Raw genomic sequence first — 230686 nt, 5'->3', positions numbered from 1 at the left:
CGCGCTCAGCGTCGAGGTGGCGAGTCAACCGCAGCGGGGCGACTGGCGGTAGTCAGCGGCCTTGCTCGCTGCTGGGTTATCGGCTATCGCCGTTGGTGGCGTCGAGGGTATCGTTCTCTCTACCGGTGCGTGCTAATGGAACTACGAACCGGCTGCGCTTGCGCCAATGGATATCAGGCGAACGCTATTGCCCGTGCATAAGCACCCCCTATTGGGGTGCTTTTTTTCGTCTGTCGAAGTGGGCGTGCAGGCTGAGCGTTGGCTGAAGCATAGCAACGCAGAGGCGCATGTTGCGTTGCAAAATAAGCCGGCCACGGGCATATTAACCACACAATTAATATGGAGATTAAAATGACAACCTGGCTGTGGCTTCTTCTCTCGGTGGCAACGCTGTTCGGCGTGATATTGGCAATCGCTGCAGCAATGAATCGCCCACCCTCCAAGTTTTTGAAGGTGGCGCACTTTGGCTTCGTGGTGGCTGGGCTGGCGATACTGGGTAGTATTGCCTGGTCGGGCAAACATGCGCTGTGGGCGGTGCTGTTATTAGCAACGATTGTGATCGCATCTGGTGTGGTGACCAGCATCAAGCGGTCACGGCGGCACGCCTCGGATGTACCGGTGGCAATCCATTCGGTGCTGGCGCTGCTGTGGTACGCGGGGCTGGTTACGCTATTGGCGTTAGAGTAATAGCTACTTGCGGCGTAAAGAAGGCGCGGGAAATAACACTTCAGCGCCTGGCGTCCAGATGATGATGGGCGATAAAAGCTGCAAAGCGCCTATTGTGGAGGGCCGTACTCGGTAAGCTATCGAGTACGGCCTTTTCATGCGTGTGGCCCGCACTGGGAATAGCTGCACTGCTCACCGCTGTGCTATGCGCCCAGTGCTAGCGAGGTAGGTAAGGCGTATAACGATGGGGTGGTCGCTGGGATAGGGGCGTCGGTCAGACGAGATTCGCGCTGAACTGGAGCGAACAGACGCGGTGTATTTTGCAATCAAAAAGGCGAAGCGGTGAGATACGCGCATGAGAATTAAACGGTGAAATAGCGCGCGATTGAAGCCGTTGGCCTTGCCGTTGCCGTTGACGGGGCGATCGCGCCTCCGTGCCCGAGAGAGATCGCTCGAGCCAATAACAGCAGCGTGCTAGCAGGTACTTTGCTCGAGCCAGCGTATGTTCAGCAGTGCGCTGTCACGATGATCACCGCACAGCTCGGCATCATAGTCGAACGCAAGGCATACCTCGGGACGTTCGGGCTTGCCGAACAGCATGCACAGGTTGTTATCGTCCAGTTGGATGCAGCGGACACCCGCAGGCTTACCCTGCGGCATGCCGGGAATCGGCGACGAAATCGAAGGTGCGATACAGCACGCGCCACAGCCTGCTCGGCATGTGCTCACCGCTTGCCCTCGGCGATCGCTCCCTTGCCAATGCCTTCAAAGGCCTGCACGCGAATGCGACCATCTTCTGCCAGCGCAATTTCGTTGGCGAGCCACTGCGCGATCTGCTCTACCGTAGTGGCGGTGGGCATCACGATAACCTTCTCCTTGGGCAGTGTAATGCGAAAATGCCCTTGGCTGGCCTGATATGCGAAGCGCAGCGTGTCGTCGTGCTCACTGCCCACCAGATCCTCGCGATCCGCCAGATAGATATTGGCCAGCCGCTCGCTCCAGTGCTGAATCAGCTCATCGTCCAACTCACCATCGCGCCAGATGCCAAGTCGCGACCGGTGCCCGTGCGCAATGCGCTGGCAGTTGCCCTGATGGCGCTTGAGTCCATGCGAATACCCGTAGCCATAGCCTTCGCGAATAGGTTCTTCGCGCAGCGTGACCTTGATGGCCGTAACGTTGGCCGGTGGCCGCTTCATCAGCTGCTCGCTGATCCACTCGCCGAGTCGGTGCGGTTCGATGGTTGACCACGGTAGCAGGGTGAATGCCTGACGCGGCGCTCGTACTTCCATCCGCCATGGCAGTGAGGCATCGATGCATAGCCCTTCGACGCACTCATTCACGCGCAGCCCCGGCATCTGGGTGGGCACGATCAGGGTGTGGTCAACGGTGGCATCGATATACTGCTTGATCCATGGCTTGATATTGCCGAAGTCGATCAGCATGCCATCTTCGCCAAGCTCGCCTTCAAGCTCGATATCAACCTGCCAACTGGCTCCCATCAGGCCGCGCTCCGCGCACCAGTAAGAGGCGTCCAACGCGGTCAGGGAATGTACAAAAAGACTCATTAATCTATGCCTGCAATTTTGTGCATCTGGATCGAAAGCTGCCAACGGGGATGACGCATGCAGTAGTCAAGCGCCTGCTCCATGGTATTGCCCACGCCGCCGCTAGGGGCGAGGTCCATGCCCTGAAGGTAAAAGTGGTCAAACGCTAGATGTTCGAACTGCGCTGGGCTGTTATCACTCTGCGGATACACCAGTTTCAGCTCATTGCCGCCGTTTACCGCTAACGCCACCGAGCCCTTGGGGCTAACGCACAGCCAATCTACTCCCGCCGGGGGCTCGATAGTGCCATTGGTCTCGACGGCTATCTCGAAGTCGCGCTGGTGCATTGCGTCGATCAGCGCATCATCGAGCTGCAACAGTGGTTCGCCGCCGGTGAATACCACGTACGGCTTGATACCTTCGCCTCGCGTGGGCCATAGCCCATCCAAGTGATCGGCAAGCGCCGCGGCCTCGCGAAAGCGGCCGCCATTTTGCCCGTCGGTGCCAACGAAATCGGTATCGCAGAATCGGCACATCGCGCTGTCGCGGTCACGTGCTCTACCCGACCATAGATTACACCCGGTGAAACGACAAAATACCGCCGCGCGTCCGCTGCGCGCGCCTTCCCCTTGTAGCGTGTAAAACGCTTCCTTGACCGCGTACATTAACGCACCCCATCGACGTAGGGGAGTGGGTCCTGCATCTGATGCGCAGCGAAGGCGGCCAAACGCTCGCGGCAGCTTCCGCATAGGCCGCACGCCTTCTCACCGCCAGAATAGCAGGTCCAGCTATTGGTATAGTCGAGGCCCATCGTCAGCCCGTCGCCCAGAATCTCTGCCTTGCTGGCATGAAGGTAGGGGGCGAGTAGCTCAACCGACTGATAGTTGGCGATAGCAGCCACGCTGTTCATGCGCTCAACAAATTCAGGGCGGCAGTCAGGGTAGATGGCATGGTCGCCACCGTGCGCACCGTAATAGCAGCGTGCTGCGCCAATGTTAACGGCATAGCCAATCGCCAGCGACAGCAGAATCATGTTGCGGTTAGGCACTACGGTAGCGGTCATGTTGCTTTCGTCGTAGTCGCCTTGCGGCATCGGCTGAGAAGCATCGGTAAGGGCCGAGCTATCAATGATCGAGTGAATGGCGCTGATATCCACGATTTTGTGCGGCACGCCAAGCTGTTTACACACGCGTTCGGCGACATCCAGCTCGCAGCGATGGCGCTGGCCATAGTCGAATGACAAGGCATATACCTCGTCTGTTTCGCGCAGCGCGCGGTGTAATACGGTGTAGGAGTCCATTCCGCCGGAGTAGATCACTACGGCGCGTTGGTTGGGCGTAGAAGTGGCGCTGCCGCCACCTTGGGTAGGCGTTGTCATAACGGAGAATTTTCCCGTAGTCGGGCCCGGGTTCCGGTCCGGGACATGAATGGTGTTGGCGAATTGCCAAGAATGAAGGGCGCATATTCTAGCGCGTTGGCGTGTACTTCACTAGGTGCTGGCGATCCCATATTGCTATCGCCTGAGCGCTGGCGCGTCCATTTAGCGGTAGTTGGCGCGTTTGATGGTTTGTGGCCGTGACGCCTTCGTGCCTCAGCGGTCAGCTCTCAACGCGCCTGGCGTGGGCGCCCATCCCGTTCGCTCCGTAGCAGCCCAGGCACAGCGAGCCCACGCTGCGGTGTAGCTAGTTGCGGCGATACCACACCTGGGTACGGCCAAATAGCGAAATACCCAGATAGCCGCGCACTTCCATGGTCTTGCCGTCCTTGGAGGGAATCAGCTTCACGCGATACACGCTGCCGTTACTCGGATCGAGAATGTGTCCGCCGTTCCATTCGTCGCCATCGCGCTTGACTCCCCATAGCAGGGTCATGCCCTTGATTGGTTGGTTGGCGCGTTCGCCGTCACACTTTTCGCACAGCGGATTGGGCGTTTGATCGGGGCGCCGAATCAGTTTGATCGGTTTGCCTTCCAGGGTGTCGCCATGCTGGGTAATTTCAACGATTGCCTTGGGCAGTTTGGTTTTATCGTCGACCATGCGCCAGGTGCCGACGGGTGTCGGTTGTGACGCGGCCTGACGGGCTGACGGCTGATCGGCCGCCGCTGCCAACGACGTTGCCAGCGCCGCGACCACGAGCGCGTTGCGCCAGAGCCTTCGAGTGCGATTCATTTGGGCCATCTCCCTTGAATACCGCTATGGCCATAGCGTAACAGGAAGCATACTGCAGGAGGCGGTTGTTAAGGCTCACCATTGGTCGTAGGGGCATCGCTCGCATCCGCCGACAAGCGTGCTTGAGTGAAAGCGCGACAATAGGAAGGTACGCGGCGACTTGATAGTCGCAAGGCGTATGCGCGCTTGGCTACAGCGAGAAGTAATGCGCTGGCAAGGCGTAACCGGGCCGATAAAAAGGCTGCATAGTGTCAATCGGAGGTCACGTCTTCAGCCTTGACGGGGGTAGGGTGTATCATAGCCATATCTAATCTGAAAAGGTTAGCTAATAACCTAGTTCTCATGAGGAGAGACCATGTCGCTTACACAGATTCGTGATCAATACAGCGAAGCAGCAGGCCGCCCCGCTGAGACCAGCGGTTTTGTGTTCAATCACACCATGCTGCGCGTCAAGGATATCGATAAATCACTGGCGTTCTACAACAAGGTGCTCGGCTACGAACTGGTCGACGTGCGTGATTTCCCGGAAGCTGAGTTCACGCTGTTTTTCCTGGCGATTCTGCCGGAAGGCACGCAGGTGCCTGAGCAGGACGACGAGCGTCGTCGCTGGCTGGCAGGTTTGCCGGGCGTGCTTGAGCTGACCCACAACTACGGCACCGAGAAGGAAGAAGGTGCGGTGTACCATAATGGTAACGACGAGCCGCAAGGGTTCGGCCATTTGTGCGTATCGGTTCCTGATCTTGAGGGCGCATGCCAGCGCTTCGAAGAGCAGGGCGTTACCTTCCAGAAGCGCTTGAACGACGGTCGCATGAAGACGCTTGCCTTCATCCGGGACCCCGACGACTATTGGATTGAAATCATCTCCAATAGCTAATCGGTCAGCAGCGCGCTAACCGATATCGGCATCATCGGTATGGGCACCTCGCACAACGGGGTGCCCATTTTTGTGCGCGCTATTAATAGCCATAGAAGCGCCAAGGCTAGCATGGGCATTAGGCGATAATGCTAACGGCGAGCAATCGTCGCGGTACCTCGCCAAGAAAAGGCCATCACGGTGCGCTGCTTAATCTTCAGTTAAATATATCGGCCGAATACCCGTCGCTCGGACAACGTTTCGTCATATTCCCATGCTTAACTAGCGCGTTTTGATGTCGCCAGCGCAGCCTATCGAACGCGCCAAGGTGCTGCGCTTGGCGTAGCGATGGTTTGCCACAGTGACAAGCGACAGGTGGAACTTTACTCCTGGTGTCGTTCAACAATACTCATCGTCGGCGTGACGCACATACACACGCTGAACAGAGCGCCATCGGCGCATCGTGCTATTCACGGCGGTTATAATAATGGAGAAGTTCAGTGGGTGTTTTTTCACATCAGAAGAATGACGATCGCGGTACTCCCAATGCGCTCGATGCGGCGCTGTTATCCAACTATGCCTATCCTGCCACCGACGCGAGAGTGCCGGTAGCCAGCGAGGTAGAGCAGCGCGGCTGGCGTCAAATTGGTGCTGAGGCGCTCAATTATCAGGGCAGTGTCGATGGCACCGGCGCCTTCAGTGGTGAATTGATTGGTTATCAGACGGCTCATGTACAGGTGCTGGGCAAATACGACGATAATGACAACTTGACCGATATCGCCTTGGCGTTTCGCGGTACTCAATCCCCCTCTAGTAACGGCATCATTAACACGGTCGGCGACGTGTTTAACGATCTGTCAGCGGCGCTGCCCGACGATGTATGGCAGCAGTATGCGCCGCGCGCGTTTGGAGAATTATTCAGTCGCGTGGCCGAGTTTGCACAAGCGAATGGTCTGAGTGGCAGCGATGTGCTGGTCACCGGCCACAGTCTTGGCGGCATGGGGGTGAACAGCATGGCCTCGGTGAGTGACGATACCTGGGGCGGCTTTTACGCCGATTCAGACTACGTCGCGTTTGCATCTCCCACCCAAGACGACAAGGTGTTCAACATCGGATTCGAGAACGATCCCGTTTTCCACGTATTGCCCGACAACGACATCTCACTACCGTACTCGCTGGATCGCAACTCTCCGCTCGCCATGGATTTCACGCTCAACAATGGCACCAACAATCTGATCAATTTCAACGATTACTACGCAAGTGAGCTATCGATGCCGCTTAATGAATCAATCTCTAATCCAAGTGCGTGGGCGGCGCATAACTCGCAACAGTATCAGTCAGGGGTTCGGCATGTGCTTGCGTCGCAGTTTTATCCGCTAACGCAGCAGGACAGCACTATCGTGATGTCTAACCTGTCGGATGAGACGCGCGCTGATACCTGGGTCGAAGATCGCAATATGGGGCACAAAGAGCGTGAAGGCAGCGTGTTTCTATTGGGCAGCGAGGGCGATGATCTGCTGCGTAATAATGGCAGCAATGCCTACATGGAAGGTTTCAGCGGCGACGATACCTTTAGCGTGAGCGGCGGCTATGCGGTGATAGCAGGGGATGGCGGCGACAACACCCTGATGGTGGACGGCAGCCTTAACGATATCCAAACCGTTTTTCACCACGACGTTCTTTATCTAAAGCAGCAAGACGGCGATTTGATTACTGCGAGCGATATCTCGACCGTTTCGGGTCAGGAAGCCAGCGGTTTGTTCGGCCTATCGTCCAACAACGTTAGCTATTCGGTCAGCGACACTCAGTTGGTTGCGCAAAACGACGCTTATGACAATTTATCGTACACGTCGAGCGTGGATGCCGAAGCAAATACCGGCGATCCGGTGCTGCTGGCCGATGATCAATGGGGCTTTGGCAGCGATGGTAGCGATACCATCGTCAGCGCTAGTGACGGCGGCTCGACGATTATTTCGGGTAGCGGTGACGAAGCCTTTTACAGTCAGGGCGGCACCAACACCTTCTTGTTTGATGGTGATTTCGGTCACGACATGATCTATGGCCTCGATGCGTCGGACACGCTGGTGTTCCAGAATATTCCTGGTATCAATGGCGCGAGCTATAGCGACTTCGTCGATGCGCAGGACGACCGCGTGACGCTGACCTTTGACGACAGCAGCGTTGATTTGGTGGGCATTTCTGCTGATAGCCTGAATAGCGATCAGATCGTACTGGTGTAGTGCCTGGCGGCAGTGGCGGTGCCGAGTGCGCGGCTCACGCTGTTAGCAAAGTCATAAGAAAGCCCGGCTGCTGTACAAGCGGCCGGGCTTCCTGCTTTCGGTTATATCCGCAGTGGCTTACTGATCGTGAAAATCGAGGCCGTTAACAGTGGCCTTGATAACACCGGCGCGAATCACGAAATCACCGAAGTGTTCGCCTTCGTTGCGCTCTTCCGCGTAGCGATAGAGCAACGGCGTGAGCTCCTTGAGGATCGTCTCTTCGTCGATGTTCTCGCGGTACATCTTGTTCAGCCGCGTGCCTTCGAAATTACCGCCCAGATAGAGGTTGTAGCGCCCAATGGCCTTGCCGACAAAGCCGATTTCGGCCATGAATGGGCGGCCGCAGCCGTTGGGGCAACCGGTCATGCGCAGCACGATGGGAGTGTCGGCAAGCCCGGCGTCACGCATCACGGCATCGATCTTGTCGAGCAGTGTGGGCAGGTAGCGTTCGCTTTCTGCCATCGCCAGCCCGCAGGTGGGGAAGGCCACGCACGCAATCGAGTGCTGACGCAGCGGCGTGATGTTTTTCTCCATGCGGTACTTGGCCAGCAGCGCATCGATGGTGGCTTTGTGCTGCTCCGGCACATTGCTGATGATGATGTTCTGGTTGCAGCTCATCACGATATCGCCGTCGAAACTTTCAGCAATGGCGCGTAGCCCGCTTTTGATATGCATGCCGGCATGAATTGGGGAGTTGTCGGGGTAATCCTTGATGCGGCCGTTTTCGACAAACAGTCCGTAGTGCCACAGATCATCTTCGCCCTGATACCAGCCCAGGGTGTCGCCGGTATCTTCAAAGTGGTATGGACGTTGCTCTTCCAGCGCATAGCCGAGGTAGCTTTCGAGTGCTTGCTTGAAGCCATCGACGCCCATGGTATCGACGGTGTACTTGAGTCGCGCGTGCTTGCGGTTGTGGCGATCGCCGTTGTCGCGCTGCACCATCAGCACCTTCTCGGCGACATCGATCAGCTTATCCTTACTGACATAGCCAAGCACGGTGGCGATACGCGGGTAGGTTTCCGGCTCGCCGTGGGTCGAGCCCATACCGCCGCCTACTGCCACATTGGCACCGATGATCTCGCCATCTTCGACAATTGCAATAAAGGCGAGGTCGTTAATGTGCACATCGACTTCGTTATGCGGCGGCAGCGCCAGCCCGACCTTGAACTTACGCGGCAGGTAGTGCTGCGTGTAAAGCGGCTCGACCACTTCACCCGGGCCGCCGTGCACGCGCTCTTCACCGAGGAAAATCTCGTGATAGGCGCGGGTACGTGGCAGTAGATGATCACTAATATGCGCCGCCAACTCGTAAAGCTCATGATGCAGGCGTGAGCGATTAGGGTTGGCGGTGGAGGTGACGTTACGGTTGACGTCGCCGCATGCAGCGATAGTGTCGACCATCACCTCGTTGATCGATTTCAGGTGCTGGCGCAGGTTGCGCTTGAACACGCCGTGATACTGCAGGGTTTGGCGCGTGGTAATACGCAGCGTGTTGTTGGCGTAGTGGGTGGCAACGTCATCAATCGTGCGCCACTGCGCTGCGCTCAGGCGACCGCCGGGAATGCGGCAGCGCACCATGAACGAGTAGAGCGGCTCGAGCTTCTGCTGACGACGCTCGCTGCGCACGTCACGGTCGTCCTGCATGTAGAAGCCGTGAAACTTGGTCAGCTGCGTATCGGCTTCGCGCACCGCGCCAGTCACGTTGTCGGCCATGTCTTCTTGCAGGTGGCCACGGAGATAGTCACTGTCTACCTTCAGCTTCTCGTTAGCGGCGTAGGTGGTCAAATCCTCGTCGCGAAGCTTGGTAATGATATCGGTCATTAGTATACGTCCCGCTGGTAGCGTTTGGACTGCTGCAGTTCGCGCAGCCAGGCGGCAGCGGCTTCTTCGTCCATGCCGCCGTGGGTGTGAGCGATCTCCATCAGGGTGGCGTGGACATCGCTTGCCATGCGGTCGCCATCACCGCAGACATAAAAGTGCGCGCCACGCGACAGCCATTCGAAGACCTCCTGGCCGTGCTCGCGCAGACGATCCTGTACATACACCTTGTCGGCTTGATCGCGCGAGAAGGCGACATCGAGGCGCGTCAGCAGCCCTTGTTCGCGCATCTTCAGCCACTCGGACTGATACAGGAAGTCGGTGTTGAAATGCTGGTCGCCAAACAGCAGCCAGTTGTCGCCGGCGGCACCGTCTTCATCGCGCTGTTGCAGGAAGGCGCGGAAGGGGGCAATACCGGTGCCGGGGCCGACCATGATGATGGGAGTATCGCCATCTTCCGGCAGCTTGAAGTTCTTGTTGTGATCGATATAGATCGGAATGCTGTCGCCCGGCTTCACACGATCGGACAGCCAGGTGCTGGTAACGCCTCCGCGTGCGCGGCCGTGAGCTTCATAGCGCACGATTCCCACCGTCAGATGCACTTCGTCGGGGTTGGCATCCAGCGAAGAGGCAATCGAATAGAGCCGCGGCGGCAGCTTGCGCAGTGCGCCAACGAAGTCCTGCGGACTCAGCCCTTTAATGGGATAGTCGCGCAGCACGTCGATGATCTGACGGCCGTACAGCCACTGCTTCAGCTCTTCGCGGTTGTCTTCCTCGAGCAATCGCTTCAGCTCGGCTGAATCGGTCAGCTCAGCCCAGTGCTTGACCAGCGGCCGCGTTAGCGTGGTGACTTCCAGCTCTTGCAGCAGCGCGCTGCGCAGCAGGCGACCGTCGCCAAGATCGTGGTCAGCGCTGAATTCGAGTACGTCGATCATTTCGTCGACATAGCTGGGGTCATTCTGCGGCACGATGCCCAAGGCGTCGCCCGGTTGGTAGCTAAGCCCCGAACCTTCCAGCGACAGCTCGATATGGTGGGTCTCCTTGGCGGAGCCGCGACCGTTAAGCTGAATCGATTCGAGTACTTCTGCCTGGAAAGGATTCTTGCGCGACCAAGCGCTGGCCGGTGCAGCGGCACTACCGGCGGCCGTCAGCGGCGCACTGCCGGCGGCGGGTGCGCTTTCGCCCTTGAGCGTATCGAAGGCATTGAGCGCGGTCTCGATAAACTGCTCGGCAGTGTCGTCGTAATCGACATCGGCATCGACGCGATCATGAATGCGCTGAGCGCCCAGATCAGCAAAACGTTTGTCGGTGCGCTTGCCCATCTCGCAGAAGAATTCGTAGCTGGAATCACCCAGCCCTAGTACCGCGAAGTGGCTGCCATCGAGCTTCGGTGCCTTGCGGCCATCGAGCAGCTCGTAGAAACCTTCGGCGGTATCGGGCGGCTCGCCTTCGCCCTGAGTGCTTACCACAATCAGGTAGTGGCCGGGCTCTTTGAAATCCTTCTTGCTGACATCGGCCATATCCAAAAGCCGCGTAGTGAAGCCACGCGCTTTGGCAGCCTCGGCCGCTTGCTCAGCCACGCGCTCGGCGTTACCGGTTTGCGAGCCAAACAGTACGGTCAGCGTGAAGTCCACCGCAGGGGCTGCAGCACCCGCAGCAGCGCCAGCAGCAGGTGCGCTCGCGACTGCACCACCGGCAGCAAGCGCGCTCAAATAACCTGCCAACCAGGTCATCTGGTGGGCGTCGAGCCCCGCTAGTGCCTGATTCAGCCGTTCGGCCTGCTCAGCGGTTAGCGGACTATTGGTGTCGAGCAGCGGCCCATTCGACATTGGAAATCCTCATCGTGTTCTTCTCTACAGCGCGGGAAGCATGCTAGCGATGCCATCGTAGAAATAAAAGGTATGAAAAAGAATCTGCTTATGCGTTCCGGTGCTTTTAAAAAAGGTGCTTCACCGGTCTTTGCCCGCATGTAGAGGGTTTTCTTAGTCCCTCTATCATAGGCGCCCAAAGGTTCAGTATCTATTCAAGGCTTCTTAGGAAGGGGTTAAATTGTATTTATAGTTGATGAGAACCAATGCGCTAGCGCGATCGATGATAGAAGGGGCGCGGCATGAGACAGCTGATGCATCCTGCTGTCCCCCCTGGCCCCCTGCTCGGTGCTAGTGGTGAAGTTGAGGTTCCGCCAAAGCGAGCGTCTGACGCAAGGTGCATGGCTGGTCGCTGAAGGAGGGGAAAAGGCCGCGGCGGCGCAGTTCGGGCAGCAACCGTTCAGCGAGGTCGCGGGCCCCGCGCTGACTGCTGATTTGGATGATGAAGCCATCGGCGGCACCGCTGCGCTGCCACGCGTGCATTTGCTCGGCAATGTGCGAGGCGCTGCCGGCGAACACCAGTGCCTTGAGGCGGAATAGCTGATGGAGTGCTTCGCCCATGCTAACGCTGCGCTGCTGACAGGCACGCAGCGGTTCGTAAAGCCAGGTGCCTTCATTGGCATGAGCGTTGGCGATATCGGCATCCGAGATGGGACTAAGATCGGCCTCCGGTGCTGCTAGCGAGCGCTGGATGGCTCGTGCAACGCGATCGCGCAGTTCATCGAGCACGCGGTGCTGCGTGGCATAGTCGGTAAAGGCCTGCTCAGGGCTAACATCGTCGCTGGTGATATGCAGGATCAGCTTCATCAACAGCAGCGGTGCTCGGCGTTCAACGCCTGCTTGCTGCTGGTAGTGCGCCAGCGAAGCGCGATAGGCCAGCGCGGCATCGATATCGGTTTGCATGCCAAATACGACATCTGCACTGCGCGCTGCCAACTGCTGACCGTGGGTCGATTGCCCGGCCTGAAAGATGACCGGCTCGCGCTGACAGGAGGGTTCGATATTGAGCGGGCCGGCCACCGTAAAAAAGTCGCCGTGGTGGTTGAGCGCAGTAATTTTCTCTTTATCGATGTAGCGGCCGCTGCGTCGGTCGCGCGGTAAGGCATCCGGCGCATAGCTGTGCCACAGTCCGCGCACGACGCTGACAAACTCTTCTGCCCGGGCGTAGCGAGTGCGATGGTCGCGCTGGCTATCAAGGCCAAAGTTGCGCGCCGCGCGATCCCCCAGCGACGTAACCAGATTCCATCCGCAGCGCCCGCGCGACAGATGATCGAGACTCATCAGTTGGCGAGCCAGATTGTAAGGTTCGTTATAAGAAGTAGAGAAGGTGCCCACTAGTCCAATGCGCCGCGTTTGTGCGGCGAGGAAGCTCAGCAGCGATAGCGGCTCGAAGCGCGACAGGTAGTGGGGCGGGCCGTCTGGGTCGGCGAATACTGCATCAGCAATAAACAGGAAAGAGACACCCGCGCCATCGAGCTGCTGGGCTATCTTGCTATACCACTCAGGATTGATCGACGCATCCACCGGTTCCTGGTCGTCAAGCCATGCACGTTCATCGTCTGGCGCGCCCGAACCGGTCAACATGGCGCCCAGTATTATCGGAGAGGGTGATGCGTGGTGCATAAGAGGTAAGACTTCCAGTGAAACAAAAGGCGTAGGGGCTTGGCGCGATAGTATGGCGAGAATAGCTGACAGCAACCACGGTTGCCTAGCCGTTGCAACGCCGCGCTGCTGTGTCACCAGCGCTGCCGCGATACCCGTCACGAACCGCCGCCCTCGGTAGCGGCAGGCGCGCGGTCACCTTGGGGGCTACGCCAGCGCCAAACAGTGGGTGGTGGCAGCGCTAGTCTCGCCAGCGGCAGCTGCGCAGAGAGGTAGGCGTGCTGAAGCCAAAAGGGCTGTTAGCTTGAGCTCACCTTGCAACCGCTAAGCGCGTGTCGCGACATCGATGCATTCTGCAGTAACGTCGCCCAGCAGTGCGATTTCCGGCTCACTAATCACATAAGGTGGCATCCAGTAGATCACGTTGGCGAGCGGACGCAGCAGCACGCCGCGCTGATAGGCGTGCTGATACACCTTGGTATTGAGGCGCTGTTGCCATGGATAGGGCGTAAGCGGCTGCTTGTTAGCCACCAGCTCGATGGCAACGACCATGCCGGTCTGGCGCACATCGCCGACATGCGGATGATCGCGCAGCGGCTCGGCGGCGCGGGCCATGGCGGCACTCTTGGCGTGGTTGCGTTCGATAATCTGCTGATCACGGAACACGTCCAGCGTGGCCAGCGCGGCACTGCAGGCGAGCGCATTACCGGTATAGCTATGCGAATGCAAAAACGCCTTGAGGCTTTGGTAATCATCGTAGAAAGCGGCGTACACCTGGTCGGTGGTCAGTACCACTGACAGCGGCAGATAGCCGCCGGTCAAGGCTTTCGACAGGCACAGGAAGTCGGGACTAACGCCTGCCTGCTCGGCGGCAAAGAGGGTTCCGGTGCGACCAAAGCCAACGGCAATTTCATCGAATATCAGCTGCACGTTGTGGCGATTGCAGGCATCACGCAGCTTCTTCAGGTAGCTGGGCGGGTACATGCGCATCCCGCCAGCGCACTGAATCAGCGGCTCGAGAATGACCGCCGCCAACTCATCGGCGTGCTGCTCAAGCGCGCGCTCCATATGCTCAAACATCGCATCGGCGTGAGCGTCCCACTCATCGCGGGGCAGCCCGAAGCAATCGGGGGCGGGCACCTTGATCACATCCAGCATCAGCGCACGGTAGGTGTCGGTATAAAGCCCCACGTCGCTGACCGACAGCGCGCCGAGGGTTTCTCCGTGATAACCGTTGGTCAGGGTAAGGAAACGCTTCTTCTCGGGGCGGCCAATGTTCTTCCAGTAGTGGAAGCTCATTTTCAGTGCAATCTCAATCGCCGCCGATCCGCTATCGGCATAGAAGCAGTGGCCCAGGCCCGCCGGCGTCAGCTCGATCAAGCGTTCCGATAGCTCAATCACCGGCTGATGGGTGAAGCCCGATAGAATGACGTGCTCAAGTTGGTCGAGCTGTTCCTTCATACGCTGATTGATGGTCGGGTTCGCGTGACCGAGCACGTTGACCCACCACGAGCTCACCGCATCGAGATAGCGCTGACCGTCGAAGTCTTCCAGCCATACTCCCTGACCGCGCTTGACCGGAATCATCGGTAGCGTCTCGTGATCCTTCATTTGGGTGCAGGGGTGCCATACCGCGCGAAGATCGCGCTGCTTCCAGTGTTCGTTGAGCGAGGCGTTAGTCATCGGCAGCACTCCTTGCCAGTAGCGGGGTGAGATCAAGATAGGTAGCGGCAGCAGCGGCGCTGGCGCAGCTGAGATGTGGCACCACGCCAAGGCAGGGGGCTGGCAACCACTGGCGTAGGGTGTCGAGGTTTTCGTTCAGGCGGTTGTCTTGGGCAGCCTGCGCGGTTTTGGCATCGACCAGGTTGGCCACCCAGCCGGCTACCTTCAGACCATCGCGCTCAATCGCTTCCAGCGTTAGCCGGGCATGGTTGATGGCCCCCAGCTTCACACCCACCACTAGCACCACTTCTAGCTGTAAGGTGCGCGCAAGATCGGCAAGTGTTTCGCGCTCGTTCAGTGGAACGCGCCAGCCGCCGGCCCCTTCGATCAAGGTGAAGTCGGCGGGTGCGTCATCGAGCAATTGGCGCATTGGGGCCGCTAGTGCTGCCACGCTGAGGGCAATGCCTGCTTCAGCGGCGGCAATATGGGGGGCGATAGCAGGAGACAGCGCGATGGGATTGATGCGCGAATAGGCTAACGTGGGCTGGCACTCGGCTTGCAGCGCCAAAGCGTCGCTGTTGCGCAGCCCTTCGGCAGTTGAATGTGAGCCGGAGGCGACCGGCTTGCCGGCTGCGGTGGTGAGTCCGCGCTGTCGGGCTGCATGCAGCAGGGCACAGCTGATCAGGGTTTTGCCGGCATCGGTATCGGTGCCGGTGATAAAGAAACGCTGCTGGGTCATGGTCAGTTAACGTGTTGAAGAATAATCAGCCAAGTGTCGTAGCGCGCAGGAACACCGTTGGGAAAGCTCTGTGCGGCAAGCGCCTCGAGGTGCTTTAGCGGCATCCGCTGGGGCGTGGCTTGGCGCGGGTGATAGTGCGCGCCCAACGTTTTGAGGTTACGCAGTAGGGTTAACGCATCGGGGTAGTAATAGCGGAAATCGCGGCGCTGACAGCTACGCACGGCGAAGCCGCTGCGAATAATCGCATCACGCAAGGTCGATCGATCGGTAAAGCGATTGACCGGCGAATCAAGGCCCGCTGCACGGCACAGGCGTGTGAATTCGCTGAAGGTGTCATCGCCGAGGGTCGTAAATGCCAGCCAGCCGTCGGGGCGTAGCACGCGCTTGGCTTCGGCGAGAAAACCGTCGAGCCGTGCCAGCCACTGAACCGCGAGATTGGAGACACATAGCTCCAAGCGTTGGGAGGCGAGCGGTAGTTGTTCAGCATCGCCGCACAGCCAATGGGCCGCGGGCAGCCGTCGACGTGCGCTAGCAAGCATGCGCGGGGCAAGGTCGATGCCGAACAACTGAGATTCGGCAATGCCTGCGCGCGCTAGCTGCTCCAGCATAAAGCCGGTGCCGCAGCCAATGTCGCCGCAGCGCGCCTGGTCATTAAAGGCGTGCGGCGCTACTTCGTGCAGATTGTCCAATAACGCCTGGCCGGTCTGACGCTGTAGCACGGCAGCGGCGTCGTAGCTGTCGGCGGCACTGCCAAAACAGTCGGCAATCCGCGCTTTATCTAGAGGGTAAGCGGGCGAACTCATGAGTGCCTCTTGGGGTGCTGTATGAAGGCAGCGATCCGCGCCGCCAGCGGCTCGGGTGCTTCGATGGGGAAGGCGTGGCTGCCTGCGAGGATCTCGGTATCGAGGCGGGTATTACCGAGGCCACCAAACGCCGCTGCGGCGCTGACCGGCACCAGCGCGTCGCGCTCGGCAAAAAGATGCAATTGCGGCCGTACCAGCGTCGCCAGCACGGCGCGATTATCGAGCTGCGCCAGCAATTGCAGGCCAGCTTCTCCCACCGCATCTGACTCGTCGCTAAGATGAGTGCGCAGCGTGCTGATGAGCGAACGCTGCTCCGAGCCCTGGCTGCACAGTAGTGCGAACCGTTGGCGGGTAGCCTTCGGCTTGTGCTGAAAGCGCGCACAAAAATCGTCGAATATCGGCGCGTCCAGCGCCTGCGGCCACTCGTTACAGGCGCTGAAGCGGGCGTTGCTGGCGAGGGTGATGAGCCCCGCAAAACGCTGCGGCATGCGCTCGACCAAGCGGCTTGCCAGCATGCCGCCCAGCGACCAGCCGGCGATCCACAGCGGTCGGCCCTGTGCATCGTCATTTTCATCAATGCGCTGCTCCAGCGCCTCACACCAGTCATCAACGTTGTTAGTGGTGAGTGCGGGAAGTGCTTCCAGCTGCGCGTCGAGTTCGGGCCACCGCTGTACCAGGCAGGCTTTCAAGGGTGCCAGCGCTGTTGCGCGAAAGCCCCAGCCGGTGATCAATATCAGACGGGGAGCGGTCATGACAGGGAAAATCCGCTCACACGAGCGCTGTCGCAATGCCGCGCCAAGCGCTCCACCAAACGCTGAATATCAGCGGGGCGGTGACGTGCGGATAGCGTAATGCGCAGCCGGCTGCTGCCGGTTGGTACCGTCGGCGGGCGAATCGCGCCCACTCGCAGGCCGTCTTCAAGCAGCTGCTGTCCCAACGCCATGGTCGAGGGTTCGTTCCCCATCACCAGCCCCTGGATGGGCGTTACGCTGGGTAATAGCGTAAGCCCGGCAGCGCGCGCCAAGCGCTGAAACAGCGCGATATGGTGATGCAGGCGCTCACGGTGCTCGGGGGCCTTTATCGCAAGCTGTACGGCCTGATCGGCGGCCGCGGCGGCCATCGGTGCTAGCCCGGTCGAATAGATATAGGGCCGTGCCAACTGAATCAGCCCTTCGATCAATGTCTCGCTTCCTGCCACGAAGGCCCCTTGGCTACCTAACGCCTTGCTGAAGGTGCCGATCACCACTTCGGCTTGTTGGCGGCTCGTTCCTTCGCAAACGCCAGCGCCGCTGCTGCCCATTACACCGACGCCGTGAGCGTCATCGACAATCAGCGTGGCGTCGTATTGGGCGGCCAGCGCACTAAGCTGTCCAAGCGGCGCAATATCGCCATCCATGCTGAAAATGCCGTCGCTGACGATAAAACGCCGCCCCCGCTCGGCATCCAGACGCTGCAGATGCTGCTCAAGGTCTTCGCTGTCAAGATGCGCATAGCGCCTGAGTCGAGCGCCGCTTAAGCGCGTGCCATCCAACAGCGACGCATGGTTGAGGCGGTCGTGCAGGCAGTAATCGCTGCGCGTGCAAAGCGCATCAAGCACCGCCAGATTGGCCTGAAAGCCACTGGGAAACAGCAGCGCTCGTTCGCGCCCCAGCCACGCCGCCACGCGTTCTTCGAGACGTTGATGGATGGCGCAGTAGCCTCCCACCAGCGGCGATGCCGCAGCACTGCTACCAAACTGCTCAAGCGCCTGTGAGGCCGCGCGTGTAACGGCAGGGTGCTGACTGAAGCCAAGGTAATCGTTGCCGGCAAAGTCGACTACGCCAGGCTGATGCTGCCAGCGCTGGCGGTAGCGCTGCTGTAGCTTTCTCTCGGTAAGCTTCGGCGTAAGCCAGTGTTCCAGCGCTGTCATCGGTTAGTGGGCCGCTGCATCGACCGCTAGCTCACTTACGCGCTGGCTATGCAGGTTTTCATGAATGGCCGCATCGAGGGTGCTGTCATCAAATTCTTCACGCTGCTCGGGGTGCATGCCCAGCCGCTTGAACAGAAGATGGTCGTGATCGGACTCAGGGTTAGGCGTGGTGAGCAGGCGCTGACCATAGAAGATCGAATTGGCGCCGGCGAAGAAGGTCATCGCCTGCAATTCATCGCTCATCTGCTCGCGACCGGCGGCCAGCCTAACGCGCGAATGCGGCATCAGGATGCGGGCAGTAGCAACGGTGCGAACGAATTCCAACGGGTCGAGGTCATCGACGTTTTCAAGCGGCGTGCCTTTGACTCTGACCAGCATATTGATCGGCACGCTTTCCGGGTGAACCGGAAGATTGGCGAGCTGTTGAAGCAAACCAGCGCGGTCGTTGACCGATTCGCCCATGCCCAAAATGCCCCCGGCGCAGATTTTCATGCCGGCATCGCGCACGTGCCCCAGCGTTTCGAGGCGCTCGGCGTAGGTGCGGGTGGTAATGATGCTGGAGTAGTACTCCGGCGAGGTGTCGAGATTATGGTTGTAGTAATCCAGCCCCGCCTCGGCAAGGTCGTTGGCCTGCTGCGGATTGAGACGTCCTAGCGTCATGCAGGTTTCCAGCCCCATGGCGCGCACCCCTTTGACCATTTCGATCACGTAGGGCATGTCCTTGGCGCTGGGATGTTTCCAGGCCGCGCCCATGCAAAAGCGGGTCGCGCCGATCGCTTTGGCAGCGCGTGCTTCTTCCAGCACCTTCTCGACCTGTAACAACTTTTGGCGTTCCAGCGAGGTGTTGTAGTGGCCCGACTGCGGACAGTACTTGCAGTCTTCAGGGCAGGCGCCGGTCTTGATCGATAGCAGCGTCGATACCTGGATGGCGTTGGGGTCGAAATGAGCGCGATGCACGGATTGCGCTTCATATAAAAGATCGTGGAAGGGGCGGGTCAGCAGCGCTTCTATTTCGCCGCGGTGCCAGTCGTGGCGTATCTCGGTCATCAGCAGGTCGCCTTTGTTACGGGGCGTTATGGGAATGGCTAGCGAAGCAGTGAGGCGGCCAGCCAATAGCGACTGGGCGGCCTGCTTCTGATGCGATCCATCACGGGACGGCGCCATTTTTTCGGGCGCTAGTGTCGCGATAGGGGTGTTATCCTGTCAACTCAAAGTTAATTTATTGGTTTACATTACCAAAATGCAACGGATTTTACGCGTTTGCTATGTTGGTTACTGGCGAAAAAAGATAATCTGCTCAGTATTCGTGACCTGTGCAGCTGGTGATTAAGGAGCGCACTTGAGCAGCAGCATTCGATTGATTCTTAACGGTAAGTCGTCGGACCAGCCGCGCTTGCGCAAAATGGTGAATCGCCTTCGTAAGCAGGGGATTGGCGTCGATGTGCGCGTTACCTGGGAAGGTAGCGACATCGAAGATTTCATTTATCAGGCCAGCGCCAACGGCGTTGAGCGCGTGATCGTGGGCGGCGGCGACGGCACCGTGCACGGTGCGGCCAATGCCCTGATGAAGCTTCCAGAAGAGTATCGCCCGTCGCTTGGCATTATCCCGCTGGGCACGGCCAACGACTTCGCGCGCGCTGCCGGTATTCCTCCTTCTCCCACCGACGCCTTTGCCTTTGCGGTGCGTGAAGAAGCCATTCCGATTGATCTGGGCAAGATTGGCGATACCTGGTTTATCAACGTGGTATCAGGCGGTTTCGGTGCCTCGGTAACCGCCAGTACGCCGCCGATGCTGAAGCGCATGCTGGGCGGCGGTGCCTATTCGCTGGTGGGGGCGGCGCGAATTCTCAGCTTTTCGCCCTACTCGGGGCGGCTGCGCATGCCCGATTTCGAAGACAGCGCCGATATGGTGGTGATCGCGATTGGTAACGGTCGCCAGGCGGGCGGTGCGCAGGAGCTTACCGCCAAAGCCTACATCGATGACGGCCTGCTTGACGTACTGGTAATCAACGATTTCAGGATTCGTGATGTACCGCGGCTGCTGCGACAGCTTGAGCATCTGTCCCCCGACAACGATCTGGTGCGCTACTTCCGCACACCGTGGATCGAGCTGGAGTGTGAAACGGCGCTGCCGGTCACGCTCGACGGCGAGATGCGTGAAGTGAAGCAAGGGCGCTTCGAAATAGCCCAAGGGGCCATTGATGTCGTCGTGCCCGCTGACAGCAAAATGCTGAAAAATCGCGTCGAAACGTCGGTTGCCTCAGACGACGCTGAGGAAGAGTAGCGCTGAACCAAGCGGCGCTTTAGGCGTTAGTGCTGCATTAGTTCAGTTGAATTGAAGTATTTCTTAAGATTTGATCGTGGCGGTCGCTTTACACATCGTGGTATCAAAATAGAGCGTCGCTGCCACTGAACTGCAAGCGCGTCGCGGTGTCTCAAAATAACGCAGTAGCGCAATTGTTGATCGCAGGGCCAGCAAGCCCTCGACAGCTTTCCAAGCCGGGAGAATATAGAGTGAAACGTATCAGCTTAATGGTAATGGCGGCGGCGTCGATGGTGGCATTGCTGGGTGCGGCAGGCTGCAGCCAGTCGGACGACGATACGCCCCCCGATACCGGTGCCAATAATGCTGCCTCGTCTCAGCAGCAGGCTGATTCGCCAGCGACTGGCGACGACAGCAGTCAGGCCGATATGCAGGACAGCGACGATGGCGATAGCGATTCCCACGATGACCTGTCGAGCCAGGGCCTGCCTCCTGATGAATCAAGCCGCGATATCGATCACTCGCCTGAAAGTGACCCGCAGTCGGGCACGCTGGAAGGCGGACAGACCGATCAGCCTCAGCAGTAAGCGCTGTGCGGTAGCGGGGTCATTACCCCGCATACGGAACACCCCGAAGATTGGATATCTCCAGCCTTCGGGGTGTTCTGGTTTTGAGGCGTGTGCGCCAAACCTGACTGCTCACTGGGTTAGCCGTTGTACACCGCAAGCAAGCTGCGCTCGGACTTCAGTAGATAAGCTTCGAGCCGCGCCACGGCCTGTTGATTGTTGCCCTGCCTGAGCAACGCAACAATGTCGCTGTTGCTCTCAATGTAAGGGGCGTGAATGCGGGCAGGATCATTGACCAGCCCAAATGCCAGCCGCAGTTCTGCACTCAGGTCGGCGTACATGGCTTCAATGCGTGGACTGTCTGTCAGGCTGACCAGCGCGCGATGGAAGTCGATGTTGGCACTGCCCACCGCAAGCCAATCATGCGCGTCGCGTGCGTAACGCGCTTGCCCCACCGCCTGCTCCATGCGCTCGATGGCGGGGTGATGAGGGGAGGCCTCCGCTACTGCCTGGCGCTCGATAAGCCGCCTGACCCGATAGATGTCGATGATCGCCGCCAGATCAGGTCGCGCCACCATAACGCCCGCGTAGGGAATGTGAGTGAGCAGGCTCTGCTGGGTAAGCAGGCGAAATGCTTCTCGCAGGGTATTACGTGATATCTCCAGCTGCTCGGCCAGCTGTTTTTCCGACAAATGCTGGCCGGGCAGCAGGCGGCCTTCCACGATCCATTGACGAAGCGTGGCGGCAGTCGTGTTGCCAAGACTGGCAGCGGGATCGCGCATGGTTATCACACCTTATTGTTGGTCAGCACGACGCCGGGGTAATTACCTTGGCGGGCTAAAGCGTTGAGCCTATGGATGCAGCGTAGCAGCTTATCCTGACGATCAGGGCAATGCGCGATAGAGGTGCGCCATCTCCTTCATCCTGCATCATGTTGATGCAATTGATCAAAGATCCTATGTCATTGTTGAACAATAATTCGATATAAACCTACAACAGCACGCGATTTATTCATCACTGGCATACCCCTTGCGTAGTGATTGCCTATCAGGCTGCCACGCGTTTGGTAGCAATCTTCAAGCCACGTTATGGGAAGCCAGCGGTGCCCTCATCTCCTGCAACCTTTGCCAAAGAGCGGCGCTCGTCGCTGGTGGCCGCCATTTTTTTGATGGCGACCTCAGCGATAGGCCCGGGATTTATCACCCAAACCGCCACCTTCACTGCCACTCTGGGCGCTACCTTTGCGTTTGGCATTCTGGCCTGCATTGTCATCGACTTCGTGGTGCAGCTGAATGTCTGGCGTATCGTTACGCTGACCGGTATGCGTGCTTCCGAAGTCGCCAATCTCGCGATTCCGGGCAGTGGCTACGTATTGGCGCTGCTGGTGATCTTCGGCGGGGTAGTGTTCAACGTCGGCAACATTGCCGGCGCGGGGCTGGGGCTGAATGCGCTACTTGGGCTACCGCCGCTGGTAGGGGGCGCGATCAGCGCGCTGATCGCGATCGGCATTTTCCTGTCGCGTCGTGCTGGGGTGGCCGTTGACCGGATCATGATCGTGCTGGGAACGCTGATGATTGCGCTAACGCTGATTGTCGCCTTCGCGTCGCACCCGCTGGTGGGCGATGCTCTGCGCCAAACGGTGCTGCCCGATGCGCTCGACTTCACCTCGATTACTACTATCGTGGGCGGCTCGGTCGGCGGCTATATCACCTATGCGGGCGCGCATCGCTTGCTTGACCACGGCACCGTTGGCAAGGCCCATATCGGTGAAGTGTCCAAGGCGGCATTCAATGGCGTATTGGTGACCGGCATCATGCGCTACATCCTGTTCCTGGCGATTCTTGGCGTGGTCGCCAGCGGAGTGACCATCGATGTGTCGGGGCAGGGAGCGAATCCTGCCGCACAAGCGTTTCAGGTGGCGCTGGGCGAGTTCGGGTTGCGCGGTTTCGGATTGATCATGTGGGCCGCAGGTATTACCAGCGTGATGGGGGCTGCCTATACCTCGATCAGTTTCGTCACGGTATTCGCCAAGGGCATTACCGAGCGCCGCCGCAACATGGCAACGGTGGGCTTTATTGTGATTAGTCTGGCGGTGTTTCTACTGTTGGGTAAGCCTCCCGCTGCGCTACTGATATTTGCCGGGGGCTTCAACGGGCTGATTCTGCCGTTAGGGCTGACGCTGTTTTTATATGTGGGATGGCGGCGTGCTGATCTGATGCACGGTTATCGCTATCCGCAGTGGCTGCTGATAGCGGGCGCATTGGTGTGTGCGCTGTCGTGGTACATGGCGATTGACTCGGTAGGGCCTATTTTTGCGCTCCTGAGTAACGCGTAGCGCAGGGTTGCCGGTCAATCCGGTTTCTCTGTGGTCACTTGAGCAACACAAGGCAATTCGGTATGGCAACCATCGATCAAATAGCGCTTGCGCAGCAAGCTCGGCAGCGTATTCGGGCGGGGTGGCGGCAGCCCACTGCGGGCATTGCGCCAGGCTTCGCGCAGGCCAATCTGATTGCGCTTCCTTATGACTGGGCCTACGACTTCTTGCTCTATGCCCAGCGTAACTCGCAAGCCTGCCCGCTGCTCGATGTAACCGAGCCGGGTGTCTTCACCACTGCGCTGGCCGAAGGCGCTGATATTCGCAGCGACCTTCCTGCTTATCATGTGTGGCGCAACGGTGAGCGCGTGGCCGAGGTAAGCGATGCGCGCGATGCTTATGCAGAGTATCCCGACATGGTGAGCTTTCTGATTGGCTGTAGTTTTACCTTCGAAACTGCGCTGCTCGAGGAGGGCATCGATGTTCGCCATATCTCGGCGGGCAGCAATGTGCCCATGTACCGCACCCAGCGGGCGTGTCGCGGTGGCGGGCGCTTGCAGGGCGAGATGGTGGTATCGATGCGCCCGATGGCGCCGCAGCGAATTGCCGACGCGGTCAGAATTACCGCTCGCTATCCCTCCGTTCACGGTGCTCCGGTGCACATTGGTGCACCCGATGAGTTGGGCATCAGCGATCTTTTGCAGCCCGACTTTGGTGACGCGGTTACTATCAATGAAGGTGAAATTCCGGTGTTTTGGGCGTGTGGTGTCACGCCTCAAGCGGCGCTGATGGCCTCGAAGGTACCCTTTGCCATTACTCATGCTCCCGGCCATATGTTTATCACCGATGTACCGGATAGCCATTATCATGTGTGACGCCTTGCGTCGCACGGTAACGCGCCTTGCCGGCGTTAGCAGTGCCGCTTCCACAGGCGCTGCGTATTGGCTTATCCCACATGCTTTCACTGACAAGGAATTCCGCTATGGCGCGACTACTGCTTAATTGCGATATGGGCGAGAGCTTTGGTAACTGGTCGCTGGGCGACCCTGCTGCCGTGCTTCCGCTGATCGATCAAGCCAACCTGGCCTGCGGCTTTCACGCCGGTGATTTCAGTGTGATGTCCCAAGTGACGGCGCAAGCGGCACGAGCGGGCGTTAGCATTGGTGCACATCCTTCCTACCCCGATCTGCAAGGCTTTGGCCGACGTGCGATGGCGTTGTCGGAAGCAGAAGTGACCGATCTGATGCTGTATCAGATCGGTGCGCTGGATGCCTTCTGTCGTGCCAACGGCACTCAAGTGAGCTACGTGAAGCCGCACGGGGCGCTCTATCACGCGGTATACAGCGAGCCGAGCATGTTCCGCGCCGCGCTTGAGGCCTGCCGTCGCTATCGTGAGGGATTGGCGCTGATGACGCTGGCGGTCAAGGAGCGTAGTGCGGTGCAGCAGGCTGCGGATGCGGCGGGGGTGCCGCTGCTGTTCGAAGCCTTCGCTGATCGCGCCTATCTGAGCGATGGCACGCTGTCACCGCGAACGCGGTCAGCGTCGGTGCATCATGAGCCGCAGCGCATCATCGATCAGGCGCTGGCGATTGCACGCGGTGAGGCGTTTCCTGACATCGACGGCCAGCCGCTGCAATTGGCCGCCGACACGCTCTGCGTACATGGCGACAATCCGCAATCCCTGCAGGTGTTAAGCGAATTGCGCAGTGCGCTGGAGGCCGTGTGACTCAGGCAATGCCAGTGCGCATCGAGGCGGCGGGCGTTGATGCGCTGCTGATCTCGTTCGAAGCTGCCTCCGGGGCTTCGTTGAGTGCCCGAATAGTGGCGTGTGCCCATCGGATTGAGGCATCGCTGGGCGACCTGGTGCTGGATATGGTGCCGAGCTGGGATACCTTGCTGATTCACTATGATGCATATCGTGCCGACTTTCGTCAGCTGATGGCGCGTTTGTCTCCGCTGATCGAGCAGTGGCAGCTCGACGCTGAAGCGGGCGAGGCACCATGTGGCGCTAGCCGCCATCATCTGATGCCGGTGTGGTACTGCGGTGAGGATTTGGCGATGCTGGCCAACGTTAGCGGGCTAAGCGTTGCCGAAGTGATCGAAGCGCACGCCAGCGCTGAGTACTTTGTTGGCGCGGTCGGTTTCGCTCCTGGATTTGCCTATATGGGCGGGCTTGATGAGCGGTTGATGCTGCCGCGTCGGGAAACGCCACGCACCGAGGTGCCATGGGGGAGCGTAGCGATCACCGAAGGCCAGACCTGCATCTATCCCAACGCTTCACCGGCTGGCTGGCATCTGCTGGGGCGCTGTCCGCTGAAGCTGTATGACGTGGCGCGCACACCGCCGGGGCGTTTCAGGGTGGGCGATAGCGTCGGTTTCGTGCCTATTGATGAGCAGCAATTTATCGCGCTGTCAGGCCATTGGCAGTGGCTCCCCGAGCATGCTCATGCAGCGGACGACGGCTTAGAGGGAGCGAGTCATGAGTAGTGATACCTCGGGAGTGGCAGCAGAGGGCACTACGCTGGGACAGCTGGAAATTCTCAAGCCCGGCATGCTTTCGCAGCTACAGGATTTCGGGCGCATCGGTACGCTGCGCTATGGTGTGTCGCGCAGCGGCGTGATGGACCCCTATGCAGCGGCCTGGGCTAATCGACTGGTGCGCAATCGCATGGGCACTCCGTTAATCGAGGTCGCACTGGGGGGCCTACAGCTGAGGGCGGCTCAGGATACCTGGCTGGCAATCGCCGGAGCGGCCATTCCCGCCTACCTTGATGGTCGTGACGTCGGCGGCTGGTCGCGCTTTCTAATGCGGGCAGGTCAGGTACTCAGCCTGGGCTTCGCCGCCAGCGGTCAGCGTGCTTATATTGCGGTGCAGGGCGGCTTCGTGATCGATCCTGTGTTGGGCGCAGTTGCTACCCACCAACGCAACGGTGTCGGCGGGCTGCATGGCGATGGGCGCTCGCTACAGCGCGGTGATCTGCTGCCCTGTGTTGCAGATGCCAGCGCCTTTGTCTGCGGCGCCTGTGCGCCGTGGCAGCAACGCACCGATTACTCAGTCACGCCGACCCTGCGCGTGCTGCTCGGCGGTGATGCCGAGCGCTTCGATGAAGCCGAGCGAGCAAAGTTCTTCGACGCCTGCTGGCAGGTTTCCCCCGACACCGATCGCATGGGCGTAAGGCTGAGCCACACAGCTCCGCTACAGCGTATCCCTACGCGCACGCTATCGCTGGGGATTACCCCCGGCGCGATCCAGATTCCTCCCAGCGGTCATCCCATCGTACTGATGTCCGACTGCCAAACCATGGGCGGCTATCCGCTGCTGGGCTGGCTACACCCGCTCGATCGCGGCCGCTTGGCACAGGTGCCCGCACGTCAGACAGTGCGCTTTATCGAATCATCTATCGAAACGCTACAAGCCGATATGCAGCGCTTCGCTGATTTCTTCGAAGTGGTGCCTTAGGTGTTTGACAATGTAACCCCGCGGCCCGACGCTCGGCGTATCATTTTGCAAATAGTGACGTCGGGTGCTAACGGAGGGCGTGAAATAAGCTATCTTGAGCAACGCGGATAATGTTCAAGGTGGAAGAAACGCTGCGTTGTTTGGGCGTGTTTTGCCACGGTCGATATTGGCGGTGAACATACCAGCAGGGTGACGAAAGAGTAGACGGTGGCTGCTGGGCTGGAGTGCTAGGCTATAAGGCGGCAATTGGGAACGATACCAGATTTGGGTTAGCCTTGCCGGTTCGAGAATAGCATCATGAGTTATCGGAAGTTCTGGCTACCCAATCACGTTGTTTTCTCAACTCCTTGATTGCAAGGACCAAAACTATCCGGAAATTATCATCGCCGGTGGCGTGGGAGTATACATAATGACACAGCATGACACTGCTGGGCCGGTGCCTGAGATGGCGAACAACACCTTCGGCGATCCCCGTAAGCCCGGACGCACGCATGTGCGCTGGACCGTTTTCCTGATCATGCTGTTGCTGGGGACGATCAATTATTTTGACCGAGTTTCACTCTCGATTGCGCTGCCGGATATTGCCCGTGAATTTCAGATCAATGAAGCTCAGGTGATCGGAGTCATTCAAAGCGGGTTCTTCTGGGCTTATGCATTAATGCAGATTCCCTCAGGCATACTGGCAGACCGTTTCAGGGAGCGTACCATTATCGCCTGCGCGACCGTCGGTTGGGGAATTGCTCAGGCGTCTGTCGCCCTTTGTACGGGAACATACTCGCTGTTCGCCGCGCGTGTTGCGTTGGGGATTACCGAGTCGCCGATCATGCCGGCAGGCGCAAAACTGATGGGGGTCTGGCTTCATCCCAACGAGCGTGCTCGTGGGTCCATGTTGCTGGATGGCGGAGCGCCCTTGGGTACCGCATTTGGTGCCGCGGGGATTTCCGCCTTGATTGCGTTGTTTGGGGACTGGCGCATGGCCTTCGTGATAGCGGGGGCATTGACGGTTTTGGTCGGCGGGCTTGCTTGGTGGTATATCCGTAATGATCCTAGCGAGCACTCGGGGGTAAATGACGAAGAGCGAGAATTCATTGCTTCTTCTCAGGAGCCAGAAACAGCAAAACCGCATTTCAGAATTCGTAATGGTTTTGGCTATTTGCGTCAGCGCAATGTTACCGCCTTGATTCTCGGATGGTGTTCCTACAGTACCGTCTTCTATGGACTGATGACTTGGTTGCCTTTTTACCTGACCAAACAGCGTCACATGGATATTTCGAGTATGGGGTCAGCGATGGCGATCATCTTCCTGCTGTGTTTCCTCGGCCAGATTAGCGGTGGCTACATGATTGATTGGTTGCGTGGGCGAGGGTACAGCAACAATCGCGTTTTCCATCTGTTCCTCGCGGTGTCAGCGATTACGGCTGGGGTGGGTATTTATCTTGCGGCCAATGTGGAAAGCTCCACTGCAGTGATTATCCTATTGGGTATCGCCATCTTCCCGTTGCGCTGGTGCAGTGTGTATTGGTCCGTTCCATCACTGTTAGGGGCTCAGCGTGTTGCTGGGACCATCCTTGGCACCATGAACTTTGCCAGTAACATGACCTCAGCGATCGTTCCTATTGTGATTGGTTATCTGGTAGCCGCTACAGACAGTTACTATGCCGCCATGATGATCTTCGTGGTTGCTGCTGCGCTGTATTTGGTAAGTTCTCTAATGATCAATTTCAACAAGCCTATTAAGGTATTCGATTGATGTATTGGAATTTTTGTCCCTATTTTCCAGGCGAGATTTATTGTGCAGCGATCACTCTATAACGGTAGTCATCTTGATAGGGTGCTCAGTGTTGATGAAATGCGTTCAGCAGCCAAGCGTCGTGTACCCAACTTCTGTTTTGAGTTTCTCGATGGCGGAGCAGAGGATGAGATAACGCTTAAACGTAATCGCAGTGTCTTTTCTGATATTGGATTCAAGCCCAGATCGTTGGTCGATATATCACAACGCCACATAGGCACGACCATTTTAGGGCAGAAAAGTGCTTCACCATTCCTTATTGGGCCTACAGGGTTCAGCGGGCTGTTATCGCATCAGGGCGACCTTGCCATAGCCAAGGCAGCAAGCCAGGCAGGTATTCCATTTGTGCTCAGTAACGTCTCGACTGTGTCTATCGAGGATATTTGTGCCAATACTGATGCTCGGGTATGGATGCAGGTGTATCTGTATCGCAATCGTGAATTTGTGGAAGCTCTGGTGGAGCGTCTGTTAAAGACACGGGTAGATACCTTAGTGTTTACCGTCGACAACCCGGTACACGGCAAGCGCGAATGGGACGTGCGCTGCTACCGCGAACCAATGAAGTTGACCCTGCCCAATATGCTGGATGCAGTTCTTCATCCACGCTGGATAAAGGACGTATTGTGGCCCAATGGTGTTCCACGCTTTGCTAATCTGGGCGACTTGCTGCCTCCAGGCAAGGATGATGTCAGGGGGGCAGCTCAGGCTTTGGCCTCTCAGCTCGACCCCACTCTGTCATGGCATGATGTCGCCTGGTTGCGTGAGAGGTGGTCGCACAAACTGATCATCAAAGGATTGATGAACAAGGATGACGTGCTGATGGCGGCCGATCATGGTGTTGATGGCGTAATCCTGTCCAACCACGGTGGGCGACAGCTGGATGGCACTTTATCTCCCATTGAGGTTTTGCCTGATATTGTGAAGGCATTGAATGGTCGTATTCCTCTGTTAGTTGACGGTGGCTTTCGGCGCGGTAGCGATATTGTGAAAGCCATAGCGCTAGGAGCGCACGCTGTTGCACTGGGTCGCGCGACTTCTTATGGAGTTGCTGCTGGCGGTCAGGCCGGCGTCCAGCGAGTAATCGATATCCTGAATGACGAGATAGATCGAGTGTTGGGTCTGTTGGGGCTCAACTCTTTGGAGGAATTGAACTCTGACTGCCTAGAATTTTTTCGATGACCATTGAACCTCGCCAGCGCTGTTGAATCAGCCAGAAAGTGATGAAGCCTTTGGTGCTGGCGCGGGTTTTCAAGATGGAAGGCACGCTGGGGGACGCCCGAGACCGTCTCAAAGAAGTCGAAATCGACGTTAAACATATCAAAACAAATATGGTGACGAAGGGCCAGGTAGCAGGCTGGGCGTTGGTGGGTTTGCTTTCACTGCTGGGTAGCGTGGTGGGAGGGCTGTGGTGGGTCATTCAGCAGTACCTGGCACCGATGCTACACGCGATGCCGCACCTTTAATGCTTATAGCGTCAAGCTAAGTAAACAACCGTTGCCATCAACAAAAACGCCGGACTTAGCAATCGCTGAGTCCGGCGTTTGTTTTTTATTGTGGCTTAAGGAATCTGGTATCTGGCTGAAGCTATGCAGGGAAATTGAGGGGGAACGCGCTATTTTTGTAAAGGGAGGCTAATATTGATCGCTTGCAGGCCCTTTTTTCCCTGCGTAGGGTCGTAACTGACCTTTTGTCCTTCTCGCAGCGATTTGAAGCCTTCTTTCTGGATGTCCGAGTAATGGGCGAACAGGTCTTCGCCGCCGTCGTCCGGGGCGATAAACCCGTAGCCTTTGCTGGTGTTAAACCATTTGACTGTTCCGGTTGCCATCAGTGATCTGTCCTTTGTGCTGGTAATGGGCATCGAGCGCTCATGGCTCAATCTCGTCGAGGTCTCCCAAGGGGCAATGGTTGGGGTGCATGACATGTTCGCCACCACCCGGTTGGGATCTCTCGTAGATTCCATTTCGGCCGTACGCAGCGTATCTTGACCTCACCGGATAATAGGGAAGGCGGCCCGTGTGGGGCGGTAGGCATGATCAAGCTACGGTATGCCGCCGACCAGAGCCGTGGCCGGCGTGGCATGGTGAATAAATAGCGATGCGCAGGTATCGCTCTCTCGTTCGGATAACAACAGCTAGGCAGGGTGATGCAACCAACGCATGTGGCCAAATTCGACGCCTCGTTACGTGGCCATTCTCTGCCGCCAGAGTGGCGTGGAGCCAATGGCGACGAGGATGCCGTATACGCGCGTCAGCTCGTGGAGCACACCATGACGCCTTACTGGGCGCGGCGGCAGATGCGCTTCAGCGGGGCGATGTTTGCTAGCTATTGGCGTGACTACGAAGCACTGATACTCGAGCATGCCGGGCGGCGCAGCGGTATCATCGCGTGGCAAACGGATGAGGTGTACGCCAATCTGCGTGAGTTGCATCTCGACGAGCAGGTGCGTGGCCAAGGGCGTGGGGCCGCTATACTCAATGCGTGGCTATCGTTCTCGCGCAGTGTGGGAGCCCGACGCGCACGTTTGCGAGTATTCGCCGAAAACCCGGCGCGTCACCTGTATCAGCGAGCCGGATTTGACGTCACCGGCAGCGATGCACGTGTTCAGGGGCTGTTAACCATGGAGCGGCGTCTGTAGCCCATCGAGGGAACCTGGGCATCGTGTTAATGGTCCATGGTTCAGGTGCTCTGCTGACCAAGTAAGCCAGCCAATTTTTTCAAACAGATAACAGGAATGACAATGGTGCAACGCGCAGCGCTTAACCCCACCCACAGCGTTTTGATGGGCTATCTGCTGTGGATTTTCGGGTTTACTGGATCCCACCGTTTCTACTACGGAAAGCCGGTTACCGGCACGCTGTGGTTTTTTACCTTCGGGTTGTTTCTGGTGGGGTGGATTATCGATATCTTCCTGATCCCACGCATGAACAAGCGCGCCGATATTCGCTTTAGACCCGGTCGTACCAATTACTCCGCTGCTTGGCTGTTGCTTACCTTCACTGGAGTATTCGGCCTGCACCGTATGTATATGGGGAAATGGATCAGCGGTATTATTTACCTGCTAACGGGCGGCGTATTTTTGCTTGGCGTGCTGTTCGATTACTGGACCCTCAACGACCAGATTTCGATGCAGAACGTGCGCAATCGCTATGGCAAGTCTGCAAGCTAGCACCGCCCAATGCTGCACAAGGCAGCATTAGCGCCACATTGAGCGAAAAGAAGAAGCCCGCCGATGCTGTAAACGCATCGGCGGGCTTCTTTTTATACGCCAGCAAGAAGGTAAGGGCGCAGCCGCGACTCAAGGCAGCGGCTGCGCAAGATGGCTTAGCGAGTAAGCATACCGGGCCCGTAAGTGCCGTTGCGCTCGGCAGGTGACAGCATGCTAACGCCGTCGCTGGAGCCTTTGGCGATGCTTTCGAACACCGCCCGGTAGTTCAGCACCGCAATCACATAGTTGCGTGTTTCGCGGAACGGAATGCTTTCGACAAACAGATCAAACGGCTGATTGCTGTCGGCCAGCCACCGATCCACGCGTCCCGGGCCTGCATTATAGGCAGCGGCGGCGGCGATTCGATTGCCGCCATAGCGCTCAAGCATAGAGGTGATGTAGCTGGCGCCAAAACGAATATTGGTGCTTGGATCCTCAAGGCTAGTAACGCCCGCATAGGGGATTCCATCGACGCGACTGACGTGGCGAGCAGTGCCCGGCATCAGCTGCATCAGACCGCGCGCACCGGCGGGCGACTGCGCGCCTGGATTGAAGGCGCTTTCGCGCCGCGCGATGCCCATCAGCAGGTAGGGGTCGGTGCCATTGGCTTTGCCCCAGCGCTGGAACTGACTCAGGTAGGCCGCGGGGAAACGCCATGCCAGCGAATCCAGTGCCTTGGCGGTAATCGACCCCTGCACGGCCAGACCATACCAGTGCTGCTTGATGGCATAAGCGGCCATTGCTTCACGCTTGGCGTGGTCGGCACGCTGCAGCGTGTAGACCCACTCGCTGTAGGCAAGCCCCGGCTCGTCGATACGGTAAAGCGCCGCGACGCGCTGCACCGCTGGCAGTGCTGCGATCTGGTTAATACGGGCAGGCGACACCGGATGAGAGTTGTCATTCATCGAATACGACGCATGAATGTGATCCGCGGCAGCAAAGCCCCAGAAATCACGTTCCTTGGCCGCAGCGCGGTAAGCGTTGGTGGCAGTGGCACGCTCACCGATCTGCTCTGCAGCACGCCCCAACCAATACTGCCAACGCGGATTACGGCGTACTTCAGCCGGCATCTGCGGCACCATCCGGTAAACACCGCGCCAATCTCGCTCGGCCAGCGCGGTGCGAATGCGCAGCTCGTAGAGCGTGTCGTCGTTCAACTGCGGCAGCGTTTGATCTACCCAGCTACGGTTGTCGCTCACCTCTTTAAGCATCGAGTTGAAGGCGATGTCGTGCTGGATGGTGAGGCGCTGCTCGTTATCGAGCGCTTGGCTGTTCGATAACTGGCGCCACGCGCTCAGCGCTACGCGCGGATTGCTGCGACTGAGCGAGTGGAAGGCGGCGGTAATCAAGCGGCCAGCGGCATGAGGGTCGGGCCCCAAGCGTGCAGGCACAGTGGTGACCGCCGCAGGATCGGCGTACACCCGGTCAAAGGTGGCCAGCGCGCTCTGCCAGCTCGGCTCGTCAATCAGCTTGCGTACATAGCTAACCAGGGCGCCGTTGCCACTTTGCCAGGCCAGCGTTAGGCGCGCCCAATCGTTGCTGGGGGTAATCTCGCCGCGGCTGCGCAGTGCCTCGAACAGTGGGTCGCAGGCGTTGGGCTGGGATTTTCCGACTTGCCACAGCTCGCGACCGCCGGCGGCGGCGCGCTGCGGGTCACGGGGCAACAGGGCACGATAGTAGTAACACTGGTTTTCGGTGGCATTGGGTACGCCATCGCTGATCGCCAATAAGGCGTCGTCGTTACCCGCCTTGCCGTAGGCACGCTGGGCGAAATTGCGTAGCCATTCAGACAGCGGTGAATCGCTGTTGGCGTTGATAAACCGTTTGATCGAAGCGGCCGGGGTGTCAGGAAGCTGATTGCGCAGTTGGTGATACTGGATATAACTGCCAAGTACGTGATTCGACACCGCCGAATTGGCATTCACCCAATTGCCCTGACGAGCGCTATTGAGCGCTTGCTCGATGGCAGCATCGCCGGTATCTGCGTGAGCCAGCTGTGGACTGCCGAGCGGGGCAAGCAGCGCGACTGAAATGGCGGCAGCCAGCAAGGTGCGGCGAGGCCTGCGCGCGGTGTTAACGAAGGCGGATGGGCTGACAACTGATGCGGATACTGTCACAGGTACTCCTTTTAGCGAGCCGACCATCTCGACTTGAATTTTTTAGCGACCGTCCACACTTTAAAGGCTTCATGTGTGATATGGACGTGTAGTTCTCGATGCAAGGTTCTGGGCCGGTGAGCGCCCGCGACGGAGACAGTCGATGAAACGTAAAAAATTCAATCTGTTTGGTCTTGTTACTGGACGTGGCAATGTTCTCTTGCGAATTGCTAAATCGCTGCGAACGCTTGTCCCGATGATGCACGACTATATTCGTGGTGACTACCGCCCTTTTCCCAAGAAAGCGGCGCTACTGCTAATAGTAGCGGTTGTCTATATCTTCTTCCCGTTTGATATCGTGCCCGATTTCATTCCGTTCTGGGGACAGCTCGACGATCTGTTCATTACCGGCTGGGTACTCGCGAAACTCGACGAAGAGCTCGATGGGTACCGGGCCTGGAAGCGCGCTCACAGCTAATAAGCGTGCGACGATTTCTCACCCGCCAGGGTGATTCCTAGACCTTCACTGTTATTCAGGAAAGAAAGCAATGACGCAACAAGAGTCCCAAGCCACTTCGGCGCACAAGGAAACGCTTGGATTCAAGACGGAAGTCAAACAGCTTCTGCATTTGATGATCCATTCGCTGTATTCGAACCGTGAAATCTTTCTGCGCGAGCTGATTTCAAACGCTGCTGACGCCTGCGACAAGCTGCGCTATCGGGCGCTGGAAGACGACGGTTTGTACGAAGGCGATAGCGAGCTGAAGGTACAGATCGAGTTCGACGATACGGCGAATACGGTGATTGTTCGCGACAACGGCATCGGCATGAGCCGTGACGACGTTATCAATAACCTCGGCACCATTGCCAAGTCGGGCACGGCGGAATTCCTGCAGCAGCTGTCGGGCGAGCAGCAGAAGGATGCCAACCTGATTGGGCAGTTCGGTGTGGGTTTCTACTCTGCCTTTATTGTTGCGGACAACGTGCGGGTGCGTACGCGCATGGCGGGTACCCCTGCCTCCGAGGGCATCGAGTGGGTGTCGCAGGGCGAGGGCGATTTCACTATCGAGCCCATCGAGCTTGAGCGTCACGGCACCGAGATCACCCTGTCGCTGCGCCAGGATGCCGAGGAATTTGCCAACGAGCATCGCCTGCGTTCGCTGATTCGCACCTACTCGGATCATATAGATCTGCCGGTACAGATGAAGAAGGTCGAAGAAGCCGAAGACGAGCAGGGCGAGAAGACCACCACCGAAACGTGGGAAACCGTTAACCAGGCGCAAGCGCTGTGGACCCGCTCCAAGAGCGAGGTTTCTGACGACGAGTACAACGAGTTCTACAAGCACATCGCTAGCGACTTCTCCGATCCGCTGATCTGGAGCCACAACAAGGTGGAAGGCAAGCTGGAATACACCAGCCTGCTGTACGTGCCCGGTCGTGCACCGTTCGATCTGTACCAGCGCGAAGGCGTGCGTGGCCTCAAGCTGTATGTGCAGCGTGTGTTTATCATGGACGACGCCGAACAGTTCTTGCCGCTCTACCTGCGCTTCATTAAAGGGGTTGTCGACACCAATGCGCTGTCGCTCAACGTATCGCGTGAGCTGCTGCAGAAGGATCCGCAGGTCGATAAGCTTAAGAGTGCGCTGACCAAGCGCGTGCTCGATATGCTCAAGAAGCTGGCGAAGGACAGCGACAAGTATCAGACGTTCTGGAACGAGTTCGGCTCGGTACTCAAGGAAGGTCCGGCGGAAGATGCCAGCAACCGCGAGAAAATTGCGGCGCTGCTGCGCTTCTCTTCAACGCATACCGATAGCGCCGTGCAAAACGTGGCGCTGTCTGACTACGTTGAGCGCATGAAGGAAGGCCAGGACAAGATTTACTACCTGGTGTCCGAAAGCTTTAACGCGGCGCGCAACAGCCCGCATCTCGAAATCTTCCGCAAGAAAGGCATCGAGGTGCTACTGCTGAGCGACCGCATCGACGAGTGGCTGACAACGCACCTCAACGAGTTCGACGGTAAATCGCTGGTCGATGTCGCCAAGGGCGATCTTGATCTTGGCGCGGTGGAAGACGAAGAAGAGAAAAAAGCGCAGGAAGAGAGCGCCAAGGCTAGAGAAGGGCTGGTCGGTCGTCTTAAGGAAGGTTTGGGCGAGCGGGTCAGTGATGTGCGCGTTACCCATCGCCTGACGGATTCTCCCGCCTGCGTGGTGCTCGACGCCAATGACATGGGCCAACAGCTGCGCAAGCTGATGGAAGCGGCAGGGCAGGCAGTGCCTGAAAGCAAGCCGATTCTCGAGATCAACCCCGAGCATCCGCTGATCAATCGCCTCGACTCGCTGCAAGACGACGAGTTCGAGGGCTTCGCTAGCGTACTGCTCGATCAAGCAATTATCGCTGAAGGCGGGCATCTGGATGATCCGGCTGCGTACGTCAAAAAGCTGAACGCCTTGCTGATGCGCTAAGCGTTCCGCACTCGTTCGGCTGTTGTAGCAACGCCCCCGCGGGTAACCCGGCGGGGGCGTTGTTTTATTTGAAAGAAGAGTGACGCAATAGTCTTTTGCCAACCGCCAACCGCCAACCGCCAACCGCCAACCGCCAACCGCCAACCGCCAACCGCCAACCGCCAACCGTGTAGAGCCGCCTAAAACCTGACCGCTTGCGTGGGTAAGTGCGCTGCCGCTATTGCGGTTTAGTGGTTAGCCAGGTAACGCGTGCTTCGAGGCCGCCCTCGGGACGATTTTTGAGGCTGAGTTCAGCGTGCTGGCGTTTCAGCAGTGCTTCAACAATTGACAGGCCCAGGCCGCTGCCCGAGTCGCGTGGCGAGGCACCGCGCCGGAAGCGCTCCGTCACCTTGTCGATCAGCTGTGGATCGATGCCTTCACCGTTGTCCAATACCGCCACCGTAGGACGCTGCTGGTCGTCGTAGGCAAGATGCACTTCCACCGTGCTGCCGGAGCAGGTGTAGCGAAGCGCATTGTCGATCAGGTTTCTCAACAGTACGCCCACTTCGGTAGGATCAGCGTAGATATCGAGCCGATCAAGCCCGGTAACGCTCAATTCGTGCTGATGACGCTCGGCCAGTGGCAGCATTTCACCCGCCATTTGTGCCGCCACCGTGTAGAGGTTGATGCGCGTCAGCTGTTGCACGGGCTGGCTATCAACACGTGCCAGCGTTAGCAACTGGGCGATCACGCGCTGCAAGCGATCGATCCCCTGATTGACCTTCTCCAACGAATGGCTCGCGCTTTCACGATCTCCCGAGCGAATATTGTCGAGATGAATCTTGAGCGCCGCGAGCGGCGTGCGCAGCTCGTGCGCTGCGTCACCGGTAAAACGGCGCTCGCGCTGCAGTGCATTGTCGAGACGCGCCATGAAGTCGTTGATCGAGCTCTTCAACTCATGCAGCTCTTCCGGAATCTCACCGTTAACCGGCGTCAGGTCCTGATCATCACGGCGTGACAGCTGCGTCGATAGCTCATCGATGGGCTGCATGGCGCGTTGGATAATGCCGAATACGAAAAGCCCCGCGATAATCACCGCAATGGCGTCAAGCAGCCAGTTAATCAGCACCGTATTGCGCGACAGCGCTTCTTGAACGCTGCCTCTGATACCCACCGCAATCCACAGTTGACTGTCGTGGTCATAATGGCTGTAGACGCGCCAGCTCTTGTTATTGTGGGTAAGGTCAGTGAAGCCCTCGCGGCGCGGCTTCTCGAAGGCTGGGCTGCCTTCCCATACCGGACTGAAAATGCCGATCTTGCCGTCGTTGCTCCAGAAGCCCACCGCGAGCGCGGATTCACGATAGCGTGCGGCGGGCGAGAGCGGCATGTTGTGCTTATGGCGTGGCAGCAGTTCCTCTTCGATATACTGCGCCAGTGACGCACTGCTGCTATTGAGCGGCATGAGCTGGTGCGCCACCTTGCCAAGCTGCTGACGCGACGTGCCTGAATCCACCACACCAGTAACCACGGCGCTTACCATGCGCAGTTCGTCATCGTGAACCTGCTTCACCTCCGCGCGAAACAGCACATAGGCAACCAGTAGCGATACCGCCGAGGTCGCCAGCAGAATCAGCAGCACGGTGCGCGTCAGATAGCGTCGGATCGAGCGTATCGTTGGCACCGTGGTGGTGCTGTTCGACTGGCGCCTAGGCACTAGCCAAGGTCCTCTTTATCCTCGAGACGGTAACCAATGCCGCGCAGGGTTACGATCAGCTCTGGCGACAGCTTTTTACGCAGGTGGTGGATATGCACTTCGAGGGCGTTGGATTCGACTTCTTCGTCGCAGCCATACAGCAGATTTTCGAGGTGCGGGCGGGTGAGTACGTCGCCTGCGTGGTTGGCAAGCTCCAACAGCAAGGCGTATTCGCGGCGTCCCAATTTAACCAGCTCGTTGTCCCAGCGCACTTCGTGACGCGATTCGTCGATGGTCAGTTTGTTGATGGCGAGCACTTGTGAGGCCCGGCCGATCGAACGTCGAATCACCATGCGTAGGCGGGCCAGCATTTCATCGAGCTCAAACGGCTTGAGAATGTAGTCATCAGCGCCAGCATCGAGCCCTGCCACGCGATCGTTCACCGCGTCTCGGGCGGTCAGAATGACCACCGGCATCGACTCATTCTCACGAATGTGTGCCAACACCGTCATGCCATCGATGCCAGGCAGCGTTAAATCAAGCAGCACCGCCGAAAACGCATTGCCGTCGAGCGCTTGCAGGGCACTTTCGCCATCTTGTACCCAATCAACCTGGTAGCCGTTGTTTTTCAGCGCTGTTTCAACGCCGTCGCCCAGCAGCGGATCATCTTCTACCAGTAGTATTCTCATGGCGTATGGGCCCTCATTGGTGAAATCAATTAAACAGCGTGCGAGCAGGGCAGTGGCGATGCTGTCGACGATCGCTCTGCAAGGTGGCTGGTAATGGTGAGACGCTTTGCCTAGAAAGCGCTGCTCACGCTACTCCTATATAGGAGCCAAATGCCTTGCTTGCCTCTCCCTCGGTCACGTCTTAAGGTGACCGCTGCGCGTGATGCACGGTATATCTAAGCTATTGTTAAGCTTAAAGTTAGTAGCGAAGCTTAATACTATCGATTATCAACGTTTACTTCTGCGCTGAAAAGGTAGTTGTGCTCGATTATGGAGAGAATGGCATGGCCGCGACGCCTGATAGCCCCCAAACGCCCACCGAGCCCGCCTCGACCAATCGCTTCGACAACCGCTTCGCACGGCTGCCGCAGCACTTCTTCAGCCTGCTCGAACCCACCGCGCAGCCCGGTACCCAATTATTGGATGTTAGCCCCGAGTGCCGACGCCTTCTAACTATGTCAGAGCAAGAAATCAGCGACGCTCAACTGCGCGCGCTGTTGGGCGGCGAGACGCTATGGCCTGGCATGCAGCCGTTGGCGCAAAAGTACACTGGCCATCAGTTTGGCATCTATAACCCCGAGCTGGGCGATGGACGTGGCCTGCTGCTGGGCGAATGGCGCGCTGATAGCGGAGCCTCGTTCGACTTGCACCTGAAAGGCGCCGGGCGCACGCCGTACTCACGGCACGGCGATGGCAACGCGGTACTGCGCTCGAGCGTACGCGAGTATCTGGTCAGTGAAGCCTTCGCCGGACTAGGGCTGCCTTCAACTCGGGCGCTTGCGGTAGCGGTCAATCAGCAGCAAGTACCGCGCGAACGCTGGGAGCCGGGAGCAACGCTGCTGAGAGTGGCCCCCAGCCACGTGCGTTTCGGGCACTTCGAATGGCTAGCGCTTTCTGAACACGATAGCGACGTGGCGCTGCTGGTCGATCATGTGCTCTCGCAGCACTGGCCCGATCTGCTGGAAGCGCCGTCGCCCACGCTGGCAATGTTCGAGCGCTGTGCCGAACGCACCGCCGAGATGATTGCTGGCTGGCAGGCGATGGGGTTTGTGCATGGGGTGATGAATACCGATAACATGTCGATTTTAGGCATTGCCTTGGACTTCGGCCCGTTTGCCTTCCAGGAGCAGTTTGATCCTGCCTTCACGCCCAATCTCACCGATGCCGAAGGGCGCTATGCCTACTCAGAGCAGCCATCGATAGGGATGTGGAATCTGTCGCGGCTGGCGTTTGCGCTGCTGCAGCAGATTGCGCAGGAACTGGGCAGCGAAGATGCAGCGCAGGCGGCTGTGCAGCAAGTCCTGGAAAACTACGGCGAGCGCATTAATCACGCCTTCGGTGAGCGGATGCGCGCGCGCCTTGGACTGATCGAGGAGCTGCCCGAAGACACGCAATTACTGGGCGATTTTCTTTCACTACTGTACCACCAGCGGCTGGATTATCACTGCGCCTTTCGCTCGCTCGCGCAGCTGAGTGATCCGTCCGACGAAAAATTGCCGCTCGCACTGGGGCAAAGCGCAGCCGCGCTGGCATGGGCTGAGCGCTATCGGGCGCGGCTGGCACACGAGCCGCGCTCGGCCCAACAGCGGCAGCAGGCGATGAATCAGGTCAACCCCCTTTATGTGCTGCGCACGCATCTGGCTCAGCGCGCCATCGAAGCGATTGAGCAGCACAACGACGCCAGCGAGCTAAAACGCCTGCGTGAGCTATTGGCTGACCCTTATAACGCGCGCGCCGGAATGGACGAATATGCCATGCCCGCCCGCAACAGCGCGCCGGTTCGGTTATCCTGCTCTTCGTAAGCGCATAGGCGCGGCGGATTCCCCGGGTGATGACGCAGTTTGCTTAGGAGTAACGGAATGCAAGAGACACCGGCCAAGGTGGCGGTTATCGGAGGCGGTAGTTTCGGCACGGCGCTTGCCAGCATAGCCGCTAGCGGTGGTGCTCAGGTACGCCAGTGGCTGCGCGACGCGGCGCTGGCTGAGCGCATAAATCGCAACCACGTAAACGATCTTTACCTGCCTGACTTCGCGATTCATTCACAGGTTGCGGCGTCTACTGACATGGCATGGGTGCTGGAAGAGGCCACGCTGGTGCTGGTGGCGATTCCCTCCAAGGCGTTCCGCGAGGTGGTGCGTCAGGCGGCGCCTTTCATTCCCGACGAAGCGGTGCTGATCAGTACTACCAAGGGCATCGAAGCGGGCCATCTGTGCCTGATGAGCGATGTGCTAATGGAGGAGACCTCCAGCGCTCATGTGGGGGTGCTGTCTGGCCCTAACCTGGCCGCCGAAGTCGCGCAATATCAACTCACCGCCAGTGTGATTGCCAGCGAAGATGAGCACGCCCGCGCGCTTACCCAGCACGTGTTGAGCTGCGACCATTTCCGCGTTTATGCCAACAGCGATCGCCATGGCGTAGAGCTGGCCGGCACCCTCAAGAATATCTACGCCATCGCGGCCGGTATGGCGCAGGCGATGGGGCTGGGGGAAAACACCAAGGCGATGTTAATGACCCGCGCGCTGGCCGAGATGAGCCGCTTTGCGGTCGATCGAGGAGCCAATCCGTTGACCTTCCTGGGGCTGGCGGGGGTGGGTGATCTGATCGTTACCTGCTCATCGCCGCTGTCGCGCAATTTCCGGGTTGGGCGAGCGCTGGGCGAAGGGCTGTCGCTCGAGCAGGCGGTGGCATCACTGGGGCAGGTGGCGGAAGGTGTTAACACAGTGCGCCTGATATACGCCGAAGCACAGCAGCGCGGTGTCTATATGCCGTTGCTCGAAGGCTTGTATCGGGTGATGTTTGAGCAAGTGCCCGCCGCGCAAATGGCGCAGTCATTGATGCGCAATGATCACGCCAGTGATGTTGAATTTACCCTTTCGCGTGAAGACACGCGTCAGGCTCACCAGCACCTGCACGATAGCACCGACTCGTGATGCGGCTATGGATTATGCGTCATGGCGAAGCGGCCAGCGGCGTTATCGACGCTGAGCGACCGCTGACCGCGGCAGGTGAGGAGCAGGTGCGCGACAGCGCTCGCTGGCTGTGCGATCAGCGCCAGCCGGGAGAGCCGCTGACAATCATTCACAGCCCCTTCAGGCGCGCCAGACAGTCTGCCATTCAAGTGCTAAAAACGCTGACGCAGTGTGACGGTGGCGATGCGCCGCCGCAGCTTCGGGAGAATGAGCAGCTTACCCCTGAGCACAGTGTCGATGCGTTAATCGACTGGCTGACCTTGCAGCAGTGGCATGGTGACTGGCTGCTGGTCAGCCATATGCCGCTGGTGGCGTCACTGAGCGGAGCGCTGGTAGAAGGGCGCGGCCACCTTGGCAGCCCGTTTACTACCGCGCAGCTGGTGGGGCTCGATGCCGACGTATGGGCCAGCGGTTGCGCCAGTCAGGTAGCCTTGTTTACGCCTACCCGCCATCGCTAGCCGGGTAGCAGTGTCAGAATAGAGAGCCCGATGCTCACCGTTAGCATGGCACCAAGGGTAGTGAAGGCAATAATGCTGGCCGCCAGTTCGCCGTTGCCGCCCATTGCTTTCGCCATCACGAACCCTGCGGTGGCAGAAGGCGCGGCGAAATAGAGAAACAGCATGCCCAGCTCAGCATGACGAAAGCCGTATAGCCAGCCGCCGAAGGTAAGCAGCAGCGGCAGAATGACAATCTTCAGCAGCGTGGCTTCAATGGTTTCTCTACCGCTGTTACGCAGTTCGGCCAGCGACAGCGAACCCCCGATGCACAGCAGCGCCAAGGGCAGCGTCAGGTCGCCCAGCGTGTTGCCGGCACTGGCGATCCAGCGCGGCATGCCAATGCCCGCCAAGCGCCATAGCAGTGCGGCCAGTACCCCGATAATCAGCGGATTTCTCAGCACCTTGCCGGCAATGCGCAGCACATTGAGGCGCTGGCCGCTGTATATGGACAACACCACCACAGACAGCCCGTTATACAGGGGAATCAGCACCGCGATTAAAAGCGCACCAAGACTCACCCCATAATGGCCATACATGCCGGTGGCGAAGGCCAGTCCTAACACGGCACCGTTGCCGCGGAAGGCTCCCTGAATGAAGGTGGCGCGATTCGCCGCGGTGGCGCGCCAACAGCCCCACAGCCACACCAGCGCCAGGGATGCCAAGGTTCCTACCGCGAAGTAAATCAACAGCGCTGGATTGACAGCATCTGGGTGGATTGCCAGCACGTCGAAGAAGATCATCACCGGCATGCTAAGGGTGAATACCAGCCTCGAGGCGGTGGCAATAAAGGCGGCATCAATCAAGGCGCGCCAGCGCAGCACCGCGCCCAGCGCAATCAGCAGGCATACCGGCAGCGTGACATCAAGCGCTTGCCCCATGCTTGCCCACAGTGACGGTGAATTCATCGTACCCATCGGGGGCGTTAGCGCATGACGAACGCAGCAATCAGTGCAATCACCACCACTAGTATGAAGATTGGGGCTCGGGTTCTACGGCCAACAGAGCGGGAGGAAGGGGCGTCGTCTTGACGTTGATCGGCCATGGCAGGTATCCGTTTTGGGTAAGCGCTCGCCGACGCGAACGGCTAAAATGGGGCCTTTCATCATAGATAACTGCGCAGCAAGGGAAAAGGAGATCACCGTTATGGATTCGTCTAAGCCAGCGCAAGGCGCACCGCAGCAGTTGGTGCAGGGCCGGCTGGCGGCACTGCGCTGGGGGCGGCGCGACGCGCCGGTGTGGGTGTGTTTGCACGGCTGGCTGGATAACGCGGCAACGTTTTCGCGACTGGCACCGCTTTTGTGCGAGCAGCTTGACGTGCAGCTGGTGGCGGTAGAATTGAGCGGCCACGGTCATTCGCGCTGGCGCGAAGCGGGGCGCTATCTGCTGTGGGATTACCTGGAAGACGTGGTGGCCGCGCTTGATGATCTTGGGCTTGAGCGCGCGGTTATCCTGGGCCATTCGCTGGGAGCCATTGTTGCCACGCTGCTCTCTGCTACGCTGCCCGAACGTGTCGAACGGCTGTTGCTGATCGATGGCTTAGTCAGCCAGACCACGCCCTCCGATCATGTGGTTACCCAACTGCGCGAGGCGCTGCTGACTAAACGACGCGACGCCTCGTCACGGCGGCCTTATCGCTCCTTCGAGCAGGCCGTCGATGCGCGGGTGTTGGGTGCGGTAACGCCAGTCGATGCCGATACCATCGCGCCGGTGGTGGCACGCAACCTGCGTGAAGAAGCGGCAGGATTGGTGTTGCGTAGCGACGTTGCGCTGCATCGTCCGTCGCCGCTGCGCTTCACTCACGAGCAGAACCTGGCGGTGCTGCGCGCGCTGCGCTGTCCGGTGAGCGTGCTGGCGGCGCGTCACGGAATTCTTGGCGAACAGGCCCGAGAGGCAGCGTCTGTTGTGCCATCGCTCAACTGGATAGCGCTGGGAGGCGGTCACCATCTGCATCTGGAAAAAGCACAGGTAGCGGCAGTGGCCGCCGCGATTATCGGTGAGGTATCAGAGTAAGCGATTAACGTGCTTTCTTGAGCAAGACGTACACAGCGCCGGTGCCGCCGTCGCTGGAAGTTGCCGAGCTGAACGCCAGCACCTGCGGCCACTCGCGCAGCCACGCATTCACATGGCTTTTGATAATCGGATAGCCCGCCTGCGCCGACCATGCTTTACCGTGCACAATCAGCACGCAGCGCAGCCGCTTGGCGTCGGCATCGTGCAGGAATTCCTCTACTTGGTGGCGCGCTTCTTCCAGCGTATAGCCGTGCAGATCAAGGCCCGCCTGCCACTCGATCTCGCCGCGTTTCAGTCGCCCAATCAAGCGCTGATCGATATCGCCAAGGGCGAACAGCAGCGACTGCGATGGCGATACCGGTTCGACACGGCCGTCGCTGGTGCGTGACCGGGCGTGCAACTGCTGCTCGTTGATCTCTGCGGCGCGGCGGCGTGCGGTGGCGGCGCTGTTGTCGAGCGAGGCAGTGTTGCGCTTCAGCTCGGCTCGATTACGGTGACGTTTACTGATGCGCTCAACGCCAGCGTCATGCAGCGCCTGACGAAACAGCGATACCTCATCATCGTCGCGATCATTGTCGTTGTGCGTGGCATGTGAGTGGGGCGGGGCCGAATCATCCTTCGCCATCGTCGATCTCCTTGTGCAGCACGCCCAGTATAACGGGTTGATAGACGACGAAAAGGTGAAGGCATCACTCTATAGCGGGATAGGGCCAGCCCCGCTGGCCTTGCGATCACGGCTGTTGTCGAGCACGGCGGCAGGGTACAATTTGCGCATTATCTATTTTTTACGTTGAATGTTATGTCGTCTAGCAGCGCTACCGTCTATCCGCTACTTCCTCCTCTCGACCCGCTCGCCGCGCCCGATAGTGAGCTGATCGCCACGCTAACGCGGCTGCGCGATATGTTGCGCTGGTGCGCCAGCGCACTTGAGCACGGCTGCAACGGACGGCCTCTCTATTTTGGCCACGGCACCGACAGCGCCTGGGACGAGGCAGTGGCGCTGGTGCTGGGCGCGCTGCATTTGCCCGCCAGCAGCGGCTCTGAGGTGCTCGACAGCCAACTGCTTGAAAGCGAGCGCGCGCGCATTGTCGCGCTAACCCGCACGCGGATTGAGCAGCGTGTGCCGCTGCCTTATCTGTTAGGGGAAGCCTGGTTTGCAGGGCTGTTGTTCAAGGTCGATGAGCGAGTGCTGATTCCGCGTTCGCCGATAGCTGAATTAATCGAAAGCGGCTTCGAACACTGGTTCCCCGAGCGAGATCCCGCCACGGTGCTGGATTTATGCAGCGGATCGGGCTGTATCGGAATCGCCACGGCGTTGGCGCTGCCTACAGCGTCGGTAATGCTCGCGGATATCAGCGAAGATGCACTGGCCGTGGCGCGTGAGAACATCACCCGTTTCGACGTAGGCAACCGCGTCAAGGCGGTGCGCTCCGATATCTTTGATGGCCTGGAAGGACAGCGCTTCGAGCTGATTGTCTGCAACCCGCCCTATGTCGATCGTCGCGATCTTGCCAACATGCCGGCCGAGTTTCGTCATGAGCCAGCGCTGGCGTTGGGCTCCGGCGACGATGGCCTCGACTTTACCCGCCAGCTTTTGGAGCAGGCCGCACAGCACCTCAGTGAGGATGGCGTGCTGATCGTTGAAGTGGGCAACTCTGAGCGCCAACTGATCGACGCCTTCCCCGAGCTGCCCTTTATGTGGCTCGACTTCGAACACGGTGGTCACGGGGTGTTTGCCCTGTCGGCCGAGGATTTGCGCAGCGCTTTCTAAAGAGCGGTACTGCGCCTGAACGTTTCAGGAATTCACTATGTCAGGCAATACCTTCGGCAAGCTGTTCAGCGTGACTACGGCCGGTGAAAGCCACGGCGCTGGGCTGGTCGCGATTGTGGATGGCTGTCCTCCCGGGCTGGCGCTCAGCGAAGCCGATTTGCAGCACGATCTTGATCGCCGGCGTCCGGGCACTTCTCGCTATACCACGCAGCGGCGCGAAGGCGATCAGGTGCGTATCCTGTCGGGCGTGTTCGAGGGCGAAACCACCGGTACCCCGATTGCGCTGCTGATCGAAAATACCGATCAGCGCTCCAAGGATTACTCGGCGATCAAGGATCTGTTCCGCCCCGCGCACGCTGATTACACCTATCACCATAAGTATGGACGCCGTGACTACCGCGGCGGCGGTCGCTCCAGCGCCCGCGAGACGGCTATGCGCGTGGCAGCGGGGGCGATCGCCAAAAAGCTGCTGGCGCAGCAGGGTATCGAAGTGCGTGGCTACATGAGCCGGATGGGGCCGATCGAGCTGCCTTTCGTCAGCTGGGACGGTGTTAACGACAACCCGTTCTTCTGTGCCGATGACTCGCGCATCGAAGAACTGGAAGCCTTCATGGATCAGCTGCGTCGCGACCAGAACTCGATCGGCGCAGAAATCACGGTCGTTGCCGAAGGCGTACCGCCGGGTTGGGGCGAACCCGTGTTCGATCGCCTGGACGCTGATTTGGCTCATGCGCTGATGGGTATCAACGCGGTGAAAGGCATCGAAATCGGCGACGGCTTCAAAGCGGTTGCCCAGCATGGCACCGAGCATCGCGATGAGCTAACGCCACAAGGCTTCGCCAGCAACCATGCCGGTGGGGTGCTGGGCGGCATTTCCAGCGGCCAGCCGATCGTAGCGCGACTGGCGCTGAAGCCAACCTCATCGATTACCACTCCCGGCCATTCGATCAATACCTCAGGCGAGGCCGTTGAGGTGGTCACCAAAGGGCGCCACGACCCCTGCGTAGGTATCCGCGCGACGCCTATCGCTGAAGCAATGATGGCGCTTACGCTGGTTGACCATTGGCTGCGTCAGCGTGGCCAGAATGGCGACGTGCAGGTAGACACCCCAGTGCTGCGCTGACGGCGTAGCCCTCTGAGGCTATCTGAACGCCAAACAAAGACGGCGGCCATCAAGGCCGCCGTCTTTGTTTGCGTGAAGCGTGCTGGGGACAACGCTTGGTGCAGCGCTGTTCATGGGTGCTCCATAGCCGTTAACAATCAGGCAAAACCTCTCTGGCGGGGGCACCGAGTAAAAATCGGGCCAGCTAGATAAAGCGGGCCAACCGGTAAGGGTGCAGGTCAATAGGGCGGGAACTCCCTGCGCGGTAATGCATCGCTGTAGCGGAACCATCCGTTATCAGGCTGCTGAGGATATCTGCCGTGAGTGCCGCTTGGGTCAGGCCCAGGTGCTGGTGGCCGAACGCCAGTAACAAGCGCCCTTCGGCCAGACGGTTAATCACTGGCAGGGCATCGGGCAGCGATGGGCGAAATCCCATCCAGGGCTCGGCATCACGTGTGTCCAGAGGAGTATCGAAAAGGGCATTCCCCTGTGTTGCCAGGCCCCAGGCACGAGCCATGCGTGGCGGTCGCTTGAGGCCAGCAAATTCCACGGTTCCAGCAAGGCGCAACCCCTCCGCCATAGGGGTCATGATAAAGCTGCGTTCAAGGGAATTGACGGGCATCCGCAGCCGTCCCACTTCATGGGGAAGCATCAGATGATACCCTCGTTCGGTATCCAACGGGGGGCGTTGCCCGCTCAGTTTTTGGACCAATTCCGCTGAATGGGCTCCACATGCGATCAACACGCGCCTTGCCTTGATAGGGCCCGTGGTCGTGACAAGCTCGACGCCCTCTGCGTTCAAGCTGGCATCGGTTACCCTGCACTGGGTAAAGCGCGCTCCCAGATATTGGGCTGCCCTGGCCAGTGCCATGACGATTCGGTAGGGGTCTACCACATGAGCAGTATTCTTGAATTCAAGGCCTCCCATCAGGCGTTGGGTCAAGTGTGGTTCTCGCTCGAATAGCTCGGCTCGCGATAAGTGTTCCACTGCCACGCCCTGTTCGGCCATTCGGTTGCGTAGCGCGTCGGCCGATTTCCTGCTTTGCGGTTGTTCATACACACTTAGGTTGCCACGGCATTCCAGCAGTGCCTGTTCGCCGATGCTCGAAAGGAGTCCTTGCCAGGCTGCCAGACTATGCTCGTTAAGGGCTCTGAGAGCCCGGGTACTGTGTTGGAAAGGGCCCGGGCGCATATTGGCCAGCAGCTTGCAAAGCCACGGCGTAATACGTGGCAGATAGCGCCAGTCCAGCCGCAGTGGGCCTTTGGGGTTAACCAGCATAGCGGGAAGCTTGCGCAGAATGGCAGGGTCAGCCGGAGGGAACACCTGTTCGGTGGCAATGTGCCCTGCGTTGCCATAGGAGGCGCCCATGCCGATGGGGGCAGCATCCACCAGCTGTACCTTGAGCCCCTGTTGGGCGAAGCGCAGGGCCGCCGCACAGCCAATCACACCCGCACCCACTACCGCGATATCTGCATCCTGATGAGTGCTACCAGTGGGGGCAGCCCATGTTGGATCGCATTGGCCTAGCGTAGATGTGACCGCGGGACCCGGCATGAATCATCCCTCATCCTGTGAGTGAGGAATCGTCAGCACGCTGGCGATGCTTTCAAAGGCTTCATCGATATGGCGCTTTAATAGCGCGCAGGCAGCGTCAATGTCGCCTTTACGTACCAGCGCCAACAGCTCGTGGTGTTCTGCCACGGCCTTTTCGATCTTGCGGCTGTATAGAAGCTGCATGCGTATATAGCGGTCGGCCTGCTGGTTCAGCTGCATGATCAGGGCCAGGGTTTCGGGCTGGTTGGCGGGGGCATAAATCGAGCGGTGAAACTCCAGGTTATAGTCGCTCCAGTTGTCTATTTCGCCGCCGGAATTCAGCGCGCGGTCATAGTTGGCCAGCACCCGTTCGGACTCATTCAGGCTTTCCTCGCTGGCACGTGGGATGGCCTTGCGCAGGATGAAGCATTCAAGCAGCGAGCGCAGGGTGAAGATCTCGCGTATATGGGGCAGCGAAAGCTCTGTCACGAAGGCGCCGCGATGGGCATGGAACACCACCAGACCCTCGGCCTCGAGTGCCAGTAGCGCCTCACGTACAGGAATCCGACTGACATCGTAATCAGATGCCAGGCCATCCTGACGCAGCTGTGACCCTCCCGGGAACTCGCCGGCCAGAATACGCCTGCGTACATCGTCGGCCACGGCCTGGGCACGCGTCTTGAAGGTTGCCATGGGCATTTCCTTTACTGATGGTGGTCAGGCGTTACCGTTGGCCAGCGCCAACAATTCATCGTACAGCGGTTTGGCGACACGCAGGCCATTGGCCAGGCTGCGTTTTCGTGCCTGGTAGCGGCGTTGCGAGGGTAGGCGTGCGCCTTGCGCTGCCATTCGCTCGAAAAGGCCTTCGGCTCGCTGCATCGAGGCCTGGTAGCCGTCGCCCAGCCAGCGTTTGGGATCGAAGGCCAAAATGATTTCGCCGTGGTAGGGCAGCCCTCCAGCGCCGTCATCAAAGGCCATCGATTCATGGCTGGTCAGGTCGCCAATCAGGGGGCCCGCCAGCAGTTCTACCATGGTCGCAAGTGCCGATCCCTTGTGTCCGCCAAAGGGTTGCATGGCCCCTCCATCCAGAATAGTGGCCGGGTCGGACGTCGGGTTACCTTCTCCGTCAATGCCCCATTCTTCAGGCACGGCACGGCCTTCGCGACGGGCAAGTTCAATATCGCCACGGGCTATTGCACTGGTGGCGAAGTCAAACAAGTAAGGCGGCGTATCATCTCCGCGCGGCCAGCCAAATGCCATGGGGTTGGTGCCCAACAAGGGGGAGGTCCCACCGGCCGGGGCGACCCAGGCATGGCTCGGGGTGCAGGCAAAGGCCACCAGACCGGCCTGGGTAAGGGCCTCGATTTCTATCCAAAGTGCCGAGAAATGGACACAATGATTGATGGCCAATCCGGCAATGCCCTGGCTGCGCGCCTTTTCAACAAGAACCGGGCGACCCAGTTCATAGGCCAACTGGGAAAAGGCGCCGCCGGCATCCACGCGCACAATGGCCGGACTTTGATCGTGCAGATCGGGCTGCGCTGAGGGGCTGACCTTGCCTGCCTTCAGTGTGTGGACACAGCCCAGCAGGCGATACAGCCCATGCGAGAAACATTCATCGCGCTGACCGGCCACCACCGTGCGCGCAATGGCCTGGGCATGAGGTTCAGCGAAACCCTGACGCTTGAGCAGCCGTTCTGCCAGGGCTTGCGCCTCATCAATCGGCAGGGTAATAGCAGCATTCATGTTGCTTCCTTATGCGAGTTCCTTTGACCATCCAGCATACCAGTCACGGAACAGCTGATATTGCTGGCGGGCATAGTGACGCTGGGCCTCCGTCAGGCTGTCGGTTGCATTGAAGTGCAACCTGTATTCAGTGTCTCCATTCAGTTCCATGAGGTACTTGTAGTAAAGCACCAGGTCAGCTCCTTCATCGAAAATCGACAGCATTTTAAGTGCTTCATCCAGCTCTTTGGCCTGACGACGAGCGGTTACATCGCCACTGGCGGCCTTGAGGCACAACTCGCCCAGTTGCAAGACTTCACGCGGCAGTGCATTGCCGATACCCGTAATAGCGCCGGTCGCGCCACAGTTCACAAAGCCGTGGAAGACATTGGTGTCTACACCGACCATCAGGGTGACATCATCGTCCTGTGAGGTGATGTTCTGGGCCGCATACAACAGGTCATCGGCGCCGCCGAACTCCTTGAAACCGATCAGGTTTGGGTAGTGTTCACGCAATTCAAAGAAAAGATCCGCACGAGTCGCGAAACCATAATGGGGGCTATTGTAGATCACCGCAGGGAGGTCAGGAGCGGCCTCCAGGATGGCGGAAAAATGAGCTCGCTGAGCAGCCACCGAGGTCCCACGGGAGAGTACCCGTGGAATGACCATCAGACCGGCGGCGCCTACGGATGCTGCGTGCGCTGCATGGGAGACGGCTTCGCGGGAGTTGACTGCACCAGTGCCCACAATGGTGGGAATGCCGGCTTCCACCAGACGCGCGACCCCTTGTTGGCGCTGGGCTTCGCTTAGCAGCGGCCAGTCACCCATCGAACCGCAATAGACGACACCACTCATGCCGAGTTCCACCAACTCGCGAGCCTTTTTCACCAATGCATCGAAGTCGGGGCTACGGTCTTCCTTGCAAGGGGTCATCAATGCAGGAATGCACCCTGTAAAGATTTTCTTGTTCATTGTGTGTCCTGTTCAGTGGTTAGTAGCAGTGAGTGAAAAACGGGCAAGTCCTGTGCTTGCCTCAAGGCAGGGATATGGCCGAGGCCATCGAGTCACTGGACATGACCCAAGGCTGCTCAATGCCGAAGTCGAATGGATCACTTTCATCAATCAACAGCTCGGAATCGGCGGTCAACCAGGCACGGCCCTTGATATAGGGGGTGATACAGCCATCCTGCTGGATGAAATGCCCCTCGAAGACGCTGCCGGTAATGCTTGCCTGGTGCCAGCATTGCCCCTCCTTGAGCTTGCCATCGGCGGCCAGGCACGCCAGTTTGGCGCTGGTGCCGGTACCACAGGGAGAGCGGTCGTAAGCGCCGCCCGGGCATAGCACGAAGTTGCGGCTATCAGCGCCATCGGTGGGGGCAAAAAGTTCGATATGGTCGATAGTGCCGCCGTTTTCCCCGCTCAGCCCGCTGGCATCAATAGCGAAGCGAATGGCGGTGCAGAAGGTGGTCAGTTGGGCCACGTTATCGAAAGCAATCCGTTGGCCATGGTCACCGGTCAGGAAAAACCAGTTGCCGCCCCAGGCAATATCCCCCTTGAGCGGGCCATACCCAGGCACCTCCAGGTTAACGCCTGTGCGATAGCGGTAGGCCGGTATGTTGCACAGGGTGACCGAGCCATCGTCGTGCAATTGGCAACGGACCTGGCCTACGGGAGTATCAATCCGGTGCAGGCCCGGTTCGATAAGGCCAAGGTAGTGAAGGGTGGTAACCAGGCCGATGGTGCCGTGACCACACATTCCCAGATAACCGGTATTGTTGAAGAAAATAACCCCGCAGGTGGCATCTGCGGATTCCGGGGGGCAGTAGAGCGCGCCTACCAGCACATCGTGACCGCGCGGCTCGAGTATCACGGCACGTCGCCACTCATCCTGCTGGCGCAGCGATTCTCGCTTTTCGGCCATGGTGTGGCCTGCCAGTAGAGGAAAGCCCGACATGATGACGCGGGTGGGTTCGCCCCCGGTATGCGAATCTACGACTTTGACTTTTTTCACTACTCACGGCTCCCAGTGATGATTGTTGTGACGGGATGATTAGCAGTAGCAATGCTGGAGTTGGCTCCTGTAAGTACAGAATTTCACGGTTTTATATTTTATACAATCTTCATTTTTCAACGTGTCGCAATCGGATCGGTGACTGGCGATCAGGCATGCCTAACCTGCGGCCATTGCCGACGCTGCAGCCGTCACTCCTCCAGCGCGATCCTTGCAGGGGGTATCCCGAACACAGCGCGGCAGCAGTGGGAAGAGCATGAGCTGTATTCGACCCTGCACATCATGGCGATTTCCGTAATGGGAAGGTGACTGCTGCGAATGATGTCACGCGCATGGGCGATGCGAATCTTCAGGTAGAAACGCGCTGGTGAACATGTACGTGACGGATGAATATGCGCTCCAATTGACGCTTGGAAAGGTCTACCTAGCTGGCGATATCCTGCAGTGATAAAGGCGCTACGATGGTGGCTTATATCAGTTTAATTGCCATTGCTACGGCGCTTGGATAGCCCTGAGGCCGGTGAGCTCTCAAGGGCTGTGGGGAGGGGCGGGTATTGGCAGTCTGCTGCGGATGGTCATCCAGATGATACGACCTAAGCTGCTCGATAGGGCGAGCAACCTGTTCAGGTACTGACGATGGAGAATGACCATCTACGCCAGGCCCGCTGCATATCACCATATGGTGAAGGTGTGGGCCGTTCTTTAGCGCGTGTACCGGGCTTGTGTTAGCGAGTAACAGTGATTTTCCCCGACATGCCGCTGTTTGGGTGCCAGCGGCATCTTCGTCTGTATATCCTTCCCAGAGCGGCCGTTAGAAGCTGTACGTCACGATAAAGTATTCGCCCCAGCCGGTCGACTTGGCATCGGAGCCACCGAGATCGGCACCGGAGCGGAAGTTGCTGGCGTTATGGAAGTAGCGGCCCACCACGCTAACCGCCCAGTGCGTCCACGACAGCGACAGTACGTTGGTTGATACCCACGCCTCTGAGGTGCGCACCCCGGGATTATCCTTGTCGAGGTTGGAGCCGAAGTCGTAGTTGGTAAAGCCCACCCAGGTCAGGTCACCGTTGGCCACCTGCGTTAGCGGCACAATGTATTTCACCTGCGCACGATAGCCGTCCCAACTGTTCTCGTTACTGGCGCGATAGTTCTCGAACTGACGTCGCCCGTACAGATTGAATGACAGGTTAACCCGGCTGTGGGTGTCTATATCGGTGCCAAGCCCGATATAGAGCGTGTGCTGACGGCCGTCGCGATTATGACCGAGATCGAAGATGTCATCCGCCGCGAGGTAAAACTCCTTGAACGGGCCAATGCTCAGATCCTTGCCGGTCAGATGGTTGATCGACAGCCGCGGCTCAAGCTCCCAGAACAGCGGTGAGCCGTCATTCCAGGCGCCTTTGTCTGCGCTATTGCCAATGCCCAGAAACCTCGGCATGTCGACGTAGCCATACAAATCAAACGGCCCCTTGCGGCCCATGAATTCGTACTCGAGATAGATATCGTCGACCGGCTGAGGCCCAAAGCGGGTGTTGTGGCTGCCAATAACGTTGATATGTTGAGTGAGCCAATCCGACATGTACGGACTGGCTTCGCCTTGTGCTGGCACGCTGGCCAGTTTGTTGGTGTCGACATCCTGTTGTGCGCAGGCGAGGGATGGCAGTAGCGCGCTCAGCGATACTGCAGCAAGCAGTGATTTCATTGTCTCGATGGTCCTATTTGTTGTTGTTGGCAGGGCCGCTGTGAATCGGACTTACATAAAGGTGCGCTTGAAGGCACCGGCAGCAAGAGGATATTGCCACGTGTTGCGTTCCCGGTAGATGTGCCAAGAGGCGGTTATTCTAAAAATGCAGTGCGTTATCGCAAAGTATGCCAGCAATACGGCGGTGGTTTCTATCGACGAAGGTCACGGTGTTGATCGAGTAACGCTATCATCGCCCGGGCTGGGCGTGACAAGGTACGCTTTTGATGGTGTAGATAGCCCAGCGGTCGTTCGAGCACAGGGACATTAACCGGTAGCAGATGCAGGTTTGCATCGACCATGCGCTCGGGCAGCAGCCCCCAGCCGAGTCCTACCGTCGCTAGCATTTTCAGCGTTTCGAGGTAATTGGTCGACATCGCCACCTGCAGCGATAAATCCAGCTGAGCAAACTGATCGGCCACCAGCTGTCGCGTGAAGGTGCGGTTGGCGGGCAGCACTGCCTCATGCTCAGCCAGTTGAGCGAGGGTAACTGCAGTGTTCTGGGTCAGCGGATGATCCAATGCACACACATAACGCAGCCGATCGATCCACAGCGGCGCGCTGTTCACCGAGCTATCGGGCTGCGGTGCCAGCGTTACCACCGCTAGCTCGACGCTGCCATCCGCTACTTTCTGGTGGGCCTGTTCTGAATCGAGGAAATCCAGTTCCAAGCGTACCTTCGGATACAAAGACGCGTATTCCTTCAAGACCAGCGGCAAGCGATGCAAGCCAACGTGATGGCTGGTCGCAAGCCTCAGAGTGCCGCTAGGCTCACTCCCGACCTCTGCCACCTCCCGATTCGCCTCTTCGGTCAGCGCAATAATCTGTCGCGCCCTAGGCAGAAGTCGACGACCTGCGTCGGTTAATCGAATGGTGCGGTTAAGACGATCAAACAAGCGCTGGTTCAACAGGCCTTCAAGCACCGCAACACGTTTGCTGACAGCCGGTTGCGTCAGGTGCAGCTGATGTGCTGCTTGCGAGAAGGAGCCGAGCTCTGCAACGGCGACAAAAGCGATAAGGCTTTGGGTATCCATGGTGCTCCCAAGGGCGATATAAATTCCTATAAGGAATGAATTAAATGAAAAATATGAATTGTTTTTATCCGTGGCGCAGCGGTAATCTATGTAAGTTGCTTTAATATGGAAAAAGAAGGCATAAAGTTGCCGCGCACTGGGTAAAGGTTGAAATTAAGTGCTCTTTTTGCTCCAATAGTCGCATTCATAATGTTAAGCAGTATTCGACAGCCCCTAGCATCCGTGACGCTGAGGGCCGTTCATGAGGAGACAGGCTATGGCAGCCCAGACATTGTACGATAAGTTATGGCAAGCGCATTTGGTGAGTACCCGCGACGATGGCACGTCGCTGCTGTACATCGATCGCCAATTGCTTCACGAAGTAACCTCGCCTCAGGCGTTCGAAGGGCTGCGTCTGGCGGGGCGCAAACCATGGCGTCTGGATGCCAATTTGGCTACCGCTGATCACAATGTGCCGACAACGCCGGTGGAGCGTAGCGAAGGGGTCAACGGCATCAAGGATAATGTCTCGCGCATTCAGGTCACCACGCTGGACGATAACTGCCAAAGCTTTGGCATCGAGCTCTACTCGATCAATGACTTGCGTCAAGGCATCGTGCATGTGGTAGGCCCTGAACAAGGTGCCACCTTGCCCGGCATGACAGTTGTGTGTGGCGATTCGCACACCTCTACCCACGGTGCTTTCGCGGCGCTTTCTCACGGCATCGGTACTTCCGAGGTCGAGCACGTGATGGCCACCCAGTGTTTGCTCCAGCGCAAGATGAAAAACATGCAGGTGCGCGTTGAAGGGGAACTGGGGCGCGGCGTCACTGCGAAAGATATCGTATTGGCGGTGATTGGCAAAATCGGCACCGCAGGTGGGACTGGCTACGCCATGGAGTTTGCTGGCTCAACCATTCGCGGCCTGTCGATGGAAGGCCGCATGACCATCTGCAACATGTCGATCGAAGCAGGCGCACGCGTTGGTTTGGTAGCGGCCGACGACACCACCTTCGAGTACATCCGTCATCGTCCCTTCGCGCCCAGTGCCGAGCAGTGGGATGCCGCAGTGGCTCACTGGCGCAATTTAGTTTCCGATGAAGGTGCCCACTTCGACAAGGTAGTCGAGCTTAACGCGGCGGACATCGAACCGCAGGTGACCTGGGGCACCAGCCCCGAGATGGTCGCGGGCGTGCATGATCGCGTGCCCGATCCGGCGCAGGAAAGCGACGACACCAAACGTCGTGGTATTGAGCGCGCGCTGGAGTATATGGGTCTCGCGGCCAATCAGGCTATCACCGACATTAAGCTCGACTGCGTATTCATCGGTTCGTGCACTAACTCGCGTATTGAAGACCTGCGTGAAGCGGCCAAGGTAGCGCAGGGTCGTCGCGTTGCTTCTAGCGTCAAGCTGGCGATGGTAGTGCCGGGGTCGGGGCTGGTGAAAAAACAGGCCGAAAAGGAAGGGCTCGACCGGATTTTCAAAGAGGCAGGCTTCGAGTGGCGCGAGCCGGGCTGCTCCATGTGTTTGGCCATGAACGCCGACAAGCTGGGCGCGGGCGAACACTGTGCTTCTACCTCTAACCGTAATTTCGAAGGGCGTCAGGGCTACGGTGGCCGCACCCATTTGGTTAGCCCCGCGATGGCCGCCGCCGCTGCAATTGCCGGCCATTTCGTTGACGTGCGTGATTTCGAACACGCACCCCGTGAGGCGGTCAGCGCCTAAGCCAATTCGGAGAACGACCATGCAAAAATTTGTACGCAAGGAAGGATTGGTGGCACCGCTGGATCGCTCCAACGTTGATACCGACCTGATTATTCCCAAGCAGTTTTTGAAATCGATCAAACGCTCAGGGTTTGGCCCCAACCTGTTCGACGAACTGCGCTATCTCGACGAAGGTTACCCCGGTCAGGATTGCAGCCAGCGCCCGAAGAACTCTGATTTCGTGCTGAATCAGCCGCGCTATCAGGGGGCCAGCGTACTGCTGGCGCGCAACAACTTCGGCTGCGGTAGCTCGCGTGAGCATGCTCCCTGGGCGCTGGAAGACTTCGGCTTCAAGGTGATTATCGCGCCCAGCTTCGCCGATATTTTCTTCAATAATGCGTTCAAGAACGGCATCTTGCTGATTACCCTCGACGAAGCGACGGTCGACCGGTTATTCCAGGAAGTCGACAGCACCGAAGGCTACTGCCTTGATGTCGACCTCGACGGTCAGCAGATTAATACGCCCAGCGGCGAGCAGATTCCTTTCGAGGTCGATTCGTTTCGCAAGTACTGCCTGCAAAACGGTCTCGATGATATCGGCATCACCCTCGAGCAGGCCGACGCCATTCGCACCTTTGAAGCGCGGCACAAGGCCGAGCAGCCATGGCTGTTTCGTGCTTGATCGCCTTCCCGCTTAGATGAACCAACGAGAATCACGTTAATGAGCAAAATTCTGGTATTGCCCGGTGACGGTATCGGGCCCGAAATTACCCGCGAAGCGGTCAAGGTGATTGAAGCGCTGAAGCCGCACGGCTTCGACGTGACGCTCGAATACGGCAAGGTAGGCGGTGATGCCATCGACGCCACCGGCGAGCCACTGCCCGAGCAAACCATTGCGGCGGCCAAGGCAGCCGATGCGATACTGCTCGGTGCGGTAGGCGGCCCCAAGTGGGACAAGCTCGAAGATATTTCCAAGCGTCCCGAGAAGGGCCTGCTCGGCATTCGTAAGGCGCTTAATCTGTTCGGCAACCTGCGTCCTGCGATTCTGTATCCGCAGCTGGCGTCGGCGTCGGCGCTCAAGCCTGAAGTGGTCTCGGGGCTCGATATCATGATCGTGCGCGAATTGACCGGCGGCATCTATTTCGGGCAGCCGCGCGGTATCGAGACCCGCGATGACGGCACCCGCTACGGCTTTAACACCTACATCTACGACGAGCACGAAGTGCGGCGGATTGGCCGCGTGGCCTTCGAGATGGCGCAGAAGCGCGGCAAGAAAGTGTGTTCGGTCGATAAGGCCAACGTGCTTGAAGCCACCATTTTGTGGCGTGACGTAATGGAAGAATTGGCCGGTGAATATCCCGATGTCGAGCTCTCCCACATGTACGTCGACAACGCTGCCATGCAGCTAGTGCGCGCGCCGAAGCAGTTCGATGTTATCGTTACCGGCAATATGTTCGGTGATATCCTCTCCGACGAAGCTTCGATGCTGACCGGCTCGATTGGTATGCTGCCTTCTGCCTCGCTGAACGATAAGGGGCAGGGCATGTTCGAACCGATTCACGGCAGCGCCCCCGACATTGCCGACAAGGGCATCGCCAATCCGCTGGCGACCATATTGTCGGTGGCCATGATGCTGCGCTATACGCTGGATCAGGCGGCGTTGGCTGAGCGAATCGAATCGGCTGTCGGTAAGGTGCTCGACGCGGGCCTGCGCACTGCGGATATCGCCGCAGCCGGAGAAGCCGTGGTGTCCACCAGCGAGATGGGCGATGCGGTGGTTACCGCGCTAGCTTCGTAGCAACTAGCGGCGCCAGCGGGTGCCGTGGCAAGTATTCAAGCGCGCGTCTCGTGATGGGATGCGCGCTCGTGTATCAAGCGTCATACTGGCTGCCTTGCAGCGACATGATTAGCAGGGAAGCAACCGCTTCCCGAACAGTAGGATCGAGAACATTATGCTCAGGGTAGGATTCGTCGGTTGGCGAGGAATGGTGGGCTCCGTGCTGATGCAGCGGATGCTCGAAGAACAGGATTTTCACGGCATCGAACCGGTGTTTTTCTCCACGTCGCAGGCGGGCCAGGCGGGTCCTGATATTGGCGTAGAGGTGCCGGCACTGCAGGACGCTCACGATATTCAGGCGCTTAAATCCGTCGATGTGATTGTGACCTGCCAGGGCGGCGATTACACCAAAACCATTTATCCGGCGCTGCGCGAAGCAGGCTATAAAGGCTACTGGATTGATGCCGCCAGCACCCTGCGCATGGCAGATGACGCAGTGATTGTGCTCGATCCGGTCAATCGCGGCCTGATCGATCAGCGACTCGACGCCGGTATGACCACGTTTGCCGGTGGTAACTGCACGGTTAGCCTGGCGCTGATGGGGCTGGGTGGTCTGTTTGATGCAGGGCTGGTGGAGTGGGCGACTTCCATGACCTACCAGGCGGCCTCCGGTGCTGGTGCGCAAAACATGCGTGAGCTTTTGGTGCAGATGCGCGCGCTGGGGCAGGCCGCCAACGCTGAGCTCGATCAGCCGGCCAGTGCCATTTTGGATATTGATCGCAAGGTGACCGCCGCAATGCGCGATGGCACGCTGCCTACCGAGCGCTTCGGCGCGCCGCTGGCAGGCTCGTTGCTGCCGTGGATTGATGTCGAACTCGACAACGGTCAAAGCAAGGAAGAGTGGAAGGGCGGCGCTGAAACCAACAAGATTCTGGGTCTCGCCCCCGGCACGCTGCCGATCGACGGTACCTGCGTGCGCATTGGCGCGATGCGCTGCCATGCTCAGGCGTTTACCATCAAGCTCAAGCACGATGTGCCGCTCGATGAAATCGAAAGCCGCATCGCCGAGCACAACCAGTGGGCGCAGGTGGTGCCCAACCACAAACAGCAAACCCTTGAGCAGCTCACGCCAACGGCGGTGACCGGCACCCTCAATGTGCCGGTCGGGCGGCTGCGCAAATTGGCCATGGGCGGCGAGTATCTGTCGGCCTTCTCAGTGGGGGATCAGCTGCTGTGGGGGGCCGCCGAGCCGCTGCGCCGCATGCTGGATATTCTCAAGCAGCGCCAAGGGTAAGTAACAGCTCCCTTCATGCTGATAAAACGCCTTGCAGTGTCTGACGCTGCAAGGCGTTTTTGCGTTTGAGCAAAAGATAAGCGGTGTCCACACCACCTTCCTTTAATTGACATCGCCATGCCGATAGCCGTCTTATTAATAGCGATAATCACTCACATTCAGAGATAGACGTCATCAGCGAGGGAAACATGGCAAGAATAACGGCGGGCGTTGTGGCAGCGATCAGTGCAGTGCTGGTAAGCGGTTCGGTTCAGGCAGAAGAATTTCCGATTGGCGGACCAGTAACGCATCACCATCTACAAATCGCTTCCGCCTATCTGGAAAACATCACCACGTCTCCGATGCCGGTCTCGATGGCGATGGGCGAGAATATTGTCCATCTTGAAACCGACGTGCATGCGTTGAAGGGTAACCCTTGGGGGTATAGCGAAGGCAGCTGGGTACCTTACCTGAGTGTGGATTACGTGATCCGAAAAGAAGGCGATGACCACTATCTTGAGTTTGGTCATCTGCTGCCAATGTCGGCCGCCGATGGTCCGCATTACGCCAACTCCGTTAAGCTGGCCGGAAAAGGGCGCTATACGGTGATCTTCAAGTACAGTGCGCCAGACGACAATGGCTACCAGCGCCATGTCGATAAGGCGACCGGTATCGATCAATGGTTCTCGCCCTTTACTCAGCGCTTTACCTTCGATTATCCGCAAAAGACTCAGTAATCAGCAGACTCACGCTGGCGCGCGACCCTCCCCGCGAACGATAAGCGGATAGCGCTGCCAGTCTGCATGACGGCCGAGAGGGCGGCCAGAGGGTGGTGGGAGCCCTTCTTCCGGCTATCTTGAGCGCCGTGCAAGGCAGACTACCGCTGTTTGCTGGTCTTTTATGTGCCCCTCGCCTTAGCACCAGGAAAACATCGCGCTGGTTTGCGAAGGCTTTGCAGGTCAGCGATAATCCTCGCCTTCTTCAACGCCTTTAACGGGCGTTATGGTTGCTATCCAGTTGCGGAACCCCGATGTCGCTTTTTGCCAAGCTTGATGAACGCACGCCTCTGACCGGACGCATTGCCTTGGGCATTGAATATGAAGGCACCGCCTACTGCGGTTGGCAGCGGCTCAAGCACGCGCCTTCTGTTCAGCAAGCACTGGAAGAAGCATTAGCCAAGGTCGCGCGAGCGCCGGTTGAGCTGTCGGCAAGCGGGCGCACCGATACCGGTGTGCATGCCAGTCGTCAAATTGCTCACTTCGATGCACCGTCAGTGCGCACTCAAAAAGCCTGGGTGATGGGCGTGAATGCCAATTTGCCGCGCGATATAAGAGTGCAATGGGCGGTGCCGGTCAGCAGCGATTTCCACTCGCGTGCCAGCGCCATCGCGCGACGCTACCGCTACGTTATTTACAACGGTGCTCGAGCTCCCGCACTCGGTCGTCAGCTGCTGGCCTGGCACCGCACGCCACTGGATGCAGCGCGTATGCATCAGGCAGCGCAGGTGCTGGTTGGCGAGCACGACTTCTCAGCCTTCCGCGCAGCGCGCTGTCAGTCGAGTACGCCGTGGCGTCATCTTCATTTCATTGAGGTCGATCGCTACGGGCCGCTGGTGGTCATCGACGTTCAGGCCAATGCCTTCCTTCATCATATGATTCGTAATATTGCGGGAACGCTGATTGCCATTGGTGATCAGCGCTATCCCGTGGAATGGTGTGGCGAGCTGCTGGCGGCAGGGGTGCGTGCAGATGCGGGCGCTACCGCGCCTGCCAGCGGCCTGCATTTCGTCGATGCGCGCTACGCTGCCCGTGAAGAACTGCCGGCCATGCCGCTAGGTCCGCTAGCGTTAGCATTTCTCGGCGAATGGAGCGGTGAGCGCGAAGTGCCTATTGGTCACTACCTTGAGCAGCGCCGTGCGCGTATCGCCGAGCAATTGGCGCAAGCGCAGCAGGAGGGGCAGGCGTGAGAACCAGAATAAAATTCTGTGGGCTAACCCGAGAGCAGGATATCGAGGCCGCAGTGGCAGCAGGTGCCGATGCACTGGGCTTCGTACTGTGGTCGGGAAGCAAGCGGGCGGTCGGCCTTGAACGGCTGGCCGAGTTGGTGAAATGCGTGCCGCCCTTTGTGACGCGGGTTGGGCTTTGCGTCGATGCCTCGCCGTCGTTCATCGAACAGGCCGCTCCCCACCTCGATCTATTGCAACTGCATGGCAACGAATCTCCGGAAGCGTGCCAGCAGGTGCCGCTGCCGTGGATCAAAGCGCTGCGCATGGCCAGCGATATCGATCTCGAGCGAGAAAGTCAGCGTTTCCAGAGCGCCCAAGGACTGCTGCTGGATGCCTGGCATCCGGCGCTGCCGGGAGGCACCGGTGAGCGTTTCGACTGGCAGCGAATTCCCGAGTGGTTGGCGCCACGCATTATCCTGGCGGGCGGGCTTGATAGCACTAATGTCGCCAGCGCCATTCAGCAGGTCGCGCCCTATGCGGTCGATGTGTCAGGCGGTATCGAAAGCGCTCCGGGCATCAAGGATGCTCAGCGTATGCGCGACTTCGCGGCGGCGGTTAATGCAGCCGACCAATTATGATAGTGGTTGGGCACTACCACTTTACCCCGTGTCACCGTTACAATGCGTGGCACGCGCTGCGCTCTATTTCCAATCGCAGTGTGGTGCACTGAGCGCTGCTCAACACCATCGCACATTAGCCTTTGCGCGCTATACCAGCGTGCTGGCTACGGGAATAGCAAGGTAAGGCTAGCGCCCATTTTTTGTCAGTGCTTCGCTTGAGCGAAGCCTCAATGTATCAAGGATATCCAGAGTTCATGAGCTGGCTGGACAAAATTGTACCGTCGATGGGCCGCACGCGTCAGGCCGACCGGCGTCAGAGCATTCCCAACGGGCTGTGGACCAAGTGTCCCAAGTGTGAAGCAGTGCTTTACCTTCCCGAACTCAAACACCACCAGAATGTGTGCCCCAAATGCGATCACCATTTGCGCATGGGCGCGCGTGCGCGGTTGGACTGGTTCTTCGACGAAGAGGGCCGCAGCGAGCTGCTGGAAGACTTGAAACCGATCGATCGGCTGAAGTTCAAGGACTCCAAGCGCTACAAGGATCGTCTGGCAGCTGCCCAGAAAAGCACCGGTGAAAACGACGCGCTGATCGCCATGCAGGGCACGCTCAACGGGCTCGACGTAGTGGCAGTGGCGTTTGAGTTCAGCTTTATGGGTGGCTCGATGGGCTCAGTGGTGGGTGAGAAGTTCGCACGTGCCGCCGAGCTTGCGCTAGAGAAACGCATCCCGCTGGTATGTTTCGCGGCCAGCGGTGGCGCACGTATGCAGGAAGCGCTGTTCTCGCTGATGCAAATGGCGAAAACCTCTGCCGCGCTTGAGCGCATGAAAAACGCCGGCGTGCCCTATATTTCAGTGCTGACTGATCCCGTGTTCGGCGGAGTTTCGGCGTCGCTGGCAATGCTCGGCGATCTTAACATCGCAGAACCCAACGCCCTGATTGGCTTTGCCGGACCTCGCGTTATCGAGCAAACCGTACGCGAGAAGCTCCCGGAAGGTTTCCAGCGCAGTGAGTTCCTGCTGGAACACGGCACGGTTGACATGATTGTGCACCGCAACGAATTGCGCGAAACGCTGGGTCGCGTGCTGCGCAAACTGCAGCATCAGCCGGTTGCCCCCGCCATTCAGCCCGCAGAACCTGCGGCTCAGGACTGGCCCGACGCTCCGGATGCGTGATCACACTGACGGTGGTATGGCGATAGGGCAGCAGCATGACAGATAGCAGCGCATCGCTTGATCAATGGCTCGAACGCCTGATGCACCAGCATCATGCGGCTATTGATCTAGGGCTTGAGCGCGTCGCGGAAGTGGCGCGTCGGCTCGGCTTGCTCGATCAACCGCTGGCCCCGCGCGTTATCAGCGTTGCGGGAACCAACGGCAAAGGTTCTACCGTTGCCATGATCGACGCCTGTGCGCAGGCCTGTGGTCTCAGTTCGGTCTGTTATACCTCACCCCATTTGCTGCGCTACAACGAGCGGGTGCGCGTCAATGGCCTCGAAGCCTCCGATGCCGAGCTGGTGGCCGCCTTCGAACGTATTGAGCGTGCGCGGCTGGCCGAACCCGCCGTTAGCCTTAGCTATTTCGAGACAGGCACGCTGGCAGCAGCACTGATTATTCGCCAGCAGTCGCCTGATATCGCGATACTGGAAGTAGGGCTCGGCGGTCGTCTGGATGCGGTGAACATCTTTGATGCCGACGTCGCCGTCGTTACGACCATCGCGCTCGATCATGCCGACTATCTGGGCACCGATATTTCCGTTATTGGCCGCGAGAAGGCCGGTATCATGCGTGCGGGTGGCGCGGCAGTGCTGGGCAGTCGTACGCTGCCCGATAGCGTTGCCGAATACGCCGAGCAGCTTGGTGTGCGGGTAGTTGCGGCGCTCGGCACCACCTTCGATTATCATACAAGCAGCGGCCAATTCGATTGGCACGGGATTGCTGCCAAGGGCCAGCCGCTTCGTCTTGAACAGTTGGCACAACCGCAGTTGCCGCTCGATAATGCCGCCAGTGCCTTGCAGGCGCTGGTGCTTGCGGGCATCGAGCCAGATCAAGCGCAGGTTAGCCAGGCCTTTGAAGCTCTAACGCTGGCAGGCAGAATGCAGCGAATTGGCCGTTGGTGCCTCGATGTCGCGCATAATCCCCATGCCGCTGGCTGGGTGGCGCGCAAGCTTGCCAACGGGCCAGTACCGCAAGGGCGCATCGCGCTGCTGGCAATGCTTGGCGACAAGGACGCGAATTCGGTAGTGTCTGAGCTTGCGCCAGTGATAGATGGCTGGGTCTGTGCCACCATTGAGGGGGATCGCGGGCGTAGCGCGGCAAGTCTGGCCGAGCGAGTGATTGCAGGGGGAGGCCAAGTGATGTTCGAAGCGCACAGCGTTGCGGATGCCTTGGTATGGATTGATAAAAATGAAGCGCTGGCCGACTGGGAAGTGCTGGTGTGTGGCTCCTTCGTGACCGTTGCGGCGGCACTGGAGTGGCTGAACAAGCGCAGTCAAGGAGTAGACGGATGAGAAACGGAATGAAAGAACGGATCATTGGTGGTGCGATTCTCGTCGCCTTGGCGATTATCGTCGTGCCAATGTTTTTCGGTGGCTCCGGTAAGAAGGATAGTTCCGGTCAGGCGCCGAACATGACCATCAATGAAGAACAGATTGATGTGCCGGACGATCAGCAGCAGGCCAACAACGGTGAAGCCAGCGAAGGCGGCGAAGGCCAGCAGCAGGGCGAAGGCTCTGATGTTTCCCAGTACAGCCAGCTGCTGCCCGGCAGTGAAGGTCCCAAAGACATTCATCCCGACGCTCAGGCTTCGGTGAATCAGGCCCAGCAAGGCAGCGACAGCAATAACGCTGCTGGCAGCGACGAACGTAGCGATGAAGGCAGCAATGCCGATCAGCAGTCGCACCAGATGGAGCCGTCCCAGCCGGTCCACGAAAGCACCGCTCAGCAGCACACTCAGCCTGCTCCAGCTCCGCACCGCCCCGAGCATCGCGAGCCTTCCAAGCCGCAGCCCGCTCAGCCTGCACCGTCGAAGCCTGCGCCTTCCAAGCCGGCTCCCAAACCGCAGCAGGCTAGCAGTAATACTGGTCATTCGACTGCCAGCAACAGCCAGCCGAAGAGCGCTCCGCAGAAAAGCAGCAGCGGCTCAATGGCATCTTCCGATCCGATTCTGGCCGCAGCCAATCGTTATGACTCCAACGGCAGCAGCGCCTCTAGCGCGTCGTCCAGCGCCAGCGCTTCAGGTGCTTCCGCCAGCGGTCGCTGGTCGGTACAGGCTGGCAGCTTCGGTAATGCGGCCAATGCCAACAATCTCGTCAAGCGCTTGAAAGGGCTCGGCTTCAACGCTTACCAGATCTCGCGTGGTGCCAATAAAGTGGTATTGGTGGGTCCGTATAACAGCTCAGGTGCTGGTGAGAGCGCGCGTACCCAACTGCAGCAGAAAGCCAACATCAACGGCTTCGTTGTGCACAGCGGTGGTAACGCTGGATGATCTTTACATGGCTTGATTGGGGCTTCGTCGCCATTCTCGCCATGTGCGTACTGATGGGAATCGTACGCGGACTTATTCGCGAAGGCCTCGGGTTAGTAGTGTGGATTGTTGCACTGCTGGTAGCCCGGGCCTTTTGCGTTGAAACCGGCGCGCTATTAACCGACTACATCGAGAATCCATTGCTACGCACGGTAGTGGGTTTTGTGATAGTGGCGTTTGGTGTCATCGTCGCCGGCGGTTTGTGCATGCGCTTTCTCAATGCAGTGGTGTCGTGGGTGGGCATGGGCAGTTTTAACCGCGTGCTGGGCGGCCTGTTTGGTGCTGCCAAAGGAGCGGCGATCGTTGCGTTGATCGGAGTGCTGATTCCGCTGACTCCGGTCGCTGAAACACCTGCCTGGCAGCAGGCGGCGCTCAAACCGACGGTATCGCTCTTGCAGCACGAAATTGCGCTGCGCTATCAACAATTGAAACAAGGTCAGTCCGCTGACCAACCGGGACTACCGGATGAAGTCGAGTCACTCGACAACTTCTCCCAAACAGTGAGGAATTAACGCGATGTGCGGTATTGTAGGCGTGGTGGCTAACTCTCGAGTCAACCAGGTATTGTACGACGCCCTGACAGTGCTCCAGCACCGTGGGCAGGATGCCGCCGGCATGGTGACTCTGGACGAAGGTCACTTTCTACTGCGCAAGGGTAACGGGCTGGTGCGCGACGTTATTCGCACTCGCCACATGAAGCGGTTGAGCGGTAACGTTGGCATTGGTCACGTGCGTTACCCGACCGCAGGGTCGGCTTCGGAAGCCGAATCCCAGCCGTTTTACGTCAACTCGCCGCACGGCATCGCGCTGGTGCATAACGGCAACCTCACTAACTGTGCTGAGTTGAAGGAAGAGCTGTTCCGTACCGATCTGCGCCATATCAACACCACCTCTGATTCAGAAGTGCTGGTCAACATTCTTGCGCACGAGTTGGGCAAGGAGGGGCACGGGCTGTCGGCCGAGAACGTGTTTTCCGCCATCAGTCGGGTTTACCAGCGCTGCCGCGGTGGCTATGCCGGATTAGCCATCATCAACAATATGGGGATGGTGGCGTTCCGCGATCCCAACGGTATTCGTCCGGTGGTGTTTGGCAAGCGCGACACCCCTGATGGCCCCGAGTACATGATCGCCTCTGAGTCCGTGGCGCTAGACGTGGCAGGCTTCGAGCTGATTCGCGATGTAGGGCCGGGCGAAGCGGTGTTCATCGACGAGCAGCGGCAGCTGCACACTCGCCAGTGCATCGAGCTGAAAGCCTTCACGCCGTGTATTTTCGAATACGTATATCTGGCGCGCCCCGACTCCATTATCGATGGCGCCAGCGTGTATCGCACTCGCATGCGTATGGGCACCAAGCTGGCCGAGCGCGTGAAGCACGAGTGGCCCGATCACGATATCGACGTCGTCATTCCGATTCCTGATACCAGCCGTACCGCTGCGCTAGAGATGGCGCAAGCGCTGGGGGTGACCTATCGCGAGGGCTTTATCAAGAATCGCTATATTGGCCGCACCTTCATCATGCCCGGCCAGACCATGCGCAAGAAGTCGGTACGCCAGAAGCTCAACACCGCCGATACCGAATTCGAAGGCAAGAACGTGCTGCTGGTGGACGATTCCATCGTGCGGGGGACTACCTGCAACGAGATTATTCAGATGGCGCGCGAGGCCGGTGCCAAGAAGGTCTATTTTGCGTCGGCCGCGCCTGCGGTGCGTTATCCCAACGTGTACGGCATCGATATGCCGGTAGCCATGGAATTGATTGGTCACGGCCGCACCGAGCAGGAAATTGGTGATCTGATTGGCGCCGATCGTCTTATCTATCAGCAGCTCGATGATCTCAAGGATGCCTGTCGCGAAGTCAATCCTGAGCTCGGTGAGTTCGACTGTTCGGTATTCGACGGTCGCTACGTCACCGGCGATATCAACGCCGAATATCTGGCTGATCTCGAACTCTCGCGCAGCGATTCGGCCAAGCGCCAGCGCAACGACGGCGCGGTGCTTGAGTTGCAAAATGAAAGCGATGAAGAGTAGCGTTAGGCTACTTCTCTCACTCGTTAATCGTGTCGCGTGGTGATGGCGCCAATAGGCCGAGCAGCCGCTTATAAAAACATCATGGCGCGCACGTCGTTTTACTTTCGAGACCGCTTTTCAAGCGGTCTCTTGTCGCAAGGAGATCAGGCATGGGTATTCAGTTTCCAGAGGACGAAGAGTTTTCCTTCGCCACGCTAGGGGTGCGTGGTGGTCAGCGCCGCACCAACGAACAAGAGCACGGCGAGCCGATCTTCACCACCTCCAGCTTTGTCTACGATAGCGCTGCCGAAGCAGCCGCCAAGTTTGCAGGCAATGAAGCGGGCAATGTTTACTCGCGTTTTTCCAATCCCACCATCCAAACCTTCGAACGACGGCTGGCGGCGCTTGAAGGCGGCAAAAGGGCGGTCGCAATGGGCTCTGGCATGGGGGCCATTCTGACCATGGGGTTGGCGCTGTTGAAGCAGGGCGACGAAATCGTTGCGTCGCGCTCCCTGTTTGGCTCTACCGTTAGCCTGTTCAACAAGCATTTTTCCAAAATCGGTATCAAGGTGCGCTACGTCACGCTGTCCGATCTCGACGAATGGGAAAATGCCATTTCGGCGGATACCAAGCTGTTCTTCGCTGAAACACCTTCCAATCCGCTGTCAGAGCTTGTCGATATCGCCAAGCTGGCCGACATCGCTCATCGCCACGGTATCAAGCTGGTAATCGACAACTGCTTCTGCACCCCGGCACTGCAACAGCCGCTGAAGCTTGGCGCTGATTTGGTGGTGCACTCGGCAACCAAGTTCATCGATGGTCAAGGGCGTGCCGTTGGCGGTGCTATCGTCGGCAATGACGATGCCGACATGGATGAAGTGCTCGGCGTCGTACGTACCTGCGGCACCAGCATCAGCCCCTTCAACGCGTGGGTGTTCCTCAAGGGGCTGGAAACGCTCAAACTGCGTATGCGCGCTCATTGTGACAACGCGCTGGCGCTGGCGCGCTGGCTTGAGCAGCAGCCGCAGGTCGAGAAGGTCTACTTCGGTGGTCTTGAAAGCCATCCGCAGCACGAACTGGCCAAGCGTCAGCAGTCAGGCTTTGGCGCCGTGCTGGGGTTCGTGGTGAAGGGCGGGCAGCAGGGCGCCTGGCAAGTGATCGATGCTACTCGCGTAGTATCGATTACCGGCAATTTGGGCGATACCAAAACGACCATTACTCACGTGGCCACCACCACTCATGGCAAGCTGTCGGAAGAAGAGCGCGCTGCGGCCAATATCGCACCGGGCTTGATTCGTGTGGCGGTGGGCCTGGAAGATATCGAGGATCTCAAGCAGGATCTGGCGCGCGGACTCGCTACCTTGTAACAGCGCCTTTGCGCGATATCTGCAATAACAACGACGGCCGTTCCATAACAGAACGGCCGCCGTTGTTGTGTGCTCTTCCCGCTGAGATACCGGCAATATCAGGCGATACTGTGACGCAGGGCCGGAAGGTGGAAGGCCGGTAGCTACAGCGGCGAATGGTCGCCGGGGCTAATCGGCAGATCGAAAACCGAGGGCGCTTGCCCCTCCACAAATCCGTACATATTCTCGAAGCCGGTAATCTTGCGCTCCCACACCGGCGTGTCGCTGCCCACCACCTTCTGCAAGCAGGTAATGAAGCCACGGGTTTTCTGGGCCAGAAACTGGCGATGTGGATACACCATATGGATTGCCGGACGCGCCGTTAGCTTCAGCTGTGGCAGCAGTGGTACCAGACGCCCCGCAGCGATGTCTTCGCCAACGCTGAAGGCGGGCATCAGCGCGAAGCACAGGCCATCGAGCACGGCGCCGAGCAGTAGCTCGGGGTCGTTGGCCCGATAGCGCGAGGTCAGGGTCGCTTTCTCGACCACCCCATGATCATTGAAGTATTCGATGTGGTCTTGGGTAAGCCCTTCACGGCTATAGATAACCGCAGGCATCGCCAGCAGCTCGGTCAGCGTGGAAGGGGTGCCATGGCGCTCAATAAACGTAGGCGCAGCTACCAGCAGGGTGCGGTTACGCGCCAAGGGGCGCGCGATCAGCGTTGAATCACGCGGCTGGGAAATGCGGATGGCGAGATCGTAACCGCCGCCAATCAGATCCACGATGTTGTCTTCAAGGCGCAAATCCACGCGCACCTTCGGATAGAGTTGCAGGTATTCGCGCAGCACCTGCGGCAGTACGTGATGGCCGAAGTTGCTGGGCACGGATAGCTTGAGCGTGCCGCGCGGCTCTTTCTGACTCACCTGTGCGACTTCTTCTACCGCTTCGAGTGCTTCGCGCATTCTGAGCGCGTGCGGATAGATGGATTGCCCAATGCCGGTCAGCGATACGCTACGCGTCGAGCGATTGAACAGCCGCACGCTTAGTTCTTCTTCGAGCTGACCAATTTGTTTTGAGATCACTGAACGGTTGACGTTGCGATGGTCTGCTGCTGCCGTGAAGCTGCCCGCATCGACGACATCGGCAAACAGTAGCAGGCGTGCTGCCTTGTCCATGAAGACTTCCTTGATAAGTCGAGCGAGTTGTTAGCATACCAGTGCGCTGGCTGCATGAGCGAGAATAGCGGTAATTCGCGCCCAATATCCATCAAGTGGCGGCACTTGCCATCGATTGGGCGGTGCCCATTTGTTCGCGACCACGCGTGGAGACACAAAAAGGCCGAGTCCGCTACAGCGCCGAACTCAGCCTTTTCCAAGCATTTGCCTGGTCGCAGTTATTCATTCTGCCCTAACGCCAGCGTAGCGTGATGCTAGCCGCACTGGCATCGCGGTGCCTGTGCCTAGCGGCACACCTCGGCAAACGCCTTGGCAACGTAATCGAGGCAGTCGCTGGACAGACCGGCCACGTTGGCACGTCCTGAACCGACCATGTAAATGCCGAACTCCTTGCGCAGACGCTCGACCTGCTCGGGACTCAAACCGGTGTACGAGAACATGCCGCGCTGTTCACGGATAAACGCGAAGCGTTCCTTGAGGCCGTAAGGTTCGAGGGCATCGACAAAGGCGTTGCGCAGATCGGCAATGCGCTTGCACATTGCTTCAACTTCGCCTTTCCACTGTTCGGTCAGCGAGGCGTCGTTGAGAATTTCAGCGACCACCGCACCGCCGTGCGCGGGCGGGTTGGAGTAGTTTTCGCGTGCCACGATGGCGGCCTGAGAGCGCACATTTTCCATCTGCTCATGATCGCGCGCCACTAGAATAAAGCAGCCGGTGCGCTCGCGGTAAATGCCAAAGTTCTTCGAGCATGAGCTGGTGATGATGACTTCGTCGAGCGATTCCGCCAGCAAGCGCGCACCGTAGGCGTCTTCGTCGAGGCCATCGCCGAAGCCCTGATAGGCGAAGTCGACCAGTGGTAGCAGCTGACGCCGTTTGATCAACTCCAGCACCTGCTGCCACTGCTGTTTGTCGAGATCGAAACCGCTAGGGTTGTGGCAGCAGGCGTGCAGTAGCACAACATCGCCCTGAGGCGCCTTTTCAAGCGCGGCCAGCATGCCGTCGAAATCGAGACGGTTGTTTTTATCAACGTAAGGATAGTGATGGATATCGAGATCAGCGGCGTCGAAGATGCCTAAATGGTTGGGCCAAGTGGGGGTGGATACCCAGATGCCGCGCTTGCCCAGGTTGGTGCGAATGAAGTCGGCTGCCAGACGCAGTGCGCCGGTGCCGCCCGGTGACTGTGTAGCGCTGGCGCGCTGGTTGGCAAGTACTGGCGAAGTCTCGCCGAGCACCAGTTTGAGGACGGCATTGGTATAGCGGGGGTCGCCATGGGAGCCAATGTACGATTTGGTGGTTTCGCTCTCCAAAAGGCGCTTTTCTGCCGCCTTGACGCTATCGAGGATGGGAGTTTGGCCTTGTTTATCGCGGTACACCCCGACGCCCAGGTCAACCTTGTTGGGGTTGGTATCATTATTGAACGCGTCGATAAGACCTAGAATGGCGTCTCCCGGAACTCGTGCGATTCCCTCAAACATGATGTGTGTCGAAACCTCGTGGTGGTGGCCAGCGCATGTCGCGCAAGGACTGCGCGGATGCAAGAAAAAGTACCGCTACTATGCCACCCTGCGCAATTTTGTGCCACTCAGTGCGCCTGTCATCGACCTTATCCGTTGGTCTCGAAACCACCTTCATTTTTTGTTAATCTAATATTTACTTAGCAAAGTAAATATTGGTGACCCATGCTTGATTCCAACTTCTCACCCGATGCGCCTCTCGGGCTCCAATTGGCCAGTGCCTCGCGCCGCTGGCGCAGTAACCTTGACGAACGCATGCAGCCGTTGGGGCTTACTCAGTCGCGCTGGGAAGTGTTGATGCAAATTGAGCGTTTGGGGGAGGGCGTTATTCAGTCGGTGCTGGCATCGGCGCTCGGCATCGAAATGCCTTCGCTGTCGCGCTCGCTGGATCAGTTGGAAGCCAACGGGCTAGTTGAGCGGCGCTGCAGTGAGTCGGATAAACGGGCGCGAGCGGTGCACTTTACCGCCGCCGGCCGCGCGCTTCAGATCAAGGCCGATGCGGTGCGTCAGCAGGTGGTGAAAGAAACGCTAGAAGGCATTACCGAAGCAGAGCTGGCCGAATTCATTCGCGTGCTGCAGAAACTGTCGCACAACCTGATGTGATAAAGATGCGCTGCCCACCATGATGCGACGCATGGGGATCGCATCGTGGTGGGCAAGATAGTGTGCGCCTTGTCGCTCGCATAACCACTGATGCGCATAACAACGAGCAACACAGCGTAGATCGCTTTATTGGCAATCATATCGTTACAGATACCGTGAACTCTCTATAACACCGGAAACCGTGCATGACTCCTGAACAACGCTTTAACCGCTGGGTGCAGGCGGCACTCGTCGTGTTCGCGCTGGCCTTCGTGTATTTCATCATCGCCGATACCCATATGCCGCTCACGCCAGAGGCGCGTTTGCTGCGACTGGTAACGCCGGTGGCGCCGCAAGTGAGCGGACGCGTGACTGAGGTCGCGGTGCATAATAATCAGCACGTTGAGGAAGGGGCGCTGCTATACCGCATCGACGATCGGCCCTACCAATTGGCGCTGGCGCAGGCGCAGCTGAACCTCGAACAAGCGCAGCGTGAAAACCGCATGCTGGATGCCCAGATAGCATCGGCGCGTGCCGATCTGGAGGCGGCCAAAGCCACCGCCGCTAACAGTCTGCACGATTTGCAGCGCTATCGATCGCTGGCTGGGCAGAACAGCATCTCGCGACAGGTACGTGATCAGGCCGATGCCCGCTACCAGAGCGATCGTGCTGCGGTGGCAGCCAAGCAAGCGGCCGTTGAGCAGTTAATGGCGAATCGCGGCGAAGCGGGACGGAATAACCTGCGTTTGCGTCAGGCCGAAAACGCGGTCAGCACGGCGCAGCTCAATCTTAGGTACACCGAGGTACGGGCCGATACCTCAGGGGTGATTAGTAACCTGCAGTTGAGCGCGGGCGATTACGCCGCAACGGGGGCTGCCACGCTGGCGCTGGTCGGTGATATGCCTGACCTGACCGCTGATTTTCGTGAGAAGAGCCTGCGTACCAGCGCTGATGGCACCCGTGCTGCGGTGGTCTTCGATGGCTTGCCCGGGCAGGTGTTCAAGGCGCACCTGAGCGCGCGCGACGCAGGCGTTAAGGATGGTCAGTACATGGCCGACGGCACGCTGGCCGAACCGGTCAAGAGCGATCGCTGGGTGCGTGATGCTCAGCGCATGCGTGTTCATCTGGTGCTCGATCAGCGTCCCGATTCACCGCTCGCTACAGGCGCGCGCGCCACGGTGCAGCTGTATCCCGGCGATAACCCGGTTGCCCATCTTTTTGGCGCGCTGCAAATTCGCTTCGTCAGCTGGGTGCACTATGTCTACTGAGCCGCCGGCGCCTGCTTCGCGTGAAGGGCGCATAGCGCGTATCACGCGCGGTGATATCTTCCCGCTTCGTGATCATCCGCTGTCGGGCAACGATCTGCGCCAGTGCCTGCGTGCCGCCACGGCGTCGACGCTGGGCTTCGTTATCTGCAAGCTGTTTGGCCTCAACTTCGGGGTGTTCTTCTGTGTGTATCCGCTGCTGCTGACGGCATTGGTGCCGGTATTAACGGGCCACGTCGCGCGGCAGTTTTTAATCTCATCGATGATCAACAGCGTTGAAGTGGCGCTGATCGCCGGCTTCTTCAGCCATATGCCGGTGGTCATGACCGTGCTGGTGTTCCTGCTGTTTTACCTGCGTTTTCGCTTGATGAGCCGAGGAATGCTATTTCTGTTTGGCGCCAGCAGCATGGTGTCCTTGAGCGTGTGTTTCCACTTCGCCAGCTATCCAACGACGGACCTGCACGACCTGCTGGCGAGTTCCATGGCGGCCACGTCGCTGTCGGTGGTGTTGGGTTTTTTCGCCGCGTGGCTATTTCCCGATGTCGAACCGCGTCAACCGCCGCCGCCGGTCAACAAACCGCTATCGCGCATTCGTCACGAAACGTTGCTCGGTACCAGCTGCGCTACGCTGTCATTTGTGGTGTTTCAGGTATTCAATCTGCAGGATTCGCTGTCGGCGCAGGTGGCGACCATTCTGATTCTGTTTCCGATGCATTTTGAGGGCTTGAAGGTAGCGGCGCGCTGGCGATTGATCGGCATCATTATTGGCTGCTGCTACGGGCTGGTCGCGCAATTGGTGGTGTACGATGCCTTCAATAAGCTGCTGCTGGTGATCCCGCTATTATGGATAGGGCTGATGCTGACCGCGCGCATGCACGCGACCGAAAAGGTGGGCTCGGGCGTTGGCTTTGGTGCCATGACCACCATTGCCATTTTGTTTGGTCAGTACCTGCAGCCCAATCAGGACCTGATATACAGCGACCTGTACCGTATTACGTCGGTGGCGTTCGCCGTGAGTGTGACCGTGGTGGTGGCGTGGCTGATTCACCATTTTCTGAATCTGTTTCCCGGTACTCGCATGATTGTCGACTAGCGCCACATCTCCTGAGAATACCGAAAACGGCTAAACGCACGAAGGGAGCCATTTGGCTCCCTTCGCTGGTAGACGGCTAGCGTTAACGCGGCGCGTCGTAGCGGCCGGGCCGACGGTTCGAGAACACCACTTGCCATAGCTGAATATCGCGGGCGCGGAAGGCACCGGCGCAGATCAACAGGTAGTAGCGGAACATCCGGTAGGTACGCTCGTTGTAGTTGTGCTTGACCTCAGGCCAGGCGCGTTCAAAGCGCTCGTGCCACGCCATCAGGGTACGGTCGTAGTCGGCGCCGAAGTTTTGCCAGTCTTCCATCACAAAGAGATCTTCGGTGGGGCGAGAAATCTGCGCGATTGACGGTAGCACGCCATTGGGGAAGATGTATTTGTTGATCCAGGGGTCCGCGCCAATGCTGGTGCCGTTGCTGCCAATGGTATGCAGCACAAAAAGGCCATCGGGCTTAAGCAGCTTCTTGGCCGACTCGAAGTAGGTGCGGTAATTCTTGTGACCTACGTGCTCAAACATGCCAATCGAGACAATGCGATCGTACTCACCGGTCAAGTCGCGGTAGTCTTCGAGAATAATCTCGACCGGTAGATCCTTGCAGCGCTCGCGGGCGTATTCGGCCTGTTCCTTGGAAATGGTGATGCCGGTTACTTCACAGCCGTAGTGGGTCGCGGCATGGTAAGCGAAGCTGCCCCAGCCGCAGCCGATGTCCAGCACCTTCATGCCCGGCTCAAGTCCAAGCTTGCGCGCGGCCAGATCCAGTTTGTTCAACTGGGCCTGATGCAGATCGTCGGTGTCCTTCCAGTAAGCGCATGAGTAGCACATCGTCGAATCAAGCATACGCTCGAATAGATCATTACCCAGATCGTAATGCTGCTTGCCAACAATGAAGGCGCGCGTTTTGCTCTGCAGATTGATGAAGTTTGACTGCAACTGATACAGCGCACGCCGCAGCGGGCTTTCGGCGCGATCTCCCAGACCATGGTTGAGCAGGCGCAGAATCATTTCGTCGATCTGCTCGCAATCCCACAGGCCTTCCATATAGCTTTCACCGAGGGCCAGTGATCCGCCGCGCAGCACTTTGCCAAAAAAAGCGGGATCGTGTACCTGAATGTCCCACGGGTTGCTGCCATTGAATGTAATGCCGGAGCCTTCAAGGAGTGATTCTGCGATGCGCTTGCTTTGCGAATCGGGAAGCGGCCCCGACCCGTTGGCTGAGTTGCTTGCCATGTCCCTTTCCTGTTTTGTGGAATGTTCTGCGTGACTTAGCGACTGCTTCTGGCGCGGGGATTCAGGTAGCGATAGGGTGCCACTGCCTGAATGGCGGGAGATTGTTCGCTGTCTAATTGTCTTAAGGATAACAGAATTTGCCCATTCTGGCGGTATCCTAACGAGCGTATGGCTTGCTGCCTGCCTGCGCTGGCGTGCAAGCCCTAAGTAAATGTTAATTGAGTCGGGCGGTGTTAGGAACTCCCTATCGTTTGATCAGTCAAGCATAAGCGTAGATCGTTACGCGGAATTGCCCAGCGCCGTTTCAGCAGAGCCTTGCACCGCTGGCGCAACATTCGCAGCTAAAAACGCTTCGTGACCTAGTCTGACGAGTGGACGCCGTGTGCTGCGTTGGACAGCGCTGCATTGCTGAGCACGGTGCAGGTAAAAGTGAACAAAAGGGGCCAAGTATGAAGGTCATTATTGATATCTGTGTTATCCCGATGGGCGTGGGGCTATCGGTGTCTCCCTATGTAGCGGCCTGCCAGCGAGTGATTGAGGAGGCGGGGCTGAGTCATCGCATGCACGCGTACGGCACCAATGTCGAGGGCGACTGGGATGAGGTGTTCGCAGCGGTGAAGCGCTGTCACGAGGTTGTGCACGAGATGGGCGCGCCGCGCATCAATACTACGCTGAAGGTGGGAACGCGCACCGATCGTGCGCAAAGCATGCAGGACAAGATCGATAGCGTGACGCAAAAGCTTGAGCACTGAAGCCTGCGGACTGCGGGTTCAGGGCTGCAGGTTCAGGACTGCAGAAAAGGTGCGGTGTTACTGGGCATCTAGTGAAGGTGTCGCGCCTGACAGCATGCCAAGGCAAATCGAGGCATTGGGGATAAATGCGGCCTTGAGGTAGAATTTGCGCCGGCGCCAGGATGGATTCACTGTCTACCGCGCTAATGAACGCTGGCGCGACGCCGCTGGGTGGTCGCCTATCATCGGTCGTACGTCGTTAATATTGCACGCGTTGTTCAGCACGGCTGAGCGACCAGCGCGCTGTTTTCCTCTATCCCACAGGCTTTTCGTGAAGGATAACGTTTTCAAATCCATTATTCGCAACGCCTCGTGGCTGTTGTCGAGCAATATCGTGGGCGCGCTGTTTGGGCTGCTGGCACTCACCTGCGCGGGCCACGGCATGTCCAATGCTGCTTTCGGTACCTTGGTGGTGGTGCAGGCCTACGCCAAGGTGGTCAGTGACGTCGCCAAATTCCAGACCTGGCAAATGGTGGTGCGATTTGGTGCCCCGGCGCTGGCAAAAGGAGATTTGCAGCGCTTTTGTAACGTTACCAATTTTTCGTTCGGGCTCGATCTAATGAGCGGCGGTATTGCCACCGTTGCCGGCATGCTGCTGCTGCCGTGGCTGGGCCATGCGATGGGACTGGCGGCGTCGGATACCTGGCTAGCGCTGGGCTTCTGCACGCTGATTCCGTTCATGACCTCGGCTACCAGCACGGGCATTCTGCGTGCCATCGACCGCTTCGATCTGATTGCATTACAGCAGATGGTGAAGCCTGCCTTGCAGGCGGCAGGGAGCGTCGTTGCGTGGTACTTCGAGCTGGGTTTCGCCGGGTTCTTGATTACCTGGTACCTCACCGGGCTGGTAGGGAATCTACTGCTGTGGGGGGGGGCCATCTACGAACTGCGGCGGCAAGATATCAAAGGGGCGCTGCGCCCGCGCCTGTTTTCGGCGGCACGCTCGATTGAAACCTCGTGGAACTTCGTCTGGACCACCAATCTGGCGCATTCGGTGTATTCGCTGCGTAACGCTGGCAGTAACGTGATTGTCGGGGTGGTGTTAGGGCCAGCGGCGGCGGGACTTTTCAAGATCGCGACATCGTTTTTCAGTGCGGCAGGAATGCCTTCTGAACTGCTTGAGAAGAGCTTCTATCCTGAAATCATGCGCCTCGACCCAAGCAGCAAGCGTCCCTGGACATTGGCCATTCGCAGCGGCGCGCTGTCGTTCGGGCTAGGGCTGATAATGATTGTGCTGGTAGAGCTATTCGGCAAGTCGCTGATTTTGCTGGTATTTGGCGAGCGCTATGTTGAAGCCTTTGAATTGCTGCAGATTATGCTGTGGGCAGTGGTCATCTCGATGGCCGCCTTCCCGCTGGAATCCCTGCTGTACATGGCGCACCGTCAGCGCGACGCGCTGATCGCTGAAGGGCTAGGCGCGATCTGCTATATCGTGCTGCTGGTGCTGTGCATGCAAAACTTCGGGGTTGTTGGCGCGGCCTGGGCTTTTTTTGCCGGTCAGTGCATTAACGCGCTGTTCTTCCTGATTCCTGTGGTTCGCGCCTATCGACATCGGCACTCGCTAGTGCATGAATAAGCGCTCAAGCGCTGGCCTTGGTAGGGCGGCCCCACGCTGCGGGTTGGCATGCTGGAGCAGATGGCTCTGCTAATGGGCGCTAATCCAATACCGATACCGCGTGGAGCAGCATCAGTAGTCGATACCGCGTCGAGCCTTGAGGCCCTGGTTAAAGGCGTGGCGTGTCTCTGCCATCTCGGTCACGGTATCGGCCATCTCCACTAACTCGCGATGCGCGTTGCGACCAGTAATAATCACGCTTTGCTCGGCAGGGCGATGGGCCAGCGCACGCTTGACGCGCTGAATATCCAGATAGCCGAATTTGAGCATGTAGGTTAGCTCATCCAGTACCACCAGATAGCGGCTGGCGTCCGCGAGCATCGCTTCGGCCTTGGCCCAGGTGGCCTCGCAGGCCGCGCGATCGCTGTCGCGATTCTGGGTTTCCCAGGTAAAGCCGGTGGCCATGGTGGCAAGCTGAAGATTGGCATCTTCGGCCAGTTGCAGGCGCTCGCCGCACTCCCATTCGCCCTTGATGAACTGCACCACCGCTACGCCATAGCCATAGCCCAGTGCGCGTGCCACGGTGCCCCAGGCCGCAGTGGTCTTGCCCTTGCCGTTGCCGGTAAACACCAGCAGTAGTCCGCGCTCCTGTTGGGCATCGGCAATGCGCTGGTCAACATGGGCCTTGAGTTTCTGCATCGCGTTTTTATGGCGCGTGTTTCTGTCGTCGGTCATGGCGGTTTCTCGCTAAACAATCGGGCGGCTAAAGCTGTCGGTGGGCATCGGTGGCCCTGACAGGCGCGAATGAAGCATAGAGCTTCAGCGCGGTTTTCCTTACAATATCTGATCGGCGCGTCGCGCTGAAATACACTTCTTTGACTCTTTGGAACCAGACCAATGCTCGATCCTAAACTGCTGCGCAGCGACCCGCATGGCGTTGCGGCACGTCTCAAGACTCGTGGTTATCTCTTTGACGCAGAGCAGTTCTCCTCCCTTGAATCGCGCCGTCGCGAGCTTCAGGCAGAAGTTGAATCACTGCAGGGCGAGCGCAAGTCGAGTTCCAAAGCGATCGGTCAGGCCAAGGCGCGCGGGGAAGATGCCAGTGAGCAGATGGCAGCGGTAGAGGCGCTCAAGGAGAAGCTGGCGGCCGCCAGCGAGCAGTACGCTGACGTCCAGGCCGCGCTCGACGACATCGTGCTGGGGCTGCCTAACGTGCCGCACGAGAGCGTGCCGGAAGGCCGCGACGAAAACGACAACGTAGAGGTAGCGCGCTGGGGCACACCGCGCGAGTTCGATTTCGAGGTGCGCGACCACACCGATCTTGGCGAGCTGAACGGCGGTCTCGATTTTGAAACGGCGGCCAAGATTACCGGCGCGCGCTTTGTGGTGATGCGCGGTGAAATTGCCCGTTTGCATCGTGCTCTGGCGCAATTCATGCTCGACAAGCAAACGCTGGAACACGGCTATCTCGAGCACTATGTGCCTTATATCGTTAACACCGACTCCCTGCGCGGCACTGGCCAGCTGCCGAAGTTTGGCGAAGACCTGTTCGCACTCAACGTCGAAAACGATTTTCGCCTGATTCCGACCGCCGAAGTCCCGCTAACCAATCTGGTGCGTGACGAAATTATTCCTAGCGATCAGCTGCCGCTCAAGGTGACTGCGCACACCCCGTGCTTCCGCGCCGAAGCAGGCGCCTACGGCAAGGACACCCGCGGCATGATTCGCCAGCATCAGTTCGACAAGGTCGAAATGGTGCAGGTAGTGGCACCGGAGCACTCTTATGCGGCGCTCGACGAAATGGTCGGGCATGCGGCAGCAGTGCTGGAAGCGCTCAATCTTCCCTATCGCAAGGTGGCGCTATGCACTGGTGATTTGGGCGCCACTGCGGCCAAAACCTTCGATTTGGAAGTGTGGCTGCCCAGCCAGAACACCTATCGTGAAATCTCGTCGATTTCCAACACCGAAGACTATCAGGCACGTCGCATGCAAGCGCGCACGCGCGGCAAGGACGATAAGAAGCCACGGCTGGTGCATACGCTGAACGGCTCAGGACTGGCGGTGGGTCGCTGTCTGGTGGCGGTGCTCGAGAACTACCAGCAGGCCGACGGCTCGATCGATGTTCCTGAAGCGCTGCGCCCCTACATGGGCGGTATCGAGCGCATCAATCTGCCGCGCTAGGCGGCTGCATGGCAGGAAGCTACTGATGGCGCAGAACGTGATTACCTCGCTCGGCATGTTCGACCTCCACCTGTTTGGTGGCGGGCGCGATGCGCTGGCGCTGGCAGAGCGTTTGGAGCCGGTGGCGCTGTGTGTGCATGCCGATTCGCTGTGCGGTGCCATGCAGCGGTTAATGGAGGCACACGGCTGGGCGCGCGATGCGCGTTTTCCAAGCGCGCTGAAAGGGCAGTGCTGGCTGATTGCAACAGGCACTGAGCAGCGTGACAGTGAGCTGGTCGCTCAGGCAGAAGCAGCAGACATCGCATTTTATGCGCCACGATTTGCCGAGCGCAGTACGCTAAGGCTACCGCTTAATGTCACGGTGCCCAGCGCTCGCAGTGACCTTGAGCCAGGCGATTTTAGCCGTGGTCGAGTGAGTCTGGTGGGGGCCGGGCCGGGCGACCCCGAACTGCTGACCCTCAAAGCGTTAACGCGATTGCGCGAGGCCGAAGTGCTCATTCACGACCGCTTGGTCAGCGATGAGGTACTTGCGCTGGCGCCGCCGCAGGTAAAGCGCTTCTATGTTGGCAAGGCGCGGTCGCAGCATAGCGTGCCACAGGAAGGCATTAATCAGGCGCTGGTCGACTGGGCGCGCGCAGGCTATCGGGTGGTGCGGCTGAAGGGCGGCGACCCGTTCATGTTTGGGCGCGGCGGTGAAGAACTCGACGAGTTGGTCGATGCCGGTATCGAGTTTGAGGTGGTGCCCGGCATTACCGCTGCACTGGGGGTGGCGGCCTACGCCGGCATTCCGCTGACGCATCGCGACTACGCGCAGTCGGTGCGCTTTGTGACCGGACATCTCAAGAACGGCAGCGTTGATCTCGATTGGTACACGCTGGCGTCGGCGGGGCAAACGCTGGTGTTCTACATGGGGCTGGGCAGTCTCGCGACCATTGTCGAGCAGTTGGTGGCTCACGGGGCGCAGGGCTCGACGCCCATTGCGCTGGTCGAGCAGGGCACCACGGCTCGTCAGCGTGTGCACTGTGGCACCCTTGATGACATCGTGACATCGGTGGCCGACGTCGATATCGCGCCGCCCACGCTGATTGTGGTGGGTGAGGTGGTGGCGCTGCATTCGACGTTGCGCTGGTTCGATCGCCAGCGGGCCTCAAGTTTGGGCTGGCAGGATGGCAAGCATCCTTCGCCGCTCGAGCAGGTTGATAAGGGCCGTTAACGCTTCGTTGGCAGGGCGCTGATTCGGCGAGCCGATGCTCAGCCTATGTTGAAAAGGGCCTTGAAGCTGCTTTCCGACATAAACACGCCAAGCGCAATTCCTACCGGTACCATAAGCGCCACTGCAATGGTGATATACCACTGCAGCTCTTCCTGGCGCACGATCCGACGATAACGCTGTTGTTTGATACCGGGGCCGTTGCGGAGCAACCGCAGGTGCCGGCGGGTACGCATGTCGAACATCTGGCGCTTGAACACGGGCTATTTCCCTCGCGTAGATACTGACGAACTGGCGCTGCTGCTGTTACTCGGGCGCGTGCTGGTGGGGTGGTACGGCTGGGTGGGTTGAGCCAACTGCTGACGCGTTTGCTGAACGCGCTGATTGGAGCGCTGCAACTGCTGGGTGCGCTGGCTTCGATTGATGGTGCTGTCCGCTGAGTGATAACGCTGAGCGTTGCTCTGATTCATGAAGTGCTGCTGGCGTGCCTGATTGTACTGCAGGCTGCGGCTGCTTTGCTGGGCGCTACGATTTGCCTCGGTGGCGATGTTGTCGCTAGTGCTTTGGGCAAGCGCGCTGCTGCTACCGATAGCAAGCGCGAGGGTTGTGCAAAGCGTTGCGACTCGGGCGCGAGATAAATACATGGTGGTTTCCTTGGCAATGTGTTTGCCGCTATGGGATGTCCTCATGATAACGCGCTGCGGTGAAGGTGTCGTGCTTCCCCGCGTATTGTCTATGTTGAAGCGTGCCAGAGGCACTGCAACGGCATGGATATGCGCAAATAACGTAAAAAAATGTGTTGAGATACGAAACTTTTTGTATCAGCGCGGGTCTACGTAATAGCAAGATTCCTTCTGGGTATGTTGGCCCCTTGGTCTTCAAGGGGCCTCTCTTTTTCCCGCCGTTTCCTTCCTTCGTTTGGCGCTATTGCTAAGCAACGATTCCAGACACCTTCCCTTTCTGTGTATGCTCATAACGCATCACCTTCGCCTCTATCCGCTGTTCGCCTCATGGTGCGTGCTGGTAGAAAAAGCACGTTCAGCAAACGCAAGCATTAACGTCTCTCACTTGGCTAGTCGCCTTTAGGCGAATCTTCAGGTGTGCTAATTCGTAGTAACGTGACCGGTTTGGTAACGCTATCGCCCGCAAAGGGATGCCGTATAACAACGTATAACGCGCTAGAGCCTGATTAATGACTACTCCGACATCATCTGTGAAAGAGCAACACTCCGAAACGCGGACGCTGCGGCGTTCTGTGTCCAACACCCTCAAAGGGTCCGCTGGTAATTTGATCGAGTGGTACGACGTTTACGTCTATTCGGTGTTTGCTGTTTATTTCGAACACCACTTTTTCGCTCCGGGCGAAAAAAACTCAGCGATTTATGTGTGGGCCATCTTCGCCGCCACCTTCCTGATGCGGCCAATCGGCGCGTGGTACTTTGGCCGCTTCGCTGACCGCCATGGGCGGCGCAAAGCGCTAACGTTATCAGTAATGGTGATGGCGGCCTGCTCCTTTGTGATCGCTCTTGCGCCTACCGCGGCGACTATTGGTTCCGGCGCAGCGCTGGTGCTACTGCTGGCACGGCTGGTGCAGGGCTTCGCCACTGGCGGTGAATACGGCACCAGTGCGACCTATATGTCAGAGTCGGCGATCAAAGGCTGGCGCGGTTTTCTTTCCTCCTTCCATTACGTCACGCTGGTCGGTGGACAGGTACTGGCGCAGGTGGTGCTGTTGATCATGCTGCTGTGCTGCGATACCGAGCAGGTATCGAGCTGGGGCTGGCGCGTGGCGTTTGCGATCGGAGGATGCGGCGCGATTGGGGCCTTTATCCTCCGCCGCAGCATGGATGAGTCGCTTTCCTCGAACGCAGAAGAAGGCCAGCAGCGACGCCCGCAAGGCTCGATGCGCGAGCTTCTGGTCAATCAGTGGAAGCCGCTTCTGATCTGCTTTTTGGTAACAGCGGGCGGCACCATTGCCTTCTACACCTATTCGATTACAGGTCCGCGCATCATCCAGAGTAACTTTGCCGGCGGCAGTAAAATCGAAGGTACGGTGATTAACCTGTTGGTGTTGGTACTGCTGATGGTGCTGCAGCCGATCGGCGGTGCGCTGTCCGACAAGGTGGGACGTAAAGCGCTGCTGGTGTTCTTCGGTACCGGCGGCGTGCTTTACACCTGGTATCTGCTAACGGCGCTGCCCGAACAAAATACCTGGCTGTCGGCCTTTGTGACCTTAGGCATCGGCTTCGTGATTTTGACCGGATATACCTCGATCAACGCCTTGGTGAAGGCCGAGCTTTTCCCCGCGCACGTGCGGGCGCTTGGGGTTGGCTTTGGTTACGCAGTGGGTAATTCGGCCTTCGGCGGCACTGCACCGCTCTTGTATCAGGCAGCAATCAGCACCGACCACCTGAACGCCTTTATCACCTACGCGACGGCGATCATGGCGGTATCGTTGGTGGTGTACATCTTCTTTATCAAGGACAGCAAAGAAAGCCTGCTCGATGCACCGCACAGTTCCTCTCACCATTAACTGCGCGGGTATTACTTTCCCGACATAGCAAAAGAAGAAGCGGCGCATCAGCGCCGCTTTTTTTGTGAAACGCGAGGGGCGAGCGAGTGTGCAACGCCGCGGATCACGCGCAGCCGACACCAATTGGCGATGGGTTAAAAAGGAGCGAGTGGCTGGGCGGGTTTGGGAGAAAGGCAGGGGCCTTCAGGCTCAGCGAGGTAGCCGCGTGTACGAGAGGTATGTTGAGGCTGAGCATGACGATGCGAGTAGACGGAGAATTCCGCGCGCAAGCGCGGTAGCGGTGTGCGAGAAGGGATACGCTGCCGGCTGAGCGAGTTGGTGCGTTAGCGCGTAGGAACCGGGCCTTCAGGCTTAAGCGGGTTTCGGTGTGTTCGAAAGGGCAGGCCGGAGGCGGAGCGAGATGAACTGAGGGGACCTTCAGGCGTAAGCGCAGTGATGGTGTGCTGGTGGGGCAGCAGAGGCGGTTAGTGGTGATGGCGTGTGCGATCAGGCAGTGGGACGATGGTCGAACTGATGTGCGAGGCGCTTTACAGCGACGCTCGCTGACGCTCAGGATTTGATCTAGTCGATTGCCGGAATTTTCACTGGAGCGTGACATGACCTCTTTTCTTGATAATACCCACGATGTGGTGGGAGCGGTGCTGGATGGTGTTTTGCTTTCGCCGGAGTTGGTAGAGCTATCGACCGAGGGCGGTGGTCGTGTGGTGCTGCGTAACGATTGGCGCAGTGATAACGGCCAGGTAGCGGTGCTCTCTGGCGGAGGCGCGGGGCACGAGCCTGCGCATGCCCGCTTCGTCGGGCCAGGCATGCTGACCGGTGTGATTGTTGGGGAAGTGTTCGCTTCGCCCAGTGTAGGTGCCATTGAAAGTGCTATCGAAGCCGTTACCGGAACGGCGGGCTGCCTGCTGGTGGTCAAGAACTACACCGGTGATCGGCTTAATTTCGGTTTGGCTGCCGAGCGCTGTCGGGCCAAAGGGCTGAAGGTGGAAGTGGTGCTGGTCGGTGACGACGTGTCGCTTGAGGGGATGCAGCATCCGCGCGGTCTTGCCGGTACCGTGCTGATCCACAAGATTGCTGGGTTTTACGCCAGCAAGGGGGCGTCGTTGGCGAGCGTTGCCGAGCGTGCACGCGACAGTGCACAGCGGCTGCGCACGGTGGGCCTGGCATTGGCTCCCGCGCAGATGCCGGGGCAGTCCGCTCCCAAACAGCAGCCTGCGCTGGGGCTGGGCATCCATAACGAGCCAGGAGCCCATTACACCAACGTGACTTCCGCTCGGGACGCGGTTCAGCAGGTGGTTGCCGCGCTCAAGCTGCCACGCGAGGAAGGCAACTGGATCGTCGCGCTCAATGATTTAGGCGGCTGCTCCCCGCAAGAGAGGGAGGTGTTGGCAGCGGCGCTGGTCGCCGAACTGGGGCATAGCGCTATCGATCTGCTGATCGGTCCAGCGGTGATGATGAGCGCGCTCGGCATGCACGGCTTCTCGGTCACTACGCTTCCCAGCACTCCGGAGTTGATCGAAGCGCTGTCGGCACCGGTCAACGTGAGCGCCTGGCCCGCCGCGATTTCGCCTCAACAGCCGCAGCACCGCCAGGCGCCCGAGTCACACGACAACCCCATCGATCCTGACCAGCCGCGTGATAACGCCATTGAAGCGACACTTTCCAACGTCGCCAAGACGCTGATTGACCATACCGATGACCTGAATGCGCTGGACGGTCACAGCGGTGATGCCGATGCAGGCAGTACCTTCGCCGCAGGTGCCAATGCCCTGCTGAAAGCGCTTGAGCAGGAACAGCTGAGCAGCGGTGATGCCGCGCTTCTGACCGCGCAGCTCGCGCGCCTGCTCGAGCGCAGCATGGGAGGCTCCAGCGGCATTCTGCTATCGATGCTGCTGACCGCCGCCAGCGCGTCACTCAGCGCAGGCAAATCACTGCCCAACGCTTTGGCCAATGGCATCGAGAAAGTCACCTACTATGGCGGAGCACACCAAGGCGACCGCACCATGCTCGACGCGCTTATCCCCGCGGTAGCGCTACTGCAGCAAGGAAAATCGCTTCAGCAAGCAGCGCACGCCGCCCACCAAGGCGCCGAGCATACTGCCCAGATGAAAGCCACCGCAGGCCGAGCCGCCTATGTACCGGAAGATGTCCAGAAAGGGCATATGGACCCCGGCGCCAAAGCGATTGCGCTGATCTTTGCCGCATTAGCGGAGTGATGAGAAGGGGCGCGCATATAAGAGGTACTGCCCCATCAGCCTTCTGAGAAAGACGCTGAAGGGGCAGCAGTCGTTCAGCGGCTAATTCACTATGTAGCCGCGTCCCGTTAGCGGTGCGGGAGCGTCCAGCGGACTGTCTACCGCTTGGAGGGTTTCTATTTCCAACTGTCGCGTCATGGCGTCGATTGGCAGACTGTTGGTGTCGCGGCTAAAGGGCGAAGCGAGTTCTTCTGACAGCGCGTCGAACCCGAAAAACGTATAGGCCACCAGCGCGGCAACGATGGGAGTGGCCATGCCAATTGAGGCCACCAAGCCCCAAGGCAACAGCACGCAGTAGGCATAGGCGGTGCGATGCAGAAGCAGCATATAGGCGAAGGGAATCGGCGTCGTCAGAATGCGCTCGCAGGCACAGTAGTCTTCCGACAGCTGATTGAGGCATCGATTGATATCTCGCAGCGAAACGCTATCAATCAGCCCTTGCCGGTGCCATTTCCCTAGCTCACGCCCCATTATCTGCAAGATAGCAACGGCGTTATTACTGCGTGTTTCCAGCAAGGCACTATCTTCAGCCGTCAGGAAGCGTGCGGCCTCGAACTCGTTATGGTTCGGGCGAAGGCGACGGTTCACGGCATAAATAAAGGCGATGTTAAGGCGAGCAATCCGCGTTCTGCACGCGCGGCTGAGCTCATCTTCGGCGCAGAAAAAGGTGTTCATCTGACGGTGCAGGTTACGGCTGGAGAACATCAGCGATCCCCAAATTTTCCGTCCTTCCCACCATCGTTCGTAGCTGGCGTGGTTCCTGAATCCCAAAAACAGCGAGAGCGATATACCCAGCAACGTAAAGGCTGTCACGCTCGACACGGAAAATAGCTCAGGGTAATAGCGGTGCAGCACGGTGGCGACTATAGCCAGCACCAGAATAGCGACAACCTTGGGTAGCGTTTTGGGGAGAATCGATCCCTGCATAACGAAGAAGAGGCGCCAGAACCCCGGAGTTTCGCGCACAACCATCTGCAATAGCTCCCCAGATAGGCAATGGTATTAATAGAAAGGGCATCGATTATGGCCCTCGCGCTCTGAACAATCCAATGGCGCTTTAGGCGAGTACGGGAAAAACCGGCCGGCTCAAGATTGTCGGTGGCAAAGCTTGGCTTCTTCCGCTGCCAAGCAACTATGCAAACGGCGCTCTGTGAAGATCATTGTCGCGAAGGCTCTAGAGATTTTCGAAAGACCAGTAGCGGTTATCAGCTCTCGATTGGCCCAACGTTTAAAAGCGTCGGTGAGTGCACTGGTGTCGTAGGGGATACGGTCAAGACGTGAGGCGCTGGCTCGAGGGAGTGGTGACAGTGCCTGATAGAGGATTTCACGTCTCTCTCTGCACCTAATGGCTATCTCCGTGTACACAGACTTTTTGTGTACACCACAGTGTACAGGGCGAGTCAGTATAACCACGGATTTCAACGAACAACAGAGAACTACGAAAAGGCAAGGAAGTCAGTACTGGCGGGAGTTTGCGGACGACAACGAACATCCGCGAACTAAAATATGGTGCCGACCGAGAGACTCGAACTCTCACACCATAAGGCACTAGAACCTAAATCTAGCGTGTCTACCAATTCCACCAGGTCGGCGCGCTGCGCATTATGCCTAGCCATATCGCGAATCGCAAGACTGATTTTGCTAACGGCCTAAATTCACGCCAGTTTCTGCCGAATGTCGCCTTCGTGAATGGCGATTAAAAGGCGTACAAAATGGAATTATTCGGGTGGCACGAGCGGCTCTTGCTGCGCTGGCTGCCGGGCTTTTGCCCACTGTGTCGCGGTAGGGCAATGGTGGGGCTGCCGTGGTGTGAACGTTGCTTCAGGGCGTTGCCGCGTAATGATCACGCGTGCTGGTTGTGCGCGGTGCCGATGGCTGAACACGCAGCGGCAGTGGGGCAACGGGAGTGCGAGCGCTGTCAGGTTGCGCCGGGGCTGTTGCACCAGTGTTGGGTGCCATTGGTGCTGCAGCATGAAGTCGAGTGGTTGGTGCGGCGCTATAAAAGCAGCGGCAATTTGCATGCAGGGCGGCTGCTGTTGGAGCTGGCGTTAAGCGTGCTTAGCGCCGCTTCACCAAGCGAGCGTTTGGAGTCGCTGTGGCAGTGCGAGGCGATTGTGGCGGTGCCGCCGGATGTGATCCGCCAGCGTCAGCGTGGTTTCGATCACGTCCAGTGGTTGGCAAAACGTTTGGCGAAGGCGCTGGGGAAACCGCTGCTAGCGGCGAAGCGGCGCTACAGCGTGGGTAGTCAGCGCGGCCTGCGGCGTGAAGAGCGGTGGCGCAATATCAGTGATCTTTTTGCGATTAGCGGGCCGTTGCCAGCCAGGGTGCTGCTGTTCGATGATGTGATGACGACCGGTGCCACCCTGGAGGTGCTGGCCCGCGCTTGTTTCGAGGCAGGGGCCGAGTGGGTCGGGGGGCTAGCGCTGGCGCGTACCCCCGCGGCCAAACACGCTTAGGACGTGCGTCTGCCCCGCTTGCGACGATTGCGCGCATGGCGGGTGGAAGGATGAGGGAATATCCAGAACTTCCCTACAATCAGCATCACTACTACGAAAATGGCTAAGGCTCCGCCAATATAAGGGAGCACCTGCATCAGCCACTCAATCGGCGCTTGAGAATCGGCGACGATCATCAATTACTCCTTGAAACAGCACGTACTCTCCATACGTGTACGTGCGATCTGTGCGAATGCTGCGTTATTGTGCAGAGCGGCTCTCCCATGAATGGCCATTAGCGGCGCATTGGTTGGGGGCTGCTCTTGAAGCTCGCTGAACACTAAACTGAGCCTTTAATCGATCCCGAAGTCTACCGGTAACAAAAAGCGCCGTCGATGCCCAGACGTCTTGTAGGGGTATCTAAAGCGCGAGTAATACGCATAAGTAGAAGCGATTCATGATGATATTAAGACTATGTAAAGAAAACTCAGATGTCGAAAGGTGGCAAGCATCATGCTAACGCTGCCTTCCCTTTTGGGCGTAGTGCTGCTGGTCGTGGCGCTGTTGGTCACTCTGCTGTGCTGGGGGCGCTGGCGTTATCGTAACGGTCGCTGGTGGCCGCTGGCCGATGCGCCATCGCAGCGACTCTCGTTTGCACGTGAAGTGAAGACGGCGGCCTTTATTGCCTTCGCGGTCGCCATCCTCGTCACAATGGTTCTTCATTACCGGCTTGGGGCTGGGCTACACTGAGTCTTTTGCACGTTAAGGGCTTGCTCATGGCTTCTCTCTCCCCGCCGTTCTCCGACTTAAGCCCATCGCGCATGGTGCGCGCCATTGAGGACGCCGGTTTCGGTATTGGCTCAGAACCCTTCGCACTGAATAGCTATGAAAATCGCGTGTATGCCTTCCGCGATGAAGACCTTACGCCGTGGGTCGCCAAGTTTTACCGCCCAGAGCGCTGGAGCGATGCCGCCATCGCAGACGAGCACCGACTGTTGGGGCAATTAGCGTCGGCGGGCGTGCCGGTGGGGGACGTATGGCGCAATGCGGAGGGTGTCAGCCTGTTCCACGTGGAAGGGCAGCGTTTGGCGCTGTTTCCTCAACTGCGCGGTCGTGCGCCTGAGCTGGATGACATGGGGCAGCTATTTGCGCTGGGGCAAACCATTGGCCGGCTGCATGCCAGCAGTGCCTCGCTATCGCTGCCGCACCGGCCGCGCTTTGACGCTGCCAGCCTATGCAAGGAAAGCCGCGATGCGGTGCTGTCCAGCGGACGCTTAAGCGGCACCACCCGCGATGATTACGCTGCTGTATCCGAGGCGATTGTGCGCACGATCGGTCGCATGTCGCTGCCAAACGTGGCCTCTATCGCCGTGCATGGCGATTGCCATCCGGGCAATATCCTCGGTGATGGTGAGCAGTTTGCGTTGGTCGACTTCGACGATTGCGGCTACGCACCTGCGGTGCAGGACCTGTGGATGCTGCTAAGCGAGCATCACGAACAGGACATGCAGGCGCAGTTATCCGAAATTATCGAAGGGTACGAAGAGTACCGTGAGTTTGACCGCCGTGAGTTGGCGTGGATTCCGCTGCTGCGTACCTGCCGCTTGATGCGCCACAGCGCCTGGATTCTCAATCGCTGGCATGATCCCGCTTTCCCGCAAGCATTTCCGTGGATGGAATCGAGTGATTTCTGGCGTGATCACGTGCGCGCGCTGGAAGTACAGCGACTCGGCCTGGAACAGCCGCAATGGCTGGCCTAGCGCATTTTGGCATGCTGCTGTCGGTAGCAAAGGCTGTTGCTGGGCGAGTGTGTCCGAAAAGGGCGAAATCAGCTAGAATGCTGCCATCATTGTGTGCGGCCACCGCTCTCAGCGAGGGTCGCCACCTCTCCGCTTTTTTGTTTGGAAGTATTCATGAGTGACGATTTTCTGGCGGGACATTACCGCGAGATTTTGAGCAATATCGGTGAAGATCCGCAGCGTGAAGGGCTGCTCGACACGCCAGAACGCGCCGCCAAGGCGATGCAGTATCTCACCCGCGGCTATCATCAATCGCTGGATGAAATCGTTAACGGCGCGGTGTTTTCCTCCGCCAGCGACGAACTGGTAGTGGTCAAGGATATCGAGCTCTATTCCCTGTGCGAGCACCATATGCTGCCCTTTATCGGGCGCTGCCATATTGGCTATATTCCGCAGGGCAAGGTGCTGGGACTGTCGAAGTTTGCGCGCATCGTCGATATGTACGCGCGTCGCCTGCAAATTCAGGAAGAGCTGACCCATCAGATTGCCACTGCCATTGAGGCGGTGACCGGTGCCGCGGGGGTAGCGGTAGTGGTGGAAGCTCAGCATATGTGCATGATGATGCGCGGCGTGCAGAAGCAGCACGCCAGCATGAAAAGCTCGGTAATGCTGGGTAGCCTGCGCAGCAACCTGGACATGCGCCGGGAATTTTTAGCCATGGTGGGTAATCGTTAAGCAAGCAGTACTCCTATTAAGCAAAAAGCCGCCGTCCCGTTTTAGGGGCGGCGGCTTTTTTTGCTAGCGCATAGCCAAGCGTGGATGGCTCGCGGGCTCTGCGTATTCGCACGCTACGCAGTGCGGGCGCGCTAGTCTCATCTTATTGATTCGAACGCGCCCGCTGTGCAGTTGCCGTTAGTGGCGGAAGTGGCGCATGCCGGTGAAGACCATCGCGATACCCGCGTCGTCGGCGGCCTGGATGACTTCATCATCGCGAATCGATCCGCCGGGCTGGATCACTGCGCTGATGCCTGCGGCAGCAGCGTTATCAATGCCATCGCGGAAGGGGAAGAAGGCATCGCTGGCCATTACCGAACCCGCAACTTCCAGCCCTGCCTGCTCAGCCTTGATCGCCGCAATACGCGCGGAGTTCACGCGGCTCATCTGGCCCGCGCCAACGCCGATGGTCTGGCGCTCCTTGGCGTACACAATCGCGTTGGATTTAACGAACTTGGCAACCTTCCAGGCGAAGATCAGGTCGTGCAGCTCACGTTCGGTGGGGGCGCGCTGCGTCACTACTTTTAGCTCGTCGGCGTTGATCATACCGATGTCACGGCTCTGCACCAGCAGGCCGCCGTTCACGCGCTTGTAGTCCCAGCCGGCGCTGCGCTCAGCGGGCCATTCTCCACATTCCAGCAAGCGCACGTTTTTCTTCGAGGCAACCGCATCACGCGCTGCTTGGCTAATGCTGGGCGCAATGATCACCTCGACGAACTGCTTGGCCACGATGGCAGCGGCGGTATCGCCGTCCAGCTCGCGGTTGAAGGCGATAATGCCGCCGAAGGCCGATTCGGGATCGGTGGCAAAGGCGCGCTGATAGGCACTGAGAATGCCGCCTTCGCTGTCGGGCACCACCGCAACGCCACAGGGGTTAGCGTGTTTTACGATCACGCAGGCGGGCTTGCTGTAAGCCTTGACGCATTCCAGCGCGGCGTCGGTGTCGGCGACGTTGTTGTAGGAAAGCGCCTTGCCCTGCAGCTGCCGAGCGGTAGCGATGGAGGCTTCCTTGGGCGCTGCTTCAGCATAGAAGGCTGCGCTCTGATGCGGATTTTCGCCGTAGCGCATCTCTTCACGCTTGACGAAACGCTCGCCCCAGGTGCGCGGGAACTGCGTTTCTTCATCCTCTACCTTACGCCCCAGGTAGGCGGCAATGGCTGCATCGTAGCCTGCGGTATGCTCAAACGCCTTCACTGCCAGATCGAAGCGCAGCGCGTGATCGATGCCGCCGTCCTGATCGGCCAGCGCTTGAATGACGCGCGGGTAGTCGCCGCTATCGACCACGATAGTGGTATAGGCGTGGTTCTTGGCGCAGGCGCGCACCATGGTAGGGCCACCGATATCGATGTTTTCGATGGCGTCTTCCAGGCTGCACTCCGGGTTCGCCACGGTGCGCTCGAAGGGGTAAAGATTAACGATCACCATATCAATCGGGCCGATATCGTGAGCCTTCATGACGTCATCGTCCTGACCGCGACGCGCCAGAATTCCGCCATGAATCTTCGGGTGCAGCGTTTTTACTCGACCGTCCATTATCTCGGGGAAGCCGGTGTAATCGGACACTTCGCGCACTGCGATGCCTTCGCTGGCGAGCAGTTTGTAGGTGCCGCCGGTCGATAGCAGCTCTACACCACGCTCGGTGAGCGCGCGTGCCAGATCAACAATGCCGGTTTTATCGGAAACGCTGAGCAGCGCACGACGGATAGGAGTAATGGAAGAACTCATGCAAGACTCTTTGGATGGGTTGGGTAAGTAGTCGCTCCGCCAAGCGGGCGGGTCACGGTAAAACGAAGGAAGGCGAAGCCTGAGCGGGCCTCGCCTTCGAGATGCGTTAGAGCAATCCGTACTGTTTCAGTTTTTTCCTGAGGGTGCCGCGATTGAGCCCCAGCATCTGCGATGCGGCCGTCTGGTTGCCGTTAACATGCTCCATCACACTGGCCAGCAGCGGTGCCTCTACTTCGGTAATCACCATCTGATAAAGATCGCTGACGCTTTCGCCATCCAGATGGGTGAAGTAGCGATCCATAGTCATGGCGACCGTTTCGCGCAGCGTCGTGTGCTCACTCTGTGAGTGATTGGACGGAGCCTGAGTGATGGCCTCGTAGGGCGGGGGAATAGTGATTCGTTCATTCATTGGAGCGTACTTCCGTCGGGCAAGTGCATCGACGCTTGGTCAAAAAAGTGATCGAGAAAGTCGAGCTGATCTTGTTCGTTGTCGAGCGTGTTGAAAGTGGCGCGTGCTTCGCGGCCCTCGGCGAGGGTGCTGAGATACCACCCCACGTGCTTGCGAGCGACCCTCACGCCCATGAAATCACCATAGTGCTCGTGCAGCGCATTGAGGTGATGGCGCATGGTGTTCAATCGCTCTTCATTGCTGGGCGGTGCCAGATGCTCGCCATAGCTCAGATAGTGCTGTATCTCACGGAAAATCCACGGATTGCCTTGCGCAGCACGGCCAATCATTACGCCATCGGCGCCGGTATAGGCCAGCACCTGTGCCGCCTTGGCGGGGGAGTCGATGTCGCCATTGGCGATCACCGGAATATTCACTGCCTGTTTGACGGCGCGGATGGTGTCGTATTCCGCTTCCCCCTCAAACTTCTGGTCGCGAGTTCGCCCGTGGACGGCAATGGCCTTGATACCCAGCGACTCAGCGAGCCGTGCAATTCGTACGCCGTTGCGGCTATCGCTGCTCCAGCCGGTGCGGATTTTCAAGGTGACCGGCACGCTAACGGCGCTGACCACTGCCTCAAGAATTTCGCCTACCAGCACTTCGTCACGCATTAGCGCTGAGCCCGCCGCTTTATTACACACCTTTTTGGCCGGACATCCCATATTGATATCGATGATTTCGGCACCGTGCTCGGCATTGGCCTGGGCGGCGTCGGCCAGCATCTCGGCATCACCACCGGCAATTTGTACTACCCGTGGTCCGGTTTCACCGCGATGATCAAGGCGCAGCCGTGACTTGGGGGTATGCCAGAGACGTCGGTCGGACGTCAGCATTTCCGACACCGTAATGCCGGCCCCAAGCGCTTTGCACAACTTGCGAAACGGGCGGTCTGTAACGCCTGCCATGGGCGCCAACAACAGACGATTTTCGAACTGGTGGGGGCCAATTTGAAAGGGCATGACGTATCCGCGGATCGCTTCGACAGCAGTGGTGAATTAAGGGGGACTTATGATAGCGCCAAGTGGCGGGCAATTGAAGGCGCGTTGAGACCAAAGTGATCAAAAAATATTCAATTTGAGAATGCCTTTGCCTGCAAAGGCTGCGCTTTTTCACGGCGCTCAAGGCAGAGCGCCGCTGTTTTCAGGCTATTTATTTACGGCTCACTCGCGCTGACGATGCTGCCAGCTTAGCTTGGCAAATGGCCACTCACGCGCACCCAGCCTTCGCGCGTGGCGATATCATCGACGATCAGGCCCTGCTGATGATACGCATCGACCAGACCGTCAGCCTGATTGGCGAGAATGCCTGAAAGCGCAAAACGTGCGCCCGGGGCCATGCGGGATGCCAGCGTCGGCGCCAGTTCGACCAGCGGGCCGGCCAGAATGTTGGCCACCACGATCGCGTACTGGCGCTGCGGCTCGTGCTCGGGCAGTGCAACCGCCAACTGCTGTTCGTCGATGCCGTTACGCTCGGCGTTATCGCGGGTGGCCAGCAGTGCCTGCGGATCGATATCAACGCCCTGCGCAAAGTGCGCGCCCAGTTTCAGCGCGGCAATCGCCAGAATGCCCGAGCCGCAGCCAAAGTCGAGCACCTCGGTATCGCTTAGCGCGTCTGCAATGGCGAGCCCATCGAGCCATTCAAGACACAGCGCAGTAGTGGGATGAGTGCCGGTGCCGAACGCAAGCCCCGGGTCGAGCATCAGATTAACTGCATCGGGCTCGGGGGCGTCGGTCCAGCTCGGCACAATCCACAGCTTCTGGCCCATTTTCAGCGGCTCGAAGCCGTCCATCCATTCGCGGCTCCAGTCCTTGTCCTGCAGCACTTCATAGTCGATCTCGGGGCAGGGTGTCTCGGGCTCTACTGCGCTCCAGCCGGCTCGCACGCGCTCCAGCATCGCATCGACACCTTCCAGATCATCGTAGAGGCCGGTCAGCACCGTTTCCGCCCACAGCGGCGTAGTGCCCAAATCCGGCTCGTAGAGCGGGCGATCCTCCGCATCCTCGAAGGTAATGGCTTGAGCGCCTTCATCGAGCAGCAGTGATTCGAGGGTTTCTGCGTAGGATGGGGCAACGCGCGCGTGAAGCTGTAGCCATGCCATGAAAGTGATCCTGATTACCGTTATGAATGAATAAGCACGTGAAAGAAGTAGTGCGAGAGAGTGGCGCATCGCCTGCGCAGATACAAGTCGCGTAACGCAGGATATAAAACACACCGGGGAGGCCCGCTTGAACGAGACCTCCCCGGCGATGGTGCTTTACAGCGTAGGCTTAGCTTAGACCGAGCTTGTGCTCAAGATAATGGATGTTAACGCCGCCTTTCATGAAGGCTTCGTCAACTACCAGATCCTGCTGCAGTTCGATGTTGGTCTTGATGCCTTCCACCAGCAGTTCGTCGAGCGCGTTACGCATGCGTACCAGTGCGCTGGCGCGGTCTTCACCGTGGGTGATCAGCTTGCCGATCAATGAATCGTAGTTCGGCGGCACCGAGTACCCCGTGTACAGGTGTGAATCCATGCGCACGCCAATACCGCCGGGGGCGTGGTAGAAGGTGACCTTGCCGGGGGACGGCATAAAGGTGCGCGAATCCTCTGCGTTGATACGACACTCGAAGGCGTGGCCGTTTTCCTGCACATCGTCCTGAGTGATCGACAGCGGCAGGCCGGAAGCGATGCGCAGCTGCTCTTTGACGATATCAATGCCGGTAATCATCTCGGTAACCGGGTGCTCAACCTGCACGCGGGTGTTCATTTCGATGAAGAAATATTCGCCGTCTTCATACAGAAATTCGAACGTACCTGCACCGCGATAGCCGATTTGAATGCACGCATCGACGCAGCGCTTCAGCACTTTGGCGCGCGCCTCGGGATCGAGATGCGGGGCAGGCGCTTCTTCGAGCACCTTCTGGTGACGACGTTGCAGCGAGCAGTCGCGGTCATACAGATGGACGGCATTGCCCTGACCGTCGGCCAATACTTGAATTTCGACGTGGCGCGGGCGTTCAAGGAATTTCTCCATGTACACCACGCTAGAGCCAAACGCCGCTCCGGCTTCGCTTTTGGTAATCGCGACCGCACCCACGAGCTCATCCGGGCTACGCACGACGCGCATACCGCGACCGCCGCCACCGGCTGCGGCTTTGATGATAACGGGGTAGCCGATGCGCTCGGCGATGGCCAACTGTGCTTGTTCATCGTCGGGAAGCGGGCCGTCGGAACCGGGTACGGTAGGTACGCCGGCGGCTTTCATTGCTTCGATGGCCGATACCTTGTCGCCCATCAGGCGAATAACGTCGGCGGTCGGTCCCACGAAGGTGAAGCCGGAGCGCTCGACCTGCTCGGCAAAGTCAGCGTTTTCCGACAGGAAGCCGTAGCCAGGATGGATGGCCTGGGCATCGGTAACTTCGGCAGTAGAGATGAGTGCCGGAATATTCAGATAAGAAGCTGGCGAAGGGGCCGGGCCGATACAAACGGCTTCATCGGCAAGGCGGACATGAAGAAGATCACGATCGGCCTTGGAGTGCGCGGCGACGGTCTTGATGCCGAGCTCTTTGCACGCACGCAGGATGCGCAGTGCGATTTCGCCACGGTTGGCGATCAGTACCTTTTGCAACATAAGGCGACTCTCTGGCGTTGGTGAAAGAAGAGGGGTATCAACCGATCACTACCAGAGGCTGGTCAAATTCGACCGGCTCGCCGTCTTCGACCAGGATGGCTTCGATAACGCCGTCTTTATCCGCTTCGATCTGGTTCATCATTTTCATTGCTTCAACGATGCACACAGTATCGCCTTTCTTGACGCTTTGACCGACTTCGGCGAAGGATTTCGCACCGGGAGCAGGAGAGCGATAGAAGGTACCTACCATGGGAGATTTCACCTGATGACCCGCAGGTACTGCGTCTTCTGCCGGTGCTGGTGCAGCAGCGGGGGCGGCTGCCGGTGCCGGGGCTGCAGCGGGCGCTGCGCCGGTGTAATAGGTAGCGGGGGCAGGAGCCACCGCGCCCTGGGCACCGCCGCGGCTGATGCGTACGGATTCTTCGCCTTCCTGGATTTCAATTTCACTGATGTTTGATTCTTCGAGAAGCTCGATCAGCTTTTTGACTTTGCGAATGTCCATGAAAATCCTGTGGAAAAAGAAATAAAAAATGCGGTGCCAGTGGCTGTTTTAATGGAACACGGCGCCGCCTTGAATAAAGTTCAGCATACGCTGTTAACCATGTTACAAACCGGCAAGATAGCGTCACGATTGTCGACGTTAGTGTGTTTGTAACGGTTGGTAGCGAAGTTTGCCCAAAATTAATGCGGCTGTCCAGTAGCGATAGGTGTAGATCGCTTCCGTTAGCCGATTTTATCGCTCGCGTTGATAATTTGCTCAGCGTTGGGCTCTCCCTGAAGACGCAGCTCGCGCTTTTCCTTGCCATCGCGGAAAAATAGCAAGGTAGGGGGGCCATACAGGCCGTAGCGCTTCAGCAGGCGGCGCGCGTCTTCGCTATTGGCGGTCACATCGAAACGAATCAGCGTGAGCTTGCCTAGCGCCGCCGCCACCTCAGGGCGAGTAAACAGATCGGCTTCCATCGCTTTGCACGCTACGCACCAATCGGCATACAGATCGACCAGCACCGGCTTGCCTTGCTGTGCCGACTGCGCGAGCGTTTTGTCGAGCTGATCAATGCTGGATAGGGTGGTGAAGCTCGGCGTGGGCGTTGCGGTGCTTTCGCGCGAAGTAGGCAGCGTCGCGGCTGATAGCGGCTTGAGCGGATCGCCATTGCCCATCGCTGCGCCCACCAGACAGCACAGTGCCCATGCGCCAAGCAGCAGCGCCAGCGCGCGCAGGAAGTGCGGAGCCTTGCGCTCGAGCGCGCCGAGATAGAGCGCTGCCGCCAGCATTAGCGCGGCATAGCCCACCAGCACCGCTGCGGCGGGTAGCCAGCCGCCCACCAGCCACAACGCAACCGCCAGCAGCGCCAGCGAACACAGGTTGCGCACGCGCTCCATCCAGGCACCGCGTCGCGGCACAACGCTGCTGCCGAATACGCTGACCAGCATCAGCGGGATACCCATGCCTAGCCCCAGTGCGAGCAGCGACAGCGCGCCGCCCAGCGCATTGCCGGTAGTGGATAGATAGGTCAGAACGCCCGCCAGCGGTGCTGATAGGCAGGGGCTAATCACCAGCGTTGATATCGCGCCTGCGATCACTAGCCCAAACGGCCCCATCTGTCGGAAGCGTTCTTCCAGCGCTGCGGTGCGGTGTCCCCAGCCGGTGCTTGGCAGTTTGATCCATTCGTTGGTCAATAGCGCTAGCACAACGAAAATCAGCGCGAAGGGCACGACGACCCAAGGCGACTGCATGTGGGCCTGAAGGTTAAGGCCGCCACCAATCAGGCCCACCACCAGACCGATGGCGGCATAGGTAACGACCATCCCTGCCACATAACATCCCGACAGGAGCAAGGCACGTTTCAGTGAGGCATTCTGCCCGACAATCAGCGCCGAAATGATCGGTAGCATGGGCAGCACGCACGGCGTTAGCACCAGTCCTGCGCCGGCGAAAAATAGCAGCAGCAGTTGCCACGCACTTACCGCTGGCACGGAGCTGGCGGTGTCGGCGGGCGCAGTATCGGTCGTTGGCTGAGCGGTGGAGGAAGACGCCGCGGTTTTTTCGGCCGCCGACGAGGCGTTGTCGGTACTGGAGCGTGGCCGGTCGAACTGTGCAGGGCGCGGGCCGGATTCCACGCTCAGGGTGCGACGCTCAGGTGCATAGCAGAGCCCTTTCTCGGCGCAGCCCTGATAGTCGAGCGTCACCTTAGGGGTATCGCCATCCCCCTGCTTGATGGGAGTGCGGAACACCAACTGCTGGTGAAACACGCTGACGTCACCCATAAAGCGATCGGATTTGAATTCACCCGCGGGTAGTTCAGGCGTGCCGAGCGTGAGGTTGCCGTCCTCCGCCTTCAGGTGAATGCGGTCGCGATAAAGATAGTAGCCGGGGTGGATCTCGATACCGATCCAGATACTGTGCTGATCGCGCCAACTGTGCAGCTTGAACGCTTTATCGACGGGTAGGAAATCACTGTGCGCGGCGTTGGATACCGGAGAAGGCGATGCATCGGCGGGGTTGCTTTTGGCAGCGCCCGGCAGCGGATCCTGTTGAAACAGTGAATCCGCATGGGATAGCGGGGCAGCAAGCAGGCTTGCCAGCATCAGTAGCAGGGGAAATAAGTAACGCATGAGGGCTCTCTTGGTCCAACGGTCGCGCGGCGTCCTCATAATGAGGGCCGCAACAGCGATGCGCAACTGCTGCTAGGGAGAAGATGCCCCATTTAACCGAGAGTGAGCGGGCGGGCGCTATGGCCAGCTATAAGGCACGCCTTTTGGCACGTAGCGCGATACTAACCGTGAAGCGTCAGCGAAGTCGCTTCAGCATCCACACTGCTGCCGCTCACCTTGGTATTCACGTGCAAAAATGCCCGCCTAAGCGGGCATTGATGAGCTGATACTGGCAGAAATTACTGCTGTTCAGCCTTGTACGCTTCTACTGCCTGGTTGATCAGCTTGGTGGCAACGTCTTTATCGCCCCAGCCTTCTACCTTGACCCATTTGCCTTTCTCGAGATCCTTGTAGTTCTCGAAGAAGTGCACGATCTGCTGGCGCAGTAGCTCCGGCAGGTCGCCGATGTTTTCAACATCGTCATAGACCTTGGTCAGTTTGGTGTGCGGCACGCAGATGAGTTTGGCATCGACACCCGCTTCGTCGGTCATGCGCAGTACGCCCACCGGGCGCGCACGAATTACGCTGCCCGGCTGAACCGGATAAGGTGTGACGACCAGCGCGTCGGCTGGATCGCCATCGTCGGCCAGCGTTTGGGAGATGTAGCCATAGTTGGCTGGGTAAAACATTGGGGTAGCGAGGAAGCGATCCACCATCAGGGCATCGAAGTCTTTATCTACTTCGTATTTGATTGGCGCATGGTTGGCGGGAATCTCGATAACTACGTAGATATCTTCCGGTACGTCTTTTCCCGGCGTAATGCTTGAAAAACTCATGTTTGGACCTTGAGTGCCTTGTTCGCAAATTGGTGTGTCGAGTATACGAATAGCGCTTAAGGATTACCAATTCCTTTATGTTACCTGCAGCCGGGGGGCGCTGAACGTCAGCTACTCGGAGTAGCTGCCTTATCGTTCCGACCGCTGGTAACGAAAGGATAGCGGCGTTGAATTGGCACTGTGCGCGCGCTGTGAAAGCGCGCTGGACCTGCGGCGCATATCGCGAAGGTGGCGCGGTTGTGGCAAGCTTGCAGGCTGGTAAGCGGCGGCGATAACAATGGCAGGGGGAAGAGTGCCGATGGGGCTTAGGGTAAGCGTTGGTCAGGCACGGCTGGCGTCTGAGCGGCAGCAGCGTTCAGCGGTAGCGGTGCAGTTGGCCGAAGGTGATTCGCACGAGCGCTTTGACGCCTGTGCGTTAATCGCTGATTCGCCGTGGCGTAATGCGATTGCACGCCAGGCGGCTGACCTTGCTATCAAAGGATTTCTTGCCGACTACCCGTCCACGCCAGCGGAGTGGCCGATCAAGCGGGCGGCTACGCGTGTGCTGCTGGCGCTCAACGGGTGGTGTTTCAGTCAGAGTCGCTTTGTCGCCAGCGGCAGCTATGTCAGCTCGCTGTCAGCGCTGATTCTTCATCACGATCAAGGCCACTTGTTTCATGCTGGCGACACCGTGGTGTATCGCTTGCGCGGCGCTGAAATAGAGCAGCTGACCCGTGAACACATTACCGATTTAGGCGGCTATCGCTATCCCTCGCGCGCGCTTGGAATGGATGCCAGCCTCGACCTTGACTACCTGACGCTGCCGTTGGTGCAGGGCGATCTGTTCCTGTTTGCCACCCAGGCGGTGCGCGGTATTTTACTGCCCAGCGACTACATGCAGCTGATTCGTGAGCACAGCGCTGATCTCGATGCGGCCTGTTTGGCGCTGGCTGAGCGAGCGGCTGAACTGGCCGCCGGTCGTGGCGTGTCGGCGGAATCGATCTGCTTCCAATTGATGCGCGTGGATCGCTTGGATGACCTGTGGCCCGCAGCGAGCGATCGCGACCGCCTGCCGCTGCCCCCTGAACTGGCGCCTGGCGATGAAATCGACGGCTACTGGATCGAAGAGCTTCTTTCCAGCGGAAATCAGCAGCGCGTGTATCGCGTTCGGGATGCGGCAAGTGGCGACCGCTTGCTGATGGCAACGCCCGCGCTCGAAATGTCGGGCAGCCACGATTATCTTTATCTATTCGACCGCCAGCGCGACATGCTGGGGGCGCTGCGCTCACCGCATGTTAATCGTCTCGAAACATCGCGGCGCGCACCGTCCTACCATTATTATCTGATGCGCTATATAGAAGGCGAGACGCTGGGTCAGTGGATTCGTCAGCATGCGGATATCGGTCTGGCGCAGCGCCTGGAAATTGGCCGCCAAATGACCAAAGCGGTCAGCGCACTGCATCGGCGCGAGTTTCTCCACCAATCGCTGAGCCCAAACAGTTTCGTGGTCGATCGCCATGGACAAGTGGTGCTGACCGAGTTCGCTGCCTGCTGTCCGCGTGATACGCCGGCGGAGATGGCGCGCTCGCTGGCGCAGGGGGCGGGCATCAACGATTTCGCGGCGCCGGAATATTGGCTGGGGCTGGAGGTAGGGCGGCGCAGCGACCAATACTCGCTCGCCTCGATAATTTACTGGTTGCTAAGTTATTCAGCCGCTTATGAGCGAAGTGGCAAGGGGCGGCCGATTGCAGGTATGGGCCGTGGCGGCTATCTACCGTACAAGCCGTTGGCGCAGAAGCTGCGTACTGAACACGATCTTGGCGCGCTAGAGTATGTGCCGCTGACGCGCTGGGTGAACAATGCGCCGCCATCGTTGGATAACCTGCTGCGGCGTGCGGTGTCGCCCAAACGCAGCATGCGTTTCAGGCGTCTTTACGAACTGATGGTGGGGCTGCGCCGCGCCGATGCGCAAACGGCACAATCGCGCCGGCGCGGCTCGCGACAATTGCAGCTATGGCGCGCAATCGCACTGCTGCTGGTGTTTGGCTGGCTGATCAGCTGGTGGTTTAAATAGCGGCCAGGTTGAGCAGCGGTGGCGGCTATGCTCGAATCGCCGTGGCAATCGTTTGCAACAAGAATTCAACGTTAAGGTTTTGGTTAATGCACATTCACGTGGTGGGTATCTGTGGCACCTTCATGGGCAGCCTTGCGCTGCTGGCACGCGCTCAGGGGCATCGTGTTACCGGCTCCGATGCCAATGTTTACCCGCCCATGAGCACCCAGCTTGAAAAGCAGGGCATTACGCTGATCGATGGTTTTAGTGCCGACAACCTGAGCCCGCGGCCTGATCTGGTGGTTATCGGTAATGCGCTGTCGCGTGGCAATCCCGAAGTGGAAGCGGTGCTGGATCAACGCCTACATTACGTGAGCGGCCCTCAACTACTGCGTGAGCAGGTGCTGGGCGAGCGTCAGGTGCTGGCGGTTGCCGGCACTCATGGCAAGACCACCACGGTGAGCATGCTGGCGTGGATTCTTGATTATGCCGGTATGCAGCCTGGCTTTCTGATTGGTGGCGTGCCCGGTAACTTCGACGTTTCGGCGCGCATCGGCGATCAGCGGGCGCCCTTCGTGGTAGAGGCCGATGAGTACGACAGCGCCTTCTTCGATAAGCGTTCCAAGTTTGTTCACTACCGGCCTGATGTCGCGGTGCTCAACAATCTCGAGTACGACCATGCCGATATCTTTCCCGATCTGGCCGCTATCGAGCGCCAGTTTCACCATCTGGTACGCACGGTGCCGGCTCACGGGCGGCTGCTGGTGGCGGCGCAGCAGCCGGCGCTTGAGCGCGTGATCGAAATGGGCTGCTGGACGCCCGTTGAGCATTTCGGTACCAGCGCCGACAGTGACTGGCAGTTGCTCAACTCGACGCCGGACGGCAAGGGCTTCACGCTGCGTTACGGTGATCAAACGGCCAGTGTCGAATGGAGCTTGAGCGGCAGCTATAACCAGCTTAACGCACTGGCGGCTGCCGCTGCGGCACAGTCGGTAGGTGTGCCGCTGGCGACAGCGGCGCAAGCGCTCGCTCAATTCAAGGCCCCGCGTCGACGTCAGGAAGTGCGTGGCACGGTGGCGGATATTACGGTCATGGACGACTTCGCGCATCACCCGACCGCCATCGCCCAGACGCTTGATGGTTTGCAGGCGCAGCATTCGGATGGACGGGTGCTGGCAGTTATCGAGCCACGTTCCAATACCATGAAGCTGGGCGCCATGCGCGATCGTCTGGCGGAGGCCGCGGCCAAGGCCGATGCGGTGTACTGGTATCAGCCGCCGCATCTGGATTGGTCGCTGCAGGAAGTTGCCGACGTAAGCCCTGTGCCCGCCCGGGTGTTTACCTCGATGGATGCCTTGATTGCCACGCTGGTGAAGGATGCCCGCGCTGCTGACCTGATTGTTGGAATGAGCAACGGCAGCTTTGATGGCTTCCACCAAAAGCTGTTGGACGCTCTAGCCCAGCAGTAGCGGCATTATTGACGTCAAAAAGGAGCGCTAAGGCGCTCCTTTTTTGTTTTGCCACCAGGCATGAGGTCTGGCGGAAAAGCGTTGCCGTTACGCTGGCAACAGTGCATATAGCAGCGATCAGTGCAGCATTGGGAAGGCGACACGTAGCGCCACCAGTACGATCGAGGCCGAGAGTATCCAGCCCCAGTGTGCCCACGAAATGCGCTGTTTGGCGAAGAAGGGATAGCTGATACGTACGGCGGCGCAGATGGCCACGCCGAGCAAGGCGCCGCCAATCAGATCGCTGGCCCAATGCACGCCGTAGGCAAGCCGCGATACCGCCACTACCATGGCTGCCAGCGTTGCCCCCCAATAGGGCCAGTTGCGCCAGGCGCTGGGAAGACGCGCGGCAACAAAGGCGGCCCCCAGTCCGAGCATCACCACGATCGCAGTGGTATGGGCGCTGGGATAAGAAAACGAATGGGAAAGGTGATCCGGCGTATTGGGGCGAATGCGGCCTACACCGTGCTTGATCAGAATCACGCTAACGCTGAGCAACACCCCCGCGGCCAGCCAGTGCAGTACCAGTGCGTAGTAGCGGCGATACAGCCACCACAGCATCCACGGCAGCATGAACATAGCGATGCCAATGCGGTCCGCCATTAGATCGATGACATGTGCCACCTGCTGAGGCCAGCGGTGAGTCGCCAGCTCGGTAAATAACCGATAGCTGCGCACGTCGATGGCGAGCGGATTTTCACGATGGGCGATAACAATCCACGTCCAGACAATCAACGCCACCAGGCTGATCAGCAGCAGTAGCGCAGCGGCCACCGGTGGCTCACGGCTGGTGCAGGCGCGCTGGCTGCGCCGCCACAAGCGTCGTCCAAAACGCGTCTGGCGGGCCCAATTCAGCACGCTGCGGTAGCCGATACGTGGACGCGAGAACAGATTGCGTAGCCATGAGAAGGTGAGCAGCGCAATAAAGGCAATAAAGACGAACTGAATCAGCCACATGGTGGTGTCTTGCGACAGTGCCTGGGTTTCCTGCCAGGCATGGCCCAAATAGTAGCCGGGTAGAATATAGAGCGGGGCCCAGCCGATGGCCGACAGCACGTTAACCAGCGAGAAGCGCCAGCTAGGCATGTCGAGCATGCCCGCGACCATCGGCACGATGGGGCGCACCGGCCCGACAAACCTTCCCAGCAATACTGATAAAGCACCGTAACGCTTAAAAAATTGCTGACCGCGATCAAGCCAGCCGGTGTGCTTGGAGAATGGCCACACCCGATGCAGTCGGTGGCGCTGGCTCTTGCCTAGCCAATAGCTAACGCCATCGCCAATGACTGCCCCCAGAGCGCCGCTTACCAGCACCCAGGGAACTGAAATGTCGGCGGTGCCTGCCAGTGATGCCACCATCGTCATCATTACCGTGCCGGGCAGCACCAGCCCGATGATGGCGATCGATTCCAATGCAGCAAACAGTGCAATAACGACGAGCAGCGCCCAAGGCGCTTGAGTCAGGTAATCGGTCCAGAAAGCGAGACTCATGCGGTGTTCCCTGCAATATCCATGCGACATCGAACGTCAGTAGTTGCGCAACCGTGGCTATTTGGGCTGCGCTCGCGCTCGTTCCTTATAGCCCCCAAGTGTATACGAAAGCGCTCACGCAAGTCGCTGTGATTAGCGGCGTTTTTGTACCCGTACGGGCTGTGCCTTATAGTAAAGCCATCGATCTTGGGCAAGCGCTCAAGGGTGCAGTCAAATCACGTGACAGGAGGCCCTAGATGGCTGATCAGCAGGCAAACGGGCAGCAGCACGTTAATGCAGCGAGTTATGTGTCAGAGTTGGGGCAGGCAGCGCGACAGGCAGCGGGAGAGGTCGCGATTGCCGACACGCGCATCAAGAACCTGGCGTTGGAGAAAATTGCTGACCATCTCGACCAAGCGCGTCAGCGCATCAAGCAAGCCAATCAGCGCGATCTGGAAGCAGCGCGCGAGCGCGGCCTTGATAGTGCCCTGATCGATCGGCTGGAGCTCACCGACGGCCGTATTGATGGAATGATCAGTGGGCTTGCCACGGTCGCCTCGCTGGATGATCCGGTAGGGCAGCTCGATGGCGTCAAGCGTCAGCGGAATGGTCTCGAAATCGGCAAAATGCGTGTGCCGATTGGCGTTATTGGGATTATTTTCGAGTCGCGTCCCAACGTTACCATCGATGCGGCCGCACTATGCTTGAAATCAGGCAATGTATGCATTCTGCGCGCAGGCTCCGAAGCGCGCCATTCGGTGGCAGAAATTGCCACCTGCATCACTCAGGGTTTGAAGGAAGCGGGCTTGCCTGAGGCGGCGGTGCAGGTGGTGGCGCACACTGATCGCGAAATTGTGGGCGAAATGGTACGTGCCAGCGATTTTGTCGATTTGATCATTCCACGTGGCGGTCGCTCTCTGATCGAGCGCATCAGCAATGAGGCTCGGGTGCCGGTACTCAAGCATCTTGACGGTATTTGTCACATTTATGTCGATGCAGGCGCCGATCTAAACAGCGCCGCCGACATTGCCTTCAATGCCAAAACCTACCGCTATGGCATTTGCGGTGCCATGGAAACGCTGCTGGTCAATCAGCAGGTTGCCGCTGAATTGGTGCCTGCTATCGCCCAGCGCCTGACCGATCACGGTGTCGAAGTGCGGGGCTGCGAGGAAGTGCAGCGCCTCTATCCTGATGCGGTAGCAGCCAGCGAAAGCGATTGGTCGAGCGAGTATCTCGGGCCCATTCTATCGATCAAGGTCGTGGCAGATGTCGATGCCGCCATCGCGCACATCAATCACTACGGCTCCCACCACACCGATAGCATCATTTCCGATCACTTGGGCAACGTGCAGCGCTTCACCCGCGCGGTCGACTCCAGCTCGGTGGTGGTCAACGCACCGACCTGCTTCGCGGATGGCGCCGAGTATGGGCTGGGCGCGGAAATCGGCATTTCTACCGACAAGCTGCACGCGCGCGGCCCGGTCGGGCTGGAAGGGCTGACGACTCAGAAATATCTGGTGGTCGGGCGAGGGCAACTGCGTGGCTGAACGTCGTGTCGCCATGTTTGGCGGAACCTTCGATCCCATTCACATCGGGCACCTGCGCTCCGCGGTTGAGCTGCGCGAAGTGCTGGGCATCGATCACCTGCACATGATCGTTAACCGGCTGCCGCCGCACCGCGAAACGCCCGGTATCTCGGCCGCTGATCGGCTGGCGATGGTCAAGGCCGGGGTGGGAGACACGCCGGGTCTGATTGTCGATGCGCGTGAAGTGGAGCGCGAGGGTCCGTCGTGGTCGCTGCTAACGCTCAAGTCATTGCGTGAAGAATATGGCGCCGATGCGCGGCTGGTGATGGCGATCGGGATGGATAGCTATCAGCATCTTGATCAGTGGCATCAGGTAGAGGCGCTGTTCGAGGTGGCGCACGTGGTGGTGATTGATCGCCCGGGCAGTGATTTCACTCCCTCGCAGCAGTTGCTCGAGTTGGTCGAGCCGCACCGAGTCGACTCGCTGGAGGCGCTGTTTTCAGCGCCCAATGGTCATTTCATGCAGGTGGCGTTGCCTTCTCCTGTCGATGTCTCGGCAACGGATCTACGTCGCCGCGTAGCCGAGGGGCGAAGCATTCGTTATCTGGTGCCCGATCGGGTCGAGCAACTGATTACACAGCAGCACTTCTATCGCGCTGGAGGTTAGCAAGGCGCTCTGGCGTTGATCGATTGCCGAGCGCGAGCGTTACGCTATTTATGCCTTATAGGCGCGAGGGGGTGCCCGAACCCAAGCGTTAGTGGCGATGGATATCGCTTCTTCGCTATAGCTGTCACAATGAAGCAAGTAGCGGCGCCACAAATGCGATAGAATACGCGCCTTGATTTGCGCTGCGGGGGCGGCAGGTTTGCCACGGCAAGGTGTTGGAGGTTGCAAAGCGCCACGCAGAATAAACGCTGAGCACCGCGCCCGCCCGTAATGCCACGACTTATTGATAGGATACCGTCCTTACTACTATGCAAAAAGAATCTCTCGCGGCTTTGGTGGTCGATGCCCTCGACGATCTCAAAGCTCAGGATATCGTCGAAATCGACGTTGCCGAACTGACCAGCGTGACCGATGTCATGATCATTGCCAGTGGTACGTCCAGCCGCCACGTTAGCGCCATTGCTAACAGCGTCGTTACCAAGCTCAAGGAAGCCGGCGTTCAGCCGCTGGGCGTAGAAGGCCGCGGCGGTGCCGATTGGGTGCTGGTCGATGTGGGTGATGTTGTGGTGCATGTGATGCTGCCCGACACCCGCAAACTTTATGATCTTGAGAAACTGTGGAGCGATCTGCCGTTGGATCGTAGCGACATTCAGCAATGAAGCTGAGGATGCTGGCGGTGGGCACACGCATGCCTGCGTGGGTGACCAGCGGCGTTGATGAATACAAAAAGCGCATGCCACGCGAGTGCAGTCTCGAGATAGAAGAGATTGCCCCCGGTACGCGCGGCAAGAACGCCGATATCGCCAAAGCGATCAGCAGCGAAGGCGACGCCGTGCTGGAGCGGTTGAAGGGTAACCCCGAGGTGGTGGCGCTGGATGTTAAGGGCAAGCCGTGGAGCACCCACGACCTGGCCGACAACCTTGAGCAGTGGAAACTGGGCGGACGCGATGTGGCGTTTTTGATCGGCGGCCCTGATGGGCTCGATGCGCGCTGTCTCGAACGTGCCGATCGACGCTGGTCGCTGTCGCCGCTTACCTTGCCCCATCCGCTGGTGCGTATCGTTCTGGCCGAGCAGCTGTATCGCGCCTGGACGCTGACCATTGGTCACCCGTATCACCGCTAGAGTAGCAAAGGCGCGCCCCCTTGTGCGGTGGTGTGCCGGCGACGCTTGTGACAAAGGCAGCACGACTTACGAAATGGTATTGGTGAATGCTTGAAGGTTTACGCCAATTGATCTTCGGGCGGCGCGGCAAGCCGCCTGAAATCAAGGACTCCGCCGCCGAAATCGCGTTGTTTCGGCGGCGCTGCATTGTCGCCTCGATAGCGGTTACCGTGCTTGCGGGAGCGCTGGTGGGGCGCATGGTGTTCCTGCAAATTTACCAGCACAAGCTTTACGTGATGCAGGCTGACAGTAACCGCATTCGCGTCGAGCCTTTGCCGCCCTCGCGCGGGCTGATCTACGATCGTCGCGGGCTGCTGCTGGCGGAAAACCGCCCTACCTATAATTTGATGATTACCCGCGAGCAGGCCGGCGATGCCGACGCCACCATTGATCGTATTATCGATGTGCTGGCACTGCCTGATGCGATGCGCGATACGCTGATCGAGCGCTCTCGGCAGCGCCAACGGCCGTTCGATTCAGCGCTATTACTAAGCGACTTGAACGAGTGGCAAATTGCGCGTCTCTCGCTCAATCGCTATCGCCTACCCGGTGTCGATGTCGAGCCCCAGCTGCTGCGCCACTACACCCAAAGCGTGCCGATGTCGCACGTGATCGGCTACGTCGGGCGCATGAACCGCGACGACATGAAGCGTCTCGATAACAGTAACTATGCGGGTACGCACTTCGTCGGCAAGCTGGGTATTGAGCGTCAATACGAAGATATCCTCCACGGCAAGGTGGGCATGCGGCGTGTCGAAACCAACGCGCATGGGCGTGTGCTGGGTGAAATCGACCGCACGGCGCCCGTCAAGGGCAAGGACCTGACGCTAACGGTCGACAGTCATATGCAGCAGCTCGGCATGAATCTGCTGGAAGGCAAGCGTGGCGCGATCGTCGCGATTCAGCCTGCCACCGGTCAGATTATTGCCATGGCGTCATCGCCCGGCTTCGATGCCAACGCCTTCGTCACCGGCATCAGCACCAAAGATTATCAGCGCCTGCAAAACGACAAGGACCTGCCGCTCTACACCCGTGCCTCGCGCGGTGAATATCCGCCGGCCTCGACGGTCAAGCCCTTCATGGCGCTGGCAGGGCTTCAGCAGAAAGTCATTCGGCCCCAGGACACCATCTTCGATCCCGGCTTCTATCGCCTGCCCAATGATCCTCACCGCTACCGCAACTGGTATCGTCCGGGCCACGGCACGCTCAACATGCACCGAGCCATTGCGCTGTCTAACGACACCTATTTCTTCAACCTGGCGCACCTGCTGGGTATTCAGGGCATCGACGACTTCCTGCACCATTTCGGCTATGGCACTGATACGGCGCTGGACGTGTACGGTGCGCGCCCCGGCGTGCTGCCAAGCCCCGATTGGAAGCGGCAGCGCTTTAACAAACCGTGGTATTCCGGCGAAACGCTCTCGGTGGGCGTAGGGCAGGGCTATTTCCTGGCCACGCCGCTGCAAATGGCGACCTCGCTGTCGGTGCTGGCCAATCGCGGTCACTGGGTGCGGCCTCACCTGTTGGCCGGGGTGGGCGATGCAGCGGTTAACCCGCCGTTCGAGGGAACGCCGCCCGATATCAAGCTCGACGATCCGAAAGGGTGGGACGTCATTATTGATGGCATGAAAGCGGTCGCCGACAATTCGGCCACGCTGCGCTATCGTGACTACTCAATGGCGGCCAAAACCGGTACCGCACAGGTGTACACCATTGGTCAGAACGCACGCTATAACGCCAGCGAAGTGGCCGAGCGGCTGCGCGATCACTCGCTGTTCTCGGCCTTCGCGCCCATCGACAATCCACAGATTGCGGTCGCCGTTATTGTTGAGAACGGTGGCTGGGGTAACTCGGCAGCGGCGCCTATCGGCAAGCGGATGGTCGATGAGTGGATGCACTCGAAACGCTCGCGCGACGTAACGCTGCCCGATATTCGTATGCCTTCGGGAAAAACCCCGGAAGCATCCAACGACTTGCATTCGCTGCCGCCGCTGGGCGATGAAGGGGGGCGCTAGAACACCATGATCGATGCTGTCACACGCGTGATTCGACGCAAACAACGACGTTCGCGCTGGTTTGGACTCGACGCTCTGCATATCGACCTGTGGCTGGTGGGGGCCCTCAGCATCATTATGCTGGGCGGCCTGATTGTGCTGTACAGCGCCGCTGGCGAGAGCACCTTCATGGTCGAGGCACAGGCCGTGCGCTTCGTGATGGCGCTGGTGCTGATGATCGCGATCGCACAGATTCCTCCCACCGTGATGGTGCGCTGGACACCGCTGATCTATGTGGTGGTGGTGGCTCTGCTGGTCGCAGTGGCGGCGTTGGGCTATCACGCCATGGGCGCGCAGCGCTGGCTGATCATTCCCGGCATAGGGCGCTTTCAGCCGTCGGAATTCATGAAGATAGTCATGCCGATGACCCTGGCAACCTATCTCTCCATGCGCAGCCTGCCGCTGTCGTGGCTCGATCTGCTGGTGTGCCTGATTTTGCTGATGGTGCCGGTGGCGCTGATCATGGATCAGCCCGACCTGGGTACCGCCATGCTGGTCACCTTCGGTGGCTGCTTCGTAATCCTGTTTGCGGGCATCTCGTGGCGCTTGATTGGTATCTGCGTGCTGATCGTGGTAGCCGCCTTGCCGCTGCTGTGGTTCAACATGTACGACTATCAGCAGCAGCGTGTAATGACCTTCCTGAGTCCCGAAACCGACCCGCTTGGTGCAGGGTGGAACATTATCCAGTCGAAAACCGCGATTGGTTCAGGCGGCATCTTCGGCAAGGGCTGGACCCACGGTTCGCAATCGCACTTGCAGTTTTTGCCGGAAAGCCATACCGATTTCATCGTCGCTGTGCTGGCCGAAGAGTTTGGTTTCGTGGGCGTGTGCCTGCTGCTGCTTGGCTATCTGGTGGTGGTGTTCCGTGGCATGATGCTGGCATCGCGCGCCCAGGACACCTTCGGCCGATTGGCCGCCGGTAGTTTGGCGCTGATCTTCTTTATTTATGTCGTCGTCAACATCGGCATGGTCAGTGGCCTGATGCCGGTGGTGGGGGTACCGCTGCCGTTAATCAGCTATGGCGGCACCGCCAGCGTGACCTTGCTGGCAGGGTTCGGTATCCTGATGTCAATTGGCACCCAGCGCAGGCTGGTGTCGCGGTAATGCGTCACGTTTTGCAAGGAAGCAGGGCGTGGGTATGTAGATCACCTGACAGGAATGTCGGTTTGCTAAGGCAACTCCCCACCATGATTGATGATGCGGCTACCTCTTCCCGGGTTGCCTCGCCGATAGTGCCGCTACTGCACCGCATAGCGCGCCGCTGGCTGCTGCCCGTGGCGCTGCTGTCCGCGGCTCCGCTGGCATCGGCCGATGCACACAGCTACGCCCCCGATAGCCACCCCGATGTGGCCGCAATGATCGATCAACTGGCTGAACACCATCATCTGGATGCTGAAGCACTGGCGGACGTGATGAGTCACGCCGAACGCAGCCAGCAGGTGCTCGACGCCATGTCGCGTCCGGCCGAACATCATCTGCGCTGGGATCAGTACCGCCAGATTTTCATCAAGCCGCAGCGGGTTAATCAGGGCGTAGCGTTTATCGCCGAGCACCTTGATGACTTCGAGCGCGCCGAGCGTGAATACGGCGTGCCGCGTGAAATTATCGCCGCCATTCTTGGCGTTGAAACGTCGTATGGCAGAAACAAGGGCAATATTCGGGTGATCGATGCGCTCTCAACGCTCGCCTTCGATTATCCGCCGCGCCATGAGTTCTTCCGCAAAGAGCTGGAAGCCTACCTGACGCTCACGCAGCAACAGCATCTCGACCCGCTCGCGATCAAAGGCTCCTATGCCGGTGCCTTCGGCTACTCACAGTTCATTCCGTCGAGCTATGCCGCCTACGCGGTCGATTTCAATGGCAACGGCGTGCGCGATCTGGTCGATGAGCCAAGCGATGCAATTGGTAGCGTTGCCAACTACTTTGCCGAACACGGTTGGGTGCAGGGTGTGCCGGTGGCGCTGCCCGCGCAAGGGCCTGAGCGTGAAACGCCCAACGGTCTGCCGATCAACTCGATCGATGCGCCCAGCGTGTCGAACGCTGAGCTGCGCGACAACGGTATTCAATCGCTGGTGCCGCTGGCGCGCGATGAACGCGTCACTCCCATCGCCCTTGATTACGCCGACGGGCATCTTGACTGGTGGCTGGGCACTCGCAACTTCCACGTGATTACGCTCTATAATCGAAGTCATCTGTACGCCATGGTGGTGGCGGAATTGGCCGAACAAATCAAAGAGGCGCTTAAGCACTGATGGGCTCTCGTTCAACTCTTGTAGCGGCGCTGGGCGCCTCGTTAGCAGTGGTGGTGCTGGCCGGCTGTGCTGGTGGCGGGGGCGGGCCCAACGCAGGGCGCTACGCCAACGACACCGACGCCTATCCCAGCGAAAAGCGCGATCTGTCGGAAGTGAAGGATGCTGTGCCGCGTGTCGAGCCGCGCTCCAAAGGCGGCAACGGCCCCACCTATGAAGTATCGGGGCAAACCTACCGAGTGATGGACAACGCTAGCGGCTACAACGAAGTTGGGCTGGCATCATTCTATGGCACTAAGTTCGACGGCTACGCGACCTCCAACGGTGAGCGCTACGACATGTACGGCATGTCCGCTGCGCACAAAACGCTGCCGCTGCCTACCTACGTGCGGGTGACTAACCTGGCGAATGGCCGTCATGTTATTGTCAGGGTAAATGATCGCGGTCCTTTCCATAGTGATCGTATTCTCGACCTTTCCTATGCTGCCGCCTATAAGCTTGGTTATCTCAATCAAGGCACTGCACGTGTCAGGGTTGAAGCCATCGACCCGCGCCAGTGGAATGCCGACGATGAAGCAAGCGAGCCCGCTGAAGCGGTCTCTTCGGGTGCATCGGCTGGGCCTCAGCAAGCGCCCACCGCCGGCTCCGGTAATACCTATTTGCAGGTGGCAGCGGTGGGAAATGCCTCCTCTGCCGAGCAATTGCGCCAAACGCTGGCCGACAAGCTGGGCGTGAACGGCAGAGTGGTGCCGTTTAACGGCATATACCGCGTGCAGGCCGGCCCCTGGGATTCGCCTGCTGACGTTGAAGATGCGCGTCGTCAACTTGAAGCACTGGGCTACAGTCATCCGCTGGTGGTGACCGGTACGCCATAACGTTTGAAGCGCGCTTGCCCGTTGCGAATACTGTCGGAGCGGGGCGCTGGCTGCTTCACTATCATAATAGAGAGAAGATATTCGCCATGATGCAAAACGCAATTTTAGTAAAACGCTGGCGCAACCTTGGGTTTGTGGCGCTGCTGACCTTTGCCGGTGCCTCTGCGGCAAGCGCTGCCGAAGGGCCGGTGCCCGATTCTCAGCAGCCTTCGGTTAATCCGCAGGACTTCATGCCCGAACCTCCATCGGTCGCGGCAACCTCTTGGGTGCTGATGGACGCTGACAGTGGCGACGTTATCTATGCGCATGACGAGCACAAACGCCTGCCGCCCGCCAGTCTGACCAAACTGATGACCTCCTATATCGCTGAGTACGAGATGGCCGCTGGCCGTCTGCACGGCGATGATCAGGCGCTGGTGAGCGAACATGCCTGGCGTACCGGTGGTTCGCGGATGTTCCTCAAGCCCAACACGCGAGTGTCGATCGACAATCTGATGCAAGGCATCGTGGTGCAGTCGGGCAATGACGCCGCCGTTACCATGGCCGAGCACATCGGCGGCAGCGAGGATTCGTTTGCCCAGCTGATGAACCAGCACGCGCAGATGCTGGGTCTGAAGGACACGCACTACGTCAATGCTACCGGTCTGCCCCACGATAACCATTACTCTTCTGCTTACGATCTGGCCGAGCTGTCGCGTCACATCATCGACGACTATCCCGATCACTATAAGCTCTATAAAGAGAAAGAGTTCGTCTACAACGGCATCCGCCAGCCTAACCGCAACCTGCTGCTGTGGCGCGACAAGCGCATCGATGGCCTGAAAACCGGCTATACCGACGCAGCGGGCTACTGCATGGTGGCCTCGGGCACCGAAAATGGCAGCCGCATGATCGCTGTTGTGCTGGGCACCAAAAATGAATCTGCCCGCGCGCAGGAAACGCTCAAGCTGATTTCCTACGGCTTCCGTTACTTCCACACCCGTAAGCTGTTCGAAGCGGGCCACGTGGTACGCGATGCGCGCGTGTGGGGCGGTGCCAGCACTACCGTGCCGGTCGGCTTCCCGAAAGACGTATACGTCACGCTGCCGCAGAACAAGCAGAAAGGCCTGTCGCAGCGAGTTGAGCTCGAGTCCGATCTCAATGCGCCCATCAGCAAGGGTCAGGTACTCGGTAAGCTCTCCATCGTACACGATGGTGAAGTTGTTACTTCCCGTCCGCTGGTAGCGCTTGAGTCCGATGACGAAGGTGGCTTTATCCGCAAAGGCTGGGATAGCATCGTTCGTACCGTCACTGGTTGGTTCTAAGCCAACCATCAATGAGCAGCGCATGGCGCTGCTCATTGCGTTTAACGCTGGCGTTAGCGTCAGGAGAGCACCTCATGAAGTTCCCCAACTCAGATAAGCCGGTCGTGATGTCCGACAGTGCCGAGAAAAATTCATCGGCGTCGGGTCAGCTGCCGCCGAAAATCGAGTTTCCGACCGATTACCCGATCAAGATCGTTGGCGATGCCAGCGACGAATTCAAAGCCCAAATGCTGGCCATCGTTGAGCAGTTTGCGCCGGGTGTCGACGCAAGTACGGTGTCAGTGCAGGATAGCCGCAACGGCCGCTTCCGCTCGCTGCGTGTGACTATCAGGGCGACCAGCGAGCAGCAGCTCAAGGAGCTGTTCGCAGCGTTGAAGGCCAGCGGTCACGTGCATATGGTGATCTAGCATGAGTGCACCAGCGTCGCTCTCAGCGGCAACGGCAACGCACCAGGTCGATGTGTATCAGCTCGGGGTAATGCCTTACCGGCGCACGCTAGCGGCCATGCATCACTACACTGCCAACCGTGGTGCCGATGATCGTGACCAGATCTGGCTAGTGCAGCACCCGCCGGTATTCACCCAGGGGCAGGCCGGCCGGCCCGATCATCTGCTCGATGTGGGTGATATCGAGGTCGTGCAGGCAGATCGCGGCGGCCAGGTCACCTACCATGGCCCCGGGCAGTTGGTGGCCTACGTGCTGTTCGATATCAAGCGCTTGGGAATTGGCGTGCGGGCCTTGGTTTCAGCGCTTGAAGGCTCTATTGTGGGGGCCTGCGCATCACATGACGTAGCCGCCTATGCGCGCCCCGATGCGCCCGGTGTCTATGTCGATCACCCTCAGCAGGGCGAAATGAAAATCGCCTCGCTGGGGCTGCGCATTCGAAGAGGATGCAGCTTTCACGGTGTCGCGTACAATATCGCCATGGATCTGGCGCCTTTCCTGCGTATCGATCCATGCGGCTATGCCGGAATGAAGATGACTCAGTTAAGCGACTGGGTGAGCACTTCACCCAGCTGTGCCAGCGAAGCGCCACGATGGTTGGCCGCCTTCGCACACGCCTTATCGCAGCAGGGCGTTACCCAGCGCCTGATCATGAATCACCATGACAAGCTGCCCGACAGCGTGGCCCATACAACAGATAAGCCAGGACAAGTCGATGAGTGAGACAACCGCCAGCAGCACCAAAGCGCGCGCCAACCGCGTTGAGCGTGGGGTAAAACTGCGCGGCGCGGAAAAGATGGCGCGTATTCCGGTCAAGGTGATCCCTACCGAAACGCTGCCTAAAAAGCCTGATTGGCTGAAGGTTCGCATGCCGATCTCGCCGGAGGTGACTCGCATCAAGAACACGCTGCGCCAGCACGGCCTGCATTCGGTGTGTGAGGAAGCCTCCTGTCCTAATCTGGGCGAGTGCTTCAGCAACGGCACCGCTACCTTCATGATCATGGGCGATATCTGCACCCGCCGCTGTCCGTTTTGCGATGTGGCACACGGGCGTCCCAATGCGCTGAATGAAAATGAGCCGCGCGAGCTGGCCGAGGCAATCGCTGATATGCGCCTGCGCTATGTGGTCATCACCTCGGTGGATCGCGACGATCTGCGCGACGGCGGTGCCAATCACTTCCTGGAGTGTATTCGCGAGATCAGAAAGCGCAGCCCCAATATCGAAATCGAGACGCTGGTGCCCGATTTCCGTGGCCGCATGGATGTTGCGCTCGAGGTGCTGGCACAGGAGCCGCCGGATGTGTTCAACCACAACCTCGAAACCGTGCCGTCGCTGTATCGCAAGGTGCGTCCGGGGGCCGATTATCAGTGGTCGCTTGATCTGCTCAAGCGCTACAAGGAAGCGCGCCCCGATATCATGACCAAATCCGGTTTGATGGTCGGAGTGGGCGAGACCGACGAGCAGATTCTCGAGGTCATGCGTGATCTACGCGCACACAACGTCGATATGCTGACGATTGGGCAGTACATGCAGCCGTCGCGCAGCCACCTGCCCATCGACCGCTGGGTGCCGCCCAAAACCTTCGAATGGTATGCCGACAAAGGGTACGAAATGGGCTTTACCCACGTAGCCTCCGGCCCGCTGGTGCGCTCAAGCTACCACGCTGACAAGCAGGCCCACGGCGGGCAGGTGAAATAACCGCCAGCGCGTGACCTTTATCGGCACTGCATGCGTAACGAGCGCGGCCATCTGGCCGCGTTCGCTGCGTTTGATGGCGCTGTTTTCACCCCGCTAGCGCGGCCCTGGGGGCATTCTGATAGCGGTATCGCCGGCGCGTTATTGGTCGTACACTGATTGTAATGGTAGTCATTTACTGGAGGCTTCGAGAGGCATGGCGCAGAACTGGGTAGACTTCGCGCAACGGTTGAGAGCGCTGGCGCAAACCGGACAAACCTATACCGACAACCATTTCGAGTTGGAGCGCTACCAGGAGCTAGAGCGGCTGGCGCACCAAATGTTTGCCGCGCTGTCTGACTCACCCGTTGAAAAGGTCGATAACTTTTTCTTCCCCGAGAAGGGCTACGCGACGCCCAAGGTCGATGTGCGCGGCGCAGTATTTCGCGACAACCGCGTGCTGCTGGTGCGCGAGCGCCGCGACGGCTGCTGGACGCTTCCCGGTGGCTGGGCCGATGTTGCCGAGCCACCCGGCCCCGGCGCCATTCGTGAGATTTGGGAGGAGGCGGGGCTGGCAGCCGTCAATCCACGCTTGGCACTGCTGCGCGACCGCAATCTCCACGACTATAAGCACCAGTCGCCGAGCCATATCTATAAGCTTTTTTATCTCTGTGATGAGGCCGCCGGCAGTCGCTTCAGTGCCGCCGATTTTGTTGCCAATAACGAAACAGACGCCGCCGATTTCTTTGCCGTCGACGATTTGCCGCCGCTCTCGACGCCCCGCACGCTAGAAAAGGATATTCATCACCTCTATGCGTTTTTGCGCGGCGATATTACCGAGGTAGAGTCCGACTAACAGCGTGCGAATGATCCGCCAAGTGCGGGTGTGACCGCGCATAAAAAACGCTGCCGGGCCAAGCCCGGCAGCGTTTTTTCAGGTGAAACGGCCGTCGCTGTATCAGCCGATTTCGGTACCTACCTGAACGATCTTCAGGGTATTGGTGCCGCCTTGCGCCGAGCTGTGATCGCCTTTGGTCAGAATCACGAAGTCGCCTTCTTGCAGCAGTTTGCGTGACTCCAGTGTTTCCAGCGTGCGCGCGTTCACTTCAGCGTTGTCGAAGTTATCAGCGTCGAAGTGCAGCGGAATAACGCCGCGGAACAGCGCCATGCGACGCAGTGTAGCGGGGTTGTTCGACAGTCCGATAATCGGCAGCGCCGAGCGGATGCGCGAGGCAATCAGCGGCGTATGTCCAGACTCGGTGAGACAGGAGATAGCGGCCACGCCTTCCAGATGGTTAGCGGCATACATGGCCGATAGCGCGACGGTTTCGTCGATGCGATGGAAGGTATCTTTCATGCGGTGTTTCGACTCTTGCGCTTCGCGTTCGCGCTCGGCACCACGACAGCAGCGGTCCATTGCCTGGATTGTTTCTACCGGGAAGTCGCCAGCAGCAGTTTCTGCTGAACACATCACCGCGTCGGTGCCATCGAGCACTGCGTTAGCGACGTCGAATACTTCGGCGCGGGTCGGCAGCGGGCTGGAAATCATCGATTCCATCATCTGGGTGGCGGTGATGACGACGCGATCCAGGGTGCGCGCACGTGCGATCATGCGTTTTTGCACGCCAATCAACTGCGCATCGCCAATTTCAACGCCCAAGTCACCGCGCGCTACCATTACCGCGTCCGAGGCAATGATAATGTCGTCGAGGGTTTCGTTGTCGGCAACGGCTTCAGCACGCTCGACCTTGGCCACCAGACCGATGCCTTTCCCTGCTTCGCCCATCAGATCACGCGCGTAGCGCATGTCGTCGCCAGAGCGGGGGAACGAAATCGCCAGGTAGTCGACGCCAATCGAGATGGCGGTCTTCATGTCCTGCTTGTCTTTTTCGGTCAGCGCAGCAGCCGACAAACCGCCGCCTTGTTTGTTGATGCCTTTATTGTTGGAGAGCTTGCCGCCCACCTTGACCTTGCAGTTGATGTGCGGCGGCTTGACGTCGACCACGTCAAATACCACGCGGCCGTCATCGAGCAGCAGTACGTCACCCGCTTTAAGGTCGTCGGCCAGTTCCTTGTAGTCGCAGCCCACTTGATGCTGATCGCCGTCGTCATCGTTGAGCGATACATCGATGCGGAAATCGGCGCCTTCTTCGAGTACAACCTTGCCTTCCTTGAAGCGCGCGATGCGGATCTTCGGCCCTTGCAGGTCACCGAGAATCGCAACGGTGCGGCCCTGCTGTTCCGCTGCCTTGCGCACTGCTTCGGCGCGGTTGCGGTGATCGTCGGCAGAGCCGTGGGAGAAGTTCAGTCGCACCACGTCGACGCCGGCTTTCACCATCGCATCAAGAACCCCGGGGCGATCGCTCGCGGGACCGAGGGTAGCGACAATTTTGGTACGCCGAATCGGAGTGTGCTGGGTAGTCGACATCAAGCGATCTCCTTAGTGCTAAGGTCGTTAGCGGTTGTCAGTAACATTACTGAGTAAGTGTCGCTAATCTAACCGAATTGGGAAAAGTTAGCGAGAAACTGAATTCTGACTGTCGAAAGTTTCCCACTTTTCTAATCATTATGCAGTGAGCCTTTACGCTAAGCACAGCCACCGGTAAACGCTGCTGCTGGCGGCAATTCAGGCTTGCCTGTGGCGAATTGTGCAGCGCTAGGGTAGGGTAGGCGGAATTTTAACGCTCATCCGACCCTTCTCGCGGGCCCCCTGCCTAGCGAGGCTTGGTGCCCGTGTAGCGGTGCTGGTGGCGAGGCCAGTTACCAAACTGCTTCATTAGTTGCTCACGGTGGCCCTTGCCGTATTGAGCTACGCTGTATGCGTTGCACGTTTTTGCGCGCCAGCATTGCTGCCCGCTGCTGGCAAGCGTTAGGGCTGACTAACGTAGCGCTGGCGAAATATGCTGCTGTGCGCCAGCGCGGCGTCAAGGCCAAACGTTTTTACTGATAGCGTTCAGGCAGGCAACAGTTTTTATCGTGCCAGCCTGGGTGAACGAATTGAATTTTGCATATTGCGCCCGAATAAAGTTAAGTCCGCCCAGTCAGCGGCACAATGAGACGGAGTTCCATGGGTAAGTCACTGGTGATAGTCGAGTCGCCTGCCAAGGCCAAGACCATCAACAAATATCTCGGTAATGATTTCGTCGTGAAGTCCAGCGTCGGGCATATTCGCGATCTTCCGACCAGTTCCAACAGCAAGAGTGATCCCGCTGCCCGTGCGCGGCAGGCAGCTGCAACGCGCAAGATGAGCGCCGAGCAGAAGGCTGAGTACAAGCGCGAAAAAGCCCGTGCTCAGCTGGTGCGCCGTATGGGCGTCGATCCCGACCATGATTGGCAGGCGCACTACGAAGTGCTGCCGGGCAAGGAAAAAGTGGTCGACGAGCTTAAGCGCCTGGCCGCCAAAGCCGACACCGTCTATCTCGCGACCGATTTGGACCGCGAAGGGGAGGCGATTGCCTGGCATCTGCGCGAAACCATCGGTGGCGACGATTCGCGCTACAAGCGCGTGGTGTTTAACGAAATTACTAAAAACGCCATTCAGCAGGCGTTCAAGGCGCCTAGTGAACTGCAGATGCCGCGTGTCTACGCTCAGCAGGCGCGGCGTTTTCTCGACCGCGTGGTGGGCTTTATGGTGTCGCCGCTGCTGTGGTCGAAGGTGGCTCGCGGGCTATCGGCGGGGCGCGTGCAGTCAGTAGCGGTGCGCTTGATTGTTGATCGCGAGCGTGAGATTCGTGCCTTTATTCCCGAAGAATATTGGGACGTACACGCCGATCTGGTCAGCGACGGCGGCGAACCCATTCGCTTCGAAGTGGCGCGCAAGGACGGCGCTGCTTTCCGTCCCACCAGTGAAGAGCAAACGCTGAGCGCCATCGAGCCGCTGAAAAAGGCCGCGCTCAAGGTCAGCGAACGGCAGGACAAGCCTACCTCCAGCAAACCTACTGCACCCTTTATTACCTCGACGCTACAGCAGGCGGCGAGCGGTCGCTTAGGGTTCTCGGTACGCAAGACCATGACGCTGGCCCAGCGCCTCTACGAGGCGGGCTATATCACTTACATGCGTACCGATTCGACCAACCTGTCGGCCGATGCGGTCAGTGCAGCGCGTGACTATATCAGCACCACCTTCGGCAGCGAGTATCTGCCCGAGCAGCCCAATCGCTATGCTTCCAAGGATAATGCCCAAGAGGCGCACGAGGCGATTCGCCCCAGTAACGTCAAGCTTTCGGCGGCGCAGCTGTCGGGTATGGAGCGCGACGCCGAGCGACTCTATGAGCTGATCTGGCGACAGTTTGTGGCCTGTCAGATGGTGCCTGCCAAGTACCTTTCCACCAACCTGATCGTCAAAAGCGAAGGCTTTGAGCTGCGCGCCAAAGGGCGCGTGCTGAAGTTCGACGGTTACACGCGGGTAGCACCGGCGGGACGCGGAGAAGATCAGGCCCTGCCTGATCTTCCCGAAGGTACTGCGCTGTCGCTCGCTGAGCTCGATCCACAGCAGCACTTTACCAAGCCCAATCCTCGCTACACCGAGGCGAGCCTGGTGCGTGAGCTTGAGAAGCGCGGTATCGGCCGTCCTTCTACCTATGCGTCGATCATTTCGACCATTCAGGAGCGCGGCTATGTAGTGCTCGACAGCCGCCGTTTCTATGCGCAAACGCTGGGCGAAATCGTCACTGATCGGTTGGTCGAGTCGTTCGACGACCTGCTCGATTATGGCTTCACCGCCCGAATGGAAGACGAGCTTGACGAAATCGCTACCGGTGAGGTGCAGTGGAAGCATGTGCTCAACGACTTCTACGGCGGCTTCAAGAAGAAGCTCGACCACGCGGAAGGCGATGATGGCATGCGCCCCAATCTGCCGATTCCGACCGATATCGACTGCCCGAAATGCGGGCGCAAGATGCAGATTCGCATCGGCTCGACCGGGGTATTCCTTGGCTGCTCTGGCTATAACCTGCCGCCCAAAGAGCGCTGCAAGGAGACCATCGATCTGATTCCCGGCGATGAAGTGGTGCCTGCCGATGCCGGCGAAGAGGCGGAAACCGATGCGCTGCGTGCGCGGTGGCGTAATCCGCACACCGGCAACGCAATGGACAGCTACCTGATCGATGAGCACCGCAAACTCCATCTAAGCAACGACGATGACGGCTATTACGCCATCGAAGAGGGTACCTTCAAGATCAAGGGCTACGAAGGGCCCACCCTTGAGTGCGATAAGTGTGGTTCGGAAATGCAGCTGCGCTCGGGGCGTTTCGGCAAGTATTTCGCCTGCACCAATGAGGCCTGCACCAACACCCGTAAACTGCTGCGCAGCGGTGAGCCTGCGCCGCCCAAGATGGACCCGATCGATATGCCGGAGCTGGCGTGTCAGAAGGTCGATGATCACTACGTGCTGCGCGACGGTGCCAGCGGGCTGTTCCTTGCCGCCAGTGGCTTTCCCAAGAACCGCGAGACGCGGGCGCCGCTGGTCATGGAGCTGAAGCCGCATCGCGAAGCGCTGCCCGAGAAGTATCACTTCCTGCTGGACGCACCCGAGGCCGATCCCGACGGGCACCCTGCGCAAATCCGTTTTTCACGTAAGGCGAAGGCGCAATACGTGATGACCGAAAATGACGCGGGCAAGGCGAGCGGCTGGCGCGCAACGTACGATGATGGACGTTGGCAGGTCGAAGATAAGCGCAAACCGGCCAAGTCATAGAGGGCAATCGTTATGGAGCAGCGCCGCCGCACTCACGAACTTCTCTATCACGCCGAGGTGGTGTTGAAAGAGCGCCGTTCGAGCAGTGGGCTCAGCAATGCCGAGCTGCCTCCCGCCGTACGTGCGCAGGCGTTGGAGCAGGCTGCCACGGCGCTGATCGACGCTGCGCTACACTCTGCGGTTATCGAATGTTCGCCAGCGGGAACGGTCGTCGACGACTGGCGCTCGTACCTGCGCGAGCACGCTGATGACAGCGCCGAGCTGCGCCGCTTGTCGCAGCAGCTGCTGCCGGGCGGTGAGCTATCGGTGCTGTTTGATCATCCGCTCTATGCACCTCAGGCAGCTTCCGGCGCTTACGCGGCTGGCAGCGCCACCATTGCGAGCGATGCACAAAAGCTGTCACTGGAGCACTGTTTGCAGCGTTTAAAAGCGCTGCTAAACGAGCTGCGGGAGAGTAGCCTCGAATGGTGATCTGTCGCTATTCTTAACGTGGTGATAGAATACGTCTCCTTTCGATGATGCGATTCCGTTGAGAAAACACCATCGCTCGGTGACGGGTACCGCTGCGCGCTCTTTAATGGCGCTTGCCAAGCGAACCTTCGATCGCTGCTCCGCGGCATTCGTCCGCCGGATGCTTGCCCGCACCGCCTATTGATCAACAGGACGAGGTGATGAAATGTCCGATACCGCTATTCTGGAAATTGTGGAATTGGCCGATGGTGAAGTTGTCCTCCGTCCTTCCGAAGGCGCCGGAGATGCGCTGGTGTCGGTGCGTTTTTCCTCTGAAGCACTTGAGTTGCTGCGCACCTCGCGCTTTCAGGTGGCCAAGGAGATGATCGATCACGCCATCACGCGCACTCGACTGTGGGACGAAGGCGACGTGATCGAAGAAGTGGATGATCACACCACCGTGCACTGAAGCACATCGGCAAGTCTCTGCATCGTGTCGCCACTGCTGGGCCAATAGCAACGCCGACGCGACAAAAAAGGCAGCGTTTTCACGCTGCCTTTTTTATTGCCGTTTTGTCGCTGTAAGCGAACGACGCGCTTTGCGAAACGACGCATGGCAGATTATTCGTTGCGCAGATAGCAGGGCGCTTTGTCCTGGGTGGATGAGCGACCCTCCATGCTGCATTGGTGCCGGCCGGCCGCACCGCCGCAGCGATCACACCGGCCGTACAGTGCCTCACGGCTATTAGTGCAGTCCTTGGCCGTTGTCGCCCCTGATAATGCCCACGCCAACCCCTTCGATATCAAACCCTTCGCTGGGATCGACGATGATCGGTTCGAAGTCAGGGTTTTCTGCCAGCAGCCGTATCTCCTTGCCGGAGCGCTCGAAGCGCTTGACGGTAACATCTTCGCCAATCCGGGCAATCACGATCTGACCATTACGCACCTCGCTGGTGCGGTGAACCGCCAGCAGATCGCCATCGAGAATGCCGGCGTCGCGCATCGACAGCCCCTTAACGCGCAGCAGATAGTCGGCTCGCGGTGAGAAGAAGTCGGCCGGCAGCGGGCAGTAGCGATCAATATGCTCGGTCGCCAGTACTGGGCTGCCTGCGGCCACCTGACCGATAACGGCGAGCCCTTGTGCTTCTTCGATGGGCTCGTTAGCGGCAGCATCGCTGGCAGGCTCCTGATTGACCACGCGAATACCTCGCGAAGCGCCGGGGATCATTTCGATCACGCCCTTGCGCTTGAGCGCCTTCAAGTGTTCTTCAGCAGCATTGGCCGAGCGAAACCCCAGCGCCTGCGCAATTTCCGCGCGAGTGGGGGGGTAACCGTGAGTAGCCAGAGTACCGGTGATCAGGTCCAGTACTTCTTGTTGGCGGCGAGTAAGCGGTTTGGTCATAGCGGTTTGGCCTAAGCGGAATCCATGACTGTAATTGTATCCAGTATTATCGCTAACGCAAGGGGGAGTAGCGGGCGACGCATCATTAATGGCTGCGCTTTATATGTCGCAGGCCGAATCACGAATTAGGGAAAGGGCAACGAATAAGTGCACTTTGCGCAGTCGTGGCCGAATCACGAAAGACGGCTCGGGCAACGAATGAGTGCACTTTGCGCAGTCGTCGCCGAATCACGAAAGACGGCTCGGGCAACGAATGAGTGCACTTTGCGCCACCGCAGGCCGAACTAATAAAGGTGACGCGAACAGGGAATGGTTCGCTCTTTATGTGGTCAGTAGGGCGATGCCTCTGTTTTATTGAGCGCCGAGCGCTGCGCTTGCCGGGAGTTTTAACGGCCACTGTGGGTGCCTCGACTCCCTTTCGGCCAGCGCCTAGAATAGCGCAGATATTTATCTGTCAGGAGAATGGCCATGAGCGTTGCTCTCGGTCCCGTTATGATCGACGTGGCCTCTACAACCCTCGATAACAGTGATCGCGCACTGCTCGAGCATCCTTCGGTGGGCGGCGTGGTGCTGTTTGCACGCAATCTGGAATCGCCCGCGCAGTGTCGAGCGCTGTGCGACGCCATCCGCAGTCAGCGTCCGGATATTCTGATCAGCGTCGATCATGAGGGAGGACGGGTGCAGCGGCTGCGTGAAGGACTGACCTCGCTGCCGCCCATGTGCGCCTTTGGCCATCGCTATCCAGAACAACCGCAGCAAACGCTGGCATTGGTGCACGAATGCGGTTGGCTAATGTCGCAAGAGTTGGCAGCCTGCGGTGTCGATTTCTCCTTTGCGCCGGTGTTGGATGTTGATGAGAAACTCAGCAAGGTGATTGGCGAGCGCTCGTTTTCGCCGGTGCCGGCACAGGTCAGCACGCTGGCCGGTGCGCTGCTCGATGGCTTCGAAGAGGGGGGTATGGCGTCGGTAGGCAAGCATTTTCCCGGTCACGGTGGGGTTGAAGCAGACTCTCATCTCGAGCTACCGGTTGACGAGCGCTCGCTGGCGGCGCTTGAAGCTCACGATCTGATTCCATTTACTGAGTTGGCCTCGCGTCTGACGGCGGTGATGCCATCCCACGTGCGCTATCCCGCCTTCGATCCTAATCCGACCGGCTTCTCCGCTGCCTGGCTCGATTATCTACGCAATACGCTTGGGTTCAGCGGTGCGATTCTCTCCGATGATTTATCGATGCATGGTGCAAGTTTCGCCGGTGGGCCGGTAGAGCGCGCTCAGCTAGCGCTGCAAGCGGGCTGTGATGCAGTGTTGGTGTGCAATGATCGCGACGCTGCGCGTGCGGTGCTCGATAGCGTTGCTCCAGAGGATGAGCGGGCCGCGCGCCTCGCAGCGCTGCGTCGTACCCAGCCGCTGCCTTCATTGGATGTGCTCAAGGCGCTGCCGCGCTGGCAGCACGCGCACGATAGTTTAACCGCGCTGGCTGCTCAGTACGGCTATTGAGTGGTATCCTAGCACTACAACGGAGGCTGCCAACGCAGCGCTCCGTCTTTTTATTTCACTTCCAACCACTGCCAGATTGCTTTCATGACCGCCTTAGAAAACCTTCGTGACGAAATGCGCACGCTCAAGCAGCACGCCGATTGCCTGATTCCCCAGACAGCCATCGAAGCCGCTCTGGATCGTATGGCTGAGCAGATCACTGAGCAACTAGGCGATAAGCTGCCGCTGTTTTTCTGCGTGATGAATGGCGGCTTGATTACCTCTGGGCATTTGCTGACGCGGCTCGACTTTCCCCTCGAAATCGATTATCTGCACGCCACTCGTTACCGTGACAAGCTGCGCGGTGGTGAGCTGTTTTGGCGAGTGTCGCCGGAAACGCCCATCGCGGGACGTCATGTGGTGATCGTTGACGATATTCTCGATGAGGGCGCTACGTTGTGCGCTATTAAGCGCCACTGCGAGCAGGCTGGTGCAGCATCGGTGACAACGGCGGTATTGGTCGACAAGAATCACGACCGTAAAGCCCAGCAAAATCTGAAGGCCGACTTCTGCGAACTGTCCGTGGCCGACCGTTTTCTGTTCGGCTTCGGCATGGACTACAAGGGCTATTGGCGCAACGCACCCGGTATCTATGCGCCCAAGGGGCTGTAATTGAGCACTTCTCTAATGGCGCACCCCATCGTTACGCGAGCCCATTGAACGATGTTGAAGACAGGCGCAGATGAGCAAAACCTCTAGCAATCGACGCCGCACCCGCACCAGACTGCGTATTCGCCTGCTGCGCTGGCAGCGGCGCATAGCGCCGTATCGTCAGGTGCTGGGCATTGTTACCACGCTGATTGTGCTGATCGGTGCGCTCGCGGTGTGTTGGCACATGCTGTCAGAGATCGATGCGCGTCTAGTGCGTGCTTCGCTGGCGCAGGTGCCGCTCTATGCGGTGCTAGGCTCGCTACTGGCGGCGCTAGGCAGCTATGGGGCCTTGGTCTTATACGAATGGTCGGCGGCGCGTTTCGCCGGTGTCAAACTGCGCTGGCCGCTGCTGATGTTAGGGGGAAGCTGCGCCACTGCGGTAGGCAATGCGATCGGCTTGTCGATGCTGTCGGGCGGAGCAGTGCGCTGCCGACTCTACTTCCCGCAGGGGCTGCACGCGCCTGATGTCGCGCGAATGTCGGTATTTGTCAGCCTTGCGTTGGGGGTAACGCTGCCGCCGCTGGCGGCGGTGGCGGCGCTGATCCACCAGGACACTGCCGCGCAAGCCCTGCATCTTCCGCATTGGGCGGTGGCTGCCATCGGCTATGCCGTCATTGCCCTCTACGTGATCGCGCTGGTGCTGCTGTATCGCGCCCGTCAGCCGGAGTGTCCCGCCCCCGACGCGCGCATGCACAAACTGGGCAGATCGCTGTGGCGGCTACCTAGCCTGAGGCTGTCGTTGTTCCAGTTGGTGATTACCCTGGCGGACGTTACCTGCGCCGCTGCGGTGCTCTATCTGCTGCTGCCGAATGCGCCGCCGTTCGCCACCTTCCTGCTGGTGTATCTGCTAGCGCTAGCCGCCGGTGTGCTCAGCCACGTGCCGGGCGGCATCGGTGTGTTTGAAGCCATCATTCTGTCGGCCTTCTCGGGGCAGGTTGGGGCGGCCGAACTAACCGCGGCGCTGCTGCTTTATCGGGTTATCTATGTGCTGCTGCCGCTGCTACTGGCCTTTATCGCGCTGCTGATCAATGAAGCCAGAAAGATTGCCGATCGGTTGTCGGACGGCACGGTGATAAGTCTGGTCGCGCCGATGCTGGCGCTGATGCTGTTTGCGGTGGGGATTACCGAGCTGTTGTCGAACGTGGCTCCCGAGGCCACGCTGTTCGCTGGTTTTGTATCGCGCTGGGCACCGGCGGCGTTACTCGAGGTAGCGACGCTGGCCTTGAGCGTACTAGGGCTGGTATCGCTGGTGCTAGCGCGCGGACTGGGGCGGCGCATGGCAAGCGCATGGCGCTGGTCGGTGCTGACGCTGCTGGTGGGTGGCGGTTGTGCGCTAATCAAGGGTGTCGACGTCGTTGATCTGGCGCTAATTATTCCTTCGCTGCTGGCGCTGCTGGTCTTTCGCAGCGCCTTCTATCGCGATAACGCACTGCTGTCGATGCCGCTGTCGTGGCGTTTTGTGCTGGCCTGTGTGGGGGTGGTGCTGGTCAGCGCGTGGCTGATGCTGCTTTCCCACCGCGGCACGCCGCTTGCCAGCGCGCTGTGGTGGCACGCTGACTACGATGTGCTGCTGTCGCGCGCGTTCCAGGGAGTGGTCATCAGTGCACTGCTATTGTTCGGGATTACCCTGTGGTGGCTGCTTCGTCCGGTGAAGCCATTGCTGCCGGCGTCTCCCAAGGCGGTCGAGAGAGCGCTGGCGATTGTCGGTAAATCGCGTCAGCCAGAAGGCATGCTGCTGGCGACCGGTGGCAAGTCGCTGCTGTTCAATAAGAAGAAAAACGCCTTCATTGCCTACCGCCAGCACCATCGTTATCTGGTCGCCCTGTGTGATCCTGTGGGCGCTACCGCGTGCCGCGCAGGGCTGGTATGGGATTTCCGCGACCTTGGCGAACGGCGCGGCCTGACGCCGCTCATCTATCTGGCGCATCACGAAGATTTAGCGCTCTATCAGCAGGCGGGGCAAATTGCCGTCAAGGTGGCACAGGAGCATCTGGTCACGCTCGATGCAACACAGCGCGACGCAGCTACCGAGCAGGCGTTGTCTAGCGTGTGGCGTGAAGGCTGCGAGCAGGGGCTCAGCTTCGCCCTTTACGCAGCGGGCGAGGCACCGCTGCAGGCGCTAAGAGAGGTTTCTGATCAATGGGTAACCGAGCAGGGCATCAATGAACGGCGTTACTCGTGTGGTCGCTTCGATGCACACTACCTGCAGCATTTCCGTATCGCAACGGTAAGCCATGACGGTAAAGTGCTGGCGTTCGCCAGTGTGATGGAAGCTGGGGGCGCGCCGCGGGTGGTGATTGATCTGGTGCGCTGGCTGCCGGGGCTGTGTGAACATTCGCTGGATTGGCTGTTATGCGCAATGATGCGCAGCCTGGCCCTAGAAGGATACGCCGAGCTGAGCGTTGCCACCTTGCCAGTGGCACAGATCAGTAAAGGGCGTGCGGGCGGCTTGGCAAGGGCGGTCAATGAATACGTGCTAAGCCGCGGTGAAACGCTGGCAAGAGAAGGGCGCCTGGCGCACTTCGAAGCACTCTTCGCGCCGAGCGTCAGGCCGCGCTACCTGGTGCTGCCGGTCGGTATCGACCCTGCCCAGGCGCTCGACGACATCGCCGAGCTGGTCAGTCAGCCGCAGTAGCCGCGGCCAAGCCAATACTCGCCATGGCTAGCCGCGGTATCAGCAACGCTCGCCCAGCGTCTCTTCGGATTGGCAATCGGCAGCTAGCGCTCGATGCGATGCTTGCTGAGCTTTTCCAGCAAGGCTTCCACGCACTTGAAGCGTTCTTCAGCGGCTTCCATGTCAGCGAAAAAGCGTAGCGTTTGTGCGCCATCCAGCTTGTAGCGCGCAGGCTCGCGTTGAATCAGTCCCACCAGCGCCATAGCATCGATGGCCGGCTGGCTGCCGAACATCACTCGACCACGCTCTGGCCCCGCCTCGATACGGGTGATGCCCAGCGATTCAGCCAGCGGGCGCAAACGTGCCTGCCTGAACAGGTTTTTCACCGAATCGGGCAGCAGCCCGAAGCGATCGATCATCTCGACCTGTAGCTCGCGCAGTTCGCTGTCGTTTTGCGCACTGCTGATACGCTTGTACATCACCAATCGCTGCTGCACATCCGGTAGGTAGTCGTCGGGAATCAGCGCGGGCACGCCGAGGCCAATCTCCACTCCTTCGCTAATCGGGGCTTCCAGGTTAGGCGTTTTGCCGGCACGAATGGCGTTGACTGCGCGGTCGAGCATTTCCATGTAAAGCCCGTAGCCAATCGTTTCGATTTGGCCACTCTGTTCGTCTCCCAGCAGCTCACCCGCACCGCGAATTTCAAGATCGTGGCTGGCCAGATTGAATCCCGCGCCAAGCGCGTCGGATTGGGTAATCGCTTCGAGCCGTTTGATGGCATCGCTGGTCATCTGCTTCGGCGGCGGCGTGAGCAGATAGGCGTAGGCCTGATGATGAGAGCGCCCGACGCGGCCGCGCAGCTGGTGAAGCTGCGCCAGACCAAACTTGTCGGCGCGTTCGATAATAATGGTGTTGGCGCTGGGAACGTCGATACCTGTCTCGATGATGGTCGAGCACACCAGCAGATTGAAGCGCTTGTGATAGAAGTCGCTCATCACGCGCTCAAGTCCGCGCTCGGCAAGTTGGCCGTGGGCGATGCCAATACGTGCCTCCGGTACTAGCTCAGCCAGTTTTTCTGCGGCGCTTTCAATGCTTTTGACTTCATTGTGCAGGTAGTACACCTGCCCGCCGCGCAGAATCTCTCGCAAAATGGCTTCTTTCAAAATGCCATTATTACGCTGCTGCACGAAGGTTTTGACCGCTAGTCGACGCGGCGGCGGGGTGGCGATAATCGACAAGTCGCGCATGCCGCTCATCGCCATCGACAGCGTGCGAGGAATCGGCGTGGCGGTCATGGTGAGAATGTCGACCTCCGCGCGCATTGCCTTCAAACGCTCCTTCTGACCTACCCCGAAGCGGTGTTCTTCATCGATGATCACCAGCCCCAGATTGCCGAATTCGACACCGCGCCCCAATAGCTTATGGGTGCCAATCACGATATCGGTGCTGCCCTCGCGCAGGCGCTCAATCGCTTTGTCTTGCGATTTGCCGCTGTTAAAGCGCGACAGCAGATCGATATTGATGGCGCTATCGGCGAAACGATCGCGGAAGTTGTCATAGTGCTGCTGCGCCAGCAGCGTGGTCGGCACCAATACCGCCACCTGTCGCCCGGCGTGTACGGCCAGGAAGGCCGCGCGCATGGCGACTTCGGTTTTACCGAAGCCAACATCCCCACACACCACGCGGTCCATCGGCTGCGGTGCGGTCATGTCGCCGATCACCGCATCGATGGCAGCGCGCTGGTCGGGGGTCTCCTCGAACGGGAACGCCGCCGCGAAGCGTTGATAGTCGGCATCGGGCGGCGGGCAGGCAAACCCCTCACGCGCCTCGCGTCGGGCGTACACATCGAGCAGCTCAGCAGCAGTATCACGAATGCGTTCGGCCGCCTTGCGGCGCGCCTTCTCCCACTGATCGTTGCCCAGCTTGCTGAGCGGGGCATGTTCGTCGGAGGCGCCGGTATAGCGTGAAATCTGATCGAGCGCATCGACGGGTACGTACAGCTTCGATCCGCCGGCGTACTCCAGCGCCAGAAACTCGGCGCGCTGGCCGCCCGCGTCGATCATCTCAAGGCCGAGATAGCGACCGATGCCGTGTGCGCGGTGAACCACCGGAGCGCCTGTTTGCAGTTCCGACAAATGCCGCACCGCCAGTTCGTTGTCATCGGTGGCCTTGGTCTGACGGCGGCGTTGGCGTACCACTTCACCAAACAGCTCGTTTTCGGTGATAACCACGATCTGCTCATCGGCAATCGCCATGCCGCTGGAGACCGAACCAGCGCTTAGCATCAGTTCGTCGTCGCTCGAGAGAAACGCTTGCCAGCTATCCACAATCGGCAGTTTCAGCGCCAGAGGTGCCAGCGTTTCCTCAAGTGATTCTCGGCGTCCACGCGTTTCGGCCACCAGCAACAGGCGCATGCTGCGTTCACGACACCGGCTAAGGTACTGCTCCAGCTTGTTAAGCGGTTTGCTGCTACGCGGATCGAGCATTACTTCTGGTAAGGCTTCAACAGCAAAATGCGCGGCGTGAGGGTGGGGTTGATCGACCAACTGCACGCGCGGATACGCTTTGATGGCGGCAAACAGCTCAGCCACCGGAATAAAGGCATTAGCCGGCGTTAGCAGCGGTCGGGTGGGATCGACGGCGAGATTGTCATAACGTGAAGTGATCGACGTCCAGTGGCTTTCGGCGGCTTCATAGGTGCCGGCCAGCAGCGCGACGCTCAGGCCCTTGCCGATGTGCTCAAACAGATTGGCGGTGTGCTCGAAAAACAGTGGCAGATACTGCTCAAGCCCCGGTGACGGAATGCCCGCCAATGCATCGACGTAAAGCGGCGAGCGCCTGGGGTCCACGTCGAACATGGTTTCGAAACCTTCACGAAAGCGCGCGATGGCTTCTGGAGTGAGCGGGTATTCGTGGGCGGGCAGTAATTCGATTTGCTCAATGCGGTCAAGCGAACGCTGGGTTTCGGGGTCGAAGGTGCGCAGCGTGTCGATGTCGCTATCGAATAAATCGATACGCAGCGGATGCTCGGCGCCCATCGGGTAAAGATCGATCAGCGCCCCGCGAAAGGCGTATTCGCCCGGCTCGAATACCGTTTCGACAGCGCGGTAGCCGCTGCGCGCCAACTGCGCACGAAACTGCTCACGATCCAGTGACTCGCCCACCTTCAACTGGAGTGCCTGCACCGCCACGAAATCGGCAGGCGGCAAGCGCTGCATTAGCGTATTGACCGGTACCAGCACGATATCAGCGGCATTATTTTGCAACGCGCGAAGGGTGCGCAAGCGGGCCGAGACGATATCGCGATGAGGTGAAAAGCTGTCGTAGGGCAGTGTTTCCCAGTCGGGAAACGCGAGCACGCGCAGTGACGGCGCTGCGTAAAACTCGAGATCGGCCTCTAATCGCTGCGCAGTGGCGGTGTCTGGCGTAATAATCAGCAGCGGGCCGTCGATCTGCTCGGCGAGCCGCGCCAGCGCCAGTGCTTCAGCACTACCAGCGGGTTGTTGCCAATAGCTAACGCGAGAGGCGTCACGAGCATGGGGCGGATGCAGAAGCGAGACAGTATCAGAGGCGCTGACAGACATGGACGATGGGATACCGAGCGTTGAGTCCAACAAAAGGCGCCGTGTGAGACGACGCACACAATGAGTTCGTGAAGCAGACGGTGCTTACTGCTTGGATACGATAGCCCTGCATCATACCCATCCGATGGCGTAAAGGCGATGTCCTCGAACGCCGGCGAAGCGAATGCGCTGCGGCGAGGGCGAGCGTTGATCGCCGCTGCGGTACTGCGTGACGCTGCCGCCAGCCGCCAGCCGCCAGCCGCCAGCCGCCAGACCCCAGACCCCAGACCCCAGACCCCAGACCCCAGACCCGCTGGTATGCCTTGCATGCTGTGCGAGTGTTACTACGACTGTCGGCGTTAGCCAGGTGCAGGGGAGCAGCCTTAATTCCAATGATGGACGATGGTGCGATAGTGTCGGGTTATCGGCTAGTATGACGCGGTATTGATAGAAAGTGAGGGACGGTCATGATGCCTACAATCTGCGGTGTTCGAGGGGTGCGATGCGTAAGCTGGTAATAGCGCTGATACTTCTTGTAGTGCTCAACGTGGGGATGGCAGCAGGCTTCGCGGCTTTTCTTTACCATCCCGCCAAGCCGCCGCAAATCCTGCGTATTGCCGGTGCGCTAGAGGATGGCGGCTACCGTCTAACGTTACCGGGTGACTATCCCCCGGAGCGGGTGACCGATATCAAGCGAGCGCTCGATCACGCATTCGACACCCAGCAGGTTGAACAGCTGGCGGTGGCCGCTGCCGCTGCATTTACGCCTTCAGCAACGGTTTCCGACACCCAAGTGCATTGGTATATCGATCGCCAGCAGCCTTGCCCTGTGTACCTTCCCGCAACGCCTTCCGCTGCCGATACTAGCGCGGCAGCGACCGCCAATATCGTAGAAGACAGCGTGCCGCACTATCAGAGGTTAGCCCACGCTTGTGCACCAAAGCCAACTCCGTTTGAGCCGTTGCAGCAACAGCGCGCGCGCCAAACGCGGTTTGCCAGCGCCCGAATAAACAGCGTCGAAGGGACGCTCGAAGCGCTGAACCTCACCGACTACCGTATCGAAATCAATGGCGTAATGCGCGCACGTGGCGGGCGCTGGCAAGTAGCGCTGCCGGTAGGGAAGCCGGTGTCGATCGATCATCGCACGCTGGTGAGCATGGCAGCAGGTGTCGGCGATCGACTATGGGTGCTGGCGCCCAGCACCGAACAGGCGATAGGCGCAGCGACCGCGCTCTCGGCACTGCCCACACAGCAGGCGCTAGAGCTGGCGAACGCTCACGAATGGCGCGCACTATGGACGTGGCACGATGGGCGTACCATGATGAGCAACAAGTTTTCTGTACAACTGCTGCATTAGGATGCGGTGTAAAGCATCAATAGCAGGCGTTAGGTTGCAGCAGCCCATTCTTATAAATGTTCGAGGCGAGAGATGAGCGAGTTTCAATACGATGTAGTAGTGATCGGCACAGGTCCTGCCGGTGAGAGCGCTGCCGTCAACGCGGCAAAGCACGGCAAGCGGGTCGCCGTGATTGAGGATCGCTACACGGTAGGCGGCAACTGTACCCATAAAGGGACAATTCCTTCCAAGGCGTTGCGCTATGCCGTGAAGCAAATCATCGATTATCGCAACGGCCCGCTGTGCAATACCGCTGCCGATACGCGCGTGTTCGATTTGCCAAAGGTCATGGACTACAGCTTCCGCGTTATCGACGCGCAGGTTGAAATGCGCTCGCACTTCTACTCGCGCAATCTGGTCGATGTTTATACCGGCCACGCTTCCTTTATCGATGAGCATTCGCTGCGCATTGAAACGCCCGACGATGAAGCACACACCCTGCTGCAGTTCGAGCATGCGGTCATCGCTACCGGATCTCGTCCGTTCCGCCCTGCTGATGTCGATTTCGACCATCCGCGCATCTACGATGCCGACAAGATTCTCGATATCGATAATTCACCGCGCACCATTATTGTCTATGGCGCAGGGGTAATCGGCTGCGAATACGCCTCAATCTTTGCGGGTCTCGACATTAAGGTAGAGCTGATCAACAACCGTGAACGGCTGCTTTCCTTCCTCGATGACGAAATCAGTGATGCGCTTTCCTACCACCTGAGCAACAGTTTTAACGTAAGAGTGCGTCACAACGAGACGTACGAGCGTATCGAAGCCACCGATAGCGGCGTGACCCTGCATCTGAAATCGGGCAAGCGCATTCGCGCCGACGCGCTGCTGTGGGCCAACGGTCGCTCGGGTAATACGGAATCGCTGGGGCTCGAAAATATCGGCCTAACCGCCAACAACCGCGGTCAGTTGCATGTCGATGAGCACTACCGTACCGAAGTGCCGCATATCTATGCCGCGGGCGATGTGATTGGCTGGCCAAGCCTCGCCAGCGCCGCCTATGGTCAGGGCCGTGCGACCTGTGCCGACATGTTCTCCAGTCCTGAATTCAAGCTGGTTGATGAAGTGCCCACCGGTATCTATACCATTCCCGAAATCAGCTCGCTGGGCGCTACCGAGCGTGAGCTAACCGAGCAGTGCCGCCCCTATGAAGTAGGCGTCGCCAATTTCAAGGAAACCGCTCGCGCGCAAATTACCGGCGACACGGTCGGCATGCTGAAGCTGCTGTTCGATCCCGAGACTCACGAACTGCTGGGCATTCACTGCTTTGGTGATCAGGCATCGGAGATCGTGCACATCGGGCAAGCGATCATGAATCAGCCTGAAGGCAACAATCTGATCGATTACTTCGTTAATACCACTTTCAACTATCCCACGCGCGCCGAAACCTATCGCACCGCAGCGCTGAACGGGCTGAATCGGGTGGCGGGTATCGCTTAAGGCAGCAGGTGGCGGGGTGTCGCTTAAGGCGGCAGGTGGCGGGGTGTCGCGTGGTTGCCTGATCAGCAGATGAGGCATTACTGGCTGTATAGCGCAGTCGCGCCAGCGGCGGTAGGCCGGAAGGGAGCGGACCAAGGGGGGCGGTTTGGCTGGCAACCCGCGGGTAGCGCGGTTCGGGATTTTGCGCATCGCGGCAAGCCGCCGATGCTGCCCTATTGGCCTAGCGTGCAGTGGCGTAGCGATGCACGCGAATGCTGGGTAGCCAAGTTTCCTCGTCGATCTGCGCATCGCTGCGTTTGCCGCGCTGACGGTCGCTGGGTGGCTGCGCCGGCGGCTGTTTGCAGTGGGGCAGCACCAGCTTGCCGGCGGCCTGCTGAGCGGGTACGAACAGCGGCAGTGCAACGTTAAGCGCCTGACGCTGGCGGCCGTCGTTAAGCGGCTCGGCGAAAAACAGGTTGGCGCGCATTAACGGTGCCTGCGGTTGAATCTGGGCCAGTGCTTCGTCACTCGGCAGCGCGGCCAAGCGTTTTAGCTGCTGTGCGATGTGCGGGGCTTGCGCACCGAGTGCGGTAAGCTGCCGTGCTGCTTCCTCGACAGAGATACGTTTGATCGATCGACCGCTGGCATACCAGGCAAACCTGACTCGCGATAGCGGCGCTGGGGCGAGCGGCACATGGCGCCAGCACTGTTTGAGGTGCAAACGAGCAAGGCCGGCGCCTTTCAGATGGGTATGCAGGGCTGGGTGTCGAAACGGTAGCGTCGCCTTGATCTCTTTCATGGTGGCAGGGTAGTGCTGACGCAGCTGTTTGATCAGTTCGGCCAGCGCCGTCTTGTGCTGGTTGACCACCGAGGCCGCTTCCAGCAGCGCTTGATCGGCCGCAATCATGCCGATGTAGGGGCGGGTAGTGCGCCCGTCCTGACCATCCTGATACCAGTAATCGGTCAGCGCGAGGCTCAGCCACTGCCGAGGCGCAAGCGAGCGATCAAACTGCCAGGTGGGATGGCGTTCGGGATCATAGCCACTCAGCAGTGTCTGGGTGGTGTCAATCAAGGCGTCGAACGCATGTTCCAAGCGTGCGGTCAGTTGATATTCCGATACCATCAAAAGGTGCTCCACGACAGAGATAGTGGCTGAATATACCGTTATCTATGGTGACTGCAAGCGGCGCGCTGAACCCACGCTTGTAGAATTAGCGCGATGCAGCGGCGATGTCGGGCATTCGTTAGGGCACTGGCGAGTGTTCGGCGGGCGAATACCCTGCGTTAACTCGTCGCGGCCCGGTGGACATCGCATCGCTAGTTGCTGCATCGTGGCGCACAAGTGCGTACCATGGTCGCTCTTTTGTACACGGCGCTTGCTGGCGATACCGCAAGCGACGATTGATTTGGCAGCTGCGGCTTTGCTGCAGCATATGACCCGAGCCAAGGTATCTGCCGGCGTAATTCGCGGCCTGTGCCCTTGGCCCATTGCAGGAACTTCCTCCTATGCTGGATCGCATCCCTTTTCTGATAGGGCTTCGCTACACCCGCGCCAAGCGGCGCAATCACTTCATCTCCTTTATCTCGCTAACCTCTATGCTGGGCCTAACGCTCGGTGTCGCGGTGCTGATTCTGGTGCTGTCGGTGATGAACGGCTTCGATCACGAGTTGCAGCACCGTGTGCTGGGCATGGTGCCACACAGCAAAATCCAAAAGGATGAAGGCGGCATCGACAACTGGCAGCAACTGTCTCGGCAGATCGAACAAAACCCGCATGTGGTGGCGACCGCTCCCTACGTTGAGCAACAGGGGATGCTGGCCGCGCGCGGTCACACGGCGGGCGCGCAGGTTACCGGTATCGATCCGGCGGCCGAGCCGAAGGTGTCGATCATCGCTGATCACATGCAGTCCGGAAGTCTTGATCGGCTCACCAAGGGCAGCTGGAACGTGGTGTTAGGGGAGCTTCTGGCTCGCCAGCTGCACGTGGGCGTTGGCGATAAGGTCACGCTGCTGATTCCGCAGGGCTCCTCGGTCAATCCGGCGGGAGTCTTCCCACGCATGCGCTCGTTTACCGTCAGCGGTATCTTCAAGGTAGGCGCGCAGTTGGACGGCAGCCTTGCCTACGCCAGCCTGGGCGATATGGAAGCCTTGGCACGCCTTAACGCGCCGCAGGGCATTCGGCTGAAGCTCGATGACATCTTCAACGCGCGGCCGGTAACTCAGGATATTGTGAATCAGCTGCCCATCGGCTATCTGGGCTCGGATTGGACCTTCTCGCAGGGCAACCTGTTCCAGGCCATCCAGATGGAGAAAAACCTGATGGGGCTGCTGCTAACGGTGATCGTGGCGGTTGCGGCCTTCAATATTGTCTCGACGCTGGTGATGGTGGTGACCGATAAACGCGCTGACATCGCGATTTTGCGCACGCTCGGCGCCACGCCGCGTACCATCATGGGTATCTTCATGGTGCAGGGTATCGCCATCGGCGTAATTGGCATCGTGCTGGGGCTGATAATCGGTATTGCGCTGGCGCTGTCGATTTCCGACATCATCAATTGGATCCAGAACGTGTTTGGTATCCAGTTCCTCGATCCGTCGGTCTACTTCATCAGCTATCTGCCGTCGCGCCTTGAAGCATCCGACGTCATCACCGTAATTGTGGTGGCCTTTGTGCTGAGTTTCCTGTCTACGCTGTATCCGGCATGGCGCGCTTCTCGCGTCCGTCCGGCGGAGGTGCTGCGCTATGAGTGATGTAATGCTTGAATGTCGTGAACTGTCACGTGTGTATCAGGAAGGGCCGCAGGACCTCGAAGTGCTGAAAAGCCTCAACCTGGTGGTTGAGTCCGGTGAGCGCGTGGCGATCATCGGCAGCTCCGGGTCGGGCAAGACCACCCTGCTTAACCTGTTGGGCGGTCTCGATGCGCCTTCCCACGGTGATGTCATCGTTGCTGGTACCCATATTGCCGAGCTGAACGAAGCGAAGCTGGGGCGCTTCAGAAACCAGCACATCGGCTTCGTGTATCAGTTCCATCACCTGCTGGCCGAATTTACCGCACTCGAAAACGTGGCGATGCCGCTGGTCATTCGCGGTCAAACTCGCAAACTGGCGGGCCAGCGTGCGGCCGAGCTGCTGGAGCGCGTCGGTATGGCAGATCGCGGTCAGCACAAGCCCGGCGAGCTGTCAGGAGGCGAGCGTCAGCGTGTCGCGATTGCGCGTGCGCTGGTCACTGATCCCAGCTTGGTATTGATGGATGAGCCTACCGGTAACCTCGATCAGGGCACCGCCGGCCGGATTCTGGAAATGCTCGACGAACTTGCCACGCAAAGCCGCTGCGCTTTTGTGATCGTGACTCATGACCCCAACATCGCCCAGCATCAGGATCGCGTTATGCGCCTCGATGCCGGTCAACTGGTGCAGGTCGAAGAAGCAACGCTGGAAGGATAGCGAGCTGTTTTGGTCACCGTCGCCAGGCAGAAGGCGGTAAAGCACCGGCTGCACAGCTAAAAGAAGGCGAATCAAAGCGCCGCGAGAGATTATCTCGCGGCGCTTTTCGCGTGTTATGGGGAGCGAATCAGCGACATCCCTATGAAGCGGCTAAAAAATGGGCCTTGGCGTAAAGCGTCGCAGCCCACCCAGCCGGACCTAGCGGCCAGTGCCCGATACCCTCAGCTGTGCCCGTGACTATAGGCGAGTTGTTAACACGCAGGCGAGCGTGGCGGGGCACTGCGCCGGTACGGCTGGCTAGGCGTCGCGACGATACTGGCACTCGCCCATCAGATAGGTGGCGGCAATACTGCGATCATCGCCTAGCAGCATCAGGTTAAACAGCTGCTCTTCAAGACGCTGCTCGCGCAATGCCGCTTTGGTCGCCGCTGCCGGCGTTGCTGCGCTGTCCAGCACCACGATATCGGCTTCCTTGCCAACCGTCAGGTTTCCTATTCTATCGTCCAGACGCAGCGTGATAGCACTGCCCAGCGTGATTTGATAGAAGGCCTGCCATGGCGACAGGGCTGCTCCGTTTAGCTGGCAAACCTTGTAGGTGTCCTGCAGGGTCTGCAGCTGCGAGAGGCTGGTGCCCGCGCCAATATCCGTGCCCAGCGCAATCGGCACTTGCTGGTCGCGAGCCGCTTGCCAGTTGAACAGTCCGCTGCCCAAAAACAGGTTGGAGGTGGGGCAGACGGTAATTCCGCTACCGGCCGCGCGGATGCGCTCGCGCACGCTGTCGTCAATATGAATGGCATGGCCGAAGTAGCAGCCGTCGCGCAGCAGCCCCGCGCGTGCATAGACGTCGAGATAGTCGCTGGCATCGGGGTAGAGCGTCTTTACCCAGTCAACCTCGGCAAGGTTTTCGCTGAGGTGCGTTTGCATGCGAATACCGGGGTATTCGTCCATGAAGATGCCCGCAGCCTCCAGTTGCGCCGGGGTAGAGGTGGGCGCGAAGCGTGGTGAAAGCACATACTCAAGGCGCTGGCGCCCGTGCCACTTCTCTAGCAGCGCGCGCGACGCTTCAATGCCCCCTTCGGCGGTGTCCAACAGCTTTGCGGGTGCGTTTCTGTCCATCAGCATCTTGCCGGTCAGCAAGCGCATATTGTGACGCAGCGCGGCACCAAACAACGCTTCGGTGGCCTGCTCGTGGCGTGTGGAAAACACCATTGCCGAGGTGGTGCCGTGACGCAGCAGTTGCTGAACAAACAGCTCGGCCACTTGCTCGGCATAGCACTGCTCTTCAAACCGGCACTCTTCGGGGAAGGTGTAATTGTTCAGCCAGTCCAGCAACTGACGTCCGTACGAGGCGATAATGCCCAACTGGGCAAAATGCACATGGGCATCGATAAAGCCCGGCATTAGCAGTTTGTCGGGATAATGATCGATGGTCGTCTCTCTAGGCAACGTCGCTACGAAGGCTTCCGCATCACCGCAGTAAGCGATACATCCCTGCTGATCGATGGCAATCGCCGCATCCTCATTATATTCGGCGCTGCCCGAGAGGGGCGCGTTATCGCCCGGGTCCTTGAGAAAATGCAGCAGTGGACCGCGCAGCACTTTTTTTAGCGTCATGAAGGTTGCTCTGTTCGGTTGAGAAGCTGAGTGATTGTTTCAAGGTCGGCGTGGGCCAGCCCCCTCAGCGTGGTTGTTTCACGTTCACCCGGTGCCAGGGTTAACAGCTCCGCGGCGATCCCCAGCGCTATTTCAGCGGGAAGCTTGTGGCCAATGGCGGCGCTGGCAATAGGGCAGCGTACGCTATCGAGTTGAGCATCGCTAAAGCCGCGGGCCTTGAGTCGATGGCGAAAACGCGCCCATTTGGTCGCGGAGCCAATTAGCCCAATGGAAGCAATGTGGGGCTGCTGAAGCAGATATTCGATCAGCCGCTCATCTTCGCTATGGTCGTGGGTCATCACCACGCAGTGGGAGTGGGGCGCAAGGCGGTGTGCGGCGGGGTCGCCTTCAAGCTGAAAGACGCGGGTACGGGGCCCCGCCTGTTGGGCTGCTGTATCCACTGCGCTGGCTCGAGAGTCGTACCAATCGACGCGCCATGGCAGCGTTGTCAGCAGCTGCTGTAACGCCGTGCCAACGTGGCCTGCACCAAACAGCGCGACCTGCATCGACGCACCGGCGAAGGGTTCGAGCAGTACCGCGACATGGCCGCCGCAGCATTGGTTGGCCTGTACCCCTAACGCTAGTCGTTCCAGGCAGCAGCTGCGCTCACCGTTACTAAGCATGGCACGTGCTCGCGCAATCAGTTGGTATTCGACATTGCCGCCGCCTAGCGTATCGAAGGTATCGTCTAGCGTGACCACCATCTTGCTGCCGGGCTCGCGTGGGGTGGAGCCCGCGCAGCTTAATAGCGACACCAGTACGTGAGCAGTGCCTTGCTGCTGCAGCTGGGCCAGTGCACAGCTCCAGTGGGCGGTGTCGCTGATGTTCATGGAAGCTCCTCGCTAGGCGCTGCTGCTGCCTGGTTAGCGACCTGCGCGCGCATGGCTTGGCACGCTAACAGCACCTGTTCGGGGGTTGCCGGCGTATTCAGGCGGGGATTACTGCGATAGCCGTCGAGGCTAGCAATGGCATCGCGCAGCGCCGCCCAGGCTGAAATTGCCAGCATCAGGGGCGGCTCGCCCACCGCCTTGGAGCGATAGATGGTGGCCTCTGAGTTAGGGTGTCCGGAAAGCAGTGATACGCGGAAGTCGATCGGGGCGTCTGAGTAGGCCGGTATCTTGTAGGTAGACGGACCGCTGGTCATCAGTTGACCGCGCTCGTTCCATTTAAGCTCTTCAGTAGTGAGCCAACCAAGCCCTTGGATATAGCCGCCTTCAATCTGGCCGCGGTCAATCGCGGGATTCAGTGAGTCACCGACATCGTGAAGAATATCAACGCGACGCACGCGGTGCTCACCGCTGAGGGTGTCTATTTCTACCTCGGTCGCAGCGGCGCCGTACGCGTAGTAGAAAAAAGGCCGACCGCGCGCCGTAGTGGGGTCATAGCCAATTTTTGGCGTCGCGTAGAACCCCTCGGCCGCCAGCGAAATGCGGTTTAGATAGGCCTGCTGAATAAGTTCGGCCCAGGCTAGGCGGAAGGGGGCACCTGCCAGCGTGGTGGCCGTCAGCGCATTATCCTCAAGCGCTAAGGTGCCTTCCTCCAAGTCATAGTGGCGGCGGGCGAATTCGAACAGGCGTTCTTTAAGCGTTAGCGCCGCCCGCCTTGCCGCCATCGCATTGATATCGGCGCCGGATGACGCGGCAGTTGGCGAGGTATTGGGAATCTTGTCGGTGCGAGTGGCACTGATGCGCACGTCGTCCAGCGCGATCCCCAGCTCCCGCGCCACCACCTGACACACCTTGGTATGCAGCCCCTGGCCCATCTCGGTGCCGCCGTGGTTGGCAAGTACGCTGCCATCGGTATAGATGCGTAGCATGGCGCCGCCCTGATTCAAATGAGGCGCGGTGAACGAGATCCCGAATTGGACCGGTGTTAGCGCCAGACCGCGCTTGATGATTGGGCTGGTGCGGTTATACGCAGCAATCTGCTGACGTCGCGTGCGGTAATCGCTGTCGCGCTCCAACTGCTCTACCAGCGGTAGAATCAGGTGCTGCTCGACCTGCTGACCATAGTGAGTGACATCGCGGCCCGGGGCATAAAAGTTGCGCTTACGCACCTCCAGCGGATCGAGGTTTAGCGTGCGAGCGATATCGTCGATGGCGTTCTCAATCGGCAGCATGCCTTGCGGCCCGCCAAAACCGCGGAAGGCGGTATTGGAGGCGGTATTGGTTTTGGCGCGATGGCCAATCACCAGGCTGTCGCCCAGGTAATAGGCGTTGCTAGCGTGAAACATGGCGCGGTCCACTACGCCCGCAGAAAGATCGGGCGAATGACCGCAGTCGCCAATCAGCTCGATGCGCGCGGCCTGAATAACGCCGCTGTGATCAAAGCCGACCTGATAGCGATTATGGAAGGGATGGCGCTTACCGGTTACCTTCATATCGGTTTCGCGAGGCATGCGGAATTTTACCGGCCGTCCGGTAGTGACCACCGCCAGCGCTGCCATTACGCCAACGGCGGCCGCCTGACTCTCCTTGCCACCGAAGCCGCCGCCCATGCGCCTGACCTCGGCCACCACCGCGTGCAGCGGGAGCGCCAGCACTTCCGCCACCAGCTTCTGCACTTCGCTGGGGTGCTGGGTGGAGGTTAATACGCGAATGCCGTCGTCTTCCCACGGCTCGGCCATGGCAATTTGGCCTTCGAGGTAAAAGTGCTCCTGCCCGCCAATGAACAGCTCACCGGCCACCTGTAAGGGCGCGCTCTCAAGACGCGCCAGCGGCTTATCGCGCTGCTCTTCGGCGACCACCACGCGGTTGTGTTCCCTGCGCTGCACGTGTTTTGGCAGTACCGTCTGATGGGTTGCAATGGCCTCCACGGGATCGAGCAGCGGCGCGGCGTCGTCAATCTCGATAATGGCCTTGGTAACGGCCTGGCGAGCCGCCCGCAGGCTGCTGGCAACAACCGCGAAGATAGGCTGACCGTGGTAGCGAACGCTGTCTTCTGCCAGCAGTGGGTCGCCCGGGAATACAGCACCTACTTCGTTGTGGCCGGGAATATCGGCGGCAGTGAGCACCCTTACCACGCCGGGCGCTGTGCGCACGGCGGCTAAATCGAGGCGAGTAATGCGTCCACTGGCGCTGGGCGAGAGCCCCACCGCCAAGTGCAGCAGGCCAGCCGGCTGGTGCAGGTCATCTGTGTAGCTGGCGCGGCCGGTCACGTGACCAACGGCGCTTTCATGGGCCTGCGTATTGCGTGGCGGCGCGGCACGCGTCAGGGAGGACTGAGGATCAATCAGCTGTCGCATCCAGAAGCTCCGTCGCAATGTCAGTGGAAGAGAGCTGCAAACGCAGACGCTCGAATAAATTGGCGGTAGCCGCCAAGCGGTAGTGACTGCTGGCGCGCGCGTCAGTAAGCGGTGAAAACTCGTCGGCTAGTGCGCTGCGCACTTTTTCTACCTGAGCGGCGGTTAGTGGCTGGCCTTCCAGCACTGCCTCACTCTGGTAGGCGCGTTTGGGAATCGCGGCCATACCGCCCAGCGCTACGCGAACATCGCGAAGGATCTCGCCATCAAGGGTAAAGCGAATCGCCAGCAGCGACGCTGAAATGTCATCGTCGCGGCGCTTCGACAGTTTCCATACCTTTAACTGCTGGTGGGGAGCCAAGGTGTTGATGCGTATACGGGAGATGATTTCGCGGGCGCGCAGCGCGGTCTGGCGATAATCGATAAAGAAGTCTTCGAGCGCGAGGGTGCGAACGCCCTCGGGACTTAACAGCTCAAGCTGTGCCTCAAGTGCCAGTAACACCGGCGGGGTGTCACCGATGGGAGAGGCGTTGGCGATATTGCCTCCCAGGGTGCCGCGATAACGAACCTGCTGTGAGCCTAAGCGGTACAGCAGTAGGCCGAAGTCGGGAAAGCAGCGTTCAAGCAACGGCGCCAGCTGGTGGTAGGTCACGGCAGCGCCGATGGTGACGGTATCGGCGTCTTCGTTAACGGTACGCAGCTCGTCTACCTGGCTAAGGTCGACCAAATGGTCGAAATCCTTCAGCCGCTGGGTTGATTCCAGCATCAAATCGGTGCCGCCAGCGATAAAGCGAGGCTGCTCCAGATGCTCAAGCAGGGCGCTCAACTGAGCGATGCAGGTGGGCTGATAAAAACCGCGAACCGATTCGGGTGAGGCGTCGTTCTGAGCACTGGTCGTCAAGCGTGGTAACGGCGCCTGAGCTGTTATCCAGGGCGCGATATGTCCTTCCGTCGCGCGCATCTGAAGCGCAGCCTCGCGAATCGGGCGGTAGCCGGTACAGCGACACAGATTGCCACCGAGCGCATGGCTGATGGACTGATCGGTAATGGCGCTGTCGGCGTGATAAAGACTGAACAGCGACATCACAAAGCCGGGCGTGCAGAAGCCACACTGACTGGCATGGTGGTTGACCATCGCCGCCTGAACCGGATGTAGCTCGCTGCCGTTGGCGAGTCCTTCCACGGTGGCAACGTCCAACCCGTGCAGTTGGCCGGCCGGCATGATGCAGGCATTCACTGATTGCCACTCAGCGCCGATGGTCGGGTTACGTACCGCAATGGTACAGGCACCACAGTCGCCCGAGGCGCAGCCTTCCTTAGTGCCGGTCATGCAAAGCCGCTCACGCAATAATTCCAGCGCCGAGGCGTGAGCCGGCGGTATGTCCGACGGTTGATCCATAACAATGGTTTCGCCGTTCAAGCGAAATGTCAGCATTGCACACTCTCCTTTTGTTGTTCTCAAGCGTAATGGCAGGAGTACAGCGTGATGCGCGCTATAGAGGCGGGTTATGACGAGCCTGCCAGTTCGGTCACGGTAGTTCGCCAGCGCTGCCGTTGGCGATAGCGGTTGCCTGATTTGCCGCTATCACGCGTGATGACGCGCGGGCGATGCTGTTGCTTCTCAAGAGATGATGGCTGATTGATGTTGTTGTGCCTGAGAAGTTGCCAAGAGGCAAGCTCGTTAGGTTGCAAGCAACCTCGCTGCTGATGGCCTGCTGCCACGTTAGAAGAATATTGGCCTGAGTGAAAGCGTCGACACAGCGCGCTGTCGATCACGCTGAATGTCGCCGGGCACCCTCAAGCGTATAGCTGGCGTGCCGATATACCGCCTTTCCCACGGCGACTATCAATATGTATCGTTGTTTGCGACGAGCGGGGTTACCGCTGGCAGTCATCGCGCTCTTTACCGGTATCCTGATCGGTAGTTGGCCAAATGCCACGCACTGGCTGGAAAACAGCATCGGTATGTTGTGCATTGTCGGCATCATGTTGCTGGCCTCGCGACAGTGGTTGGCACTGGCGCTGCTGGTGGCTGTGCTAGCGGGCTGGCTGAATATGCTGCAGGCGATGGACCATCGGCTAGAGCCGGGCCTGGCGCGTCAGCCGGTACTGCTATCGGGGCGCATTGAGCAGGTAACAGCGGGTGAACAAGGCGCTCAGTCGCTGATGCTGAAGGTAGCAAGCTGTCGCCCTCAACGGCATGCACTGCCTGCCTGCAATGGCCTGCGCAGGGTGAGGCTACGCTGGTTCAATGCGCCGCCGGTGGCGGTAGGAGAGCGCTGGCAGCTAAGCGCGCGGCTGGTTCCCGCCCATAGCCGCAGCAACAGCGGCGGTGGTATCGCCAGTGCACGTTTGCTGGCGCAGGCGCTGGGGGCGACGGGCAGCGTGCAAAAAATGCCCGCACCGCGAAAACTGGCAGCGGCGGCATTTTCATTGCGTAACCGTATCGCTACGCACATCCACCCCTTCCTTGAACATAGCACCGCCGAGCGCTGGGCCCACGCACTGCTGCTCGGCGATGCTTCGTTGTTCAGCGACAGCGATTGGCAGCGCTTGAACGACAGCGGCACCGTGCATTTGGTGGTGGTGTCAGGCATGCACGTGGGCATCCTGATGCTGTGCCTGATGTGGCTACTGCGTTGGCTGCTGAAGATGATCCTGCCGCGTCATTGGCGACTTCAGCACTGGCCCTGGTTAGTAGCGCTTGCCGCGGCAGCGGGCTACGTCATGCTATCGGGAAGCGGCCCGCCGGCGGTCAGGGCATGGCTAATGGCGGTGGTAATGGTGTGGTATGTCTCGAGTCATTATGCACCGCCGCCCTTCAGTGGTTGGTGGCTGGCACTGGGCGCGCTGCTCTTCGTTAATCCGCTGCTAGTGTTCCGCCCTGGCCTGTGGTTCTCGTTTGTGGCGGTGGCGGCGCTACTGCTGGCCTGGCGCTGGCGACCAACGCCGACTCGCTGGTACGGCTTGCTGCGCACCCAAATAACGCTGGGGTTGCTGCTCGATGGGGCCGTGCTGCTGGTTTTCGGGCGCCTGATGCCAGTGTCGCTAGTAGCCAATCTGATCGCCATTCCTTGGGTCTCCAGTGTGATGCTGCCGCTGGGCTTAATCGCGCTGCTAGCATCGCTGATACCGGGCCAGCCAGCCGCTGCGCTGGTGTGGCATCTGTTTGAGTGGGCGGCGTACCTCCATGAACAGTGGCTGTCGCTGCTGACCACGCCACTGCCTTCCGTCGCCATGACATGGCCGCGGCGCTTGCCGATCGCAACGGCCATGATGCTGACGGCGCTGCTTTGGCTGTTGCCGGGCTTTAGCCGCCGCTTCAGACTGGTGTTTAGCGTGGCGCTACTGCCATTACTGGCGGGAAGTGCCGGACAGCGCGACATCGCGATGGGGGACGTGGTTATACGCGTCGAAGATATCGGTCAAGGGCAACTGCTCGACATTCGCACGCAGCGTCACCGCATGCTGTACGACACGGGGCCGCGGAGTTTTTCCGGCTATATGCCGTTAGCCGAGCTATGGCCGCCCGGCCAGCATTTCGACATGCTGCTGTTAAGTCACGCCGATCTCGACCACTCCGGCGGCGTAGCGGCATTGCATGAGCTGCATCACGTCGGGCAGTGGCGCGCCCCTGACCTCGCCACTTTCGGTTTGCCTGGCCCGGTTGCTGCCGGGCTTCCCTTCGTCGCTTGTCGGGCCGGTCAGCAGTGGCAGTGGGACGGCGTACGCTTTAGCGTGCTGTGGCCGTTGCCCAACATGCCACTGCCGGTTAATCAGAACGATCGCTCGTGCGTGCTGCTGATCGAAGCACATCAGCAGCGTGCGCTGATACTTGGCGATGCGCCGAAGGCAGTAGAGTATCGGCTGCTACGGTTTTTTGACCGCCCGCTAGCGCTGCTGGTCAGTGGTCATCACGGCAGTAAAAGCTCATCGTCGCATTCGCTGCTGGTGCGTGCGCAACCGCATCACGTGGTCCACAGCTCGGGCTTTTTCAACGCTTACCATCATCCCGCTGAGGAGGTGGTAAGGCGTACCGATCACCACAGCGCTTGTCAGTGGGTAACGGCGGAAGATGGCACTTTGGAAGCGCGTATTGCCCCAAACGGAATTCAGGTCATGCCTCTGCGTCGTCGTCGCGCTGTTGAGAGTAGCTGTGTTGAGGTATCATCCGCGCGTTGACGCGGCAATTCGCATCGCCGCACCAATCACCGAGATGATCTCAGGAGACACTTTTGAAAGACGGTTCATGGGCTCTTTATTCGCGCCTGCTGACGTATGTGCGCCCTTATTGGAAAGCGTTTGCTCTCGCGATTCTGGGAATGATCCTGTACGCGTCATCGCAAGCCTGGGTAACCCAGGCCATGCAGCGCATGGTCGACGGTATCCAGCATCCCTCCGATAGCTTTCGCTTCGTAATGCCGCTGATCTTCGTATCCATCTTTATCTTGCGCGGCGTAGGTACCTTCCTCGGTTCCTATTTCATGGATTATGTGGGCGGCAAGGTGGTTTATGCGCTGCGCGTTAATGTCTTCGATAACATGATTCGCCTGCCCAGCAGTTTTTTCGATCACAACTCGCTTGGGCATCTGCTGTCTCACATGACCTATCAGGCGGAACGCGTTACCGGCGCTGCTACCGATGCGCTGACCATCTCGATCAGAGAGGGAATGACGGTGGTGTTCCTGATGGGGCTGATGTTTTACAACAACTGGCGGCTCACGCTGGTGTTCTTGTGCATCACGCCCATTATCGGGGTGGTCGTTGGCTATGCGGGCAAGCGCGTGCGTCGGCTATCGCATCGTATTCAGAATGCGGTGGGTAACGTTACCCATGTGGCGTCGGAAGCGTTGAGCGGCAACCGCGTGGTGCGTACCCACAGCTCGGAAGACTACGAGCTGAAACGCTTCATGAAGGCCAGTGAAAACACTCGCCGGCAAAACCTCAAGGAATCCAAGACGACCGCTATTGCCAGTCCTCTGATTCAGACGCTGGTGGCGCTGGCGCTGTCGTTCATGGTGTGGCTGGCGCTTACGCCGGGGGTGATGGGCTACATCACTCCCGGCGAATTCATCTCCTTTATTTTAGCCGCCGCAATGCTGATCAAGCCGGTTAAATCGCTGACCGACATCAACGGCAAAATCCAGAAAGGATTAGCGGCCTGCGAATCCATTTTTGCGATCATCGATGCACCCAAGGAGCAGGATGACGGCACCTACGCGCCCGCAACCGTAAAGGGTGATGTGGTGTTCGACAACGTGTCGCTGCGCTATAGCCCCGATGATAAGGCGGTGCTGAAGCACGTTAGCTTCGAGGTCAAGGCGGGCGAGATGGTCGCGCTGGTTGGGCGCTCGGGCAGCGGTAAAACGTCGCTGGTGAACTTGCTACCGCGTTTTTATCCGCTGACGGAAGGACGCATTCTGCTCGATGGTCACGATGTTAACGACTACAGCCTGCAGGCGCTGCGTAGCCAGATTTCGCTGGTTAGTCAGCAGGTCACGCTGTTCAACGTGTCGATCGCGAATAACATTGCCTACGGTGACGAGTCGCCTTCGCGCGAGCGGGTTATCGAGGCGGCCAAGGCCGCTTACGCCGCAGAATTTATCGATCGGCTTGCCGATGGCTATGACACCATCATCGGCGATAACGGCGTGATGCTCTCAGGCGGACAGCGCCAGCGTATCGCCATTGCGCGGGCCATTTACCGCAACTCGCGCGTACTTATTCTCGATGAGGCTACCTCGGCGCTTGATACCGAATCAGAGCGCTACATTCAGCACGCTCTGGAAGGGGTGCGCCACAGCCGTACCACGCTGGTAATTGCGCACCGGCTATCCACCATCGAGAACGCTGATCGCATCGCGGTGTTTGATCGCGGTGAGTTGGTCGAGATGGGCACCCATGAAGAACTGCTTGCCAAAGACGGTAATTACGCAGCGCTGCACCGGGTGCAGTTCAATGAAGACAGCGCGGACGAATGAGTATCAAGCGCTGGGTAACGCGGCGCTGGTACGGTAAGCCCGGCGCACTTGGGCTGCTGCTGCCGCTTGAGTGGCTCTACACAGCGTGCGCCAAACGGCGTCGCCAGCGCTATGCCCAGCAGCCTGAACGCCGCTATCGTGCCGGCGTTCCCGTGATTGTGGTGGGTAATATCAGTGTCGGCGGTACCGGCAAATCGCCCACCGTCGCGTGGCTGGTCGCTCATCTGCGCGAGCGCGGCTGGCAACCGGGCATTGCTTCGCGTGGCTACGGTGGGCACGCCGACCAGTATCCGTTGCTGGTAGAACCAACCACGCCGCCACAGCAGGCCGGCGACGAGCCGGTGATGCTGAGGCTCTCAACCGGTGTGCCAGTAGCAGTGGCGCCCGCGCGTGCCGATGCGGTGAAGCTGTTGGAAGCGCAGGGCTGTAATATCATCGTGACCGACGATGGCTTGCAGCACTATGCGTTGGAGCGCGATATCGAACTGGTGGTGATCGATGGCGAGCGAGGGCTGGGCAATGGTCACTGCCTGCCGGTAGGGCCGCTGCGCGAACCACCTGTACGACTCGCAGACGCTAACGCGGTGTTGATCAATGGCACTCCGCGCGTTGAGCTACCGGTGGATGGCTGGGCGGGTACGCTTTCGCCTCTGCATCTGCGGCGCTTGAGCGATAGCGTGCGGCAGCCGCTGTCACCGCTACCGTTTTCGGGCAAGGTACATGCTGTGGCCGGTATTGGGCACCCCGAACGTTTTTTCGCCACCCTTGATGCGTTGGGGATCGAGGTTATTCGGCACCCGTTTGGCGATCACCATCAGTTTACGCAGCAAGATATCTCCTTCGGCGATCAGTTACCCATCGTGATGACCGCCAAGGATGCGGTAAAGTGTCAGCCGTTGTTGAGTGATACGATGCGCGCATCCAGCTGGGCGCTCGAGGTGGCGCTCACGCCTGAAACGGGATTCTCTGACTGGCTCGATAGCCAGCTTGAGCCGTGGAGCCATGTTCGCCGCGAAGATGTTGCTCGGCGCTGTTAATCTTTTATTTTATGAGGAATTGTCATGGATAAGGAACTTCTGGCCATGCTCGTGTGCCCGCAAAGCCAGGCACCGCTGGAGTACGATAATCAGCGCAGCGAACTCGTTTGCCGTCAAAGCGGGCTAGCCTATCCGGTGCGCGATGGCATTCCGGTCATGTTGGTCAACGAAGCACGTCAGCTCGACACCGAAGAAAAACTCGGCAAGCCGCGTAACGAAGCTCCGGCGCTAGGGGGCGAGTAAGCCAATGTCGCAGCGTCAGGGCGAAGCAGGCGGCTTCGTGGCCGTTATTCCAGCACGCTATGCGTCGTCGAGGTTGCCGGGCAAGCCGTTGGAGGATATTGCCGGCCAGACCATGATCGAGCGGGTATGGCGGCAAGCGCTGCAGTCCGGTGCCGAGCGCGTTGTTATTGCCACGGAAGATCAGCGCATTCAGCGCCATGCGGAAGCGCTGGGGGCCGAGGTAGTATTGACTTCCGCCGATCACGAAAATGGTACGTCACGATTGGCGGAAGTGGTCGAAACGCTAGCGTTACCGCCTGCAACGCGGGTGGTTAATGTCCAAGGTGACGAGCCGTTACTGCCTCCCGCGTTGATCGATGTGGTAGCGCAAAGCCTTGCCGAGCATCCAGAAGTGGCGATGGCAACGCTGGCCGAACCCATCTCCGAGCCTGACACGCTATCACGTGCCAGCGTGGTCAAGGTAGTACGCGACGCCAACGGTCGCGCGCTCTATTTTTCGCGTGCGCCGATTCCTTGGCAACGTGATGCCTGGGGTGAGCAAGGTCCGCAGTCAAGCGCTGCGCAGGCTGCCTTCAACAGTGCGAACGCTAGCTGGCTGCGCCATATCGGCCTATACGCCTATCGCGCCTCCTTCCTGCATGAATATGCCGAACTGCCTATCGCGCCGCTGGAAGCACTGGAGCAGCTTGAGCAGCTACGCGCGCTCTACCACGGTTATCGTATTCAGGTCGAAGTAACCGACATCGAGTATCCGGCGGGCGTTGATACACCGGCCGATCTCGAGCGTGTTCGCCACTGGCTGGAGAGTCGTGATGAGTGAATCAACATCGCAGGTATCGGTGCTGTTTGTTTGCCTTGGCAATATTTGTCGTTCGCCCACCGCGGAAGGCGTGTTCCGTCACCTGATCAAGGAGCGTGGTTTAGAGCACGCTTACCGCATCGATTCCTGCGGCACGGGGGCATACCACACCGGTGAACCGCCGGATCGTCGCGCCCGCGAGGAAGCACATCGGCGTGGCCTGTCACTCGATGATCTTCGCGCCAGAGCGCTCAACCAAGGTGACTTTGAGCGTTTTGATTACATCGTGGCGATGGATGACGCCAACTATCGCGATATCAACGCCGCCGCTCCGCAGCACTTCAGTGGGCATCTGGTCAAACTGCTCGACTTCGCGCCCGACTACCGCGGCGACTCTGTGCCCGATCCTTACTACGGCGGGGATGATGGCTTCCGTAAGGTATTCGATATGGTGGAGCAGGGTTGTGGTGGCTTGATCGATCATATTGAGGCAGCGCGGCAGTGACTGCCTCGATCCACATCGCTCGTGAGGTCGATCTAAGCGCGCTGAATACCCTGGGGCTACCCGCCATTGCTGAGCATTATGCTGAGCCTGCCAGCATTAGCGAGCTACAGGCGGTGCTGGCCGAGGCGCGCAGCCAGCAGTGGCCTGTAGTCGTACTGGGCGGTGGCAGCAATGTGATTCCGGCTCCTTATATAGAAGGAGTGGTGATTCGCTACAGCGGCGCTGATACTCGTCTCGAGGTGGAGGGTGACAGCGCTTTATTACACGCGGCGGCCGGCGCAGATTGGCCCACACTGGTCGAAGCAACTGCTGAAGCAGGCTGGTGGGGTATTGAGAATCTGGCCTTGATACCGGGCAGCGCCGGTGCTGCGCCGGTGCAGAATATCGGTGCTTACGGTGTCGAGATCGGTGAACTGATCGAGCGTGTCGTTTACGTTGATCAGGCGGACAACAGTGTCAACGTCCTCTCTGCCTCAGAGTGTGGCTTTGGCTATCGCGACAGTGTTTTCAAGAACGCGCTTTCCGAGCGCGCAATTATCGTAGAAATCGTGTTACGGGTGAGTCGTCACGCGTCTGCTAGGCTCAATTACGCCGATCTTGCTCAGCGAGTTGCCGTACCGGCCACGCCTGCGGCGGTCGCGGCAGCAGTTTCTGACATCAGGCGCGACAAGCTGCCTGATCCTCGACAGTTGGCAAACGCCGGCAGCTTTTTTAAAAATCCTACCGTCTCTGAAGCGAAGGCGAGTGCTCTTGCCGCGGATCATCCCGATATGCCGCGCTATCCCGCTGCGGATGGGGTAAAGCTCGCCGCAGGTTGGTTGATCGACCGCTGTGGCCTGAAGGGCGTCAAGCGTGGTCATTTCGGTATTCATGAGCGTCAGGCGTTGGTGATCGTGCATTTTGGTGACGGTTCAGCGCAGGAGCTTAGCGACTTCGCGAACTCAATCGCCGCGCAGGTAGCGGATCGTTTTGGTATCCAGCTGGAGCAGGAGCCGCGTCGTTTGGGGTTTTCTGACTAACGTGCGTGTTGCCCAACGCAGCGTTGGCGGCCGCTGCCTTTGGCTTGCGCCACGCGCGGTGGCATAGCGCTTAAGACCCAGACCGATAGACGGTTGCGTAACCAACGAGAAGCCCCCGGTTGAGCATGTTGCTCGACCGGGGGCTTTTGTTTGACGGGACGCCCGCGCTAGGCGGGCGAACCAACGTTACTCGCTAGAAGAGTGCTGCTGAGAGCGACGCTGCTCGCGAGGATCGTTATGGGCACGGCTGCGGCGTCGACGAGCAGGCGCGACGTTCTGCTCCTCGCTGTCGTTGCCCGCAGACTTGCTGGCTTCCTGCTCGTTATCAGCCTCGGACGCCGACGTTTCGCTCGGCGCTTGAGACGCAGGCTTGGACTGCGCAGAAACATCCTCTTCAGCTTTTGCCGCAGAAGTGGGAGCAGCGGTAGTCGCGCTGTTGCCTTCAGACGCAGCGGTGCTATCGGCCTGTTTCGCCTCTACTGGCGTTTCGGCCTTCGCTACCGCTTCGGGCTTTGGCGCTTGCTCTACCTTTGCCGCTTCCTTAGCCGTTGCGGGCTGCTCCGCTTTGTCCGAAGAAGCCTGCTGCGCCGCTGCCTGTTCGGGCTTGGCCTGCGGTTTTGCAGTGGGCTCTTCAGCATTGCGGACATCCGCCGCAGCAGCGCTGTTGCCTTCAGACGCAGCAGTGCTATCGGCCTGTTTAGGCTCTACTGGCGTTTCGGCCTTCGCTACCACTTCGGGCTTTGGCGCTTGCTCTACCTTTGCCGTTACGGGCTGCTCCGCTTTGTCCGAAGAAGCCTGCTGCGCCGCTGCCTGTTCGGGCTTGGCCTGCGGTTTTGCAGCGCTCTCTTTGGCATTGCGGACATCCGCCGCCGCAGTGCTATCGGCCTGTTTAGGCTCTACTGGCGTTTCGTTCTTCGCTACCGCTTCAGCCTTTGGCGCAGGCTGCGCTTTGGCAGCTTCCTCAGCCTTTGCGGATTGCTCAGCCTTTGCAGGTTGATCTTCCCGTTTGACGGCGGAGGTGACTGCTTCAGCGTCGCTGGCTTCGCGGTTGGCCTCGCTATCCTTGACGCTCGGGCCGCCATCGTTGCTCTTGTCAGCGGACTGGACTGTCGCCTTGCTCTCTTTGCTAGCGGCAACGTGCTGCTGATCCGCCGCCGATGCTGCGCTAGAAGACGCGTCGGGTTTGGCTGCCGTTGTGCGATCGCCTGCTTCGGTGGCTACCGCGCTGCTGGCAGCTTTAGCGTTGCGCTGCTTAGGCTGGTAGTCAGGCTCAGCGGCGGCGCGACCAAAGGTACGATTGCCTCCCGCAGCGGTCGCTGGCGCAGCGTCGCTCGCAGCGCTTGCTTGCTCGGCTCGTTTCGCCTCTACACCGACCAGGCCGTTATGAACGTCCTCATGCTCATGGACATCTTCAACGAACTTCTTGCTGGGCTGTTTCGCCGTAGCGTCGGTCTCAGGCTGCTGAGACGCTGCTGCTGCCTTGGCAGCCGGGGCGGTGGCTTTGGCATTGGACGGCGCCTGCTGGCTGCTGCCATTGTCGGCCAGCGCTTGCTGCTCAGCGACCGCATCCTTGTTCAGCGCGCGGTTACGGCTACGCTTGCGAGGATTGTTGCGGGTACGCTTGGGCTGGTGAGCATGCTGTTCACCGCTGCTGGACGCGTTGTCCTGGCTGCCCTTGTTGGCGTTAGCCGGAGCCGCAGCGTTGCTGTCTTGCTGCTCGTTGCGTTTCTTGTCGGCCTGGCCGCCGCGCTGGTTATCACGCTGCGACGTGTCGCGCTGACTATCCTTGTTACCTTGAGCAGAGCGCTGCTTGTTCGAGCCCTGATCGCGGTTCCCGCCGTTGCGCTGCTTACCGTTCTGCTGGCTATCGTCGTTGCGCTTATTGCGCTGACGGTTGTCTGACGACTTGTCGCGCTGCTCGCTGCTATCCTGACGAGCGGACTGATTGTCGTCGCGCTTCTGATCGCCCGATCTGCTGCGATTGTTGCGACGGTTGTCATTGCGCTTGTTGCCGCTATTTTGCGACTGGCTCGAGCGCTGGCTTTCCTGCGCTTCAGCGGTGGCACTGGCGCGGGTGGCGCTGTCGCGTGATTCAGCAGCGGCAGTGGCGCTAGCATCGTTGCCAAGCATGCGGGCGAAACTACGCATGACCCGAGAGAGGAAACCACTGCCGCCTTCAGGCAGCGCCTGACGCGGCTCCTGAGCGGCCTGAGTGTCCTGCTTGAGAGAGGCGGGTGCCGGGGTATTATGGCTAACCGACTTCACGGCGGCTTCAGAGCGTGGCACCAGTTTGCTAACGGAATGCTCGGCCTGAGGCGCTTCGTACTGGGTGTCGAGCTCGAAGCTTGATTTGCCGATCTCGTCTTCTTCAAGCTGATCGTCACGCAGGCGCTGCACGTCGTAGTGCGGGGTGTCCATTTCCGGCTCGGGCAGCATCATTACCCGTACCTGCTGACGGCGCTCGATGTCGGCGAGCACGTTACGTTTTTCGTTCAGCAGATAGGTAGCCACCGCGACCGGCAGGGTAGCGCGAATCTGGGCGCTGCGATCCTTCATCGCTTCTTCTTCGATCAAGCGCAGAATCGACAGCGACAGCGAGCGCACGTCGCGAATAGTGCCTTGGCCGTTACAGCGTGGGCAGACATGGCCGCTGGTTTCGCCCAGCGAAGGGCGCAAGCGTTGGCGCGACATCTCCATCAGGCCGAAGCGCGAGATACGGCCGACCTGCACTCGGGCACGGTCGAGCTTCAGCGCCTCGCGCATGCGATTTTCGACTTCACGCTGATTTTTGGACGGCGACATATCGATAAAATCGATTACCACCAGGCCGCCGGAATCTCGCAAGCGGAGCTGACGAGCAATTTCGTCGGCCGCTTCCAGGTTGGTTTGCAGCGCGGTTTCTTCGATGTCGCCGCCGCGCGTGGCGCGTGCCGAGTTGATATCGATCGATACCAGCGCTTCGGTAATATCGATAACGATAGCGCCGCCAGAAGGCAGTTTGACTTCGCGCTGGTAGGCCGTTTCTATTTGCGATTCGATCTGGAAGCGCGAGAACAGCGGCACTTCGTCCTGATAGAGCTTGATCTTCTGCTGGTAGCTCGGCATCACCTGCTTAACGAACGACAGCGCTTCGTTATGCACGTCTTCGCCGTCGATCAGCACTTCGCCAATATCAGGACGCAGGTAGTCGCGCATCGCGCGAATAATCACGTTGGATTCGCGATAGATAAGGAAGGGGGCGGGGCGTTGCTGTGCTTCTCCGGTAATGGCTTCCCATACCTGCACCAGGTAGTCGAGGTCCCACTGCAGCTCTTCGGTGGAGCGGCCAATGCCCGCCGTGCGCACGATAACACCCATGCGCTCAGGAAGCGTCAGCTCGCCCATGGCTTCCTTGAGCTGGGCGCGGTCGTCACCTTCGATACGGCGCGAGATGCCACCGGCACGGGGATTATTGGGCATCAGCACGAGGAAGCGGCCGGCCAGACTGATGAAGGTGGTGAGAGCGGCGCCTTTATTGCCACGCTCTTCCTTATCGACCTGAACGATCACTTCCTGGCCTTCCTTCAGCACCTCTTTGATGCTGGGGCGGCCGTTGCCCGAAGGCTCCTTGATGAAGTATTCGCGTGCTACTTCCTTGAGTGGCAGAAAGCCGTGACGATCAGCACCGAAGTCAACAAATGCCGCTTCCAGGCTAGGCTCGATGCGGGTAATACGCGCACGATAAATATTGGCTTTCTTTTGCTCGCGAGCGCCTGATTCGATATCGAGATCGTAAAGGCGCTGTCCATCCACCAGGGCGACGCGCAGCTCTTCTGGCTGGGTCGCGTTGATGAGCATTCTTTTCATGTCGTCTCGCTGACTTGTCGCACCGGGCGACGGCGTCGGCGAACCGCTACTTGCTTTGTGTTGTGCTCAGTGCATGTTGGTCAGTGGCTTTGTGAAGGCCTCGATGGCGCTGTTTGGCACATCCAGCGAGGTGATCACAAACGCTCAAATATTGTCATGTTGAGTACGCAGCGGCACCAGAAACATGATGCGGTGGCAGTTGGCCAACCGGTTTCAGTGCTTGCCGCCAGACACCTGGCATCTGTCGATTCGAAGACGCCGATTCCGGTACGGAAATAAAAGTTGAGTTCCGTGGTTGTCGAAACCGGTCGTTGGCACCCAGTCTACGAGGACCGGTCAATACTGATGGCAGGCGGGGCGTTCTGTAAGCGAACGCGAAAATGTTCCGATGCTGGCCCAGCCTGGCCACAGCGCTGCTTTTAAAGCGAACGGGTGACGGTATGTGGGCGTGGCGCACGATGGGTAACGCCTTCAGTATCGCTATTTCCTATTAGTAACCAGCCTGCAATCGGCGTTGCGGGTATCCACGCACTTGGTGTGCTGTTGTATCTGTTGCCTGGCCCACATGTGCTTGTTTCGCGGGCGCTTTCCGGTATTTGGCACGTGATCTGGTGTGCCTTCCGAGGCCTTCGGAATATATCAACCTTTGTTACGCCGAGCAATGTTTATAAAGATTAACGAAAGTAGCGTTATTTACTGTACGTAAAAGAAATCGGGTGCTCAGGTGTCCATAAGGCGCGTTTTCAGGGAAGATAGCCAGCGTGTGGCGATCCAATGGGTAATGTCGCCAAATGAATGTGGTGCAGGATACAGGTATGTCGCTAAACGATAGCGCTAAACAGGAAGCAACCGGCCAGCAGGTTCAGTGGCTCGAGGTAGACGACAATCAAGCGGGGCAGCGGCTTGATAATTTTTTGATGGCGCGCCTTAAAGGGGTGCCACGTACCTTGGTGTATCGCATTATCCGCAAAGGAGAAGTGCGCGTTAACAAGTCGCGAGCCAAGGCGGATACGCGCATCAGTGCAGGCGATGTGGTGCGTGTGCCGCCGCTGCGCATGGCGCCGCAGGAGGCGGTGCAGGAAGTTTCGGACAATCTGCGGCGAGTGCTGCTATCGAGCGTGATTGCTGAAACGGATGGCTGGCTGGCGGTCAATAAGCCCTCGGGGCTGTCTGTGCATGGCGGCACTGGTGTCAAGATCGGTTTGATAGAGGCGCTGCGTCAGGTCAGAACCGACTTGTCGTTTATCGAGCTGGTGCACCGTATCGATCGCGATACGTCGGGGTGTTTGCTGATTGCCAAAAGTCGCGAGGCGTTGCTGCGCTTAAGCGACGATATCAAGCACAAGCGCATGGATAAGCGCTATATGGCGCTGGTAGAAGGGCGCTGGCCTGCCGCGCGGGAATGGGTATCGGCGCCATTGCTGCGTTATGAGTCAGGCAACGGCGAGCGGCGGGTCAAGGTAGACAAGTCCGGCAAACGCTCGCGTACCACCTTCAATGTTATTGAGACCTTTGAAGGCGCCACGCTGATTGAAGCCTCTCCGATTACCGGACGCACGCACCAAATTCGGGTGCATGCGGCGCACAGCGGTCATCCACTGCTGCATGATGCCAAGTACGGTAGTCGTCAGGGTGAGCGCCTTGCCGCGCAATGGGGGTTGGAACGGCTGTTCTTGCATGCGCGTTCGCTGGCCTTCGATGATCCTTTTACCGGCAAACGTATCGAGCTGAAAGCGCGGCTCGATCCTGCGCTTCAAACCGTTATCGAGCGGGCGCGCCAGCCGCGCTAGGGTTAGCCAGCTTGGGCTCCGGTAGGGCTGAGCGCCCCAGCACTACAGGCAAAAAAGCATCATGGAGCAGGTGGGGCGATGGGCTATTCGCTAGCAATCTTCGATTGGGACGGCACGCTAATGAATTCGGTGCCACGCATTGTCCTAGCGATGCAGCGCGCGGCAAAGGATATTGCGATCGACGTGTTCAGCGATCGTCAGGTTAGGGATATCATTGGTCTGGGACTACCGGAGGCCATTGCGGTGCTGGCGCCAGCGCTGAATGCGCGTCAGGCGGAAGCGCTGCGACAGCGCTATATCGCTCGGTTTCACGAAATAGCCGCCAAAGAACCTGCCGACTGCTTCTTTGACGGCATTACCTCGATGCTCGCTACGCTGTCGCACCATGGCGCGCAGTTAGCGATTGCCACCGGCAAGGGAATGCCGGGGCTCAAGCGAGCACTGGCGGCACATCCTGAGCAGCAGCAGCTGTTTAGCGCCTTAAGAACGGCAGATGTTACCCGCTCTAAACCGGATCCGCTGATGTTGCAGCAATTGCTTGATGAAACGGGCGTTGCAGCCACAGCAGCGGTAATGGTTGGCGACAGCATCTACGATATGCAGATGGCGGGCCGCGCAGGCGTCGCCGCGATTGGCGTTGGCTGGGGTGTGCATCATGCCGAGCAACTATTGGAAAACGGCGCGCTGCGTGTGGCCCAGTCACCCCAGCAGTTGGCAGAGTGGTTGACTGCGCCAGCGTGCTAAAGCGCAGGATCACGGTAAGCGGGTGAACCGTGCACTGCGCTGAGTGAGCGTGACAAAGCTGCATGGGTGGGGCGAGGCTGCACAGGTAAGTGTGGGCGGCCATTTGGCATGGAGCGGGTCGGGTGAGGGCAGGTTAGGCGTATTAAGGCGCGGGTCGAGCATCTAACGTGTGCTCACCGTATTCTGCCCACCTCTTTATAGGGCTGTGCTGCATTAACATTCGTTATGCGGCCTTCATTGGGAAGTAGATAGTAGCGATGAGTAATGATCAATGGAACGAGGGTGGCGAGCAGCCGTCAGGATCTGCGGCTTCGCACCACTCACGGGCAGAACGTGATGCGCAGGCAGCGCTCTATTCACTCGCTAAGGATGCACTGAAGGAAAAGCGCCGCAGTCGGCGCTGGAAAATTTTCTTCCGGCTCGCATGGCTACTGCTGGTAGTGGCGGTGTTTGCGTCGATTTATTCATCGATGCGCTCAGGATCGAGTTCGACGACCAGTAGCGGCGACTTCGTCGGCGTAGTGGAGCTGGAAGGCATGATCTCGAGCGACTCCGAGGCCAACGCCAAGCGCATCATCGAGGGCATTGATAAAGCCTACGACAGCAAGGCCAAAGCGGTGGTGGTGCACATCAATAGCCCTGGCGGGACACCGGTGCAGGCGGCCAGAATCTACGACGAAATCATGCGGCTGCGTAAGGAAGGCAAGAAACCCATCTACGCGGTGATCGAAGATCTAGGAGCCAGCGGTGCTTACTACGTTGCATCGGGCGCTGACAAGATTTACGCCGCACCAGCCAGTTTGGTGGGTTCTATCGGCGTCATCTATTCCGGTTTCGGCTTTGAAGACATTCTGAAAAAAGCAGGCGTCGAGCGTCGCGTGTTCACCGCCGGCGAGAACAAGGATTTCCTTGATCCGTTCAAGGGGGTGACGCCGCATCAGCAGCAGTTCTGGCAGCACCTGCTGGATGTTACCCATCAGCAATTTATCAACGACGTCAAAAAGGGCCGAGGCGATCGCCTGAAAGACGATCCCGAGCTATTCAGCGGACTGGTGTGGAGCGGTGAACAGGCGCGCGAACTTGGCTTGATCGACGAGGTAAAAACCTTCGATCAGGTAATACGTGAGCAGGTCGGTAGTACCGATAATACCGTCGACTTCACGCCAAGCTCTGATCCCTTTGACCGTATTGGCAAGCGTATTGGGGTAATGGCGTCATCCGCGCTTGGCCTGAGCGCTTCCTCAACGGTTGCGCCGTTGCGTGCTGAAATGAAATAAATATTCAGCGATGTTAAATGAAGGCGGCCTTTAGGGTCGCCTTTTTGTATTCCTGCAATATGTCGCTAAGCGCAGCTTAATTATCACAGTGCGTGAAGCAGGCGGTCGTTCACGATTATTTGCGTGCGTTTCGTGCAATGAACAAGGAAGTGAGGTGGACGCGTTACGCTCAGGGTTTCTACGGTGCGTCTCACCTACTAAAAAGGGCTGGCGGCTGCCCTGACTGGCGGCTGTCCAATCAGCAAATAAAGTAGTGCTTTGTTAGATAAGCTTCGGCCGCTTTTAACGCTGCGCGCGCAGACTGTTTGGCGACTATTAATAATAATGCGCGTTAGTCTGAAGTTCAGGCGCCATTGTCAGCCATAAACGCATGTAAACTTTGACAGGCAAGGGGGGAGTCCCTATCATTGCGCGCCTATGTCTATCACGCGAATTCCTCACACCGTTGAGCCTTATCGGCTGGCTGCCGTCGCAGAACATCTCGAGGGCACTGTCCCGCTCGAGAAGATGCCGCGCCTTTCAGAAGCCGTAGGTGAGCAGCAAGGGGAATGTGCTGTTCGGCTGCAGTTCGGTGTCGACGAGCAAGCGCAGCGCTATATTAGAGGCGCGCTTGAAGCTCGGGTCGTGCTGGAGTGTCAGCGCTGCTTGCAGCCGCTGCCGGTGGATATTAGTGCCGACTTCCTGCTCGGGCTCTCGGTCGGCGACAGTCAGGCGGCCCATCTTCCGAAGCGCTACGATCCGGTTATCGTTGAAAACGACCAGCTGGATTTATGGTCGGTCGTTGAAGAAGAGCTGTTGCTCGATCTGCCGCAAGTCGCATTCCACCCGGAGGGTGAGTGCCCAGTGTCGCAAGAGCAGTTGCAAAGCGGTGATGAGATAGAAACGCATAACCCATTCAGCGTACTGAATACGTTGAAGTCAAAAAACTGATGTGCCGGGGTATCCCCCGGAATTTACTTGCAGGAGTTTCAGCATGGCTGTTCAACAGAATCGCAAATCCCGTTCCAAGCGCAACATGCGTCGCGCTCACGATAGCCTCAGCACTGCAGCGCTGGCGACTGATCAGGAAACCGGTACAACTCACCGTCGCCACCACGTAGCGCCTGACGGCTTCTACCGTGGTCGCAAGGTCGTTGACGTCGAATCCTGAGTCGACGCCGCGGCTGAGTAGGCTGGGGCAGTTAGCATATGCATCTCGCGATTGATGCGATGGGCGGGGACCAAGGTCCCCGCGCTGCTGTCGGGGGATCGGTGCAGGCGCTGCGTCAGTATCCCGGCCTCTCCGTTACCCTCTACGGGCAGCGAGCCGCCATTGAGCGCCATTTGTCAGCATCTCTCTTGCGCTCAGCGCTCGGCAGGCGCATCACGCTGAACCACGTTGAAGGCGTGCTGCCTGCCTCGATGTCGCCCTCCACAGTGCTCCGTACTTCCTCCTGTCATACTCCTGTCGTTACCAGTTTGCATGCTGCTGTTGGTGCGGTGGCAGAAGGGCGGGTTGATGGTTGTATCAGCGCTGGCGACACCGGTGCGCTGATGGCGCTGTCGCGCCTGCAGGTAGGGATGCTTGAGGGCGTTGCGCGACCGGCTATCAGTGCGCCAATTCCCACCTTGGGCAAGCGCTGCTATCTGCTCGATCTGGGCGCTAACGTTGATTGTCAGCCGCGCCATTTGCTGCAGTTTGCCGATATGGGTAGTCAGATGGTGCGGCTGCTCGATGGCGTTGAGCGACCGCGGGTAGCGGTGCTGAATATCGGCATCGAGCAGCACAAGGGCGGAAGATTGCAGCGTGCCGCCCACGAACTGCTAAGCGCGCGCACCGATTGCGGCTATGAGTACAGCGGTTTTATTGAGGGCGATGCGCTATTTAAAGGCGCTATCGATGTGGTGGTGTGCGATGGTTTCGTTGGTAATGTCGCACTCAAAACCAGCGAAGGATTAGCGCGCATGCTGGCCGACCGCTTGCAGGCCGCCTTCAGCAAAAATCTGCTGTCGCGTCTGATAAGCTTGCTGACGCGCCCGGCGCTTGCAAGCTTTCGCGAACAAATCAATCCGGTGCGCTACAATGGAGCCTCCTTGCTGGGGCTTGCAGGAAGGGTAGTGAAAAGTCACGGTGCTGCAGATTCGCGTGGCTTCTTCTACGCTATCGAGCGTGCCATAAAAGAAGTTCACGAACAGCTGCCACAACGCCTTAAGGCGAGTCTCGCCGGATAATCAAGGCGGGTGGCGGGCTCTTGGAGAGACGTGGCGACACTGGTCAGTGAGCAGTGTCGCCACGAAATAAAACGAAAGGATGTATAGATGACCGCCAGGATTGCGTTTGTCTTCCCCGGTCAGGGGTCGCAGCATATTGGTATGCTGCGCGAACTGGCCGAGCGTTACAGTGTCGTTCGCAGCACATTCGAAGAAGCTTCTACTGCATTGGGGTATAACCTTTGGCAGTTGGTGCAATCGGGCAGTGCTGAGGAACTCAATGCAACGGTCGTCACGCAGCCAGCGCTGCTGACATCCAGTGTTGCCATCTGGCGCGTGTGGCAGGAGCTCGAAGGGGTTCGGCCCGAGGTGCTGGCTGGGCATAGTCTGGGCGAGTACAGCGCGCTGGTATGCTCTGGCGCGCTGAGTTTTGCCGATGGGGTAAGGCTGGTCAGGCTGCGCGGTGAAGCCATGCAGTCGGCTGTCGCAGAGGGCGCTGGCGCGATGGCAGCCATTATTGGCCTCGACGACGACAAAGTGGAAGCCGCTTGCAGCGAAGCCGCTCAAGGACAGATTGTCTCGGCCGTTAACTTCAACTCTCCCGGTCAGGTGGTGATTGCCGGTGAGAACGACGCAGTCGAGCGTGCCATTTCACTGTGTAAGGAAGCGGGCGCCAAACGCGCGCTGCCTCTTCCGGTGTCGGTGCCTTCTCACTGTGAACTAATGCGTCCGGCGGCCGATAAACTGGCACAGGCGCTAAGTGATATCGATCTCAAGGCGCCGCGTTATCCGGTGGTGCAAAACGTTGACGCTGAAGTGCATCAGGATGTCGACGTGCTGCGTGAACGCCTTGTTGAGCAGCTTTATCGTCCGGTGCGCTGGTCATCCTGCGTTACTCGCATGGCAGAGCGTGGCGTCGAGCTATGCATCGAATGCGGCCCCGGCAAGGTGCTGACCAACCTGAACAAACGCATCGATCGTTCGCTGGTTAGCCTGGCGGTAAACGATCCTGAAAGCCTGGGCGCAGCACTTGAACGTGCGCGCAGCGAAGACTCAGATAGCGAGCAGTAACATGACAAACGAAAGCAAAGTGGCGCTGGTGACCGGCGCAAGTCGCGGTATTGGTCGCGCTATCGCCCGCCAATTGGGTAGCCAAGGGTATTTTGTTGCGGGTACCGCAACGTCTGCTGAAGGTGCCGAGCGTATCTCCGCCGATTTGGCCGAGCAGGGCGTGGCGGGCCAGGGCTTCCACCTGCAGGTTAACGATCCTGACTCCATTGCCGCGGTGCTCGATCAACTGACCAGTGACCACGGCGCACCGCTGGTGTTGGTGAATAACGCCGGTATCACTCGCGACAACCTGCTGATGCGTATGAAAGAAGATCAGTGGGATGACGTTATCGACACCAATCTCAAGTCTGTTTATCGTCTCTCCAAGGCATGCCTGCGCGGCATGACCAAAGCGCGCTTCGGTCGCATTATCAATATCAGTTCGGTTGTCGCTACCTTGGGAAATCTGGGACAATCGAACTATGCTGCAGCGAAAGCAGGCATGGAAGGTTTTAGCCGCTCGCTTGCACGTGAAGTCGCTTCGCGCAATATTACCGTCAACTGTGTTGCCCCCGGCTTTATTGCCAGCGACATGACGGACGTGCTTCCTGAAGCACAGCGTGATGCGCTACTGGCTCAAATTCCGGTTGCTCGCTTAGGGCAGCCTGAAGAGATCGCAGCCGCGGTTGGCTTCCTCGCCAGCGATGCGGCGGGGTATGTCACCGGCGAAACGTTACACGTTAACGGCGGCATGAATATGCGATGATCGAAAACGGTGCTGTTGCGCCGTTCATTCGCGGTCTATAAACTACCGTCAGTCTTTAAGGCGGATTACGTACCACTAGGAGCACAGACAACATGAGTACCATTGAAGAGCGCGTCAAAAAGGTTGTTGCCGAGCGTTTGAACGTTAAAGAAGAAGAAATCCAGAACAGTTCTTCTTTCACCGAAGATCTGGGCGCTGACTCGCTCGACACTGTTGAGCTGGTAATGGCTCTCGAAGAGGAATTCGACACCGAAATTCCTGACGAAGAAGCAGAAAAGATCACCACCGTGCAGGAAGCCATCGACTACATTAACTCTCATCAGTAAGAGTTGATGTGTTGACCGGATAGCGTTTTCTTCTTCAAGTGGCGTGATCCGGTGCGCGAAAACAGCCGCTCCAGGTAAGGGGCGGCTTTTTCTTGTGATACGCATACGTTTGCTCAAGCCTTTACTAATGTGGCCATGAGCCACCGGCGTTTATGAAAAAGCAGTGGCTCATCGATCGTATTACTCGAAGTTGAGGTATACTGGGGCCTTCATATCACGCGTCAAGCAAGCGTCAGTTCAAGCGCTTGCCAAGGCTTGAATAAGTAATCCGCTCAGCGCGGTTATTTATCGTTCCAACGCGCATCGCGTTGTCGTTTCGATCGAGCGTTGTCGTGTGATAGAACCGCGTGTGAACAGCTGCCGATGCTGAAGCGCCCATTGTTGGCATCGCTCGGCGGGTTGTAGCACCGCAAAATTCAGTTTGGAGGAAAGGATGGCTCGAAGGAGAGTCGTGGTAACCGGGTTGGGTATGCTGACACCGGTTGGAAACAACGTGGCGGATACCTGGTCTAGCATCGTTGCTGGCAAAAGTGGTATCGGCCCCATCGAACACTTCGACGCGTCCACGTTCAAAACGCGTTTTTGTGGTGCGGTCAAAAACTTCGATGCGTCGCCTTTTATCGATCCTAAAGAAGCGCGCAAGATGGACCTGTTTATCCAATATGGATTGGCAGCCTCTGCGGAAGCCATCAAGGATTCCGGGATCGACATTTCCGAAGACAACGCTCACCGCATCGGTACCGCTATTGGTTCCGGCATCGGCGGCCTGCCGATGATCGAAGTCAACCATTCGGCGTTGCTCGATGGTGGCGCGCGGCGTGTTTCTCCTTTCTTTGTGCCGGGCTCCATCGTCAACATGGTGGCGGGCAATCTGGCGATCCAATATGGCCTGACCGGCCCCAATATCGCCATCGCCACGGCGTGCACCACAGGTACTCACAACATTGGCTACGGTGCGCGCACCATCGCTTATGGTGACGCCGACGTTATGGTGTGCGGCGGCGCTGAAATGTCGTCGTCGCCGCTGGGTATTGGTGGCTTCTCGGCCGCGCGTGCGCTATCCACTCGTAACGATGACCCGCAGGGTGCGAGCCGCCCGTGGGATCGCGGTCGCGACGGTTTCGTACTTTCTGACGGCGCCGGCATTGTGGTGCTTGAAGAGTACGAGCATGCGGTCGCACGCGGTGCCAATATCTATGCCGAGTTAACCGGCTTTGGCATGAGCGACGACGCTCACCACATTACTGCGCCCAACGGCGTGGGTGCCGAAATGGCGATGCGTAATGCGATACGCGATGCGGGCATCGATGCGGCTGATCTGCACTATATCAATGCTCACGGTACCTCTACCAAAGCTGGTGATGCCGCAGAAAGCCAGGCCGTTGAGCGCGTGATGGGTGAAAGTGCCAAGCACGTGGCGGTTAGCTCTACCAAGTCGATGATCGGCCATCTGCTGGGTGCCGCTGGTGCCGTCGAGGCTATCTTCTGCATTCTGGCACTACGCGATCAAATTGCGCCGCCCACCATTAACCTCGACGACGTCGATGAGGGCTGCAATCTTGATTACGTGCCGCACACCGCCCGCGAGATGAAAATCGACAACGCGCTTTCCAACTCCTTCGGGTTTGGCGGCACTAACGGGTCGCTGCTCTTCAGTCGAGTGTAGCAGTGGCCGTACCAGTCGGTGGAGAGCACTCTCACGATGCCCCCGTTCCCTTCGATGACCGCGGGTTGTCCTACGGGGATGGGGTCTTCGAAACTGTGCTGGTACGTAACGGCCACCCGTTGCTATGGCCGTATCATCTGCGCCGTCTCATGCATGGCTGCGATCGGCTGGGTATTCCCCGGCCGCAGCGCACTGAGCTTGAGGCGGCGTTTTCGTGCGCGGTCGGTTTGCAGGTCAGCAAGTTGATCGTGACGCGTGGCTCAGGCGGGCGCGGCTATCTGCCTCCCGCTAATCCCGAGCCGCGTATCAGATGGCGCTCCACGCCCTTCGAGCCACAGCGCGCGCGCTGGCAGGAGGGCATTCGTGTCAAGGTGTGTGACACCCGCTTGGCGCGTCAGCCGCTGCTGGCCGGTATCAAGCATCTGAACCGGCTGGAGAATGTGCTGGCACGTCAGGAGTGCGATCCTTCCCTGTATGCAGAAGGTGTCATGCTCGATACCGAGGGTTGGGTAACGGATGCGACGGCGATGAACCTCGCCTGGTTTGACGGCCAGCAGTGGCTTACACCACCGCTCGATCAATGCGGTGTCAGCGGCACCCTGCGTGCTGCTCTGATCGAGCGCGGCCTACTGTTTGAGCGCCGTCTGCATGTTGACGAGCTAGATGCAGTCGAAGCGTTGTGCCTGTTCAATTCAGTGCAGGGCGTGTGGCCGGTGGCATCGCTTCATCAGGGGGCACAGGCGTGGCGCTGGTCGCCGCAAGCATTGCCGCTAGCGCGTTTGAGCGAGCCGGCTCAGGCGCTGTTAGGCTACTCGCATGCCCCGCGAACGGGTGCCGAGGGTTGGGTCTCGAATTAATTCGCTGCTGGATAAACGATGCGATTGATCAAATTTACAGGTATGTCGCTAGTCATTTTAATCGTGCTGATAGCGGTGGCTGGCGGCGTGTGGAAGTATCAGCTCGACAGCCGCATCGCGCTCGAGCAGCCGCAGCTTTACGAAGTAAAACGCGGCGACGGCGCGCGCGTTACGCTTGAGCGATTGCAGCAGCAGGGCGTAATCAAATGGCGCTGGCCGTTCGAAGCGCTAGCGCTATGGGACAAACAGCGTTTTGCCTCGCTGAAGGTGGGCCAATTTCAGCTTGAGCCGGGAATGAACGCCTATCAACTGCTCGACAAGCTCTCGAGTAACGATGTGGTGTCCTACTCCGTCACCATTCCTGAAGGGCGCACTTTCGCGGTAATGCGCTCCTTGATCAACACGCTGCCCAATGTGCGTCACGATTCGCTGGCGATGAGCGACGCTGAGCTGATGGCTGCCATCGGTCATGAGGGTGAGCGGCCAGAAGGGCGCTTCTTTCCCTCTACCTATCGATTTTCGGAGGGTGACTCCGATCTGACGTTGTTCAAACGCGCCTACAACACCATGCAGAAAATGCTGGATAATGCATGGCAAAAGCGCAGTGACAAGCTGCCCTATAAAACGCCTTACGAGGCGCTGATCATGGCGTCGTTGGTTGAGCAGGAAGCGGCTGTTCCCGAGGAGCGTTCGCGCATTGCCGGGGTGTTTGTGCGGCGGCTTGAAAAGGACATGCGTCTGCAAACCGACCCCACGGTGGTGTATGGTCTGCATCTGTCCAGCGGTCGGGTACTCACCCGCGATAACTTGCGCACGGATAATCCGTTCAATACCTACCGCCACACCGGTTTGCCCCCAACGCCCATCTCGCTGCCCGGCGAAGCTTCGATTGCCGCAGCGCTGAATCCCGATTCCGGGGATGCGCTTTATTTCGTTGCCATGGGCAACGGTCGCCACGTGTTTTCGGCGACGCTTGAAGCGCACAATCGTGCGGTTAACCGTTACGTTGTCCAGCGCGCCATCGCGGAACGCTCCAAAGTGGCCAATGCAACCGAACAAGCCAATAAGCTGGTGCCAGCAGTTCAGTGTGCCTCGCCTCTGGATAAACAGAGCAAGGCGCAAGCTGCGCTGTTCGAACGCTTGTCCGGCGATGACGATAACGCCTTCGATGCCAAGGTCGTGGCCTTTGTGACGGCCCAGCAGCGTTGCCTGAGCGAGCACATTGCGCGACAGGCATTGATTGCCGCTCTGGAACTTGCCGACGATGCCGACGATGCCATTAGTCATGACGTGCTCGCGACGGTGCTTGAGCTGGTAGGAGATGCTGATCACGAGCTTGATAAAGACGTCGTGGAATCGGTCAGCTGCCAGTTCGCCAAGCCGTCCAGCGCCTCTGATAAGGCAGCATCCAATGCTTCCGACAAAGCGGCGTCCAGTGCCCCTGACGAGCCGGAGTCCAGCGCCTCTGACGAAGCGGGATCCAATGCTTCTGACAACGCTAAGCCTGACACCGACGACGAAGCTGGGCCCAGCGCTGGTTCTTCGAAACAGGCGACGCTCACTGAGCGAGCCGTCGAAACGGCCAAAACAGTAGCGCTGCCGCAGCACGATCAGCATCACCAAACGGCCAAACATCCCAAAGGCAGCGCGTCGGATAACGCGTCCTCCAAGCCCGACAAGAGTGAACATTCGCGTCATTCTGATTCAAGGAGCCACGCCCATGATCAGCGCTAATGCAGCGCGTTCCGGACGTTTGATTACGTTGGAAGGCGGTGAAGGGGTGGGCAAGAGCACCAATATTGCCTTCGTGGTCGAATGGCTTGAGCAGCGCGGACATACCGTTGTGAGTACCCGCGAGCCCGGCGGCACGCCGCGCGCTGAACAAATGCGCGAATTGTTGCTCGACCCTCAGGGTAGTGAGCCGCTTGATGCCGATGCCGAGCTGCTGCTGGTCTTCGCCGCGCGCGCCCAGCATCTGGCGCAAAAAATCGTTCCAGCCCTGCAGCGCGGAGCGCTGGTGGTCTGCGATCGTTTCATTGACGCGACCTATGCCTATCAGGGGGTGGGACGCGGCATTGATTCAGAACGTATTGGTGCGCTGGAACAGTGGGTATTGGGCGATCTCCGACCAGATCTGACGCTGCTGCTCGACATGCCGGAGCAAGCGGCCCGTCAGCGCGTGATGGCACGTGGTGCGGTGCTCGATCGCTTCGAAGAGCAGGCCAGCGATTTCTTCCGTGCCGTGCGTAAAGGTTATCTGGCGCGTGCTGAGGCCGAGCAGCAGCGTTTCGCGGTGATCGATGCGTCACAGCCGCTTGAAGACGTCCAGCAGCGCATTGGCGAGGTGCTTGAGCAGCGGCTACAGCAGTGGGGCCTTGCATGAGCGATGATCGCCAAGCGATCCCGTTGCCGTGGCAGCGCAGCGATTGGCAGCGGCTGATGCAGCTGTTCGCCCGCGATCGGCTGCCGCACGCGCTGCTATTGGCGGGAGGAAATGGGCTGGGCAAGGGCCATTTCGCCGATATGCTGGCCGCCAAGCTGCTGTGCGAAGCACCGCAGCAGGTCGCTGAAGGCCACGTCGCCTGTGGTCAGTGCCACGGTTGCCGGATGCGGCGTGCCGGCTACCACCCCGATCTTTTGAACATTCCTGCGCCCGAATTGGGACGCCTGATACGCATCGATGCCATTCGCGGCATCAATAGCTTCCTGTCGGAAACCGCCCAGCAGGGCGGTTATCGGGTAGTGCGTATCGAAGGTGTTGAGGCGATGACGATTGGTGCCGCCAACGCATTGCTGAAGAATCTCGAAGAGCCTGGTACACGCACCCTGTTTATGCTGCTCTCCGACGTGCCATCGCGGATCATGCCGACCATCATGAGTCGCTGTCAGAAGTTTGCCTTCAGCCCGCCAGGCTACCCTGAATGCCGCGACTGGCTACTGCAGCACATGGCCGACGAGCAGGACGCGCAGTTTTGGTGGCAGGTGTCCGGCGGCATGCCGCTGGCCGCCGTTGAGCAAGCGACTCCAGAGGCACGCCAACTGCGCCAGCGCTTGACCGAGCTGTTCGACGCGCTAGTGCGCGGCGGCGATCCGGTCGCCGAAGCCGCCCGGCTCGACCGTCAGCAGCTTAGCGCGATTTTGGAATACGGCATCCGCTGGCTGGAAGATGTGGTGCGGTTGGGGCTTTCCGGAGAAGCCGAAGAGTTACGCAACCCCGATATGCTGCCGCTTTATCGTCAAGCGGTGAAGAATGCGCGTGTACGCGACTGGTTCCGACTGCTTGACTATGCGCGCGAGCAGCGTCGTTTGATCGCCCACGGCAACAACCCCAACCCGCAGCTGGTGCTGGAGTCGTGGCTGATCCGCTGGTCAGCGCTGCTGCGTTCCTGAGCGTGGCTCGGTAACGCTAGCAGCGGCTCTCGCTGGTACGCCCGGCGAGCCATCCATTTGCTGATGATTTTTGGATTATTGCGTCATGTTACTTTCTGATTCGGTTGCCGATGCACCGCTCAAGCATCTGCATCTTGTCGATTCGCACTGCCACCTTGATCAACTTGATCTCACGCCCTACGACGGCGATATCGATGCTGCCATCGAGGCGGCGCGCGAAGCGGGCGTGGGGCGCATTCTGGCAATGTCCACCCAGCCTGGCGATGTGGCCGAGCTCACCGCGCTGGCACGCCGCCATCCCATCGTCGAAGTCGCTGTGGGCGCTCATCCGCTGCACCCGCTGGAGCACGAGCCTAGCCTGGAAGACATGCAGGCATTGGTAGAGCGCTACGAGCCTGCCGCGATAGGTGAGATAGGTCTCGATTTTATCGATGATGTGCCGAAGGTGCCCAAAGCGGTGCAGCTCGAACGCTTCGCTACGATGTTAAAGCTTTCAAGCGATACCGAACTGCCGGTAAGCGTACACACCCGCGGTGCCCGCCACGAGACGCTAGAGCTGATCACGCGCCATTCTCGGCCTGAAGTCGGCGGGGTGCTGCACTGCTTCACTGACGAATTGTCGTTCGCACGAGAAGCGGTCGAGCTGGGCTTCTATATCTCGATGTCAGGCATCGTCACTTTCAAGAATGCCGCCAATGTGCGGGAGCTGGCCAAGGCCATTCCGCTCGATCGACTGTTGATCGAAACCGACAGCCCCTGGCTGGCGCCGGTTCCCATGCGCGGTAAGCCTAACGAGCCGAAAAATGTGGGCAGAGTCGCCGAGACTATCGCTGAGGTGCGAGGGATTAGCGTCGAAGAGGTAGTGATGCAAACCAGCGCCAACTTCTACCGCCTTTTCTCACGTATCCGCTGAGGCAGTATGACAGCTATCGAGCAGGCTCCGTGGCGCGTGTGGCTTACCCGCGAGCAACTGGCGGTGGTCGAGCACCCCAGCGGACATGCGCGCGTATCGGCAGTCGCGGGGGCCGGTAAAACCTCCACCATGGTGGCGCGGGTGCTCGAGCTGCTGGCACGCGGTGCCAATCCTGATCGTATGCTGGTGCTGATGTTCAATCGCGCCGCCCGCGAGGACTTCGCGCAACGGCTTGCCTCCACCGCGCCACATGGCCAGCGTTTGCCGCAAGTGCGCACCTTCCACTCGGTGGGCATGCGGCTATGCACCAACCTTACGCGTAAAGGCATCATTCCCGCTCGTCGCTTGCTCGATGCCGAATGGCAGCGCGAGCGTCTGGCGCGTCAGGCGGTGTCGTCGGTAAGGGATGAGTTTCCGACGCTAAGTGAGCAAGCGCTGGAAACCGAGCAGCTCGATACCTTCTGCCATTTCTGTGATCGCGTGAAAGGTGAACTGGTCGCGCCCGAAGTGATGATCGAGCAGGATGATTTCGGTAATGAATCTTCCCATTTCCCCGCGGCCTATCGTCGGCAGGAGCAGCTGTATGCCGAGCAGGGGCTGATGAGCTACGCCGATCTGCTGCATCTGCCGCTCAAGGCGCTGGCGCGCAATAGCCAGCTGCGCCAGCAGTTGGGCGGCTTTCTTGATCATCTGATTATCGATGAATATCAGGACATCAACGAAGCGCAGCTACGGCTGCTAAGCGTGCTGGCCGCACCGCACGGCGAAGTTATGGCAGTGGGCGATGCCAACCAGTGTATCTACGAGTGGCGCGGGGCCAAGGCCGATGCCATGCTGGAGCGCTTCGAGCGCTATTTCGGAGCGCCGAGCGACTATCCGTTGTCGCATACCTTTCGCCATGGGCACGCGCTAGCGCTAATGGCGAACCACGCCATTGCGGCCAATCAGCGGCGTCACGATCAACTCACCCTGGCGGCCCCTGATAACCCGCATACCTCCCTGGCTTGCGCGCAGGGTAGCCGTAGCCTGGTTGATACGCTCAGGCAATGGCGTGAGCAGGGCCAGCCGTTAACTCAGGCGGCAGTGCTGGTGCGCAGCTGGGCGCTGACGGTGCCGGTACAGCTAGCGCTAATGCGCGCCAACATTCCTTTCCAACTGGGGCGCGAAGATCGCTTCGTATTTCGTCTGCCGCTGGTCAGGGCCTTGGCGGGATATCTCGAAGTGGCGCTGACGCCAGGCTTGCTCAGTAGTGTCGAGCACTTAACGCTGCTGTTTTCGCAGCCGGCCACCTTCGTCAGTCGTGATCGTTTGGCTGCGCTGTGTGAACTGCTGGCGCGCTATCAGCAGTGGCCGGATGCCGATGCCGCCCCGCTGGCAGGGTTGCGTCCGTTCCAGGTGCGCACGCTGCGCAAACGTTGGGAATTGCTGAACGACATTGCCTCGATGGGCAGTTGTCCCGCTGCCGAGCTGTTGGCGCAGGTGATCGATGGCCTCGATGCGCACAAGGTACTGCGCAAGGCCGCTGCCCGTCGCGAGAAAGGCGATGAAGACGTGCGCTTGCTCGACGTACTGCTCGATCAGGCCCAGGAGGTAGGCGGCGATACCCGCGCCTTTGTTGATTTGCTGCTGAAGCCGATGGAGGCTGATGCAGAAGGCGTGTCGATTTCTACCGTGCACGGTGCTAAAGGGCTGGAATGGCCGCTGGTATTGGTGTGGGGGCTGAATGAAGAAGACTTCCCTCTCTACAGCCGCGATGCGCCGCTGGCACCGGCAGCGCTGGAAGAAGAGCGGCGGCTTTTCTATGTCGCCACCACCCGCGCCCGTCATCAACTGGTGATGCTGTCCGATGGCGGCGAGCGTCCTCCCAGCCGTTTCATCGAAGAAACCGATTGGCAAAGCTGCAATACGCTGTCCGGTCTTTTGTACGACCCTGACCAGCACGATAGCGATGCGCCGCTGAAGGTAAGGCGTCCCGATATTGTTGAGCGCTATCTGGCGCAGATGGGCGCTGCCATCAAGGTGGCAGCGGCACGCGATGCCTCGTATCGGTGGCAGAAGGGCGATCGGCTGATGCACGATAGTTTCGGTCAGGGCGAGGTAGAACGTGTAGAAGGGGAGGGTGAACGCTGCCTGATCGAAGTGCGCTTTGATCGAGCGGGCAAACGTCGTCTGCTGGCCGCCAGAGCGCCAGTGGCGCCGCTGTAGCGTCAATCGCAGCAGGGCGTTAGCGGCGCATTGATCGAGTGGCGGTTGGCTGGCCGGGAACCCTCGGCAGATCGCGCTATCAAAGGGAGAGTCTGATCGTGGCACGCCAACAAGGCATGCTACACTGAGGCTTAGCTAATGGAGCGCCAATAGCGCGCCAAAGCTTACGCTAGCAAGGGCGTTGCCAGCACAGCTCGACGATGCGTGATGGCAGCCAGCGCCCTGTTCGGGAATGTCAATTTGATAATGTTTTTCATTTACATTATCGTGCATTCACTTTTTTGACCAAGCTTTATAGAGATTGACCATGAATGAATCGGTGTCATCGGACCACATGTCGATCATTTCGCTAGTGTCGCACGCTAGCGGCGTTGTGCAGATCGTAATGGCAATTCTATTGCTGTTTTCGATTGTCTCCTGGGTATTGATCTTCCGCAGAGGGTTCGCACTTCGTCAGGCGCGTTCCGAGTTCGAATCGTTCGAAAAGCGTTTCTGGTCTGGGGTAGACCTTAATGAGCTGTACCGTGAAGTGCCCGAGCAGCCAGAAGGCGCGGCGCATCTGTTCCGTGCAGGTTTCCGCGAGTTCAACCGCTTGCTGCCGAAATCCAGCGACGACGGCGCAGTACTGGGAGGCGTTGAGCGTTCAATGAGCGTGGCGCTGTCGCGGGAAGAGTCTCGCCTGACTCAGAAGCTGCCGATTCTTGCTTCAATTTCTTCTTCCAGCCCGTACATCGGTCTATTTGGTACGGTGTGGGGCATCATGGGCTCGTTCCAGTCGCTGTCGCTTAGCCAGCAGGCAACGCTGGCAACGGTTGCTCCGTGGATTGCTGAAGCACTGGTCGCCACGGCAATGGGCCTGTTTGCCGCCATTCCTGCGGTTATCGCTTACAACCGTCTCTCTTCCAACGCTGATGGTTTGATCGGTCGTTACGAAAACTTCGCTGAAGAGTTCTATTCGATTCTGTATCGCAACTTGCATACCGGTCGCGTGCGCAGAGAAAACGCCTGAGGAGGTTGTCATGCGTAGATCATTCTCACGCCGGGGCAAGCGCAAGATTGCCAGTGAAATCAACGTCGTTCCCTTCATCGATGTGATGCTGGTGCTGCTGGTTATCTTCATGATCACGGCACCGATGATGAATCAAGGCGTTGATGTCGATTTGCCCCAGGCCAGCTCCAAGCCCATCGATAATGACACTACCCCGCTGATCGTATCGGTCGATCGCGATGGCCAGTATTTCCTTAGCCGTGATGGCAAGGACAATCAGGTCGCGCTCGATAGTCTGGGCGATGAGGTCAAGCAGGTGCTGGCAGAGCATCCCAAAACACCAGTAATGGTGCGTGGCGATAAGAACGTCTCTTACGGTCAGGTGATATCGCTGATGGGTAGCCTGCAAACCGCCGGAGTTCCCAACGTGGGTCTGGTATCCCAGCCCGGTGGCGGCAATCAGTAATCATTGAGTAAACCGTAAGGCAGATTCGATGTTCCGTGATCAACAACCCGCATTCGCTGCCCACCGTTCGTCGGGGAATGCGGCCGACGCCAAGCCGTTTGTGCATCTATCTGCTGCCTTTGCAGAAGGGCGCTTGGCTACCTCCGGTTTTTCGGCGACGCCCTCTGCTCCCGCAGCAATCGTTGCGGGCATCAGTCCGGGGCACGACAGCGCTCAGCGGGTTGAGCCGATTGCGCTAGCGGGCGCCGATGGCGGTGATCAGGCGGAGCACCGTGTCGGCGCCGACCGCGGTGGGCTGCCAGCATTGGCGGCGGCGTTGGTCTTTCATGGGCTGATAGCTGCAGCACTGCTATGGCACTACTCTACTGATACCACTATCAAGGTCGAACCGCCGGCATCGAAAATGGTGCATGCAACGGTGGTGGAGGATCCTGCCATCGCCCAGGCCCGCGAGCAGCAGCGTCAGCAGGCTGAAGAAGCGCGCCGTCAGGAGCAGCAGCAGGCTCGCGAGCAGGCGGCTGAGCAAGCGCGTGAACAGCAGCGGGCGGCTGAGGCTCAGCGCCAGCAGCAACAGCGTGCCGAGCAGCAGCGGCAGGCCAATGCTGAACGTGCCCGTGAGCAGGCGGCGCAACAGCAGGCACAGCAGCGCAGTGCTGAGGCGGCACAGCAGCGCGCGGCCGAACAGGCCAAGGCGCAGGCCGATGCCAAGGCGGCGGCTCAAGCCAAGGCCAAGGCGCAAGCAGATGCCAAAGCCGCTGCTGCCCAGCGCGCTGCCGAAAGCAACACGCCCGAAACCCTGTCGCAAACACCGGCGCCGACCAATCGAGTCGCACCTGTCTATCCTCGCCTGGCGCAGGCCAGAAACATGCAGGGCAGCGTGACGGTCCGCTTCACCATTCGCAAGGATGGTTCGGTGGATGCTAGTTCGATCTCGGTGGTGAATTCGACCAATTCGATGTTCGAGAAAGCGGCCACCGATGCCGTTCGCAAGTGGCAGTTCAAGTCGCGTGCTCGCCCTGGTATCGTAGAGCAGCCGGTCAAGTTCGAGCTTAACTAGGGAATGCGGCAGCCGAGCGATACTGTGCTCGGTACTGCCAACGACAAAGCCCTTTGCTAGCCGCGGATAAATTCTCCGTTACGTTAGCAAAGGGCTTTTTTGGTGCGCTTGAAATCTATCGGCCGGGCGCGCGCTAGCCGAGGGTGGTCCAGATGGGGCAGTGGTCCGACGGTTTTTCCATGGCGCGTAGCTCATAATCGATACCGGCGTCAGCGACATGTTCTTGCAGCGGATTCGAGACCAGAATCAAATCGATGCGCAGGCCGCGTTTGGGCTCGCGATCAAATCCTTTCGAGCGATAGTCAAACCAGCTGTAGAAGTCACTGCTGTGCGGATAACGCTGGCGGTAGCTGTCGACCAACCCCCACGCATGAAGTTTGGCTAGCCATTCGCGCTCTTCCGGCTGGAAGCTGGTTTTGCCGTCGCGCAGCCAGCGCTTGCGGTTATCTTCGCCGATGCCAATGTCCTGATCTTCCGGCGAGATATTGAAATCACCCATGATCGCAACGTTGTCGGTGGCGCTATGGCGATTTTCAAGCGTGTTCGACAGCCGCGCGTAAAACTCGCGTTTATTGGGAAACTTGGTTGGGTGCGAGACGTTTTCGCCCTGCGGGAAGTAGCCGTTATAAACGGTGATGTCGCCCATGGGAGAGGCGAGCTTCACTGCGATCATACGCCGCTGCGCATCTTCTTCGTCGCCATCGAGGCCGTAATAAACGTCCAGCGGCGCTTGCTTGGTCATTATCGCCACGCCGTAATGGCCTTTCTGACCGTAGAAGTGGACGTGGTAGCCCAACGCCTGCAGCGCCTCCAGCGGAAATTCGCTGTCGCGTACCTTGGTTTCCTGCAAGCCAATAACATCGGGCGAATGCTTCTCGACCAGTGCTTGCAATTGATGAGGGCGCGCTCTTACCCCGTTAATGTTGAACGACATCAGTTTCATGTTAGTTCTGCTCCCCTGATGTGTCGGACGAATCCTGGTCGGGATGCAGCTCGAGAGTGGTGCCGGAGTGCTGCCGTTCCATCTTGCGCGCGGCCTGCTCTTTACGCTGCTTGCGCTTCTTGCTGACGTAGCGCTGCGTCGAATGCACCTGATCAGGGTTTTCGTGACGCCACTTCTTGTAGTCCTTGCGGCGCCCAGTGCGAATCGTTACGCGACTGGCAATGGAGCGGGTTTTCTTTCTGCGGGTCATGGTGATTCTCTTGTCAATCAATGATCGCTACCGTCACCAGGGCGTGTCCTTAGGATAGGGCGGTAGCGCAAAAGCGATGGCTGAATTCTATCAATAGCGCGCGGCTGTGTCTCATTGCTGGATCGTGCGTAGGCAAGGTTGTCTGATATAATCGCGCCCTAATACCGATGTTCATTTAATGCTGTCGATGCAGTGGCTGTGTTTCAAGAAGACACTGCGCGCGCTGAACACTTTTATTGCCACCAAATAGTCGAGACATCATGAGCGAGTCGGAAAAAAGCCCATCCCCGACCCACACTGCCAATCACCAGCCGCGTCGTAAGCGCCGCAGGCCGCGTCGTAAGCCGGGCGGCGATAGGCGCCGTTCCCCCAATGCGCAGGCAGCCTCCGCGCCTCAGGTTGAGATCGCACCGCTGAAGGCTGGGGTGTGGCGGTTTACTGACTTCGATTTACCTGCCCCTTTGGCGCGTGGCGTAAGTGAACTAGGCTTTGCCTACTGCACCCCCATCCAGAGCGAAGCACTCAAGCACACGCTGCTGGGCGGCGATGTGGTGGGCAAGGCGCAGACCGGCACTGGCAAAACGGCTGCCTTCCTGATTTCGATTCTGGCCTATTTCCTTGAAGAGCAGCGCCCCGACGGTCAGCAGCCCGGCGCACCGCGTGCGCTGATTCTGGCGCCTACGCGTGAGCTGGCGCTGCAAATCGAGAAGGATGCTCAGGCGCTGGCACAGCACGCTACCGATATCACTATCGTGAGCGCGGTAGGTGGGCTCGATTACAAGAAGCAGCAGAACGCGCTGCGTAACAAGGTCGATATTCTGATCGCGACACCTGGGCGTCTGCTCGACTTCCATCAAAAGCGTGATGTCGACCTGTCGCAGGTAGAAGTGCTGGTGCTCGATGAAGCCGATCGCATGCTGTCGATGGGCTTTATTCCCGACGTTAAACGCATTATTCGCGCCACGCCGAACAAGCAAGAGCGTCAGACCTTCCTGTTCTCGGCGACCTTCACGCGCGATATCCTCAATCTCGCCGAGCAGTGGACCCAGGATGCTGCGCAGGTCGACGTGGCGACTGATGTCAGCACCTCCAGCAATATCGAGCAGCGCGTTTATATGGTCAGCGATGCCGACAAGCCGCAGCTGCTGATCAACCTGCTGCGTCGTGAGGAGCTTGATCGTGTGATGGTGTTTGCCAATCAGCGCCATGCCGTACGCACGCTGCTTGAAACGCTGCATGAAGCCGGTGTTAACGCCGCAATGATCTCCGGTGAGGTGCCTCAGCAGCAGCGCATCAGTACGCTGGAACGGTTCCGTGAAGGCGAGGTGGCGGTGCTGGTTGCCACTGATGTTGCCGGTCGCGGCATTCACATCTCCGATGTATCACACGTGATCAACTACACCCTGCCGCAGGATCCCGAGGATTATGTGCATCGCATCGGGCGTACCGGTCGCGCGGGTGCCAAGGGCACATCGATCAGCTTTGTTGGCGAAGAAGATGCCTTCTCGCTGCCTGAAATCGAAGCCTATATCAACGCTAAGCTGCCGTGCGAGCATCCGCCGGAAGGACTGCTTTGAACGCGATCACCTCGTTTGCCTGCGCTTTCGTGACGGGCGGCCAAGCGCTGTATGGTTAAGCCCGAAATAAAAGAAGAGATTCAGGGGGCTTACCGTCAGCTGCTTGATGGTCTCAAGCTGAAGCCGCGCTACGGGCAAAAGCTGATGATCGCGGAAATCGCGCGGACACTCGGTGGGATAGAGGCCGACAGCGAAGGGCTGCGCGTAGGTAACGAGCACATCTGCGTGCTTGAGGCGGGCACCGGCACCGGTAAAACGCTGGCCTATCTGCTTTCGGCGCTGCCCATTGCGCGCGCTGCCAACAAGCGCTTGATCATCTCTACCGCCACGGTTGCCCTGCAAGAGCAGGTGCTACACCAGGACTTGCCGGCCCTCAAAGAACATGCGGGCATTCCGTTTTCCTATGCTTTGGCCAAGGGCCGCGGCCGCTATCTGTGCCTGTCGCGCCTCGAGCAGGTGCTCGACGGCACCCAGGCCAATCCCACCATGTCGCTGTTTGAGCGCGAACTCGCCGCGCCCAATGAACAGCTGGGAGAGCTTGCTCAGGAGCTGGCTGGCGAATATGCCAACGGGCGCTGGGAGGGCGATCGCGACAGTTGGCCAGAGCCAATCAGCGACCGCGATTGGCGGCAGCTGACCATCGATCATCGCCAATGCACCAACCGGCGCTGCGGGCATTTCAGCGCCTGCGCGTTCTTCCGCGCACGCCGTAAGGTCGAGGAAGCCGACGTTATCGTCGTTAACCATGATCTGGTGCTTGCCGATCTGGCGCTTGGCGGTGGCATGGTGCTGCCAGCGCCCAAGGAAAGCTTCTACGTGTTCGACGAGGCACACCACCTGCCTGATAAAGCGCTCGATCACTTTCATCACCGCTTGCCGCTGCACGGTGCCGGCCGTTGGATCAGTTTGCTCAAGCGCTCGCTTACCGAAATGAACACCGCGCTTGGCAAGCAGGCGGTGATTGCGCGGTTGCTGGCCACTATTCCCGATGCGCTAGCCACCATCGAGCCGCGTTTGACCGAGGTATTGGGCATTGCCGGTGGTTTCGAGCAGGCGCTGCCGCCGTTGCAGGGCGACAACACCACGCGCCGCTACCGCTTCGAAATGGGGCGGGTGCCGGCCGAGTTTCGTGATCTCACCTCTACATTGGTGGCTGCGTTCGCAGCGTTGAGTAAATCGTTGGACGGCATGCTCGAGATACTGCGCGAAAGCCTCGACCCCGATAAAAGTACCGGACTTCAGCGGGAAGTGGCGGAGGAGTGGCTACCGTTGATTGCCATGCTGCATGGGCGGGCCAACGACGCCTTTTCGCTATGGCAAGCCTTTTCCGAGCCTGATGTCGAACCCGATCAGCCACCGCAGGCGCGTTGGATCGAGTTCCAAAGCGGCCGCGACAACGCGGGCGATGAAGTCGTCATCGCTGCCTCGCCGGTCAGCGCTGCGCATACCTTGGCCCAGCACCTGTGGGGGCGCTGCTTCGGTGCGGTACTCACCTCGGCGACGCTGACCGCGCTGGGCGGCTTCGAACGGCTTCAGGAGCGCGCGGGGCTGGCCAATCGCTACCGTTATCAACGTTTGCCCAGCTCGTTTGACTATTCGCGTGCCGTACTGTCAGTACCGCGTAGCGCGGTGGATCCGGCGCAACGTGATCAGCACGAGCGCTCGATCATCGACTTCGTGCGTGATCTCGATGGCAACGAAGCGGTACTGGTGCTGTTTTCATCGCGGCGCCAGCTGCGCGCGGTCGAGCAGGCGCTGTTTGATGACACGGCCACCCGTGAGCGCGCCAAGGCGATTCTGATTCAGGATCAGCTGCCGCGCCGCGAACTGTTGGAGCGTCATCGTAAACGCGTTGATGAAGGTGAAGGCAGTATCATCTTCGGCTTGGCAAGCTTTGCCGAAGGGGTCGATCTTCCGGGACGCTATCTGCGCCACGTGGTGATTACCCGTTTGCCGTTTTCGGTGCCCGACGATCCAGTAGGCGCTACGCTGTCGGAGTGGATCGAAAGCCGCGGCGGCAACGCCTTTATGCGCATCACCGTGCCGGATGCTTCTATCCGTCTGGTGCAGGCCTGTGGTCGCTTGATCCGCAAGGAGCAGGATGAAGGCGTAATCACCATTCTCGATCGCCGCATTGTGACCAAACGCTACGGCAAGGCGCTGCTCGACTCGCTGCCGCCGTTTCGGCGTGAGATCGCATAAGCCGGCGCGTCTTGGTTGTTCACCTCGCCAGCAACAAAGCACACACGACAACGCCGCTGAAGTTTGCCTTCAGCGGCGTTGTTTGTTGGCACGGTGAAGCGGGCGAAAGCGCTGCTGCTATCTTACTGCTCCAGGCGTTTTCGCAGCGGCTCACGAATGCGGCGTGCCAAGTCAGTCAGAATCTCTTCAGTCGTTTCCCAACTGATGCAGCCATCGGTAACCGACACGCCGTACTTCAGGTCGTCGAGGCTAGCAGGAATTTTCTGCGCGCCTGCGAACAGGTGAGACTCGAGCATGACGCCCATGATTGAGCGATTGCCTTCAATAATCTGCTGGGCAATGTTCTCAAGCACCAGCGGCTGGAGCTCCGGCTGTTTGTTCGAGTTAGCGTGAGAGCAGTCGACCATCAGGTTGGGCGTAACGCCTGCTGCACTTAGCTCGCGCTCAGCCAGTGAAATGCTGACGCTGTCGTAGTTGGGTTTACCGTTACCGCCGCGCAGCACCGCGTGGGCGTAGGCGTTGCCGCGCGTGGTGATAATTGCCACTTCGCCGTCCTGATTGATACCAAGGAAGCTATGGCCGTGTGCCACCGACTGCAGCGCATTGACCGCTACTTCCAGACTGCCATCGGTACCGTTTTTGAAGCCGACCGGGCCGGAAAGACCCGAGGCCATTTCCCGGTGAGTTTGTGATTCAGTGGTGCGTGCGCCAATTGCCGACCAGCTGATGCAGTCTTGCAGATACTGCGGGGAAATGGGGTCGAGTGCTTCGGTAGCGAGCGGTAGGCCCATCTCGGTGAGCTCTACCAGCAAGCTGCGCGCAATGGTCAGGCCTTCTTCGATATGAAAGCTGTCGTCCATGCGCGGATCGTTGATCAGGCCTTTCCAGCCCACCGTGGTGCGTGGTTTCTCGAAGTAGCAGCGCATCACGATAAACAGTGAGTCGCTCACGCTGTCGGCCAGCGTGCGCAGGCGCGTGGCGTATTCGCGGGCGGCCTTTACATCATGAATGGAACACGGGCCAACGACCACCAGCAGCCGCGGATCCTTGCCATCGAGAATGTTCTGAATGGTTTGACGGCTTTCGACAATGCGCTGTGACGCGGCGTGGCTGAGTGGAATCTTGTTCTTCAACTCGGTGGGGGTGATCAGCTGCTTTTGATCGACCACATTGACGTCGTTGGTTTGCTGCTCGGACATTGCGGGCCTTCCAGAATCGAAAATGAATAACGCTGAGTGCACCTTGATAGCGCTGAGCGATGTTTGAATGGACGCTAGTGTACATTAACAAGGAACTTATCGGCAGACGCTCTGTCAGAAGGAGGGTCTGCTACTTTTGTTGGAAGCGCTTCGCCATCACTATTACATGCGCTCTCACGCTGAACGCTTGAATTCCAGCCTACCAGCGCAGATATAGAAAAGTGGCAGAAGTTTAATTCAAGGGTATCTAGTGGCCGGGCCGCAGCAAGTCTGATTCAGGGTAAACATCGACCCACTTGCTGCAACGTACGTTGATACGAGCGCCTTGGTTAGGCCACCTTTTCGGGGGATCTCATGTCAACAGCGTTGACTGACAAACAGCTCGTAGAGCGCGCCCAGGCTGGTGATTCACGCGCTTTCGACCTGTTGGTTAAAAAATATCAGCACAAGATCATTGGTTTGATCGGGCGTTACGTTTTCGATCAGGCCGAAGTTTACGATGTGGCTCAGGAAGCCTTCATCAAGGCGTATCGGGCGCTGGGCAAGTTCCGTAACGAGAGCGCCTTCTATACGTGGATTTACCGTATCGCCATTAATACCGCCAAAAACCATCTGGTTGCACGCGGTCGTCGTCCGCCGGGCAGCGATATGGATATCAGCGATGCTGAAGTACTCGATTTCAGCGGGCGTTTGGCGGATATCGAAACGCCTGAATCGGCTATTGCGCGCGATCAGCTCGAAGCAGCGGTGTTCGAGGCTATCGAGAACCTGCCGGAAGATCTGCGCACGGCGATCACTCTGCGCGAGATGGATGGGCTGGCCTACGAAGATATCGCCAATGTGATGCAGTGCCCGGTGGGCACGGTACGTTCGCGCATTTTCCGTGCGCGTGAGGCCATCGATCAGCGTATCGATGAGCTAATGAACCCAACCCTCAGTCACGATGGTGTATCGTCGGCTTAGGATAGATGGGCAGGATAACAGGCGCTTTATCGGGTTCGGCGCGCCATAAAACTTTTTCGTGAATACGCTGTCTTAGCACCGGTTATGAATTTTATGCAGCGTCTGGTATGAGGATGTGGCAATGAATGACAAAGTCAGGGAATCTCTCTCTGCCGTTATGGACGGAGAAGGCGATGAGCTTGAGCTGCGTAGAGTGCTCAAGTCGCTGTCAAAATCACCGGAGGAGGCAGATACCTGGCGTCGTTACCACGTAATTGGCAGCGCCCTGCGCCGCGAGCGTGATATCGATGTCACCACTGATCTGTCGGCGGCGGTGCATGAGCGCATCGAAGCACTGCATCTCGATCAGCTTGACGGTGAGGGCAGCGCGCAGGCAGTGCATGGCAAGCGCCATGTCGGGCCATTTTCTTTCATGGGCAACGCTGCCGTAGCGGCTGCTGTTAGCCTGATGGTCATTACCGGCGTACAGGTATATCGCGGCATGGATAGCGGTAGTGCTACCAGTGCGCCGGGCAGCTCCATGGCCTCTGCGCCGGGCGTCGGCGGCTCGCTTGATGGCGGTGCCGCGGGTGGCAGCTTCAGCACTGTTGGGCTGGTGTCCGAATCCGCCAACGAACAGCGCTATCCCAAGGCTGCCAACGGTGATAATTCGCTGTTCCCCGTTTATGCCGACGATCAGTCTTCGGCTGAGGCTCGCCGTCAGACGCGCTTGCTGCGCGGCTTCCTGGACCAGCATGCGCAGGATGGCAATGCTGTCTCCGGCAGCGCGGCTCGCTTCTAATCACGCAGCAGGGTTTATCTGGATAGAAGCTGTGTCAGCGGTCTGCTGGCAAAAAGCGCCAGCCTTCTTTTATGAGAAGGCGTGGCGTTTTTTTCGTTTGGCCATTGGCAATTAGCCAGAATCCGGCACAGTCGGGCAGCAATAGAGGTCTTTTGCACATTAGCGATAATATTGCGCGCAAATTGACACATTGGAGCCTCTTAAGCAGGGCAAAATTCCAAACAAGGTAGCTCAGCGTGCGGCCGTGTTCGGTTGGGCGCTGAGCGTATGCGGTAGTTGTGGTTATCAAGGCTAGAAAAAGAAAGCAGGAGTAAATCCCATGCAGTTTGGTAAACAACGAACTTCTATCGTGGCGCTTGCGCTGGCATCCGCATTAGCGTGTTCGCCGTTGGCGCTTGCCCAGTCGACCGAGCAAAGTGCAGCAGCGGCTCCTACTCAACGTTTGCCAAACTTTACCGCATTGGTAAAGAAGGCAGCCCCTGCGGTCGTCAATATCTCGACCAAACGTGAGGTGGCGTCGGATCCGATGATGGGATCTGATCAGCTCCCGGATATATTTCGCCATTTTTTTGGCGATCAACTGCCGCCCGGTTTCAGCTTCGGCCCTGATATGGGCGCGGGCCCCCAGGGGCGCGGGCATGACACCGTGGCATCGCTCGGCTCCGGATTTATTATTAGTCAGGACGGCTACATCTTGACCAACGCCCATGTGGTAGAAGGGGCCGACTCCATCGAAGTGAAGCTTAACGATCGTCGCCAGTTGAAGGCCAAGGTGATCGGTAGCGATAAAAAGACCGACGTGGCGCTGATCAAGGTCGATGCCAACCATCTGCCAGTGCTCGAGCGTGGCAATTCCAGCCAGCTTGAAACCGGCGAATGGGTCGCCGCTATTGGTTCGCCGTTCGGCTTCGACCACTCGGTCACATCGGGCATCGTTAGCGCGATCAATCGTACGCTGTCATCCGACAACTTCGTGCCGTTCATTCAAACCGACGTGGCTATCAACCCGGGCAACTCCGGCGGGCCGTTGCTGAACCTGCAAGGACAAGTCGTCGGTATCAACTCACAGATATATACCCGCAGCGGTGGCTTTATGGGGCTGTCGTTCGCGATTCCCATCAATATTGCGATGGACGTTGCTGACAGCCTGAAGAAGGACGGCCAAGTACACCGCGGCTATCTGGGAGCGGCTATTCAGGAAGTGTCGAAGGATCTTGCTGAATCGCTGGGCTTGAGCGATACCAAAGGCGCGCTGATCGCGCAGCTCAAGCAGGGCGCACCGGGCGACAAGGGCGGCTTGCAGCCAGGCGATGTAGTACAGAGCGTCAATGGGCAAAAGATTGATACACCAGATGAGCTGCCGCGCCGTGTCAGCGCGATCAAGCCAGGTGATACCGCAACACTGGGCATCGTGCGTGACGGCAAGCGCCAGAACCTGAAAATTACCGTGGGTGATTGGCCGCGGGCGGACGGCTCATCCGACGATGGTACGAGTGGCAGCCAAGGCCAGCAGCATCGCATTGGGTTGGTCGTCGGCGACCTTGACGAGAGTGACCTGCGCCAGCTTGGAGTACCGCATGGCGTTGTCGTGCAGCGAGTCGATCCAAACGGCGCAGCCGCCAGCGCCGGTATTCAATCGGGCGATGTGCTAGTCGATGTGAACCGCCATGCCATTACCTCTGGCGCCAAACTCCGCGCCATCGTGGCCCGTTTGCCGCACAATCGTCCCGTTGCGCTGCGCGTAGCGCGAGGCGGGCAACTGCTGTTTGTCGCGCTGCGACTGGATGGCAAGCAAAGCGACGAATAGTCTCTAGACACGGCTCACTCGGGTAGTGCGAAAGGTGATATAACAACGGGCCCCGCAGGGCCCGTTGTTACGTTTTATCTGGTGAGTGGCGGGGGAGAAGCGCTGTTGGCAGGTGGTTGCGCCCCCAGTTAACGCTATCCAAACAGCGAGATGTTCGTCTTCGCTGTTACCTTTGGCACGCTACCGGTACAATTACCCCTTTTCCAGTCGGCGATAATGGCGATGGGCGTGCAGCCTTGCACGCTAGCCACTGCTGCTGGTACCCCGAACAGGATTTTGGTAACGCTTACATGGCAAAAGACGCAACGCCTTCACCTCTAAGCAATATTCGTAATTTCAGCATCATTGCCCACATCGATCACGGCAAGTCGACTCTCGCTGATCGCATCATTCAGCTGTGCGGGGGCTTGTCCGAGCGCGAGTTGAAGGAGCAGGTGCTCGATTCGATGGATATTGAGCGCGAGCGGGGCATTACCATCAAAGCGCAGTCGGTAACGCTTGATTACCAGGCAGAAGATGGTGAGGTGTATCAGTTCAACTTCATTGATACTCCGGGGCACGTCGATTTTTCCTATGAAGTGTCGCGTTCGCTGTATGCCTGCGAAGGGGCGCTGCTGGTGGTCGATGCGGCGCAAGGCGTTGAAGCGCAGTCGGTGGGCAATTGCTATACCGCCATCGAGCAGGGCCTCGAGGTAGTGCCGGTTTTGAACAAAATGGATTTGCCGCAGGCTGATCCCGACGAAGTGTCACAACAGATCGAAGAAATCATCGGTCTTGATGCTACCGACGCTTGCCGTGTGTCGGCGAAAAGCGGTTTAGGCATGGAACAGTTGCTCGAGCGTCTGGTGCGCGATATCCCGCCGCCCCAGGGCAATCGCGAGGCGCCGCTGCAGGCGCTGATTATCGACTCCTGGTTCGATAACTATCTCGGCGTGGTATCGCTGATTCGCGTTTTCGACGGCGAACTGCGCAAAGGCGATAAGGTGGAAATGAAATCCACGGGTCGCCACTGGGACGCCAATGCGGTAGGTATCTTTACCCCCAAACGGACGGAGACCAACGTGCTGCGCGCGGGTGAAGTCGGCTTTCTGGTCGCGGGTATCAAGGATATCCACGGCGCGCCTGTGGGCGATACCGTCACCCATGCCAAAACGCCCGACGTGCCGCGTCTGCCCGGTTTCCAGAAGGTCAAGCCGCAGGTGTATGCCGGCATGTTCCCGATCAGCGCCGACGATTACGAAGCCTTCCGCGATGCGCTGGAAAAGCTGGCGCTCAACGATGCGTCGCTGGATTACGTGCCCGAAAACTCCGATGCGCTGGGCTTTGGCTTCCGCGTCGGCTTCCTTGGCACGCTGCATATGGAGATCATTCAGGAGCGCCTGGAGCGCGAATACGATCTTGATCTTCTGACCACTGCGCCGACGGTTATCTACGAACTGCTGATGGATTCCGGCGAGGTTATCTATATCTCCAATCCATCGAAGCTGCCCGATCTCTCCAGCGTGACCGAAATGCGCGAGCCGATCACTCGCGCTACCATTCTGGTGCCGCAGGAATATGTCGGTAACGTGATTACCGAGTGTGTTAACCGACGCGGTGTCCAGAAGGATATGCAGGTGCTGGGCAATCAAATGCAGCTGACCTACGAACTGCCGATGAGCGAAGTGGTGATGGACTTCTTCGATCGTCTGAAGTCGATCACCAAAGGGTATGCTTCGCTTGATTACAGCTTCGAGCGCTTCGAGGCGGCCAAGCTGGTACGTCTTGATGTGTTGATCAACGGTGATCGGGTCGATGCCTTGGCGGTAATCATTCACCGCGATCAGGCCGAACCGCGTGGCCGAGTGCTGGTGGAGAAAATGAAGGAACTGATTCCTCGCCAGATGTTTGACGTTGCCGTACAGGCCGCCATCGGCGGTCACGTGATTGCACGTTCAACGGTCAAGGCATTGCGCAAAAACGTAACGGCCAAGTGCTATGGCGGCGACGTGTCGCGTAAAAAGAAACTGCTGCAGAAGCAGAAGGAAGGTAAAAAGCGCATGAAGCAGGTGGGCAGTGTTGAAATTCCGCAGGATGCTTTCCTTGCGGTGCTGCGCACCAACGACTAATGGCTGTCGTCAGCGCTTGCCGGTCGATTCGAACAACTGGATGTAAAGCCCGATGAATTTTTCCTTGATATTAGTGATCGCCGTGGTCGTTACCGGCGTGGTGTGGCTGCTCGATAAGCTGGTGTGGCGCAAAAAGCGTGCCGCTGCTGATCCAGCCAAGAAGCAGCCGTGGTACGTCGACTACTCGCGGTCGTTCTTCCCGGTGCTGCTGTTTGTACTGGTGGTGCGCTCCTTTGTCGTGGAGCCGTTCCAGATTCCTTCCGGTTCCATGGAGCCCACGCTGGATGTCGGCGATTTCATTACCGTCAATAAATTCAGCTATGGCCTGCGCCTGCCGGTGGTGGACACTAAAATCATTCCGACTGGCGAGCCGCAGCGCGGTGATGTGGTGGTGTTCCGCTATCCGGTCAATCCCAAGCAGGACTTCATCAAGCGCGTGATCGGCCTGCCCGGTGATCATATTCGTTATCAGGACGAGCAGCTTTACATCAACGGCAAACAGGTAGACAAAACGCTGGTTTCCGACGATGTTGAAGCTTCCCCGGGTCAGGTGCAGTATCAGGAAACGTTGCCCTCCAGCGACAAGCAGGTGCGTCACCAGTTGTACAATACCGCTGACGTGCCCTTCGATCCGCGGCGCAACTTCGAGGGTGAGGTGCCGGAAGGACACTATTTCGTGATGGGCGATAACCGCGACAACTCCGCCGATAGCCGCTTCTGGGGCTATGTGCCCGAGGGTAATCTGGTCGGTCGCGCTTCTTTCGTATGGATGCACTGGAGCGGCGGGTTGCCCAGCTTCTCCAACGATCGAGTGATTCGCTAGACGAGACTGTTGCCGGGGCCTGTTAGCGGTCGACCTGTGGGTCGCCTTTAGCACGCCCCGGCGAGATATTTCATTTATACGACCGCTTAACGGTCGTTCAGCCAACAGGTGTAAACACGAGCAGTGAGTAGCTCATCGACCTCTACGCTGGCCAAACGGCTAGGGTATCAATTCAACGACAACGCCTATCTCGAACTCGCCTTGACGCACCGCAGTGTTGGCGGCCGCAACAATGAGCGTATCGAGTTTCTGGGCGATTCGATCGTCAATTTCATTATCGGCGAAGCGCTGTTCAGACGCTTTCCCGAGGCCCGCGAAGGTCAGCTTTCGCGGCTGCGCGCGCGCTTGGTGAAAGGGGAAACCCTCGCCGACGTGGCGCTCGAGTTCGAGCTGGGGCAATTCCTGAAACTAGGCTCAGGTGAGATGAAAAGCGGCGGCAATCGGCGTCGCTCCATTCTGGCTGACGCCATGGAAGCCGTTATTGGCGCGATCTATCTTGATGGTGGCATGGATGAAGTAAAACGCTGCGTATTGGCGTGGTTTGCCGAGCGGCTGAACGACACCACGCTGGAAGACACCCTCAAGGATCCCAAAACGCGTCTTCAGGAATTTCTCCAGTCGCGGCAGAAACCGCTGCCGCGCTACGACGTGGTCGATGTGCAAGGTGATGCGCACGATCAGGTATTTACCGTCGAGGCTCATGTCGAGCTTCTCAACGAACCCGGTGTGGGTACTGGCAGCAGTCGCCGTAACGCCGAACAGCAGGCTGCCGACAAAGTGCTGGCACTGCTGCAACCCCAGCCGCGGAGATCGTGATGAGTGATGATGCAATGACGCCCGAAACTGACTCAGCCGCTGCGCCATCCCGCTGCGGCTTCGTGGCGATTGTCGGGCGTCCTAATGTCGGCAAGTCGACGCTGATGAATCGTATTCTCGGGCAGAAAATATCGATCACCTCGCGGCGTCCGCAAACTACCCGCCATCAGGTGATGGGCGTGAAAACCGTCGATAGCGCGCAAGCGGTGTACGTGGATACGCCCGGTATGCACATTATGGGCAAGGATCGCAATCGTGCGATTAACCAGTTCATGAATCAGGCCGCCAATCAGGCACTGCGCGGCGTTGACTGCGTGGTGTTTATTATCGACCGCACCCGCTGGACCGAAGAAGACGAGATCGTACTGAAGCGTCTCGCCAGCCTTGAGGTTCCCGTCATTCTGGCGGTAAACAAGGTGGATTGGCTGAAGGACAAGAAAAGTCTGCTGCCGTGGCTCGAAGAAGTGGCCGGCAAGCGCAGCTTCACCGCGATTCTGCCCATCTCTGCCAAACACGGTACCGGTGTTGCCGAGCTTGAGCAGGAGGTGGCGCGCCATCTGCCTGATAGCCCTCACTATTTCCCGTCCGATCAGATTACCGATCGCAGCGAGCGTTTCCTTGCCGCCGAACTGGTGCGCGAGAAAGTCATGCGCCAATTGGGTGACGAACTGCCTTATCAAATGACGGTAGAGGTTGAGCAGTTCAAGGACGAAGGCAAGATCATCCATATCCACGCCTTGATGTTGGTCGAGCGCGACGGTCAGAAGAAAATACTGATTGGCGAGAAGGGCGAGCGCATCAAGCAGATTGGCCGCGAAGCGCGCCTGGAAATGGAGCGTTTATTCAACGCCAAGGTGATGCTAAAGCTGTGGGTGAAGGTCAAACGTGGCTGGTCGGACGACGCGCGCGCGTTGAAAAGCCTCGGTTACACCTTCGACGAATAGTTCGATCAAGGCGTGGCAAGCGCTAGGCTTGCTACGTTCCTGATCACTGCGGGAGAGCGCTCCATGTCCTTGCAGCCTGCTTATCTACTGCATCGCAGGCCGTATCGTGAAACCAGCGCGCTGGTCGATCTGCTGACGCTCGAACACGGTTTGGTCAGGGGCGTCGCGCGCGGCGTATCACGTCCGGGCAGCCGCACGCGCAGCGCTTTGCAACCGTTTACGCCGCTACATGTAAGCTGGCGTGGCAAGGGCGAGCTCAAAACCCTGACCTTGATCGAGGCGGCAGGCCCCGCGGTGCTGCTGGCCGGAGAAGGGCTGCTGTGCGGGCTATATGCCAACGAGCTGCTCAGCCGCTGCTTGCCGCGAGAACTTGCCGTCGAAGCGCTGTTCGCGCATTACGGCGCGCTACTGCCTGAACTCGCCGCACCCGCGCAGCGTGCCGCCAAACTGCGGCGGCTGGAAATTACCCTGCTCGAGGCGCTCGACGCCGATCCCGTATTCAGCGTTTTGCAGGACGCCAATACCGCATCTTCGACGTTAGCGACATTGCATCCCCAACAGCGCTATCTCTACGATATTGGCAGTCGTCACTTCTTCGCCGCGCCACACCCTCAGCAAGGTGTTGATGGGCGAACGCTCAAACTGCTGGCCCAGGGCGATTGGGAAGTGCCGGGGCTGGCTCGCCAATCGAAGTGGCTGTTGCGGCAGGCGTTACTCCCTTTAGTGGGCGATCGCCCGCTACGCTCACGAGCGCTGATGCAGTCGCTGCTGGAAAAGCGTCGTCAGCGTACTCCGATTTCACATCAAGCCGTTCGGAACAACGATCATGAATCCTTATAGACTGCAGCTGGGCCTTGACCTTCAGCCGCTAGTACTGGCGCACGCCAACTCGCCCGCTGAGCTTACCCGCGAAGTAGTGAAAACGGCGCTAACGGCGCTCGACAGCGGTGCTGACCATGTGGTGATCGAGGCTTCCGCGGCATCGGCACAGGTGCTCGACGTACTGGCAACGCTTATGCGCGAGCGTCTTGCCATTCGGGTGAGTGCCGAGCAAGCGCTGGCGCTGGCTAAAACGCTGCGTCCCGCACAGCTGTGTTTGCTTGATACGCCCGACAGCGCCACGCTTGAAGCACTGGTCGAGCAGGCCGAGCGCTACCAGATAGAGCTTTTCTACCTGAGCCACGGCGAAGAAGAGGCCCCCATGGCATTGGCGAACGCCTGCCAAGGTGTGGTGATTGATCTTTACGACTGGTCACAGCAGCGCGACGCCGCGCGCGATGCCGCCACCGAAACGATTGAACAGCTGATCGACAGCGCCGATCAGCACGATCATATGGTCTATTTCCGCGCTTTGCCTTCCCTCTATTGTGCCGAGGCTGCCGCCACGATTGGCGGTGTTTCCGCCATCGAGTTAGGCACCGCCATTTTCTCCTCAGCGCTTGCTGATGGTTTGGCCACGACGCTGCGCTCGGCCCGCGAGCTTCTGACCAGTGCTCAGCAGGCAGGGCTGGAAATCGCGCTCGAACAGCACGACCATCATCATGCTGAGGGCGAGCACGCTTCCGATTACGCCCACTGCGGCTGCCATCATCATTAGTGCGACACCTTATTTTCCCTTTTGCAAGGACGTTACCATGCAGGTTCCCACACTACAGCAGACCGTTGGCAATACGCCGTTGGTCCGGCTTGCCCGCATTACCGCTGGGCACAACAATGTGTTGCTAGCCAAGCTCGAAGGCGATAACCCGGCTGGCTCAGTCAAGGATCGCGCGGCGCTTTCGCTGATCGAAGGTGCCGAAGCACGCGGCGATATCACGCCGGGCGATCGTCTGGTCGAAGCCACTTCCGGCAATACCGGTATCGCGCTGGCAATGGCGGCGACCATCAAGGGCTATCAGCTCACCGTGATTCTGCCGGCCAACTCCAGTGAGGAGCGCAAGCAGGTGATGGCTGCCTACGGTGCCAGGCTGGTACTGGCTGACGGCATGGAGCAGGCGCGCGACCTGGCCGAGCAGATGGTCAAGGAAGGCAAGGCCAAGTCACTGGATCAGTTTGCCAATCAGGATAATCCGCTGGCGCACTATCGCGGCACCGGCCCCGAAATTTGGCAGCAAACCTCAGGCAAAATCACTCACTTCGTTAGCTCGATGGGCACCACCGGCACCATCATGGGCGTATCGCGCTACCTGAAAGAGCAAAACGATGCGGTGCGCATTGTCGGCTTGCAGCCCGCCGACGGCGCGCACATTGCGGGTATCCGTCGCTGGCCTGAAGAGTACAAGCCGGCCATTTACGATCCGACCCGCGTCGATCAGGTGGTCGATATCGAACAGGTTGAAGCCGAACAGGCAATGCGCCGTTTGGCGCGGGAAGAGGGCATTCTGGGTGGTGTTTCGTCCGGCGGTGCTCTGGCAGGTGCGCTGCGTGTTGCGGAAACGGTGAGTAACGCGGTGATCGTGTTTATCGTTTGCGACCGTGGCGACCGCTATCTTTCTACTGGCTTGTTCACGGCCGATCAGGACGATGCGCAGTGACATTGGGAACGCGTCGCCCTGCGCGACAGGCAACTCAACGCAAGCGTCAAGCGCCTAAAGCAGCGCCGGAAAACAGTGCAGCGCCGGATGATCTGGTAACGATCGAGCGGCTGTCTCACGACGGTCGCGGCGTAGCACGCGATGCCAGCGGTAAAACGATATTTGTCGATGGTGCCTTGGCGCACGAGCAGGTGCGCATTCGTCGTCATCGTCAGCGCGGTCGTTTCGATGAAGCTCATGTGGTTGAGATTGAGCGTGCCAGCCGCGATCGGGTCACGCCTGAGTGTCAGCATATAGAGGTGTGTGGCGGCTGTACCTTGCAACATCTCGCTATCGATGCGCAGCGCCGCTTCAAACAGCAGGTGCTCAGCGAGCATCTGGCGCGTGAAGGCGTTAATGCGCCCGAGAGCGATATCATCGCTGCGGCGCCATACGGCTACCGTCGCCGTGCGCGGCTAGGCGTTAAAGTGGATAGCAAGGGCGCGGTCAGGTTCGGTTTTCGACGCGCCAACAGTGAACGCTTGTTTGATATCAGCGAGTGTCCGGTGCTTGAGCCTGAGCTCAATGCGCTGCTGGAGCCGCTAAAACGCCAGCTCGAACAGCTGGCAGCACCGCGGCTGGTGGGCCATGTCGAGCTTCTGCATAGCGCCACCACCACGCTGCGCGTACATCAGTTGAAAGCGCACGCCGACGATCAGGCACGCTGGCAGCGTTTTGCTGAGGATCAGCAGATCTCACTGGAATTTTCGGCACGTCAGGGCAGCGCTACGCTCAGTAACAACGCCGCTAGCGCAAGGCTGATGCACTATCCCTTGCAGGCAGGCGAGCAGCAGTTGGACATTGGCTTCAAGCCGGGCGATTTTATTCAGGTCAATGGCCAGGTAAATCAAGCGCTGGTCTCTCGAGTGCTCGCACTACTCAATGAGAGCGACTGCACGCGAGTGCTCGATCTATTTGCGGGAGTGGGGAATTTCTCGCTGCCGCTGGCGGCCAATGGCTTTCAGGTACGCGCCATCGAAGGCAGCGACACCATGGTGCAGCGGCTGTTAGACAATGCCAGTGCGAGCGGCCTGGCTATCAGCGCTGAAGCGCAGGACCTGAATCACGCCCCCAGCACCGCAGACATCGACGCTGTGGTGCTTGATCCGCCGCGCGATGGTGCGCAAGCGGTGGCTTCCGCGCTTGCACTTGAGGGGCCGCGCTGGATTGCCTATGTTTCGTGTAATCCCGCCACTCTGTCTCGCGATGCGCGTATTCTGCAGGAAGGCGGCTACCGGCTGACTCAACTGTCGTTGGTAGACATGTTTCCCCACACGGCGCACCTCGAGTCGCTGTCGCTGTTTGTACGTCACTGACGTGATTAGGCGCAGTATGGAGCAACAATAACAACAGCGCCCTCGGCAAGCCGGCGCGTTGGCAAACGAGCGCTGCTTGTCACGGGAAGTTTGGTTACAGTGACACCGAGCACTGCGTATTGTGAGGTAAAAGCATGGTCAAGGTACGCGAAGATCAGCCGTTGGATGCAACTGGCCGCGTTGATATTCCCGCCTGGGTGGCTCATCTGGGGCGCGAGGTACCGTTGGCGGACGCCGATGAAGTGCAGCGTGCCTGTGATTACGCGCGCGAAGTGGTGCTTGATGCCATGCAGCGCTATCCCTCGTGGCATCGTCTAGGCTCCAATTTCCGTGCCGGTCTCGAAATTGCCGACATTCTCTCCGAACTGCAACTCGATCAGCCCACGCTGGTGGCGGCTTTGCTGTATCGCTGTGTACGTAAGGAGCTGACAACGCTGGATAACGTGCGCCAGCGTTTCGGGGACGAAGTGGCGTCGTTGATCGACGGCGTGCTCAAAATGGCCGCGATTAGCCAGCTGCAAACACCGCTCGGCAGTCTTTCCCAGCACAACCAGCAGGAGAACCTGCGCAAGATGCTGGTGGCAATGGTCGACGATGTGCGTGTCGCGCTAATCAAGATCGCCGAGCGTACCGCCATGCTGCGTCAGGTGCGCGACGATTCGCGAGACAAGTGCCAGCGCGTGGCGCGAGAGGTGTTCGACATCTATGCGCCATTGGCGCACCGGTTGGGCATCGGGCAGATCAAATGGGAGCTCGAAGATCTTTCGTTTCGCTATCTGCATGAAGACGACTACAAGGCGATCGCGCGTCAATTGGCCGAGAAGCGGCTCGATCGCGATCACTACATCGATGACGTTAAAAACACCATCATTGATGAGCTCAAGGCGCACCGCATTGACCGCTACGAAGTTAACGGTCGCGCCAAGCATATCTATTCGATCTGGCGCAAAATGCAGCGCAAGAAAATCGAATTTTCGGAAGTTTACGATGTTCGAGCGGTGCGTGTGCTGGTGCCGGAAATAGGCGACTGCTACACGGTGCTAGGGCTGATCCATTCGCGCTGGCATCCGGTGCCCAACGAATTCGACGATTACATCGCCAATCCCAAGCCCAACGGCTATCAGTCGCTGCACACGGCGGTGATGGGACCGAACCACAAGGCGCTGGAAATTCAGATTCGTACTTTCGACATGCACGAAGACGCTGAATACGGCGTGTGTGCCCACTGGCGCTATAAAGGTCACGACACCCAGTCTCGCAGCTCTGGCTACGAAGACAAGATTGCCTGGCTGCGCCACGTACTCGACTGGCACGAAGAGATGGGGGACCAGCAGCTATCCAGTGATGGTCTGCGCTCCGATATCGCCTCTGATCGTATTTACGTGTTCACCCCGGAAGGGCATGTCATCGACCTGCCGCAGGTCTCGACGCCAATCGATTTTGCGTACCGCGTGCATACCGAAATCGGTCATCGCTGCCGAGGCGCTAAAGTGGACGGCCGCATCGTACCTCTCACCTATCTTCTGCACACCGGTCAGCAGGTCGAGATTCTCACCGCTCGTCAGGGCGGTCCTAGCCGCGACTGGATCAACCCGCAGCTAGGCTATGCACGCACCAGTCGAGCACGTGCAAAAATTCAGGCGTGGTTCAAGCAGCAAGCGCGTGAGCAGAATCTCGAAGAAGGCAAAGCGTTGCTTGAGCGCGAGTTTCGCCGTCTTGATCTCGAAAGTCTGGATCGAGAAAAGCTGGCCACAGCGGTCAATTACGCGAGTGTTGATGACATGTATGCGGCCATTGGTGCAGGCGATCTGCGCGTTGGTCAGGTGCTGTCGCAGGCCCAAGGGCTGTTCGGCGTTGACGACGAACAGCAGGATGTCGATCGGCTGCTCACCCGGGGGAGGCGTTCTGAAGCGTCTTCGCAGAGCGCTATCACGGTGCTGGGCGTTGGCAACCTGAAAACCCAGATGGCCAATTGCTGTCATCCAGTTCCGGGCGACGCCATCGTCGGCTTTATTACCCATGGCCGAGGTGTCACCGTGCATCGTCAGGATTGCCCTAACATCCTGCAGCTGCGCGTTGACGAACCAAGCCGGATTATCGAGGTGGAATGGGGCGCTTCTCAGGCCACTGTGTATTCGGTGAATATCGAAGTGCTGGCGTGGGATCGCACCGGTATTCTGCGCGATGTGGTCAGTGTGCTGTCGAGTGAGAAAGCCAACGTCACAGCGGTCAATACGCTATCCGATCCCGACGACAACACCGCTAAGCTCAACATCACGCTGGAAGTCGCCGGGCTTGAGGCGCTGGAGCGTATCTTCACGCATATTCAGCAACTGCCCAATGTGGTGGACGTCAGGCGTTTACGCCAGGGCGGCGGGAGTTCCCGTTAGTGTCGACCGATAATCGCTACACGCTGGATGATCTTCAAACCCTGATGGCCGTACTGCGGGACGAGCAGTACGGCTGCCCGTGGGACGTTGCGCAGTCATGGCGCTCTATCGTGCCGCACACCCTTGAAGAAGCTTACGAGGTCGCCGATGCTATTGAGCAGGGCGCTTTCGACGACGTACGTCTCGAATTGGGTGACCTACTGTTTCAGATAGCCTATTACGCTCAGCTGGCGCGTGAAGAACGGCGTTTTGATTTTGCCGATGTCATTAATGGCATCGTTGCTAAAATGATTGCACGGCATCCACATGTCTTTCCTAATGGAACGCTCGACTCGCGCCGCCATGGGCAACGCGCGCGCGATCTTGACGACGCGCAGATAAAACGTCAGTGGGAACAGCGCAAACAGCATGAAGAAGGTGCTCAAGGCGCTGCGCCTGTTTCCTTGATGGACAATGTGCCGCACGCACTGCCGGCGCTATCGCGTGCGGGCAAGCTGTCGAAGCGTGCAGCGCAGCTTGGCTTCGACTGGCCCGAGCACTATCAAACCAGTCTAAAGGTCGACGAAGAGCTGGCCGAGGTGCGCGAGGCGGCGCAGCACGACGATCCTGATCACCTTGAGGAAGAAGTTGGCGATCTGCTGTTCGCGGTAGCCAATTACGCGCGCAAGCTGGGTATCGACCCAGAACACGCATTACGCAAGGCAAATCACAAGTTTGAGCGACGCTTTCGCGGCGTCGAGCAGCGTTACCAGCCCGGTGATCAGCTCGCTGCCCTTGAAGCCTATTGGCAAGAGGTCAAAGCAGCCGAGTAGCATCACCGATTACTGAGCACCGTCTTGTTATGGTCGAATCAATCGGCCACTTTGTGAGAGTGGGAGTAGGTTATGCGTCATGCTTTGCCAATTGCGAGTGAAGGCAACGATCTAAACGAATCCCTGCGCGAAAACGTGCGTCTGTTGGGGGATTTGCTCGGCAACTCGATCAGTGCTGAGCGCGGCGAGTCGTTTCTTGCCAGCATCGAACGAATTCGCCATCTCGCCAAAGAGGCCCACCGCAGCGATAACCGGCAGGGCATGCAGGCTCTGACCGACTATCTCTATCAGCTTTCCGATGATGACCTACTGCCGGTTACGCGGGCGTTCAATCAGTTTCTCAACCTCTCCAATATTGCCGAACAGCACTACAAGGCGTCGCTCCACTATGTCGACGACTATCGCCCCAACCGCCAGCCCGAGCGTTTGCCGCAGCTCTTTGAGCGGTTGGCGGGCGAAGGGGCCGATGCGGCGCAGCTGCGCGATACGCTCGAGAAAATGCGTATCGAGCTGGTGCTAACGGCTCATCCGACCGAAGTAGTGCGGCGCACGCTGATTCATAAATACGACGAAGTGGACGACTGCCTTGAGCAGATTGCCGATGCGCGTCACTACCCCGAGAAGCGCAGTCGTCTTTACGAACGGCTTGCGGACTTGATCAGTCAGGTGTGGCGCACCAACGAGATTCGTCACACCCGTCCGACCCCGGTTGATGAAGCGCGCTGGGGCTTCGCGGTCATTGAACACTCGCTGTGGCAGGCACTGCCCGATTTCTATCGCAACCTTGACTCCCAGCTGCTGGCGGTAGGGCAGCCGCGTTTGTCGCTCGATGCCGCGCCGCTGCGTTTTGCCTCATGGATGGGCGGTGATCGCGATGGTAACCCCAATGTGACGGCAAAAGTAACGCGCCGCGCGCTGCTGCACGCTCGCTATGTGGCCGCGCGGCTGCATCTACGCGATCTGGAGGCGCTGCGTGTCGAGCTGTCGATGTGGCAAGCCAGCAGCGAGCTGAACGAGCAGGTGGGCGAGGTTGCCGAGCCGTATCGAGCGCTACTGGTACCGGTTGTTGAACAACTGAAAACGACCTGTGAGGTGATGCTGGCACGCCTCAAAGGGGAACAGTGGAACGCCAAGGAGCCGCTTATCGAAAGACGCGAGCAGCTGTTTGAGCCGCTGGCGCTGTGCTACCGCTCGCTGATGGAATGCGGCATGCACAGTATCGCCAATGGTGCACTGCTCGACAGTCTACGCCGCGTTGCCAGCTTCGGTGTCACCCTGGTCAAGCTCGACATTCGTCAGGAATCGGGACGCCACCGCGAAGTTATGACTGAACTGGTGCGCGATCTGTTGGGCGAATCCTATGACGAGTGGAGCGAGCAGCAGCGCCAGCAGTTCCTGATTCGCGAGTTGGCTTCGCCGCGCCCGCTGCTGCCACGCCAGTGGCAATGTTCCGAGTCAGTGCGTGAGGTGCTCGACACCTTCGAGGTGATCGCTTCATCGTCGCCGGAAGCCTTGGGCAGCTATGTCATCTCAATGGCGAGCAGCGCTTCCGATATCCTCACCGTCGCGCTGTTGATGAAGGAAGCCGGCGCGGTGCGTCTACCTATCGCGCCACTGTTCGAAACCCTTGATGATCTCGACGGTGCCGGCGAGGTCATCGACCAACTGCTGGCGCTGCCGACCTATCGTGCGCTGATTGACGATCGTCAGGAAGTGATGATCGGTTACTCGGACTCCGCCAAGGATGCGGGACAACTGGCGGCATCCTGGGCGCAATACCGTGCTCAGGAGCAACTGACCGAGGTGTGTCAGCGACACGGCGTTGATCTAACGCTATTCCATGGACGCGGTGGTACGGTTGGACGCGGTGGCGGCCCGATACACGCGGCAATCCTGTCGCAGCCGCCGGGATCAGTAAACGGCAGCCTGCGGGTGACCGAGCAGGGCGAGATGATTCGCTTCAAGTTTGGTCAGCCTTCGATTGCGGCGCGTACCATGGAGATCTATACCGGTGCGGTACTCGAGGCAACGCTGACACCACCGCCGGTGCCCAAGTCTGAATGGCGTGAAGAAATGGATCGACTGGCGTCGATTGCTCATACCGCCTATGTCGATACGGTGCGTAATACGCCAGAGTTTGTTAGCTACTTCCGCCAGGCAACGCCCGAAACGGCGCTAGGGCGGCTAGCGCTGGGATCGCGTCCGGCCAAACGCAACAGTCAAGGCGGTGTTGAGTCGCTGCGCGCCATTCCATGGATTTTCGCTTGGACGCAAACCCGCCTGATGCTACCCGCCTGGCTGGGCACTGACGCGGCCTTCGCTGAGCGCTGGAACGACAGCGATGGGCAGCGCATCATCAATGACATGCGTGAGCAGTGGCCGTTCTTCGCTACCTATATTGATCTGCTGGAAATGCTGCTGGCCAAGTCGGATGCCACCATTAGCCACCACTACGAGCAGCGCTTGATTCAGGAGCCTGAGCTTGAAAGCCTGGGCGCTAACCTGCGCCAGCGTCTCTCGACACTGATCGATCAGCTGCTGACGATTAGCGGCCAGGAAGCGCTGCTAGAGCACTCACCGCTGATTCGGCAGGCCATCGCGGTTCGCAATCCCTATATAGACCCACTGCATGCACTGCAGGCCGAGCTGCTACGCCGCGCTCGCGAGGCCGAAGACGATATCCCGGAGTCATTGGACAGAGCGCTGATGGTCACCATGGCGGGTATTGCGGCAGGGTTGCGTAACACCGGTTAACAGGGCCAATGGCCTAACGAACCACAAAGCAATGGCGCCCCTTCGACAGTATTCGTGTCGAAGGGGCGCTTTTTTGTGGCGGAAAAGGTGTAGAGGAAAGGCGGGGAAGCTGCGGAGAAGTCACGCCTTTAGTCGCTGCGCGAGCGCCGCTTGGAGGTACCCGCTGAGCGCCGCTTGGATGTGCTACCGCTGCGCTGTCGCCGTGCGCCGCTCTTGGGAGCAGCGCTCGCTTCGACTCCCTGTTTGAGTGACAGCGCATGTCGCATGCGCTGAATATCGGTAGCGGCTAACAAGCGGGTTATTTCTTCCTTGAGCTGCTGCTCAAAGCTGGTGGCGTTGGCCTTTTCTTCGCCAATCAGGCTTAGCGCCTGCTCCCAATGCGCGGTGCGTTCGGGTGTGGTGGCATCCTCGGGCAGTGCAGCGATCAGCGCGCGGCCAGCCTGTGTCGCGCGAAGACTGCCGCTAACGCGGGCCATCAAGCCGCGTTTGATCAAGGTTTCGATAATACCGGCGCGGGTGGCTTCAGTGCCCAGCCCATCGGTTTCGCGCAGGGTGTCGCGAATGGCAGGATCCTTCACGTAGCGCGCCACGTGGGTCATGGCATTCAGCAAGCTGGCATCGTTGAAGTGGGCGGGCGCTTGGGTCAGGCGATCTTCAACGGCACAGTCGGCGACCTGCGCGGTTTCACCCTCATTGAGCGTTGGCAGCGGCGGGGCTTGCTCGCGACTAGCGAACAGCGGCTTCCAGCCAGCAACGGTGATCTCCTTGCCGCGGGCGACAAATGCCTCTGGCGGCATGGCATCGCTATTCGTTGGCGCTTCGAAGGTGGCGGTTACGTCCTGAAATTCATGGTGCGGATAAAACTGTGCCAGCACATTGCGCACGATCAGCCGGTATACCTGTGCTTCCGTTTGACCAAGACGCGACCAGTCGGGCTGACGACCGGTGGGAGCAATGGCATGGTGAGCGCCAATTTCGGCATCGTTGAAGGCAGCGCTGCGGCGGCTATCGTCACAGCCCTGACGCCAGCCCGACAGGGTGTGATCGTTGGCGCAGGCGTTGTCGAGGGTGGTACCAATCTGCTGCAAATAGCTGCTGGGCAGGTAGCGGCAGTCGGAGCGCGGATAGGTGGAAATTTTGTGGCGTTCGTAAAGTGATTGGGCGGCGTCGAGCACGGCTTTGGCCGAGAGCTTGTAGCGCCGCGCTGCGTCTATTTGTAGCGTCGAAAGCGAGTAGGGCAGCGGTGGCCGCTGGCGTTTGTGCTGGCGCTTTACCTGCAGCACGCGTGCTGCTGCGTTGGGCAGCGATGTAAACAGCTGGTCAGCGAGACGGCGATCCAGCAGCCGACCAGCATCGTCCATTTGTCCAGAGGCCTTAAGCGATTCACTGTTGCGCGGCTGCCACCAGGCTCTGGTAGTGCCCTGCGCGGTGGTGAAATCCGCCCACAGTGCATAAAAGGGCGCCGGCACGAAGGCCTCAATCTCGGCGTCGCGCCGCGCCACCAGCCCTAGCACCGGGGTTTGCACGCGACCAACTGACAGCACTCCCTGATAGCCAGCCTTCTGACCGGTAAGTGTCCAGGCGCGAGTGAGGTTAATACCGTAAAGCCAGTCGGCGCGGGCGCGACTTTCAGCGGCGCTATAAAGCGCCAGAAACTCTCGGTTGTCGCGCATTGAGGCAAGCGCTTTACGCACCGCCGAGCGGTTCATGTCGTTAATCAGCAGCCGGTGAGTGCTGCCTTGCCAGCCCAGATATTCGAGCGTCTCCTGCACCAGCAGCTGCCCTTCGCGATCGGGGTCGCCGGCGTGCACGACCTCGTTGGCGCGCTTCAGCAACCGCTTGAGCACGCCTAGCTGCGCGCGGCTTTTAGGGCGCGGCACTAACTGCCATTGCGTTGGTACGATCGGCAAATGTTCAAGCGCCCATTTCTTATACGCCGGATGGTAATAATCCGGCGGCGCTTGCTCAAGCAGATGGCCGTAGCACCAACTGATCAGGGTGTCGGAGGCTTCGAGATAGCCTTCGCGCTGGGTGAAATGCTGATCGTGAGCAGCGGCGATGGCGCGGGCGAGGCTTGGCTTTTCGGCGATGATCAAGCGCATGGGAAGTCTGGTTAGCAAGCAGTATGTGTTTTTATACAGTATTCAAGGTGCGGCGTCGAGCCTGTACCGCTATTCTTCCAGAATCCTGCGTGCTAGCACCAAGGCACGGTACCAGTGGCGCGGTGTGCGCCCCAGCGGGGGCATGCGCTCGTTGTTGACTTCGGGCCGCTGTTGGCGGGTCAGTTGGTTAGCGGAAAGTTGACCTAGTACCTCTCGGCGGGCGCCGTATTGGCGGCTCAGAAAGTCCTTGGCATCTTCTGGCAGCTCTACCTTGTAGTGACTGACTAAGGCCAATGCGAGCGACTCTGCGCTGCGTGACAAATCATCTTCCAGCTCTTTTACCATCGCTGCCGCCAGCGCCGCTTTGGTGGCTGCCGAATAGCCTGGCTCCAGCGCGCTAAAATCGGCGGCATTGGTCGAGTGAATGGCACGCTGCACCTCTGGGCGCGACAGATGCACATGCGGCTCGAGTGCGACCGCAATTTCTATCGCTAACCGCTTGGCGTTATCGACATCGAGGGTAAGCGAATGCGGATGTGAGGTCGCCGACGTGCCATCAGCGGGTTTGCGCTGCAGATAGCGAAGATGAGGAGACAGCGTAGAGCACAGCTGTACCTTGGCGTGGTGATCGAGCGCAATGCGCTTTTCGTGGATACGCAGCCCTTCACCCTGTTCACCAATGGTCAGCTCGGTCATATTATCGGGGCCGCTATTGGCAATGCGCTCCCAGCGTTTGATCGCTCTTAGCAGCGCGTCGTGATGGCGGCCTACCTGATCGAAGCTGTCGCGCATGCGTCGGTAAAGACGTACCGCGTTGGAGAGCGTATCGGCGTGCTCGCGCAGCAGCGCTTCGTCGCTCTCTTCGATGCAGGCCATTTGCGTAATACGCTGGGCCAGATCGTCCATGGCGGCCCGAGAGCGTTTCAGTAAGATATCCGCGTGCAGTCCCGCGGCAGCATCCTTTACCAGCGTTTCGGAAGTTTCGGCGAGGTAAACGGTAAGCGCCTTCAAGCGCGATAATCCCACTGCCTGGCTAATGCGATAGCGCGCGCGGGCTTCTTCGACGCGATCGAAGGCTTCTGCATAGCGCCAGCGGCCTATGTAGCCAAACACCAGCATCGGAATTTCACGGCCATTGATTAGCTCGAAGGCGAGGGTAAACATATGTCCTGCGTCATCGAGGGTCATCAGCAAATCGTCGTGCTGCTCGCTGGCAGAGAGCACGCGCTCGATGAAGTTTTCGTCGCGCGCAACGCCCTGGTTGAGATCGCGCATGCGGCCGTGAAAGCGGTCTTCCAGCAGTGCAGCAGCTTCGGGGGCGGCGTGGCGCAGCGAGGTGATCAGCGGATAGATAAAATCGCCGTGGTCAATCACCAGATCATCAATGCGTGAATGCAGGCCAATTCGGCGATGGGTTTCGATATCGGCGAAAATACGCGCGGCCTCGGTATCTTCAAGCAGGTCGCGCACCGCTAGATCCACCCCATTGGGCGACAGATCTTGCTTGCGCAGCAAAATGGTGGCGCCTTCGCGGCGGCGAGCATCGCCTTCCAACTGATCGACACCCAGATCACGCACCATCATGATAAGGTCAGGCAGATCGTCAATAACGCGCAGCATGTGGCGTTCTATGCTGCGCGTCTTGCCGGCGGTCTTGTAGTTGTTGACGATATTACCGATCACACCGGCAAGACTGGTAATGACCGCGAAAAATACGAAGAACACCATGTTGCCCAACGTGGGTAACCGGCCATAGCCGATGTAATACCCACCAATCGCCCCGATCACCGTTACCGGGCCGCCAATCCACAGCATGTTAAGCAGCGTTGATTTCCACGCGACTCCGCTCACGGCGTGGCTAATGCGACGAATCCGCTCCCTTCCTTCCCGCTCCAGCTTGAAACCTGAAGGAGAATGCGACAGCGGCTTGTTTGAGGTTCGCTTGAGTACGGTTAACATGGGGGTTCGCAAGGCCAGAGTGATCGAGCGCAAAACCGTACCATTGCCAACGGCGCTGCGCTACAAGCCAGATGCGGTATCGCTTTGAATGAGCGCCCGTAGTAATGAATCAACCAAGGTGAATTCAACGCGTGGCAGATCACGACGACATCATGCTGGTCGCATGGATCGATCAGTTGCTGAGTTTTTCGGCAGCGGCGCTTGGGGCTATTCGTAGTGACGAATGCTACCCGTCGCTGCTTCGATGGGCGCGCCGTGACGGTGCGCGCTTGGTCGGCGAGGACGTCCGGCTGGCACAGGCGCTGGCGGCACCGCTATGGAATCAGACGCCGCTGGTCAGGCTCGATTTTGCCAGTGAGCCATTGGCGAAGCCGGCTGCCAACGAAATGTGCTGGTGCGATAGCGGCCGTCGCTTTCGCGACTGCTGTCAGCAAATTACCTTCCCCGGGCCGCTGCCCGACAACCTGATGTGGATGCTGTCGCTGTGCCAGTGGCGCGGCGATCTGCTCAAGCGTGCTGCCAACAGTCGCCACACGCCGCTGCAGGCGCTGTTGGAGGCAGGAATCGTCGATGCCGAGGCGGGCCAATTAGGACGTGCTCAGCTGTTGTTCGAGCTGCTGTTTGAGCGCAGTCATCAGCGCAATGAACACGCGCTGGTTGAGCAAGCGTTCGAGTCCCTCGAGCAGCTTTATCGCCAGCGAGGCTTTTCACGCAAGCTCGATAGGCTGATCGGTGTGGCGTTGGCCAGCGATAGCGATCGCCTCAAGGGCTTTGCCCTCGAGCAACTGACGCTAGCCGAGCTTGAAAACGACGATTTGGCGGCCGCGCGTGAGAACTTTGCGCTGGCGCAGCGGCTAATTCCGGATGCGCCGATGCTGGCCTATCTGGAAACCATGCTGTTGCTTCAGGAAGGTCACGCCGACAAGGCCCAGCAGCGCGCCGCATTTTGGCATCGCAGGCTGGCGCGTCGTAGCGACGCCGATCCCGACGAACTGGCGTTCGTTCAGCAGCTCGCGCGCCATCCTGCCAAGGCGCTGGCCGATGAAATGATCGCCACAGAGGACGAATTGGCTGACTCGCTGCTGGCGCTGCGCAACACGCTTTGGCAGTTGCCTGACGCGGTGCTAAGTGGTCTGGTCAGTGCCGATGACGGCACCACTTGCTACATTCCGTCGCGCAAGGATCGCGAGTACTACCAGGCGTGGTCACAGGTGACCGGTCAACAGCAGGGGCTTGCGTCGGAGCTTGAGGCTGCCCAGCTGTGGATGCACGCACGGCGCTGGCTGCCGGCGCTGAATGAGCATCCGCAGTGGCTGGTGTCACCGCTGGTAATGCGGGAGCTGGCGACGGCATTGGCGAGCCGCTTTGGCAGCCTGCCATGGATGGCGGATGCCTTCATCACTCCGTTAGCGCGGCGTTTTGACATCTGGCTTAACGCGATCGAACGGCGGCATGCAGCGCTGCCGTGGCAGCAGGGCGATAACTCGGTTATCTACCTGTTTGGTCTCGCCCTGATTTCGGCACTCGAGCGCAGCGACAGGCGGCAGTCGAGGCGCTTTGCATCACGCCTTTATCGCCTGGATAGCGAAGACCCAATGGGGCTTTACGAGCTGGTGCTTGAGCACCTTCTTCTGGAAGAGCGTAACGAGAAGGTCGTGGCGCTGATCAACGGTCGCCACGGGCATGAATCGCCCATTGCCGAAGCGCTTGCGCACGCGTTGGCGCTGTTCCGGCTTGAGCGCCGTGATCAAGCGGCCGCTGTTATCAAGTCGGTGAAGCGAATCAATCGCTATGTGGTCGCGATGATGACGCCCGTCAGGCTGGGCAACACCCTGACCGGCGAGGCCAACGGCCAGCCAGGATCGCGGGCAGAGGCGTGGCAGGTCAGGCTGCTGCTGCGGGGCTGCTGGGTTGCCACACCAGGCGCGCTGGAGTGGCTGACACAGTTTGCCTGAGCAAACTATCCGTCGGCAGCACGCTCCCGACGACGTTACTCCGCCTGATCTTCGATGTTGTGATGGAATTTTGGATCGCGCCAGATCCACAGCGCCAGCAAAATGGCGGGAATACTGAGCAGGGCGACCACAACGAAGAACTGCGGGTAGCCAATCGAGCTGACGATCTTGCCCGAGAAGCCGCCGATCAGCTTGCCAGGCAGTGTCATGATGGACGAAAACAGCGCGTACTGAGTCGCGGTGTAGGCGCGTGAGGTCAGGCCCGACAAGAACGCAATAAAGAGCGCACTGGCAATACCGCCGGCCAGATTGTCGGCGGTAATGGTCACCACCATCATGATCAGGCTGTGTCCGGAGAGCGCCAGCGCGCTGAATAACAGATTAGCCAGCGCAATGGCGATCGCCGCTATCCACAGTAGCGGCCGCACGCCGTAGCGTCCTGCCAGTGCACCACCAATTAGTCCTCCCAGCAGCGTCATGAAGACCCCGAAAATGCCGCTGACCACGCCAATTTGCTCGGTAGAGAATCCTAGATCGATGTAAAGGGGATTGGCCATCGCTGCCATTGATAAATCGCTGATGCGGAAAACACCAATAAATGCCAGCAGCGCGAGTGCGCGCAGGCCATAACGGCCGAAGAAATCGGTAAAGGGACACACCACTGCGCCAATGAGCCAGACGATCAAGCGCCGCATAGGCCTCGGCATATCATGGCTGGTGCGAATAAAAGCGCGCACGCGTGGTTCTTGCAGAATGGCGGCGCGAGTGGGACTACGGGCGGGTTCAGGGCGCACCAATACAGTAATCAGGCCGATAAGCATCAGCGCAGCCATGCACAGATAGGCCACTTGCCATGAAAAGGCCCCCGCAAGCGCTAGAGCGCCGGCGCCGGCGACCAGTAGGCCGCCGCGATAACCGATCACATAGATCGAGGCCATGGCGGCTTGCAAATCATCGCTGGCCGACTCGATGCGGTAGGCGTCAATAGTGATGTCTTGAGTAGCCGCCGCGAAAGCGACGGCAAGGGTGATCACAACCAGGATGCCCAAATGGGCAGTGGGGTTAAGCAAGGCGAGAGCTGCGAGCCCGGCCAAAATGCCCAACTGAGCGACCACTAGCCAACTGCGCCGATGCCCCAGCAGGCGCGACAGCAGCGGCAGCCGCAAACGGTCCACCACCGGTGCCCATAAGAACTTGATCGAATAAATTACGCCAATCCACGAGAAATAGCCGATTGTCGCCACTTCTACGCCGGACATGCGCAGCCGCGCAAATAGGGTGGAAAATAGCAGTAGGAAGGGCAGGCCCGATGAGAAGCCCAAAAACAGCATGGTGAGCATTTCGGGGCGACGATAAAGCGTCAGGGTGGTGCGCCATGAGCGCTCATGAGTGAGGCCAAAGGGCATTGTCGGCTCCGAGAATAACGGCGTGGTTGGGTGACAATCGAAGGAAGATTATCGAGCGATCGCGTACATCGCTTAAAGTATTAAGGCGCGTATAAGTTACGCGCCTTAATCATCCGTACTACCGCTTAAGCGTCAAGACGTGCCTGCAAGAATTCGACGACGTCGGCTTCCTTGATCATGGTGATATCGCTATCACGGCGTCCCTTGTACTCCAGCTCGCCGTTATCGAGCCCGCGATCACCGACCACAATACGGTGCGGAATTCCCATCAGCTCAAGATCGGCAAACTTGTTGCCGGGGCGCAAATCGCGATCGTCGAGCAGCACCTCGATACCTGCCTCGGTGAGCGTTGTGTAGAGCGCTTCTGATGCATTGCGCACGCGCTCCGATTTATGCGCGTTCATTGGTACCACGGCCACCTGGTAGGGGGCTAGCTCAGCACCCCAGGTAATGCCGCGCTCGTCGTGGCACTGCTCAATAGCGGCGGCCACTACGCGAGTAACGCCGATACCGTAGCAGCCCATCGACAGCAGCTCGGCCTTGCCGTTTTCGCCCAGCACGGTGGCATTCATGGCGCGTGAATATTTATCGCCCAATTGGAAAATGTGCCCAACCTCAATGCCGCGAGCAATCTTCAGTACGCCCTTACCGTCGGGAGAGCGGTCACCTTCGACGATGTTACGCAGATCAGCGACACGCGGCAGCGGCAAATCGCGCTCCCAATTAATGCCAAAGTAGTGTTTGCCTTCCTGATTCGCGCCCGCTGCGAAATCACTCATCAGTGACACATCACGGTCGATAATCACCGGCATTTCAAGCCCCACTGGCCCCAGCGAGCCGAAGCCTGCGCCTACCGCTGCCTTCACTTCTTCTTCCGAGGCAAACTCGAGCGGGCTGGCAACTTCGGGCTGGTGCTCTGCCTTGATTTCGTTCAACTGATGATCACCGCGCACCAGCAGGGCTACCAGCCCACCTTCAGCACCTTTGACCAGCAGCGTCTTGACGGTGTGGTTGATATCGAGACCGTGGTTCGCGACGAGTGCCTCGATGGTCTTGGCATTCGGCGTATCCACCACACGCAGCTCTTCAGTCGCAGCAGGGCGCTCGCTGGCTTCAAACCAGGCCTCTGCCTTCTCGATATTGGCGGCATACTCGGATTCGCTCGAATAGACCACGGCATCTTCGCCGGAGCTGGCGAGTACCTGGAATTCGTGTGATCCCTCACCGCCGATCGAGCCGTTGTCGGCCTGTACCGCGCGGAAGTCGAGGCCCAGACGCGTAAAGATGCGCGTGTAGGCATCGTACATCTGCTGGTAGGTATCCTTGAGCGACTGTGCATCAATATGGAAGGAGTAGGCGTCCTTCATGATGAACTCGCGCGAACGCATTACCCCAAAACGCGGGCGAAACTCGTCGCGAAACTTAGTTTGAATCTGGTAGAAGGAGGCCGGCAGTTGCTTGTACGAATTAAGCTCGCGGCGCATTAGATCGGTCATTACCTCTTCATGAGTAGGGCCCATGCAGAAGTCGCGATCCTGACGATCCTTGAAGCGCAGAAGCAGGGTGCCGTAGTCGTCCCAGCGTCCCGATTCCTGCCACAGCTCGCCCGGCTGAACGACTGGCATTAGCACTTCCTGAGTGCCAATGCGGTCCATTTCTTCGCGCACCACCTTCTCAACCTTGCGCAGCGTGCGCAGTCCCAGCGGGAGCCAGGTATAGAGGCCTGACGCCAAGCGGCGGATCATGCCGGCGCGAAGCATCAACTGATGGCTGATTACTTCCGCGTCAGCGGGTACTTCCTTGAGGGTCGAAATGAGAATCTGGCTGGCGCGCATCGAGCTGAAGCATCCTTCGCTGGCCCGCTGAAACAAAGAGCTTCAGCGAGCGTGGGTTAGTCATGGTCGGCTATTGTACGGCGAAGCAGGAATGTTCGGCAAAGAGATCGGCGTATCAATTGCATGATCAGAGAAGGCTTAGCCAATTAGGCGCGAAGATTAAATTAATATTAGTAACGATATCGTCGCTCTATTTGTTCTTAATATTAATTTAAGAGATTCTCGAAAATTATCAGTCTTTTCCGGGTTACTTCACGCTGAGCAACGTATTTGCGGCTTTCTGCGCCCTTATTGATAGCGCGTCAGCCCGCGCCAAGCGCGGGTCCGCGGAAATTCCATGAATTTTTAAAGGAGTGAAACGGGATATAAAGCCCGTTACAAACATCTTGGGCCTGATTTCCTCGTGCCAACAATAGAGTGGTCCACTCAACCAGGCAGAGGAGAACCTCGTCATGGCAGGCAAAGTTAGAAAGGTATCCGATGATCATCAGGTAGCAGCATCTCGACTCCGGCTACAGCAGCATATAAAAGCAGCCGCTCGGCGCCTGCAGGTTCAGGCGCGATTACCCGCCAACGTTGATCTTAACGATTTGGTGCAGGCGGGTATGGTAGGGCTTTTGGAGGCCGAGACACGTTTCAAGGAAGATCAGGGCGCGTCGTTCGAAACCTTCGCCAGTCGTCGTGTTCAGGGAGCCATGCTCGATGAGTTGCGCGGTCGCGATTGGCTTCCTCGCAGCATTCGTCGCCAGGCTCGGGTAATCGATCGTATCAATGGAGAGCTCGAGCAACGCTACGGTCGTACCGTTCGCGATCGCGATATCGCGGAGGTTATGGAGGTGCCGCTAACCCAGTATCACCAGCACGTTAACGATATCAACAGTGGGTATCTCAAGGAGTATGACGAGGCCGAGGGGATGGATTCCGCGGAAGATAGCAGCGACGATTGGGTCGAAGAGAAGTTGCTGTCCCAGGAACGGCGCTCCCTTCTATATGAAGCAATCGACGCGATTGAGGATGAGCGCGAACGTGAAGCGCTGATTCTTTATCACCTGAAGGGGCTAAGCCTTAAAATTATCGGTGAACGTCTCAACGTCAGCGAGTCACGGGTGTGTCAATTGCATCGCCGCGCCATAACGCATTTGAAACGCTGGCTGCTGGCGCGTTATCCCGAACTTGCGGCGTTGCCGTCACGCACGGAATCCATCAAGCAGTAGGTCGATCATGCCACTGCCGGTATCTGCAATAGAATAGAGCTCGGGCGAAAGCAGCCAGTCTCTCAGAAGTCCATGCAGGAAATGATAAAGGATGTTAGCGGCCTGTTTAGGGCACACCCCTTCGCGGAGTTGACCGAGTTTTTGGGCACGCGAAAATTGCGTGGTAAAAATCTGCGTGGCTTCTTCAGTATATTCGTGCTCTCGGCATTCATCCGAAAGCTGATCAAAAAACTCGCAGCGGAATATAATAATCGTGTAGATCCTGCGCATGCGGGGCGATTCACAGCGCACTAATGCTTCAGTCAGCGTCGTTTTCAGGCTCTCGAGCGGGTACGACTCCTGGCAACTGCCAGCCAACTCATCCAGCATTTGCTGCAGCGGCAAGCGCACGCGCTGGATGAGTGCTTCGAGCAGCGATACCTTATTGGAAAAATGCCAGTAAACCGCCCCTCGGGTAACGCCAGCACGGCGCGCGATCTGGTCTAGCGAAGTACCAGATACTCCTTTTTCAAAGAACACTTGTTCTGCGGCATCCAGCAAATGCTGCCGTGTAGCTTCGGCTTCGGCTTTGGTTTTTCGGGCCATGCTCAGTCTGCGCTGTTGGTGAGTAAGATGCGTATATGAAGCTGCCGTGACATAGTATAGACGATATTTTCTGTTTACATACATACACGTTTGAATCTAAAATTTGACCAAGATTGTTCCACTATTGGCAACCAATAATGCTACCTTGGTAGCAACTACGCTCCATGGCGGAGCCTTCTTTCCCATCCCGTGCACCACGTAGAGAGCGAAGGGTTCATGTCTCACATTACCAAGTCCAGAAGTGTGTTCTGGGGCCTGGCAGGCGCGGTTGCGCTTGCTATGTCCGGCTGTGGTCAAAGCAGTGATCAGCAGCAGAGCGAGCAACAAGCGCCCGCAAAACAAGCTCAGGTATACAAGATCGCCGCGCGTAATATCCAACTGGATAAAAGCTACCCGGCTTCGGTGCGCAGTGATAATGCAGCAGACGTAACCGCGCGAGTAGAAGGGGTGTTGGAAAGCCAAACCTACAAGGCTGGCACTATCGTTAAAAAGGGTGATCCGCTCTTCACCATTGAGCCCGACACCTATGCTGCCAAGGTGGCACAGGCTAAGGCGGCGCTCGTTAGCGCTCAGTCTGATGCTCAAAACGCGGCGCGTGACAATCGCCGCTATCAGGAGCTGTTCCGTCGTGGTGCGATCAGCGCCTCTCAGCGTGATGCCTACTCCAACTCTGCCAGCACCTCACAGGCAGCGGTAGAGAGGGCTCGCGCTGCGCTTCATGATGCGCAAATCGACCTGAACTACTCAACGGTTCGTGCGACCGCTGCGGGTCAGGTGGGGCTCAACGAAGTAAACGTGGGTCAGTTGGTGAGCTCGGGCACCAAACTCACCACCGTAACGCCGATCAATCCGCTGGAAGTGCGCTTCCAGATTCCGGAAGAGGATGCCATGCAGATCCGTCGCCAGCAGAGCATGACGGGCGCTCCGGAAATTCTGACCAAACTGGGCGTAGGTAGTGAAGGTGAACTGAATGGTCACCTCGACTACATCGGGGCCAGCGTTAACTCTGACACCAACACGGTGCAGGCGCGCGCTTCCTTCGATAATCCCAAAGGTATCTATCTGCCTGGCCAATACGCTCAGGTCAAACTGCAGAAACTGATGCGCTTCAACGTGTACGCAGTGCCCGAAATTGCCGTTACTCAGGGGCTGATGGGGCCTCAGGTGTTTGTCCTCGATGGCGACAACAAAGTAACGACCCGTCAGGTTGAACTGGGGGATATCGCAGGCAGCGATCAGATTGTTACCAAAGGTCTTAAACGCGACGATCGGGTAATTGCCAGCGATCCAGGCGCCATCAATGCTGGCGACAAGATCGATCCGCAGCCTTTCCGGCCGGATGCAGACGCACAAGGTTCATCCAGCAATAACGATGGGCAACCCTCCGACGGTGAATAGCAGGTAACGGATGAATATTTCCAACTTCTTCATCAACAGGCCGATATTTGCCACGGTCCTGTCGATCATCATCGCGTTGGTAGGCCTGCTCTCGATGCGGGCACTACCTATCGCGCAGTATCCCGATGTGGTGCCTCCCGAAATTTCGGTTACCGCCAGCTATCCCGGGGCCAACGCAGAAACCGTGTCCAACACCGTTGCCAGCCAGCTGGCTGAAAGCATCAACGGTACCGAGGACATGATCTACATGTACGCCAACAGCTCAGACGACGGCCAGATGTCGATGCGCGTGGCGTTCAACATTGGTTCTGATCCGAATATTGACCAGGTAAACGTCAATAACCGTGTCCAGCAAGCGCTCTCCAAGCTGCCGCAGGAAGTGCAGTCTCAGGGGGTAACGGTTGAGCTGCGTTCCAGCTCCATCCTGATGCTGCCGGTACTGGTATCCGACGAATTCAGTCAGGACTACCTGCGCAACTACGCCAGCCTTCACTTGACCGACGACCTCAAGCAGATCGACGGCGTAGGTGATGCGGAAGTGCTGGGCGGTAGCGATCTGGCAATGCGCGTTTGGATTCAGCCCGACAAGCTGGCGCAGTACGACATTACTCCGCTTGAAATCAATCAGGCGATTCAGGCGCAAAACGCCGCTGTGCCAGCGGGTAATCTGGCCGGCGCGCCGATGTCAAAACCGCGCTCCTTCACCTATACCATCTCTACCAAGGGGCGGTTAAGCAGTGCTGAAGAGTTCAAGAACATCATCCTGAGAACCAATCCGGATGGTTCGTCCTTGAGGCTTAAGGATGTCGCGCGCGTCGAGCTCGGCATGTCATCCTATTCGGTTAATGCGACGCTGAACGGTCGCGCGATGGCGCCGATCATGATACAGCAGCAGCCGGGCGCCAACGCACTCGACACGGCCACCAAGGTCAAGGCCAAGCTCGAGGAGATGAAGAAAACGCTGCCGGAAGGCGTCGATATCCAGGTGCCTTACGACACCACGCTGTTCATCGATGCGTCGGTCGAATCGGTAGTGCACACCTTTATCGAAGCATTGATTCTGGTGGCGATCATCGTCTTCGTGTTCCTGCAGAACTGGCGTACTACCGCGATTGCGATGTCAGTGGTGCCGATCTCGGTTATCGGTACCTTTGCGGGTATGTACCTGCTCGACTTCTCGATCAACCTGCTGTCGTTGTTCGGGATGATACTGGCCATCGGTATCGTGGTGGATGATGCCATTCTGGTAGTAGAGAACGTCGAGCGATTGGTTGAAGACGACGAGGATATTACGGTCTTCGATGCCACGCTCGAGGCGATGCGCGAGGTGGGTGGTCCGGTTATCGCCACCGCATTCATCATGGCCTCGGTGTTTGTGCCAGTGGGCTTCCTTGGCGGTCTTACCGGTGAGATTTACCGTCAGTTCGCGATCACCATCGCGATCTCGGTGGCGATCTCTGCCTTTATCGCATTGACGTTCACGCCGGCCCTTACCACCATTCTGCTTAAGCGACGCAAGAAGGTTGAAACTAACCCGATCGCCAAGCTGCTGAACGTGCCGTTCAAGATATTCGACGCCATCTTCGACAAGATTACTGCCGTTTATCTGGCTGTGGTGCGCTTCTTCGCGCGACTGTGGGCGCTCTCGCTGGTGGTGTTGGTGCTCATATCAGGTGCAGCGGTGCTGATCTATCAGAGTTCTGGTAGCGGCCTGATTCCGTCAACCGACCAGGGCCTCTACCTGATGGCGGTGAACGCGCCTGATGGGTCGTCAGTCGATCGTACCACGCGGTACATGGATGAGTTGCAGAAGAAAATCCGCAAGCAGGACGGGGTGGAATACGCGACCACGGTATCTGGTTACGACTTCCTCAACTCGGCCGCCAATACCGCGCGCGGCATCATCTTCGTGACCATGAAACCGTGGTCGGAACGTTCGGTGTCGGTTGATCAGTCAATCGGCGAGAGCATGAAGCTGGCCGCCAGTACCCCGGGAGGCACCGCGATGGCGTTCAACATGCCGCCTATCATCGGTTTGTCGACCACAGGGGGTATGGAAGGCTATCTGGTATCGCGCAACGGCGCCGACAGTAATCAGATGGCCGAAGCGGCAGGCAAGCTAATGAAGGCCGCTGCAAAACGCCCTGAGCTATCTCAGACGTTCTCTACCTATACCAATGCGGTACCTGCGTATCGTGCCGAGATCGACTACGACAAGGCGACGGCTTACGGGGTAACGGTGGCGGATCTCAACAATACCCTGTCGACTACCTTTGGTAGCGGGTTTGTGAACTACTTCACCTATAACCAGCGTAACTTCGGGGTATATATCCAGAACGAGGGTGACTACCGCGCGACACCGGAAGACCTTAACCGCACCTATGTGCGCAGTTCGTCCAGCGGTAGCCGTATCCCGCTGTCATCGTTCGTCACGCTCAAACGTAGCCATCAGGCGCCTTTGGTAACACGTTTCAACGTCTATCCAGCGGCCAAGTTCCAGTCTTCGCCAGCGCCTGGCTACAGCTCGGGTGAAGCGATGCAAGCGCTGGAGGAAGTGACTCACGAAGCCCTTGGTAATGATTGGGACATGTCCTGGAGTGGTACCAGCTACCAGGAACAGGTCGCCGGCGGTGCTGCCGGTATTGCCATCGTGTTCGGTCTGCTGATGGTATTCCTGATTCTGGCAGCCCAGTACGAAAGCTGGACCACGCCGCTGGCGGTGGTCACTGCGGTGCCGTTTGGCTTCTTTGGCGCAATACTGGCCGTCTGGTTGCGTGGCCTGGATGTCGATGTCTACGTTAACGTCGGCTTCCTGGTGGTGGTCGGTCTGGCAGCCAAAAACGCCATCCTGATCGTGGAATTTGCCACTATGCTGCGCAAGGATCAGGGAATGAGTATCTACGAAGCGGCGGTTGAGGCGGCACACTTGCGCTTCCGTCCGATTATCATGACTTCACTGGCGTTTATTCTTGGCGTACTGCCACTGGCGTTCGCCAGCGGTGCCAGTGACACCAACAGTCACGATATCGGTACCACCGTAGCGGGCGGCATGGTGGCAGTTGCCATTCTTGCCAGCGTGTTTGTACCTGCCTACTACGTGGTTATTGCCGGTGCCCAGCAGTGGGTTAGCGACAAGCTGGGAAAAGGCAAGAAGCAGCAGCCTGAATCGCAGCAGCAGGGCGATAGCGGTCAGCATCAGCCGTAATATAGGGCGACTCGCTGAGCGTAGTCTCGCCAGTAACGCAACAAACCCGCCCATTGGCGGGTTTGTTGCGTTAGGTGTCTAGCGATTAACGACGCTCTGCGCGGCCTAGAGAAAGCCCTGGAGGCGGCAGCCGGTTGTCTGGCCGCTGAGAGCCTTTGCGGCCCTCAGAGGTCCTCATGGGCTCATATTGGCGCTGAGTGGCCTTGTGAGCGCTGTGGGCGGGGCGAAGGCTGCAGCAGCTTAGCGGTGCATCTGGGCCCATGGGTGCGTACAAAGCGCTCTGTCCAAGCGAAGGTGATGCTTCAGCGTTTCGTGCGGATCGCCATGGGTAGCCCAAGCCTGAGCGTCAGCTTGCAAGCATGCGCTGCTTCACTATCATGTTTTTACGTGAAGAGGCGCTGAGAGTGCGATAATGCGTGCGCATCGTCGCGAGTCCGGCTATCCTTTGACTGGAAGGTGCTCGATAGGCGGCACGGTTGTGTTGACGCGATGCAGCTGCGTAAACGAGTAGCGTACCTGTGCGGCGCAACAACGCTGATTTTTTTAGCGTAATCGTGAGAAGAATGATTGAAAACGCTGTTCGAGTATTGCATTATGCACTCGCTTGGGCCTATTTTTAGTCCGCCAGAAGGAATTGGAAACGCTGCGGTACTGGGCGTTCTGTAGGCCGGGACGGCGTGGATAAGCCTTGTGTTTCGCATTGTGGCGAGTTCAGGCTGGTCGGGTCGCCTAATAATTTGGAATCGCCGTAGTGTCGTCCCGATAGGGCGATTAACGAAAGCGTTGTATCAAGAAGGAGTCTTGCATGAACAAATCTGCGACTGGCTTAGTGCTGGGATCTGCATTGGTTCTGGGTCTGTCTGGCTGTGCCAGCAACGAAAGCGCCCCGACTGACGGCGGATCTGCCTGGTACCAGAACAAAATCGTTTGTGGTGTTGCTGGTGCCCTGATCGGTGGTGGCCTTGGCTACTCCGTTAGCGGTTCTCACGACGAAGGTACTGGTGCTGCTGTAGGCGGCGTTGCCGGTGGTACCATCGGTGCACTGCTGTGTAAATCACCTGATCACGCTGACGCTGACTCTGATGGCGACGGTGTTCCTGACAGCATCGACGAATGCCCCGGTACTCCGGCAGGCGTAGCTGTTGACGCTAAAGGTTGCCCGCTTGATTCTGACGGCGACGGTGTTCCTGACTACCTCGACGAATGCCCCGGAACTCCGGCTGGTACCGAAGTTGACGCAAAAGGCTGCCCGGTAGAACAGGCTCCTGAGCGTCCTACTCTGGTACTGAACGACATCCACTTCGCGTTCGACTCTTCCAAACTGACTGGCGAGTCTCAGCAGACTCTGAACGTTGTTGCACAGCGTCTGGTTGAGAACTCCGAAGTAGCAGTTCGTATCGAAGGTCACACTGACTCTACCGGTACTGCTGCATACAACAAACGCCTGTCTCAGCGTCGTGCGGATTCTGTAGCTCAGTACCTGACTTCTCAGGGTGTTGACGCTAGCCGTCTGACTACTGAAGGCTTCGGCGAAAGCCGTCCGGTTGCTGACAACTCGACTCGTCAGGGTCGCGCTCAGAACCGTCGCGTTGAAATCGCTCCGGTTGACGGTGGTGATCAGCAGTAATTCGTTACTGAATTACGCGAATAAAAGGGTGCCTTCGGGCACCCTTTTTTTGTTCGCGTTTTTTGGCGGTCTTCAGCCATTGAATAACACTTCTGCCACCCATTTGCCGTTACAATGCGAGTCGCAGGATGGCTTGCCAATTATCGCGCCGATGGACGTTGCTACGGTGCGCTGGTAAAGTCTTCGCCTTCAAGCGGTTGGCAATATGCCTGCCTACGTCGTCGCACGTGGCGCTATTGGCACAACGCTCTTCGCTCTAACGTATTACGACACACTCAAGTGCGCCCTGGTATAGCGCACCACTGAAGCCAAGGATGTTTCCATGCCCAGCATTACTCTCCCTGACGGCAGCCAGCGTCACTTCGATGCGCCCGTTTCAATTATGCAGATCGCTGAGTCCATCGGCCCTGGTCTTGCCAAAGCTGCGGTAGCAGGGCGCATCGACGGTGAGCTTGTCGATACCGCCGATGTCGTCGATCACGACGCTGACGTTAGCATCGTCACTACCAAGGATCAGGAAGGTATCGATATTGTTCGCCACTCCTGTGCGCACTTGCTGGGGCATGCGGTCAAACAGCTATATCCCGAGGCCAAAATGGCGATTGGTCCGGTGATTGCTGATGGTTTTTATTACGACATCGATTTTGGCCACACGCTCTCATCAGAGGAACTTCAGGCGATTGAAGATCGTATGCAGCAGCTGATCGATCAGGATTACGACGTTGAGCGCGTCTATGTCGATCGTGATCAGGCGCTGGCGACCTTTCAGCAGCGTGAAGAGCCTTACAAGGTTGAGCTGGTCGAGGGGATTCCGGAAGGCGATACGATTCGTCTCTACCATCACCAGGAATACATCGACATGTGTCGTGGGCCGCACGTGCCCAACACGCGCCTGATCAAGGCCTTCAAGCTGATGAAGCTGGCAGGTGCCTACTGGCGTGGCGACTCCAACAACCCGATGCTTACCCGTATTTACGGCACCGCATGGCCCGACAAAAAGGCACTCAAAGCCTATTTGCAGCGCCTTGAGGAAGCCGAAAAGCGTGACCATCGCAAATTGGCGCGCAAGCTGGATCTTTTCCACTTGCAGGAAGAAGCTCCCGGCATGGTGTTTTGGCATCCCAAGGGATGGCAGCTGTGGCAGGCGGTAGAGCGCTACATGCGCAAGGTATATCAGGAGGGCGGCTACCAGGAAATTCGCACGCCGCAGATCGTTGATTCATCGCTGTGGAAGCGTTCGGGGCATTGGGATAACTATGCCGACAACATGTTCTTCACCGAATCCGAAAGTCGCGAGTACGCGGTTAAGCCGATGAACTGCCCCTGCCATGTGCAGGTGTTCAACTCTGGCCTGCGTAGCTATCGCGAACTGCCGATTCGCTACGGTGAATTCGGTGCCTGTCACCGCAACGAGCCATCCGGCTCGCTGCACGGCATCATGCGTGTGCGTGGCTTCACTCAGGACGACGGCCATATCTTCTGCACAGAAGATCAGTTGGAAGATGAGGTAACGCGCTTCCACGCTCAGGTGCTGAAGGTGTACGCCGATTTCGGCTTCTCCGATATATCGGTCAAGATCGCGCTACGCCCCGAAAAACGCATCGGCAGTGAAGAAGCCTGGGATCACGCCGAGAACGCATTGCGAGGCGCACTCAAGGCGTGTGGCGTCGCCTGGGAAGAGCTGCCGGGCGAGGGCGCCTTTTACGGACCCAAGATCGAATACCACATGCGCGATGCGCTAGGCCGCGAATGGCAGATGGGTACCATGCAGGTCGACCCGATGATGCCAGTAAGGCTGGGAGCACAGTACGTTGCGGAAGACGGCAGCCGAAAAACGCCTATCATGCTGCATCGTGCTATCATCGGTACCTTCGAACGCTTCATCGGTATTCTGATTGAGCATTACGCAGGGGCACTGCCCGAGTGGCTGTCGCCGGTTCAGGCGGTGGTAATGAATATTACCGATGCGCAGGCCGAGTATGCGCGTGAAGTGCTCAAACACCTTGAAAATTCAGGGGTTCGGGCCCATGTAGACTTGAGAAATGAGAAAATCGGCTTTAAGATTCGCGAGCACACGCTGCAAAAAGTCCCTTATCTGCTTGTCGTAGGCGACAAAGAGGTGGAAAATCGCAGCGTCGCGGTAAGAACGCGCAGCGGTGAGGATCTTGGCACGCTTTCTCTTGAAGCGCTTACCAAACGCCTTGCCGACTAATGTGCGTTCGTAGGCCTGTTTGATAAGCCTGACCCTCTTAAATTCTATGACGGAGATGTAAAGATCAAGCGTAATAATCAACGTGGTCGCCCTCAGGAAAAACTGCCACCCATTAATGATCGAATTCTCGCCGACGAAGTGCGTCTTATCAGCCCCGACGGCGAGCAGCTTGGCGTAGTTGCCCTTAACAAGGCACTCTCTGCAGCAGAAGAGGCCGAGCTCGATCTGGTTCAGATTTCCAACGGCGATCCGATCGTTTGCAAGATCATGGACTATGGGAAATTCGTCTTTGAGCAGAAAAAGCAAAAGGCTGCTCAGAAGAAGAAGCAGAAACAGGTCCAGATCAAGGAAGTCAAGTTCCGTCCCGGAACTGACGAAGGCGATTATCAGGTCAAGCTCCGTAACCTGATTCGCTTTTTGGAAAGCGGGGATAAAGGCAAGGTCACTCTACGCTTCCGCGGACGCGAGATGGCACACCAGGAGTTGGGTCGCGAACTGATGCAGCGCATCGAAAGCGATCTCGGCGATCTGGTAACCGTCGAATCTCGCCCTCGCATGGAAGGTCGTCAGATGACCATGATGCTGGCCCCGAAGAAGAAGTGATCCGACTGGCAGTTTAACGGGCTCTCGCGCCGCGTTTGAACGCGGATATGGCGTGTTGGGCCGGCCTCGGGTTTTCTAAATAACGAGCAGCCAAGTGCTGCAATTGGAGTATCCAATGCCCAAGATCAAAACGAATCGTGGCGCAGCCAAGCGTTTTAAAAAGACAGCTAACGGCTTCAAGCACAAGCAGTCTTTCCGCAGCCACATCCTGACTCACAAATCGACTAAGCGTAAGCGTCACCTGCGTGGCATGAAGCAGCTTCACGCTGCCGATCAGAAATTGATCGGTCGCATGCTGCCTAATCTCTAAGCATACGTTTACCCAACGAACTCGTTTCGTATTTTCGATTTATCTGTAACGTCAGGAGAATTCCATGGCACGCGTAAAACGTGGTGTAACCGCACACCGTCGTCACAAGAAGGTTCTTAAGCAGGCTAAAGGCTATTATGGAGCACGCTCGCGCGTATTCCGCGTAGCCAAGCAGGCCGTTATCAAAGCAGGTCAGTACGCATACCGCGACCGTCGCCAGCGCAAACGTCAGTTCCGCGCTCTGTGGATCGCACGTATCAACGCTGCTGCACGTCTGCACGGCCTGTCTTACAGCCGTTTTGTTGCTGGCTTGAAAAAAGCGGGCATCGAAATTGATCGTAAGGTGCTGGCTGATCTGGCTGTTCACGAGAAAGAAGCCTTTGGTGCTATCGTTGAGCAGGCCAAGGCCGCACAGTGATCCCTAGGTCGCCAGTCTGAGGTTTTTGCGCTGGCGGCATGCTGGTGAACACGACTCAGGGGGAAGAGCGGCTGCTCTTCCCCCTGTTTTTATGTTGAGTATCCGCTTTCATCGACACCGGCCACCAGGGGCGCATCGCTTCTTTCAAGCGCTGTCAGTCGAACGGGCCAACGATTTATACTGGTTATTTAGTAGCAACAACTTCGGAGATACCGATGGATCATTTATCCGCGCTGGTCGAGGAGGCTCGCTCTGCGGTCTCGGCTGCCGAATCAACGCAGACGCTCGACGAAGTGCGGGTGCGTTTTCTGGGCAAGAAGGGCGCGTTGACTCAGGAGTTGAAAGGTCTGGGCAAGCTTGCCCCTGAGCAGCGACCCGCTGCCGGGGAAGCCATCAATCAGGCCAAGAATCAGGTTAACGCGCTGCTTGAAGAGCGCCGTCACCACCTTGAGGAAAGTGCGCTGAACGCGCGCCTCGCCAACGAGCGTATCGATGTTACCTTGCCGGGCCGTAGTCAGCTGCGGGGTGGTTTGCATCCTGTTACGCGTACCCGTCAGCGCATCGAGAAACTGTTTACCGATATTGGCTTCGAGGTCGCCCAAGGGCCTGAAATCGAAGACGACTATCACAACTTTGAAGCGCTCAACATTCCCGCTCACCATCCGGCGCGGGCAATGCAGGACACCTTCTACTTCGATGCCAACTATGTACTGCGCACCCAAACCTCCGGTGTGCAGATTCGCAGCATGGAAAGCCAGCAGCCGCCGCTGCGCATTGTGTGTCCGGGGCGCGTTTACCGCAATGACTCCGATATGACGCACAGCCCGATGTTCCATCAGATGGAAGGGCTATTCGTTGATCGAGACGTTACCTTCGCCGACTTGAAAGGGACGCTGTATGCCTTCCTTCAGGCGTTTTTCGAAGGCGATGATATCGAAGTGCGCTTCCGTCCTTCGTACTTCCCGTTTACCGAGCCCTCGGCGGAAGTGGATATCCGCATCAAGCGCCAAGGCGAAGAGCACTACGGCAACTGGCTCGAAGTGCTGGGCTGCGGCATGGTCAATCCGAAGGTGTTTGGCTTTGTTGATGTCGATAGCGAACGCTACTCGGGGTTTGCGTTCGGCATGGGGATCGAGCGCTTGGCGATGCTGCGCTACGGCGTCAACGATTTGCGCATGTTTTACGATAATGATTTGAGATTCTTGCGCCAGTTTTAAGAGGGGCGCGGCCGGAGTCACTCTGGTCGGGCGCTTTCGTAATGGTCAGGATCGCGGCAGCTGAATAGCGCTCACCGGCAGCAGCGTCGCGATACACCGATAGATGAATTTGCCGCACTTAAGCGAGGCAACATGAAGTTTTCCGAACAGTGGCTGCGTCAGTGGGTTGCCCCCGAGCTCGATGCAGCCGGTATCGCTCATCGCCTTACCATGGCAGGGCTCGAGGTCGATGCCGTCGAGCCGATCGCTCCTGCATTCAACAATGTGGTAGTGGGCGTTATTGAGTCCGCTGAGCAGCATCCCGATGCTGACAAACTCAGGGTATGTCAGGTCAACGATGGCACCGATACCTGGCAGATCGTTTGCGGTGCGCCCAACGCTGCCGCTGGTTTGAAAGTAGCGGTCGCGCGTATTGGCGCGATTCTGCCCGGCGATTTCAAGATCAAGAAAGCCAAGCTGCGTGGCGTAGAATCGAAAGGCATGCTGTGCGGCGCTTCCGAGCTGGGACTCGAAGACGAGCCGTCACCCGGCATCATGGAGCTGCCCGTCGACGCGCCGCTGGGGGCCGACCTGCGCGAATGGTTGCAGCTGGACGGCAGCATCATCGATATCGATATCACTCCGAACCGCGGCGACTGCTTCAGCATTCGCGGTATTGCGCGCGATTTGGCGGCGGTTCTCAAGCTTGAGGTAACGGCGCCGCGCTGCGCTGCTTCCGACATTACCTCCGAGCGTGTTTTCCCCACCAAGGTAGCGCTGCCAGAGCAGTGCCCACGCTTGCTGACGCGAGTGGTCGAGAACGTTGATCTTAGCCAGCCGACGCCGGTATGGATGCAAGAACAGCTACGCTGCAGCGGCGTTCGTTCGATTGATTTGGTGGTCGATATCACCAACTACGTAATGCTCGAGCTTGGTCAGCCGCTGCACGGCTATGACCTAGAGCGTCTGGAAGAGTTTTTGGAAGTGCGAGCGGCGCAGCAAGGGGAAACTCTGCAAACGCTTGATGGTCAGCAGCAGCAGCTGACCGCCGGTACGCTGATTATCGCCGACGCCAAAGGGCCTTTGGGCATTGCTGGTGTCATGGGCGGCGAGCATTCCGGTGTTTCTGCGTCTACTCGTACGGTGTTGCTTGAAGCGGCGTTCTTCACACCGCTGGCGTTGGCCGGTACCGCGCGCCGCTATGGCCTGCATACCGATGCGTCGCAGCGCTTTGAACGCGGCGTCGATCATCAGCTCCAGCAAGCCGCTATTGAACGTGCGACTCAGCTGCTGACCGAGCTTGGCGGAGGCAGTGCCGGGCCGCTGTCAGAGGTGGTGAGCAGCACCCATTTGCCTGCTGTCACGTCAATTGAGTTCAAGGCTTCCGAGGTTGAGCGCTTGCTGGGCGTTGAGCTGCCGGCGAGCTATATCGCTGACGTATTGGCGCGTCTGGGCTTCTCGCTGAGGGAAAACGGTGCTGAGTGCTGGACAGTCGACGTTCCTAGCTGGCGATTCGACGTTAGTCAGGCTGCCGACCTGGTCGAGGAAATCGCGCGCGTATATGGCTACACCGAGCTGCCATCGCGTGAGCCACGCATCAGCGTTGCACCGCGCGCTAGCCGCGAGGCGCAGTTGGGCGTTGCTACCCTGCAGCAGGAGTTGGTCAGCCGTGGCTATCAGGAAGCAATTACCTATAGCTTCGTGGCACCCGAATTACAGCAGCAGGTACTGCCTGATAAGCATGCGCCCCAGCTTTCCAATCCGCTATCGGTTGAGATGTCAGTGATGCGTGCCGGTTTGTGGCCTGGTTTGATTAAGGCTCAACTGCACAATCTTAATCGCCAGCAGTCGCGCGTACGCTTGTTCGAGGTTGGCTTGACCTTTGAAGGCGAGCGCGCCGAGCACGTTGATCAGATCGAACGCATTGGCGGCATCGTGTGCGGCAGTCGGCTTCCCGAGGGATGGAACGCCAGCCGTGAAGGCGTCGATTTCTTCGACGTGAAGGGCGATGTTGAAGCACTATTGGCGCTTGGCAACGCCCAGGCCGAATGGCGTTTCGAGCCCGCCGAGCATCCGGCACTGCATCCCGGGCAAAGTGCGCGTATCGTTCGCGTTAACGGCAGCGACGAGAGCGTGGTTGGCTGGCTGGGTGCGCTGCATCCTGCGCTGCGCGCTAAGCTTGGTATCAAGGTCGATACCTTCGTCTTTGAGCTCGATGTCGAACCGTTGTGCCGCGGCCAGCTTCCGCATTTCCAGCATCTGTCGCGCTATCCAGAGGTCCGCCGCGATTTGGCGCTGGTGGTTGAGGAGTCACAGCCGGTGGCGGAGCTGCTTGATCAGTTGCGTAGCAGCGCCGGTGAATGGCTCACCGATGTGCATCTTTTCGATGTGTATCAGGGCAAAGGCGTGGCAGAAGGGCACAAGAGCGTTGCCTTGGGCTTGACCTGGCAGCATCCTTCGCGCACCCTCAATGATAGCGAAATTGAGCAGTGGGTCGCCGATGCCGTGGATAGCGCATCGCAACACTGTGGCGCTACACTGCGAGGGTAGTGCAACGAACGCGTTATCGCCGGGGCTGTGTTGAGACGCAGCCCTTCGTTGCTGGGAATATTCTTATACTGACGAGCAGTTGACGAGGATAGGTGTAATGAGCGCGCTAACCAAAGCGGAATTGGCTGAGCATTTGAACACTGCCCTGGATTTATCGAAGCGGGACGCCAAGCAGTTGGTCGAAACCTTTTTCGATGAAATTCGTGGCTGCTTGCGGGAAAACGAGCAAGTAAAGCTATCCGGCTTCGGTAACTTTGATCTGCGCGACAAGAACGAGCGGCCGGGGCGCAACCCGAAAACGGGCGAAGATATCCCGATTTCTGCGCGCCGCGTGGTCACCTTCAGGCCAGGGCAAAAGCTCAAGAGTCAGGTCGAAGAGTTCAAGCAGTAGCCGCACTGCTCGCATCATTAGGGCATTGGTACGTCCAGCATCAGCAACGCGCATGCATTACTGCACTGCGCGTTCTTTTTTGCCTGGCTACCCATTAGCGCGGCTGATCGTTGTCTCGATCAGTACCTTGCTTCGTGGGGCTGGAGCTCTCATCTTCGTTAACCGAGCGTTTGAATTGCTTGATAGCCGCGCCAATATCGCTACCGGCGTTGCGAAGTTTTCCGGTGCCGAATACCAATAGAATCACGGCAAGCGTGATTAAAATATGGCCGGCTGAAAGACCTGATAGCATGTTGGTTCTCCACTGCGCGTGTAATTCGAGATAGCTGTCCGTTAAGCGCAGTTTATCATTTTCTGAACGTTAATCTCGCGTTAAGCGTAACCTTGGCATTTGCCAACCGCTGATTGGCTATTGTTGCTAACGACCTCAATAGCCACGGGGTAATAGTGACATAGTGCAGAAGTGGGAAGAGGTGGGTTCACGCTGAGAGAACGGCCACTTCTATGCTAGGATTTCGCTAAGCCCGCGTTTCACATAGAGAGTAACGATGCCCTCCGCCAAGATTTTTGCCGCCACGGTCTTTGGTGGCTCACTGGAAGTTGCCGAAGAACTGATGCCTTGCCTCGAGCAGGCCGGGTATCAGGTAACGGTGTACGATGAGCCGCAGCTGTCGGATCTTACTGATCAATTGCCCGATCTGGCGGTGTTCTGTGTCAGTTCTACTGGCAGCGGCGACTTCCCGCCTAACTTTGCCGATTTTGCGCATACGCTGGATGCTACGGGTGCGCCCATCGCTGGTTTGAAATACGGGCTAATCGCCCTTGGTGACTCAAGCTATCCCACCTACTGCGGCGCGGGGCGTCGTCTCGATGAGCTACTGACCGAGTACGGTGCCCAACGCGTTGGTGAACGGTTGGAAATAGACGCCACCGAGGTGCTGCAACCCTATCAGGAAGCACTTGATTGGGCCGAGGAGTGGGTCAAGCTCCTGTAGCCTTTGTTATAGGCCCAAAGTAGCGCCCTTAACGCAAACCGCCCGCGCCGTCCTGCTAGTGGATGGCGCGGGCGGTGGCGTATTGGCCCGAGCTAGCCGAGGGTGTAGCAGGGCACGTAATCACTGCCGGGCAGCTTCATGCGCTGCTGCTTTACGAACGACTTGAGCAGGGTATCGAGTCGGCGCATTAGCTCGGGTTCCGCATTCAGCTTGAAGGGGCCATGGCGCTCTATTTCAGCGATGCCTTGATCCTTCACATTGCCGGCCACAATACCCGAGAACGCGCGGCGTAAGTTAGCCGCCAACTCGGCTTTATCGATGTCGCCATGGAGATCAAGATCGGCCATCGCAGCGTGGGTGGGTACGAAGGGCTTCTGGAAGGCGTCGGGAATCACCAGTCGCCAATTGAAGTAGAAGGCGTCCTGATGCTCGCGGCGGAATTGCGTGACCTCGTTGACGCCCGCGGCCATCGACGTCGCCACTTCGAGCGGATCGTCGATGATGATGCGATAGCGATTCTGCGCCTCGCTGCCAAGCGTAGCGCCAATAAATTCATCGATTTGATGGAAATAGTCTGCGCTCGACGCTGGGCCGGTAAAGATGACCGGATAAGGAATGTCGCGGTTATCAGGGTGCAGCAGAATACCCAGCAAATAGAGTATCTCCTCGGCCGTACCGACCCCGCCCGGGAAAACAATAATGCCGTGGCCTACGCGCACAAAGGCCTCAAGACGCTTCTCGATGTCGGGCATGATCGTCAGTTGATTAACGATCGGGTTGGGGGACTCGGCAGCAATGATGCCGGGCTCGGAAATGCCGAGATAGCGGGCCGGCGCATAGCGCTGCTTGGCGTGGGCGACGTTGGCGCCCTTCATCGGCCCCTTCATGGCACCTGGCCCACAGCCGGTACAGATATCCATTCTTCTGAGGCCCAACTGATAGCCCACTGCCTTGCTGTAGTCGTACTCCTCCCGCGAAATCGAATGGCCTCCCCAGCACACCACCAGATTAGGCGTTTTCGACGGAGTAAAAAGACGCGCATTGCGCAGTAGCCCGAACACGATATTGGTGGTTGCTTCGCTATCGCTCAGCTTTTGGCCGGTCAGGTGGGAAACACCATCGATGTCCTGTGCTTTGGCGAACACCAGGTCTCGCAGCACCGACGATAGCTGTTCGCGAATGCCGCGAATCATCTCGCCATCGACGAACGCGTGAGCGGGCGCGGCGGTCAGCTTGAGGCGCACACCGCGATCTTCCTGCAAGATTTCGATATCGAAATCGGGATAGCGCTCCAGCGTGCTGCGCGCATCGTCGGTGGCCACCCCTGCGTTCAGGATGGCCAGCGCGCATTGGCGCAGCACCTTGTGAATGCCGTGGCTTGAGGTGTCGCGCAGAAACTGCACTTCGTTCTGCGATAACACTTCAAGGGAGCCCTCCGGCGAAACCACTGCTGAAAGCGTGGCAGTTGGCGCAGGGCGGGTAGTGGCAGGCGTACTAGTCATTCACTTATCCTTGTGCGGAGCGGTACGGTAAATCGAGCAGCGCATTCGCGGTTGCATCCGTTGGGCGTAGCTAAAACGTCAGGCGGCCTGACGCGCCTGTTCCCACAGGCGGGTAGTCAATTCGCGATCCTGCTCGGACATGCCGTCCTGCGAAAAGACATGTTGCAGCCACTCCCAATAGGTGTCGTCAAAATCGGTGGCGGTTACCTGTTGGGCATCGTAGTCCGCCATTTCCAGCACTAGCTCAATTTGGGGAATCATATACCCTAACGAGAATAGATCCTGCTCTTGAGCAGAGCGCTCCATGGAGAGAAGCGCTTGTTTGATCTGCTCGCCTCGCTCAACGAAGGGGTCTGCCATAAAAAGCTCCTGATTGAATCGCCTGTATAGGTAGTGCAGCGCGGGTTAGCGACGCGCTGAACAACAGACGTACAGCTTAGCATTGAACGGTAGCGCGCGTCGTTTGGGCGAAGCGAATCTTGTGCATAGCGAAGCTGAAGGCCATTTTATACCGTTATCTCAGCAGTAGTGCTGTTACGCTATCCGGCTCGGCTTGCGACGCTGCCACTAACCAACCGTTAACCATGAAAAACACCGCCTCACCTGGTTTGGGTAAGGCGGTGGCCAAGTAGCGGCTATTCCTTCATCAGCCCTTTGTAGTTCTCGACGGCATCGAGGAAGGTAATGAAGTGAGTGTCGCCGCGCTCGTCATGACGATCTACGCGACAGCTCATTAGTACGCCGCGTCCGGTGGAAATCTGGTCAAACAGCTCCAGCGTAACGGCAGTAGGGGTGGCGTCCTGCGGCTCGATTCGACCGCTCTGCAGATCAAAGACTTCCAGCATTGAACCGCGCACGCGCGTACTGCCTTTTTCGGCGATCACTCGGCGCACGAAGAGCCAGCCTTCGCAGCTAAGCGTTGAGCCATCCTCTTGCGTGCGGGAAAACAGCGTGCGGTAGCAGGCGCCTTCTTCGGCACCTTTGGCTGCCATGTTGCGATAGGCTTCGGCAAGGCGGTTGGCCATTGCGCCTGACTGCTCGAGTCTGCCGATCGCGGCGCGATGCTCTCGGTTGAGCCGTTCCTGCTGGGAGAATCGTTGCCAATGGCGAAAATTGGCAAGCAGTGTCGCGTCGGTCATGCAATACCTCGGGCATTCAAAGCATTAAAGAAAAGCGGATTGTCGCACTACCATCGCGATGTGCATAGGCCCAAGCGTGGTGTAGCCGCGTG

The 230686-nt window shown here is 58.7% G+C and carries 196 protein-coding genes and 1 tRNA gene; 129 read left to right on the top strand and 68 right to left on the bottom strand.

Features of this window, described 5'->3' with window-relative positions; translation table 11 throughout:
- Positions 1 to 351: 351 nt before the first annotated feature.
- Positions 352 to 687 (top strand): hypothetical protein, encoded by a 336-nt coding sequence (locus R84865_RS02120; protein WP_435632975.1) that lies wholly within the window; start codon positions 352 to 354, stop codon positions 685 to 687.
- Positions 688 to 1140: 453 nt separating this feature from the next.
- Here the strand turns inward: R84865_RS02120 and R84865_RS02115 are convergent, their stop codons facing one another.
- The 5 genes from R84865_RS02115 to R84865_RS02095 all read right to left on the bottom strand — a co-directional run bounded on the left by R84865_RS02115 (position 1141) and on the right by R84865_RS02095 (position 4378).
- The gene (locus tag R84865_RS02115; RefSeq protein WP_435632974.1) at positions 1141 to 1395 is read right to left on the bottom strand and encodes a YkgJ family cysteine cluster protein; all 255 of its coding nucleotides are present in this window, start codon (positions 1393 to 1395) and stop codon (positions 1141 to 1143) included.
- The gene (locus R84865_RS02110) at positions 1392 to 2231 is read right to left on the bottom strand and encodes a 6-carboxytetrahydropterin synthase (protein ID WP_435632973.1); all 840 of its coding nucleotides are present in this window, start codon (positions 2229 to 2231) and stop codon (positions 1392 to 1394) included. Before R84865_RS02110 ends, R84865_RS02115 begins: the two co-directional genes overlap by 4 nt.
- The gene (gene queE, locus R84865_RS02105; protein WP_435638716.1) at positions 2231 to 2875 is read right to left on the bottom strand and encodes a 7-carboxy-7-deazaguanine synthase; all 645 of its coding nucleotides are present in this window, start codon (positions 2873 to 2875) and stop codon (positions 2231 to 2233) included. The genes R84865_RS02110 and queE overlap by 1 nt, the downstream gene beginning before the upstream one ends.
- Positions 2875 to 3588 carry a 7-cyano-7-deazaguanine synthase QueC gene (gene queC / locus R84865_RS02100; protein ID WP_435632971.1) on the bottom strand — a complete coding sequence of 238 codons (714 nt, stop codon included), beginning with the start codon at positions 3586 to 3588 and terminating at the stop codon, positions 2875 to 2877. Before queC ends, queE begins: the two co-directional genes overlap by 1 nt.
- A gap of 304 nt (positions 3589 to 3892) precedes the next feature.
- Positions 3893 to 4378, bottom strand: a complete 486-nt coding sequence (locus R84865_RS02095; RefSeq protein WP_435632970.1) for a DUF2147 domain-containing protein — start codon at positions 4376 to 4378, stop codon at positions 3893 to 3895.
- A gap of 355 nt (positions 4379 to 4733) precedes the next feature.
- Between R84865_RS02095 and gloA the strand changes: the two genes are divergently transcribed.
- On the top strand, positions 4734 to 5252 hold the full coding sequence (gene gloA / locus R84865_RS02090) for a lactoylglutathione lyase (RefSeq protein WP_435632969.1): 519 nt from the start codon (positions 4734 to 4736) through the stop codon (positions 5250 to 5252).
- A 479-nt stretch (positions 5253 to 5731) separates the two neighbouring features.
- Positions 5732 to 7471 (top strand): alpha/beta hydrolase family protein, encoded by a 1740-nt coding sequence (locus R84865_RS02085; protein WP_435638715.1) that lies wholly within the window; start codon positions 5732 to 5734, stop codon positions 7469 to 7471.
- Positions 7472 to 7588: 117 nt separating this feature from the next.
- Here the strand turns inward: R84865_RS02085 and R84865_RS02080 are convergent, their stop codons facing one another.
- The 9 genes from R84865_RS02080 to bioB all read right to left on the bottom strand — a co-directional run bounded on the left by R84865_RS02080 (position 7589) and on the right by bioB (position 18958).
- Positions 7589 to 9331: an NADPH-dependent assimilatory sulfite reductase hemoprotein subunit gene (locus R84865_RS02080; RefSeq protein WP_435638714.1), complete on the bottom strand. Its 1743-nt coding sequence runs from the start codon at positions 9329 to 9331 to the stop codon at positions 7589 to 7591.
- Complete coding sequence (locus R84865_RS02075; protein WP_435638713.1) at positions 9331 to 11157, bottom strand: assimilatory sulfite reductase (NADPH) flavoprotein subunit; 1827 nt, start codon at positions 11155 to 11157, stop codon at positions 9331 to 9333. Before R84865_RS02075 ends, R84865_RS02080 begins: the two co-directional genes overlap by 1 nt.
- 330 nt (positions 11158 to 11487) lie before the next feature.
- Positions 11488 to 12819: an NtaA/DmoA family FMN-dependent monooxygenase gene (locus R84865_RS02070; RefSeq protein ID WP_435638712.1), complete on the bottom strand. Its 1332-nt coding sequence runs from the start codon at positions 12817 to 12819 to the stop codon at positions 11488 to 11490.
- A 303-nt stretch (positions 12820 to 13122) separates the two neighbouring features.
- Positions 13123 to 14481, bottom strand: coding sequence for an adenosylmethionine--8-amino-7-oxononanoate transaminase (locus R84865_RS02065; RefSeq protein ID WP_435638711.1), 1359 nt, complete (start codon positions 14479 to 14481; stop codon positions 13123 to 13125).
- Positions 14474 to 15199, bottom strand: coding sequence for a dethiobiotin synthase (gene bioD / locus R84865_RS02060; RefSeq protein WP_435638710.1), 726 nt, complete (start codon positions 15197 to 15199; stop codon positions 14474 to 14476). Before bioD ends, R84865_RS02065 begins: the two co-directional genes overlap by 8 nt.
- A gap of 2 nt (positions 15200 to 15201) precedes the next feature.
- Positions 15202 to 16002: a methyltransferase domain-containing protein gene (locus tag R84865_RS02055; RefSeq protein ID WP_435638709.1), complete on the bottom strand. Its 801-nt coding sequence runs from the start codon at positions 16000 to 16002 to the stop codon at positions 15202 to 15204.
- The gene (locus tag R84865_RS02050; protein WP_435638708.1) at positions 15999 to 16754 is read right to left on the bottom strand and encodes an alpha/beta fold hydrolase; all 756 of its coding nucleotides are present in this window, start codon (positions 16752 to 16754) and stop codon (positions 15999 to 16001) included. The genes R84865_RS02055 and R84865_RS02050 overlap by 4 nt, the downstream gene beginning before the upstream one ends.
- Complete coding sequence (bioF, locus tag R84865_RS02045) at positions 16751 to 17911, bottom strand: 8-amino-7-oxononanoate synthase (protein ID WP_435638707.1); 1161 nt, start codon at positions 17909 to 17911, stop codon at positions 16751 to 16753. Before bioF ends, R84865_RS02050 begins: the two co-directional genes overlap by 4 nt.
- A gap of 3 nt (positions 17912 to 17914) precedes the next feature.
- Positions 17915 to 18958 (bottom strand): biotin synthase BioB, encoded by a 1044-nt coding sequence (bioB, locus tag R84865_RS02040; RefSeq protein WP_435632959.1) that lies wholly within the window; start codon positions 18956 to 18958, stop codon positions 17915 to 17917.
- Positions 18959 to 19250: 292 nt separating this feature from the next.
- On the opposite strand from bioB, the gene yegS reads away from it, so the two are divergent.
- Both yegS and R84865_RS02030 read left to right on the top strand, forming a co-directional pair.
- Complete coding sequence (gene yegS / locus R84865_RS02035; protein WP_435638706.1) at positions 19251 to 20195, top strand: lipid kinase YegS; 945 nt, start codon at positions 19251 to 19253, stop codon at positions 20193 to 20195.
- 230 nt (positions 20196 to 20425) lie between these two features.
- Positions 20426 to 20761, top strand: coding sequence for a hypothetical protein (locus R84865_RS02030; RefSeq protein ID WP_435632957.1), 336 nt, complete (start codon positions 20426 to 20428; stop codon positions 20759 to 20761).
- 119 nt (positions 20762 to 20880) lie between these two features.
- On the opposite strand, the gene R84865_RS02025 is transcribed toward R84865_RS02030, so the two are convergent.
- Positions 20881 to 21522, bottom strand: coding sequence for a GntR family transcriptional regulator (locus tag R84865_RS02025; protein WP_435638705.1), 642 nt, complete (start codon positions 21520 to 21522; stop codon positions 20881 to 20883).
- Between the two features lie 320 nt (positions 21523 to 21842).
- On the opposite strand from R84865_RS02025, the gene R84865_RS02020 reads away from it, so the two are divergent.
- The 8 genes from R84865_RS02020 (at position 21843) to R84865_RS01985 (ending at position 29766) form a co-directional block, all read left to right on the top strand.
- Positions 21843 to 23075 (top strand): NRAMP family divalent metal transporter, encoded by a 1233-nt coding sequence (locus tag R84865_RS02020; protein WP_435638704.1) that lies wholly within the window; start codon positions 21843 to 21845, stop codon positions 23073 to 23075.
- A gap of 62 nt (positions 23076 to 23137) precedes the next feature.
- Positions 23138 to 23929 carry a putative hydro-lyase gene (locus tag R84865_RS02015; protein ID WP_435638703.1) on the top strand — a complete coding sequence of 264 codons (792 nt, stop codon included), beginning with the start codon at positions 23138 to 23140 and terminating at the stop codon, positions 23927 to 23929.
- A 107-nt stretch (positions 23930 to 24036) separates the two neighbouring features.
- A complete protein-coding gene (locus R84865_RS02010; RefSeq protein ID WP_435632953.1) occupies positions 24037 to 24780 on the top strand; it encodes a 5-oxoprolinase subunit PxpA in 744 nt (247 codons plus the stop codon).
- Positions 24777 to 25541 (top strand): 5-oxoprolinase subunit B family protein, encoded by a 765-nt coding sequence (locus R84865_RS02005; RefSeq protein WP_435638702.1) that lies wholly within the window; start codon positions 24777 to 24779, stop codon positions 25539 to 25541. Before R84865_RS02010 ends, R84865_RS02005 begins: the two co-directional genes overlap by 4 nt.
- A complete protein-coding gene (locus R84865_RS02000) occupies positions 25534 to 26514 on the top strand; it encodes a 5-oxoprolinase subunit C family protein (protein WP_435638701.1) in 981 nt (326 codons plus the stop codon). The genes R84865_RS02005 and R84865_RS02000 overlap by 8 nt, the downstream gene beginning before the upstream one ends.
- A 409-nt stretch (positions 26515 to 26923) precedes the next feature.
- A complete protein-coding gene (locus tag R84865_RS01995) occupies positions 26924 to 28264 on the top strand; it encodes an MFS transporter (RefSeq protein ID WP_435638700.1) in 1341 nt (446 codons plus the stop codon).
- A 42-nt stretch (positions 28265 to 28306) separates the two neighbouring features.
- Positions 28307 to 29482 (top strand): alpha-hydroxy acid oxidase, encoded by a 1176-nt coding sequence (locus tag R84865_RS01990; protein WP_435638699.1) that lies wholly within the window; start codon positions 28307 to 28309, stop codon positions 29480 to 29482.
- Positions 29483 to 29523: 41 nt separating this feature from the next.
- The gene (locus tag R84865_RS01985) at positions 29524 to 29766 is read left to right on the top strand and encodes a hypothetical protein (RefSeq protein WP_435638698.1); all 243 of its coding nucleotides are present in this window, start codon (positions 29524 to 29526) and stop codon (positions 29764 to 29766) included.
- Positions 29767 to 29915: 149 nt separating this feature from the next.
- On the opposite strand, the gene R84865_RS01980 is transcribed toward R84865_RS01985, so the two are convergent.
- The gene (locus tag R84865_RS01980; RefSeq protein ID WP_435632948.1) at positions 29916 to 30128 is read right to left on the bottom strand and encodes a cold-shock protein; all 213 of its coding nucleotides are present in this window, start codon (positions 30126 to 30128) and stop codon (positions 29916 to 29918) included.
- A gap of 318 nt (positions 30129 to 30446) precedes the next feature.
- On the opposite strand from R84865_RS01980, the gene R84865_RS01975 reads away from it, so the two are divergent.
- The gene (locus R84865_RS01975) at positions 30447 to 30938 is read left to right on the top strand and encodes a GNAT family N-acetyltransferase (protein ID WP_435636915.1); all 492 of its coding nucleotides are present in this window, start codon (positions 30447 to 30449) and stop codon (positions 30936 to 30938) included.
- Between the two features lie 102 nt (positions 30939 to 31040).
- A complete protein-coding gene (locus tag R84865_RS01970) occupies positions 31041 to 31469 on the top strand; it encodes an NINE protein (protein WP_435632946.1) in 429 nt (142 codons plus the stop codon).
- A gap of 155 nt (positions 31470 to 31624) precedes the next feature.
- Here the strand turns inward: R84865_RS01970 and R84865_RS01965 are convergent, their stop codons facing one another.
- The gene (locus R84865_RS01965; RefSeq protein WP_435638697.1) at positions 31625 to 33625 is read right to left on the bottom strand and encodes a transglycosylase SLT domain-containing protein; all 2001 of its coding nucleotides are present in this window, start codon (positions 33623 to 33625) and stop codon (positions 31625 to 31627) included.
- A gap of 142 nt (positions 33626 to 33767) precedes the next feature.
- On the opposite strand from R84865_RS01965, the gene R84865_RS01960 reads away from it, so the two are divergent.
- A complete protein-coding gene (locus tag R84865_RS01960) occupies positions 33768 to 34082 on the top strand; it encodes a YkvA family protein (protein ID WP_435632944.1) in 315 nt (104 codons plus the stop codon).
- A 70-nt stretch (positions 34083 to 34152) separates the two neighbouring features.
- Positions 34153 to 36066, top strand: coding sequence for a molecular chaperone HtpG (gene htpG / locus R84865_RS01955; RefSeq protein WP_435638696.1), 1914 nt, complete (start codon positions 34153 to 34155; stop codon positions 36064 to 36066).
- Positions 36067 to 36283: 217 nt separating this feature from the next.
- On the opposite strand, the gene R84865_RS01950 is transcribed toward htpG, so the two are convergent.
- Both R84865_RS01950 and R84865_RS01945 read right to left on the bottom strand, forming a co-directional pair.
- Positions 36284 to 37759, bottom strand: coding sequence for an ATP-binding protein (locus R84865_RS01950; RefSeq protein ID WP_435632942.1), 1476 nt, complete (start codon positions 37757 to 37759; stop codon positions 36284 to 36286).
- Positions 37759 to 38427: a response regulator gene (locus R84865_RS01945; RefSeq protein WP_435638695.1), complete on the bottom strand. Its 669-nt coding sequence runs from the start codon at positions 38425 to 38427 to the stop codon at positions 37759 to 37761. Before R84865_RS01945 ends, R84865_RS01950 begins: the two co-directional genes overlap by 1 nt.
- A gap of 323 nt (positions 38428 to 38750) precedes the next feature.
- Here R84865_RS01945 and R84865_RS01940 point away from each other — a divergent pair, with 323 nt between their 5' ends.
- Genes R84865_RS01940 through R84865_RS01930 form a run of 3 tightly spaced genes read left to right on the top strand, consistent with a single transcriptional unit; the run spans position 38751 to position 41893 of the window.
- Positions 38751 to 40268, top strand: coding sequence for a protein adenylyltransferase SelO (locus R84865_RS01940; RefSeq protein ID WP_435638694.1), 1518 nt, complete (start codon positions 38751 to 38753; stop codon positions 40266 to 40268).
- A 57-nt stretch (positions 40269 to 40325) separates the two neighbouring features.
- Positions 40326 to 41396, top strand: a complete 1071-nt coding sequence (locus R84865_RS01935) for an NAD(P)H-dependent glycerol-3-phosphate dehydrogenase (protein WP_435632939.1) — start codon at positions 40326 to 40328, stop codon at positions 41394 to 41396.
- Positions 41397 to 41410: 14 nt separating this feature from the next.
- On the top strand, positions 41411 to 41893 hold the full coding sequence (locus R84865_RS01930; protein WP_435638693.1) for a SixA phosphatase family protein: 483 nt from the start codon (positions 41411 to 41413) through the stop codon (positions 41891 to 41893).
- Here the strand turns inward: R84865_RS01930 and R84865_RS01925 are convergent.
- Positions 41890 to 42837 (bottom strand): AEC family transporter, encoded by a 948-nt coding sequence (locus tag R84865_RS01925; RefSeq protein ID WP_435632937.1) that lies wholly within the window; start codon positions 42835 to 42837, stop codon positions 41890 to 41892. The two genes, R84865_RS01930 and R84865_RS01925, sit on opposite strands and share 4 nt — an antisense overlap.
- A 238-nt stretch (positions 42838 to 43075) precedes the next feature.
- Here R84865_RS01925 and R84865_RS01920 point away from each other — a divergent pair, with 238 nt between their 5' ends.
- On the top strand, positions 43076 to 43942 hold the full coding sequence (locus R84865_RS01920; protein WP_435638692.1) for an alpha/beta hydrolase: 867 nt from the start codon (positions 43076 to 43078) through the stop codon (positions 43940 to 43942).
- A gap of 4 nt (positions 43943 to 43946) precedes the next feature.
- On the opposite strand, the gene R84865_RS01915 is transcribed toward R84865_RS01920, so the two are convergent.
- Entirely contained in the window at positions 43947 to 44567 is a 621-nt protein-coding gene (locus R84865_RS01915) for a Smr/MutS family protein (protein ID WP_435632935.1), read from the bottom strand.
- Between the two features lie 174 nt (positions 44568 to 44741).
- Between R84865_RS01915 and prmB the strand changes: the two genes are divergently transcribed.
- Positions 44742 to 45713 carry a 50S ribosomal protein L3 N(5)-glutamine methyltransferase gene (gene prmB / locus R84865_RS01910; protein WP_435632934.1) on the top strand — a complete coding sequence of 324 codons (972 nt, stop codon included), beginning with the start codon at positions 44742 to 44744 and terminating at the stop codon, positions 45711 to 45713.
- Positions 45714 to 45750: 37 nt separating this feature from the next.
- Positions 45751 to 46836 carry a chorismate synthase gene (gene aroC / locus R84865_RS01905; protein ID WP_435638125.1) on the top strand — a complete coding sequence of 362 codons (1086 nt, stop codon included), beginning with the start codon at positions 45751 to 45753 and terminating at the stop codon, positions 46834 to 46836.
- A 184-nt stretch (positions 46837 to 47020) separates the two neighbouring features.
- Here aroC and R84865_RS01900 read toward each other — a convergent pair whose 3' ends face one another.
- From R84865_RS01900 to R84865_RS01870, 7 genes are all read right to left on the bottom strand, one after another.
- Positions 47021 to 48370, bottom strand: a complete 1350-nt coding sequence (locus tag R84865_RS01900) for an NAD(P)/FAD-dependent oxidoreductase (RefSeq protein ID WP_435638691.1) — start codon at positions 48368 to 48370, stop codon at positions 47021 to 47023.
- Positions 48371 to 48373: 3 nt separating this feature from the next.
- The gene (locus R84865_RS01895; protein WP_435632931.1) at positions 48374 to 49042 is read right to left on the bottom strand and encodes a GntR family transcriptional regulator; all 669 of its coding nucleotides are present in this window, start codon (positions 49040 to 49042) and stop codon (positions 48374 to 48376) included.
- A 24-nt stretch (positions 49043 to 49066) separates the two neighbouring features.
- Positions 49067 to 50095 carry an Ldh family oxidoreductase gene (locus R84865_RS01890; protein ID WP_435638690.1) on the bottom strand — a complete coding sequence of 343 codons (1029 nt, stop codon included), beginning with the start codon at positions 50093 to 50095 and terminating at the stop codon, positions 49067 to 49069.
- Between the two features lie 9 nt (positions 50096 to 50104).
- The gene (locus R84865_RS01885) at positions 50105 to 51046 is read right to left on the bottom strand and encodes a dihydrodipicolinate synthase family protein (protein ID WP_435638689.1); all 942 of its coding nucleotides are present in this window, start codon (positions 51044 to 51046) and stop codon (positions 50105 to 50107) included.
- Between the two features lie 61 nt (positions 51047 to 51107).
- Positions 51108 to 52085 carry a 4-hydroxyproline epimerase gene (locus R84865_RS01880; protein WP_435638688.1) on the bottom strand — a complete coding sequence of 326 codons (978 nt, stop codon included), beginning with the start codon at positions 52083 to 52085 and terminating at the stop codon, positions 51108 to 51110.
- Between the two features lie 811 nt (positions 52086 to 52896).
- Positions 52897 to 53787, bottom strand: coding sequence for a nucleoside-specific channel-forming protein Tsx (locus R84865_RS01875; RefSeq protein WP_435632927.1), 891 nt, complete (start codon positions 53785 to 53787; stop codon positions 52897 to 52899).
- Between the two features lie 191 nt (positions 53788 to 53978).
- The gene (locus R84865_RS01870; RefSeq protein ID WP_435632926.1) at positions 53979 to 54860 is read right to left on the bottom strand and encodes a LysR family transcriptional regulator; all 882 of its coding nucleotides are present in this window, start codon (positions 54858 to 54860) and stop codon (positions 53979 to 53981) included.
- A 256-nt stretch (positions 54861 to 55116) separates the two neighbouring features.
- Here R84865_RS01870 and leuC point away from each other — a divergent pair, with 256 nt between their 5' ends.
- The 13 genes from leuC to R84865_RS01805 all read left to right on the top strand — a co-directional run bounded on the left by leuC (position 55117) and on the right by R84865_RS01805 (position 69058).
- On the top strand, positions 55117 to 56565 hold the full coding sequence (gene leuC / locus R84865_RS01865; protein WP_435632925.1) for a 3-isopropylmalate dehydratase large subunit: 1449 nt from the start codon (positions 55117 to 55119) through the stop codon (positions 56563 to 56565).
- Between the two features lie 19 nt (positions 56566 to 56584).
- The gene (gene leuD / locus R84865_RS01860; RefSeq protein WP_435638687.1) at positions 56585 to 57226 is read left to right on the top strand and encodes a 3-isopropylmalate dehydratase small subunit; all 642 of its coding nucleotides are present in this window, start codon (positions 56585 to 56587) and stop codon (positions 57224 to 57226) included.
- A 39-nt stretch (positions 57227 to 57265) separates the two neighbouring features.
- Entirely contained in the window at positions 57266 to 58342 is a 1077-nt protein-coding gene (gene leuB, locus R84865_RS01855; RefSeq protein ID WP_435638686.1) for a 3-isopropylmalate dehydrogenase, read from the top strand.
- A gap of 154 nt (positions 58343 to 58496) precedes the next feature.
- Positions 58497 to 59615, top strand: a complete 1119-nt coding sequence (asd, locus tag R84865_RS01850; protein ID WP_435638685.1) for an aspartate-semialdehyde dehydrogenase — start codon at positions 58497 to 58499, stop codon at positions 59613 to 59615.
- Positions 59616 to 59803: 188 nt separating this feature from the next.
- Positions 59804 to 60331, top strand: a complete 528-nt coding sequence (locus R84865_RS01845; protein ID WP_435638131.1) for an iron transporter — start codon at positions 59804 to 59806, stop codon at positions 60329 to 60331.
- 293 nt (positions 60332 to 60624) lie between these two features.
- Positions 60625 to 61560 carry a tRNA pseudouridine(38-40) synthase TruA gene (gene truA / locus R84865_RS01840; protein WP_435638684.1) on the top strand — a complete coding sequence of 312 codons (936 nt, stop codon included), beginning with the start codon at positions 60625 to 60627 and terminating at the stop codon, positions 61558 to 61560.
- Complete coding sequence (locus R84865_RS01835; protein WP_435632919.1) at positions 61557 to 62177, top strand: phosphoribosylanthranilate isomerase; 621 nt, start codon at positions 61557 to 61559, stop codon at positions 62175 to 62177. The genes truA and R84865_RS01835 overlap by 4 nt, the downstream gene beginning before the upstream one ends.
- A gap of 236 nt (positions 62178 to 62413) precedes the next feature.
- The gene (gene accD, locus R84865_RS01830) at positions 62414 to 63334 is read left to right on the top strand and encodes an acetyl-CoA carboxylase, carboxyltransferase subunit beta (protein WP_435632918.1); all 921 of its coding nucleotides are present in this window, start codon (positions 62414 to 62416) and stop codon (positions 63332 to 63334) included.
- A gap of 35 nt (positions 63335 to 63369) precedes the next feature.
- Positions 63370 to 64668, top strand: a complete 1299-nt coding sequence (folC, locus tag R84865_RS01825) for a bifunctional tetrahydrofolate synthase/dihydrofolate synthase (protein WP_435638134.1) — start codon at positions 63370 to 63372, stop codon at positions 64666 to 64668.
- A gap of 8 nt (positions 64669 to 64676) precedes the next feature.
- Positions 64677 to 65645 carry an SPOR domain-containing protein gene (locus tag R84865_RS01820; protein WP_435638683.1) on the top strand — a complete coding sequence of 323 codons (969 nt, stop codon included), beginning with the start codon at positions 64677 to 64679 and terminating at the stop codon, positions 65643 to 65645.
- Positions 65642 to 66196, top strand: a complete 555-nt coding sequence (locus R84865_RS01815) for a CvpA family protein (protein ID WP_435632915.1) — start codon at positions 65642 to 65644, stop codon at positions 66194 to 66196. The genes R84865_RS01820 and R84865_RS01815 overlap by 4 nt, the downstream gene beginning before the upstream one ends.
- Positions 66197 to 66200: 4 nt before the next feature.
- Positions 66201 to 67712 carry an amidophosphoribosyltransferase gene (gene purF, locus R84865_RS01810; protein WP_435638682.1) on the top strand — a complete coding sequence of 504 codons (1512 nt, stop codon included), beginning with the start codon at positions 66201 to 66203 and terminating at the stop codon, positions 67710 to 67712.
- Between the two features lie 149 nt (positions 67713 to 67861).
- Positions 67862 to 69058 (top strand): O-succinylhomoserine sulfhydrylase, encoded by a 1197-nt coding sequence (locus R84865_RS01805; RefSeq protein ID WP_435638681.1) that lies wholly within the window; start codon positions 67862 to 67864, stop codon positions 69056 to 69058.
- Positions 69059 to 69201: 143 nt separating this feature from the next.
- Here the strand turns inward: R84865_RS01805 and R84865_RS01800 are convergent, their stop codons facing one another.
- Both R84865_RS01800 and R84865_RS01795 read right to left on the bottom strand, forming a co-directional pair.
- Positions 69202 to 70212: a LysR family transcriptional regulator gene (locus R84865_RS01800; RefSeq protein WP_435632912.1), complete on the bottom strand. Its 1011-nt coding sequence runs from the start codon at positions 70210 to 70212 to the stop codon at positions 69202 to 69204.
- 284 nt (positions 70213 to 70496) lie between these two features.
- Complete coding sequence (locus R84865_RS01795) at positions 70497 to 71687, bottom strand: amino acid aminotransferase (protein WP_435638680.1); 1191 nt, start codon at positions 71685 to 71687, stop codon at positions 70497 to 70499.
- A 204-nt stretch (positions 71688 to 71891) separates the two neighbouring features.
- On the opposite strand from R84865_RS01795, the gene slyA reads away from it, so the two are divergent.
- The 3 genes from slyA (at position 71892) to R84865_RS01780 (ending at position 74666) form a co-directional block, all read left to right on the top strand.
- The gene (slyA, locus tag R84865_RS01790) at positions 71892 to 72329 is read left to right on the top strand and encodes a transcriptional regulator SlyA (protein ID WP_435638679.1); all 438 of its coding nucleotides are present in this window, start codon (positions 71892 to 71894) and stop codon (positions 72327 to 72329) included.
- Between the two features lie 185 nt (positions 72330 to 72514).
- On the top strand, positions 72515 to 73576 hold the full coding sequence (locus tag R84865_RS01785; RefSeq protein WP_435638678.1) for an HlyD family secretion protein: 1062 nt from the start codon (positions 72515 to 72517) through the stop codon (positions 73574 to 73576).
- A complete protein-coding gene (locus R84865_RS01780) occupies positions 73566 to 74666 on the top strand; it encodes a DUF2955 domain-containing protein (RefSeq protein ID WP_435638677.1) in 1101 nt (366 codons plus the stop codon). The genes R84865_RS01785 and R84865_RS01780 overlap by 11 nt, the downstream gene beginning before the upstream one ends.
- 82 nt (positions 74667 to 74748) lie before the next feature.
- Here the strand turns inward: R84865_RS01780 and cfa are convergent, their stop codons facing one another.
- On the bottom strand, positions 74749 to 75900 hold the full coding sequence (gene cfa / locus R84865_RS01775; protein ID WP_435632907.1) for a cyclopropane fatty acyl phospholipid synthase: 1152 nt from the start codon (positions 75898 to 75900) through the stop codon (positions 74749 to 74751).
- Positions 75901 to 76349: 449 nt separating this feature from the next.
- Here cfa and R84865_RS01770 point away from each other — a divergent pair, with 449 nt between their 5' ends.
- Both R84865_RS01770 and R84865_RS01765 read left to right on the top strand, forming a co-directional pair.
- Positions 76350 to 76652: an MTH1187 family thiamine-binding protein gene (locus R84865_RS01770; protein ID WP_435632906.1), complete on the top strand. Its 303-nt coding sequence runs from the start codon at positions 76350 to 76352 to the stop codon at positions 76650 to 76652.
- A 310-nt stretch (positions 76653 to 76962) separates the two neighbouring features.
- Positions 76963 to 78267 (top strand): lipopolysaccharide biosynthesis protein, encoded by a 1305-nt coding sequence (locus R84865_RS01765; RefSeq protein ID WP_435638676.1) that lies wholly within the window; start codon positions 76963 to 76965, stop codon positions 78265 to 78267.
- A 111-nt stretch (positions 78268 to 78378) separates the two neighbouring features.
- On the opposite strand, the gene cobO is transcribed toward R84865_RS01765, so the two are convergent.
- Entirely contained in the window at positions 78379 to 78981 is a 603-nt protein-coding gene (cobO, locus tag R84865_RS01760) for a cob(I)yrinic acid a,c-diamide adenosyltransferase (protein WP_435632904.1), read from the bottom strand.
- Between the two features lie 162 nt (positions 78982 to 79143).
- Between cobO and serS the strand changes: the two genes are divergently transcribed.
- Together serS and cobA are read left to right on the top strand one after the other, a co-directional pair.
- Positions 79144 to 80427 carry a serine--tRNA ligase gene (serS, locus tag R84865_RS01755; RefSeq protein WP_435638141.1) on the top strand — a complete coding sequence of 428 codons (1284 nt, stop codon included), beginning with the start codon at positions 79144 to 79146 and terminating at the stop codon, positions 80425 to 80427.
- Between the two features lie 25 nt (positions 80428 to 80452).
- Complete coding sequence (cobA, locus tag R84865_RS01750; protein WP_435638675.1) at positions 80453 to 81640, top strand: uroporphyrinogen-III C-methyltransferase; 1188 nt, start codon at positions 80453 to 80455, stop codon at positions 81638 to 81640.
- Positions 81641 to 81678: 38 nt separating this feature from the next.
- Here cobA and R84865_RS01745 read toward each other — a convergent pair whose 3' ends face one another.
- Together R84865_RS01745 and R84865_RS01740 are read right to left on the bottom strand one after the other, a co-directional pair.
- A complete protein-coding gene (locus tag R84865_RS01745) occupies positions 81679 to 81897 on the bottom strand; it encodes a hypothetical protein (RefSeq protein ID WP_435632901.1) in 219 nt (72 codons plus the stop codon).
- A 3-nt stretch (positions 81898 to 81900) separates the two neighbouring features.
- On the bottom strand, positions 81901 to 82281 hold the full coding sequence (locus tag R84865_RS01740; RefSeq protein WP_435632900.1) for a hypothetical protein: 381 nt from the start codon (positions 82279 to 82281) through the stop codon (positions 81901 to 81903).
- Positions 82282 to 82829: 548 nt separating this feature from the next.
- On the opposite strand from R84865_RS01740, the gene R84865_RS01735 reads away from it, so the two are divergent.
- The gene (locus R84865_RS01735; RefSeq protein ID WP_435638674.1) at positions 82830 to 84170 is read left to right on the top strand and encodes an MFS transporter; all 1341 of its coding nucleotides are present in this window, start codon (positions 82830 to 82832) and stop codon (positions 84168 to 84170) included.
- A 596-nt stretch (positions 84171 to 84766) separates the two neighbouring features.
- Positions 84767 to 86386 carry a dihydroxyacetone kinase subunit DhaK gene (locus R84865_RS01730; protein WP_435638673.1) on the top strand — a complete coding sequence of 540 codons (1620 nt, stop codon included), beginning with the start codon at positions 84767 to 84769 and terminating at the stop codon, positions 86384 to 86386.
- 81 nt (positions 86387 to 86467) lie between these two features.
- Here the strand turns inward: R84865_RS01730 and R84865_RS01725 are convergent, their stop codons facing one another.
- Together R84865_RS01725 and R84865_RS01720 are read right to left on the bottom strand one after the other, a co-directional pair.
- Entirely contained in the window at positions 86468 to 87397 is a 930-nt protein-coding gene (locus tag R84865_RS01725; protein ID WP_435638672.1) for a bestrophin family protein, read from the bottom strand.
- A 535-nt stretch (positions 87398 to 87932) separates the two neighbouring features.
- A tRNA-Leu gene (locus R84865_RS01720) sits at positions 87933 to 88017 on the bottom strand.
- Between the two features lie 120 nt (positions 88018 to 88137).
- Between R84865_RS01720 and R84865_RS01715 the strand changes: the two genes are divergently transcribed.
- Positions 88138 to 88881 (top strand): ComFC family protein, encoded by a 744-nt coding sequence (locus tag R84865_RS01715; protein ID WP_435631723.1) that lies wholly within the window; start codon positions 88138 to 88140, stop codon positions 88879 to 88881.
- Here the strand turns inward: R84865_RS01715 and R84865_RS01710 are convergent.
- On the bottom strand, positions 88878 to 89057 hold the full coding sequence (locus tag R84865_RS01710) for a hypothetical protein (protein ID WP_435631722.1): 180 nt from the start codon (positions 89055 to 89057) through the stop codon (positions 88878 to 88880). The genes R84865_RS01715 and R84865_RS01710 overlap by 4 nt on opposite strands.
- Before the next feature lie 316 nt (positions 89058 to 89373).
- Here R84865_RS01710 and R84865_RS01705 point away from each other — a divergent pair, with 316 nt between their 5' ends.
- The 3 genes from R84865_RS01705 (at position 89374) to folE (ending at position 91334) form a co-directional block, all read left to right on the top strand.
- Complete coding sequence (locus tag R84865_RS01705) at positions 89374 to 89610, top strand: hypothetical protein (RefSeq protein ID WP_435631721.1); 237 nt, start codon at positions 89374 to 89376, stop codon at positions 89608 to 89610.
- A gap of 26 nt (positions 89611 to 89636) precedes the next feature.
- Complete coding sequence (locus tag R84865_RS01700) at positions 89637 to 90620, top strand: serine/threonine protein kinase (RefSeq protein ID WP_435638671.1); 984 nt, start codon at positions 89637 to 89639, stop codon at positions 90618 to 90620.
- Positions 90621 to 90773: 153 nt separating this feature from the next.
- Positions 90774 to 91334: a GTP cyclohydrolase I FolE gene (gene folE / locus R84865_RS01695; RefSeq protein ID WP_435638670.1), complete on the top strand. Its 561-nt coding sequence runs from the start codon at positions 90774 to 90776 to the stop codon at positions 91332 to 91334.
- A gap of 177 nt (positions 91335 to 91511) precedes the next feature.
- Here folE and purH read toward each other — a convergent pair whose 3' ends face one another.
- The 8 genes from purH to ppa all read right to left on the bottom strand — a co-directional run bounded on the left by purH (position 91512) and on the right by ppa (position 100585).
- Positions 91512 to 93098: a bifunctional phosphoribosylaminoimidazolecarboxamide formyltransferase/IMP cyclohydrolase gene (gene purH / locus R84865_RS01690; protein ID WP_435638669.1), complete on the bottom strand. Its 1587-nt coding sequence runs from the start codon at positions 93096 to 93098 to the stop codon at positions 91512 to 91514.
- A gap of 106 nt (positions 93099 to 93204) precedes the next feature.
- On the bottom strand, positions 93205 to 93507 hold the full coding sequence (gene fis / locus R84865_RS01685; RefSeq protein ID WP_435631717.1) for a DNA-binding transcriptional regulator Fis: 303 nt from the start codon (positions 93505 to 93507) through the stop codon (positions 93205 to 93207).
- The gene (gene dusB / locus R84865_RS01680) at positions 93504 to 94505 is read right to left on the bottom strand and encodes a tRNA dihydrouridine synthase DusB (RefSeq protein WP_435631716.1); all 1002 of its coding nucleotides are present in this window, start codon (positions 94503 to 94505) and stop codon (positions 93504 to 93506) included. Before dusB ends, fis begins: the two co-directional genes overlap by 4 nt.
- Positions 94506 to 94732: 227 nt before the next feature.
- Positions 94733 to 95644 (bottom strand): 50S ribosomal protein L11 methyltransferase, encoded by a 912-nt coding sequence (gene prmA / locus R84865_RS01675; RefSeq protein WP_435638668.1) that lies wholly within the window; start codon positions 95642 to 95644, stop codon positions 94733 to 94735.
- Between the two features lie 169 nt (positions 95645 to 95813).
- Positions 95814 to 97157, bottom strand: coding sequence for an acetyl-CoA carboxylase biotin carboxylase subunit (gene accC, locus R84865_RS01670; protein WP_435631714.1), 1344 nt, complete (start codon positions 97155 to 97157; stop codon positions 95814 to 95816).
- 37 nt (positions 97158 to 97194) lie between these two features.
- Positions 97195 to 97659 carry an acetyl-CoA carboxylase biotin carboxyl carrier protein gene (gene accB, locus R84865_RS01665; protein WP_435631713.1) on the bottom strand — a complete coding sequence of 155 codons (465 nt, stop codon included), beginning with the start codon at positions 97657 to 97659 and terminating at the stop codon, positions 97195 to 97197.
- A gap of 221 nt (positions 97660 to 97880) precedes the next feature.
- Complete coding sequence (gene dsbD, locus R84865_RS01660; RefSeq protein ID WP_435638667.1) at positions 97881 to 99770, bottom strand: protein-disulfide reductase DsbD; 1890 nt, start codon at positions 99768 to 99770, stop codon at positions 97881 to 97883.
- 278 nt (positions 99771 to 100048) lie between these two features.
- Complete coding sequence (gene ppa / locus R84865_RS01655; protein ID WP_435631711.1) at positions 100049 to 100585, bottom strand: inorganic diphosphatase; 537 nt, start codon at positions 100583 to 100585, stop codon at positions 100049 to 100051.
- A 277-nt stretch (positions 100586 to 100862) separates the two neighbouring features.
- On the opposite strand from ppa, the gene R84865_RS01650 reads away from it, so the two are divergent.
- Together R84865_RS01650 and mpl are read left to right on the top strand one after the other, a co-directional pair.
- On the top strand, positions 100863 to 102638 hold the full coding sequence (locus R84865_RS01650) for a bifunctional protein-serine/threonine kinase/phosphatase (protein WP_435638666.1): 1776 nt from the start codon (positions 100863 to 100865) through the stop codon (positions 102636 to 102638).
- An 86-nt stretch (positions 102639 to 102724) separates the two neighbouring features.
- The gene (gene mpl / locus R84865_RS01645) at positions 102725 to 104086 is read left to right on the top strand and encodes a UDP-N-acetylmuramate:L-alanyl-gamma-D-glutamyl-meso-diaminopimelate ligase (RefSeq protein ID WP_435638665.1); all 1362 of its coding nucleotides are present in this window, start codon (positions 102725 to 102727) and stop codon (positions 104084 to 104086) included.
- 117 nt (positions 104087 to 104203) lie between these two features.
- Here the strand turns inward: mpl and R84865_RS01640 are convergent, their stop codons facing one another.
- Entirely contained in the window at positions 104204 to 105616 is a 1413-nt protein-coding gene (locus R84865_RS01640) for a bifunctional DedA family/phosphatase PAP2 family protein (RefSeq protein ID WP_435636932.1), read from the bottom strand.
- Between the two features lie 236 nt (positions 105617 to 105852).
- Between R84865_RS01640 and R84865_RS01635 the strand changes: the two genes are divergently transcribed.
- The 13 genes from R84865_RS01635 to R84865_RS01575 all read left to right on the top strand — a co-directional run bounded on the left by R84865_RS01635 (position 105853) and on the right by R84865_RS01575 (position 118407).
- Entirely contained in the window at positions 105853 to 107142 is a 1290-nt protein-coding gene (locus R84865_RS01635) for a glutamate-5-semialdehyde dehydrogenase (RefSeq protein ID WP_435638664.1), read from the top strand.
- Positions 107135 to 107788: a nicotinate-nucleotide adenylyltransferase gene (nadD, locus tag R84865_RS01630; protein ID WP_435638663.1), complete on the top strand. Its 654-nt coding sequence runs from the start codon at positions 107135 to 107137 to the stop codon at positions 107786 to 107788. Before R84865_RS01635 ends, nadD begins: the two co-directional genes overlap by 8 nt.
- A gap of 308 nt (positions 107789 to 108096) precedes the next feature.
- Positions 108097 to 108447, top strand: coding sequence for a ribosome silencing factor (gene rsfS, locus R84865_RS01625; RefSeq protein WP_025732910.1), 351 nt, complete (start codon positions 108097 to 108099; stop codon positions 108445 to 108447).
- Entirely contained in the window at positions 108444 to 108911 is a 468-nt protein-coding gene (gene rlmH / locus R84865_RS01620; RefSeq protein ID WP_435631705.1) for a 23S rRNA (pseudouridine(1915)-N(3))-methyltransferase RlmH, read from the top strand. The genes rsfS and rlmH overlap by 4 nt, the downstream gene beginning before the upstream one ends.
- Positions 108912 to 108997: 86 nt before the next feature.
- Positions 108998 to 110965 (top strand): penicillin-binding protein 2, encoded by a 1968-nt coding sequence (gene mrdA / locus R84865_RS01615; RefSeq protein ID WP_435631704.1) that lies wholly within the window; start codon positions 108998 to 109000, stop codon positions 110963 to 110965.
- Between the two features lie 6 nt (positions 110966 to 110971).
- On the top strand, positions 110972 to 112108 hold the full coding sequence (rodA, locus tag R84865_RS01610; RefSeq protein WP_435638662.1) for a rod shape-determining protein RodA: 1137 nt from the start codon (positions 110972 to 110974) through the stop codon (positions 112106 to 112108).
- Positions 112109 to 112170: 62 nt separating this feature from the next.
- Positions 112171 to 113256, top strand: coding sequence for a lytic murein transglycosylase B (gene mltB / locus R84865_RS01605; RefSeq protein ID WP_435636936.1), 1086 nt, complete (start codon positions 112171 to 112173; stop codon positions 113254 to 113256).
- On the top strand, positions 113256 to 114128 hold the full coding sequence (locus tag R84865_RS01600; RefSeq protein WP_435638661.1) for a septal ring lytic transglycosylase RlpA family protein: 873 nt from the start codon (positions 113256 to 113258) through the stop codon (positions 114126 to 114128). The genes mltB and R84865_RS01600 overlap by 1 nt, the downstream gene beginning before the upstream one ends.
- Positions 114129 to 114214: 86 nt before the next feature.
- Complete coding sequence (locus R84865_RS01595) at positions 114215 to 115432, top strand: D-alanyl-D-alanine carboxypeptidase family protein (protein ID WP_435631700.1); 1218 nt, start codon at positions 114215 to 114217, stop codon at positions 115430 to 115432.
- 74 nt (positions 115433 to 115506) lie between these two features.
- Positions 115507 to 115839, top strand: coding sequence for an HP0495 family protein (locus tag R84865_RS01590; protein WP_435631699.1), 333 nt, complete (start codon positions 115507 to 115509; stop codon positions 115837 to 115839).
- A gap of 1 nt (position 115840) precedes the next feature.
- Positions 115841 to 116599 (top strand): lipoyl(octanoyl) transferase LipB, encoded by a 759-nt coding sequence (gene lipB, locus R84865_RS01585; RefSeq protein ID WP_435638660.1) that lies wholly within the window; start codon positions 115841 to 115843, stop codon positions 116597 to 116599.
- A complete protein-coding gene (lipA, locus tag R84865_RS01580; protein WP_435631697.1) occupies positions 116592 to 117575 on the top strand; it encodes a lipoyl synthase in 984 nt (327 codons plus the stop codon). Before lipB ends, lipA begins: the two co-directional genes overlap by 8 nt.
- 193 nt (positions 117576 to 117768) lie before the next feature.
- On the top strand, positions 117769 to 118407 hold the full coding sequence (locus tag R84865_RS01575) for an NUDIX hydrolase (RefSeq protein WP_435631696.1): 639 nt from the start codon (positions 117769 to 117771) through the stop codon (positions 118405 to 118407).
- Positions 118408 to 118509: 102 nt separating this feature from the next.
- On the opposite strand, the gene pyk is transcribed toward R84865_RS01575, so the two are convergent.
- On the bottom strand, positions 118510 to 119979 hold the full coding sequence (gene pyk, locus R84865_RS01570) for a pyruvate kinase (RefSeq protein ID WP_435631695.1): 1470 nt from the start codon (positions 119977 to 119979) through the stop codon (positions 118510 to 118512).
- A 639-nt stretch (positions 119980 to 120618) separates the two neighbouring features.
- Here pyk and topA point away from each other — a divergent pair.
- From topA to R84865_RS01555, 3 genes are all read left to right on the top strand, one after another.
- Positions 120619 to 123246 (top strand): type I DNA topoisomerase, encoded by a 2628-nt coding sequence (gene topA, locus R84865_RS01565; RefSeq protein WP_435631694.1) that lies wholly within the window; start codon positions 120619 to 120621, stop codon positions 123244 to 123246.
- Positions 123247 to 123258: 12 nt separating this feature from the next.
- Complete coding sequence (locus R84865_RS01560; RefSeq protein WP_435636941.1) at positions 123259 to 123717, top strand: DUF6586 family protein; 459 nt, start codon at positions 123259 to 123261, stop codon at positions 123715 to 123717.
- A 205-nt stretch (positions 123718 to 123922) separates the two neighbouring features.
- Positions 123923 to 124165 carry a hypothetical protein gene (locus R84865_RS01555; protein WP_435631692.1) on the top strand — a complete coding sequence of 81 codons (243 nt, stop codon included), beginning with the start codon at positions 123923 to 123925 and terminating at the stop codon, positions 124163 to 124165.
- Positions 124166 to 124441: 276 nt separating this feature from the next.
- On the opposite strand, the gene lexA is transcribed toward R84865_RS01555, so the two are convergent.
- A complete protein-coding gene (lexA, locus tag R84865_RS01550) occupies positions 124442 to 125098 on the bottom strand; it encodes a transcriptional repressor LexA (RefSeq protein ID WP_435631691.1) in 657 nt (218 codons plus the stop codon).
- 468 nt (positions 125099 to 125566) lie between these two features.
- On the opposite strand from lexA, the gene nagZ reads away from it, so the two are divergent.
- The 3 genes from nagZ (at position 125567) to R84865_RS01535 (ending at position 129920) form a co-directional block, all read left to right on the top strand.
- Positions 125567 to 126595 (top strand): beta-N-acetylhexosaminidase, encoded by a 1029-nt coding sequence (nagZ, locus tag R84865_RS01545; RefSeq protein ID WP_435638659.1) that lies wholly within the window; start codon positions 125567 to 125569, stop codon positions 126593 to 126595.
- Between the two features lie 84 nt (positions 126596 to 126679).
- On the top strand, positions 126680 to 127246 hold the full coding sequence (locus R84865_RS01540; protein WP_435638658.1) for a hypoxanthine-guanine phosphoribosyltransferase: 567 nt from the start codon (positions 126680 to 126682) through the stop codon (positions 127244 to 127246).
- Positions 127247 to 127316: 70 nt separating this feature from the next.
- The gene (locus R84865_RS01535; protein WP_435638657.1) at positions 127317 to 129920 is read left to right on the top strand and encodes a phosphatidylglycerol lysyltransferase domain-containing protein; all 2604 of its coding nucleotides are present in this window, start codon (positions 127317 to 127319) and stop codon (positions 129918 to 129920) included.
- An 83-nt stretch (positions 129921 to 130003) separates the two neighbouring features.
- On the opposite strand, the gene mfd is transcribed toward R84865_RS01535, so the two are convergent.
- The gene (mfd, locus tag R84865_RS01530; RefSeq protein ID WP_435638656.1) at positions 130004 to 133483 is read right to left on the bottom strand and encodes a transcription-repair coupling factor; all 3480 of its coding nucleotides are present in this window, start codon (positions 133481 to 133483) and stop codon (positions 130004 to 130006) included.
- Positions 133484 to 133964: 481 nt separating this feature from the next.
- Here mfd and R84865_RS01525 point away from each other — a divergent pair, with 481 nt between their 5' ends.
- The gene (locus R84865_RS01525) at positions 133965 to 134819 is read left to right on the top strand and encodes a hypothetical protein (RefSeq protein ID WP_435638655.1); all 855 of its coding nucleotides are present in this window, start codon (positions 133965 to 133967) and stop codon (positions 134817 to 134819) included.
- A gap of 72 nt (positions 134820 to 134891) precedes the next feature.
- Positions 134892 to 136301: a Si-specific NAD(P)(+) transhydrogenase gene (sthA, locus tag R84865_RS01520; protein WP_435636947.1), complete on the top strand. Its 1410-nt coding sequence runs from the start codon at positions 134892 to 134894 to the stop codon at positions 136299 to 136301.
- A 220-nt stretch (positions 136302 to 136521) separates the two neighbouring features.
- On the opposite strand, the gene R84865_RS01515 is transcribed toward sthA, so the two are convergent.
- Complete coding sequence (locus tag R84865_RS01515) at positions 136522 to 137403, bottom strand: DNA replication terminus site-binding protein (protein WP_435638654.1); 882 nt, start codon at positions 137401 to 137403, stop codon at positions 136522 to 136524.
- Between the two features lie 383 nt (positions 137404 to 137786).
- Here R84865_RS01515 and R84865_RS01510 point away from each other — a divergent pair, with 383 nt between their 5' ends.
- The gene (locus R84865_RS01510; RefSeq protein ID WP_435638653.1) at positions 137787 to 139031 is read left to right on the top strand and encodes a lipoprotein-releasing ABC transporter permease subunit; all 1245 of its coding nucleotides are present in this window, start codon (positions 137787 to 137789) and stop codon (positions 139029 to 139031) included.
- Positions 139024 to 139725: an ABC transporter ATP-binding protein gene (locus tag R84865_RS01505; protein ID WP_435638652.1), complete on the top strand. Its 702-nt coding sequence runs from the start codon at positions 139024 to 139026 to the stop codon at positions 139723 to 139725. Before R84865_RS01510 ends, R84865_RS01505 begins: the two co-directional genes overlap by 8 nt.
- 297 nt (positions 139726 to 140022) lie before the next feature.
- Here R84865_RS01505 and guaD read toward each other — a convergent pair whose 3' ends face one another.
- From guaD to R84865_RS01480, 5 genes are all read right to left on the bottom strand, one after another.
- Positions 140023 to 141339: a guanine deaminase gene (gene guaD / locus R84865_RS01500; protein ID WP_435638651.1), complete on the bottom strand. Its 1317-nt coding sequence runs from the start codon at positions 141337 to 141339 to the stop codon at positions 140023 to 140025.
- Entirely contained in the window at positions 141336 to 142208 is an 873-nt protein-coding gene (gene xdhC, locus R84865_RS01495) for a xanthine dehydrogenase accessory protein XdhC (protein WP_435638650.1), read from the bottom strand. Before xdhC ends, guaD begins: the two co-directional genes overlap by 4 nt.
- Positions 142205 to 144622 (bottom strand): xanthine dehydrogenase molybdopterin binding subunit, encoded by a 2418-nt coding sequence (gene xdhB, locus R84865_RS01490; RefSeq protein ID WP_435638649.1) that lies wholly within the window; start codon positions 144620 to 144622, stop codon positions 142205 to 142207. Before xdhB ends, xdhC begins: the two co-directional genes overlap by 4 nt.
- Positions 144606 to 146054, bottom strand: a complete 1449-nt coding sequence (xdhA, locus tag R84865_RS01485) for a xanthine dehydrogenase small subunit (RefSeq protein ID WP_435638648.1) — start codon at positions 146052 to 146054, stop codon at positions 144606 to 144608. The genes xdhB and xdhA overlap by 17 nt, the downstream gene beginning before the upstream one ends.
- 71 nt (positions 146055 to 146125) lie before the next feature.
- A complete protein-coding gene (locus R84865_RS01480) occupies positions 146126 to 146395 on the bottom strand; it encodes a hypothetical protein (protein ID WP_435638647.1) in 270 nt (89 codons plus the stop codon).
- Between the two features lie 75 nt (positions 146396 to 146470).
- Between R84865_RS01480 and R84865_RS01475 the strand changes: the two genes are divergently transcribed.
- From R84865_RS01475 to murB, 7 genes are read left to right on the top strand one after another with little or no spacing between them, the layout of a single operon-like run.
- Positions 146471 to 148801 carry a DNA internalization-related competence protein ComEC/Rec2 gene (locus tag R84865_RS01475; protein ID WP_435638646.1) on the top strand — a complete coding sequence of 777 codons (2331 nt, stop codon included), beginning with the start codon at positions 146471 to 146473 and terminating at the stop codon, positions 148799 to 148801.
- A gap of 53 nt (positions 148802 to 148854) precedes the next feature.
- On the top strand, positions 148855 to 150600 hold the full coding sequence (gene msbA / locus R84865_RS01470; protein ID WP_435631677.1) for a lipid A export permease/ATP-binding protein MsbA: 1746 nt from the start codon (positions 148855 to 148857) through the stop codon (positions 150598 to 150600).
- Complete coding sequence (lpxK, locus tag R84865_RS01465; RefSeq protein WP_435638645.1) at positions 150597 to 151637, top strand: tetraacyldisaccharide 4'-kinase; 1041 nt, start codon at positions 150597 to 150599, stop codon at positions 151635 to 151637. Before msbA ends, lpxK begins: the two co-directional genes overlap by 4 nt.
- Positions 151638 to 151661: 24 nt before the next feature.
- A complete protein-coding gene (locus R84865_RS01460; RefSeq protein WP_435638644.1) occupies positions 151662 to 151880 on the top strand; it encodes a Trm112 family protein in 219 nt (72 codons plus the stop codon).
- Between the two features lie 4 nt (positions 151881 to 151884).
- Positions 151885 to 152700, top strand: coding sequence for a 3-deoxy-manno-octulosonate cytidylyltransferase (kdsB, locus tag R84865_RS01455; RefSeq protein WP_435638643.1), 816 nt, complete (start codon positions 151885 to 151887; stop codon positions 152698 to 152700).
- A complete protein-coding gene (locus R84865_RS01450) occupies positions 152693 to 153184 on the top strand; it encodes a low molecular weight protein-tyrosine-phosphatase (protein ID WP_435638642.1) in 492 nt (163 codons plus the stop codon). The genes kdsB and R84865_RS01450 overlap by 8 nt, the downstream gene beginning before the upstream one ends.
- A complete protein-coding gene (murB, locus tag R84865_RS01445; RefSeq protein ID WP_435638641.1) occupies positions 153181 to 154203 on the top strand; it encodes a UDP-N-acetylmuramate dehydrogenase in 1023 nt (340 codons plus the stop codon). The genes R84865_RS01450 and murB overlap by 4 nt, the downstream gene beginning before the upstream one ends.
- 186 nt (positions 154204 to 154389) lie before the next feature.
- Here the strand turns inward: murB and rne are convergent, their stop codons facing one another.
- Entirely contained in the window at positions 154390 to 158049 is a 3660-nt protein-coding gene (rne, locus tag R84865_RS01440; RefSeq protein WP_435638640.1) for a ribonuclease E, read from the bottom strand.
- Between the two features lie 815 nt (positions 158050 to 158864).
- Here rne and R84865_RS01435 point away from each other — a divergent pair.
- From R84865_RS01435 to R84865_RS01345, 19 genes are all read left to right on the top strand, one after another.
- The gene (locus R84865_RS01435) at positions 158865 to 159839 is read left to right on the top strand and encodes an RluA family pseudouridine synthase (protein ID WP_435631670.1); all 975 of its coding nucleotides are present in this window, start codon (positions 158865 to 158867) and stop codon (positions 159837 to 159839) included.
- 78 nt (positions 159840 to 159917) lie between these two features.
- On the top strand, positions 159918 to 160583 hold the full coding sequence (locus tag R84865_RS01430) for an HAD family hydrolase (RefSeq protein ID WP_435638639.1): 666 nt from the start codon (positions 159918 to 159920) through the stop codon (positions 160581 to 160583).
- 257 nt (positions 160584 to 160840) lie between these two features.
- A complete protein-coding gene (gene sppA / locus R84865_RS01425) occupies positions 160841 to 161860 on the top strand; it encodes a signal peptide peptidase SppA (RefSeq protein ID WP_435631668.1) in 1020 nt (339 codons plus the stop codon).
- Between the two features lie 417 nt (positions 161861 to 162277).
- Positions 162278 to 162790: a YceD family protein gene (locus tag R84865_RS01420; protein WP_435638638.1), complete on the top strand. Its 513-nt coding sequence runs from the start codon at positions 162278 to 162280 to the stop codon at positions 162788 to 162790.
- Positions 162791 to 162833: 43 nt separating this feature from the next.
- Entirely contained in the window at positions 162834 to 163010 is a 177-nt protein-coding gene (gene rpmF / locus R84865_RS01415) for a 50S ribosomal protein L32 (RefSeq protein WP_025732948.1), read from the top strand.
- A 38-nt stretch (positions 163011 to 163048) separates the two neighbouring features.
- Positions 163049 to 164071, top strand: coding sequence for a phosphate acyltransferase PlsX (gene plsX / locus R84865_RS01410; RefSeq protein ID WP_435638637.1), 1023 nt, complete (start codon positions 163049 to 163051; stop codon positions 164069 to 164071).
- An 87-nt stretch (positions 164072 to 164158) separates the two neighbouring features.
- Complete coding sequence (gene fabD, locus R84865_RS01405; RefSeq protein WP_435631665.1) at positions 164159 to 165121, top strand: ACP S-malonyltransferase; 963 nt, start codon at positions 164159 to 164161, stop codon at positions 165119 to 165121.
- Between the two features lies 1 nt (position 165122).
- Positions 165123 to 165866, top strand: a complete 744-nt coding sequence (gene fabG, locus R84865_RS01400) for a 3-oxoacyl-ACP reductase FabG (protein WP_435631664.1) — start codon at positions 165123 to 165125, stop codon at positions 165864 to 165866.
- A 92-nt stretch (positions 165867 to 165958) separates the two neighbouring features.
- On the top strand, positions 165959 to 166192 hold the full coding sequence (gene acpP / locus R84865_RS01395) for an acyl carrier protein (protein WP_025732952.1): 234 nt from the start codon (positions 165959 to 165961) through the stop codon (positions 166190 to 166192).
- A 433-nt stretch (positions 166193 to 166625) separates the two neighbouring features.
- Complete coding sequence (gene fabF / locus R84865_RS01390) at positions 166626 to 167858, top strand: beta-ketoacyl-ACP synthase II (RefSeq protein ID WP_435631663.1); 1233 nt, start codon at positions 166626 to 166628, stop codon at positions 167856 to 167858.
- Between the two features lie 2 nt (positions 167859 to 167860).
- Positions 167861 to 168715, top strand: coding sequence for an aminodeoxychorismate lyase (pabC, locus tag R84865_RS01385; protein ID WP_435631662.1), 855 nt, complete (start codon positions 167861 to 167863; stop codon positions 168713 to 168715).
- An 18-nt stretch (positions 168716 to 168733) separates the two neighbouring features.
- Positions 168734 to 170449, top strand: coding sequence for an endolytic transglycosylase MltG (gene mltG / locus R84865_RS01380; protein ID WP_435638636.1), 1716 nt, complete (start codon positions 168734 to 168736; stop codon positions 170447 to 170449).
- Positions 170436 to 171098: a dTMP kinase gene (gene tmk / locus R84865_RS01375; protein WP_435638635.1), complete on the top strand. Its 663-nt coding sequence runs from the start codon at positions 170436 to 170438 to the stop codon at positions 171096 to 171098. The genes mltG and tmk overlap by 14 nt, the downstream gene beginning before the upstream one ends.
- Positions 171095 to 172105, top strand: coding sequence for a DNA polymerase III subunit delta' (locus R84865_RS01370; protein WP_435631659.1), 1011 nt, complete (start codon positions 171095 to 171097; stop codon positions 172103 to 172105). Before tmk ends, R84865_RS01370 begins: the two co-directional genes overlap by 4 nt.
- Before the next feature lie 85 nt (positions 172106 to 172190).
- The gene (locus R84865_RS01365) at positions 172191 to 173018 is read left to right on the top strand and encodes a TatD family hydrolase (protein WP_435638634.1); all 828 of its coding nucleotides are present in this window, start codon (positions 172191 to 172193) and stop codon (positions 173016 to 173018) included.
- Positions 173019 to 173024: 6 nt separating this feature from the next.
- The gene (locus R84865_RS01360; protein ID WP_435638633.1) at positions 173025 to 175223 is read left to right on the top strand and encodes an ATP-dependent helicase; all 2199 of its coding nucleotides are present in this window, start codon (positions 173025 to 173027) and stop codon (positions 175221 to 175223) included.
- A 307-nt stretch (positions 175224 to 175530) separates the two neighbouring features.
- Positions 175531 to 176232, top strand: coding sequence for a protein TolQ (gene tolQ, locus R84865_RS01355; protein WP_435631656.1), 702 nt, complete (start codon positions 175531 to 175533; stop codon positions 176230 to 176232).
- A 10-nt stretch (positions 176233 to 176242) separates the two neighbouring features.
- Positions 176243 to 176677, top strand: coding sequence for a protein TolR (gene tolR, locus R84865_RS01350; protein ID WP_435631655.1), 435 nt, complete (start codon positions 176243 to 176245; stop codon positions 176675 to 176677).
- A 28-nt stretch (positions 176678 to 176705) separates the two neighbouring features.
- Positions 176706 to 177734 (top strand): energy transducer TonB, encoded by a 1029-nt coding sequence (locus R84865_RS01345; protein ID WP_435638632.1) that lies wholly within the window; start codon positions 176706 to 176708, stop codon positions 177732 to 177734.
- A 133-nt stretch (positions 177735 to 177867) separates the two neighbouring features.
- Here R84865_RS01345 and xthA read toward each other — a convergent pair whose 3' ends face one another.
- Complete coding sequence (xthA, locus tag R84865_RS01340; RefSeq protein ID WP_435631653.1) at positions 177868 to 178677, bottom strand: exodeoxyribonuclease III; 810 nt, start codon at positions 178675 to 178677, stop codon at positions 177868 to 177870.
- A gap of 1 nt (position 178678) precedes the next feature.
- Complete coding sequence (locus R84865_RS01335) at positions 178679 to 178927, bottom strand: hypothetical protein (RefSeq protein WP_435631652.1); 249 nt, start codon at positions 178925 to 178927, stop codon at positions 178679 to 178681.
- A gap of 260 nt (positions 178928 to 179187) precedes the next feature.
- On the opposite strand from R84865_RS01335, the gene R84865_RS01330 reads away from it, so the two are divergent.
- Both R84865_RS01330 and dinG read left to right on the top strand, forming a co-directional pair.
- Positions 179188 to 180504 carry a DEAD/DEAH box helicase gene (locus tag R84865_RS01330; RefSeq protein ID WP_435636966.1) on the top strand — a complete coding sequence of 439 codons (1317 nt, stop codon included), beginning with the start codon at positions 179188 to 179190 and terminating at the stop codon, positions 180502 to 180504.
- Positions 180505 to 180555: 51 nt separating this feature from the next.
- The gene (gene dinG / locus R84865_RS01325) at positions 180556 to 182706 is read left to right on the top strand and encodes an ATP-dependent DNA helicase DinG (RefSeq protein ID WP_435638631.1); all 2151 of its coding nucleotides are present in this window, start codon (positions 180556 to 180558) and stop codon (positions 182704 to 182706) included.
- 122 nt (positions 182707 to 182828) lie between these two features.
- On the opposite strand, the gene R84865_RS01320 is transcribed toward dinG, so the two are convergent.
- Positions 182829 to 183905, bottom strand: coding sequence for a 3-deoxy-7-phosphoheptulonate synthase (locus tag R84865_RS01320; protein ID WP_435638630.1), 1077 nt, complete (start codon positions 183903 to 183905; stop codon positions 182829 to 182831).
- Positions 183906 to 184259: 354 nt separating this feature from the next.
- On the opposite strand from R84865_RS01320, the gene rpoE reads away from it, so the two are divergent.
- From rpoE to ppc, 14 genes are all read left to right on the top strand, one after another.
- The gene (gene rpoE / locus R84865_RS01315; RefSeq protein WP_435631648.1) at positions 184260 to 184868 is read left to right on the top strand and encodes an RNA polymerase sigma factor RpoE; all 609 of its coding nucleotides are present in this window, start codon (positions 184260 to 184262) and stop codon (positions 184866 to 184868) included.
- A gap of 121 nt (positions 184869 to 184989) precedes the next feature.
- Positions 184990 to 185649: a sigma-E factor negative regulatory protein gene (locus tag R84865_RS01310; protein ID WP_435631647.1), complete on the top strand. Its 660-nt coding sequence runs from the start codon at positions 184990 to 184992 to the stop codon at positions 185647 to 185649.
- Positions 185650 to 185968: 319 nt separating this feature from the next.
- The gene (locus R84865_RS01305; RefSeq protein ID WP_435638629.1) at positions 185969 to 187456 is read left to right on the top strand and encodes a DegQ family serine endoprotease; all 1488 of its coding nucleotides are present in this window, start codon (positions 185969 to 185971) and stop codon (positions 187454 to 187456) included.
- Between the two features lie 290 nt (positions 187457 to 187746).
- On the top strand, positions 187747 to 189564 hold the full coding sequence (gene lepA / locus R84865_RS01300; protein ID WP_435638628.1) for a translation elongation factor 4: 1818 nt from the start codon (positions 187747 to 187749) through the stop codon (positions 189562 to 189564).
- Between the two features lie 52 nt (positions 189565 to 189616).
- Positions 189617 to 190387 carry a signal peptidase I gene (lepB, locus tag R84865_RS01295; RefSeq protein ID WP_435631644.1) on the top strand — a complete coding sequence of 257 codons (771 nt, stop codon included), beginning with the start codon at positions 189617 to 189619 and terminating at the stop codon, positions 190385 to 190387.
- Between the two features lie 123 nt (positions 190388 to 190510).
- On the top strand, positions 190511 to 191203 hold the full coding sequence (gene rnc / locus R84865_RS01290; protein WP_435631643.1) for a ribonuclease III: 693 nt from the start codon (positions 190511 to 190513) through the stop codon (positions 191201 to 191203).
- Complete coding sequence (gene era / locus R84865_RS01285) at positions 191203 to 192147, top strand: GTPase Era (protein ID WP_435631642.1); 945 nt, start codon at positions 191203 to 191205, stop codon at positions 192145 to 192147. The genes rnc and era overlap by 1 nt, the downstream gene beginning before the upstream one ends.
- A gap of 63 nt (positions 192148 to 192210) precedes the next feature.
- Positions 192211 to 192987, top strand: a complete 777-nt coding sequence (gene recO / locus R84865_RS01280; protein ID WP_435638627.1) for a DNA repair protein RecO — start codon at positions 192211 to 192213, stop codon at positions 192985 to 192987.
- Positions 192974 to 193744 carry a hypothetical protein gene (locus R84865_RS01275; protein WP_435638626.1) on the top strand — a complete coding sequence of 257 codons (771 nt, stop codon included), beginning with the start codon at positions 192974 to 192976 and terminating at the stop codon, positions 193742 to 193744. The genes recO and R84865_RS01275 overlap by 14 nt, the downstream gene beginning before the upstream one ends.
- 37 nt (positions 193745 to 193781) lie before the next feature.
- Entirely contained in the window at positions 193782 to 194681 is a 900-nt protein-coding gene (cysM, locus tag R84865_RS01270) for a cysteine synthase CysM (RefSeq protein ID WP_435636973.1), read from the top strand.
- Positions 194678 to 196036: a 23S rRNA (uracil(1939)-C(5))-methyltransferase RlmD gene (gene rlmD, locus R84865_RS01265; RefSeq protein ID WP_435638625.1), complete on the top strand. Its 1359-nt coding sequence runs from the start codon at positions 194678 to 194680 to the stop codon at positions 196034 to 196036. The genes cysM and rlmD overlap by 4 nt, the downstream gene beginning before the upstream one ends.
- A 134-nt stretch (positions 196037 to 196170) precedes the next feature.
- On the top strand, positions 196171 to 198426 hold the full coding sequence (relA, locus tag R84865_RS01260; protein WP_435631637.1) for a GTP diphosphokinase: 2256 nt from the start codon (positions 196171 to 196173) through the stop codon (positions 198424 to 198426).
- Complete coding sequence (gene mazG / locus R84865_RS01255) at positions 198426 to 199238, top strand: nucleoside triphosphate pyrophosphohydrolase (protein WP_435631636.1); 813 nt, start codon at positions 198426 to 198428, stop codon at positions 199236 to 199238. Before relA ends, mazG begins: the two co-directional genes overlap by 1 nt.
- A 72-nt stretch (positions 199239 to 199310) precedes the next feature.
- A complete protein-coding gene (gene ppc, locus R84865_RS01250; protein ID WP_435631635.1) occupies positions 199311 to 201992 on the top strand; it encodes a phosphoenolpyruvate carboxylase in 2682 nt (893 codons plus the stop codon).
- 128 nt (positions 201993 to 202120) lie between these two features.
- On the opposite strand, the gene R84865_RS01245 is transcribed toward ppc, so the two are convergent.
- Together R84865_RS01245 and R84865_RS01240 are read right to left on the bottom strand one after the other, a co-directional pair.
- Complete coding sequence (locus R84865_RS01245) at positions 202121 to 204094, bottom strand: DNA topoisomerase III (protein WP_435638624.1); 1974 nt, start codon at positions 204092 to 204094, stop codon at positions 202121 to 202123.
- A gap of 69 nt (positions 204095 to 204163) precedes the next feature.
- Positions 204164 to 206053 carry a hypothetical protein gene (locus R84865_RS01240; protein WP_435631633.1) on the bottom strand — a complete coding sequence of 630 codons (1890 nt, stop codon included), beginning with the start codon at positions 206051 to 206053 and terminating at the stop codon, positions 204164 to 204166.
- 131 nt (positions 206054 to 206184) lie between these two features.
- Here R84865_RS01240 and R84865_RS01235 point away from each other — a divergent pair, with 131 nt between their 5' ends.
- Positions 206185 to 208008, top strand: a complete 1824-nt coding sequence (locus R84865_RS01235; RefSeq protein WP_435638623.1) for an SEC-C domain-containing protein — start codon at positions 206185 to 206187, stop codon at positions 208006 to 208008.
- A 35-nt stretch (positions 208009 to 208043) separates the two neighbouring features.
- Here R84865_RS01235 and R84865_RS01230 read toward each other — a convergent pair whose 3' ends face one another.
- Together R84865_RS01230 and R84865_RS01225 are read right to left on the bottom strand one after the other, a co-directional pair.
- A complete protein-coding gene (locus R84865_RS01230) occupies positions 208044 to 209414 on the bottom strand; it encodes an AmpG family muropeptide MFS transporter (RefSeq protein ID WP_435638622.1) in 1371 nt (456 codons plus the stop codon).
- Between the two features lie 125 nt (positions 209415 to 209539).
- Positions 209540 to 211249, bottom strand: a complete 1710-nt coding sequence (locus tag R84865_RS01225; RefSeq protein ID WP_435638621.1) for a proline--tRNA ligase — start codon at positions 211247 to 211249, stop codon at positions 209540 to 209542.
- A gap of 452 nt (positions 211250 to 211701) precedes the next feature.
- On the opposite strand from R84865_RS01225, the gene fliA reads away from it, so the two are divergent.
- Positions 211702 to 212463 (top strand): RNA polymerase sigma factor FliA, encoded by a 762-nt coding sequence (fliA, locus tag R84865_RS01220; protein WP_435631629.1) that lies wholly within the window; start codon positions 211702 to 211704, stop codon positions 212461 to 212463.
- On the opposite strand, the gene R84865_RS01215 is transcribed toward fliA, so the two are convergent.
- Positions 212437 to 213048, bottom strand: coding sequence for a TetR family transcriptional regulator (locus tag R84865_RS01215; RefSeq protein WP_435638620.1), 612 nt, complete (start codon positions 213046 to 213048; stop codon positions 212437 to 212439). The genes fliA and R84865_RS01215 overlap by 27 nt on opposite strands.
- Before the next feature lie 216 nt (positions 213049 to 213264).
- Here R84865_RS01215 and R84865_RS01210 point away from each other — a divergent pair, with 216 nt between their 5' ends.
- The 10 genes from R84865_RS01210 to ihfA all read left to right on the top strand — a co-directional run bounded on the left by R84865_RS01210 (position 213265) and on the right by ihfA (position 226958).
- On the top strand, positions 213265 to 214446 hold the full coding sequence (locus R84865_RS01210) for an efflux RND transporter periplasmic adaptor subunit (RefSeq protein ID WP_435631627.1): 1182 nt from the start codon (positions 213265 to 213267) through the stop codon (positions 214444 to 214446).
- Between the two features lie 10 nt (positions 214447 to 214456).
- The gene (locus R84865_RS01205) at positions 214457 to 217651 is read left to right on the top strand and encodes an efflux RND transporter permease subunit (protein ID WP_435638619.1); all 3195 of its coding nucleotides are present in this window, start codon (positions 214457 to 214459) and stop codon (positions 217649 to 217651) included.
- A gap of 805 nt (positions 217652 to 218456) precedes the next feature.
- Positions 218457 to 219278, top strand: a complete 822-nt coding sequence (locus tag R84865_RS01200; RefSeq protein WP_435631625.1) for an OmpA family protein — start codon at positions 218457 to 218459, stop codon at positions 219276 to 219278.
- Between the two features lie 322 nt (positions 219279 to 219600).
- Entirely contained in the window at positions 219601 to 221490 is a 1890-nt protein-coding gene (thrS, locus tag R84865_RS01195) for a threonine--tRNA ligase (RefSeq protein ID WP_435636983.1), read from the top strand.
- 15 nt (positions 221491 to 221505) lie between these two features.
- Positions 221506 to 222093, top strand: coding sequence for a translation initiation factor IF-3 (infC, locus tag R84865_RS01190; protein ID WP_435631742.1), 588 nt, complete (start codon positions 221506 to 221508; stop codon positions 222091 to 222093).
- A 115-nt stretch (positions 222094 to 222208) separates the two neighbouring features.
- Positions 222209 to 222403, top strand: coding sequence for a 50S ribosomal protein L35 (gene rpmI, locus R84865_RS01185; RefSeq protein ID WP_025732991.1), 195 nt, complete (start codon positions 222209 to 222211; stop codon positions 222401 to 222403).
- A 64-nt stretch (positions 222404 to 222467) separates the two neighbouring features.
- Positions 222468 to 222821, top strand: a complete 354-nt coding sequence (rplT, locus tag R84865_RS01180; RefSeq protein WP_025732992.1) for a 50S ribosomal protein L20 — start codon at positions 222468 to 222470, stop codon at positions 222819 to 222821.
- A 215-nt stretch (positions 222822 to 223036) separates the two neighbouring features.
- Positions 223037 to 224038: a phenylalanine--tRNA ligase subunit alpha gene (pheS, locus tag R84865_RS01175; RefSeq protein ID WP_435631623.1), complete on the top strand. Its 1002-nt coding sequence runs from the start codon at positions 223037 to 223039 to the stop codon at positions 224036 to 224038.
- A gap of 132 nt (positions 224039 to 224170) precedes the next feature.
- On the top strand, positions 224171 to 226567 hold the full coding sequence (gene pheT, locus R84865_RS01170; RefSeq protein ID WP_435638618.1) for a phenylalanine--tRNA ligase subunit beta: 2397 nt from the start codon (positions 224171 to 224173) through the stop codon (positions 226565 to 226567).
- A gap of 97 nt (positions 226568 to 226664) precedes the next feature.
- Positions 226665 to 226958 carry an integration host factor subunit alpha gene (gene ihfA, locus R84865_RS01165; protein WP_435631621.1) on the top strand — a complete coding sequence of 98 codons (294 nt, stop codon included), beginning with the start codon at positions 226665 to 226667 and terminating at the stop codon, positions 226956 to 226958.
- A 94-nt stretch (positions 226959 to 227052) separates the two neighbouring features.
- Here the strand turns inward: ihfA and tatA are convergent, their stop codons facing one another.
- Entirely contained in the window at positions 227053 to 227250 is a 198-nt protein-coding gene (gene tatA / locus R84865_RS01160) for a twin-arginine translocase TatA/TatE family subunit (RefSeq protein WP_435631620.1), read from the bottom strand.
- Positions 227251 to 227506: 256 nt separating this feature from the next.
- Here tatA and R84865_RS01155 point away from each other — a divergent pair, with 256 nt between their 5' ends.
- Positions 227507 to 227953: a flavodoxin domain-containing protein gene (locus R84865_RS01155; RefSeq protein ID WP_435631619.1), complete on the top strand. Its 447-nt coding sequence runs from the start codon at positions 227507 to 227509 to the stop codon at positions 227951 to 227953.
- Positions 227954 to 228045: 92 nt separating this feature from the next.
- Here R84865_RS01155 and ppnN read toward each other — a convergent pair whose 3' ends face one another.
- From ppnN to R84865_RS01140, 3 genes are all read right to left on the bottom strand, one after another.
- Entirely contained in the window at positions 228046 to 229455 is a 1410-nt protein-coding gene (gene ppnN, locus R84865_RS01150; RefSeq protein WP_435638617.1) for a nucleotide 5'-monophosphate nucleosidase PpnN, read from the bottom strand.
- Between the two features lie 78 nt (positions 229456 to 229533).
- A complete protein-coding gene (locus tag R84865_RS01145; protein WP_435631617.1) occupies positions 229534 to 229815 on the bottom strand; it encodes a hypothetical protein in 282 nt (93 codons plus the stop codon).
- A gap of 275 nt (positions 229816 to 230090) precedes the next feature.
- Positions 230091 to 230594 carry a hypothetical protein gene (locus tag R84865_RS01140; protein WP_435636986.1) on the bottom strand — a complete coding sequence of 168 codons (504 nt, stop codon included), beginning with the start codon at positions 230592 to 230594 and terminating at the stop codon, positions 230091 to 230093.
- Positions 230595 to 230686: the final 92 nt, after the last annotated feature.

It is taken from the genome of Carnimonas bestiolae (genome assembly GCF_051251145.1).
Taxonomy (GTDB): domain Bacteria; phylum Pseudomonadota; class Gammaproteobacteria; order Pseudomonadales; family Halomonadaceae; genus Carnimonas; species Carnimonas bestiolae.
This window is presented reverse-complemented; position numbering and strand designations above follow the sequence as displayed.

Coding starts and splice junctions, on each gene's coding strand:
- R84865_RS02120 (WP_435632975.1), top strand. CDS start 352: ATGACAACCTGGCTGTGGCTTCTTCTCTCGGTGGCAACGCTGTTCGGC.
- R84865_RS02110 (WP_435632973.1), bottom strand. CDS start 2,231: ATGAGTCTTTTTGTACATTCCCTGACCGCGTTGGACGCCTCTTACTGG.
- queE (WP_435638716.1), bottom strand. CDS start 2,875: ATGTACGCGGTCAAGGAAGCGTTTTACACGCTACAAGGGGAAGGCGCG.
- queC (WP_435632971.1), bottom strand. CDS start 3,588: ATGACAACGCCTACCCAAGGTGGCGGCAGCGCCACTTCTACGCCCAAC.
- R84865_RS02095 (WP_435632970.1), bottom strand. CDS start 4,378: ATGAATCGCACTCGAAGGCTCTGGCGCAACGCGCTCGTGGTCGCGGCG.
- gloA (WP_435632969.1), top strand. CDS start 4,734: ATGTCGCTTACACAGATTCGTGATCAATACAGCGAAGCAGCAGGCCGC.
- R84865_RS02080 (WP_435638714.1), bottom strand. CDS start 9,331: ATGACCGATATCATTACCAAGCTTCGCGACGAGGATTTGACCACCTAC.
- R84865_RS02075 (WP_435638713.1), bottom strand. CDS start 11,157: ATGTCGAATGGGCCGCTGCTCGACACCAATAGTCCGCTAACCGCTGAG.
- R84865_RS02070 (WP_435638712.1), bottom strand. CDS start 12,819: ATGCACCACGCATCACCCTCTCCGATAATACTGGGCGCCATGTTGACC.
- R84865_RS02065 (WP_435638711.1), bottom strand. CDS start 14,481: ATGACTAACGCCTCGCTCAACGAACACTGGAAGCAGCGCGATCTTCGC.
- bioD (WP_435638710.1), bottom strand. CDS start 15,199: ATGACCCAGCAGCGTTTCTTTATCACCGGCACCGATACCGATGCCGGC.
- R84865_RS02055 (WP_435638709.1), bottom strand. CDS start 16,002: ATGAGTTCGCCCGCTTACCCTCTAGATAAAGCGCGGATTGCCGACTGT.
- R84865_RS02050 (WP_435638708.1), bottom strand. CDS start 16,754: ATGACCGCTCCCCGTCTGATATTGATCACCGGCTGGGGCTTTCGCGCA.
- bioF (WP_435638707.1), bottom strand. CDS start 17,911: ATGACAGCGCTGGAACACTGGCTTACGCCGAAGCTTACCGAGAGAAAG.
- bioB (WP_435632959.1), bottom strand. CDS start 18,958: ATGACCGAGATACGCCACGACTGGCACCGCGGCGAAATAGAAGCGCTG.
- R84865_RS02025 (WP_435638705.1), bottom strand. CDS start 21,522: ATGCGCGATCCCGCTGCCAGTCTTGGCAACACGACTGCCGCCACGCTT.
- R84865_RS02015 (WP_435638703.1), top strand. CDS start 23,138: ATGGCAACCATCGATCAAATAGCGCTTGCGCAGCAAGCTCGGCAGCGT.
- R84865_RS02010 (WP_435632953.1), top strand. CDS start 24,037: ATGGCGCGACTACTGCTTAATTGCGATATGGGCGAGAGCTTTGGTAAC.
- R84865_RS02000 (WP_435638701.1), top strand. CDS start 25,534: ATGAGTAGTGATACCTCGGGAGTGGCAGCAGAGGGCACTACGCTGGGA.
- R84865_RS01995 (WP_435638700.1), top strand. CDS start 26,924: ATGACACAGCATGACACTGCTGGGCCGGTGCCTGAGATGGCGAACAAC.
- R84865_RS01985 (WP_435638698.1), top strand. CDS start 29,524: ATGAAGCCTTTGGTGCTGGCGCGGGTTTTCAAGATGGAAGGCACGCTG.
- R84865_RS01980 (WP_435632948.1), bottom strand. CDS start 30,128: ATGGCAACCGGAACAGTCAAATGGTTTAACACCAGCAAAGGCTACGGG.
- R84865_RS01975 (WP_435636915.1), top strand. CDS start 30,447: ATGCAACCAACGCATGTGGCCAAATTCGACGCCTCGTTACGTGGCCAT.
- R84865_RS01970 (WP_435632946.1), top strand. CDS start 31,041: ATGGTGCAACGCGCAGCGCTTAACCCCACCCACAGCGTTTTGATGGGC.
- R84865_RS01960 (WP_435632944.1), top strand. CDS start 33,768: ATGAAACGTAAAAAATTCAATCTGTTTGGTCTTGTTACTGGACGTGGC.
- htpG (WP_435638696.1), top strand. CDS start 34,153: ATGACGCAACAAGAGTCCCAAGCCACTTCGGCGCACAAGGAAACGCTT.
- R84865_RS01945 (WP_435638695.1), bottom strand. CDS start 38,427: ATGAGAATACTACTGGTAGAAGATGATCCGCTGCTGGGCGACGGCGTT.
- R84865_RS01940 (WP_435638694.1), top strand. CDS start 38,751: ATGGCCGCGACGCCTGATAGCCCCCAAACGCCCACCGAGCCCGCCTCG.
- R84865_RS01935 (WP_435632939.1), top strand. CDS start 40,326: ATGCAAGAGACACCGGCCAAGGTGGCGGTTATCGGAGGCGGTAGTTTC.
- R84865_RS01930 (WP_435638693.1), top strand. CDS start 41,411: ATGCGTCATGGCGAAGCGGCCAGCGGCGTTATCGACGCTGAGCGACCG.
- R84865_RS01925 (WP_435632937.1), bottom strand. CDS start 42,837: ATGAATTCACCGTCACTGTGGGCAAGCATGGGGCAAGCGCTTGATGTC.
- R84865_RS01920 (WP_435638692.1), top strand. CDS start 43,076: ATGGATTCGTCTAAGCCAGCGCAAGGCGCACCGCAGCAGTTGGTGCAG.
- R84865_RS01915 (WP_435632935.1), bottom strand. CDS start 44,567: ATGGCGAAGGATGATTCGGCCCCGCCCCACTCACATGCCACGCACAAC.
- prmB (WP_435632934.1), top strand. CDS start 44,742: ATGTCGTCTAGCAGCGCTACCGTCTATCCGCTACTTCCTCCTCTCGAC.
- aroC (WP_435638125.1), top strand. CDS start 45,751: ATGTCAGGCAATACCTTCGGCAAGCTGTTCAGCGTGACTACGGCCGGT.
- R84865_RS01900 (WP_435638691.1), bottom strand. CDS start 48,370: ATGCCGGGTCCCGCGGTCACATCTACGCTAGGCCAATGCGATCCAACA.
- R84865_RS01895 (WP_435632931.1), bottom strand. CDS start 49,042: ATGGCAACCTTCAAGACGCGTGCCCAGGCCGTGGCCGACGATGTACGC.
- R84865_RS01890 (WP_435638690.1), bottom strand. CDS start 50,095: ATGAATGCTGCTATTACCCTGCCGATTGATGAGGCGCAAGCCCTGGCA.
- R84865_RS01885 (WP_435638689.1), bottom strand. CDS start 51,046: ATGAACAAGAAAATCTTTACAGGGTGCATTCCTGCATTGATGACCCCT.
- R84865_RS01875 (WP_435632927.1), bottom strand. CDS start 53,787: ATGAAATCACTGCTTGCTGCAGTATCGCTGAGCGCGCTACTGCCATCC.
- R84865_RS01870 (WP_435632926.1), bottom strand. CDS start 54,860: ATGGATACCCAAAGCCTTATCGCTTTTGTCGCCGTTGCAGAGCTCGGC.
- leuC (WP_435632925.1), top strand. CDS start 55,117: ATGGCAGCCCAGACATTGTACGATAAGTTATGGCAAGCGCATTTGGTG.
- leuD (WP_435638687.1), top strand. CDS start 56,585: ATGCAAAAATTTGTACGCAAGGAAGGATTGGTGGCACCGCTGGATCGC.
- leuB (WP_435638686.1), top strand. CDS start 57,266: ATGAGCAAAATTCTGGTATTGCCCGGTGACGGTATCGGGCCCGAAATT.
- asd (WP_435638685.1), top strand. CDS start 58,497: ATGCTCAGGGTAGGATTCGTCGGTTGGCGAGGAATGGTGGGCTCCGTG.
- R84865_RS01845 (WP_435638131.1), top strand. CDS start 59,804: ATGGCAAGAATAACGGCGGGCGTTGTGGCAGCGATCAGTGCAGTGCTG.
- truA (WP_435638684.1), top strand. CDS start 60,625: ATGTCGCTTTTTGCCAAGCTTGATGAACGCACGCCTCTGACCGGACGC.
- accD (WP_435632918.1), top strand. CDS start 62,414: ATGAGCTGGCTGGACAAAATTGTACCGTCGATGGGCCGCACGCGTCAG.
- folC (WP_435638134.1), top strand. CDS start 63,370: ATGACAGATAGCAGCGCATCGCTTGATCAATGGCTCGAACGCCTGATG.
- R84865_RS01820 (WP_435638683.1), top strand. CDS start 64,677: ATGAAAGAACGGATCATTGGTGGTGCGATTCTCGTCGCCTTGGCGATT.
- R84865_RS01815 (WP_435632915.1), top strand. CDS start 65,642: ATGATCTTTACATGGCTTGATTGGGGCTTCGTCGCCATTCTCGCCATG.
- purF (WP_435638682.1), top strand. CDS start 66,201: ATGTGCGGTATTGTAGGCGTGGTGGCTAACTCTCGAGTCAACCAGGTA.
- R84865_RS01805 (WP_435638681.1), top strand. CDS start 67,862: ATGGGTATTCAGTTTCCAGAGGACGAAGAGTTTTCCTTCGCCACGCTA.
- R84865_RS01800 (WP_435632912.1), bottom strand. CDS start 70,212: ATGGACAAGGCAGCACGCCTGCTACTGTTTGCCGATGTCGTCGATGCG.
- R84865_RS01795 (WP_435638680.1), bottom strand. CDS start 71,687: ATGTTTGAGGGAATCGCACGAGTTCCGGGAGACGCCATTCTAGGTCTT.
- slyA (WP_435638679.1), top strand. CDS start 71,892: ATGCTTGATTCCAACTTCTCACCCGATGCGCCTCTCGGGCTCCAATTG.
- R84865_RS01785 (WP_435638678.1), top strand. CDS start 72,515: ATGACTCCTGAACAACGCTTTAACCGCTGGGTGCAGGCGGCACTCGTC.
- R84865_RS01780 (WP_435638677.1), top strand. CDS start 73,566: ATGTCTACTGAGCCGCCGGCGCCTGCTTCGCGTGAAGGGCGCATAGCG.
- cfa (WP_435632907.1), bottom strand. CDS start 75,900: ATGGCAAGCAACTCAGCCAACGGGTCGGGGCCGCTTCCCGATTCGCAA.
- R84865_RS01770 (WP_435632906.1), top strand. CDS start 76,350: ATGAAGGTCATTATTGATATCTGTGTTATCCCGATGGGCGTGGGGCTA.
- cobO (WP_435632904.1), bottom strand. CDS start 78,981: ATGACCGACGACAGAAACACGCGCCATAAAAACGCGATGCAGAAACTC.
- serS (WP_435638141.1), top strand. CDS start 79,144: ATGCTCGATCCTAAACTGCTGCGCAGCGACCCGCATGGCGTTGCGGCA.
- cobA (WP_435638675.1), top strand. CDS start 80,453: ATGGCGCAGAACGTGATTACCTCGCTCGGCATGTTCGACCTCCACCTG.
- R84865_RS01740 (WP_435632900.1), bottom strand. CDS start 82,281: ATGTATTTATCTCGCGCCCGAGTCGCAACGCTTTGCACAACCCTCGCG.
- R84865_RS01735 (WP_435638674.1), top strand. CDS start 82,830: ATGACTACTCCGACATCATCTGTGAAAGAGCAACACTCCGAAACGCGG.
- R84865_RS01730 (WP_435638673.1), top strand. CDS start 84,767: ATGACCTCTTTTCTTGATAATACCCACGATGTGGTGGGAGCGGTGCTG.
- R84865_RS01725 (WP_435638672.1), bottom strand. CDS start 87,397: ATGGTTGTGCGCGAAACTCCGGGGTTCTGGCGCCTCTTCTTCGTTATG.
- R84865_RS01715 (WP_435631723.1), top strand. CDS start 88,138: ATGGAATTATTCGGGTGGCACGAGCGGCTCTTGCTGCGCTGGCTGCCG.
- R84865_RS01710 (WP_435631722.1), bottom strand. CDS start 89,057: ATGATCGTCGCCGATTCTCAAGCGCCGATTGAGTGGCTGATGCAGGTG.
- R84865_RS01705 (WP_435631721.1), top strand. CDS start 89,374: ATGCTAACGCTGCCTTCCCTTTTGGGCGTAGTGCTGCTGGTCGTGGCG.
- R84865_RS01700 (WP_435638671.1), top strand. CDS start 89,637: ATGGCTTCTCTCTCCCCGCCGTTCTCCGACTTAAGCCCATCGCGCATG.
- folE (WP_435638670.1), top strand. CDS start 90,774: ATGAGTGACGATTTTCTGGCGGGACATTACCGCGAGATTTTGAGCAAT.
- purH (WP_435638669.1), bottom strand. CDS start 93,098: ATGAGTTCTTCCATTACTCCTATCCGTCGTGCGCTGCTCAGCGTTTCC.
- fis (WP_435631717.1), bottom strand. CDS start 93,507: ATGAATGAACGAATCACTATTCCCCCGCCCTACGAGGCCATCACTCAG.
- dusB (WP_435631716.1), bottom strand. CDS start 94,505: ATGCCCTTTCAAATTGGCCCCCACCAGTTCGAAAATCGTCTGTTGTTG.
- prmA (WP_435638668.1), bottom strand. CDS start 95,644: ATGGCATGGCTACAGCTTCACGCGCGCGTTGCCCCATCCTACGCAGAA.
- accC (WP_435631714.1), bottom strand. CDS start 97,157: ATGTTGCAAAAGGTACTGATCGCCAACCGTGGCGAAATCGCACTGCGC.
- accB (WP_435631713.1), bottom strand. CDS start 97,659: ATGGACATTCGCAAAGTCAAAAAGCTGATCGAGCTTCTCGAAGAATCA.
- dsbD (WP_435638667.1), bottom strand. CDS start 99,770: ATGCGTTACTTATTTCCCCTGCTACTGATGCTGGCAAGCCTGCTTGCT.
- ppa (WP_435631711.1), bottom strand. CDS start 100,585: ATGAGTTTTTCAAGCATTACGCCGGGAAAAGACGTACCGGAAGATATC.
- R84865_RS01650 (WP_435638666.1), top strand. CDS start 100,863: ATGGCAGGGGGAAGAGTGCCGATGGGGCTTAGGGTAAGCGTTGGTCAG.
- mpl (WP_435638665.1), top strand. CDS start 102,725: ATGCACATTCACGTGGTGGGTATCTGTGGCACCTTCATGGGCAGCCTT.
- R84865_RS01640 (WP_435636932.1), bottom strand. CDS start 105,616: ATGAGTCTCGCTTTCTGGACCGATTACCTGACTCAAGCGCCTTGGGCG.
- R84865_RS01635 (WP_435638664.1), top strand. CDS start 105,853: ATGGCTGATCAGCAGGCAAACGGGCAGCAGCACGTTAATGCAGCGAGT.
- rsfS (WP_025732910.1), top strand. CDS start 108,097: ATGCAAAAAGAATCTCTCGCGGCTTTGGTGGTCGATGCCCTCGACGAT.
- rlmH (WP_435631705.1), top strand. CDS start 108,444: ATGAAGCTGAGGATGCTGGCGGTGGGCACACGCATGCCTGCGTGGGTG.
- mrdA (WP_435631704.1), top strand. CDS start 108,998: ATGCTTGAAGGTTTACGCCAATTGATCTTCGGGCGGCGCGGCAAGCCG.
- rodA (WP_435638662.1), top strand. CDS start 110,972: ATGATCGATGCTGTCACACGCGTGATTCGACGCAAACAACGACGTTCG.
- R84865_RS01600 (WP_435638661.1), top strand. CDS start 113,256: ATGGGCTCTCGTTCAACTCTTGTAGCGGCGCTGGGCGCCTCGTTAGCA.
- R84865_RS01595 (WP_435631700.1), top strand. CDS start 114,215: ATGATGCAAAACGCAATTTTAGTAAAACGCTGGCGCAACCTTGGGTTT.
- R84865_RS01590 (WP_435631699.1), top strand. CDS start 115,507: ATGAAGTTCCCCAACTCAGATAAGCCGGTCGTGATGTCCGACAGTGCC.
- lipB (WP_435638660.1), top strand. CDS start 115,841: ATGAGTGCACCAGCGTCGCTCTCAGCGGCAACGGCAACGCACCAGGTC.
- lipA (WP_435631697.1), top strand. CDS start 116,592: ATGAGTGAGACAACCGCCAGCAGCACCAAAGCGCGCGCCAACCGCGTT.
- R84865_RS01575 (WP_435631696.1), top strand. CDS start 117,769: ATGGCGCAGAACTGGGTAGACTTCGCGCAACGGTTGAGAGCGCTGGCG.
- pyk (WP_435631695.1), bottom strand. CDS start 119,979: ATGTCGACTACCCAGCACACTCCGATTCGGCGTACCAAAATTGTCGCT.
- topA (WP_435631694.1), top strand. CDS start 120,619: ATGGGTAAGTCACTGGTGATAGTCGAGTCGCCTGCCAAGGCCAAGACC.
- R84865_RS01560 (WP_435636941.1), top strand. CDS start 123,259: ATGGAGCAGCGCCGCCGCACTCACGAACTTCTCTATCACGCCGAGGTG.
- R84865_RS01555 (WP_435631692.1), top strand. CDS start 123,923: ATGTCCGATACCGCTATTCTGGAAATTGTGGAATTGGCCGATGGTGAA.
- lexA (WP_435631691.1), bottom strand. CDS start 125,098: ATGACCAAACCGCTTACTCGCCGCCAACAAGAAGTACTGGACCTGATC.
- nagZ (WP_435638659.1), top strand. CDS start 125,567: ATGAGCGTTGCTCTCGGTCCCGTTATGATCGACGTGGCCTCTACAACC.
- R84865_RS01540 (WP_435638658.1), top strand. CDS start 126,680: ATGACCGCCTTAGAAAACCTTCGTGACGAAATGCGCACGCTCAAGCAG.
- R84865_RS01535 (WP_435638657.1), top strand. CDS start 127,317: ATGAGCAAAACCTCTAGCAATCGACGCCGCACCCGCACCAGACTGCGT.
- mfd (WP_435638656.1), bottom strand. CDS start 133,483: ATGTCTGTCAGCGCCTCTGATACTGTCTCGCTTCTGCATCCGCCCCAT.
- R84865_RS01525 (WP_435638655.1), top strand. CDS start 133,965: ATGCGTAAGCTGGTAATAGCGCTGATACTTCTTGTAGTGCTCAACGTG.
- sthA (WP_435636947.1), top strand. CDS start 134,892: ATGAGCGAGTTTCAATACGATGTAGTAGTGATCGGCACAGGTCCTGCC.
- R84865_RS01515 (WP_435638654.1), bottom strand. CDS start 137,403: ATGGTATCGGAATATCAACTGACCGCACGCTTGGAACATGCGTTCGAC.
- R84865_RS01510 (WP_435638653.1), top strand. CDS start 137,787: ATGCTGGATCGCATCCCTTTTCTGATAGGGCTTCGCTACACCCGCGCC.
- R84865_RS01505 (WP_435638652.1), top strand. CDS start 139,024: ATGAGTGATGTAATGCTTGAATGTCGTGAACTGTCACGTGTGTATCAG.
- guaD (WP_435638651.1), bottom strand. CDS start 141,339: ATGACGCTAAAAAAAGTGCTGCGCGGTCCACTGCTGCATTTTCTCAAG.
- xdhC (WP_435638650.1), bottom strand. CDS start 142,208: ATGAACATCAGCGACACCGCCCACTGGAGCTGTGCACTGGCCCAGCTG.
- xdhB (WP_435638649.1), bottom strand. CDS start 144,622: ATGCGACAGCTGATTGATCCTCAGTCCTCCCTGACGCGTGCCGCGCCG.
- xdhA (WP_435638648.1), bottom strand. CDS start 146,054: ATGCTGACATTTCGCTTGAACGGCGAAACCATTGTTATGGATCAACCG.
- R84865_RS01475 (WP_435638646.1), top strand. CDS start 146,471: ATGTATCGTTGTTTGCGACGAGCGGGGTTACCGCTGGCAGTCATCGCG.
- lpxK (WP_435638645.1), top strand. CDS start 150,597: ATGAGTATCAAGCGCTGGGTAACGCGGCGCTGGTACGGTAAGCCCGGC.
- R84865_RS01460 (WP_435638644.1), top strand. CDS start 151,662: ATGGATAAGGAACTTCTGGCCATGCTCGTGTGCCCGCAAAGCCAGGCA.
- kdsB (WP_435638643.1), top strand. CDS start 151,885: ATGTCGCAGCGTCAGGGCGAAGCAGGCGGCTTCGTGGCCGTTATTCCA.
- R84865_RS01450 (WP_435638642.1), top strand. CDS start 152,693: ATGAGTGAATCAACATCGCAGGTATCGGTGCTGTTTGTTTGCCTTGGC.
- rne (WP_435638640.1), bottom strand. CDS start 158,049: ATGAAAAGAATGCTCATCAACGCGACCCAGCCAGAAGAGCTGCGCGTC.
- R84865_RS01435 (WP_435631670.1), top strand. CDS start 158,865: ATGTCGCTAAACGATAGCGCTAAACAGGAAGCAACCGGCCAGCAGGTT.
- R84865_RS01430 (WP_435638639.1), top strand. CDS start 159,918: ATGGGCTATTCGCTAGCAATCTTCGATTGGGACGGCACGCTAATGAAT.
- sppA (WP_435631668.1), top strand. CDS start 160,841: ATGAGTAATGATCAATGGAACGAGGGTGGCGAGCAGCCGTCAGGATCT.
- R84865_RS01420 (WP_435638638.1), top strand. CDS start 162,278: ATGTCTATCACGCGAATTCCTCACACCGTTGAGCCTTATCGGCTGGCT.
- rpmF (WP_025732948.1), top strand. CDS start 162,834: ATGGCTGTTCAACAGAATCGCAAATCCCGTTCCAAGCGCAACATGCGT.
- plsX (WP_435638637.1), top strand. CDS start 163,049: ATGCATCTCGCGATTGATGCGATGGGCGGGGACCAAGGTCCCCGCGCT.
- fabD (WP_435631665.1), top strand. CDS start 164,159: ATGACCGCCAGGATTGCGTTTGTCTTCCCCGGTCAGGGGTCGCAGCAT.
- fabG (WP_435631664.1), top strand. CDS start 165,123: ATGACAAACGAAAGCAAAGTGGCGCTGGTGACCGGCGCAAGTCGCGGT.
- acpP (WP_025732952.1), top strand. CDS start 165,959: ATGAGTACCATTGAAGAGCGCGTCAAAAAGGTTGTTGCCGAGCGTTTG.
- fabF (WP_435631663.1), top strand. CDS start 166,626: ATGGCTCGAAGGAGAGTCGTGGTAACCGGGTTGGGTATGCTGACACCG.
- mltG (WP_435638636.1), top strand. CDS start 168,734: ATGCGATTGATCAAATTTACAGGTATGTCGCTAGTCATTTTAATCGTG.
- tmk (WP_435638635.1), top strand. CDS start 170,436: ATGATCAGCGCTAATGCAGCGCGTTCCGGACGTTTGATTACGTTGGAA.
- R84865_RS01370 (WP_435631659.1), top strand. CDS start 171,095: ATGAGCGATGATCGCCAAGCGATCCCGTTGCCGTGGCAGCGCAGCGAT.
- R84865_RS01365 (WP_435638634.1), top strand. CDS start 172,191: ATGTTACTTTCTGATTCGGTTGCCGATGCACCGCTCAAGCATCTGCAT.
- R84865_RS01360 (WP_435638633.1), top strand. CDS start 173,025: ATGACAGCTATCGAGCAGGCTCCGTGGCGCGTGTGGCTTACCCGCGAG.
- tolQ (WP_435631656.1), top strand. CDS start 175,531: ATGAATGAATCGGTGTCATCGGACCACATGTCGATCATTTCGCTAGTG.
- tolR (WP_435631655.1), top strand. CDS start 176,243: ATGCGTAGATCATTCTCACGCCGGGGCAAGCGCAAGATTGCCAGTGAA.
- R84865_RS01345 (WP_435638632.1), top strand. CDS start 176,706: ATGTTCCGTGATCAACAACCCGCATTCGCTGCCCACCGTTCGTCGGGG.
- xthA (WP_435631653.1), bottom strand. CDS start 178,677: ATGAAACTGATGTCGTTCAACATTAACGGGGTAAGAGCGCGCCCTCAT.
- R84865_RS01335 (WP_435631652.1), bottom strand. CDS start 178,927: ATGACCCGCAGAAAGAAAACCCGCTCCATTGCCAGTCGCGTAACGATT.
- R84865_RS01330 (WP_435636966.1), top strand. CDS start 179,188: ATGAGCGAGTCGGAAAAAAGCCCATCCCCGACCCACACTGCCAATCAC.
- dinG (WP_435638631.1), top strand. CDS start 180,556: ATGGTTAAGCCCGAAATAAAAGAAGAGATTCAGGGGGCTTACCGTCAG.
- R84865_RS01320 (WP_435638630.1), bottom strand. CDS start 183,905: ATGTCCGAGCAGCAAACCAACGACGTCAATGTGGTCGATCAAAAGCAG.
- rpoE (WP_435631648.1), top strand. CDS start 184,260: ATGTCAACAGCGTTGACTGACAAACAGCTCGTAGAGCGCGCCCAGGCT.
- R84865_RS01310 (WP_435631647.1), top strand. CDS start 184,990: ATGAATGACAAAGTCAGGGAATCTCTCTCTGCCGTTATGGACGGAGAA.
- R84865_RS01305 (WP_435638629.1), top strand. CDS start 185,969: ATGCAGTTTGGTAAACAACGAACTTCTATCGTGGCGCTTGCGCTGGCA.
- lepA (WP_435638628.1), top strand. CDS start 187,747: ATGGCAAAAGACGCAACGCCTTCACCTCTAAGCAATATTCGTAATTTC.
- lepB (WP_435631644.1), top strand. CDS start 189,617: ATGAATTTTTCCTTGATATTAGTGATCGCCGTGGTCGTTACCGGCGTG.
- era (WP_435631642.1), top strand. CDS start 191,203: ATGAGTGATGATGCAATGACGCCCGAAACTGACTCAGCCGCTGCGCCA.
- recO (WP_435638627.1), top strand. CDS start 192,211: ATGTCCTTGCAGCCTGCTTATCTACTGCATCGCAGGCCGTATCGTGAA.
- R84865_RS01275 (WP_435638626.1), top strand. CDS start 192,974: ATGAATCCTTATAGACTGCAGCTGGGCCTTGACCTTCAGCCGCTAGTA.
- cysM (WP_435636973.1), top strand. CDS start 193,782: ATGCAGGTTCCCACACTACAGCAGACCGTTGGCAATACGCCGTTGGTC.
- relA (WP_435631637.1), top strand. CDS start 196,171: ATGGTCAAGGTACGCGAAGATCAGCCGTTGGATGCAACTGGCCGCGTT.
- ppc (WP_435631635.1), top strand. CDS start 199,311: ATGCGTCATGCTTTGCCAATTGCGAGTGAAGGCAACGATCTAAACGAA.
- R84865_RS01245 (WP_435638624.1), bottom strand. CDS start 204,094: ATGCGCTTGATCATCGCCGAAAAGCCAAGCCTCGCCCGCGCCATCGCC.
- R84865_RS01240 (WP_435631633.1), bottom strand. CDS start 206,053: ATGTTAACCGTACTCAAGCGAACCTCAAACAAGCCGCTGTCGCATTCT.
- R84865_RS01230 (WP_435638622.1), bottom strand. CDS start 209,414: ATGCCCTTTGGCCTCACTCATGAGCGCTCATGGCGCACCACCCTGACG.
- R84865_RS01225 (WP_435638621.1), bottom strand. CDS start 211,249: ATGCGCGCCAGCCAGATTCTCATTTCGACCCTCAAGGAAGTACCCGCT.
- fliA (WP_435631629.1), top strand. CDS start 211,702: ATGGCAGGCAAAGTTAGAAAGGTATCCGATGATCATCAGGTAGCAGCA.
- R84865_RS01215 (WP_435638620.1), bottom strand. CDS start 213,048: ATGGCCCGAAAAACCAAAGCCGAAGCCGAAGCTACACGGCAGCATTTG.
- R84865_RS01210 (WP_435631627.1), top strand. CDS start 213,265: ATGTCTCACATTACCAAGTCCAGAAGTGTGTTCTGGGGCCTGGCAGGC.
- R84865_RS01205 (WP_435638619.1), top strand. CDS start 214,457: ATGAATATTTCCAACTTCTTCATCAACAGGCCGATATTTGCCACGGTC.
- R84865_RS01200 (WP_435631625.1), top strand. CDS start 218,457: ATGAACAAATCTGCGACTGGCTTAGTGCTGGGATCTGCATTGGTTCTG.
- thrS (WP_435636983.1), top strand. CDS start 219,601: ATGCCCAGCATTACTCTCCCTGACGGCAGCCAGCGTCACTTCGATGCG.
- rpmI (WP_025732991.1), top strand. CDS start 222,209: ATGCCCAAGATCAAAACGAATCGTGGCGCAGCCAAGCGTTTTAAAAAG.
- rplT (WP_025732992.1), top strand. CDS start 222,468: ATGGCACGCGTAAAACGTGGTGTAACCGCACACCGTCGTCACAAGAAG.
- pheS (WP_435631623.1), top strand. CDS start 223,037: ATGGATCATTTATCCGCGCTGGTCGAGGAGGCTCGCTCTGCGGTCTCG.
- pheT (WP_435638618.1), top strand. CDS start 224,171: ATGAAGTTTTCCGAACAGTGGCTGCGTCAGTGGGTTGCCCCCGAGCTC.
- ihfA (WP_435631621.1), top strand. CDS start 226,665: ATGAGCGCGCTAACCAAAGCGGAATTGGCTGAGCATTTGAACACTGCC.
- tatA (WP_435631620.1), bottom strand. CDS start 227,250: ATGCTATCAGGTCTTTCAGCCGGCCATATTTTAATCACGCTTGCCGTG.
- R84865_RS01155 (WP_435631619.1), top strand. CDS start 227,507: ATGCCCTCCGCCAAGATTTTTGCCGCCACGGTCTTTGGTGGCTCACTG.
- ppnN (WP_435638617.1), bottom strand. CDS start 229,455: ATGACTAGTACGCCTGCCACTACCCGCCCTGCGCCAACTGCCACGCTT.
- R84865_RS01145 (WP_435631617.1), bottom strand. CDS start 229,815: ATGGCAGACCCCTTCGTTGAGCGAGGCGAGCAGATCAAACAAGCGCTT.
- R84865_RS01140 (WP_435636986.1), bottom strand. CDS start 230,594: ATGACCGACGCGACACTGCTTGCCAATTTTCGCCATTGGCAACGATTC.